Origin of the sequence: Paracoccus haematequi, from assembly GCF_900631945.1 — a bacterium.
GTDB lineage: Bacteria > Pseudomonadota > Alphaproteobacteria > Rhodobacterales > Rhodobacteraceae > Paracoccus > Paracoccus haematequi_A.
On the sequence record NZ_UZWE01000029.1, the window covers coordinates 55,156 to 278,739 of the forward strand.

At 68.1% G+C, this 223,584-nt stretch carries 210 protein-coding genes, 2 pseudogenes and 1 riboswitch (1 of these 213 only partly in view); of the genes and pseudogenes, 130 read left to right on the top strand and 82 right to left on the bottom strand.

All coding sequences use genetic code 11. The features are described from left to right. A protein-coding gene (locus PARHAE_RS08955) for a sugar phosphate isomerase/epimerase family protein (RefSeq protein ID WP_241232737.1) crosses the window boundary here: on the bottom strand, window positions 1-346 show its start. It extends 593 nt beyond the left edge of the window; only the first 346 of its 939 coding nucleotides appear in the window; it begins with the start codon at window positions 344-346; the stop codon falls past the left edge of the window. A 196-nt stretch (window positions 347-542) separates the two neighbouring features. Between PARHAE_RS08955 and PARHAE_RS08960 the strand changes: the two genes are divergently transcribed. After that, window positions 543-1,229: a GntR family transcriptional regulator gene (locus PARHAE_RS08960; RefSeq protein WP_241232738.1), complete on the top strand. Its 687-nt coding sequence runs from the start codon at window positions 543-545 to the stop codon at window positions 1,227-1,229. Window positions 1,230-1,233: 4 nt separating this feature from the next. On the opposite strand, the gene PARHAE_RS08965 is transcribed toward PARHAE_RS08960, so the two are convergent. Beyond that, a complete protein-coding gene (locus PARHAE_RS08965) occupies window positions 1,234-1,665 on the bottom strand; it encodes a GFA family protein (RefSeq protein ID WP_126154276.1) in 432 nt (143 codons plus the stop codon). Window positions 1,666-1,863: 198 nt separating this feature from the next. On the opposite strand from PARHAE_RS08965, the gene PARHAE_RS08970 reads away from it, so the two are divergent. Next, window positions 1,864-2,889: a GlxA family transcriptional regulator gene (locus PARHAE_RS08970; RefSeq protein WP_126154277.1), complete on the top strand. Its 1,026-nt coding sequence runs from the start codon at window positions 1,864-1,866 to the stop codon at window positions 2,887-2,889. Between the two features lie 22 nt (window positions 2,890-2,911). Here PARHAE_RS08970 and PARHAE_RS08975 read toward each other — a convergent pair whose 3' ends face one another. Beyond that, window positions 2,912-3,916, bottom strand: a complete 1,005-nt coding sequence (locus tag PARHAE_RS08975; RefSeq protein WP_126154278.1) for a GlxA family transcriptional regulator — start codon at window positions 3,914-3,916, stop codon at window positions 2,912-2,914. Window positions 3,917-4,019: 103 nt separating this feature from the next. On the opposite strand from PARHAE_RS08975, the gene PARHAE_RS08980 reads away from it, so the two are divergent. The 11 genes from PARHAE_RS08980 (at window position 4,020) to PARHAE_RS09025 (ending at window position 17,418) form a co-directional block, all read left to right on the top strand. Continuing rightward, window positions 4,020-5,273: a sarcosine oxidase subunit beta family protein gene (locus PARHAE_RS08980; RefSeq protein ID WP_126154279.1), complete on the top strand. Its 1,254-nt coding sequence runs from the start codon at window positions 4,020-4,022 to the stop codon at window positions 5,271-5,273. A gap of 24 nt (window positions 5,274-5,297) precedes the next feature. Further along, window positions 5,298-5,591 carry a sarcosine oxidase subunit delta gene (locus tag PARHAE_RS08985; RefSeq protein ID WP_126154280.1) on the top strand — a complete coding sequence of 98 codons (294 nt, stop codon included), beginning with the start codon at window positions 5,298-5,300 and terminating at the stop codon, window positions 5,589-5,591. Then, complete coding sequence (locus PARHAE_RS08990; protein ID WP_126154281.1) at window positions 5,588-8,563, top strand: sarcosine oxidase subunit alpha; 2,976 nt, start codon at window positions 5,588-5,590, stop codon at window positions 8,561-8,563. The genes PARHAE_RS08985 and PARHAE_RS08990 overlap by 4 nt, the downstream gene beginning before the upstream one ends. A gap of 10 nt (window positions 8,564-8,573) precedes the next feature. Continuing rightward, entirely contained in the window at window positions 8,574-9,104 is a 531-nt protein-coding gene (locus PARHAE_RS08995) for a sarcosine oxidase subunit gamma (RefSeq protein WP_126154282.1), read from the top strand. Between the two features lie 73 nt (window positions 9,105-9,177). Next, window positions 9,178-10,875 carry an alpha/beta hydrolase gene (locus PARHAE_RS09000; RefSeq protein WP_126154283.1) on the top strand — a complete coding sequence of 566 codons (1,698 nt, stop codon included), beginning with the start codon at window positions 9,178-9,180 and terminating at the stop codon, window positions 10,873-10,875. A 168-nt stretch (window positions 10,876-11,043) separates the two neighbouring features. After that, window positions 11,044-12,375: a ferredoxin reductase family protein gene (locus tag PARHAE_RS09005; protein WP_126154284.1), complete on the top strand. Its 1,332-nt coding sequence runs from the start codon at window positions 11,044-11,046 to the stop codon at window positions 12,373-12,375. A gap of 68 nt (window positions 12,376-12,443) precedes the next feature. Next, window positions 12,444-13,400: a DMT family transporter gene (locus tag PARHAE_RS09010; RefSeq protein WP_241232739.1), complete on the top strand. Its 957-nt coding sequence runs from the start codon at window positions 12,444-12,446 to the stop codon at window positions 13,398-13,400. A 59-nt stretch (window positions 13,401-13,459) separates the two neighbouring features. Further along, entirely contained in the window at window positions 13,460-14,986 is a 1,527-nt protein-coding gene (locus PARHAE_RS09015) for a UxaA family hydrolase (protein ID WP_126154286.1), read from the top strand. Between the two features lie 61 nt (window positions 14,987-15,047). After that, window positions 15,048-16,124, top strand: a complete 1,077-nt coding sequence (locus PARHAE_RS09020; protein ID WP_126154287.1) for a PLP-dependent cysteine synthase family protein — start codon at window positions 15,048-15,050, stop codon at window positions 16,122-16,124. A gap of 108 nt (window positions 16,125-16,232) precedes the next feature. Continuing rightward, the gene (locus tag PARHAE_RS21040) at window positions 16,233-16,406 is read left to right on the top strand and encodes a hypothetical protein (protein WP_164555192.1); all 174 of its coding nucleotides are present in this window, start codon (window positions 16,233-16,235) and stop codon (window positions 16,404-16,406) included. A gap of 115 nt (window positions 16,407-16,521) precedes the next feature. Then, window positions 16,522-17,418, top strand: a complete 897-nt coding sequence (locus PARHAE_RS09025; protein ID WP_206436905.1) for a DMT family transporter — start codon at window positions 16,522-16,524, stop codon at window positions 17,416-17,418. Window positions 17,419-17,439: 21 nt separating this feature from the next. Here PARHAE_RS09025 and PARHAE_RS09030 read toward each other — a convergent pair whose 3' ends face one another. The 7 genes from PARHAE_RS09030 to PARHAE_RS09060 are packed head-to-tail and all read right to left on the bottom strand — an operon-like array spanning window position 17,440 to window position 25,350. Continuing rightward, entirely contained in the window at window positions 17,440-18,387 is a 948-nt protein-coding gene (locus tag PARHAE_RS09030) for an ABC transporter substrate-binding protein (RefSeq protein WP_126154288.1), read from the bottom strand. A 25-nt stretch (window positions 18,388-18,412) separates the two neighbouring features. Further along, entirely contained in the window at window positions 18,413-19,393 is a 981-nt protein-coding gene (locus PARHAE_RS09035; protein ID WP_126154289.1) for an ABC transporter permease, read from the bottom strand. Then, window positions 19,390-20,877: a sugar ABC transporter ATP-binding protein gene (locus PARHAE_RS09040; protein ID WP_206436906.1), complete on the bottom strand. Its 1,488-nt coding sequence runs from the start codon at window positions 20,875-20,877 to the stop codon at window positions 19,390-19,392. The genes PARHAE_RS09035 and PARHAE_RS09040 overlap by 4 nt, the downstream gene beginning before the upstream one ends. Then, the gene (locus PARHAE_RS09045) at window positions 20,874-22,016 is read right to left on the bottom strand and encodes a Gfo/Idh/MocA family protein (protein ID WP_126154291.1); all 1,143 of its coding nucleotides are present in this window, start codon (window positions 22,014-22,016) and stop codon (window positions 20,874-20,876) included. The genes PARHAE_RS09040 and PARHAE_RS09045 overlap by 4 nt, the downstream gene beginning before the upstream one ends. Next, on the bottom strand, window positions 22,016-23,071 hold the full coding sequence (locus PARHAE_RS09050) for a sugar phosphate isomerase/epimerase family protein (RefSeq protein WP_126154292.1): 1,056 nt from the start codon (window positions 23,069-23,071) through the stop codon (window positions 22,016-22,018). Before PARHAE_RS09050 ends, PARHAE_RS09045 begins: the two co-directional genes overlap by 1 nt. A 12-nt stretch (window positions 23,072-23,083) precedes the next feature. Beyond that, window positions 23,084-24,388, bottom strand: a complete 1,305-nt coding sequence (gene xylA, locus PARHAE_RS09055) for a xylose isomerase (RefSeq protein ID WP_126154293.1) — start codon at window positions 24,386-24,388, stop codon at window positions 23,084-23,086. Beyond that, complete coding sequence (locus PARHAE_RS09060) at window positions 24,385-25,350, bottom strand: LacI family DNA-binding transcriptional regulator (protein ID WP_126154294.1); 966 nt, start codon at window positions 25,348-25,350, stop codon at window positions 24,385-24,387. Before PARHAE_RS09060 ends, xylA begins: the two co-directional genes overlap by 4 nt. Window positions 25,351-25,760: 410 nt before the next feature. Between PARHAE_RS09060 and PARHAE_RS09065 the strand changes: the two genes are divergently transcribed. The 4 genes from PARHAE_RS09065 (at window position 25,761) to PARHAE_RS09080 (ending at window position 29,935) form a co-directional block, all read left to right on the top strand. Next, entirely contained in the window at window positions 25,761-27,716 is a 1,956-nt protein-coding gene (locus tag PARHAE_RS09065; protein ID WP_206436907.1) for a BCCT family transporter, read from the top strand. A 115-nt stretch (window positions 27,717-27,831) separates the two neighbouring features. Beyond that, on the top strand, window positions 27,832-28,548 hold the full coding sequence (locus PARHAE_RS09070; protein ID WP_164555193.1) for a gamma-glutamylcyclotransferase: 717 nt from the start codon (window positions 27,832-27,834) through the stop codon (window positions 28,546-28,548). 97 nt (window positions 28,549-28,645) lie between these two features. After that, window positions 28,646-29,668: a nucleotidyltransferase family protein gene (locus PARHAE_RS09075; RefSeq protein ID WP_126154297.1), complete on the top strand. Its 1,023-nt coding sequence runs from the start codon at window positions 28,646-28,648 to the stop codon at window positions 29,666-29,668. A gap of 78 nt (window positions 29,669-29,746) precedes the next feature. Next, a complete protein-coding gene (locus PARHAE_RS09080) occupies window positions 29,747-29,935 on the top strand; it encodes a hypothetical protein (RefSeq protein ID WP_126154298.1) in 189 nt (62 codons plus the stop codon). 30 nt (window positions 29,936-29,965) lie between these two features. On the opposite strand, the gene PARHAE_RS09085 is transcribed toward PARHAE_RS09080, so the two are convergent. Next, entirely contained in the window at window positions 29,966-30,403 is a 438-nt protein-coding gene (locus PARHAE_RS09085; RefSeq protein ID WP_126154299.1) for a DUF1810 domain-containing protein, read from the bottom strand. Between the two features lie 423 nt (window positions 30,404-30,826). Between PARHAE_RS09085 and PARHAE_RS21880 the strand changes: the two genes are divergently transcribed. Continuing rightward, window positions 30,827-31,480 (top strand): restriction endonuclease, encoded by a 654-nt coding sequence (locus PARHAE_RS21880; RefSeq protein WP_126154300.1) that lies wholly within the window; start codon window positions 30,827-30,829, stop codon window positions 31,478-31,480. Here PARHAE_RS21880 and malQ read toward each other — a convergent pair whose 3' ends face one another. After that, window positions 31,481-33,262 carry a 4-alpha-glucanotransferase gene (gene malQ, locus PARHAE_RS09095; RefSeq protein ID WP_126154301.1) on the bottom strand — a complete coding sequence of 594 codons (1,782 nt, stop codon included), beginning with the start codon at window positions 33,260-33,262 and terminating at the stop codon, window positions 31,481-31,483. A gap of 234 nt (window positions 33,263-33,496) precedes the next feature. Here malQ and PARHAE_RS09100 point away from each other — a divergent pair, with 234 nt between their 5' ends. Further along, window positions 33,497-34,357 (top strand): hypothetical protein, encoded by an 861-nt coding sequence (locus PARHAE_RS09100; RefSeq protein WP_126154302.1) that lies wholly within the window; start codon window positions 33,497-33,499, stop codon window positions 34,355-34,357. Window positions 34,358-34,365: 8 nt separating this feature from the next. Here PARHAE_RS09100 and PARHAE_RS09105 read toward each other — a convergent pair whose 3' ends face one another. Together PARHAE_RS09105 and PARHAE_RS09110 are read right to left on the bottom strand one after the other, a co-directional pair. Beyond that, window positions 34,366-34,524 carry an Ada metal-binding domain-containing protein gene (locus tag PARHAE_RS09105; protein ID WP_126154303.1) on the bottom strand — a complete coding sequence of 53 codons (159 nt, stop codon included), beginning with the start codon at window positions 34,522-34,524 and terminating at the stop codon, window positions 34,366-34,368. Next, window positions 34,521-35,432, bottom strand: a complete 912-nt coding sequence (locus PARHAE_RS09110; RefSeq protein ID WP_241232740.1) for a DMT family transporter — start codon at window positions 35,430-35,432, stop codon at window positions 34,521-34,523. Before PARHAE_RS09110 ends, PARHAE_RS09105 begins: the two co-directional genes overlap by 4 nt. Before the next feature lie 510 nt (window positions 35,433-35,942). Here PARHAE_RS09110 and argC point away from each other — a divergent pair. Next, window positions 35,943-36,917, top strand: a complete 975-nt coding sequence (argC, locus tag PARHAE_RS09115) for an N-acetyl-gamma-glutamyl-phosphate reductase (RefSeq protein WP_126154305.1) — start codon at window positions 35,943-35,945, stop codon at window positions 36,915-36,917. Window positions 36,918-36,986: 69 nt separating this feature from the next. Here the strand turns inward: argC and PARHAE_RS09120 are convergent, their stop codons facing one another. The 4 genes from PARHAE_RS09120 to PARHAE_RS09135 all read right to left on the bottom strand — a co-directional run bounded on the left by PARHAE_RS09120 (window position 36,987) and on the right by PARHAE_RS09135 (window position 41,571). Further along, a complete protein-coding gene (locus tag PARHAE_RS09120) occupies window positions 36,987-38,453 on the bottom strand; it encodes an NAD(P)/FAD-dependent oxidoreductase (RefSeq protein WP_126154306.1) in 1,467 nt (488 codons plus the stop codon). A gap of 10 nt (window positions 38,454-38,463) precedes the next feature. Further along, entirely contained in the window at window positions 38,464-39,777 is a 1,314-nt protein-coding gene (locus PARHAE_RS09125) for a PQQ-dependent sugar dehydrogenase (RefSeq protein ID WP_206436908.1), read from the bottom strand. Further along, complete coding sequence (locus PARHAE_RS09130; protein ID WP_126154307.1) at window positions 39,774-40,217, bottom strand: DUF2231 domain-containing protein; 444 nt, start codon at window positions 40,215-40,217, stop codon at window positions 39,774-39,776. Before PARHAE_RS09130 ends, PARHAE_RS09125 begins: the two co-directional genes overlap by 4 nt. Window positions 40,218-40,359: 142 nt before the next feature. Further along, on the bottom strand, window positions 40,360-41,571 hold the full coding sequence (locus PARHAE_RS09135; protein ID WP_126154308.1) for a replication initiation protein: 1,212 nt from the start codon (window positions 41,569-41,571) through the stop codon (window positions 40,360-40,362). Between the two features lie 524 nt (window positions 41,572-42,095). Between PARHAE_RS09135 and PARHAE_RS09140 the strand changes: the two genes are divergently transcribed. The 8 genes from PARHAE_RS09140 (at window position 42,096) to PARHAE_RS09175 (ending at window position 54,724) form a co-directional block, all read left to right on the top strand. Continuing rightward, window positions 42,096-43,490 (top strand): AAA family ATPase, encoded by a 1,395-nt coding sequence (locus tag PARHAE_RS09140; protein ID WP_126154309.1) that lies wholly within the window; start codon window positions 42,096-42,098, stop codon window positions 43,488-43,490. Continuing rightward, window positions 43,483-44,595 carry a ParB/RepB/Spo0J family partition protein gene (locus PARHAE_RS09145; protein WP_126154310.1) on the top strand — a complete coding sequence of 371 codons (1,113 nt, stop codon included), beginning with the start codon at window positions 43,483-43,485 and terminating at the stop codon, window positions 44,593-44,595. Before PARHAE_RS09140 ends, PARHAE_RS09145 begins: the two co-directional genes overlap by 8 nt. 136 nt (window positions 44,596-44,731) lie before the next feature. Next, on the top strand, window positions 44,732-47,803 hold the full coding sequence (locus tag PARHAE_RS09150; RefSeq protein ID WP_206436909.1) for a response regulator: 3,072 nt from the start codon (window positions 44,732-44,734) through the stop codon (window positions 47,801-47,803). Continuing rightward, complete coding sequence (locus PARHAE_RS09155) at window positions 47,800-48,660, top strand: CheR family methyltransferase (protein WP_126154311.1); 861 nt, start codon at window positions 47,800-47,802, stop codon at window positions 48,658-48,660. The genes PARHAE_RS09150 and PARHAE_RS09155 overlap by 4 nt, the downstream gene beginning before the upstream one ends. Next, window positions 48,653-50,476, top strand: a complete 1,824-nt coding sequence (locus PARHAE_RS21885; RefSeq protein ID WP_164555194.1) for a response regulator — start codon at window positions 48,653-48,655, stop codon at window positions 50,474-50,476. The genes PARHAE_RS09155 and PARHAE_RS21885 overlap by 8 nt, the downstream gene beginning before the upstream one ends. Before the next feature lie 366 nt (window positions 50,477-50,842). Next, window positions 50,843-52,780 carry a potassium transporter Kup gene (locus PARHAE_RS09165; protein WP_126154313.1) on the top strand — a complete coding sequence of 646 codons (1,938 nt, stop codon included), beginning with the start codon at window positions 50,843-50,845 and terminating at the stop codon, window positions 52,778-52,780. Window positions 52,781-52,878: 98 nt separating this feature from the next. Continuing rightward, window positions 52,879-54,369, top strand: a complete 1,491-nt coding sequence (locus PARHAE_RS21045) for a sensor histidine kinase (RefSeq protein WP_206436910.1) — start codon at window positions 52,879-52,881, stop codon at window positions 54,367-54,369. Window positions 54,370-54,373: 4 nt separating this feature from the next. Further along, window positions 54,374-54,724, top strand: a complete 351-nt coding sequence (locus PARHAE_RS09175) for a response regulator (RefSeq protein WP_126154314.1) — start codon at window positions 54,374-54,376, stop codon at window positions 54,722-54,724. A gap of 9 nt (window positions 54,725-54,733) precedes the next feature. Here the strand turns inward: PARHAE_RS09175 and PARHAE_RS09180 are convergent, their stop codons facing one another. Then, complete coding sequence (locus tag PARHAE_RS09180; RefSeq protein WP_164555196.1) at window positions 54,734-55,384, bottom strand: hypothetical protein; 651 nt, start codon at window positions 55,382-55,384, stop codon at window positions 54,734-54,736. A gap of 31 nt (window positions 55,385-55,415) precedes the next feature. Here PARHAE_RS09180 and PARHAE_RS09185 point away from each other — a divergent pair, with 31 nt between their 5' ends. The 6 genes from PARHAE_RS09185 to PARHAE_RS09200 all read left to right on the top strand — a co-directional run bounded on the left by PARHAE_RS09185 (window position 55,416) and on the right by PARHAE_RS09200 (window position 58,561). Continuing rightward, window positions 55,416-56,072, top strand: a complete 657-nt coding sequence (locus PARHAE_RS09185; RefSeq protein ID WP_164555197.1) for a DUF805 domain-containing protein — start codon at window positions 55,416-55,418, stop codon at window positions 56,070-56,072. A 222-nt stretch (window positions 56,073-56,294) separates the two neighbouring features. After that, complete coding sequence (locus PARHAE_RS21890) at window positions 56,295-56,420, top strand: ATP-binding cassette domain-containing protein (RefSeq protein WP_277600662.1); 126 nt, start codon at window positions 56,295-56,297, stop codon at window positions 56,418-56,420. Next, a complete protein-coding gene (locus PARHAE_RS21370) occupies window positions 56,380-56,634 on the top strand; it encodes a hypothetical protein (RefSeq protein ID WP_206436911.1) in 255 nt (84 codons plus the stop codon). The genes PARHAE_RS21890 and PARHAE_RS21370 overlap by 41 nt, the downstream gene beginning before the upstream one ends. Further along, the gene (locus tag PARHAE_RS21375; protein WP_206436912.1) at window positions 56,631-56,885 is read left to right on the top strand and encodes a hypothetical protein; all 255 of its coding nucleotides are present in this window, start codon (window positions 56,631-56,633) and stop codon (window positions 56,883-56,885) included. The genes PARHAE_RS21370 and PARHAE_RS21375 overlap by 4 nt, the downstream gene beginning before the upstream one ends. Then, window positions 56,882-57,688 carry a CatB-related O-acetyltransferase gene (locus tag PARHAE_RS22095; RefSeq protein WP_126154317.1) on the top strand — a complete coding sequence of 269 codons (807 nt, stop codon included), beginning with the start codon at window positions 56,882-56,884 and terminating at the stop codon, window positions 57,686-57,688. The genes PARHAE_RS21375 and PARHAE_RS22095 overlap by 4 nt, the downstream gene beginning before the upstream one ends. Before the next feature lie 243 nt (window positions 57,689-57,931). After that, window positions 57,932-58,561 carry a hypothetical protein gene (locus PARHAE_RS09200; RefSeq protein WP_126154318.1) on the top strand — a complete coding sequence of 210 codons (630 nt, stop codon included), beginning with the start codon at window positions 57,932-57,934 and terminating at the stop codon, window positions 58,559-58,561. 652 nt (window positions 58,562-59,213) lie between these two features. Here PARHAE_RS09200 and PARHAE_RS09205 read toward each other — a convergent pair. Beyond that, window positions 59,214-59,912: a GntR family transcriptional regulator gene (locus PARHAE_RS09205; RefSeq protein WP_126154319.1), complete on the bottom strand. Its 699-nt coding sequence runs from the start codon at window positions 59,910-59,912 to the stop codon at window positions 59,214-59,216. Window positions 59,913-60,114: 202 nt separating this feature from the next. On the opposite strand from PARHAE_RS09205, the gene PARHAE_RS09210 reads away from it, so the two are divergent. From PARHAE_RS09210 to PARHAE_RS09235, 6 genes are all read left to right on the top strand, one after another. Next, entirely contained in the window at window positions 60,115-61,302 is a 1,188-nt protein-coding gene (locus tag PARHAE_RS09210; protein WP_126154320.1) for an ABC transporter substrate-binding protein, read from the top strand. Between the two features lie 62 nt (window positions 61,303-61,364). Next, window positions 61,365-62,234, top strand: a complete 870-nt coding sequence (locus PARHAE_RS09215; RefSeq protein ID WP_126154321.1) for a branched-chain amino acid ABC transporter permease — start codon at window positions 61,365-61,367, stop codon at window positions 62,232-62,234. Window positions 62,235-62,237: 3 nt separating this feature from the next. Next, window positions 62,238-63,260 carry a branched-chain amino acid ABC transporter permease gene (locus PARHAE_RS09220; protein WP_126154322.1) on the top strand — a complete coding sequence of 341 codons (1,023 nt, stop codon included), beginning with the start codon at window positions 62,238-62,240 and terminating at the stop codon, window positions 63,258-63,260. Next, window positions 63,257-64,039 carry an ABC transporter ATP-binding protein gene (locus tag PARHAE_RS09225; protein WP_126154323.1) on the top strand — a complete coding sequence of 261 codons (783 nt, stop codon included), beginning with the start codon at window positions 63,257-63,259 and terminating at the stop codon, window positions 64,037-64,039. The genes PARHAE_RS09220 and PARHAE_RS09225 overlap by 4 nt, the downstream gene beginning before the upstream one ends. Window positions 64,040-64,042: 3 nt before the next feature. Further along, on the top strand, window positions 64,043-64,765 hold the full coding sequence (locus PARHAE_RS09230) for an ABC transporter ATP-binding protein (RefSeq protein WP_126154324.1): 723 nt from the start codon (window positions 64,043-64,045) through the stop codon (window positions 64,763-64,765). Next, the gene (locus PARHAE_RS09235) at window positions 64,766-65,467 is read left to right on the top strand and encodes an aspartate/glutamate racemase family protein (protein ID WP_126154325.1); all 702 of its coding nucleotides are present in this window, start codon (window positions 64,766-64,768) and stop codon (window positions 65,465-65,467) included. It abuts the gene before it with no gap. 34 nt (window positions 65,468-65,501) lie between these two features. Here PARHAE_RS09235 and efeO (PARHAE_RS09240) read toward each other — a convergent pair whose 3' ends face one another. Genes efeO (PARHAE_RS09240) through efeU form a run of 4 tightly spaced genes read right to left on the bottom strand, consistent with a single transcriptional unit; the run spans window position 65,502 to window position 69,636 of the window. After that, window positions 65,502-66,320: an iron uptake system protein EfeO gene (gene efeO, locus PARHAE_RS09240; protein ID WP_126154326.1), complete on the bottom strand. Its 819-nt coding sequence runs from the start codon at window positions 66,318-66,320 to the stop codon at window positions 65,502-65,504. A 43-nt stretch (window positions 66,321-66,363) separates the two neighbouring features. Then, a complete protein-coding gene (efeB, locus tag PARHAE_RS09245; protein WP_126154327.1) occupies window positions 66,364-67,632 on the bottom strand; it encodes an iron uptake transporter deferrochelatase/peroxidase subunit in 1,269 nt (422 codons plus the stop codon). Between the two features lies 1 nt (window position 67,633). Further along, window positions 67,634-68,806: an iron uptake system protein EfeO gene (gene efeO, locus PARHAE_RS09250; protein ID WP_126154328.1), complete on the bottom strand. Its 1,173-nt coding sequence runs from the start codon at window positions 68,804-68,806 to the stop codon at window positions 67,634-67,636. Then, window positions 68,803-69,636: an iron uptake transporter permease EfeU gene (efeU, locus tag PARHAE_RS09255; RefSeq protein WP_126154329.1), complete on the bottom strand. Its 834-nt coding sequence runs from the start codon at window positions 69,634-69,636 to the stop codon at window positions 68,803-68,805. Before efeU ends, efeO (PARHAE_RS09250) begins: the two co-directional genes overlap by 4 nt. 356 nt (window positions 69,637-69,992) lie before the next feature. Here efeU and PARHAE_RS09260 point away from each other — a divergent pair, with 356 nt between their 5' ends. The 3 genes from PARHAE_RS09260 (at window position 69,993) to PARHAE_RS09270 (ending at window position 76,264) form a co-directional block, all read left to right on the top strand. Further along, on the top strand, window positions 69,993-74,654 hold the full coding sequence (locus PARHAE_RS09260) for a hypothetical protein (protein WP_164555198.1): 4,662 nt from the start codon (window positions 69,993-69,995) through the stop codon (window positions 74,652-74,654). A gap of 34 nt (window positions 74,655-74,688) precedes the next feature. Further along, entirely contained in the window at window positions 74,689-75,267 is a 579-nt protein-coding gene (locus PARHAE_RS09265) for a hypothetical protein (protein WP_126154331.1), read from the top strand. A gap of 91 nt (window positions 75,268-75,358) precedes the next feature. Then, entirely contained in the window at window positions 75,359-76,264 is a 906-nt protein-coding gene (locus PARHAE_RS09270) for a LysR substrate-binding domain-containing protein (protein ID WP_126154332.1), read from the top strand. Between the two features lie 6 nt (window positions 76,265-76,270). Here the strand turns inward: PARHAE_RS09270 and PARHAE_RS21050 are convergent, their stop codons facing one another. Together PARHAE_RS21050 and PARHAE_RS21055 are read right to left on the bottom strand one after the other, a co-directional pair. Next, entirely contained in the window at window positions 76,271-77,830 is a 1,560-nt protein-coding gene (locus tag PARHAE_RS21050) for an ABC transporter ATP-binding protein/permease (protein WP_164555199.1), read from the bottom strand. After that, window positions 77,830-78,897, bottom strand: coding sequence for a dethiobiotin synthase (locus tag PARHAE_RS21055; protein WP_164555200.1), 1,068 nt, complete (start codon window positions 78,895-78,897; stop codon window positions 77,830-77,832). The genes PARHAE_RS21050 and PARHAE_RS21055 overlap by 1 nt, the downstream gene beginning before the upstream one ends. 219 nt (window positions 78,898-79,116) lie before the next feature. On the opposite strand from PARHAE_RS21055, the gene PARHAE_RS09280 reads away from it, so the two are divergent. From PARHAE_RS09280 to PARHAE_RS09290, 3 genes are all read left to right on the top strand, one after another. Continuing rightward, entirely contained in the window at window positions 79,117-80,211 is a 1,095-nt protein-coding gene (locus PARHAE_RS09280) for an ABC transporter ATP-binding protein (protein WP_126154334.1), read from the top strand. A 72-nt stretch (window positions 80,212-80,283) separates the two neighbouring features. After that, window positions 80,284-81,309 (top strand): Fe(3+) ABC transporter substrate-binding protein, encoded by a 1,026-nt coding sequence (locus PARHAE_RS09285; protein ID WP_126154335.1) that lies wholly within the window; start codon window positions 80,284-80,286, stop codon window positions 81,307-81,309. After that, window positions 81,290-83,005, top strand: a complete 1,716-nt coding sequence (locus tag PARHAE_RS09290; RefSeq protein ID WP_241232741.1) for an ABC transporter permease — start codon at window positions 81,290-81,292, stop codon at window positions 83,003-83,005. Before PARHAE_RS09285 ends, PARHAE_RS09290 begins: the two co-directional genes overlap by 20 nt. 364 nt (window positions 83,006-83,369) lie before the next feature. Here PARHAE_RS09290 and PARHAE_RS09295 read toward each other — a convergent pair whose 3' ends face one another. The 4 genes from PARHAE_RS09295 to PARHAE_RS09310 are packed head-to-tail and all read right to left on the bottom strand — an operon-like array spanning window position 83,370 to window position 86,714. Continuing rightward, window positions 83,370-84,338, bottom strand: coding sequence for a TRAP transporter substrate-binding protein (locus PARHAE_RS09295; RefSeq protein WP_126154336.1), 969 nt, complete (start codon window positions 84,336-84,338; stop codon window positions 83,370-83,372). Window positions 84,339-84,341: 3 nt separating this feature from the next. After that, window positions 84,342-85,601: a TRAP transporter large permease gene (locus PARHAE_RS09300; RefSeq protein ID WP_126154337.1), complete on the bottom strand. Its 1,260-nt coding sequence runs from the start codon at window positions 85,599-85,601 to the stop codon at window positions 84,342-84,344. Next, window positions 85,598-86,146, bottom strand: a complete 549-nt coding sequence (locus PARHAE_RS09305; RefSeq protein WP_126154338.1) for a TRAP transporter small permease — start codon at window positions 86,144-86,146, stop codon at window positions 85,598-85,600. The genes PARHAE_RS09300 and PARHAE_RS09305 overlap by 4 nt, the downstream gene beginning before the upstream one ends. Window positions 86,147-86,150: 4 nt before the next feature. Further along, window positions 86,151-86,714, bottom strand: a complete 564-nt coding sequence (locus tag PARHAE_RS09310; RefSeq protein WP_126154339.1) for a cytochrome b — start codon at window positions 86,712-86,714, stop codon at window positions 86,151-86,153. A 177-nt stretch (window positions 86,715-86,891) separates the two neighbouring features. Here PARHAE_RS09310 and PARHAE_RS09315 point away from each other — a divergent pair, with 177 nt between their 5' ends. Genes PARHAE_RS09315 through PARHAE_RS09325 form a run of 3 tightly spaced genes read left to right on the top strand, consistent with a single transcriptional unit; the run spans window position 86,892 to window position 92,615 of the window. Next, window positions 86,892-88,523, top strand: coding sequence for a (2,3-dihydroxybenzoyl)adenylate synthase (locus PARHAE_RS09315; protein ID WP_241232742.1), 1,632 nt, complete (start codon window positions 86,892-86,894; stop codon window positions 88,521-88,523). Next, window positions 88,520-88,756, top strand: a complete 237-nt coding sequence (locus PARHAE_RS09320) for a phosphopantetheine-binding protein (protein WP_126154340.1) — start codon at window positions 88,520-88,522, stop codon at window positions 88,754-88,756. The genes PARHAE_RS09315 and PARHAE_RS09320 overlap by 4 nt, the downstream gene beginning before the upstream one ends. 1 nt (window position 88,757) lies before the next feature. After that, on the top strand, window positions 88,758-92,615 hold the full coding sequence (locus PARHAE_RS09325; protein WP_126154341.1) for a non-ribosomal peptide synthetase: 3,858 nt from the start codon (window positions 88,758-88,760) through the stop codon (window positions 92,613-92,615). Here PARHAE_RS09325 and PARHAE_RS09330 read toward each other — a convergent pair. Next, window positions 92,552-93,409: an alpha/beta hydrolase gene (locus PARHAE_RS09330; RefSeq protein WP_126154342.1), complete on the bottom strand. Its 858-nt coding sequence runs from the start codon at window positions 93,407-93,409 to the stop codon at window positions 92,552-92,554. The two genes, PARHAE_RS09325 and PARHAE_RS09330, sit on opposite strands and share 64 nt — an antisense overlap. A 130-nt stretch (window positions 93,410-93,539) precedes the next feature. On the opposite strand from PARHAE_RS09330, the gene PARHAE_RS09335 reads away from it, so the two are divergent. The 5 genes from PARHAE_RS09335 to PARHAE_RS09355 all read left to right on the top strand — a co-directional run bounded on the left by PARHAE_RS09335 (window position 93,540) and on the right by PARHAE_RS09355 (window position 99,583). Continuing rightward, complete coding sequence (locus tag PARHAE_RS09335) at window positions 93,540-94,946, top strand: YncE family protein (RefSeq protein WP_126154343.1); 1,407 nt, start codon at window positions 93,540-93,542, stop codon at window positions 94,944-94,946. A gap of 52 nt (window positions 94,947-94,998) precedes the next feature. After that, window positions 94,999-96,087 (top strand): ABC transporter substrate-binding protein, encoded by a 1,089-nt coding sequence (locus PARHAE_RS09340; protein ID WP_126154344.1) that lies wholly within the window; start codon window positions 94,999-95,001, stop codon window positions 96,085-96,087. Next, window positions 96,063-97,121 (top strand): FecCD family ABC transporter permease, encoded by a 1,059-nt coding sequence (locus tag PARHAE_RS09345; protein ID WP_241232743.1) that lies wholly within the window; start codon window positions 96,063-96,065, stop codon window positions 97,119-97,121. The genes PARHAE_RS09340 and PARHAE_RS09345 overlap by 25 nt, the downstream gene beginning before the upstream one ends. Beyond that, window positions 97,118-97,885, top strand: coding sequence for an ABC transporter ATP-binding protein (locus PARHAE_RS09350; RefSeq protein ID WP_126154345.1), 768 nt, complete (start codon window positions 97,118-97,120; stop codon window positions 97,883-97,885). The genes PARHAE_RS09345 and PARHAE_RS09350 overlap by 4 nt, the downstream gene beginning before the upstream one ends. Window positions 97,886-98,386: 501 nt before the next feature. Next, window positions 98,387-99,583: a winged helix-turn-helix domain-containing protein gene (locus PARHAE_RS09355; protein ID WP_126154462.1), complete on the top strand. Its 1,197-nt coding sequence runs from the start codon at window positions 98,387-98,389 to the stop codon at window positions 99,581-99,583. A gap of 7 nt (window positions 99,584-99,590) precedes the next feature. Here PARHAE_RS09355 and cobS read toward each other — a convergent pair whose 3' ends face one another. From cobS to cobU, 3 genes are read right to left on the bottom strand one after another with little or no spacing between them, the layout of a single operon-like run. Continuing rightward, window positions 99,591-100,340 carry an adenosylcobinamide-GDP ribazoletransferase gene (cobS, locus tag PARHAE_RS09360; protein WP_126154346.1) on the bottom strand — a complete coding sequence of 250 codons (750 nt, stop codon included), beginning with the start codon at window positions 100,338-100,340 and terminating at the stop codon, window positions 99,591-99,593. Beyond that, complete coding sequence (gene cobT / locus PARHAE_RS09365) at window positions 100,337-101,341, bottom strand: nicotinate-nucleotide--dimethylbenzimidazole phosphoribosyltransferase (protein WP_126154347.1); 1,005 nt, start codon at window positions 101,339-101,341, stop codon at window positions 100,337-100,339. Before cobT ends, cobS begins: the two co-directional genes overlap by 4 nt. Further along, window positions 101,338-101,850, bottom strand: coding sequence for a bifunctional adenosylcobinamide kinase/adenosylcobinamide-phosphate guanylyltransferase (gene cobU / locus PARHAE_RS09370; RefSeq protein ID WP_126154348.1), 513 nt, complete (start codon window positions 101,848-101,850; stop codon window positions 101,338-101,340). Before cobU ends, cobT begins: the two co-directional genes overlap by 4 nt. Before the next feature lie 44 nt (window positions 101,851-101,894). Between cobU and PARHAE_RS09375 the strand changes: the two genes are divergently transcribed. Genes PARHAE_RS09375 through cobD form a run of 4 tightly spaced genes read left to right on the top strand, consistent with a single transcriptional unit; the run spans window position 101,895 to window position 105,172 of the window. Then, entirely contained in the window at window positions 101,895-102,473 is a 579-nt protein-coding gene (locus PARHAE_RS09375; protein ID WP_126154349.1) for a histidine phosphatase family protein, read from the top strand. A gap of 3 nt (window positions 102,474-102,476) precedes the next feature. Continuing rightward, window positions 102,477-103,262, top strand: coding sequence for a propanediol utilization protein (locus tag PARHAE_RS09380; protein ID WP_126154350.1), 786 nt, complete (start codon window positions 102,477-102,479; stop codon window positions 103,260-103,262). Then, window positions 103,259-104,194 carry an adenosylcobinamide-phosphate synthase CbiB gene (cbiB, locus tag PARHAE_RS09385; RefSeq protein ID WP_126154351.1) on the top strand — a complete coding sequence of 312 codons (936 nt, stop codon included), beginning with the start codon at window positions 103,259-103,261 and terminating at the stop codon, window positions 104,192-104,194. The genes PARHAE_RS09380 and cbiB overlap by 4 nt, the downstream gene beginning before the upstream one ends. A gap of 9 nt (window positions 104,195-104,203) precedes the next feature. After that, on the top strand, window positions 104,204-105,172 hold the full coding sequence (gene cobD / locus PARHAE_RS09390; RefSeq protein ID WP_126154352.1) for a threonine-phosphate decarboxylase CobD: 969 nt from the start codon (window positions 104,204-104,206) through the stop codon (window positions 105,170-105,172). A gap of 234 nt (window positions 105,173-105,406) precedes the next feature. Here the strand turns inward: cobD and PARHAE_RS09395 are convergent, their stop codons facing one another. After that, window positions 105,407-105,508 (bottom strand): LysR family transcriptional regulator, encoded by a 102-nt coding sequence (locus tag PARHAE_RS09395; RefSeq protein WP_126154353.1) that lies wholly within the window; start codon window positions 105,506-105,508, stop codon window positions 105,407-105,409. Window positions 105,509-105,686: 178 nt separating this feature from the next. On the opposite strand from PARHAE_RS09395, the gene phnC reads away from it, so the two are divergent. The 4 genes from phnC (at window position 105,687) to phnE (PARHAE_RS09415) (ending at window position 109,711) form a co-directional block, all read left to right on the top strand. Continuing rightward, on the top strand, window positions 105,687-106,505 hold the full coding sequence (gene phnC, locus PARHAE_RS09400) for a phosphonate ABC transporter ATP-binding protein (protein WP_126154354.1): 819 nt from the start codon (window positions 105,687-105,689) through the stop codon (window positions 106,503-106,505). A gap of 34 nt (window positions 106,506-106,539) precedes the next feature. Then, complete coding sequence (gene phnD, locus PARHAE_RS09405) at window positions 106,540-107,442, top strand: phosphonate ABC transporter substrate-binding protein (RefSeq protein ID WP_126154355.1); 903 nt, start codon at window positions 106,540-106,542, stop codon at window positions 107,440-107,442. 62 nt (window positions 107,443-107,504) lie between these two features. Then, a complete protein-coding gene (gene phnE / locus PARHAE_RS09410; protein ID WP_126154356.1) occupies window positions 107,505-108,383 on the top strand; it encodes a phosphonate ABC transporter, permease protein PhnE in 879 nt (292 codons plus the stop codon). Next, complete coding sequence (gene phnE, locus PARHAE_RS09415) at window positions 108,380-109,711, top strand: phosphonate ABC transporter, permease protein PhnE (protein WP_126154357.1); 1,332 nt, start codon at window positions 108,380-108,382, stop codon at window positions 109,709-109,711. Before phnE (PARHAE_RS09410) ends, phnE (PARHAE_RS09415) begins: the two co-directional genes overlap by 4 nt. Window positions 109,712-109,714: 3 nt before the next feature. On the opposite strand, the gene phnF is transcribed toward phnE (PARHAE_RS09415), so the two are convergent. Continuing rightward, window positions 109,715-110,425, bottom strand: a complete 711-nt coding sequence (gene phnF / locus PARHAE_RS09420; protein ID WP_126154358.1) for a phosphonate metabolism transcriptional regulator PhnF — start codon at window positions 110,423-110,425, stop codon at window positions 109,715-109,717. Window positions 110,426-110,527: 102 nt separating this feature from the next. On the opposite strand from phnF, the gene phnG reads away from it, so the two are divergent. Genes phnG through phnN form a run of 8 tightly spaced genes read left to right on the top strand, consistent with a single transcriptional unit; the run spans window position 110,528 to window position 116,048 of the window. After that, on the top strand, window positions 110,528-110,962 hold the full coding sequence (gene phnG, locus PARHAE_RS09425; RefSeq protein WP_164555201.1) for a phosphonate C-P lyase system protein PhnG: 435 nt from the start codon (window positions 110,528-110,530) through the stop codon (window positions 110,960-110,962). Continuing rightward, window positions 110,962-111,528 (top strand): phosphonate C-P lyase system protein PhnH, encoded by a 567-nt coding sequence (gene phnH / locus PARHAE_RS09430; protein WP_126154360.1) that lies wholly within the window; start codon window positions 110,962-110,964, stop codon window positions 111,526-111,528. The genes phnG and phnH overlap by 1 nt, the downstream gene beginning before the upstream one ends. Continuing rightward, a complete protein-coding gene (locus PARHAE_RS09435) occupies window positions 111,528-112,619 on the top strand; it encodes a carbon-phosphorus lyase complex subunit (protein ID WP_126154361.1) in 1,092 nt (363 codons plus the stop codon). The genes phnH and PARHAE_RS09435 overlap by 1 nt, the downstream gene beginning before the upstream one ends. Further along, window positions 112,616-113,203 (top strand): HAD family hydrolase, encoded by a 588-nt coding sequence (locus PARHAE_RS09440; protein ID WP_126154362.1) that lies wholly within the window; start codon window positions 112,616-112,618, stop codon window positions 113,201-113,203. Before PARHAE_RS09435 ends, PARHAE_RS09440 begins: the two co-directional genes overlap by 4 nt. Continuing rightward, on the top strand, window positions 113,200-114,060 hold the full coding sequence (locus PARHAE_RS09445; protein ID WP_126154363.1) for an alpha-D-ribose 1-methylphosphonate 5-phosphate C-P-lyase PhnJ: 861 nt from the start codon (window positions 113,200-113,202) through the stop codon (window positions 114,058-114,060). The genes PARHAE_RS09440 and PARHAE_RS09445 overlap by 4 nt, the downstream gene beginning before the upstream one ends. Further along, a complete protein-coding gene (gene phnK / locus PARHAE_RS09450) occupies window positions 114,060-114,833 on the top strand; it encodes a phosphonate C-P lyase system protein PhnK (protein WP_241232744.1) in 774 nt (257 codons plus the stop codon). Before PARHAE_RS09445 ends, phnK begins: the two co-directional genes overlap by 1 nt. Before the next feature lie 4 nt (window positions 114,834-114,837). Further along, complete coding sequence (gene phnL / locus PARHAE_RS09455; protein WP_126154364.1) at window positions 114,838-115,521, top strand: phosphonate C-P lyase system protein PhnL; 684 nt, start codon at window positions 114,838-114,840, stop codon at window positions 115,519-115,521. Further along, window positions 115,518-116,048 carry a phosphonate metabolism protein/1,5-bisphosphokinase (PRPP-forming) PhnN gene (gene phnN / locus PARHAE_RS09460; protein ID WP_126154365.1) on the top strand — a complete coding sequence of 177 codons (531 nt, stop codon included), beginning with the start codon at window positions 115,518-115,520 and terminating at the stop codon, window positions 116,046-116,048. The genes phnL and phnN overlap by 4 nt, the downstream gene beginning before the upstream one ends. Here the strand turns inward: phnN and PARHAE_RS09465 are convergent. Next, window positions 116,030-116,710: a DUF1045 domain-containing protein gene (locus PARHAE_RS09465; RefSeq protein WP_126154366.1), complete on the bottom strand. Its 681-nt coding sequence runs from the start codon at window positions 116,708-116,710 to the stop codon at window positions 116,030-116,032. The genes phnN and PARHAE_RS09465 overlap by 19 nt on opposite strands. 92 nt (window positions 116,711-116,802) lie before the next feature. Between PARHAE_RS09465 and PARHAE_RS09470 the strand changes: the two genes are divergently transcribed. Further along, window positions 116,803-117,945, top strand: a complete 1,143-nt coding sequence (locus PARHAE_RS09470) for an alpha-D-ribose 1-methylphosphonate 5-triphosphate diphosphatase (protein WP_126154367.1) — start codon at window positions 116,803-116,805, stop codon at window positions 117,943-117,945. 408 nt (window positions 117,946-118,353) lie between these two features. Here PARHAE_RS09470 and cobO read toward each other — a convergent pair whose 3' ends face one another. Continuing rightward, on the bottom strand, window positions 118,354-118,962 hold the full coding sequence (cobO, locus tag PARHAE_RS09475) for a cob(I)yrinic acid a,c-diamide adenosyltransferase (RefSeq protein ID WP_126154368.1): 609 nt from the start codon (window positions 118,960-118,962) through the stop codon (window positions 118,354-118,356). A gap of 406 nt (window positions 118,963-119,368) precedes the next feature. Continuing rightward, complete coding sequence (locus PARHAE_RS09480) at window positions 119,369-120,070, bottom strand: GntR family transcriptional regulator (RefSeq protein ID WP_126154369.1); 702 nt, start codon at window positions 120,068-120,070, stop codon at window positions 119,369-119,371. A 157-nt stretch (window positions 120,071-120,227) separates the two neighbouring features. On the opposite strand from PARHAE_RS09480, the pseudogene PARHAE_RS22100 reads away from it, so the two are divergent. The 5 genes and pseudogenes from PARHAE_RS22100 to tcuB form a co-directional block, all read left to right on the top strand. After that, window positions 120,228-121,130, top strand: a pseudogene (locus tag PARHAE_RS22100) (ABC transporter substrate-binding protein); the annotation flags it as partial. 214 nt (window positions 121,131-121,344) lie between these two features. Next, window positions 121,345-123,018 carry an ABC transporter permease gene (locus PARHAE_RS09490; RefSeq protein ID WP_126154370.1) on the top strand — a complete coding sequence of 558 codons (1,674 nt, stop codon included), beginning with the start codon at window positions 121,345-121,347 and terminating at the stop codon, window positions 123,016-123,018. After that, a complete protein-coding gene (locus PARHAE_RS09495) occupies window positions 123,011-124,066 on the top strand; it encodes an ABC transporter ATP-binding protein (RefSeq protein ID WP_126154371.1) in 1,056 nt (351 codons plus the stop codon). The genes PARHAE_RS09490 and PARHAE_RS09495 overlap by 8 nt, the downstream gene beginning before the upstream one ends. A 2-nt stretch (window positions 124,067-124,068) precedes the next feature. Further along, window positions 124,069-125,475, top strand: a complete 1,407-nt coding sequence (gene tcuA / locus PARHAE_RS09500; RefSeq protein WP_126154372.1) for an FAD-dependent tricarballylate dehydrogenase TcuA — start codon at window positions 124,069-124,071, stop codon at window positions 125,473-125,475. Then, complete coding sequence (tcuB, locus tag PARHAE_RS09505; protein ID WP_241232746.1) at window positions 125,462-126,616, top strand: tricarballylate utilization 4Fe-4S protein TcuB; 1,155 nt, start codon at window positions 125,462-125,464, stop codon at window positions 126,614-126,616. Before tcuA ends, tcuB begins: the two co-directional genes overlap by 14 nt. 15 nt (window positions 126,617-126,631) lie before the next feature. On the opposite strand, the gene PARHAE_RS09510 is transcribed toward tcuB, so the two are convergent. Together PARHAE_RS09510 and PARHAE_RS09515 are read right to left on the bottom strand one after the other, a co-directional pair. Further along, the gene (locus tag PARHAE_RS09510) at window positions 126,632-127,663 is read right to left on the bottom strand and encodes an extracellular catalytic domain type 1 short-chain-length polyhydroxyalkanoate depolymerase (protein ID WP_126154373.1); all 1,032 of its coding nucleotides are present in this window, start codon (window positions 127,661-127,663) and stop codon (window positions 126,632-126,634) included. Window positions 127,664-127,683: 20 nt separating this feature from the next. Continuing rightward, window positions 127,684-128,100, bottom strand: coding sequence for a CopG family transcriptional regulator (locus PARHAE_RS09515; protein WP_126154374.1), 417 nt, complete (start codon window positions 128,098-128,100; stop codon window positions 127,684-127,686). A gap of 176 nt (window positions 128,101-128,276) precedes the next feature. Between PARHAE_RS09515 and PARHAE_RS09520 the strand changes: the two genes are divergently transcribed. The 9 genes from PARHAE_RS09520 to PARHAE_RS09560 all read left to right on the top strand — a co-directional run bounded on the left by PARHAE_RS09520 (window position 128,277) and on the right by PARHAE_RS09560 (window position 138,965). Next, window positions 128,277-129,773: a phospholipase D-like domain-containing protein gene (locus PARHAE_RS09520; RefSeq protein WP_126154375.1), complete on the top strand. Its 1,497-nt coding sequence runs from the start codon at window positions 128,277-128,279 to the stop codon at window positions 129,771-129,773. A gap of 129 nt (window positions 129,774-129,902) precedes the next feature. Beyond that, entirely contained in the window at window positions 129,903-130,283 is a 381-nt protein-coding gene (locus PARHAE_RS09525; protein WP_126154376.1) for a hypothetical protein, read from the top strand. After that, on the top strand, window positions 130,280-132,523 hold the full coding sequence (locus PARHAE_RS09530; RefSeq protein WP_126154377.1) for a NosR/NirI family protein: 2,244 nt from the start codon (window positions 130,280-130,282) through the stop codon (window positions 132,521-132,523). The genes PARHAE_RS09525 and PARHAE_RS09530 overlap by 4 nt, the downstream gene beginning before the upstream one ends. An 18-nt stretch (window positions 132,524-132,541) precedes the next feature. After that, complete coding sequence (nosZ, locus tag PARHAE_RS09535; protein WP_126154465.1) at window positions 132,542-134,488, top strand: TAT-dependent nitrous-oxide reductase; 1,947 nt, start codon at window positions 132,542-132,544, stop codon at window positions 134,486-134,488. Between the two features lie 3 nt (window positions 134,489-134,491). Next, window positions 134,492-135,820 (top strand): nitrous oxide reductase family maturation protein NosD, encoded by a 1,329-nt coding sequence (locus tag PARHAE_RS09540; protein WP_126154378.1) that lies wholly within the window; start codon window positions 134,492-134,494, stop codon window positions 135,818-135,820. After that, entirely contained in the window at window positions 135,786-136,682 is an 897-nt protein-coding gene (locus tag PARHAE_RS09545) for an ABC transporter ATP-binding protein (protein ID WP_126154379.1), read from the top strand. Before PARHAE_RS09540 ends, PARHAE_RS09545 begins: the two co-directional genes overlap by 35 nt. Then, window positions 136,679-137,500 (top strand): ABC transporter permease, encoded by an 822-nt coding sequence (locus PARHAE_RS09550; protein WP_126154380.1) that lies wholly within the window; start codon window positions 136,679-136,681, stop codon window positions 137,498-137,500. The genes PARHAE_RS09545 and PARHAE_RS09550 overlap by 4 nt, the downstream gene beginning before the upstream one ends. After that, entirely contained in the window at window positions 137,497-138,072 is a 576-nt protein-coding gene (locus tag PARHAE_RS09555; RefSeq protein WP_126154381.1) for a nitrous oxide reductase accessory protein NosL, read from the top strand. The genes PARHAE_RS09550 and PARHAE_RS09555 overlap by 4 nt, the downstream gene beginning before the upstream one ends. Then, complete coding sequence (locus PARHAE_RS09560) at window positions 138,069-138,965, top strand: FAD:protein FMN transferase (protein ID WP_126154382.1); 897 nt, start codon at window positions 138,069-138,071, stop codon at window positions 138,963-138,965. Before PARHAE_RS09555 ends, PARHAE_RS09560 begins: the two co-directional genes overlap by 4 nt. 4 nt (window positions 138,966-138,969) lie before the next feature. Here PARHAE_RS09560 and PARHAE_RS09565 read toward each other — a convergent pair whose 3' ends face one another. The 6 genes from PARHAE_RS09565 to PARHAE_RS09590 are packed head-to-tail and all read right to left on the bottom strand — an operon-like array spanning window position 138,970 to window position 145,640. After that, complete coding sequence (locus tag PARHAE_RS09565; RefSeq protein WP_126154383.1) at window positions 138,970-140,010, bottom strand: glycosyltransferase family 4 protein; 1,041 nt, start codon at window positions 140,008-140,010, stop codon at window positions 138,970-138,972. Further along, window positions 140,007-141,542 carry an ABC transporter permease gene (locus PARHAE_RS09570; RefSeq protein WP_126154384.1) on the bottom strand — a complete coding sequence of 512 codons (1,536 nt, stop codon included), beginning with the start codon at window positions 141,540-141,542 and terminating at the stop codon, window positions 140,007-140,009. The genes PARHAE_RS09565 and PARHAE_RS09570 overlap by 4 nt, the downstream gene beginning before the upstream one ends. Further along, window positions 141,539-142,306, bottom strand: coding sequence for an ABC transporter ATP-binding protein (locus PARHAE_RS09575; protein ID WP_126154385.1), 768 nt, complete (start codon window positions 142,304-142,306; stop codon window positions 141,539-141,541). Before PARHAE_RS09575 ends, PARHAE_RS09570 begins: the two co-directional genes overlap by 4 nt. Then, a complete protein-coding gene (locus PARHAE_RS09580) occupies window positions 142,299-143,291 on the bottom strand; it encodes an ABC transporter substrate-binding protein (RefSeq protein ID WP_241232747.1) in 993 nt (330 codons plus the stop codon). Before PARHAE_RS09580 ends, PARHAE_RS09575 begins: the two co-directional genes overlap by 8 nt. A 28-nt stretch (window positions 143,292-143,319) precedes the next feature. After that, a complete protein-coding gene (locus tag PARHAE_RS09585; RefSeq protein ID WP_126154386.1) occupies window positions 143,320-144,903 on the bottom strand; it encodes a sulfatase-like hydrolase/transferase in 1,584 nt (527 codons plus the stop codon). Continuing rightward, window positions 144,900-145,640 carry a CDP-alcohol phosphatidyltransferase family protein gene (locus tag PARHAE_RS09590; protein ID WP_241232748.1) on the bottom strand — a complete coding sequence of 247 codons (741 nt, stop codon included), beginning with the start codon at window positions 145,638-145,640 and terminating at the stop codon, window positions 144,900-144,902. Before PARHAE_RS09590 ends, PARHAE_RS09585 begins: the two co-directional genes overlap by 4 nt. A gap of 106 nt (window positions 145,641-145,746) precedes the next feature. Here PARHAE_RS09590 and PARHAE_RS09595 point away from each other — a divergent pair, with 106 nt between their 5' ends. Continuing rightward, complete coding sequence (locus tag PARHAE_RS09595; RefSeq protein WP_126154387.1) at window positions 145,747-146,295, top strand: cytochrome b; 549 nt, start codon at window positions 145,747-145,749, stop codon at window positions 146,293-146,295. A gap of 72 nt (window positions 146,296-146,367) precedes the next feature. Here the strand turns inward: PARHAE_RS09595 and PARHAE_RS09600 are convergent, their stop codons facing one another. Together PARHAE_RS09600 and PARHAE_RS09605 are read right to left on the bottom strand one after the other, a co-directional pair. After that, on the bottom strand, window positions 146,368-147,402 hold the full coding sequence (locus tag PARHAE_RS09600; protein WP_126154388.1) for a tyrosine-type recombinase/integrase: 1,035 nt from the start codon (window positions 147,400-147,402) through the stop codon (window positions 146,368-146,370). Window positions 147,403-147,450: 48 nt separating this feature from the next. Then, window positions 147,451-148,326: an NAD(P)-dependent oxidoreductase gene (locus tag PARHAE_RS09605; protein WP_126154389.1), complete on the bottom strand. Its 876-nt coding sequence runs from the start codon at window positions 148,324-148,326 to the stop codon at window positions 147,451-147,453. Between the two features lie 118 nt (window positions 148,327-148,444). Between PARHAE_RS09605 and gcvA the strand changes: the two genes are divergently transcribed. The 16 genes from gcvA (at window position 148,445) to PARHAE_RS09685 (ending at window position 164,934) form a co-directional block, all read left to right on the top strand. After that, the gene (gene gcvA, locus PARHAE_RS09610; protein ID WP_126154390.1) at window positions 148,445-149,359 is read left to right on the top strand and encodes a transcriptional regulator GcvA; all 915 of its coding nucleotides are present in this window, start codon (window positions 148,445-148,447) and stop codon (window positions 149,357-149,359) included. A 366-nt stretch (window positions 149,360-149,725) separates the two neighbouring features. After that, window positions 149,726-150,733, top strand: a complete 1,008-nt coding sequence (locus PARHAE_RS09615) for a TRAP transporter substrate-binding protein (protein ID WP_126154391.1) — start codon at window positions 149,726-149,728, stop codon at window positions 150,731-150,733. A gap of 3 nt (window positions 150,734-150,736) precedes the next feature. Beyond that, entirely contained in the window at window positions 150,737-151,330 is a 594-nt protein-coding gene (locus PARHAE_RS09620; protein WP_126154392.1) for a TRAP transporter small permease, read from the top strand. Further along, window positions 151,327-152,586: a TRAP transporter large permease gene (locus PARHAE_RS09625; protein ID WP_126154393.1), complete on the top strand. Its 1,260-nt coding sequence runs from the start codon at window positions 151,327-151,329 to the stop codon at window positions 152,584-152,586. The genes PARHAE_RS09620 and PARHAE_RS09625 overlap by 4 nt, the downstream gene beginning before the upstream one ends. Window positions 152,587-152,660: 74 nt before the next feature. Further along, window positions 152,661-153,512 (top strand): transketolase, encoded by an 852-nt coding sequence (locus tag PARHAE_RS09630; protein ID WP_126154394.1) that lies wholly within the window; start codon window positions 152,661-152,663, stop codon window positions 153,510-153,512. A 5-nt stretch (window positions 153,513-153,517) separates the two neighbouring features. After that, the gene (locus PARHAE_RS09635) at window positions 153,518-154,558 is read left to right on the top strand and encodes a transketolase family protein (protein WP_126154395.1); all 1,041 of its coding nucleotides are present in this window, start codon (window positions 153,518-153,520) and stop codon (window positions 154,556-154,558) included. 20 nt (window positions 154,559-154,578) lie between these two features. Then, the gene (locus PARHAE_RS09640; protein WP_126154396.1) at window positions 154,579-155,337 is read left to right on the top strand and encodes an SDR family NAD(P)-dependent oxidoreductase; all 759 of its coding nucleotides are present in this window, start codon (window positions 154,579-154,581) and stop codon (window positions 155,335-155,337) included. Window positions 155,338-155,383: 46 nt separating this feature from the next. After that, complete coding sequence (locus PARHAE_RS09645; protein WP_126154397.1) at window positions 155,384-156,199, top strand: sugar phosphate isomerase/epimerase family protein; 816 nt, start codon at window positions 155,384-155,386, stop codon at window positions 156,197-156,199. A gap of 140 nt (window positions 156,200-156,339) precedes the next feature. After that, window positions 156,340-157,257, top strand: a complete 918-nt coding sequence (locus PARHAE_RS09650) for a dihydrodipicolinate synthase family protein (protein WP_420899396.1) — start codon at window positions 156,340-156,342, stop codon at window positions 157,255-157,257. A gap of 1 nt (window position 157,258) precedes the next feature. Beyond that, window positions 157,259-158,764 carry an aldehyde dehydrogenase gene (locus tag PARHAE_RS09655; RefSeq protein ID WP_126154398.1) on the top strand — a complete coding sequence of 502 codons (1,506 nt, stop codon included), beginning with the start codon at window positions 157,259-157,261 and terminating at the stop codon, window positions 158,762-158,764. Further along, a complete protein-coding gene (locus PARHAE_RS09660; protein WP_126154399.1) occupies window positions 158,764-160,107 on the top strand; it encodes an NAD(P)/FAD-dependent oxidoreductase in 1,344 nt (447 codons plus the stop codon). The genes PARHAE_RS09655 and PARHAE_RS09660 overlap by 1 nt, the downstream gene beginning before the upstream one ends. After that, window positions 160,104-161,072, top strand: a complete 969-nt coding sequence (locus PARHAE_RS09665; protein WP_241232749.1) for a LysR substrate-binding domain-containing protein — start codon at window positions 160,104-160,106, stop codon at window positions 161,070-161,072. Before PARHAE_RS09660 ends, PARHAE_RS09665 begins: the two co-directional genes overlap by 4 nt. A gap of 205 nt (window positions 161,073-161,277) precedes the next feature. Then, window positions 161,278-162,129 (top strand): glycine betaine ABC transporter substrate-binding protein, encoded by an 852-nt coding sequence (locus PARHAE_RS09670; RefSeq protein WP_126154400.1) that lies wholly within the window; start codon window positions 161,278-161,280, stop codon window positions 162,127-162,129. A gap of 68 nt (window positions 162,130-162,197) precedes the next feature. Beyond that, window positions 162,198-163,271, top strand: coding sequence for a quaternary amine ABC transporter ATP-binding protein (locus PARHAE_RS09675; protein WP_206436913.1), 1,074 nt, complete (start codon window positions 162,198-162,200; stop codon window positions 163,269-163,271). 8 nt (window positions 163,272-163,279) lie between these two features. Next, window positions 163,280-164,107: an ABC transporter permease gene (locus PARHAE_RS09680; protein WP_126154401.1), complete on the top strand. Its 828-nt coding sequence runs from the start codon at window positions 163,280-163,282 to the stop codon at window positions 164,105-164,107. Continuing rightward, a complete protein-coding gene (locus PARHAE_RS09685; RefSeq protein WP_126154402.1) occupies window positions 164,107-164,934 on the top strand; it encodes an ABC transporter permease in 828 nt (275 codons plus the stop codon). Before PARHAE_RS09680 ends, PARHAE_RS09685 begins: the two co-directional genes overlap by 1 nt. Window positions 164,935-165,043: 109 nt before the next feature. On the opposite strand, the pseudogene PARHAE_RS22105 reads toward PARHAE_RS09685, so the two are convergent. Then, window positions 165,044-165,151, bottom strand: a pseudogene (locus tag PARHAE_RS22105) (transcriptional regulator NanR); the annotation flags it as partial. A gap of 18 nt (window positions 165,152-165,169) precedes the next feature. Beyond that, window positions 165,170-165,358, bottom strand: coding sequence for an FCD domain-containing protein (locus PARHAE_RS22110; RefSeq protein ID WP_420899397.1), 189 nt, complete (start codon window positions 165,356-165,358; stop codon window positions 165,170-165,172). Between the two features lie 292 nt (window positions 165,359-165,650). On the opposite strand from PARHAE_RS22110, the gene PARHAE_RS09695 reads away from it, so the two are divergent. Genes PARHAE_RS09695 through allE form a run of 10 tightly spaced genes read left to right on the top strand, consistent with a single transcriptional unit; the run spans window position 165,651 to window position 175,603 of the window. Then, window positions 165,651-167,300 (top strand): thiamine pyrophosphate-binding protein, encoded by a 1,650-nt coding sequence (locus PARHAE_RS09695; protein ID WP_126154403.1) that lies wholly within the window; start codon window positions 165,651-165,653, stop codon window positions 167,298-167,300. Beyond that, the gene (locus PARHAE_RS09700) at window positions 167,297-168,406 is read left to right on the top strand and encodes an extracellular solute-binding protein (RefSeq protein ID WP_126154404.1); all 1,110 of its coding nucleotides are present in this window, start codon (window positions 167,297-167,299) and stop codon (window positions 168,404-168,406) included. Before PARHAE_RS09695 ends, PARHAE_RS09700 begins: the two co-directional genes overlap by 4 nt. 3 nt (window positions 168,407-168,409) lie before the next feature. Further along, the gene (locus PARHAE_RS09705; protein ID WP_126154405.1) at window positions 168,410-169,471 is read left to right on the top strand and encodes an ABC transporter ATP-binding protein; all 1,062 of its coding nucleotides are present in this window, start codon (window positions 168,410-168,412) and stop codon (window positions 169,469-169,471) included. Continuing rightward, a complete protein-coding gene (locus PARHAE_RS09710) occupies window positions 169,468-170,325 on the top strand; it encodes an ABC transporter permease (RefSeq protein ID WP_126154406.1) in 858 nt (285 codons plus the stop codon). The genes PARHAE_RS09705 and PARHAE_RS09710 overlap by 4 nt, the downstream gene beginning before the upstream one ends. Further along, a complete protein-coding gene (locus PARHAE_RS09715) occupies window positions 170,322-171,134 on the top strand; it encodes an ABC transporter permease (protein ID WP_126154407.1) in 813 nt (270 codons plus the stop codon). The genes PARHAE_RS09710 and PARHAE_RS09715 overlap by 4 nt, the downstream gene beginning before the upstream one ends. A gap of 34 nt (window positions 171,135-171,168) precedes the next feature. Next, window positions 171,169-171,894 (top strand): aspartate/glutamate racemase family protein, encoded by a 726-nt coding sequence (locus PARHAE_RS09720; protein WP_126154408.1) that lies wholly within the window; start codon window positions 171,169-171,171, stop codon window positions 171,892-171,894. Window positions 171,895-171,898: 4 nt separating this feature from the next. Next, window positions 171,899-172,783: a polysaccharide deacetylase family protein gene (locus tag PARHAE_RS09725; RefSeq protein ID WP_241232752.1), complete on the top strand. Its 885-nt coding sequence runs from the start codon at window positions 171,899-171,901 to the stop codon at window positions 172,781-172,783. Window positions 172,784-172,787: 4 nt separating this feature from the next. Continuing rightward, complete coding sequence (locus PARHAE_RS09730) at window positions 172,788-173,726, top strand: polysaccharide deacetylase family protein (protein WP_126154409.1); 939 nt, start codon at window positions 172,788-172,790, stop codon at window positions 173,724-173,726. Window positions 173,727-173,729: 3 nt separating this feature from the next. Further along, on the top strand, window positions 173,730-174,860 hold the full coding sequence (locus PARHAE_RS09735) for a M20 family metallopeptidase (RefSeq protein WP_126154410.1): 1,131 nt from the start codon (window positions 173,730-173,732) through the stop codon (window positions 174,858-174,860). Between the two features lie 2 nt (window positions 174,861-174,862). Further along, window positions 174,863-175,603 carry a (S)-ureidoglycine aminohydrolase gene (gene allE / locus PARHAE_RS09740; RefSeq protein WP_126154411.1) on the top strand — a complete coding sequence of 247 codons (741 nt, stop codon included), beginning with the start codon at window positions 174,863-174,865 and terminating at the stop codon, window positions 175,601-175,603. Here allE and PARHAE_RS09745 read toward each other — a convergent pair. Beyond that, window positions 175,573-176,529 (bottom strand): LysR family transcriptional regulator, encoded by a 957-nt coding sequence (locus tag PARHAE_RS09745; RefSeq protein ID WP_126154412.1) that lies wholly within the window; start codon window positions 176,527-176,529, stop codon window positions 175,573-175,575. The two genes, allE and PARHAE_RS09745, sit on opposite strands and share 31 nt — an antisense overlap. 79 nt (window positions 176,530-176,608) lie before the next feature. Between PARHAE_RS09745 and PARHAE_RS09750 the strand changes: the two genes are divergently transcribed. Further along, window positions 176,609-177,991, top strand: coding sequence for an FAD-binding oxidoreductase (locus PARHAE_RS09750; protein WP_126154413.1), 1,383 nt, complete (start codon window positions 176,609-176,611; stop codon window positions 177,989-177,991). Window positions 177,992-178,034: 43 nt separating this feature from the next. Here the strand turns inward: PARHAE_RS09750 and PARHAE_RS09755 are convergent, their stop codons facing one another. Continuing rightward, complete coding sequence (locus tag PARHAE_RS09755; protein ID WP_206436914.1) at window positions 178,035-178,607, bottom strand: cupin domain-containing protein; 573 nt, start codon at window positions 178,605-178,607, stop codon at window positions 178,035-178,037. Between the two features lie 174 nt (window positions 178,608-178,781). Between PARHAE_RS09755 and tpa the strand changes: the two genes are divergently transcribed. Beyond that, a complete protein-coding gene (tpa, locus tag PARHAE_RS09760; RefSeq protein WP_126154414.1) occupies window positions 178,782-180,161 on the top strand; it encodes a hypotaurine--pyruvate aminotransferase Tpa in 1,380 nt (459 codons plus the stop codon). 4 nt (window positions 180,162-180,165) lie between these two features. Here tpa and PARHAE_RS09765 read toward each other — a convergent pair whose 3' ends face one another. The 10 genes from PARHAE_RS09765 to PARHAE_RS09805 form a co-directional block, all read right to left on the bottom strand. Further along, window positions 180,166-181,116, bottom strand: a complete 951-nt coding sequence (locus PARHAE_RS09765; protein ID WP_126154415.1) for a 2-hydroxyacid dehydrogenase — start codon at window positions 181,114-181,116, stop codon at window positions 180,166-180,168. Next, a complete protein-coding gene (locus tag PARHAE_RS09770) occupies window positions 181,100-181,465 on the bottom strand; it encodes a cupin domain-containing protein (RefSeq protein ID WP_126154416.1) in 366 nt (121 codons plus the stop codon). Before PARHAE_RS09770 ends, PARHAE_RS09765 begins: the two co-directional genes overlap by 17 nt. 94 nt (window positions 181,466-181,559) lie before the next feature. Next, window positions 181,560-183,077 carry a GMC family oxidoreductase gene (locus tag PARHAE_RS21985; protein ID WP_206436915.1) on the bottom strand — a complete coding sequence of 506 codons (1,518 nt, stop codon included), beginning with the start codon at window positions 183,075-183,077 and terminating at the stop codon, window positions 181,560-181,562. Window positions 183,078-183,083: 6 nt separating this feature from the next. After that, a complete protein-coding gene (locus tag PARHAE_RS21990) occupies window positions 183,084-183,269 on the bottom strand; it encodes a lycopene cyclase family protein (protein ID WP_206436916.1) in 186 nt (61 codons plus the stop codon). Further along, complete coding sequence (locus tag PARHAE_RS09780; protein WP_126154417.1) at window positions 183,266-184,051, bottom strand: ABC transporter permease; 786 nt, start codon at window positions 184,049-184,051, stop codon at window positions 183,266-183,268. Before PARHAE_RS09780 ends, PARHAE_RS21990 begins: the two co-directional genes overlap by 4 nt. A gap of 3 nt (window positions 184,052-184,054) precedes the next feature. Next, window positions 184,055-184,915 (bottom strand): ABC transporter permease, encoded by an 861-nt coding sequence (locus PARHAE_RS09785; RefSeq protein ID WP_206436917.1) that lies wholly within the window; start codon window positions 184,913-184,915, stop codon window positions 184,055-184,057. Between the two features lie 61 nt (window positions 184,916-184,976). Then, on the bottom strand, window positions 184,977-185,981 hold the full coding sequence (locus PARHAE_RS09790; RefSeq protein ID WP_241232753.1) for an ABC transporter substrate-binding protein: 1,005 nt from the start codon (window positions 185,979-185,981) through the stop codon (window positions 184,977-184,979). A 72-nt stretch (window positions 185,982-186,053) separates the two neighbouring features. Further along, window positions 186,054-187,355, bottom strand: coding sequence for an NAD(P)/FAD-dependent oxidoreductase (locus PARHAE_RS09795; protein WP_126154420.1), 1,302 nt, complete (start codon window positions 187,353-187,355; stop codon window positions 186,054-186,056). Beyond that, complete coding sequence (locus PARHAE_RS09800) at window positions 187,355-188,086, bottom strand: HAD-IA family hydrolase (protein ID WP_126154421.1); 732 nt, start codon at window positions 188,084-188,086, stop codon at window positions 187,355-187,357. Before PARHAE_RS09800 ends, PARHAE_RS09795 begins: the two co-directional genes overlap by 1 nt. A gap of 35 nt (window positions 188,087-188,121) precedes the next feature. Continuing rightward, window positions 188,122-189,213: an ABC transporter ATP-binding protein gene (locus PARHAE_RS09805; RefSeq protein WP_126154422.1), complete on the bottom strand. Its 1,092-nt coding sequence runs from the start codon at window positions 189,211-189,213 to the stop codon at window positions 188,122-188,124. Between the two features lie 199 nt (window positions 189,214-189,412). Here PARHAE_RS09805 and PARHAE_RS09810 point away from each other — a divergent pair, with 199 nt between their 5' ends. Then, a complete protein-coding gene (locus PARHAE_RS09810) occupies window positions 189,413-190,342 on the top strand; it encodes a LysR family transcriptional regulator (protein WP_126154423.1) in 930 nt (309 codons plus the stop codon). Between the two features lie 57 nt (window positions 190,343-190,399). Here the strand turns inward: PARHAE_RS09810 and PARHAE_RS09815 are convergent, their stop codons facing one another. The 9 genes from PARHAE_RS09815 to thiD are packed head-to-tail and all read right to left on the bottom strand — an operon-like array spanning window position 190,400 to window position 196,958. Continuing rightward, window positions 190,400-191,137, bottom strand: a complete 738-nt coding sequence (locus tag PARHAE_RS09815; protein ID WP_241232754.1) for an ABC transporter permease — start codon at window positions 191,135-191,137, stop codon at window positions 190,400-190,402. Further along, window positions 191,134-191,796 carry a TenA family protein gene (locus tag PARHAE_RS09820; protein WP_126154424.1) on the bottom strand — a complete coding sequence of 221 codons (663 nt, stop codon included), beginning with the start codon at window positions 191,794-191,796 and terminating at the stop codon, window positions 191,134-191,136. The genes PARHAE_RS09815 and PARHAE_RS09820 overlap by 4 nt, the downstream gene beginning before the upstream one ends. After that, the gene (locus tag PARHAE_RS09825; protein WP_126154425.1) at window positions 191,793-192,722 is read right to left on the bottom strand and encodes an ABC transporter substrate-binding protein; all 930 of its coding nucleotides are present in this window, start codon (window positions 192,720-192,722) and stop codon (window positions 191,793-191,795) included. The genes PARHAE_RS09820 and PARHAE_RS09825 overlap by 4 nt, the downstream gene beginning before the upstream one ends. After that, on the bottom strand, window positions 192,719-193,663 hold the full coding sequence (locus PARHAE_RS09830) for a HesA/MoeB/ThiF family protein (protein ID WP_241232755.1): 945 nt from the start codon (window positions 193,661-193,663) through the stop codon (window positions 192,719-192,721). Before PARHAE_RS09830 ends, PARHAE_RS09825 begins: the two co-directional genes overlap by 4 nt. Further along, window positions 193,660-194,256 carry a thiamine phosphate synthase gene (locus tag PARHAE_RS09835; protein ID WP_126154427.1) on the bottom strand — a complete coding sequence of 199 codons (597 nt, stop codon included), beginning with the start codon at window positions 194,254-194,256 and terminating at the stop codon, window positions 193,660-193,662. Before PARHAE_RS09835 ends, PARHAE_RS09830 begins: the two co-directional genes overlap by 4 nt. Next, entirely contained in the window at window positions 194,253-195,014 is a 762-nt protein-coding gene (locus PARHAE_RS09840) for a thiazole synthase (RefSeq protein ID WP_126154428.1), read from the bottom strand. The genes PARHAE_RS09835 and PARHAE_RS09840 overlap by 4 nt, the downstream gene beginning before the upstream one ends. A gap of 3 nt (window positions 195,015-195,017) precedes the next feature. Beyond that, entirely contained in the window at window positions 195,018-195,212 is a 195-nt protein-coding gene (thiS, locus tag PARHAE_RS09845; protein WP_126154429.1) for a sulfur carrier protein ThiS, read from the bottom strand. Then, window positions 195,196-196,143 (bottom strand): FAD-dependent oxidoreductase, encoded by a 948-nt coding sequence (locus PARHAE_RS09850; protein WP_126154430.1) that lies wholly within the window; start codon window positions 196,141-196,143, stop codon window positions 195,196-195,198. The genes thiS and PARHAE_RS09850 overlap by 17 nt, the downstream gene beginning before the upstream one ends. Beyond that, on the bottom strand, window positions 196,140-196,958 hold the full coding sequence (gene thiD, locus PARHAE_RS09855) for a bifunctional hydroxymethylpyrimidine kinase/phosphomethylpyrimidine kinase (RefSeq protein ID WP_126154431.1): 819 nt from the start codon (window positions 196,956-196,958) through the stop codon (window positions 196,140-196,142). Before thiD ends, PARHAE_RS09850 begins: the two co-directional genes overlap by 4 nt. 68 nt (window positions 196,959-197,026) lie before the next feature. Next, window positions 197,027-197,133, bottom strand: a riboswitch (TPP riboswitch). A gap of 382 nt (window positions 197,134-197,515) precedes the next feature. On the opposite strand from thiD, the gene PARHAE_RS09860 reads away from it, so the two are divergent. From PARHAE_RS09860 to PARHAE_RS09910, 11 genes are all read left to right on the top strand, one after another. Then, a complete protein-coding gene (locus tag PARHAE_RS09860) occupies window positions 197,516-198,067 on the top strand; it encodes a carboxymuconolactone decarboxylase family protein (RefSeq protein WP_206436919.1) in 552 nt (183 codons plus the stop codon). Further along, entirely contained in the window at window positions 198,064-199,137 is a 1,074-nt protein-coding gene (locus PARHAE_RS09865) for an acyl-CoA dehydrogenase family protein (RefSeq protein ID WP_126154433.1), read from the top strand. The genes PARHAE_RS09860 and PARHAE_RS09865 overlap by 4 nt, the downstream gene beginning before the upstream one ends. After that, window positions 199,134-199,913 carry an ABC transporter ATP-binding protein gene (locus tag PARHAE_RS09870; protein ID WP_126154434.1) on the top strand — a complete coding sequence of 260 codons (780 nt, stop codon included), beginning with the start codon at window positions 199,134-199,136 and terminating at the stop codon, window positions 199,911-199,913. The genes PARHAE_RS09865 and PARHAE_RS09870 overlap by 4 nt, the downstream gene beginning before the upstream one ends. An 11-nt stretch (window positions 199,914-199,924) precedes the next feature. After that, complete coding sequence (locus PARHAE_RS09875) at window positions 199,925-201,112, top strand: ABC transporter substrate-binding protein (RefSeq protein ID WP_126154435.1); 1,188 nt, start codon at window positions 199,925-199,927, stop codon at window positions 201,110-201,112. Further along, complete coding sequence (locus PARHAE_RS09880) at window positions 201,109-201,864, top strand: ABC transporter permease (RefSeq protein WP_206436920.1); 756 nt, start codon at window positions 201,109-201,111, stop codon at window positions 201,862-201,864. Before PARHAE_RS09875 ends, PARHAE_RS09880 begins: the two co-directional genes overlap by 4 nt. Before the next feature lie 625 nt (window positions 201,865-202,489). Next, window positions 202,490-203,674 (top strand): M20 aminoacylase family protein, encoded by a 1,185-nt coding sequence (locus tag PARHAE_RS09885; protein WP_126154437.1) that lies wholly within the window; start codon window positions 202,490-202,492, stop codon window positions 203,672-203,674. Further along, the gene (locus PARHAE_RS09890) at window positions 203,671-204,276 is read left to right on the top strand and encodes a GNAT family N-acetyltransferase (protein WP_126154438.1); all 606 of its coding nucleotides are present in this window, start codon (window positions 203,671-203,673) and stop codon (window positions 204,274-204,276) included. Before PARHAE_RS09885 ends, PARHAE_RS09890 begins: the two co-directional genes overlap by 4 nt. Beyond that, window positions 204,273-206,060, top strand: a complete 1,788-nt coding sequence (locus PARHAE_RS22245) for an amino acid ABC transporter permease/ATP-binding protein (protein ID WP_126154439.1) — start codon at window positions 204,273-204,275, stop codon at window positions 206,058-206,060. The genes PARHAE_RS09890 and PARHAE_RS22245 overlap by 4 nt, the downstream gene beginning before the upstream one ends. A gap of 132 nt (window positions 206,061-206,192) precedes the next feature. After that, complete coding sequence (locus PARHAE_RS09900; protein ID WP_126154440.1) at window positions 206,193-207,125, top strand: ABC transporter substrate-binding protein; 933 nt, start codon at window positions 206,193-206,195, stop codon at window positions 207,123-207,125. Between the two features lie 54 nt (window positions 207,126-207,179). Next, the gene (locus PARHAE_RS09905) at window positions 207,180-208,112 is read left to right on the top strand and encodes an ABC transporter substrate-binding protein (RefSeq protein ID WP_126154441.1); all 933 of its coding nucleotides are present in this window, start codon (window positions 207,180-207,182) and stop codon (window positions 208,110-208,112) included. A 3-nt stretch (window positions 208,113-208,115) separates the two neighbouring features. Further along, the gene (locus tag PARHAE_RS09910) at window positions 208,116-209,099 is read left to right on the top strand and encodes an LLM class flavin-dependent oxidoreductase (protein ID WP_126154442.1); all 984 of its coding nucleotides are present in this window, start codon (window positions 208,116-208,118) and stop codon (window positions 209,097-209,099) included. 100 nt (window positions 209,100-209,199) lie between these two features. Here the strand turns inward: PARHAE_RS09910 and PARHAE_RS09915 are convergent, their stop codons facing one another. The 4 genes from PARHAE_RS09915 to PARHAE_RS09930 form a co-directional block, all read right to left on the bottom strand. After that, window positions 209,200-210,537, bottom strand: a complete 1,338-nt coding sequence (locus PARHAE_RS09915) for an LLM class flavin-dependent oxidoreductase (protein ID WP_206436921.1) — start codon at window positions 210,535-210,537, stop codon at window positions 209,200-209,202. A gap of 15 nt (window positions 210,538-210,552) precedes the next feature. Then, window positions 210,553-211,536 (bottom strand): MsnO8 family LLM class oxidoreductase, encoded by a 984-nt coding sequence (locus PARHAE_RS09920; RefSeq protein ID WP_126154444.1) that lies wholly within the window; start codon window positions 211,534-211,536, stop codon window positions 210,553-210,555. A gap of 199 nt (window positions 211,537-211,735) precedes the next feature. Further along, window positions 211,736-211,999, bottom strand: a complete 264-nt coding sequence (locus tag PARHAE_RS09925) for a WGR domain-containing protein (RefSeq protein WP_126154445.1) — start codon at window positions 211,997-211,999, stop codon at window positions 211,736-211,738. Window positions 212,000-212,094: 95 nt separating this feature from the next. Beyond that, window positions 212,095-213,039 carry a LysR family transcriptional regulator gene (locus PARHAE_RS09930; RefSeq protein ID WP_126154446.1) on the bottom strand — a complete coding sequence of 315 codons (945 nt, stop codon included), beginning with the start codon at window positions 213,037-213,039 and terminating at the stop codon, window positions 212,095-212,097. Window positions 213,040-213,125: 86 nt separating this feature from the next. On the opposite strand from PARHAE_RS09930, the gene PARHAE_RS09935 reads away from it, so the two are divergent. From PARHAE_RS09935 to PARHAE_RS09950, 4 genes are read left to right on the top strand one after another with little or no spacing between them, the layout of a single operon-like run. Beyond that, window positions 213,126-213,665 (top strand): TRAP transporter small permease, encoded by a 540-nt coding sequence (locus PARHAE_RS09935; RefSeq protein ID WP_126154447.1) that lies wholly within the window; start codon window positions 213,126-213,128, stop codon window positions 213,663-213,665. Then, window positions 213,662-214,945, top strand: a complete 1,284-nt coding sequence (locus tag PARHAE_RS09940) for a TRAP transporter large permease subunit (RefSeq protein ID WP_126154448.1) — start codon at window positions 213,662-213,664, stop codon at window positions 214,943-214,945. Before PARHAE_RS09935 ends, PARHAE_RS09940 begins: the two co-directional genes overlap by 4 nt. A 1-nt stretch (window position 214,946) precedes the next feature. Further along, entirely contained in the window at window positions 214,947-215,912 is a 966-nt protein-coding gene (locus PARHAE_RS09945; protein ID WP_126154449.1) for an amidohydrolase family protein, read from the top strand. Continuing rightward, window positions 215,909-216,910, top strand: coding sequence for a TRAP transporter substrate-binding protein (locus tag PARHAE_RS09950; RefSeq protein ID WP_126154450.1), 1,002 nt, complete (start codon window positions 215,909-215,911; stop codon window positions 216,908-216,910). Before PARHAE_RS09945 ends, PARHAE_RS09950 begins: the two co-directional genes overlap by 4 nt. Here PARHAE_RS09950 and PARHAE_RS09955 read toward each other — a convergent pair. From PARHAE_RS09955 to PARHAE_RS09980, 6 genes are all read right to left on the bottom strand, one after another. After that, a complete protein-coding gene (locus PARHAE_RS09955) occupies window positions 216,882-218,849 on the bottom strand; it encodes a 3'-5' exonuclease (RefSeq protein ID WP_126154451.1) in 1,968 nt (655 codons plus the stop codon). The two genes, PARHAE_RS09950 and PARHAE_RS09955, sit on opposite strands and share 29 nt — an antisense overlap. Then, on the bottom strand, window positions 218,843-219,214 hold the full coding sequence (locus PARHAE_RS09960; RefSeq protein WP_028720512.1) for a response regulator transcription factor: 372 nt from the start codon (window positions 219,212-219,214) through the stop codon (window positions 218,843-218,845). The genes PARHAE_RS09955 and PARHAE_RS09960 overlap by 7 nt, the downstream gene beginning before the upstream one ends. 47 nt (window positions 219,215-219,261) lie before the next feature. After that, window positions 219,262-221,064: a DUF294 nucleotidyltransferase-like domain-containing protein gene (locus tag PARHAE_RS09965; RefSeq protein ID WP_126154452.1), complete on the bottom strand. Its 1,803-nt coding sequence runs from the start codon at window positions 221,062-221,064 to the stop codon at window positions 219,262-219,264. 57 nt (window positions 221,065-221,121) lie between these two features. Continuing rightward, window positions 221,122-222,840, bottom strand: a complete 1,719-nt coding sequence (locus PARHAE_RS09970) for a cation acetate symporter (RefSeq protein ID WP_206436922.1) — start codon at window positions 222,838-222,840, stop codon at window positions 221,122-221,124. A gap of 2 nt (window positions 222,841-222,842) precedes the next feature. Continuing rightward, window positions 222,843-223,145, bottom strand: a complete 303-nt coding sequence (locus PARHAE_RS09975; RefSeq protein ID WP_028720509.1) for a DUF485 domain-containing protein — start codon at window positions 223,143-223,145, stop codon at window positions 222,843-222,845. 168 nt (window positions 223,146-223,313) lie between these two features. Continuing rightward, window positions 223,314-223,584 (bottom strand): AMP-binding enzyme (locus PARHAE_RS09980; RefSeq protein ID WP_420899398.1); only part of this gene is annotated, 271 nt, incomplete at its 5' end.

The window sequence follows — 223,584 nt, forward strand, 5'->3', positions numbered from 1 at the left end:
GTTCGGCGGCGGTGTCGATCACCCGGTGGCTGTAGGCCAGGTATTCCTCGCCATGCCGGGGGTCGATCACGCTGCGCCGAGAGGTCGAGATGGCAGGGACCGACAGGCCCAGGTCGCGGCAGATCGCCACGAAATCGGCCCGGCGCGCGGGGTCCAGATCGGCGACGCGCAGCCAGGAATCGGTCGGGTCCACGAAATCGAACCCGGCATCGGCCACTTCGCCCAGGCTTTCGGCCCAGACCGCGGGATCGGCATCCTGCACCAGGCGGCCATCGGGCAGGCGCCCCGGAAAGGGGATCATCGCGGCGGCGATGGGCCAGGTCTCGGCGGTCCAGGGCAGGGTCACGAAAGCCTCCTTCTGTCGTCGAAGGCCGATGCGGCGCGGCGCCATGGCTGGCGCCCCTGCCCGAATCACTCCTCCGGCGCGGACGCTAGCACGCCGGGGCGGGACAGTTCAATAATACTGTATGCAGCATTTAGCGCGCATGATTGACTCGTGACATTCCGCCGCATACCGATAAGAATCAGTCAGGGAGGACTTCGTGACCCCGGTCAACGCCCAACCGAGCCCGGAACATTCGGCCCGGATCGAACGCCAGCCGCTGCACGACGCCATCGTCTCGCGGCTGCGCGACATGATCATCGAGGGCCACCTGGCCCCTGGCACCCGGATCAACGAAGGCCAGATCGGCGCAGCCCTGGGCGTGTCGCGCACCCCGCTGCGCGAGGCGATCAAGTATCTGGCCAGCGAAGGCCTGGTCGATCTGGTCCCCAGCCGGGGCGCGGTCGTCAAGACCTTCGGCGCCAAGGAAGTGCGGGACATGATCGACCTGATCCGCAGCCTGGAACAGTTCGCCGCGACCCGCGCCTGCGAACTGGCGACGAACAACGACATCGGCGGGATCCGCGAGCTGCACGACCGGATGATCGCCTGCTATCATTCGGGCGACCGAATGCAATATTACAAGCTGAACCAGGCGATCCATTCCGGCATCGTGGCGCTTGCCGACAACGCGGCGCTGTCGGACATGCACGGCGTGTTGCAGACCCGGCTGAAGCGGATCCGCTTCATCGGCCATGAAGGCCCCGAGAAATGGGCCAGTGCCGTGGCCGAACACGAGGAGATGATCGCTGCCCTGGAGGCCCGCGACGCGCCCCGGCTGTCGGCGATCCTGGGCCATCACCTGACGCTGGCCTGGGAACGGGTCAAGGACGGGCTGCCCGCCTGACCGTTCAGCCCCGGTCCGGCGGCTGGAACCGCAGGATCCCGGCGACCCGCGCCGGTCCGCCCTTGTCCGAGGGATGGGCAACGCCGTCCATGACCGGGACCTCGGGAACGTCGAAGGGGCTGATTCCGTCAAGGCAGGCCACGTTCACCCCGAACTGCTGCGGGTCCGACCGCCGCTGATGGTGGGTATAGATGCCGCAGGTCTTGCAGAAATAATGCTTCGCCGTGCCGGTGTTGAACCGATACAGGGTCAGGTTGTCCTGGCCCTGCTGGAACCGGATGTCCTTCAGCCCGGCCGAGACGGCGACCGCGCCGCGCATCCGGCAATAGGAACAGGAACAGCGGCGGATGCCCGCGAAGCCCTGGGCCAGCCGGACGGTGAACCGGACCGCGCCGCAATGGCAGGCGGCGGGGTATTCCTGATCGTCACGCCGCATTCCCCTGCCCGCCCTGCTGATCCATCCGCGCGAAACCTAGCGCGGGACAGGACGCCGGGGCAATGGCGCGACCGGCCGCGGCGGGGCGAAGGTGACGCAAGGTTCATATCATTCTGCCGCGAAGATCCATCGCGGCGGCCCGCGTCTCTGTCACGCTTCCGTCACGAACAGCCGCAGCCTTCGCGACGGAGAGGACATATGGCGCAATCCCCGACCACCCGGCGTTTCACCTTTCTGCTTCTGGACAGGTTCACCATGCTGCCCTTTGCCGCGGCCCTGGATTCGCTGCGGCTGGCCAACAAGATGGCGGGGACGCGCCTTTACGACTGGCGCCTGATCGGGCCGCAGGGGGATTTCGCCGCCTGTTCCAACGGCAGCCAGATCCGGCTGGACGGCGGCCTGGGCGACGACATCGCCGTCACGCGGGACGAGGTGGTGATCGTCTGCGGCGGCGACGACATCACGGCCCAGGCCAGCCGCCCGGTGCTGGCCTGGCTGCGCAGGCAGGCGCGTACCGGCGCGGTGCTGGGCGCGGTCTGCACCGGGGCGCATATCCTGGCCCGCGCCGGGCTGCTGGACGGGCGACGGGCCACGATCCACTGGGAAAACCACGATTCCTTCTCCGAAACCTTCCCCGAGGTGCAGCTGCACCGGCAGGTCTTCGTCGATGACGGATCGCGGTTGACGGCAGGCGGCGGCACGTCGTCGATCGACATGATGCTGCACCGGATCGGCCAGACCCATGGACCCGACCTTGCGTCCCAGATCGCCGACCAGATGCTGCACACCGCGATCCGCACCGGGCGCGACCACCAGCGGCTGTCCATCACCACCCGGATCGGCATCCGCCATCCCCGCCTGGCCGCCGTCGTGGCCCGGATCGAGGCGAATCTGGAAAGCCCCGTCAGCCCGTCGCAACTGGCCGAGGACGCGGGCATGTCCACCCGCCAGTTGGAACGGCTGTTCATGCGATACCTGAACCGCAGCCCCAAGCGGTATTACCTGGAAGCCCGCCTGGGCCGCGCGCGGCAGTTGCTGCTGAACACCGACCTGCCCCTGATCGAGATCGCCATCGCCTGCGGCTTCTCCAGTTCCTCGCATTTCTCGAAATGCTATCGGGACCGCTACGGCACCTCGCCCTATCGCGAACGGGGCGTGCAGAAGGCCGCTGCGGTGGTGGCCCTGCCCGTCCGCACGGACACGGTGCTGGCCCTGGCAAGCTGAGCGGGCGCGGGCGGACCCAGGCTCAGGGCAGGCGGACCGTTTCCCGCTGCGCTTTCCGCCACTGTTCCGGCGTCACCCCCAGACCGTCGCGGAACACCCGGATCAGGTGCGAGGCGTCGCAGAAGCCCGTCTCGGCGGCGATCTGGCTGATCGTGCGGTCGGGCCGGGCCAGCAGCATCCGCACCTGCGACAGGCGCACACGCATGAAGGCCTCGGCCGGGGACATCGACAGGGACGCGGCGAAATGGCGTTCCAGCTTGCGGCGGCTGACCTGCAAATGGGCGGCCACATCGGCCACCGGCGGCGGCGTGTCCATGTTCTGTTGCAGCATCAGCAGCGCGCGGCGCACCAGCGGGTCGTCGGTCTTCAGTTCCAGCGGCAGGCCGGGCTGGGGGTCGTCGGCGGCCATCGCCTCGTCGATGATCATGATGTGCAGGCTTTTCTGCGCCGCCGCCCGGCCGATATGGCGGTCGATCAGGAAGGCCGCCAGATGCGCGGAACTGGCGCCGCCCGAACAGGTCAGCCGGTCGCGGTCCACCACGAAGATGCGGTCGGACACGGGGCGCAGCCCGTCGAACTGTTCCAGGAAATCCTCGTGGTGGAACCAGCTGACGCAGCAGCGGTATCCGTCCATCAGCCCGGCGCGGTGCAGGATGAAGGCGCCGGTGCAGACGCCGACCAGCGGCACGCCCGCCTTGGCGGCGCGGTGCAGGAAGGCCAGGTAATCCGGTTCCAGCCGCTCGATCTCGTCGATCAGGCCGCCGACCACGACCACATAGTCGAAACGCGACGGATCGCCCAGCTTTTCGTCCGGGGCGATGGCCACGCCGCAGCTTGACTGCACCGGCTGGCCAGAGGTTCCCAGAACCCGCCAGTTGCAGCGGATCGGGCGGGACCGATCGCCTTCGTCGGCGGCCAGCCGCAGCACGTCCACGAAATTCGCGAAGGCCGACAGGGTAAAGCGCCGCGCCAGAAGAAATCCGACGCGCAGGCGCAGGGAATCAGGGGGGGCGGGCGTGTCGCGCATGACGCAAATGTAACACCCCACTGGCGCAGGGATCCAGTCGGCCTGTGCGGCTTTCTGGCATTTTGGCGATCATACCGGAATCGCCCCATAAGGTTCGCCCCGCATGACCCATTTCTCCGCCTTTTCGCTGCTTAAACAGGCTCTCAACGGCCACAAGGGCTGGCGAGAGCAATGGCCCGACAGCCAGCCCAAGGCCGAATACGACGTGGTGATCGTCGGCGCGGGCGGCCACGGACTGGGCGCGGCCTATTACCTGGCCAAGGAACACGGCATCACCAATGTCGCGGTGATCGACAAGGGCTGGCTGGGCGGCGGCAACACGGGCCGCAACACCACCATCATCCGGTCGAACTATCTGTATGACGAAAGCGCCAAGCTGTACGACCACGCCCTGGACCTGTGGGACAACCTGTCCCAAGATCTGAACTACAACGTCATGTATTCCAAGCGCGGCGTCTTGATGCTGGCGCACAACGTCCATGACGTGCAGTCCTTCCAGCGGCATGTGAACTCGAACCGGCTGAACGGCGTGGACAACCGCTGGCTGACGAAAGAGGAATGCAAGCAATTCTGCCCGCCGCTGAACATCAGCCCCGACGCGCGCTATCCGGTGATGGGCGGGGCGTTGCAGATGCGGGCGGGCACGGCGCGGCATGACGCGGTGGCCTGGGGCTATGCCCGCGCCGCCGCCGCCCGTGGCGTGGACATCATCCAGAACTGCGCGGTCAACGCGATCCGTCGCGGGCCGGACGGCGCGGTGATCGGCGTCGACACCGCCAAGGGCTTCATCCGCGCGAAAAAGGTCGCCGTGTCGGCGGCGGGCAATACCAGCGTCGTGATGGACAGCGCCGGGCTGCGGATGCCGCTGGAAAGCTTCCCGCTCCAGGCCCTGGTCAGCGAGCCGGTGAAGCCGATCTTCCCCTGCGTGGTCATGTCGAACACCGTCCACGCCTATATCAGCCAGTCCGACAAGGGCGAGCTGGTGATCGGGTCCGGCACCGACCAGTATACCAGCTATTCGCAGCGCGGCGGCCTGCCGCTGATCGAACATACCGTGGCGGCGATCTGCGAGGTCTTCCCGATCTTCACCCGGATGCGGATGCTGCGCAAATGGGGCGGCATCGTGGACGTGACCCCCGACCGCAGCGCGATCCTGGGCAAGACGCCGGTCAAGGGCCTGTATGTGAACTGCGGTTGGGGCACCGGCGGCTTCAAGGCCACGCCGGGGGCGGCGCATCTGCTGGCCTGGACGGTCGCCAAAGACGAGCCGCATCCGCTGAACGCGCCCTTCACGCTGGAACGCTTCACCACCGGCCGTCTGATCGACGAAGCCGCCGCCGCCGCCGTGGCTCATTAATCTGCGCGCACTGAGGACCGAACCATGCTGCTGATCCACTGCCCTTATTGCGAAGACAGCCTGCCCGAGCTGGAATTCACCTATGCGGGCGAGGCGCATATCGCCCGCCCCGCCGATCCTTCGGCGCTGTCGGACGAGGAATGGCGCGACTTCCTGTTCATCCGCACCAATGCGCGCGGCCCGCATTACGAACGCTGGCGCCACATCGGCTGCGGGCGGTTCTTCAACGCCATCCGCGATACCGTCAGCGACCGCTTCCTGACCACCTACAAGGCGGGCGAGCCCCGTCGTCCCCTGACCAACGAGGCCGCAGAATGAGCCGCTATCGCTTACAGGGCAAGGGCCGCGTCGATCATTCCGCGCCCGTGTCCTTCACCTTCGACGGCAAGACCTATCAGGGGCTGCGCGGCGACACCGTGGCATCCGCCCTGCTGGCCAACGGCGTGCATCTGATGGGCCGGTCCTTCAAGTATCACCGTCCGCGCGGCGCGGTCTCGGCCGGTTCCGAGGAACCGAACGCCCTGATCGGCACCTCGCGCGGGGCGGGCCGGTTCGAGCCGAACACGCGGGCGACCGTCCAGGAACTGCGCGCCGGGCTGGTCACGGAAAGCCAGAACAAGTGGCCGTCGCTGTCCTTCGACGTGGGGGCGATCAACGACCGGGCCTATATGCTGTTCTCGGCCGGGTTCTATTACAAGACCTTCATGTGGCCGAAGTCCTTCTGGGACAAGATCTATGAACCCGTGATCCGCGGCGCTGCGGGCCTGGGCAAATCCCCGACCGAACCCGATCCCGACCGCTATGCCAGCCGCTATCTGCATACGGACGTGCTGATCGTCGGGGCAGGGCCTGCGGGAATCGCGGCGGCCCTGGCGGCGGCGCAGTCGGGCGCGGATGTGACGCTGGTCGATGAGAATGCGGAAATGGGCGGATCGCTGCTGTCCGATCCCGCCGTGCTGATCGACGGCAAGCCCGCCTGGGACTGGGTGGACGCGCAACTGGGCCGCCTGCGCGCGGCGGGCGTGCGGCTGATGACCCGGACCACGGCCATCGGATACTATCACCAGAACATGCTGGGCCTGTGCCAGCGGCTGACCGATCACCTGGACAGCCCGCCCAAGGGCGCGCCGCGCGAACGCATGTGGCGGGTGCGCGCGGGCCAAGTCGTTCTGGCCCAGGGCGCGCTGGAAAAGCCGCTGGTCTTCGACGGCAACGACCGGCCCGGCGTGATGCTGGCGGGCGCGGCGCAGACCTTCCTGCACAAATACGGCGTCAAGGTCGGCGACAACCCCGCCGTCATCACCAGCCATGACAGCGCGTATCATGCAGCCTTCGACCTGGCCGACAACGGCGCGCGGGTCGCGGCGATCATCGACACGCGCGAGTCCCCGCGCCCCGACCTGCTGGACGGCGCCCGCAAACGCGGGATCGAGGTTCTGCCCAGCCACACCGTCACCACCACCAGGGGCCGGTTGCGGGTGAAATCCGTCCGTGCCGCCCCGGTGCGCGGCACCCAGGTCGGCACGGGCCGCGACATCGCCTGCGACTGCCTGCTGATGTCGGGCGGATGGACGCCCTCGCTGCACCTGTTCTCTCATACCAAGGGGACGCTGGCCTGGGACGGCCAGACCTTCCTGCCCGACCGCAAGACCGAAGACTGCGAGATCGCGGGCGCGGGCCGGGGCCTGTGGGGTTACGCCGACGTGCTGGCCGATGGCGCGGCGGCGGGCCTGCGGGCGCTTGAAGGGCTGGGCCGTGCGGGGCATCAGGCCAGCTTCACCGTTGCGAACGACCGCCCCGGCAGCGGGGTCAGCCATACCGAACTGCCGACCGACGGCAATGCGGGCAAGGCGCGCGCCTTCATCGACTTCCAGAACGACGTGACCGCCAAGGACATCCGCCTGGCCGTGCGCGAAGGGATGCGGTCGATCGAGCATGTCAAACGTTACACCACCAACGGCATGGCGACCGACCAGGGCAAGATGTCGAACATCAACGGGCTGATGATCGCCGCCGACGCGCTTGGCAAGGAACCGCCGCAGGTGGGCCTGACCACCTTCCGCCCGCCCTATACGCCGACCAGCTTCGGCGCCTTCTGCGGATACCTGCGCGGCGAGACCTTCCAACTGACCCGCAAGACCCCCATCGACCCCTGGGCCGAGGCGAACGGCGCGGTCTTCGAGCCCGTCGCCCAATGGCGCCGCGCCTGGTATTTCCCGAAGGCCGGGGAAGACATGCACGCCGCCGTGCTGCGCGAATGCAAGGCCACGCGGGCATCGCTGGGGATTTTCGACGCCTCGACCCTGGGCAAGATCGAGGTCGCCGGGCCGGATGCGGTCGAATTCATGAACCGCATGTACACCAACCCCTGGACCAAGCTGCAACCGGGCCGCTGCCGTTACGGGCTGCTGTTGGGCGAGGACGGCTTCATCCGCGACGACGGCGTGATCGGGCGGCTGTCGCCCGACCTGTTCCACGTCACCACCACCACCGGCGGCGCCGCGCGCGTCCTGACGATGATGGAGGACTACCTCCAGACCGAATGGCCCGAGCTTGACGTGTGGCTGACCTCGACCACCGAGCAATGGGCGACGGTCGCGCTGAACGGGCCGAACGCGCTGGCGATGCTGAAGCCGCTGGTGGAAGGCGTGGACTGGGACGACTTCCCGCACATGTCCTGCGCCGAATGCACCGTGGCGGGCCTGCCCGCGCGTCTGTTCCGCCTGTCCTTCACCGGCGAGGTGGGCTTCGAGGTGAACGTCCCCGCCCGTCACGGCCTGGCCCTGTGGACTGCGCTGATCGAGGCCGGGAAAGCCTATGACATCTGCCCCTATGGCACCGAAACCATGCACGTTCTGCGGGCCGAGAAGGGCTATATCATCGTCGGCCAGGACACCGACGGCACGGTGACGCCCGGCGATGCGGGGTTGGACTGGGCCATCGGCAAGGCCAAGAAGGACTTCGTGGGCAAGCGGTCGCTGTCGCGCCCCGACATCGTGGCGAAAGGCCGCAAGCAGCTTGTCGGTCTGCTGACCGAGGATGGCAGCCTGTTGCAGGAAGGCGCGCAGATCGTGCTGGATCCGAACCAGCCGAAGCCGATGAAGATGGTCGGACACGTCACGTCCTCCTATCAGTCGACGATGGGGCACCCCATCGCCATGGCGGTGATCGAGGGCGGTTTCGACAGGATGGGCGAGACGGTCTTCATCCCCATGCCCGACGGCGTGCGCAAGGCGAAGATCACCTCGACCGTGTTCTATGATCCGCAGAACGAGCGGCTGAAGGCCTGAGGAAGCGATGATGACCAGTCAGAAACACGATTTTGCCGCAGCCGCCATCCGCATCGAGGACGCGGCCCCCGCCCTGCGCCTGTCGCTGCGCGTCAAGCCCGCGCATCGGGACGCCGTGGGCCGGGCGCTTGGCCTGGACCTGCCCGCCCGCGTGGGCCAGCGGGCGCAGGCCGGGGACATTCAGGCGCTGTGCCTTGGACCCGACGAATGGCTGATCGCCGCGCCCGAAGGCGCGCCGCTGGCGGACGCCGCCCGCGCCGTCTATGCCGACGCGCCGCACAGCCTGGTGGACATCAGCGACCGGGAAATCACCCTGCGCCTGTCCGGCCCGGCGGTCCTGGACCTGCTGGCCGCCTGCTGCCCGCGCAATCTCGCGGCGATGGCGGTGGGCAGCGCGGCGCGCACGGTCTTCGACAGCGCCACCGTGATCCTGTGGCGCGACGGCCCGGCGGATTTCCGCATGGATGTCTGGCGCAGCTTCGCGCCGCATGTCCGGTCGCTGCTGGCCCAGGCGCAGGCCGAGATCGCGGCAGGGCTGTAGGCGTCGTTGCCCGGATCGCGCCGGGCGGTCTTTCCCGGTTGACGCGCGGCGCGGGATCGGACCTGATCGCGTCATGCAGAACCGCACCGCCGCCACCGCCGATCCCCTGACCCTTGTCCGCTTCGTCGCGGGCAGGATCTCGGGCGTGGGCCTGGTGCTGGGCGCGCTGTTCATGGCCGCGTCGCTGACCCCCAGCCTGATCCCGCGCGGCGAAGGCGTGCAGGGCGCGCTTGCCGGGGTCTGCTTTGCCGCCGGTTACGGCGTGGCGGTGCTGCTGCGGTGGATCTGGGTCACGCTGGATCTGCCGCTGATAGGGGGGCGGACGGGACGCCGCCTGCTGGGGGCATCGGCACTTATCGCCGCGCTGATCGTAGGGTGGTTTCTGTGGCGGGCGACGGATTGGCAGAATTCCATCCGCGCGCCGATGGGAATGCCGCTGGCGCCGCCCGAACTGCCCCTGATGATCGGCGCCATGGCCCTGGCCGTGGCGACCGTCCTGCTGACGCTGGGCAAGCTGGCGGCGCTGTTCGTCAGCCGCCTGATCGCGCGGATCGCGCAGGTGGTGCCGCGCCGGGCCGCGCATCTGCTGGGCCTGATCGTCGGCGGCGTGTTGCTGTGGTCGCTGGCCAACGGCGTGCTGTTCAGCGGCTTCATCCGCACCGCCGACAATTCGGCCCGCGCGCTTGACGCGGTGATCCCGCCCGACATCCAGCCGCCCGCCGATCCGCTGCGCACCGGCAGCCCCGCATCCCTGGTCGCCTGGGAGGATCTGGGCCGCGAGGGGCGCAATTACATCGCCTCGGCCCCCACGCCCGACCAGATCGCCGCCGTCACGGGTGGCGCGACGATGCAGCCCCTGCGCGCCTATGTCGGCCTGAACGCCGCCGACACGGCCGAGGATCGCGCCGCCCTGGCGGTGGCCGAACTGGACCGTATCGGCGGCTTCGGCCGGTCGATCCTGGTGGTCGCGATGCCCACCGGCACCGGCTGGCTGGACCCGGCGGCGATGCTGACGCTGGAATACCTGCATCGCGGCGACGTGGCGACGGTGGCGATCCAGTATTCCTATCTGCAAAGCTGGATCTCGCTGCTGGTCGAACCCGAATATTCGGCCGAGGCCGGGCGCGCCCTGTTCAGCGCCGTCTATCGCCACTGGCTGACCCTGCCCGACAGCGACCGCCCCGACCTGTATCTGTACGGTCTCAGCCTGGGGGCCTATAGTTCGCAGCAGTCGCTGCGCCTGTCCGAGATGATCGACCAGCCCTTCGCGGGCGCTCTGTGGGTGGGTCCGCCCTTTGTCAGCCCGCTGTGGCAGACCCTGACGCAGGAACGCGACCCGGCCTCGCCCGCCTGGCTGCCGCGCCTGGACCGGGGCCAGACGGTGCGCTTCACGAACGGTCGGCAGGGCCTGTCCGTGCAGGATGTCTGGGGGGGCGTCCGCATCGTCTATCTGCAATATGCCAGCGATCCCATCGTGTTCTTCGACACCGGATCGGCCTGGCGCCCGCCCGCCTGGATGAGCCCGCCGCGCGGTCCCGACGTGTCGCCCGAATTGCGGTGGTATCCGATCGTCAGCTTCCTGCAACTGGCCTTCGACATGGCGGTGTCGTTGCATGTGCCGATGGGCCACGGGCATCTCTACGCCTACGAGGATCATATCGCCCCCTGGATGGCGGTGACGCAGCCGCCCGGCTGGGACGCGGCGGGGCTGGACCGGCTGCGGCGGCATTTCAGCGACATGCAGGCGCGGGCCATGGCAGCGGCGGATTGACCGGCGGCGGCGCGGGAACCCTGGGGCGATGCGCCGCCTTGCCCGCGCCCGACATCGCCGCGGCATCCTGACACACCCCGGCCGCTGCAACCCGGATCCGCGCAGAACACACTTCTCGGGCCGCCTGTGCGGGACTAGCGTGCCGTCGAACATATGACGGAGATCGCCATGCGACGCATCATGGTCTCGTTCTGGGCTGCCCTTGCGGTGATGGGCGTCCTGTGGCTTGCGGCGGATACGCCCGCCTGGCCCCCTGAAACCTTCATCGCCCTGCGCGCCCCGGCCGTCCAGCTGACCGGCATCCTGGCCATGACCTGCATGAGCATGGCGATGATCCTGGCGCTGCGTCCCCGCTGGCCCGAGGGCTGGATGGGGGGTCTGGACAAGATGTATCGCCTGCACAAGTGGTTCGGCATCGGCGGGCTGGTGCTGGCCGTGCTGCACTGGGCCTGGACGCAATCGCCCGGCTGGGCGGTCAGCCTGGGCTTGCTGGAACCGGGCAGGCGCCCGCAGCGCGGGCTCGGCGGCAGTGCGGTCCAGCAGTGGCTGGGATCGCTGCGCGGCACCGCCGAGCAGGTGGGCGAATGGGCCTTCTACGCCGCCGTGCTGCTGATCGCCGTGGCGCTGATCCGGCGCATCCCCTATCGCCTGTTCCAGAAGACCCACCGCCTGATTGCGCTGGCCTATCTGGCGCTGATCTTTCACGCCGTCGTCCTGCTGAAATTCCCGTCCTGGCCGACGCTTCTGGGCGCCGCGATGGCGGCGATGATGGCCGCCGGCGCCTTTGCCGCGCTTGTGGCGCTGCTGCGCCGCATCGGCGCGGGGCGCAGGGTCCGGGGCCGCATCGCCCGGCTGGAATACCACCCGGCCCTGCATGTGATGGAAGCAGAGATCGACCTGCCCCAAGGCTGGCCCGGCCACAAGGCGGGGCAGTTCGCCTTCGTCACCTCGGACTGGGCCGAGGGCGCGCATCCCTATACGATCGCCTCGGCCTGGGATGCCCGGCAGCCCCGGATCATGGTCATCGCCAAGGAACTGGGCGACTGGACGCGCCGGCTGCGCGACACGCTGCGCCTCGGCCAGGCGGTGCAGGTCGAGGGGCCGTATGGCTGCTTCACCTTCGACGACGGCCGCCCGCGCCAGATCTGGATCGGCGGCGGCATCGGCATCACGCCCTTCATCGCCCGGATGAAGCACCTGGCCGCGCACCCGTCCCGGCAGGATATCGACCTGATCCACAGCACCACGGATCACGAGGACGAGGCGATTGCCCGCCTGGCCGCCGACGCGCAGGCGGCGGGCGTGCGGCTGCATGTCCTGGTCGATGCCCGCGACGGGCTGCTGACGGGGGAACGGCTGCGGGCCATGGCGCCCGGCTGGCGCGACGCCAGCGTCTGGTTCTGCGGACCCGCCGGTTTCGGCCGGGCGCTGCGCGAGGATCTGCGCCGCCACGGCCTGCCCGCCGGGCGGTTCCACCAGGAAGTCTTCAATCTGCGCTGACGGGGTCGGATTCTGCACATTCTGCAAGACGGCCCTTGTGGGCCGCCGCCCCGCGCCCTAACCATGGCATGTCCGACACCGACGGTCCTGCCATGCCCCACCAGAACCCGATGCAGGGGATCCTGCTGAAATGCGCCAGCGTGGCGGTGTTCACGGTCATGGCCGCCCTGGTCAAGGCCACGTCCGAAACAGCCGCCGTCCCGCCCGGCCAGCAGGTCTTCTTCCGGTCGCTGTTCGCGATTCCGGTCATCCTGGGCTGGCTGGCGATGCGCGGGGAATTGTCGGTCGGCCTGCGCACCGTGCGGCCCATCGGCCATTTCTATCGCGGCATCATCGGCACCGCAGCCATGGCGCTGAACTTCTGGGCGCTGGCGCTGCTGCCTTTCCCCGAGGTGACGGCCATCGGCTATGCCTCGCCGCTGCTGGTGGTGATTTTCGCGGCGATGTTTTTGGGCGAGGACGTGCGCCTGTTCCGCCTGTCCATGGTCGGCATGGGCCTGACCGGCGTGGTGATCGTGCTGTCCCCGCAGTTCCAGACGGGCGGCGGCGACGATCCCTATCGGACGCTGGGGGCGGTGGTGGCCTTCGGCGGGGCGGTCACGGCGGCCCTGGCGCAACTGTTCATCCGCAAGCTGGTCCAGGACGAACGCACCTCGGCCATCGTGTTCTGGTTTTCCGTCACCTCGACCCTGCTGGGACTGGCGACGCTGCCCTTCGGCTGGGTGACGCCCGACGCCACCACGGGGGCGCTGCTGGTGGGCAGCGGCATCCTGGGGGGCGTGGCGCAGATCCTGCTGACCTCGGCCTATCGCTTCGCCGATGCCTCGCTGGTGGCGCCGTTCGAATATGTCTCGATGCTGCTGGCGATCGCGATCGGCTGGTATGTCTTCGCCGAGGCGCCGACCCCGGTCGTGCTGACCGGCGCCGCCCTGGTGATCCTGGCGGGCATCATGATCATCTGGCGGGAACGCCGCCTGGGCCTTGAACGCAACCGGCAGCGAAAGGCGATGACGCCGCAGGGATGATCGGCGGTTGACCTTTCCGGCCCGCAGTTCTTAATCGAAGGCACCGGGCGGGGGGATCCATGGACAAGCCGCATATCCTGCGACTGAACGACGCCGACAACATCGTGGTGGCGATCGCCGAGGTGCCGCAGGGCGCGCCGGTCGAAGGCGGCATCCGGGCCAGCCGCCGCATCCCGCGCGGCCACAAGATCGCGGCGGGGGCCATCGCCAGCGGCCAGCCGATCCGCAAGTTCGGCCAGATCATCGGTTTCGCCAGCACCGACATCGCGCCGGGCGACTGGGTTCACGAACAGAACGTCACCATGGGCGGCGACTTCGCCCGCGACTATGCCTTCGCGTCCGAGGCCCGCCCGCCCGAGGGCCTGCGCCAAGGCGAAACCCCGGCCCATTTCCAGGGCTTCCGCCGCCCCGACGGCCGCGCCGGGACGCGCAATTACATCGGCATCCTGTCGTCGGTGAACTGTTCGGCCACCGTGATCGATTACATCGCCGACCAGGCGATGCGGTCGGGGCTGCTGGACGATTACCCCGACATCGACGGCATCGTCGCCCTGCCCCACGGCCAGGGCTGCGGCATGGCCAGCAAGGGCGAAAGCTTCGACCTGCTGGCGCGCACGCAATGGGGCTATGCCAGCCACCCGAATTTCGCCGCCGTGCTGCTGGTGGGGCTGGGCTGCGAGGTGTTCCAGATCGCCCGGCTGAAGGACATCTATGGCATCGCCGAGGGCGACCATTTCCAGTCGCTGACCATCCAGGACAGCGGCGGCACCCGCAAGACCATCGAGGCGGGCGTCGAACGGCTGCGCGACCTGCTGCCGGTGGCGGCGCGGGCGCGGCGCGAACCGATCCCGGCGTCGGAACTGACGCTTGCCCTGCAATGCGGCGGCTCGGACGGCTATTCGTCGCTGACCGCGAATCCCGCCCTGGGGGTCGCCGCCGACATGCTGGTGCGCCAGGGCGGCACCGCCATCCTGTCCGAGACGCCCGAGATCTTCGGCGCCGAACACCTGCTGACCCGCCGGGCCGAAACGCCGGAAATCGGCCGCCAGATCGTCGATCTGATCGACTGGTGGCGCGACTATACCACCCGCAACGGCGGCGAGATGAACAACAATCCCTCGCCCGGCAACAAGGCGGGCGGGCTGACCACGATCCTGGAAAAGTCGCTGGGCGCGGTCGCCAAGGGCGGCACCTCGACCCTGCGCGGCGTTTACAGATACGCCGAACGAATCGACCGCAAGGGCTTCGTCTATATGGACACGCCGGGCTACGACCCGGTGGCGGCGACGGGCCAAGTCGCCGGGGGCGCGAACGTCCTGTGCTTCACCACCGGGCGGGGGTCGGCCTATGGCTGCAAGCCGGTGCCCTCGATCAAGCTGGCGACGAACACGCCCTTGTTCCAGCGGATGGAGGGCGACATGGACATCAATTGCGGCGACATCGTGGACGGCGTGACGCTGGAGGAGAAGGGCGCCCAGATCTTCGACGCGATCCTGGCCGTCGCATCGGGGCGGAAGACCAAATCCGAAGACCTGGGCTATGGCCGCAACGAATTCGTGCCCTGGCAGATCGGCGCGGTGATGTAGCCGCCGGGCGCACGGCGGTGCTATGATTGTCGCTTATGGAAGCGTTGCAGAGGGTGTTTGCATGTCAGGAACCATCAGGACGACCAAAGGGCGCGGCAGGCTGTATGACAGCATCCTGGACACGGTGGGCGACACCCCGGTGATCCGGGTCAACAACCTGGCCCCGGATGGGGTGACGATCTATGTCAAGGCGGAATTCTTCAATCCCGCCGCATCGGTCAAGGACCGGCTGGCCCTGAACATCATCGAGGCCGCCGAGCGGTCGGGCGCCCTGAAGCCGGGCCAGACCGTGGTCGAGGCGACCAGCGGCAATACCGGCATCGGCCTGGCGATGGTCTGCGCGCAGAAGGGCTATCCGCTGGTGGTGACGATGGCCGAAAGCTTCTCGGTCGAACGCCGCCGCCTTATGCGGATGCTGGGCGCCAAGGTGGTGCTGACGCCCAAGGCCCAGAAGGGCACCGGCATGTACAACAAGGCGGTGGAACTGGCCGAGAAACACGGCTGGTTCCTGGCCCGCCAGTTCGAGACATCGGCCAATGCCGACATTCACGAGGCGACCACCGCGCAGGAAATCCTGGGCGATTTCGCAGGCCAGCGGCTGGATTTCGTCGTCACCGGATACGGCACCGGGGGCACCGTCACGGGGCTGTCGCGCGTGTTGCGCCGCGAACGCCCCGATACGAAGATCGTCCTGACCGAACCCGCCAACGCCGCCCTTGTCGGCAGCGGCACGCCCCAGGACCGCGGCGCCGACCATGCCCCCGCCGCCAGCCACCCGGCGTTCGAGCCGCATCCGATCCAGGGCTGGACCCCGGATTTCATCCCCTGGGTTCTGCAAGAGGCCCTGGACAAGAACGGCTATGACGACCTGATCCCCGTGCCGGGCTCGGAAGGGATGGACTGGGCGCGCAGGCTGGCCGCGCGCGAAGGCATCCTGACCGGCGTGTCGGGCGGATCGACCTTTGCTGTCGCCATGCGGATCGCCGAAAAGGCCGAACCCGGCACCGTCATCCTGGCGATGCTGCCCGATACCGGGGAACGCTATCTGTCGACGCCGCTTTTCCAGGACATCGCCGAGGACATGGACGACGCGGAACGGGCGCTGTCGGAGTCCACGCCGGGATACCGGATGGGGTGATGCCCATGCGCGGTCTGCATGGCGGATCTGCGCATTCGCCGCGTTGCGGCGCGGCTTGGCAGACCCCATCTAAAGGGCGTCAACCAAGGACAGAAAGAGAGACTGACCATGACCGCCCTTCGCACCGCCGTGACCCGCCTTCGCGCGTTCCTGGAGGTGGTGGAAGCCGCGATTTCCGCCTCGGCCGCGGTGCATTCGCATCACGCCCCCACCATGGCCGACCTGCGCCGCCTGGGGATCACGCCGACCCCCGCCGCCATGGCCGCGATGTCGCGCGTCTAAGACCGGCGCCCCCTTGACGATCCGGCCCGCCATCGGCGGGCCTTTTGTCTTTCTGGGCCTTTCCCCCGCCCCCCGATCCGGCCTATGGTCCGGCGGTTTGACGAAGGGGGCAAAGATGGCCGACAGCACGACAGCGCCCGCAAGGCGGTCCGACTTCGCCCAGGGGCTGATCTGGATGGCCCTGTCGATGACCGCCTTCATCGGCATGTCGGTGGGGTCGCGAGAGATGGCGGAAACGCTGTCGATCCGGCAGGTGCTGTTCTTCCGCGCGCTTGTCGGGCTGTTCGTGATCCTGGCCGTGGGACGGTCGTTGTTCCCCGAGGTGCGCCGCGCCGCGCAACTGCGCCTGCATCTGGCACGCAACGTGATCCATTTCACCGCGCAGTATTTCTGGACCATCGGCGTGGTGCTGCTGCCGCTGGCCTCGGTCTTCGCGCTGGAATTCACCATGCCGATCTGGGTGACGCTGTTCGCCTGGCTGCTGCTGCGCGAAAGGCTGACCGGCCCGCGCCTGCTGGCGACGGTGGGCGGATTCATCGGCGTGATGGTGATCGTGCGGCCCGGCATCGGCATGGTCGATCCCGCCGCCGCCCTGGTTCTGATCGCCGCCGCCGGATACGGGCTGTCGCTGATCCTGGTGAAGCGCCTGACGCAGCACTGTTCGCCCGGCGCCATCGTCGTCTGGATGATCCTGATCCAGTTGCCGCTGGGCCTGCTGGCCGCGCTGACGGACTGGCGGCCGGTGGCCGTCACGGACGTTCCGTGGATGGTGGTCGCGGGCGTCGGCGCGCTTGCGGCGCATTACTGCCAGGCCCAGGCCCTCAGGCGGCTGGACGCCTCGATCCTGATCCCCATCGACTTCCTGCGCGTGCCGATGGCCGCTGTCGTCGGATATTACTTCTATGCCGAGGCCATCGACCTGTGGGTGTTCCTGGGCGGCGGGATCATCCTGCTGTCGAACTTCCAGGCGGTGATGGCCGAACGGCGCAAGGCTGCGGTCGCGGCCCGGTGACGGGGCCGCGACGCCGTCCCGTCAGAACGGACTGTCGGGATAGTAGTAGGTCTCGGCGTTCTCGGGCGTGACCAGCACCGACCCGATGATGAAATCGCCCGACACCGGCGCCTGCGAGACCAAGCCCACGGCGGTGATCTCGATGGCGGTGGCGATCATCGCGGGGGGATAGGTGACGTTGGCGGGAATCATCGCGTCGCCGTCCATGGTGCGCTTGATCATTTCCTTCATGCCCGCGCCGCCCAGGACGAACTTGATGTCGTCCCGTCCCGCCGCCTCGATGGCGCCCAGCACGCCCACGGCCATGTCGTCGTCGGACGCCCAAACCGCGTCGATCTGCGGGTATTTCGACAGGAAGTCCTGCATGACGGTGAACGCCTTGTCGCGGTTCCAGTCGCCATGCTCCATGCCCAGGACTTCGATGTTCTTGCCCTCGATGGCGGCCTGGAAACCTTCGACCCGTTCATTGTCGATGGTGGTCGGGATGCCGCGCAGCACGACGATCTTGCCGCCTTCGGGCAGCGCGGTCGCCATGTATTCGCCTGCCACCCGGCCGAAGCCGGGATTGTCGCCCGCGACATACAGATCCTCGATGCCCTCGACCGCAAGGCCCCGGTCGACCACGGTGATCCAGGCCCCGGATGCCTTGACGTTCTGGACCGGGCCGGTCAGCGGCTCGGATTCGAAGGGCAGCACCACAAGCGCGTCGATGTTGCGGGTCGCCACCATGTCCTCGATGTCGTTGACCTGCTTGGCGGGGTCGGACGCGGTCGCCAGCACGAAATCAAGCTGCGGATAGGTTTCCTCCAGCCGGTCCACGGTGGCCTGGGCGAAATAGTTCATGCCCCCCGCCCAGCCATGGGTCGCCGCCGGGATCGACACGCCGATCACCTTGGTTTCGCCCTCCTGCGCAAGCGCGGGCGCGGCAAGCGCGGCGGCGATGGCCAGCCCGGATACGAGATGCTTCATGTGTTTTCCTCCCATGTGAACCCGCTCAGCGGGCTTTGCCTTCGCGCTGCAAGACCACAGCGAGAACGATGATGGCCCCCTGAATGGCGCCGTTCAGGTAAGGCGATACGAAATCCGTCAGGTTCAGCAGGTTGCCGATCAGCGTCAGGATCAGGACGCCGATCACCGTGCCCCAGACCCGGCCGAAGCCGCCCTTCAGCACAGTGCCGCCGATGATGACGGCGGCGATGGCTTCCAACTCCCAGAGCATGCCGGTGGCGGATGACGCGGACCCAAGGCGCGGCACATACATGATGGTGGCGAGTCCGACCAGCAGGCCAAGCGCGGCATAGGTCGTCAGCCGCACCCGGTCCACGCGGACCGACGAATACTTGGCCACCTGCTCGTTCGATCCGATGGCCGCGCAGTGGCGGCCGAAGGCGGTGGAGCGCATCACGATCTCTCCGATCACGACCACCACGGCAAAGACGATGATCGGCCAGGTGATGCCGAAGATGCCGCCGTAATAGACCGGCTGGTAGAGGCTGCGCAGGGCGAAATCCAGCGACAGCGTGCCGCCGTCGGCCAGCCATGTGACCAGGCTGCGATAGATGCCCATGGATCCAAGGGTGACGATGAAGGCCTCGATCCCAAGCCGGGTGATCAGGATGCCGTTCAGCAGCCCCGCCGCCAGCCCCGCCAGAAGCGCCACGGCCATGCCGACCAGGATCACCGGGATGCCGACGCCCATGCTGGGCACCAGGCTGTTCATCACCAGGATCATCAGCCCGGCGATGAAGGCCGCCATGGAGCCGACCGACAGGTCCAGCCCGCCCGCCGTGATCACGAAGGTCATGCCCACGGCGATGATGCCGATGAAGGCCGAACGGGCCAGGACGTTGGTCACGTTGTCCCAGCCCAGGAAATTCGGGTTCATCAGCGCCCCCGCGACGACCAGCAGGACCAGGGCCAGGATCGGCCCGATCACGGTCATGCGGATGCGCCGTGGCGCGGTTGCGTCGCTCATGCGGGTTCCCTTTCCGTGGCCACGCCCATGGCCAGCTTGACGATGGCGTCCTCGGTCGCGTCCGCGCCCAGCTCTCCGGTGATGCGGCCATGGCGCATGACCAGGATGCGGTCGGCCAAGCCGATCACCTCCTGCATTTCCGAGGAAATCACGACGATGGCGCGGCCCTCGGCCGCAAGGCGGCGGATCAGGACATACATCTGCTGCTTGGTGCCGATGTCGATGCCGCGCGTGGGTTCGTCGATGACGACGATCTGCGGGTCGGCCAGCATCGTCTTGGCGAACAGCAGCTTCTGCTGGTTGCCGCCCGACAGGTTGCCGACCAGGGCGCCGCGATGGCCGCGAATGTCGAAGTCGGCGATGGCCCGGTCCAGGGCGCGCTCCTCGGCCCCGGTGTCCAGCAGGCCCCGGCTGAATTTCGACAGGGCTTGCAGCGTCAGATTCTCGCGCAGCCCCTTGCCCAGCAGCAACCCGCGCGTCTTGCGGTCCTCGGTCAGGTAGCACAGGCCAAGCGATTGCGCCTGCCAGGGATGGTCGATGCGGGCGGGCTGGCCGAAAATGCGCACGTCGCCGGTGGCGGGGCGCAGCCCGCACAGCCCCTCGAAGGTCTCGGTCCGGCCCGATCCGATCAGGCCCGCGACGCCCAGAACCTCGCCCCGGCGCAGGGTGAAGCCAATGTCGCGGGAAAAGCCCGGCACGGTCAGGTTCGCGACCTGCAACGCGACCTCGCCCGGCGTGGAAACCTTGGCGGGGAACAGATCCGACATCTCGCGTCCCACCATGGCGTTGGCCATCGCATGCTGGTCCATCGCCGCGGCCTCTCCGGTCCAGACCACGCGGCCGTCGCGCATGATGGTCAGGTCGTCGGCGATGGCCTCCACCTCGTCCAGCTTGTGCGAGGTGAACAGCACCGCCGTTCCCGCCTCGCGCAGGGCGCGCACCTGGCGCAGCAGGATCGCGGTTTCCGCCCGCGTCAGAACGGCGGTGGGTTCGTCCATCACCAGCACGCGGGTATCGCGCAGCAGGGCCTTGGCGATCTCGACCATCTGCTTGTCGCTGTTGGACAGCGTGGACACCACCCGGTCGGGCGCCACGCGGCATTCCAGCCGGTCCAGCAGATCGCGCGTGCGCGCCCGCATCGCGGGCTTGTCCAGGAAAGGGCCGCGCTTCAACTCGCGGCCCAGGAAGATGTTCTGTTCCACCGTCAGCTGCTCGGCCAGATTGAATTCCTGGTGGATCATGGAAATGCCCTGCGCCTCGGCCTGGCCCATGCTGGCGAAGCCGACCGGACGGCCGTCGAGCAGAACCTGTCCCGACGAGGGCGGCTGGTATCCCGCCAGGATCTTCATGGTCGTGGACTTGCCCGCGCCGTTTTCACCGATCAGCGCATGGACCCGACCGGGACGCAGGGCGATGTCCACGCCATGCAGCACCTCGATCGGGCCGAAGCTGCGGCTGACGTTTTTCAGCGCGAGCACGCTCACATCGTCACCCAGGCAGCATCGTCGCGCGACGACCGGACGCAGGCGTCGATGAAGCGCATGCCCGCAAGCCCTTCCGCCAGCCCCGGCAGCAGGTCCAGATCCGGCGCGCGCTGCCCGGCCTGCGCCGCGCGGATCGCCCGAGCGGCCCCGGCATAGAGATTGGCGAAGCCTTCCAGATAGCCCTCGGGGTGGCCGCCCGGCGTCCGGCTGACGGCATTGGCGGCGTCCGACGCCCCTGCCCCGCGCCGGGTCAGCAGGCGTTTCGGTTCACCGAAGGGGGTGAACCACAGATAGTTCGGATCCTCCTGCCCCCATTCCAGCCCGCCCTTTTCACCATAGACGCGCAGGCGCAGCCCGTTCTCGTTCCCCGGCGCGACCTGCGAACACCACAGCATCCCGCGCGCGCCTTCGCGGAAGCGCAGCAGGACATGGGCGTTGTCGTCCACCCGCCGTCCCGGCACGAAGCTTTGCAGATCCGCCGACAGGCTTTCGACCGTCAGGCCAGTGACGAAGCAGGCGAGGTTATGGGCATGGGTGCCGATATCGCCGATGGACCCGCCCGCCCCGCTACGGTCGGGATCGGTGCGCCATTCGGCCTGCTTGTTGGTGCCCGTCTGCTCCGCCGCTTCGGTCAGCCAGTCCTGCGCATATTCGACCTGGACGATGCGGATGGCCCCCAGATCCCCCGCCGCGATCATGGCGCGGGCCTGCCGGATCATCGGATAGCCGGTATAGTTGTGCGTCAGGATGAACAGCGCCTCGGAGGCGCGGATCGCCGCTTCCAGATCCGCCGCCTGGGCCATGGTCGCCGTCAGCGGCTTGTCGCAGATCACATGGATGCCGCGCCGCAGGAAGGCCGCAGCGGCGGGGCCGTGGACATGGTTCGGGGTGACGATGGCGACCGCCTCGATCCCGTCGGGACGCGCGGCCTCGGCCCCGGCCATCTCCTCGAAACTGCCATAGCAGCGGTCGGGGTCCAGCCCCAGGGCCGCGCCGCTGTCGCGCGCCTTTTCCGGGGTCGAGGACAACGCCCCGGCGACCAGTTCGAATTCCCCGTCCAGACGCGCGGCGATGCGGTGGACCGCGCCGATAAAGGCGTCCTTGCCGCCGCCGACCATGCCAAGCCTGATGCGCGCCATCACGAAATCCCCAGCATCCGGCGGTTGGCCGCGTCATCGGTGCCGCCATCCGCGAAATCGTCGAAGGCCTTTTCCGTCACCCGGATGATATGGCTGCGCACGAATTCGGCCCCTTCCCGCGCCCCGTCCTCGGGGTGTTTCAGGCAGCATTCCCATTCCACCACGGCCCAGCCGTCGAAATCATTGGCGGCCATCTTGGAAAAGATCGCCCCGAAATCCACCTGTCCGTCGCCCAGGGACCGGAACCGCCCCGCCCGGTTCACCCAGGGCTGGAAGCCGCCATAGACGCCCTTGCGCCCGGTCGGGTTGAATTCCGCGTCCTTGACGTGGAACATGCGGATGCGGTCCTTGTAGATGTCGATATTGTCCAGATAGTCCAGGCATTGCAGGACGTAATGCGACGGGTCGTACAGCATGTTCGCCCGCGCATGGCCGTTCACGCGGTCCAGGAACATCTCGAACGTGTCGCCGTCGTGCAGATCCTCGCCGGGGTGGATTTCATAGCAGATGTCGATGCCGCAGTCCTCGGCATGATCCAGGATCGGACGCCAGCGGCGGGCCAGTTCGTCGAAGGCCGTCTCTACCAGCCCCGCCGGACGCTGCGGCCAGGGATAGACGAAGGGCCAGGCCAGCGCGCCGGAAAAGCTGGCCATGGCGGTCAGGCCCAGGTTGCGGCTGGCGGTCAGCGCCTTCCTGACCTGATCCACAGCCCATTCCTGCCGCGCCTTGGGGTTGCCCCGCATCTCCGGCACGGTGAAGCCGTCGAAGGCCTGATCATAGGCCGGGTGGACGGCGACAAGCTGGCCTTGCAGATGGGTGGACAGTTCGGTGATCTGCACGCCGTTCGCGGCGGCCACCCCCGCCACCTCGTCGCAGTAATCCTTGCTGTCCGCCGCCTTCGCCAGGTCGAACAGCCGGCCATCCCAGCTTGGCACCTGCACGCCCTTGTATCCGCAATCGGCCGCCCAGCGGGTGATGCCGTCCCAAGTGTCGAATGGCGCGGCGTCCCCCGCGAATTGCGCCAGAAACAGCGCCGGTCCCTTGATGGTCTTCATGGCTGTCCCCCTTCAGACATATCGGTTGACCAGATTTTCCAGGATCTCCTGCCGCCCCGACACGGGCTGCGGATCCAGACCCGCCGCCACGGCCCGGTCGGCGATGTCCTCCAGCGTCGCGCCGGGGGCCAGCATCGCCTGCGCCTCGGGCCGCTGCCATCCGGCATAGCGGTCGCGGCGCGCCGCCTCCAGCCGGTCCTCCTCCAGCATCCTTGCCGCAGCCTCAAGCCCGCGCGCGCAGACATCCATCGCGCCCGCATGGGCCATCACCAGATCCAGCGGATCCAGCGACTGGCGCCGGATCTTGGCGTCGAAATTGGTGCCGCCGGTGGTGAACCCGCCGCCGCGCAGGATCTCGTAATAGGCCAACGCCACCTCGGGGACGCTGTTCGGGAACTGGTCGGTGTCCCAGCCCGATTGCTGGTCGTTGCGGTTCATGTCGATGGACCCGAAGATGCCAAGCGCGTTGGCCAGGGCGATCTCGTGTTCGAAGGTATGGCCCGCCAGGATCGCGTGGCCCTGTTCGATGTTCACCTTCACCTCGCCCTCCAACCCATGGCGCGACAACAGGCCATAGACCGTCGCCACATCGAAATCGTACTGGTGCTTGGTGGGTTCCTGCGGCTTGGGTTCGATCAGGATCGTTCCCTTGAAGCCGATCTTGTGCTTGTAATCGACGACCATCGACAGGAACCGGCCCATCTGGTCCAGCTCGCGCCCCAGGTCGGTGTTCAGCAGGGTCTCGTACCCCTCGCGCCCGCCCCACAGGACATAGTTTTCGCCGCCCAGACGGTGCGTCACGTCCAGGCAGTCGCGCACGGTCGCGGCGGCATAGGCGAAGACATCCGGGTCGGGATTGGTCGCGGCCCCGGCCATATAGCGGCGGTTGGTGAACAGGTTGGCGGTGCCCCACAGCAGGCGCGGCCCGCCGCCTTCCATCTTCGCGGCCATCAGATCGGCGATGCGGTTCAGCCGGTCGCGGCTTTCGCCAAGGCTGGCGCCCTCGGGTCGCACGTCGTGGTCGTGGAAACAGAAGAACGGCGCGCCCAGGATGCGGAAGAAATCGAAGGCGGCATCGACGCGGCTTTCGGCCAGATCCATCGTGTCGGCGGGAAACCAGGGCCGGTCGAAGGTGCGCCCGCCAAAGGGATCGCCGCCCTCCCAGCCGAAACTGTGCCACCAGGCCACCGCGAAGCGCAGCTGATCCTCGGCCCGCTTGCCCAGGATCATCCGGTCGGGGTCGTAATGGCGGAAGGCCGGGCCGTCCGCATCGGGATCGAAGGCCAGCGGGGCGATGGGGTCGAAATAGCCGGTCATGGGGTGTCTCCGGGCAGGTTGTCCTTGAAAAAGATCGCGGGCGTGATCGCGACGGGGGCCGGCGCCTCGCCATCGGCGATGGCCTTCATCGCATCAAGCGCGCGGGCGACCTCCTCGGCGGGTTTCTGGTCGATCACCACGTCGATCAGGCCGTCTTGCAGCGCCGCGCGCGAATGCGGGGTCAGTTCGTGCAGCACCACGAAGGGGCGGTCGCCGCCCCTCTCGCGCATCAGCGGGATCAGGCCGCGATTGCCCGCGCCGATAGAGTAAAGCCCGGTGATGCCCGGATCGTCGCGCAAGGCCTGTTCCAGCAGGGCGCGCATCCGGCCCGGATCGTCCGCGACCGCGATGGCGGGCAGCAGGCTGCCGGGGCCCAACACCTCGATCGCGCCGGCCAAGCGGTCGCGGTGATCGCGCAGACCGGCGGATCCCAGGATCGGCAGGACGCGCGCGGGTCCGCCCCGATGCGCGATGCGGTGCAGCCGCCCCGCCGTCCGCCCCGCCACCAGATTGTCGATGCCGATATAGGCGCGCCGCGCGCCCGGACTGTCCGAGACCAGCGTCACCACCGGAATCCCGGCCGCCGTCAGCGCGTCGATCCGGTCCTGGTCCGCCCCCACCGTCACCGCGCAGTCGCAATCGGTCACCGGCTCGGTGACGTCGCGCAGGTTGATGGCGATCCGCTGGCCCGCGCGCCGTTGCGATTCCGCCAGGAAGGCGCGGCGGATCGCCGAAAAGAAGCCATGGTCGCCCTGCGGGACATAGGCCGCAAAGCGATAGCTGCGCCGCCGCGACAGGTTCGCCGCCGTCATGTCGCGGCGATAGCCCAGATCCTGGATGGCCTGGCGGACCCGCTGGATCGACTTCTCCGCCACCCCACCGCGCCCGTTCAAGACGCGGTCGGCCGTCGAATAGCTGACCCCAGCAGCCCGCGCCACGTCATGCAGCGTCGGATTTCCCATGGACGATTGTTCCCCCTGGGACCAGCATCAGGGCGAAAATGACAGACGTCAATCATTTTCTTCTCGGGGTCGGCGCGCCTCGATTCCGTCCAGGCACCAGCGGCGGCGGGGTCGCAGGGGCGGATAGCAAGCATCATGGGGTGGCGGGGGTGCTCCCAAGCCTGATCCGGGATCGGCGGGCCGCCGACTGCGGACCGGCTTTTCCGGGTCAGGGAGTGGCCAAGCCCCGGAATCGGCGTTTAGAAGGGCGCTTCCCGACCTTGGACCGCGCCTTCCGCGCGGTCTGCCAACCCACCTGCGGGCGGAACCGGCGACCTCACGGACGCGTTACCAAGACCCGCCGCCACGTTGCGCCGCCGCATCCGTCAGCCGCCACCGGCGGCCATCACGCCCTTACCAAGGAGAATTCCGTGCGCCTGACAGGTATCGCACCCCTGCCCTTTTTCGGCTCTGCCGTCGTGTCCCTGGCCCTGATCGCCTTTGCCATCCTCAATCCCGACGCCGCCTCGGCGCTGTTCCAGGTCGCCAACGACTGGGTGCTGAGAGAGATGGGCTGGTTCTACATGCTGGCCGTCGGCGGCTTCGTCATCTTCCTGCTGTGCCTGGCCATCAGCCCGCTGGGCAATGTCCGCCTGGGGCCGGACGAATCGGTGCCGGACTACAGCTATGGCACCTGGATCGCGATGCTGTTCAGCGCGGGCATGGGGATCGGCATCGTCTTCTACGGCGTGGCCGAGCCGATCATGCATTTCTCGAACCCGCCCGACGCGGCGCCCGGCAGCCCCCAGGCCGCCCGCGACGCGCTGAGCATCACCTTCTTCCACTGGGGCGTCCATGCCTGGGCGATCTATGCCGTGATGGGGCTGGCCCTGGCCTATTTCGGGTTCCGGCGGGGCGAGCCGCTGGTGATCCGCTCGGCCTTCCGGCCGCTGCTGGGGGACCGGGTGAACGGGCCGCTGGGCGACATGATCGACATCTTCGCGGTGGTCGGCACGCTGGCCGGTCTGTCGACCTCGCTGGGGCTGGGGGTCGCGCAGCTGAACGCGACCGGGGCCTATCTGTTCGGGCTGCCGCAGACCATCAACATCCAGCTTGGCCTGATCGCGGTGGTCACGCTGCTGGCGACGCTGACGGTCGCCACGGGGCTGGACAACGGCATCCGGCGGCTGTCCGAATTCATCCTGATCCTGTCCTTCGTGCTGATGGGGCTGATCCTGATCCTGGGTCCGACGCAGTTCCTGCTGCAAGCCTTCGTCGAGAATATCGGCCTTTACATCGACAGCTTCGTGACCCGGACCTTCCACATCTATGCCTATGAGCCGACCGACTGGGTGGGCAGCTGGACGCTGTTCTATTGGGCCTGGTGGATGTCCTGGTCGCCCTTCGTGGGGCTGTTCATCGCCCGGATCTCTCGCGGGCGGACGATCCGGCAATTCCTGCTGGGCGTGCTGTTCGCGCCCGCCGGCTTCAGCTGCATCTGGTTCACGATCTTCGGCGACCTGGCGATCTGGCAGGATCTGAACGTGGCCGGGGGCGCGATCTCTCGGACCGTGGCGGAAAACATGCCCATCGCGTTGTTCGCGGTGTTCGAATACCTGCCCGCCTCGGCCTGGCTGGCCTGGCTGGCGGGGCTGCTGGTGGCGATCTATTTCGTCACCGCATCCGACGCGGGCGCCCTGGTGATCGCCATGATCACCTCGAAGGGGGACGAGGAGCCGGTGCTGTGGCTGCGCGTCTTCTGGGCGCTGACCTGCGGCGGGGTCGCGGGCGGGCTGCTGCTGGCGGGGGGTCTGGACGCGGTGGAAATGGCGGCGGTGATCGCGGCGGCGCCCCTGTCGATCGTCATGGTCTTCATGTGCTTCGGCATCTGGAAGGGCCTGACGGACGAGGTGGCGCTGACCGCAAGCGCCGCCCTGCCCGCCGCCCCCCTGATCGGCGAGGGCAGCGCAAGCTGGCGCCGCCGCCTGGGCGCCATCGTCAGCCATCCGGGCAAGCGGCAGGTGACGGAGTTCATCGACAGGACCGTGACCCAGGCCCTGGACGCCGTGCAGGCCGAACTGGCCCGGCGCGGCCATGGCGGAGAGATCGCGCGAGAGGACGACGCCGTGATCCTGCGCATCGACCTGGGCGAGGGGATCAGCGATTTCCTGTATCGCGTCCAGCCGGTCAGCCGCCCGATCCCGTCCTTCGCGCTGACCGACGCCGCGCGCGGGGAAGGCGGGCGCAACCGCTATTACCGGGCCGAGGTGTTCCTGGCGCAGGGCAGCCGGGGATACGACATCTTCGGCTATGACCGAGAGGAGATCATCGCCGATGTGGTCGCCCATTACGACCGCTATCTGCATTACCTCTCGCTGCGGCCGTAAGACCCCTGCCGCCGCGCGAACGGCGCGGCGCCTTCCCCGCCATTGCCGGGTTTGCGCTTGGCTTGCGCGCGCCGACCCGGCAAAAGGAAGCCGACGCCGCCGTTCGGGGATTCCGATGACCACCTCTCGTCCGATCCTGCTGTCCGACCGCCACCTGGCCCGGATCGCCCCGGCCCAGGGGCCGCTGCACGATCCCCGCTGGCGGATGCTGGATGACGCCGATCTGGACCGCCTGGCCGATGAGTTGACGCGGGGGCGGCCCCGGCCGATCCCGATCTTCGCCTATGGCTCGCTGATCTGGAATCCGGGCTTTGCGGTGGGCGCGCGGCGGCGGGCCACGGCGATCGGCTGGCATCGCAGCTTTTCGATCTCGCTGGATCACTTTCGCGGCTCGCCGGACCGGCCGGGGCTGATGCTGGCCCTGGCGCGCGGCGGGCAATGCGAGGGGCTGGTCCTGGACATCGCCCAGGGAACCGAGGTCCAGTCCCTGCGCGACATCCTGCGCCGCGAGCTGGTGGCGCATGAACTGGCGGGCAATGCCTGCTGGATCACGGTCCAGACCGAAAACGGGCGGCAAGAGGCGCTGACCTTCTATGCCGATCCGGTCGGCACCCTGACGGCGCGGCTGACGGTCGAGGAACAGGCGCGCAGGCTGGCCCGCGCGGCGGGCGCGGCCGGGTCGGGGGCCGAATACCTGCTGCGCACCGCGCGCGGACTGGCCGAACACGGCATCCACGACGACTATATCTGGACGCTGCAACAGCATGTCGCCCAGGAAATCGACACCGCCGTGGACGAATGCTTCATCGCCCCGGCCCGGCGAACCGACTGAGGCCGCCGGCGGCAGGGCGACCTGGTGCCCTGAACCCCGGCCCCTTGCGCTTGTGTGCAGCACGAATATATTTGCTGCACATGACCCAGGATGCCCAATGACCGTCCAGTCCCAATCCCGCGCGGCCCAGGTCGCCTATCAGGATCTGCTGCGCCTGCATCTGGAAGACAGCGCCTCGGACCTGATCGGCAGCGTCGAGGAACGGGTGCGCAACGGCCGCGTTTATCTGTACGACAAGTTCCGCATCGGCACCCAGATGAAAAGCCGCTATCTGGGCGAGGGGACGCCGGATCTGCGGCAGCGCCTGGCGCGGGCCGCCGACCTGAAGGCCCAAGCGGGGGACCGGCGGCGGGACATGGCGCGCCTGGCCCGCGTCCTCCGGGCCGAGGGCTTCATCGCGACGGATCGCGACACCGGATCGCTGCTGTCGGCCTTTGCCCGCGCCGGGGTGTTCCGGCTGGGCGGCACGCTGGTCGGGACCGCAGCCTATGGCCTTTATCAGGGCGAACTGGGCCTGCGCATGGGATCGGACGACCTGGCGCAGACCGGCGATATCGACTTCGCCAGCTTCCACCGGCTGTCGGTCGCGCTTGGCGACCGGGTTCAGGAAAACCCCGGCGAGATCCTGCAAACGCTGGAATTCGACCCGGTGCCGGGGGTGCAGGACCGGCAGGTCTGGAAATGGCGTCAGACGCGCGGCACCGCCATGGTGGAATTCCTGACCCCCGCCTTCGGCGACGAAAGCGTCAAGCCGCTTCCGGCCCTGGGGGTCAGCGCGCTGGCGCTGCATTACCTGAACTTCCTGATCGCGGATCCGATCCCGGCGCTTGCCCTGTATCGGTCGGGGGTGCTGGTCCAGATCCCGCGCCCCGAACGGTTCGCGATCCACAAGCTGATCGTGGCCGACCGCCGCAAGGGCGGACCCGACCAGGCGAAAGCGCGCAAGGATCGCGGCCAGGCGGCCTTCCTGATCGAGGCCCTGGCCCAGGACCGCCCCGACGACCTGGCCGAGGCCCTGGCGGACGCCCGCTCTCGCGGGCCGCGTTGGCGCAGCCGGATCGAGGCGAGCCTGGCCCGGATGCCCCGCAGCGCGGAAATCCTGCGCGATCTGGGGGCCTGATCCGGCCGGAACGGCGGAACAAAAGCCGCCCGAAGCCGGTTTCTCCTGCGCTGCCATCACGGCGGACGGAGGAAGGACATGGCCCGACAGGACGAACCCGGCAAGACCCCCGCGCAACCCCCGGCCGACAAGGACGGCGTCCTGCCCGACGGCATTCGCGGAACGACGCGCGACACCGGCCACACGGTCCCCGAGGACGAACACGAAGGCTTCCCCGACCCCACCAAGCCAAAGCACAAGCCGGGATCGCGCCCTTCGACCCCCTGATCGCGCCAGCCGCCCGTTCGGGGATGCCGGTCAGGCGATCCGGTCCCGCGTCGCGCGGCAGGGGTTGCCGTTGAAGAATCGTTGCAGGATCCGGTCGAACACGTCCGGCGCGCCCGGAACCGCCGCGAACAGCGTGGCCGAGGATCGCAGCTTGGCCGCATCGACTGGCCCGAAGATCGCCTCGGCCGACAGGCCGTGATGGGCCAGCACGGCTTCCGCGCTCCGGATCAGCCGCGGCCCCAGGACCGGGTGGGCCAGATACCGCTTCGCCTCGTCCAGATTCGCGATGCCATAGCGCTGCGACATCGCCGACTGCCCCAGCCCGCGCAGTTGCGGAAAGATGAACCACATCCAATGGCTCTGCTTGCGCCCCTGCCGCAATTCGGACAGCGCGGTGTCATGACTGTCCTGCTGCGCCTCGACGAAGCGATCCAGCGAGGTGACCGGCGACGGGGGATCATGCGGCATCCGGGAGTTCCTTGTCCTGCAAAACCGCAACCGGGCCACGCGCGATTGGTTCCGCCTTCCGATCGCCGCCCCCCTTGCAGGAAGCGGTCACCCCCGTGTGCCGGGCCTTTCCGGGGACATCATCGCGGGCAGCGCCTGGGCGGCATAGTCGAACCTGCCGACGGTCATGACCTCTTGGGCGGCCCGCATCCGACAGTTCCCTGACCGAAAAGCGTGGCCTGGGGTCGCGGGCATCCCAGCGGCACGGAACAGGAAGGAAACAGAAAACCGGCATCGCCCCCGGCAAGAACCGCGGGATCAAAGCACCCCACCCGGATCCCTTGCCGCGGGCTTTCGCGGGGACCGATTGTCGACACGCGGATGCGGCGCTAGGGTGGGCGTCCTGGGCGATGATCGCGCCAGGGTTGTCCTTCCCGAAAGACGATGCGCCGCCTGCTTGCAACCGCCTTTTACCTGTTCCGCTATGGGGTTCTGTCGGCCACGCTGATCGTGATCGGGGGATTCCTGATGGCCGGTTTCGCGGGCACCGGGCCGACCCCCGATGCCCAGCCCGCCCTGGCGGGGGTGGTGCTGGCCGCGCTGTTGCTGCCGGGACTGTTCCTGCCCCGCACCGCCGCGCGGCGGCGCAAGGCCCGGCGGCGGGCAAGTCGGCGGGCGGGGCCGCGCGCCCGGCCCCGCGCCAGGTCTACGACGCCCCGGCCAAGGCCCAAGGCCCGCCAGGCCGCGCGCGGGGCGGCCTGTCCCCGCGACGGGCACGACTTCGAACGCTGGGTGGCGGAGCGGCTGGAGCTGCATGGCTGGCGGGCCGAGGTGACGGCGGGATCGGGCGATCAGGGCCTGGACATCATCGCCCGCCAGGGCGGCCGCCGGATCGGCATCCAGTGCAAGCGCCATGACGGCGCGGTCGGCAACAAGGCCGTGCAAGAGGCGTTCTTGGGCCGGGCCTTCCACCGGGTCGACACCGCCATTGTGATCACAACCGGCCATTATACCGAAAGCGCCAAGGCCCTGTCGCGCAAGACCGGCGTGCATCTGCTGCATGTCCGCGACATTTCCCGACTGCACCGGCTGCGCTGATCACGCCTTGGGCCGTTCCGCCGCGATTCCGGCGACGATGGCGCGAAACAGGCCGCTTGCGGCGATCTCCTCGGCCGTCCGGGCCAGGCGGGGCCGCCAGTTGGGATATTCGCCCTCGGTGCTGGGCAGGTTCACGGGGCGGTCGTCCCCCGCCAGATCCTCCAGCCGGACGGCCATCAGGCGGGCCGGAGTGCGCGCCACGAAGCGATGGACCGCCGCCACCAGGTCGGGCGGCGGATCGCCGTCCGCCCCCTCGCCGCCGTCCCACAGACCGGCCTCGGCCAGGGCGCGGATCAGCGCCCCCCGCTCGGCCGGGCGGGCCGCCGCCTGGTCGCGGGCGGCCTCTGCGCCGATCAGGCCGAATCTCTGGCGCAGGGCGATGTCCTGGCCGCCCCACCAGCCCCGGAAGGTCGGCAGGTCGTGGGTGGACAGGCAGGCCAGGGCCAGGTCGGGATAATCCCCCGGCGGCAGGAAGCCGCCCTTAGCGTCGCGTTCGAAGAACAGGATGCGATAGGACAGGATCCCCGCCGCCGCCATCACCGCGCGAAAGCCCGGCGGCACATTGCCCAGATCCTCGCCCACGACCAGGGCGCCGCTGTCCTGGGACGCCTGGGCCAGGGCGCGCAGCATGTCGTCCAGCGGATAGCGGGCATAGGCGCCCGCCTGCGGCCCCGCCCCCTTCGGGATCAGGAACAGCTGCCACAGGCCCATGGCGTGATCCAGCCGGACCGCGCCCGCCGGTTCCATCACGCCCGCCATCAGCCTGCCGAATGGCGCGGCGCGCGATGCGGCCATCGCGGCGGGGGACAGCGGCGCCAAGGCCCAGTCCTGCCCTTGTTCGTTGAAGTAATCGGGCGGCGCGCCGATCCGCACATCGGCCAGCACATCGGGATTGCCCCAGCTTCCCGACCCGTCGGCGGCCTCGCCCACGGCCAGATCCAGATACAGGCCGATGCCCATCCCGGCTTCGGCGCAGGCGTCGCGGGCACGGGCCAGTTGGCGGGCCGTCTGGTCCTGCAACCAGCGATGGAAGCGGATCTCGGCTGCATGGTCGCGGGCGAAGGCCGCCACCTCGGCACCGCCGGGATCGCGCCAGGCGGCGGGCCAGGCGGTCCAGCCCGCCCCCTGCCCCGCCGCCGCCATTCGCGCGGACAGCGCCTCGAACAGCGCGTGCCGGTCCAGTTCCGCGCCGCCCCGCGCCCGCGCCTGGTCCGAGGCATCGGGCCGCCCCAGCCCGTCCCACAGCGCCCGCAGCGCGTGCAGCTTGGCCCGCGCGACGCCGGGGTAATCGACCAGATCGGTCCTGCGCAGGCTGTCTACCGCGCCTTGGTCCATCATCGCCGGATCGAACCCCGCGATCCTGTCCACCGCCAGGTAAAGCGGGTTCAGGAACCGCCGGTTCGAGGGCGAGAACGGGCTGCACCGCCCCGGCGCGGCCAGGAACGGCGCGTGCAGCGGGTTCAGCCCGATGAAATCGGCCCCCTGCGCGCCCAAAATCGCCGCCAGGTCCCACAGATCCGCGAAATCGCCGATGCCCCAGTTGCGCGCCGACCGCAGTTGATACAGCTGCACCGCCACGCCCCAGCATCGGCTGTCCCCTGGCAGGCGGCAGCGCGCGCCCGGCGGCGCCTCCAGCCGCTGCGGGGTCATCGCCGCGCCGGGACCGAAGGCCGCGATCAGCCGTTCCAGCGTGGCCTCGGGCACCCGGTGACGCGTGCCGCCGACGCCTTCGTATTCGGGCTGGATGCCCAGGTTCCGCGCCCGTGCCGCGATATCGTCCATCGACCCCTCCTGCCCGCTGGGGACGAACGGGTCGCCGCAGGGATTGTTCCGGCCGGATCCTGTCCGAAAGGACAGCTTTCCCGGCGCGTAAACTTCAGACATAAGGCGCTTATCAGCCAGGCGGCACGGTGTTCACGGTTTACGAGTTTCGCCGCCCGGCTGACAAATCCCCCCTTGCGCCAGCCTCCTCGCACCCGGCCTGTCCCCAGGCCAGAGGATTTTTCGGACCCCGCCATGAACGCCCTGCCCTTCCCCGACGCCTTTTCGCCCCGGCCGGGCCAGCCCGCGCCGATCCTGGCGGGCTTCGAATGCGGGCGGCTGCACTGGAACGGCCACGACCTGCTGCAATCGACCGGGCACCTGCCCCAGGCGGCGATGGCCCATCACTATGACGTGGCCCGGCAGCAGGGCGCGGCGGGCGCCCGCGACGGGCTGTCCTGGCGCCACGACATCGCGGCGCGGGTGAATGCCGTGCCGCAAGGATTTCCGGTGATCTGGGATCTGGTCCATTTCGACGCCCCGCCGCGCCCCGCGCAGCACGCCCTGGCCTGCTGCCGGGCGCTGCCGCCGGGGGCCTGGGCGATCGCGGTCAACGAACCCTCGGTCGGGCGGCGGGTGTCGGGGATGATGCCGGGCCGCGCCACGGACATGGCGCTGCGGATGATGGCCGCCGCCGCCTGCCTGCCGGGCGGCCCGCGCTTCGCCACCTGCGACCCGTTCCACCACCTGCATCCCGCCGTGTTCCGGGCCACCGACCGGCTGGTGGCCAGCGGCCATGTGCGGATGGTCGGCGTCAACTATTACCCCCACCACGCCATCGAGCCCCTGCACCGGGTGCTGCGCGCGGTGGCCGACCGTTACCGCCTGCCGGTGATGATCACGGAAACCGGCTGGCACCAGGGGCTGCGGCGGGCGCACCGCCGCTTTCCGCATATCCGCGACCGCTGGGACTGGCTGGCGCATGTCCAGGCCGAGATCGCCCTTTCAGGCGTGCCCGTGGCGGGCCTGTGCTGGTATCCCTGGCTGGACATGCCCGCCTGGGACGACCCCGCCCAGGGCCGCTGGCCCTGCGGCTGGCCGGGACGGCAGGCGTGACGGCCCTGCTATCGATGCCGAAAGCCTCCGGTGGTCACAACCACCGGCCGGTTGCGGCAGAGCGGCGAATGATAGATCTGATCGCTGTCCCGGCCGTACACGAAGGTTCCCGCCGCGCTGAGGTCGCAGTCCTCGACGGCGCGCCATCGTTGATCGTCGATGCTCATTCCAGGGTTCCTTTCTGGGGGGTGGCGGCCTTCCACAGCCGCCCGTCAATGGCCGCCAGGCCCGCGCCGATCAGCGCCATGCCCGCGACCTGGCGCGGAAGCAGCGGTTCTTCCAGCAGCAGGGTTCCCAGCAGGATCGCGCTGACCGGGATCAGGAACGTCACCAGCAGCAGGTTGGTGGCCCCCGCCGTGGCGAGGATGCGGAAGTAGAGCATATAGGCGATCGCGGTCGAAATCGCCGCCACGCCGATCAGCGCGCCGATGGCGGCCGGACCCGGAGGCGGAAGCGTCCAAGGCCGATCCACGACCATGGCAAGCGGCAGCATGATCACGCTGGATGCGACGACCTGTCCGGTCGCGGTGGCCATCGGGCCGATGCCCATGGCCCGGAACCGGCGGCCATAAAGCCCCGCGACGGCATAGGATATCGCGCCCGCAAGGCAAAGGAACTGGGCGGCGACACCGGCGCCCGGACCGTGCAGCGCATCCAGGCCGATCATCACCGCAACCCCGGCAAAGCCGATCAGAACGCCGACGACCTTGCCCGGCGTCATGCGCTCGTCACGGGTCAGAAGGTGGGCCAGAAGGACCGTGAACAGCGGCGTCGAGGCGTTGAGGATCGAAGCCGCGCCCGAGGCGATGTGCTGCTGCCCCCAGACGATCAGCGAAAACGGGATTGCGTTGTTCAGAAGCCCCATGCCGAAGAACGCCGCCCAGACCCGCCGGCCGCGCGGCAGCCGCTGGCCCCGCAGCCGCATGATCGTCAGCAGGATGACGGCCGCCAGCGTCACGCGGGATACGACCACGGTGAAGACAGGCAGTTCCCGCACCGCGATGTCATTGAAGAAGAACGACCCGCCCCAGACCGCGGCAAGGGCCAGCAGCATGGCCCATTCCAGGACGGTCATGGGGCGGTGTGGTGATGCGCTTCGCGGCATGGTCCCTCCGGCTTTCCGAGGGACGTTAGATCCGGCGACCACGGCGCGGGCGCGCGTTTCGGGCGTTTCATCTTGCCGAAGTCGGGACCATGCCGCGACCGGATGCAGACGCCCGTTCCGCTTCGGGGTCTTGCATTGCCAGGTCGCCACTTTGTGCGCGGCCCAACCTCGGGTCGCATCGACGCCGTGGGAAACCGAAGCCGTCATTACCATGACGATCGAACGACGTTTTACTTGACAATAGATGCGCGCCGCGACTGTTATCCGGACATGTTCAGGAAACCGACTCCTTGCCCTCTGCGCCGACGTCGCTGCACCCGCGCGGCGGTTCGACGGCTGCGTGTCGGTTTGTTCTCTTGGGCAAGGTGACCGCCTTACCGTAGGTCACACCTGCCGAAGCAGACCCGGCCCGCTTTTCCGAACCCCCGCAGCCCTCGCTTCGGGGGCTTTCTTTTGTCTGAAATCTGGAAGGACAGGACTATGAGTATTCGCGTCGGCATTGTCGGCATCAGTGGTTTTGGCGGCGGCGAGGCCCTGCGCCTGATCGCGAACCACCCGTCTTTCGAACTGGTCTACGCCGCAGGCGACAGCAGTGCGGGCAGCCGTTTGATGGACCGTTTTCCCGGCGTACCCGCCAAGCTGACCGAACTGGTGATCCAGAAGTGGAATCCTGACAGCTTGCCAGAGCTTGATGTGCTGTTCGCGTCGCTACCGACCGGAGCCTCGGCGGATGCGCTGGCACGGGTTTCGGAAAGGGTAAAGATCGTCGATATCGGCGGCGATCATCGCTATGCTGATGGCTGGGCTTACGGATTGGCCGACATCTGGCCAGCCCAGATCGAACGGCAGAACCGGGTCGCGAACCCCGGTTGTTTTCCTGCGGCGTCGCTGACCGCCCTGGCGCCGCTGCTGGCCAACAAGCTGATCCAGCCGGGCAATATCGTCATTGATGCCAAGACCGGCATTTCGGGCGCTGGCCGGGGCGGCGAAAGCAAATTCGGATATGCCGAAAGTAACGAGAATCTGGCCCCTTACGGCCTTCTCGAACATGTTCACCTGCCCGAGATCGCAAAGACGATTGAACGGTTGTCCGGTGGCAGTGCGGCAGGCCTGGTGCTGACAGCGCATTTGGTGCCGATGACGCGCGGCATCCTGGCGACCATCTACTGTCGAGGTCACGCCACGACAGGCCAGTGCGTCGAGGCAGCCCGCGATTTCTACGCCCGGCGGGGCTTCGTCCGTGTGGTGGACGCGCCGCCGCAAACGAAATGGGCAACAGGCTCCAATCTCGCGTTTGTAAGCTACGCCGCCGATCCCAAGCGGAACTTGGTGATTGCGATGGGTGTCGTCGACAATCTCGGGAAGGGGGCCGCAGGACACGCCGTGCAGAACGCGAACCTGATCTGTGGTCTGCCTGAAACCACCGGGCTGGAGGGCGCCCCTATCTGGCCGTGACCCCGCCCGCCGCAGGGCGGCTGATGGAACCCGGCCAGCCCCGATCCAAGGACCGGCCGGGCAGCGGCGTTACTGGTTTTCCTGCGGCCCGCCGGGGGTCTTGTCGGCCTTGGCGGGATTCATCACGTCGAATTCCTCGGGCGAATGCGGCACGCCCTCGTGTTCGCCCTGGCCGTTCCGGCGGGGCGGATCGGTGGCGGGATTGGGGTGTTTCGGGGTCTCTCGGGTCATGGCGGTTCCTCCTGGACCATCAACCCCGGCGGCGGCGCCCGCGTTCCCGCCGGGCGGGCGCAGCGTCTCTCTCTGCGTGATCAGCCGGGCCGAGTTCTGGCGGGACAGGAAGCTCCACAGCCAGTTGATCGCCACGGCCAGGCGCGAACGGACGCCGATCAGGAAATAGATATGGGCGATGCCCCAGATCCACCAGGCCAGCCGCCCGGTCAGCCGGATCCGGCCGAAGTCGATCACGGCGGCGTTGCGCCCGATGGTCGCCAGATTGCCGCCGTGGCGGTACCGGAACGGCCCCGGCGCCGGCTGGCCCGCCAGCCGCGCGCGGATCAGCGCGGCGCCGTAACGGCCCTGCTGCTTGGCGGCGGGCGCCAGGGCGGGCACCGGGGCGCCGTCCTGATCGACATGCGCGGTATCGCCCAGCACCAGGATCGCCGGATCGTCCGGCAGCGTCAGGTCGGGGCCGACAATCACCCGCCCCGCCCGGTCGGCCGTCGCCGCCAGCCAGGCCGCCGCGGGCGAGGCCTGGACCCCCGCCGCCCAGATCACCGTCCGGCAGGGCACCGCCTGGTCGCCGATGCTCACATGCCGGGCCGACAGATCCGTGACCGGCTGGCCGGTCAGCACCTGCACCCCGCGCCGTTGCAGCGCGGCCGCCGCGTAATCGGACAGCGCGGGGGGAAAGACCGGCAGGATGCGCGGCCCGGCCTCGATCAGCATGATGCGGGCGGTGCGGGTGTCGATGCGGCGGAATTCGCGCGGCAGCACGCGATGGGCCAGGTCGGCGAGGATCCCCGCCAGTTCGACCCCGGTCGGGCCGCCGCCGATGATGGCGAAGGTCAGGTTCGCGTCGCGTTCGGCCGGATCCTCGGCCAGTTCGGCGCGCTCGAAGGCCAGCAGCAGGCGGCGGCGGATGGTGGTCGCGTCCTCCAGCGTCTTGAGACCGGGGGCGTCCGCCTCCCATGCGTCATGGCCGAAATAGGCGTGGCGCGCGCCCGTCGCCACCACCAGCGTGTCGAAGGGAACCGGCGCCCCGTCCTCCAGCAGGACCAGCCGCGCCTGGCGGTCGATGCCGGTGACGCGGGCCAGCAGCGTGGTCACGTCGGGGCGGCGGCGCAGCACGCGGCGGATCGGCCAGGCGATCTCGGACGTGGCCAGCAGCGTGGTGGCCACCTGATACAGCAGCGGCTGGAACAGGTGGTGGTTTCTCTGGTCGATCAGCGTGATCCGGCAGTCCGCGCCGCGCAGATCCTGAACCAGTTGCAGGCCCGCGAAGCCCGCGCCCAGGACGACGACCCGATGCGTCACGGCCTGCCTCCTATGGCTGATCCGGCGCGATCCGCCAGAGGGTGTTCGACAGGTCGTCCGCCACGATCAGCGCGCCGCGCGGATCGACCGTCACGCCCACCGGCCGGCCCCGCGTGGTGTCCGCGTCCAGCAGGAAGCCGGTGACGAAATCGACCGGATCGCCCGCCGGCCGGCCGTCCCGGAACGGCACGAACACCACCTTGTAGCCGACCGGCCAGTCGCGGTTCCAGCTGCCGTGCATCCCCACGAAGACGCCCTCGGCGAAGTCCGCGCCCATCGCCGGGTCCGAGAAATCCACCCCAAGCGCCGCCACATGCGCGCCCAGGGCGTAATCCGGCACGATGGCCGAGGCGACCTTGCCCGGATCCTGCGGCTGGGCGCGGCTGTCGACATTCTGCCCCCAATAGCTGTAGGGCCAGCCGTAGAAGCCGCCCTCCTGCACGGCGGTCAGATAATCGGGCACCAGATCCGGGCCGATCTCGTCGCGTTCGTTGACCACGGCCCACAACTGGCCGCTGTCCGGCTGGATGGTCAGCGCGGTCGGGTTGCGCAGGCCTGTGGCATAGGGACGATGCGCGCCGGTCTGGGCGTCGATCTGCCAGATCATCGCCCGGTCCTCCTCGGCCTCCAGGCCGCGTTCGGTGATGTTGCTGTTCGACCCGATCCCCACATACAGGAACCGCCCGTCGGCACTGGCCGTCATCGCCTTGGTCCAGTGGTGGTTGATGACCGCAGGCAGTTCCGCCAGCGTCACCGGCGGGCCGCTGGCCTGGATCTGGCCGTCGGTATAGTCGAAGCGGACCACCGCGTCCTGGTTCGCGACATAGATGAAGCTGCCGATCTGCGCCAAACCATAGGGCGAATTCAGCCCGTCCGCGAATACCCCCTGCGTCTCATAGACCCCGTCGCCATCCGCATCGCGCAGCAGCGTCAGCCGGTCGCCGCCCGCCACCGGGCTTTTGCCCAGCGACTTGATGAAGCCCGCGATCATGTCCTTGGGACGCAGCGCGGGTGCGCCCTGGCCCTTGCCCTCGGCCACCAGAATGTCGCCGTTGGGCAGCACCAGCGTCTGGCGCGGGATCGCCAGATCGGTGGCGATGGCGGTGACGGAATAGCCCTCGGGCACGGTCGGCAGGTCGTCGCCCCAGCCCGCCGGGCGCGGGATCACCATGTCGGGCAGCAGCCCGCGCCGGGGTTCCGGAAGCACCGGATCGGCCCCGGTGACGGGCGAGGTGCCTTCGGGCGCCTGGCCCAGGGCGCCCAGCGGCAGGCCGAAAGGCAGGACGACAAGAACGGCGGTCGTCAGGACGCGGCGCATGGTCATGTCCAGCCCCCCGTCCCGTCCGCCCGGCGGACGCCGCCGAAGCCCAACCAGGACGCCGCAAGCGCCAGGATCGCCGCAAGCGCCGACAGCCACAGCCCCTCGGGCATCACGGCAAAGGCGTCCTTGGCATGGACCAGGGCATTCACCAGCCCCGCCGCCCACATCGCCAGCACCAGCACGAAATAGACGACCGGCCGCCGGTTGCCCCGCGCCCGGCGGCGGAACAGCCCGATCAGCGCCCACAGCAGCACGAAGGCGCCGACCAGCAGACCCCCGGCATTCAGCCATTGCGCGAAATTCGCCCATTGGATCTGGAAGCTGCGGGCATAGGCGATGTCGCTGGCCAGCGTTCCCAGAAACAGCGGAAAGGGAAAGGACAGCAGGATGGCGTGAAGCGGATGAATCGGCCTCAGGGGCACGGGGGCGGACAGGGCGACCACGGCGTTTTCCTTTTCTGCGGGCAGGCTTAAGGGTGAACGCAACTGGCGCGGGCAGGGTTTCGCGGAAACCGACGCCATCGCCCGATGGCGAAGGGCATCGCCACGCGATGTCCGTCCCGAACCGCCCGGTCAGCGCCCCCCCTTACTCCGCCCCCGCCATCGTGCCGGGCGCGATCTCCTCCCAGAATTCGGCGATGCGGGCGGCGTTCAGGGGCGACATCCAGCCATGGCGCTCGAAATCCTCGCGCAGCCGGGCATCGGGAAGCTGGCTGGAAAACAGCCGCTTGTCGGCGTCGCGCTGCGTGGGCGTGCGGGCCTTCACCGCCTCCAGGATCCGGCGCAGCCGTTCGGCCCGAGGCGATGCGGACGGCACGGCCGACGCCACCGGCTGCGCCGGGGCCAAAGCCCCCTGCCCCGCCGGTGCGGCCGCCGCCGAACCGTCAAGCGCCGCCGTCAGATAGCCGATCTTGCTGCGCACGCCGTCCTTGCTTTCGACATAGGCCAGCTTGGCCAGCACCTGTTCCTCGCCATGCAGGTTCAGCCATTGCCGCGCCAGCCGGTCGCTGACGCCAAGCGCGCGCAGCCGGGCATAGACGGGGCCGTGCCGCGCCCCCGCCCCGTCGTCCAGATCCAGGATCGCCAGCTGCGGATTCTCGGCGATCAGAAACCGGATGTCGGTGACGGCCCGGCCCGCCTTGCGCACCTCGGGCGTCACGACGATGTTGCTGGTCTTGTTCACCTCGGCCACGGCGGGCTTGATGATCTTGGCGTTCAGGTGCTTGAACGTCTCGTAATAGGCGGATCCGTCCACCCCCATCAGGCGGCGGAACAGGTCGATGGGCCACCAGCCCGTCGATCCGGTCCTGACGAAGCGATAGCAGTTCTCGTAAAGCGCAAGCGCATGCCCCGAGGTGAAGCGCCGCTGGATGTTCAGGTTGATCAGCGCGAAGACCTTGGGATCGTGCAGCTTTTCCGCCAGGGCCGGGGAATAGGCGTATTCGCACACGCCGCCGCGCAGCCGGGCAAAGGACAACAGGCTGGACACCCCCCATTCCTGCTGGCCCTTTTCGTCCAGCATGTCCCATTCCGCCACCGTTTCCGCCAGCCCCCGCAGCGACTGCTTCAGCGTGTCCATGTCGTTCGAATTGTAACCGATCATCAGGCACAGGGTGCGCGCGTCGATCTGGTGACGGGTGCTGGTGATCAGCGTGTCATAGGCATTGAGCAGCAGCACGTTCGACAGCTTGCGCTGCAACAGCGTCAGCTTGCCCGACACATGGATCGCCGCCACATGCTTCTTGACCGCGCCCCGGCGCAACGCGCCTGCCAGTTGATCGCGGGGAATATCCTGCATGGGCCGGTCCGGTCTGCCGTTGGAGTGTCGCCCGTCATCATGGCAACAAAGGTGCCTGCTGGCAATCCTGACACGGGCACCCGAACCGTTGCGAAATGCCGCGAAGCAACGTCCCGGAAACGGGTGCCTTACGGCATCGCCGGCCGCCAAAGGCACCCTTTTACAGGACGGCCCAGGGCGATCCGGCCCACAAAAGCCCGCATTATGGGGGTCGGAAGCCAAATAACGGCCGTTCCCGCGAATCGGTGCTTCCAATCCCGGAATCGGGCACCCATCATCCTGTTTCCGGGTTCCTTTCGTCCCGGAAACGGGTGCCCTTCGTGGCGTATCCATTTGATATGATTTGAATAATCGTCCTTAAAGATCTTAAAGAGAATCATAGATCCTTAAATCGCTGGCGCCTTTTTCCTCAAGAAAGCAGGGGTTTCGCGGCGAAACTTGGCCTGCTGCGGCAACTTTCGGCTTTCCATGTGCGCAACTTTGCGAAAATACTGCGAACAGCAGCACATCCCTGGATTGGTGACATGTCCACTGGCAAAGACCCCCTACCCCCCTATTTCAACATCGACCCAGCCAAAGCCGCGCGGCGGCTGTCCGATCCTATCGACACCGCCCGATTCGCCAAAGCCGCCGCCTTCGCCGCCCGCGGCCGTCAGGATCTGGCCGAACGCGGCTATGCCCCCGACGGCCACAAGCGTCTGCGCCGCTTTTCCACATGGGAGGTCTGCCGCTATCTGATCCCCGTCGCGCCGGCCCATTTCCGCCGGGTGCTGCGCAAGTTCCCTGACCTGCCCCAAGGCACCGGAGAGGGCAATTCGAAATGGTTCAGCCTGGACGACGTGCTGCGCCTGCGCGACCATTTCGCGGCCGAGGGCGCGGCGGGCCGCGAATACCGCCCCTGGCGCCCAGAAGGGCTGCCCGCGAAGACCATCGCGGTGGCGAATTTCAAGGGCGGCGTCGGCAAGACCTCGACCGCGGCGCATCTGGCGATGTCGGCGGCGCTTGACGGCTACAAGGTGCTGGTCATCGACCTGGACAGCCAGGGCAGCATGACCTCGATCATGGGGGGCAAGGTCGGCGATGAATGGTCGACCGCCTTCCCGCTGCTGGCCAAGGACTATGCCCTGGCGCTTCAGGATGAAAACCGCGTGCGCGAGGCGGCGGGCCAGCCCCCCCTGCCCTTCGACGAGACCCTGACCGAGGCGCTGACCATCACCGCCCGCGACGTGATCCAGCCCACGCACTGGCCGAACATCGACCTGCTGGGGGCGCAGCTGAACCTCTATTGGGCCGAATTCCAGGTTCCCGTCTGGCGGATGGGCCTGCGCGGCTGGCCGCTGTGGGACGCGCTTGGCAATGCGCTGACCAAGGACGGGATCGTCAACGATTACGACATCATCATTCTGGATACGCCCCCCGCGCTTGGCTATCTGACGATCAACGCGCTTGCCGCCGCCGACATCCTGCTGGTGCCGCTGGGGGCATCCTTCCTGGAGTTCGATTCGACAGGCCGCTTCTTCGACATGCTCTATTCGACCTTCGCCAGCGTCGAGGACGGAGAGAACGCCGCCCGCCGCCGCGAGGGCCTGCCCGAGATGCGCTTCGAATGGGATGCGGTGCGGGCGATCATCACCCGCTTCGACGCCGCCCAGCAGACCGACCTGGCCAATGTCATCCAGGCCTATTTCGGGGATTTCATGACCACCTTCCGCCAGGAAGTCACCGCCATGATCGGCCAGGCGGGCGAACAGGTGAACGGCATCTACGAGGCCGATTACCGCGAATTCAACCGCGACACCTATGTCCGGGGGCGCGAGACCTTTGACCGCACCTGGGCCGAGGTCAAGGAACTGATCCTGGGGGCCTGGTGGCGCGATCTTCAGATGGAGCAGGCAGAGCAGGAGAAAGCCCATGGTTAAGCGCAGGCGGCTGGAAACCCCCAGCACCGACGACCTGTCCAGGATCGAGGCCGAGTTTCGCCGCGAAACCCATGGCCGCCCCTCGGTCGGGCCGGGGATCGCGCCCATCGCCCAGGTCGCGGCGGACACTGCGGCGCAGGGATCGCTGGAACCGGCCGATGCGCGGGCCGAACGGGCCCGCGACCGGGCGGATGCCGAGCGGTTGCGCCGCGCCGAAGGGCAGGGGCTGCTGATCGCCGAACTGCCGCTGGAGCAGATCGACGAGGGCGCCATGATTCGCGACCGCATGGTCATGGACGAGGCCGAGATGACCGAGCTGCGGCTGTCCATCGCCGCCAACGGGCTGCGCCTGCCGATTGAGGTGTTCGAGATGGAGAGGCCGGCCGGGCAGGGCGCGCGCTATGGCCTGCTGTCGGGTTATCGCCGCCTGCACGCGATGCGGGCGCTGCACGCGCTGACGGGATCCGAGGCCCATGCCCGGATCCGCGCCCTGATCCGCCCCCGCACCCAGTCCGACGCCGCCTTCGTCGCCATGGTCGAGGAGAACGAGGTCCGCGAGGAACTGAGCCATTTCGAACGCGGGCGCATCGCCGTGATCGCCGCCAATCAGGGGGCCTTCGCCAATGTCGAGGACGCGGTGAACCGGCTGTTCGCCACCGGATCCAAGGCCAAGCGGTCCAAGGTGCGGTCCTTTGCCCTGATCTTCGAGGAGTTGGGCGACATGCTGCAATTTCCCGAGGCGCTGACCGAAAAGCGCGGCCTGCGGCTGGCGACGGCCCTGCGCGACGGGGCCGAGGCGCGATTGCGCCAGGCCCTGTCCTCGGCCAGCCCCGAGGATGCCGAGGCGGAATGGCAGCTGCTGGAGCCGGTGATCGCCCGGTCGGAATCCGCCCCCCGCAGCCCGGCCAGGGGCGGGCGGCCGCGCAGCCAGGCGCCGGTGCAATACGGCTGGATCGACGGCCAGACGCTGCGCACCACCAGCGGGATCACCATCCGCCGCGCCCGCGACGGCAAGGCCCATGTGTTGCGCCTGGAGGGAGGGGCGATCGACGACGACCTGATGGACAGCCTGATGGCCGAGATCCGCGCCCTGCTGGACCGATGAGGTTTCGCCGCGAAACCCCATAAATGACGTAACGTCAACTTCGACGCGGCGCGGGAACCGCCGCGTCGGGGCGGGCGTTCGGAAATGGCCGCCGGCGGCCAGAACCGCGTGGAAATACCGGGCCAGGGACAAAACAGTGAACAAGAACAAAGAGTTGGCGATCCTTTCGCTGATCGTCGCGATGATTTGCGCGATCTTCGTGATGGATCTGTATGTGCCGTTGGGCACGGCGGTCTGGCTGATCTATATCATCCCGCTGGCGCTGTCCTTTACGGTCAGCCGGTCCTGGGCGCCCGTCGCGGTCGCGCTGACCGCCTGTCTGGCGATGGCCGGGGGATTCCTGCTGGACGGCCACGCCGGGATCGACCCGCGCGTCGCGGCGCTGAACCGCACCCTGGCAAGCGTCGTCTATCTGGTCCTGGGCAATATGGGCCGGATGCTGATCCGCAACAGGGGGATCCTGGCGCGCGAAGCCTGGGCCCGCCAGGGCGAGGTCGAGGTGTCGCAGGCCGTCCAGGGCGATCCGTCGGCCGAGGAACTGGGGCAACGGGTGCTGGCGGTGCTGGCCGAGCGGGCAGGGGCGCGGGCCGCGGTCGCCTATGATGCCCATGCGGGCGGGCTGCGGCGGCTGGCCGCCTGGGGGGTGGATGACGCGGGCCTGCCCGGCCCCGACCGGACCGCCCCCGGCGGGCATCTGGCGCGCAGCCTGGCCGAAAGCCGCGTGGTGCATCTGGACCTGGCCCCCGACCAGGCGCTTGGCTGGGGGTCGGGGCTGTCGCGCGGGCGCGCCGCCCATGTGGTGATCGTCCCGCTGCGCGAGGGAAACCGGACCGAGGGGCTGCTGGAATTCGGCTTCGACGGCCCGCCCCCGGCGCGGGTGGGCGATCTGCTGGACCGGGTGGGCGAACGCCTGGCCCTGGCGATCCGGTCGGTCCATGACCGCCACCGCCTGGAGGAACTGCTGGAGGAGACCCGCCACCAGGCCGAGGAACTGCGCAGCCATGCCGAGGAACTGGCCGCGACCAACGAGGAGCTTGAGGAACAGAGCCGCGCCTTGCAGGACAGCCAGCGCAAGCTGGAACAGCAGCAGGCCGAACTGGAACAGCAGAACAACCAGCTTGAGATCCAGACCCGCGCGCTCGAGGATCAGCGCGACGCCCTGGCCCGGTCGCGCCGCGACCTGGAGAGCAAGACGGTCGAACTGGCGCGCGAAAGCCGCTATAAGTCGGAATTCGTGGCCAACATGTCCCACGAATTGCGCACGCCGCTGAACGCGCTGCTGATCATGTCGCGGCTTCTGGCGGAAAACCGCAGCCGCACCCTGACCGACGAACAGGTCCGCTGGGCCGAGACCATCGAAAGCTCGGGCAAGGATCTGCTGGTGCTGATCAACGACATCCTGGATCTGTCCAAGATCGAGGCGGGCAAGATGGAGATCGCCGCCGACACGGTGGAACCCGGCACCGTCGCGCGCAAGCTGGTGCGCGCCTTCGAGGAGCAGGCCCGGTCCAAGGGGCTGGAACTGGGCTTCGAACTGGCCCCCGGCCTGAGCGCGATCCAGACCGACCGGGCGCGGCTGGAACAGGTGCTGCGCAACTTCCTGTCGAACGCGCTGAAATTCACCGAGCGGGGCCGGATCACGCTGCGCATCGCGCCCGCCCAGGGCGGCATCGCCTTTTCGGTCAGCGACACCGGCATCGGCATCGATCCCGACCAGCAGGACGCCGTGTTCGAGGCGTTCCGCCAGGCGGACGGCACCATCTCTCGCCGGTTCGGCGGCACCGGGCTGGGGCTGTCGATTTCCCGCGAGCTGGCGGATCTGCTGGGCGGCCGGATCACGCTGGAAAGCCGGAAGGGCAGGGGCAGCACCTTCACGCTGATCCTGCCCGACGGCCCGCAGGCGCAGGCGGCACCGGCGCCGTTGCGCGCGCCCGACATGGCGCCCGCCCCGGTCGCCGAGGACGCGGTCCTGGGCGCGCTGCCGGGCTTGTCGGACGACCGCGACCGGATCGAGCCGGGCGACCGGGTGATGCTGGTGGTCGAGGACGACGCGGCCTTCGCGGCCGTGCTGCTGGATCTGGCGCACGAACTGGGCTTCCGCTGCGTCTGCGTGGATCGGGCCGACGACGCGGTGCGGGCGGCGCGACGATTCCTGCCCCATGCGATCGTGCTGGACATCCGCCTGCCCGACCATTCGGGCCTGTCCGCGCTGGACCGGCTGAAACGCGACACGGCGACGCGGCACATCCCGGTGCATGTGATCTCGGCCGAGGATTACATGCACGAGGCGATGGCCCAGGGGGCGATCAGCTATATGCTGAAGCCGGTGGCGCGCGATCAGCTGGAAACCGCGATCCGCAGCCTGGAGCAGCGCCTGCAAGGCCGGTTGCGCCGCGTGCTGATCGTCGAGGACGATCCCGCCCAGATGGAGGGGCTGCGCGCCCTGCTGGCCAGCGACGCGGTGGAAACCGTGGGGGCGGGCACCGCCGCCGAGGCGTTCGAGATCTGCCGGACCCAGACCGTCGACTGCATCGTGCTGGACATGACGCTGCCCGACGCCTCGGGCTTCGACCTGCTGGAACGGCTGGACGCGGACGGCACGGCGGCCTTTCCGCCGGTGATCGTCTATACCGCCCGCGCCCTGTCCGAGGACGAGGAGCAGCGGCTGCGGCGGTATTCCAAGTCGATCATCATCAAGGGCGCGAAATCGCCCGAGCGGCTGGTCAGCGAGGTGACGCTGTTCCTGCATCAGGTGGTGTCGGAACTGCCCGAGAAGCAGCGCCGGATGCTGGCGGCGTCGCTGGGCCGGGACGCGCAGCTCGAGGGGCGGCGGATCCTGGTGGTCGAGGACGACATCCGCAACGTCTATGCGCTGACCGGGGTGTTCGAACCCCATGGCGCCACCGTCCAGATCGCCCGCAACGGGCGCGAGGCCCTGGAGGCCCTGGGCTGCATCGACGATGGCGGCGCGCCGCGCGTCGATCTGGTGCTGATGGACGTGATGATGCCGGAAATGGACGGGCTGACCGCCACCCGCGAGATCCGCAAGATAGACCGCTGGAAGACCCTGCCGATCATCATGCTGACCGCCAAGGCCATGGCCGAGGACCAGAACCGCTGCATCGAGGCGGGGGCGAACGACTACCTGTCCAAGCCCTTGGACGTGGACAAGCTGCTGTCGCTGACCCGCGTGTGGATGCCGCGATGACGGTCGCCCCGGTTCCCGCCGACCCCGCCGACATGGTGGAGCTGGATCTGTTCCTGGAAGCGCTGCACCGCCGCTGGCATTACGATTTCCGGTCCTATTCCCGCGCCTCGCTGGTGCGGCGGGCGGATCTTGCGCGCGAGCGGCTGGGCTGCGCCACGCTGTCGGAATTGCAGGGCCGGCTGCTGCGCGACGGCTCGATCTTGCCGGACGTGATCGACGCGATGACGGTGCAGGTCAGCGAACTGTTCCGCGACCCGCCCTATTACCTGGCGCTGCGCCGCGAGGTGGTGCCGCATCTGCGCACCTTCCCGTCGCTCAAGGTCTGGGTGGCGGGCTGCGCGGACGGAGAGGAGCTGTATTCCCTGGCGATCCTGTTCCGCGAAGAGGGGCTGTTCGACCGGACCCTGTTTTACGCCACGGAAATCAACCGCCGGGCGCTTCAACGGGCCGAGACGGGGGTCTATCCCATTGACCGCCTGCCGGTTTTTTCGCAGAACTATCAGCGCGCGGGCGGCACCGGGACGCTGGCCGACCACTATACCGCCGCCTATGGGCGGGTGGCCTTCGACCGGGCGCTGCGGGACCGCACGGTCTTTACCGAACACAACCTGGCCACCGACCAGGTCTTTTCCGAGGTGCATCTGGTGTCCTGCCGCAACGTCCTGATCTATTTCGACAGCCCGTTGCAGGACCGCGCCCTGGGGCTGTTCGCCCAGGCCCTGACGCGCGGCGGCTTCCTGGGCCTGGGGTCGCACGAGACCCTGCGCTTTTCGCCCCATGCCCGCCACTTCGCCGCCTTCGACGAACCCGATCGGATCTGGCGGCGCAGGGCCAGCCAGGAAGACGCCCATGCCTGACAGACCCATCCGGTTCCTGATCGTCGACGACATCGCCGAAAACATCCTGGCGCTTGACGCGCTGCTGCGCCGCGACGGGCTGGAGGTCGACCACGCCCATTCCGCGACCCAGGCGCTGGAACTGATGCTGGTCCACGACTATGCCCTGGCGCTGCTGGACGTGCATATGCCGGGAACCGACGGCTACGAACTGGCCGAACTGATGCGGTCCACGGAACGCACGCGCGGCGTGCCGATCATCTTCGTCACCGCCGCCGACCGCGACGAGGCGCGCCGGTTCCGGGGATACGAGGCGGGGGCGGTCGATTACATCGTCAAGCCGATCGACCCTGTGGTGCTGAAATCCAAGGCCGAGGTGTTCTTCCGCATCGGCCGCCAGGCCCGCGACCTGCAACGCCAGCACGACGAGATGCAGCGCATCGCCCATGACCGCGACCGCGCGGCCAGCATGCTGCGCGCGCATACCGACAATTCGCCGCTGGCCTTCGTGACGCTGGACCAGGATCTGGTCATCCGCGACTGGTCCAAGGGCGCCGAACGGATGTTCGGGCGCGCGGCCGAAGACCTGCTGGAACGGGCCGCCGCCGACACCGGCTGGCTGGACGAGGCGGGGGCGGCGACCCTGGCGGGCTGGCTGGCCCCCGGCGACAGCGCGCCGCGCCATTCGACGGAAATGGTCCTGGGCCATGCCGAGCGCGGCCCGATCCCCTGCGAGATCTATGGCTCGATCCTGGCGGGGTCCAGGCAGCGCACCCTGTCCTTGCAGATCCTGGACATCACCGAGCGCAAGCGCGCCGAGGAAGTGCGGTCGCTTCTGGTGGGCGAGCTGAATCACCGCATCAAAAACACCCTGGCCAATGTCCAGGCCATCGCCCGGCAGGGCCTGCGCCGGTCGGCGGATCTGGCGGATTTCGAACAGGGCTTCGTCGGCCGTCTTCAGGCCCTGTCGCGCGCCCATTCGATCCTGTCGGATTCCACCTGGGCCAGTGCGCCGCTGGATCAGTTGATCGACGACCAGATCCGGGTGGGCACGCTGGATGCCGACCGGCTGCGCCGCAGCGGCCCGCCGGTGGAACTGACCCCCGACACGATGCTGCGCATGGCGCTGACGCTGCACGAACTGGCGACCAATGCCGTCAAATACGGCGCGCTGTCGGTGCCCGGCGGCATGGTGCATCTGGACTGGGTGGGGCAGGGCAGGGGCATCGTGCTGACCTGGCGCGAGACCGGCGGCCCCGCCGTCATCCCGCCCGGCCATGGCGGCTTCGGGTCGGATCTGATCGCGGCCGTCGCTGGGGGCGAGGATGGCGCCGTGGTGGCCGACTGGCGCCCCGAAGGCGTCGTCTGGACCATCCGCCTGACCGAAGGGGTCACGCCGCTGGACGGCGCCGCCCCGTCCGCGCCCGACGGCCCCGACCCTGCGGCGGGGCCGGATGCGGTCCTGCGCGGCCAGTCGGTGCTGGTGGTCGAGGACGAACCGCTGGTCGCCCTGGACATCCAGGCGGAACTGGAACTGGCCGGGGCGGGCCGGGTGCGGATCGTCCGCAGCGTCGATGCCGCGCTGTCCGCCCTGGCCGAGGACCGCTTCGACCTGGCGCTGCTGGACGGCAATCTCAAGGGCCAGCCGGTCGATGCGGTGGCCTTGGGCCTGCGCCGGGGGGCGGTGCCGTTCTGTTTCGTGTCGGGCTATGGCCGCGAACATCTGCCCCAGGGGTTCGATGACGCGCCGCTGATCCAGAAGCCCTTTCCCCCGGCCTCGCTGTCGCAGACCCTGGCGCAGCTTCTGCACCCGCCCAGCCCCCGCGCCGCCGAATAGGGCGCGGGCCGGGGTTGTCCGGGTCAGCTTTGAAGGGTTCACGCGGGACCGCGCATCTCAGCCCTGGAATCAGAGCACCCCCGTTGATGTGGGCCGGACCATGGCCCCTGGGGCGGCGGCTGTCAACGCCCCGGATCGGCGGTCAGGAAATCGCGCCGGGCGGCGGTGAAGGGCGGCGGATCGGGACAGGGAAGCCGAAAATCCGGGCTGGCCGGAGGCGAACAACATCCCCTGGCAGGCGTGACGGCAAGTCGATCAACCATAGGTAGAGGCGCAGCGGATTTGCGGAACCGCCCGGTAAATTTGTCTTGAAGCGTGTGAACGGCAAGGCCATATCTCCGCGGATGCCGCAGCCGGAGTGCCTGAATGGCCAGCGAAGAAGCCGCCGCCACCCCCCCTGCGGCCGGGATCGCGCCCCCCCACCATCATCATGACCCGTCCCGGCTGACGCCCGCGCTTGTGCTGGCCTGCCTGGGGGTGGTCTATGGCGACATCGGCACCTCGCCGCTGTATGCGCTGCGGGAATCGCTGGTCCATGCCCACGAGGAAGGGCTGCCCGAGACATCCGTCATCGGCATCGTGTCGCTGCTGTTCTGGACAGTGGTGCTGATCGTGACGGTGAAATACGTCATCCTGATCCTGCGCGCGGACAACAACGGCGAAGGCGGCACCCTGTCGCTGGTCGCCAAGGCGCAGGGCGCGCTGAAGGTCGGCCCGCGCGCCCGGCGGCGGCGCCTGCTGATGCTGCTGGGGATCGTCGGCGTGTCGCTGTTCTTCGGAGACAGCATGATCACGCCCGCCATCTCGGTCCTGTCGGCGGTCGAGGGGCTGACCCTGGTCCAGCCGGATTTCGAACCCTGGGTGGTGCCGGTCACGCTGGGCATCGTCACCGCGCTGTTCTGGGTGCAGCGCGGCGGCACGGACCGGATCGCCCGGCTGTTCGGGCCGGTGATGCTGGTGTGGTTTTCCACCATGGCGATCCTGGGAATCGGCCATATCGCCGACGACGCGCGCATCCTCCAGGCGCTGAACCCGCTGCGCGCCCTGGGGTTTCTGACCCATTACGGCATCGCCGCGATGCCGGTCCTGGGGTCGGTCTTCCTGGCCGTGACCGGGGCCGAGGCGCTGTATGCCGACATGGGCCATTTCGGCCGCAGCGCCATCCGCACGGCCTGGAGCGTGCTGGTCTTTCCGGCCCTGGCGCTGTCCTATCTGGGGCAGGGGGCGATGGTGCTGGCCCATCCCGAAACCGTGTCGAACCCGTTTTTCCTGATGGCCCCCGACTGGTTCCTGGCGCCGCTGGTGATCCTGGCCACGGCGGCCACGGTGATCGCCTCGCAGGCGGTGATCTCGGGCGCGTTCTCGGTCGCGGCGCAGGCGGTGCAGATGGGCCTGCTGCCGCGGCTGCACATCATCTATACCTCGGACACGCAGGCCGGGCAGATCTATCTGCCCAAGGTCAACGCGATCCTGCTGCTGGGCGTGGTGTCGCTGGTGCTGGCCTTCGGATCCTCGGCCCGGCTGGCAAGCGCCTATGGCATCGCGGTGACGGGGGACATGGTGATCACCTCGGCCCTGGCGGTGATCGTGTTCCGCTGGGCCTGGGGCTGGGGCTGGCCGCTGATCGCCCTGGTCATGGTGCCGGTGCTGACGATCGAGCTGATCTTCTTTTCGGCCAACCTGATGAAGCTTCTGGACGGCGGCTATATCCCGCTGGTCTTCGCCGCCTGCGCCATCGCCCTGATGGTGATCTGGGTCGAGGGGATGCGCCGCTTGCAGGACAAGCTGGCGGAAGAAAGCATCAGCCTGGATCTGCTGGCCGGAAAGCTGGCGAAATCGCCCCCGGTGATCGTGCCGGGCACGGCGGTGTTCCTGACCGCCGATCCGATGGTCGCGCCCCCCGCGCTGCTGCACAACCTCAAGCACAACCGCGTGCTGCATGAGCGGAACTTCATCGTGAAGGTCGAAAGCGCCACCACCCCGCGCGTGCCGAACGACGCCCGGCTGCGTCTGGAAAGCGTCGCGCCCGGATTCTGGCGGGCCTGGCTGGCCTTCGGCTACATGGAACAGCCGAACGTCCCCCGCGCCCTGGCCGAGGCCAAGCGCGAGGGCCAGAAATTCGACATCATGTCCACGTCTTTCTTCCTGAACCGGCGGACGCTGCGGTCGGGCCGGGGCACCCTGATGCCCCACTGGATGAGCCGGATCTTCGTGCGCCTGTACCGATCCGCCGCCGAACCGACGAACTATTACCGCCTGCCCTCGAACCGGGTGATCGAACTGGGCCAGCAGAAGAACATCTGACGGGCGGGGACCGGGGCGCGTGTCCCGCAAGCGGGTGCCTTGACGGCGCGGCCCGTTTCACGGCTATTGCCAGGATGTTGCAGCCGCCCATGGACCTCATGACGCCCCCCGTTCCCGCCGACGATCCCTTTGCCTTCCTGGGCCATACCGGACCCGCCGCCCGGCTTGTCCGCGACTTCGACTGGGGGCGGACCCCGTTGGGCCGGGTCGAGACATGGCCGCAATCGCTGAAGACCGCGACGGCGCTGCTGATCCAGTCCCCGGTTCCCATCGTCATGCTGTGGGGCGAGGAAGGCGTGATGATCTATAACGACGCCTATTCCGTCTTTGCCGGGCACCGGCATCCGGCGCTGTTCGGGTCGAATGTCCGCGAAGGCTGGCCCGAGGTCGCGGATTTCAGCGACAACGTCATGAAGGTCGGCCTGGCGGGCGGCACCCTGGCCTATCAGGACCAGGAACTGACGCTGCATCGCAAGGGCTATCCGGAACAGGTCTGGATGAACCTGGACTATTCGCCGGTGCTTGACGAAAGCGGCAAGCCCGCCGGCGTGATCGCCATCGTGATCGAGACGACCGACCGCGTTCTGGCCGAACGCCGCAACCGGGCCGAGTTTCAGCGCCTGCAAGCCCTGTTTTCCCAGGCGCCGACCTTCATGACCATGGTCAGCGGTCCCGAGCACGTCTTCACCCTGGTCAACCCGGAATACCGCAAGCTGATCGGCGGGCGCGACGTGATCGGCCTGGCTGTCCGCGACGCCCTGCCCGAGGTCGCCGACCAGGGCTTTCTGGACCTGCTGGACCACGTCTACAGCTCGGGCGAGGCGGTAACGCGCACGGCGCAGCGCATCCTGCTGCGGTGGCGCGACCAGGGACCGCTGGAGGAACGCTTCCTGGATTTCGTCTATCAGCCGATCCGCGACGAGGACGGCACCGTCGCGCATATCTTCGTGCAGGGATCGGACGTGACCGAACGCGTCCGGGCCGAAAACCACCAGCGGCTGCTGATCAACGAACTGAACCACCGGGTCAAGAACAGCCTCGCCGCCGTGCAGTCGATCGTCACCCAGACCCTGCGCCATGCCACGACGCCGAAGGACGCGGCCCAGGCGATCACCGCGCGGATCATGGCGCTGGCGGGCGCCCACAACGTGCTGACCCGCGAGAACTGGGACGGCGCCGATCTGCGCGCCCTGGTCGAAAGCGCCATCCACCCGTTCTGCGGCCCCGGACCCGACGCCTTCCGGCTGTCCGGCCCGGACATGCGGGTCGGCCCCTATGCCGCCATCTCGATCGCCCTGGCGCTGCACGAGCTGGGCACCAACGCGGTCAAATACGGCGCCCTGTCGGTGCCCGCGGGCCGCGTGCGGATCGGCTGGTCGGTGGGCGGGGACCAGCTGTTCCGGCTGGACTGGACCGAAGCCGGGGGGCCGCCCGTGGTCGAAAGCGGCCGCCGGGGCTTCGGATCGCGGCTGATCCTGCAGGTGCTGCCCGACCAGTTGCAGGGCCAGGCCTGGATCGACTATCGGCCGGACGGGGTCGCCTTCACCCTGACCGCCTCGGTCGAGGCGGTCCGCGACGAGGCGACCTGACCCCATGGCGCGCATTCTGATCGTCGAGGACGAAGTCCTGATCGCCATGCTGCTGGAGGATATCGTGACCGACCTGGGCCATCACCCGGTCGGCCCGGCGATGCGCCTGCAACCCGCCCTTGCCGCCGCCGAGCACGAGGATTTCGATTTCGCCATCCTGGACATCAACCTGGCGGGCCAGCAGTCCTTTCCTGTGGCCGACTGCCTGCTGCGGCGCGGCATCCCCTTCATTTTCGCCAGCGGCTATGGCCAGGCGGGGCTGAACGAGGACTATGCGCGCATCCCGGTGCTGCAAAAGCCCTATGATCCCGGCCAGATCGCCCGGATGATCGAGGGATCGGCGCCGTCTGTATGACGAAGAGCGTCAGTCGCCGCTTAAAGCCTCGTTCAAGGCTTCGGTGATCCCGTTTTCGGTCCGATAGGCAAGGATCGAGTGCTGCGCGCCCTCGGCCAGTCCCGTCGTCTGCTTCTGCATCAGGGCCAGATACCGATCGCCAAGATCAGTAAAGGTTATCTTGGCAAGGATCAGAGCATCATAGCCGGACAGGGGTGCCGGCGTCCGGGAGATGACCTCGACGGTTATTTCGGGGTGTTTCAGGGTATATGCCGGGCATTTCTCCTGGTGCTTTTCCAGGGCCATCGCGGCTAGCCAGTAGTTGCTTCGCACGACCGTATCCAGAAATCCGTCCAGATCCTCGAGCGTCGGACATAGATGAAAGATCGCGTCGGACGCCGGCCTGAAACTGAGAAGATCGGTATCAGAAAACTGCGCCGTCGGAGCGGAGCCGCGATTCATCGCCCAGTGGGTCGCCACTCCGACAGCCATAACGGCGCAACCGGCGATCACACCCAGAAGGATAATTACAAGGATGCGCAGATTCTGCATTTTCAGCCCGCCATGGAAAAAGGAATCGAACCGGCATGACGATAATGATCCCACAAGCTTGAAAAAACAAATCCGGAAGCGAAAACATCCGCTTTCCATGACCGAGTTCTGCCGGTTAACTTGGGTCATCGTCACGAACCAAGGTGAGGGGAATTGTCACATGAGCGATTGGTTCATTGCGGAACCTGATGGCAACAGGCTTGGACCCCTGTCATTGGACGACATCAAGGCACGGATCGCTGCGGGCACGCTGGCACCGGAAACGCCTGTGTGGAAACAGAGAATGCCTGAATGGCAGGCGGCGAAGGATACCGAATTGGGGGCGGAATTCCTAAACGTGCCGCCGCCTGTTCCCCTAGCCATGCGGCCTGCCTTCATGCCTTCGCCCGATCCCCTGGACAAAAACTCCGCCGGAACAGGTGCCGACGCATTGCGCTTTTCCGAATTGGAAAGCTCAGGTTATGCAGCTCCGCCTCGGGGTCTCATCGATGCGGTTGCCCTCTGCCTGTCGAAATATGCGACATTTAGTGGCCGGGCGAGCCGATCAGAATACTGGTATTGGACACTGTTTTCGACTTTGTTGCAGCTTGCGATAGGTTTTCTTGAAGGCTTTTTTGCCGGTCGCGAGACTGCTTTCGGATGGATCGTGACGCTTGCTCTGTTTCTACCCGGCATTGCAGTTCAGGCGCGCCGGTTGCACGACATCGACCGCTCCGGCTGGTGGCAGTTGCTGTTGATTGTGCCCATCGTTGGGTGGATCATCCTGATCGTCTGGAACTGCAAGCGCGGCGTCGATTATTCGACCCGCTTCAGTTGAACGCCGCTTTGCGTCACGCCGCGCTTGCCAGCAGCCCGGCCACATGGTCGGGACTGGCGGGGACGATGTCGGTTGGGTTAAGGGCCTTGATCGAATAATAACCTGCCCGTCGAGGTTCCGGTCGGCCGGGCCGATCTTCTGGTCGACCGGCTCAGCTATGTCTCGCCGGGACAGGACGCGCCCTTGCTGCGCAATATCGGCTTTGCAATCGGGCCGGGGGAAATGGTCGGCGTGATCGGTCCTTCGGGGGCGGGGAAATCGACGCTGGCCCGGCTGATGGTCGGTCTTCGGGCGTCCCCGGCTTCTGGTGCTGGACGAACCCAATTCCTCGCTGGATGCCGAGGGTGAGGCCGCGCTGATCCAGGCGGTGGACCAGGCCCGCGCCTCGGGCGCCGCCGTGCTGATCGTGGCGCAGCGGATGTCGATCCTGAACAAGGCCGACCGCCTGGTCCTGCTGCGCGACGGCGCGGTGGCCCATTACGGCGACAAGGCCGAGGTGCTGGCGGCCCTCGGACCCCGCCGCCGCGCATCCGCCGTCGCAGAAAAGGCGCGCCTGTCATGACCGCGATCCCCGACGACGACACCCTGCCTGCCTATCGGCCGATGTTCCTGACGGCGCTGGCGACGATCCTGTTCCTGGTCTGCACGCTGGGCGGCTGCCGGTCGAGGTGGCGATCCAGACGGGCGAACGGCGCGCGGGCGATTACCTGCTGGAACCGATCCTGCGGCATCTGCGCAGGGCGATGCGGGATGAGTGAATTCTTAACCTTCCTAGGCGACAATCGGATCGGGAAACAGGGGGAACGAGAATGAACGAAGGCACCTTCACGCTGAAACACGCCGATCTTCCGGCGCTAGACCGGGCGGGCCTGCGCCTTCCGGGACTTCTCCAGACGGGGCGGCTTGCCGCGGGATCGCGGATCGAAGGTCCGACCTCGATCATCGCGGCGGTGTCGCAGGGGGCGTTCATCGACATCGGCGCCTTCTGCAATCTCAGCGGCGGGACGATCAACAATGTGCGCTTCGGGCGCTATTGCTCGATCGCCTCGGGGGTGATCATCGGGACGCACGAACATCCGACCGACTGGCTGACGACCTCTCGCACGGCCTATTTCCCGCAGGTGAACGGCTGGCGAGACCTTGTCGCCCCGGACCGGCAAGAGGAAATCCGCCGCGGCCTGCGCCCCTTCAAGGCAAGCTGCCCGATCATCGAGATCGGCCATGATGTCTGGATCGGCCAGGGCGCCTTCATCAAGTCGGGCGTGACGATCGGAACGGGGTCGATCATTGGTGCGCGGGCCGTCGTGCTGCGCGACGTTCCGCCCTATTCCATCGTGGTGGGAACGCCGGGCCGGGTGGTGCGCCTGCGCTTCCCCGAGGAGGTGGTCGCCCGTCTGCTGGCCCTGCAATGGTGGCGCTATTCGATTTTCGACCTGTTCTCGGCGCCGCTGGACGATATCGGCGCGGCCCTGGACCGGATCGAGGAACTGGCCGGGATTGGGCAGCTTGCGCCCTACGATGGGCCTGTCGTGACGGCGGATGCGTTGCGCGATCCGCAGGGCCTGGCCGCCGATCTTGCGGCGCGCTTCTCGCGGCCTTTGGCGCAGGCCAGCTGAATGAGGACAGCGGCGCCTGCCGGGCCGGTGGATTGGCTTGCGCCATTTCCTGCGCCCCTGGGTAAGCCTCGGTGGTGAACGGTTCGGGCGCGGATGCCGGCAGATGGGCCTGAGGCGCGTTCGCTGTGCCACGGCGGGCGGACATGACGAACCGCGCCCCCGGATGCCGGGGGGCGCATCAATTGGATCTCGAGGATTCCGGCATGTCGCGTTGCCGGGCCGCATCGTCACAAGGATTGCCGGATGACAGACCAGACGCCTTTTCCGCAGGCCGCGAAGGAACCCCGGCTGTATGGCGTGATCGACGTATTGCGCGCCGACCGCGTGGCGGGTTGGGTGATCGACCGGACCGACGCCGCCCGCTGCGCGACGGTCGAGCTGCGCCGCGAAGGGCGGTTGGTCGGGACAACGACCGCCAACCGGCCGCGCAAGGATTTGGAACGCCAGGCGGTCGGCACGGGGGCCTATGGCTTTGCCTTCGCCTTCGACCCCCCGCTGGAAGAGGGGATGGACTTCACGGTCGCGGTCACGGCCAGGTCGCATGACGGGATCGCGCTGCCCTTGCACCCCGTGGGGGGCGCGGCGAGGCCGGTTTCGCCCGAAAGGAAGGCGCTTGGTCTGATCCTTGCCGAACTGGCCGACCTGCGCGACCAGATCGCCGGCCTGCGCGCGGAGGCCGCGTCGGCTGAGGGGGACCGGGCGCAGTTCCAGGACCGGCTGGAACTGGTGCAGCTACGGCTCGAAAGTGGCATCTCGGCGGTGGATGCCCCCGCTGGTCGCGCGCCCGGATGGCTGGCCGCTGTGGCGCTGTCGGGCGCCGTCATCGCGGTCGGATCCCTGGCGATCGGGCTTGTTTCGCTGTGGGGCGGCTAGAGGAGAGTGAACGGCGCCTCTGACAGGTTTCTGAAAATCATCCTGGGGTCGTTTCGCGATGGAAATCTCCCCCAAACTCTTGGATTCGCAGAAAATCGCGCCAGGCGGGGCGTGTTCGGACCGATTTTCCGGCTTCCGCATGAGATCAGGCCCGGCACGGCTTTTCACCGACCTTCTAGAAGCGGAAGCGGGCCGAGCGGGTGTGCCTTGCGCTGCTGCGGCGGTATCCGGGCAATAAGATCGGCGAAGGAAAGGTTTTCTGAGGGCGCGTGACAAGCGGGCAGTTTCCGCTTGATTCTCTGGCCGCGTTCGGGCCGTCCTTGCGGTGTTCTGGGCGGGAAATCATGCAGCGTGGCCGTCGAAGTCGCGCCGAGCAGGCACTCTGTCACGGCGGTTTCCGCGTCCGGGCCTCTTGTCCGACGGGTTTTCTATCAGAAGCGTCGCCTTGGGCGAGACCGGCATCCATGGCGCTATGGCGCGGGCAGTGGGACTTTCTTGCCGGGGCGCCAAACGGTGGGACCATCAAGGGTCCACGGTGGCGCAGCCGACATCGTGCTTCGGCCACCCCCAACCCCGATCCCCATTACCGCCGGTCCGGCGAAACGCCGATGCAGCCCGCTTGATGCCCGTCGCCACCCTGCGCCTCGGTTTGCTATCGCTTCAGGATCGACACCAGATCCAGCCCCGTCGTCACCTTGTTGCTGAGATCGAGGTCGGTCTTGATCTGCTGGAGATGGTCCTGCATCAGCCGGGCCGCCCCGTCGGCGTCGCGGGCGCGGATCCGGTCCACGATGCGGGAATGGTCGTGGTCGCGGCAGTCGGTCATGTCCTGGGCGCCGAAGATGCCGATGATCAGCGAGGTGCGGGTGATCATCTCTTTCATGATCCGCATCATGGTGGGATTGCCGGCGACCTGCGCCAGCAGCCCGTGGAACTGGCCCGACAGGCGGATCGCGTCGCGCCGCCGCCCGGCATGGTGGGCCTGATGTTCGCGTTCGATGTGATCGGCCAGCAGGGCGATTTCCGCATCCGTCGCCCGCGTCACCGCCAGCCGCGCGATCGAGGGTTCCAGCATCAGCCGCGCCTCGAACACCTCGTGCGCCTGTTCGCTGGTGGGGCTGGCGACGAAGGCGCCGCGATTGGCATGAAGCTCGACGATCTGGCGGCTGGCCAGAAGCAGCAGGGCGCGGCGGATCCGCATCCGACCCACGCCGAAGGCGTCGCACAGGGCCGATTCGGAAAGTTTCGTTCCGGGGGGCAGGCGCTGTTCTATGACTGCCTCGAAAATATGCTCGACGATGTCTTCTTCGCCAATCTCGGCGGCTTCTGCTGCTGCGTCCGCTGCGTCCATCGGCGATCGTTTCCCTGCAATTTGCTGTCGTTCCCCCCGGAAATAGGGTCAGGACCAGGTTACAGCAAGACAAGCCGCCCTTCCAGATTGTTAACAAAAATGTTGACATCTGTGTTAACTGGTCCAGCATGACAGGATGAAAAGCGCCGCCGGCGGGTTCGGGCCGCCGGGCAACAAGGCGCATCCGAACAGGGAGCCATTCATGCTGCGTCGTCATGTCCTGAAATCCACCGCCCTGGCCTTCGCCGCCAGTCTTGTCCTGACCCCCGCCGCCCATGCCCAGAACCCCACGCTGAAGATCGGTTTCGTGGGCGTCACCTCGGGGCCTGCGGCTGCCTGGGGCATCTCGAACCAGCGGTCGCTGGAAACACGCGCCGCCTGGCTGAACGAACTGGGCGGCGTCCAGATCGGCGACACCACCTATGACATCCAGATCGTCGCCTTCGACGACCAGAAGGATCCCAAGCGCGCCATCGCCGGGATGGAGCGCATGGCGCAGGAGGGGGTGCATTACGTCGTCGGTCCCAATGTCGACGACGGCGCCGCCGCCGTCCGCCCGGTGGCCGAACAGAACGGCATCATCTATTTCCCCTATGCCTTCCCCAAGGAACTGTATGTCGCGCCTGCCTCGAACGCGATCCTGGGGATGGTGGCGAATTACCAGTCCGGCCCGGCGATCTACAAATACCTCATGGACAACAAGGGCGTGCAGAAGGTGGCCTTCGTCGCCGCCAACGAATCCGACCCGCTGAGCCAGCGGGATTCCGGGATCGAGGCCGCCAAGGCCCTGGGCCTCGAGGTGGTCTCGGACAAGGTGACCTATCAGGTGGACACCACCGACTTCACTCCGGTCCTGCTGCCGGTGCTGCAAGCCCAGCCCGACCTGCTGGTGCTGTCGGGCGTGTCGCCCGCCAACGCGCCGCAACTGATCCGGTCGGCCCGCGAACTGGGATACGAGGGGCTGATCTCCACCGAGACCGCGCAGGATGCCAGCGTGCTGGCCGAAGGGGCGGGCGATCTGGCCGAGGGCTTCATCTCGGTCGGCGGCGCCTCGACCCCGGAACTGGCCTCGGACACGATGCGGGAATTCGTGGACCGCTATACCAAGATGTTCGGCGAATATAACGATGAATCGAACACCAAGGTCTATGCCCTGGAATACATCATCGAGACGCTGAAGGCGAACCCCGCCGCCATCGACGACGTGGAGGCCTTCAAGACCACCATCGACACGTTCGAAGCGCCGAACCCCTTCATGGTCGGCGACGCCAAGCTGCGCTATGTCGGCCAAAGCTCTTTCGGGCAGAAGCGCCAGATCGCCGTGCCGCTGGTCGTGAACGAATACCGGGGCGGCAAGTTCGAGACCCTGTTCGTGGCCGAGGTCGACTGACCGCGCATCATCCGGGGTCCGGGCAGCCGGACCCCGCCTTTCAACGACAGCGGGGCGGCGGGATGGAACAGATCATCGCAAACGGGCTGTATCTCGGCGCGCAATACGCGCTGATCGCACTGGGCCTGACACTTATCTTTTCACTGATGAACGTGCTGAACTTTGCCCATGGGCAGATGTATGTGTTCGGCGGCTTCGTCTGCTATACGGTCGTGGCGCAACTGGGAATGCCCTTCATCCTGGGGCTGGTCGCATCGGCCCTGGTCCTGGGTGTGATGGGCGCGCTGATCGAGCGGTTCCTGTTCCGCCCGGTGATCCGGCGGTCCAAGCGCGACGAATCGACCATGCTGCTGGCGGCGGGGATCGCGTTCTTCCTGGACGCGGTGATCCTGCTGCTGTTCGGCGAAAAGCAGCGCGGCGTGCCCAAGATCGTGAACGGGGTGTTCAACTGGGATTTCCGGCTGATCATGCCCTATGACCGGATCCTGATCGGGGTGCTGGCCATCGCGCTGATCGCGGGCTTCATCCTGTTCATGCAATATTCCAAGGCGGGCCGCGCCATGCGCGCGCTTGCCCAGGACCGCATGGCCGCGCAGCTGATGGGGGTCGATGTGGACCGCTATTCGATGATCGGCTTCGCCATGGGCGCGATGCTGGCGGGGCTGGTCGGCGCCTTGCTGGTCACGATCACCGGCGTGAACCTGGGGATGGGCGGGCCGACCTCGGTCAAGGCGTTCCTGATGATCATGATCGGCGGGGCGAGCGTCATCTCCGGCGCCATCGCCGGGGGCTTCATCCTGGGGATGATGGAAAGCGTCGGGCTGTCGGTCCTGTCGTCCTATGGCGATGTCACCTATCTGGTGATCTTCGCCACGCTGATGGTCTTTCTTGCCATCCGGCCGCAGGGCCTGATGGGCAAACCCTGGGGCTGAGCGATGGATACGCAAACACAGGCTTATTCGGGGCGGGCGCCGGACCGGACCCGCCGGTCCACGCGGCAGGTGCTGGGCGTGGTGCTGTTCCTGGCCTTCGTCTTCGGCGTCGTGCCTGCCTTCATCGCGGCGACGGGGCGGTGGGATTTCTATTACACGCTGACCTCGGTGGCGCTGCTGTCCGTCGCGGCGGCGGGGGTCTGGCTGACCTTCTATATCGGCCGGATCAACATCGGGCAGGGCGCCTATGCCCTGGCGGGGGGCTATGTCTCGACCATCCTGATGACCCAGGGGGGCGTCAGCTTCTGGCTGACGCTGCCGCTGGCGGGGCTGTTCTGCGCCTTGATCTCGGTGCTGATCGGCTGGCCGATCCTGCGGTTGCGCGGCGTCTATTTCGCGATGGTCACGCTGGTCCTGACCGAGGTCGCGCGCCTGACCGCCCTGGCGCTGCCGATCACCAACGGCGCCAAGGGCATCACCTCGATCCCGCTGCCGGGGGGTGTCTCGGTGATGGGCGTCACCCTGATCCCCGATTTCGCCACGCTGGAAAACCCGCGCCAGGCGTTTTACTTCGTGGCTGTCACGGTGATGGTGCTGGTCTATCTGGTGCTGTGGCGGATCGTGAATTCGCGGCTGGGCCACCTGTGCCGCAGCCTTCAGCAGAACGAGGAACTGTCGGCATCCATCGGCGTCAACACCGCCTGGCTGCGGGTGCTGGCCTATGCGATCTCCAGCTTTTTCGGGGGTGTGGCGGGGGCGATGTTCGTGTCGATCTCGCAATCCATCTATCCGTCGTCCTTCGTGGTGCAAGACAGCGTGAACTTCATGCTGTACTGCTTCGTCGGCGGCCTGGGCTATGTCTTCGGGCCGATGCTGGGCACGCTGCTTCTGTATTTCGGCTGGGATCTGTTGCAGGTCGCGGGCCAGTACCAGTTGCTGATCTACTCCGGCACGATGATCGCGCTGATGCTGGTGCTGCCCAACGGCGTTCTCAGCCTGTTCGACAGGAAGGGGGCGGGGAAATGACCGCGATCCTGGAAATCCGCAACCTGACCAAGAAATTCGGCGGGCTGACGGCTAACAACGACATCAGCTTCGATGTGGCGCAGGGGGAAATCCTGTCCGTGATTGGCCCGAACGGGGCGGGAAAATCGACGCTGTTCAAGCAGATCGCCGGGTTCGAACGGCCCACGGCGGGCGAGGTGCGCTACAAGGGGGACCGCATCTCGGGCCTGCCGCCGCACAAGGTGGCGCGGATGGGGGTGGTGCGGACCTTTCAGGAAACCACCATCTTCAAGTCGATGACGGTGCGCGAGAACGTCATCGTCGCCCATCACCTGCGGTCCCGCGCCAGCCTGCTGGGCTATTTCCTGAACAGCGCCCAGGCCCGCGCGGACGAGGCCGATTTCGCCCGGTCCGCCGACGACATCATCGGCTTCCTGGGCTTGGTCGAGATCCGGGACGAACTGGCCTCGAATCTGCCGCAGGGCCATCTGCGCGCGCTCGGCATGGCCATCGGGCTGGCCACGCAGCCGCAGGTTATCCTGCTGGACGAACCCTTCGCGGGCATGAACCACGACGAGACGATGCGCATGGTGGCCCTGGTGCGGCGGCTGCGCGACGAACGCGGTGTCACCGTGCTGCTGGTCGAACACGACATGCCGGCGGTGATGAAGATCTCGGACCGGATCGTCTGCATCAATTTCGGCCAGAAGATCGCCGAGGGCGGCCCGGCCGAGATCCAGGCCGATCCCCGCGTGATCGAGGCCTATCTGGGGTCGGAAGATGCGGCAATCGGGATATAGGCGGTGACACGGATGCTGGGTTTCGAGAATGTCGAACTTTACTACGATCACGTCTATGCCCTGAAGGGCGTGTCGCTGGACCTGCACGAGGGCGAGACGGTGGCCCTGATCGGCGCGAACGGCGCGGGCAAGTCCTCGATCCTGCGGGCGATCACCGGGCTGCGGCCGATCCGGTCGGGCCGGATCACCTATCTGGGCGACCGGCTTGACGGGTCGTCCCCCGCCGAGATCGTGCGCAAGGGCATCGTCATGGTCCCCGAAGGCCGCCGCGTCTTTCCGCTGATGAGCGTGCGCGACAACCTGCTGATGGGCGCCTTCACCCGCAGCGACAAGGCGGGCATCGCGCAGACGCTGGACGCGGTGCTGGAGCGGTTTCCGCGCCTGCGCGAACGCATCGGCCAACAGGCCAGCACCCTGTCGGGGGGCGAACAGCAGATGATGGTGATCGGCCGCGCGCTGATGGCCAGGCCGCGGCTGCTGCTGCTGGACGAACCCAGCCTTGGCATCGCGCCGAAGCTGGTCCAGGACATCGCGCGGGCCATCGTGGCGATCAGCCGCGACGAAGGCGTGTCGGTGCTGCTGGTCGAACAGAACAGCCGCATGGCGCTGTCGATTTCGAACCGGGCCTATGCGCTGTCCACCGGCCAGGTGGTGCTGTCGGGAAATTCGCGCGCGCTTCTGGACGATCCGCGCGTCAAGGCCGCCTATCTGGGCGGAGAGGTGTGAATGCGCATCCTGGTCCTGAACCCCAACACCACCGCGTCGATGACCGCCAAGATCGGCGCCGCCGCCCGACGCGCCGCCGCGCCGGGGACCGAGATCCTGGCCCTGAACCCCGCCCACGGCCCCGCCTCGATCGAGGGCTATTACGACGAGGCCATCAGCCTGGCAGGGCTGCTGGGGGTGATCCGCGACAATCCCGACGTGGACGGGGTGGTGATCGCCTGTTTCGACGATACCGGCCTGGACGCCGCGCGCTGCCTGACCGACAAGCCGGTCGTGGGCATCGGCGAGGCCGCCTATCACATGGCCTCGATGATCGCCAACCGCTTCTCGGTGGTGACGACGCTGGCGCGGTCGGTCCCGGCCCTGGAACACAACCTGCACCGCTATGGCCTGTGGGCGCGCTGCGCCCGCGTCCGGTCGTCCGAGGTCGCGGTGCTGGAGCTGGAGGAACCGGGCAGCGACGCCAGCACCCGCATCAGCGCGGAAATCGCCCGTGCCATTGCCGACGACCGGGCCGAGGCCATCGTGCTGGGCTGCGCGGGCATGACCGATCTGGCCGGGCGGCTGTCGGCGGACCATGGGATCCCGGTGCTGGACGGGGTCAGTTGCGCGGTGGCGCTGTGCGAATCGCTGGTGCGGCTGGGGCTGCGCACGTCGCGCCTGGGCGGCTATGCCCCGGTGCCGCCGCACAAGCTGGCGTGACAGGGGGCGGGCCGGTCCCGCCCCCGGGAAGCGGTCAGCCCAGGCCCAGCTTGCCGCGCAGGGTCGCCAGATCCTCGGCCAGGGTGTTGACCTTGGCCGACAGCGCGGTGCGGTCGGCATCGGTCAGTTCCTCATAGGACACGAAGCCGCCGTCGGCGGTCCTGTATTTCGCCAGCACCTCGTCCACGGCCGCGAAATTGCCGTCCACCTTGGCCACGAAATCGGCGTTGTCGGCTTCGATCAGCGGGCGGAACAGGGTATAGATCTTTTCGGATCCTTCGAAATTCGCGTCGAAATCCCACAGGTCGGTGCGGCTGTAGCGGTCCTCCTCGCCCGAGATCTTGGTGGCCGCGACCTCTTCCATCAGCACGGCGGCGCCGCCCACCACGACTTCCGGCGGGAAGGTCAGCGCGCTGATCCGCGCGTCCAGATCCTTGATGTCGGCCAGCAGCTTGTCGGCATAGGGATCCAGCCCCTCGGTCGAACCCTGCGACCACAGCCCATATTCGATGCGGTGAAATCCGGTGAAGGCGGGATCCTGTTCGGCCTTTTCGTAATCGTCGGCGCGCGCGTCGATCGACACGTCCAGATCCGAGAACAGTTCGGCGATGGGTTCGATCCGTTCATAGCTGGTGCGGGTCGGCGCGAACAGCGACTTGGCGCGGTCCAGGTCGCCCGCCTTGATGGCGGCGACGAAGGCTTCGGCATCCGTCACCAGCTGCGCGGTGTTTTCGGCCACGAAAATCTTGTAATCGGACAGCGGCCCGACCAGTTCCAGCGATGGTTCGGCGGCAAGCGCGGCGGTGGCAAGGCCAAGGCCCAGGGCGGTGCCGCGAAGAAGGGTTGCGATCATCTCAAGGTCTCCTCGTGATCGTCGGGGATGGGTTGGCTGGGCGTCACGTCCGCCGGGCTGCGTCGACAAGCGCCCGGCCCAGGTAATCCGCATCGTCGCGGACGCCGGGCAGGGCGAAGAAGTAACCGCCGCCGATGGGCTTGATATATTCCTCGAGCGGCTCGCCGTTCAGGCGGTTCTGCACGGCGATGAAGCCCGCCTCCAGGTCGGCCTGCCAGCAGATGAACAGCAGGCCCTGGTCCAACTGGCCGTTTTTCAGCGCGCCGCGGGAATAGTTGAAGGGACGGCGCAGGATCAGGTTCTTCTGGCTTTCCGCGTCGCGCGGATTGGCCAGCCGGATATGCGATTCGGCGTCGGTGACGCGCCCTTCGGGATCGGCGGCATAATCGGGAACCTGCTGTTCGGTCGCGTCCGGGCCGCCGTCCAGCGGCGCGCCGGTCATCTTGCGCCGCCCGAAGACGCGTTCCTGTTCGACCAGGGCCGTGCGGTCCCAGCGTTCCACCATGTTGCGGATGATCCGCGCCGCCTGATAGCTGCCGCCCTGCGCCCAGTCGGGTTCATGCGCGCCATGGGTCCAGACGATCCGGTCCATCAGCGCGGCGTCGTTGGAATCGGGATTGGCCGATCCGTCGCGGAAACCCAGGAAATTCCGCGCGCTCGGCGTGGCGCCTTTGGCATCGGGGACGACCGGGGGCACGTTGCCCTCGACCATCCAGCGCAGCACCAGGAATTCCGGCAGGGTCTTCACGATGTCGCGCAAGGCATGGATGTTGGTGTCCTGAAGATTGGCGCAGAACTGGATCGACAGGTCGCCATGGCACAAAGCGGGATCCAGGGCGTCGTTCGGAAACCGCGCCATGCGTTGCAGGGTCGCGGGTTTCAGGCCCGCCAGCCAGGGCCGGTCGTCGAACAGCGACGCGCCCAGGGCCACGGTGATGGTCAGGTTGCCGGGCAGGATCACCGGCCCCAGCAGCCCCGACCCGGCGGGCGGCAGCACCGGATCCAGGTCGGGGACCGGACCGCCCCCGGTCAGGAACCGCGCGCGGTCGGTCAGCAGCCGCAGCATCCGTTCCAGGTCGTCGACCGATCCCGCCACCACGTCGAAGGACGCGAGGATGCCGTTTTCCGGGCGCGGCGTGGTGATCCCCGCCTGGTGCGGGCCGTGGAACGGCACCCGCTGCGCGGCGGTCCCGGCATCGGCGGGGGGCGCGTCGCTGACCTGGGGGGCGGGTTCCCCGGCGCGCGCGGCAAGCGCCAGGCCGCTGGCCCCCAGGCCCAGAAGGACGGCGCGGCGGGTCGGGGCAAGGCGCATCTCAGTCGAGTCCGATCACGGGTTGCAGCCGGTCCAGCACCGCCTGGAAAGCGGTCAGGGAAGCGGCCAGGCGATGCCGGGCATCGTCCGGCACCTGGTCATAGGCGGGCCAGCCCCCGCCCTGTTTCAGCGCCGCCAGATCCCGTTCGACCTGGGCCTGCGCCGCGCCGATGTCGTCGTCGAGGGCCGGATCGACCCCCGCCGCCACCGACCGCAGCAGTCCGGCCAGCTTGCCGATCCCGTCCAGGCTGGCCTGCAATTCCTCAAGGTCGTTGCCGGCATACAGGTTCTCGCCCGCGGGGACATGGGCGGTGGCAAGCTGGCCCGCCGCCGCGCCGGGCAGGGCGGTCAGCAAGGCGGGGTCCAGGTCCACCGCCTTCAGCCGCGTCGACAGGTCTTGCAGGTCGGCTATCAGGCGGTCGGCGACGGGCAGCAGCCCGTCTGTGCCGGCCTGCCCGAACAGCCCGTATTCCAGCCGGTGATAGCCGGTGAAGCCCGGATCCGCCTCGCGCCCCGCCAGATAGGCGGCATTGGGGTCGATGGCGTTTTCCAGATCCGACAGCCGCGAGGCCAGCGGCTCGATATGCCGATAGGGGATGCGGGCGGCCTTCCACGCCTGTTGCGCGCCGGGCAGGTCGCCCGCCGCGATGGCGGTCCGCAGCGCCTGAGCGGTCTTCACGGCGGCATTGGCCTGCATCACCAGATAGACGCGGTATTCCGACAGCGGCCCCAGGAACTTGCGCAGCGTGACCTGGGACGCGGCGGCCGCCGCCTCGTCCGAGGCGGTGACATGCAGGCTGCCGCGCGGGTTCGACAGCAGCCCGCAGGTGATCGCGTAATCGCCGGGCGCCAGTTGCACGGTCAGGGTCTGGCGAAAGCCGGGGGCGATGTTCTCGCGCTCGGCCACGACCATCACGCCGTCCAGGATCTCCCATTCGATGGGGCGATCCGAATTGTTCACGATTTCGAAGCTGCGCCTGCCGCCTGCGACGGTGATGTCGCCGGGATCGCAGCTTTGCGCGTCGACGCTGACGGTGATGTCGGCCACCGCGCCGCTATTGGCGGCGGCGTTTTGCCGCGCGGCATACCAGAAGGCGCCGCCCCCGGCCACGGCCAGCAGGGCGGCCAGGGCGGCGGCAAGACCCAGGCCCGCGCGGGAAGGAGCGTCGGTCATGTCAGATCCCGGACAGAGTGGCGGCGCGGCGCGGCGGCCGCGTCGGGGCGCAGGAACAGGACCAGCATCACCGTCAGGAAGGCTGCATACACGACGACCTCGCCCAGGGTGGGGGCGTCGCGGTATCCCAGGACGCCCGCCAGCACCGTGCCCAAGGGGCTGGTTTCGGGCAGGATGTGGCTGATGTCATAGACGCGCGCCTGCAAGCCGTTCCAGACGCCCGCCTCGTGCAGGGCCTTCAGCGATCCCGCCAGCAGCCCGGCGGCCACGAACAGGATGAAGACCCCCGTCCAGCGGAAGAAGCGCGCCAGATCCAGCCGCAGCGCGCCCGCATAGATCCCCCAGCCGATCCCGGCCGAGACGGCGACCCCCAGGGCCGCGCCCAGCGGCGCCATCGCGTCGCGGCTTTGCTGAAGCACCGCCAGCAGGAAGAAGATCGATTCCAGCCCCTCGCGGGCGACGGCCAGGAACACCATGCCGATCAGCGCCCAGGCCCCGCCGCCCACCGCCGCCTCGACCGAGGCGTGCAGCGTCGACTTCATCGACCGCGCCGCGCGGCGCATCCAGAAGACCATCCAGACCAGCACCGCCACGGCGACAAGCCCGATCACGCCTTCGAACAGTTCCTGCGCCTTTTGCGGGAACGAGGCGCTTGCCAGTTGCAGCGCGGCGCCCGCGAACAGGGCGGCGGCGATGGCCAGGAACACGCCGATCCAGACGGCGGGCAGCCAGGCCGCGCGCCCCGTGCGGCGCAGGTATCCCGCGATGATGCCGACGATCAGCGCGGCCTCCAGCCCCTCGCGCAGCATGATCAGGAATGGTGCAAGCATGGCGTTTCCCCTGCTCGGTGCCGCGATTCGATCACTACGCCACCCATGCGCCGAGTCAATCCAGATTATTTGGGTCGGATATTCTGTCGCAGTCCGCGACGGGGCTGTGGGGAAAGGCGGGTTCGTTCCGGCACATCCTTTGGATGAAATACGAAGCCATTGATCATCCCAGGGGCGTGGTCACTTCGATGGCGATTAACTGTTTTGCCACAGAATGAATTTGTCCCTGACCTGTCCCGTCGCCCAGGTTGCCCGCAAGGCGGATCATGGCGGGATGCCCGTCATCCGCATCCGCCGCCTGTCGACATCGTGCCGGTGCCGCCGGTGCGCCAGAATCATGGGATTGAACAGCGATGATGATGGACTTCCTGCTGCGCCAGAACGCGGCCTCGATCTTTGACCTCGGCGATCTTTACCCTGGCGCGACCGGGTTCGAGATCACCACCTCGGACGCGGGCAGTGCGACCGCCACGATCCAGGACGGCGTGCTGACGATCGAGCCGGGCGCGCTTGGCCATGCCGACCTGACGCTGACCTTCAAGGATGCCGAGGGCAACAGCGTCACCGACAGCTTCCGCGCCATCGTTGCGGGTCCGAATGCCTACAGCTTCATCGCCGTGCCGGACACGCAAAGCTATACCTCGACCACGGACCCGGAAATCCGGGCCATGTTCGCCGAGATGATCCAGCATATCGCCGCCCACAAGGACGCGCTGAACATCGCCCATGTGTTGCAGGTCGGCGATGTGACCGACAACAACTATGACCATCAGTGGCAGATCGCCAAGGACGCCTGGAGCCATATGGACGGCGTCATCGACTATACGCTGGCGGTGGGCAACCACGACCAAGGCGACGGCGGACATGCGCAGGACTTCACCTCGAAGATCGACGATTACTTCACGCCCGAACAACTGGGCGTGGACGGCACCTATGACGGTTACGACCAGCCTTCGCTGCGCAACAGTTACAATACCTTCACCAGCCCGGACGGGCAGGACTGGCTGATCCTCAGCCTGGAATTCGGCGCCCCCGACGACGTGCTGCGATGGGCGGGCGAGGTGATCGAGGGCCATCTGGACCACCGCGTCATCCTCAACACCCATTCCTGGAACGGCGGCGACAAGCGCGTCGATCCCACCACCGAGGCGCTGACCGGCGAGAACGGCGGCTGGGGCTATGGCATCCGCGACGATGTCCGCAACGTCAACGACGGTGAGGACATGTATCGCGAGCTGGCGTCGAAATATCCCAACATCAGCTTCACCTTCAACGGCCACAACTTCCTGGACGGGGCCGAGACCGTGGTCAGCCAGACTGCGGGCGGCAACACCCTGTATCAGATTTTCGTCAACTATCAAAACGGCATCGCGGATGAGATCACCGGCGGCGGCGACGCCTCGCTGGGGGGACGCGCGGGCAACGGCGCCTTCCGTATCGTCGTGGTCGACCCCGACAACGACCGCATCACCACGCACACCAAGTTCAGCGGGCTGGACAAGTTCTTCGACCGCGTGGACCATCAGGAAACCTTCGAGAACGCCGGGATCGGTGCCCCGAAAGAGATCGCCATCGCCAAGGCTGGCGCGGATCTGGTTCTGGCGGCCGATGCCGATGGGTTGGCGGACGTGACGCTGGATGCCTCGGGCACGATCCTGCCGGATGACGGGCGCGCGCTGACCTATCGCTGGTATGACGCGCAGGGCTTGCTGCTGGCCGAGGGCGACAAGCCCGGACTGTCGGTCGAACTGGGGCAGGGCACCAACCGTCTGGTGCTGGAGGTCAGCGACGATCGGGGTAACGTCAGCCGCGACGAAAAGACCGTCATCGTCGAGGGCCCGCGCCACTTGCTGACCGAGACCTTCGACGACGGCAAGGCGCAGGGCTGGACCACGCCTGACGCCGCCCGCCCGCCCTTCCGGATCGGCACCGACACGGGCTTCCAGAAGCCTGCCGTGAACGATGGCGAAACGATCTCGCTGAACCTCTCGTTCGATTCGAGCTTCCGCCCCTATGACAAGATGACCGGCGATGTCATGCTGTCCTATGACGGCGGCGCGACCTGGAGCGTGCTGAAATCCGTCACCACCGCCAATACCGGCGGCAACAGTTCGCTGGATCACGTCAACGAGCGCGTCTCGATCGATTTCGAAGCGCCGGTGTCGGCGGAATCGGTCAGCTTCGGCTTCCGGCTCGGCGGCGCGGACAATGACTGGTGGTGGGCCATCGACGATGTCGAGGTCAGCGTGGACACCCCCGAGGGGCGCAAGCTGCTGCTGTCGGAAAGCTTTGACGGGCTGACCGACAAGCTGCAACCGGCCGCCGATGAAAACATCCCCGCCGACCGGCTGGGCTGGACCCACGAGACGCCCGAGGGCTGGGACCGCGAGAATGCCGAAGGCATGGCCCCCGGCACCACGGAATGGAGCGGCTGGAGCTTTGCCACGCCCGAATTCTGGACCTCGGCCGACCGGCAGGAGCGCGATCACTTCAAGCTGGGCGACGGTGTGATCGCCATCGCCGATGCCGACGAATGGGACGATTACAACGGCGGCGCGCAGGGCCGCGCCGACAGCTTCGACAGCCGTCTGAAGACCCCGGCCATCGACCTGCGCCCCTATGGCGGCGGCCAGCCTGCGGCGGAACCGGCCAGCGTGGCGCGGATCGCCGCGCTGCAACCCGATCAGGGCATTCTGGTCAAGCCGGATGCGACCGGCCAGATCCTGGACTATACGCTGGTCCTGGACATCCTGGCGGACCGTCCGGCCAAGGGTTGGGCGGGCCTGTTCCAGACCGATGTGACCAATACCACCGATGCCGATCTGTATCTGCAAGACGATGGCGGGCTTGGCACGCTGGGCGTCTATGGGGGCGAATTCAAGTTCGGCCAATGGAACCGCGTGACCATCAGCGTCACGGTCGAGGACGGCGCGCATGTGATGCGCAAATACATCGACGGCACGCTGGTCGGCACGCAGACGGTCGACGGCAACGTCGCCGATGGCAGCCGCTGGACCATCGACGCGGACAAGGGTTTCCTGCTGTTCGCCGACCGCGACAACTATACGTCGGAAATGTTCGTGAACGCGGTGGCCTTTACCCCGGAACGGCTGTCGGATGCCGATATCGCCGCGATGGGCGGGGTCGATGCCGACGGTCCGCTGGCCGGATCGGCCACCCAAGGCGCCTTCCAGATGAACTTCGACGGCGCGCTGGATCGGCTGGATTTCGGCAAGGCCGCCATCGGCACGCTGGCGCCTGCGGACAATCCGGGATCCTTCCTGCTGAAAGGCTCGATCTTCGGCAATCCCGATGGCGAAGGCGAGGGCGCGCTATACGCCCAGACCAACGGCGGGAACGAACTGCTGGTCTATCAGGGTAATCCCGATGCCGACTGGACCGATTACGTCTTCGACATGGTGGTCCATCCCGCGGACAACGACACCATCGGCGCGGTGTTCTATTGGCAGGATGAAGACAACCACTACGAACTGGCCATCGACCAGCAGAGCTTCACCCGACAGCTTGTCCGCGTCCAGAACGGCGAACGCACGGTCCTGGCGCAGGAATCGGGCGCCTATCGCCACCACGCGGATCAGGATCTGCGCATCGCGGTCGGCGACAACGGCATCATCGTCACGCTGGACGATCAGCTTCTGTTCGGCGGCCCGGTCGTCGATGCCGATCCGCTGTCGGGCGGCACGGTCGGGATCCTCAGCCGTTCGATGGACCGCGCGTCCTTCGACGAGGTGTCGGTGAACGGCCAGGTGTTGTCGGCCCGCGCCCTGGGCCAGACCTGTGCCATCGATCTGGACGGCGACGGGCGCGAGGGCATCGCCGTCACCGCTGCCGCGACCATCAGCCCCGCCGCTGTCGCCAGCTATGAATGGCTGCTGGGCGGCAAGGTTGTCGCGACCGGCCGCGACGCGGTGATTGCCGCGGGCGTCGGCGAATCGCAGGTCACGCTGCGGGTCACGGATGTGAACGGCAAGGTCTCGCAGGATCGCGTCGATCTTGAGGTGACGGGCCGCGACAAGCTGCTGTTCGCCGACGATTTCCGCAGCGGGTCGCTGGACCGTTATACCATCGTGGACAACGGCACGAACATGCCCTCGGACTGGCGGATCGTGGATGGCGTTCTGGTTCAGGACAGCGATATCGGATCGGGCCAGCAGGGTCCGGGATGGGGGGCCTGGTCCAAGGGCGGCGAGGGCGCCTATATCCTGCGCGACGGCACCTATGCGCTGATCGAGGGCGGGCGGGACTGGACCGATTACGCGGTCGAGGTGGACGTGACGCCATCCGATGACGATGCCCTTGGGGTTCTGGTCCGCTATGTCGATGACCAGAATTACTACAAGGTCGAACTGGACGATCAGGCGGGACTGGCCCAGATCATCCGCGTCGAAGACGGCTACGAGACCGTGCTGGCGCGCGGCTGGCACAACTATGCCCAGGACCAGACGATGCGCCTGCGTGTCGAGGCCGAGGGGGACCGCCTGTCGGTCAGCGTGGACGGGATCGAGGTCTTCGAATCGCTGGTCGCCGACACGGCTTTCGCCAAGGGGGGCGTCGCGCTTTACAGCTATGCCAGCACCGGGCTGGGCTTTGACAACCTTGCCGTGGTCCGGCTGGACGACGCCCCCTCGATGAACATCGTGATGGGCACGGCGGGGCGCGACCGGCTGCAAGGCACGGACGGCGCCGACCTGCTGATCGGCGCGGGCGGCAACATGGATCAGCTGACCGGCGGTGCCGGGGCCGATGTGTTCCATTTCGGCTTCGAGGCCCTGGACGGGGTGCGGGCGCGGACCACGATCACCGATTACGAGGTCGGCGTGGACCGGATCTCGCTGGCCGAGGGCGTTTCGGTCGCGCGGATCCAGCAGGCGGGGGCCACGGTCGTCGCCTATCTGGACGATCCCCAGGGTCAGGACGACGCCATCTATATCCGCGGAACGGGCGTGACCGCCGACAGCATCGTCTTCTTCAACGATGATCCCCTGGTGTTCGCGTAAGCGCGGCCGCCCTCGCATTCAGAAAGGCATAGCCATGTTCAAACCCCTTCTTGCCGCGCTGCTGATGGCGCTTCCCCTGGGCGCGGCGGCGGCGCCCGTCGCCGCCCCCGTCATCGACGTTCCGCAGGCCAGCGGATATTTCCTGGCCCACGAGGGCACCGGCGACTTCCTGGCCTTTGACGCGCTGGCGGTGGTCGATGGCGTGGCCACGGGCGACAGCCTGCTGGCCGATCTGTCGCTGACCTTCGATCTGGCGGATCCCCATGCGGACGCCAGCGGCGCCTTTTCGCTGCGCGACGAGGACGGCTGGCTGGTCGATGGCGTGCTGGACCGGATCAGCGCCAGCGACGGCGTGCTGTCCCTGGTCTTCGGCGATCTGACCGGCAGCATCGCGGGCCTGTTCGGCGACAGCCTGACCGTGTCGCTGGCCTTCCTGTCGCTGTCCGACTCGGATCCGCTGCGGGCGCTGCGCGATGGCGAAACCTATGACATCGCCTATTGGGCCGAGGGGGCGTCCCAGCCCGCGCCGGTGCCGCTGCCCGCCGGGGCGCTGCTTCTGGTGTCGGGTCTGGGGATGCTGGTGCTGCGCCGGTCGCGCCGCGCGATGGCCTGACCGCCCGGCGGCCGGGGCGCGATGCCCCGGCCGTCATGAAACCGCCATATCCCCGCAGTAATCCGGCCGTTCGCAGACGGTTGGGTGACTCGTGAATTTTTCGCATATCCGGGCCTTTCATGCCGTGGCGCGCGAAGGCGGCGTGGCGCGGGCGGCGCTTGTTGTCGGCGTGTCGCAATCCACGCTGTCCCAGCAGATCCATGCGCTTGAGGCCCGCCACGCCCTGCGGCTGTTTGAAAAGCGCGGGCGCAGGCTTGCGCTGACCAATGCGGGCCAGAACCTGTTGCAGGTCACCGAACGGCTGATGGAGGTGGTGGACGAGGTTCAGGTCACCCTGCGCGGCCCCGGTGCGCTTGTGGACGGCCATCTGTCGATCATGTCCGACAGCACGGCGCTTGCGGTCGAGCTGATGCGCCGCTTTGGCGAACGCCATCCGGCGGTGTCGCTGATGCTGGCCATCGCCTCGGTCGACGATATCGGCCAGGCCGTGCGTGACGGCAGCGCCGATATCGGCATCGCCATGAACCCGCCGATCGGCGATGTCATCACCGCCGAGCCGCTGATGCGCGAACGCTTCCACCTGGTTCTGGCGCGCGATCACCCCCTGGCCCGCCGCCGCGCCGTGGCCTTCCCGGATTTGCAGGGCGAGACGATCATCATGCGCGAACCGGGATCGCGGACCCGCGCCTTCGTCCAGCAGATGCTGGAGATCGAAGGCGTGCGGGCGGGGCGCGAAATCACCATCCGCGAACGCAGCGCCATCCGCGAGGCGGTGGCGCGCCGCATGGGCGTCGCGTTCTTCGTGATCTCGGAAGTGCCGCCGGACCGCCGCCTGACCACCCGCCCGCTGATCCCGTCGCGGGCCCGGCTGGAACTGGACGAATACCTGCTGATCCGCAAGGACCGTCGGCACAAGCCCGTCGTCGCCGCCTTTCGCGATGTGGTCAGCGGCTTCATCGCCGAGAAACTGCCCGCCGAAGCCCTGGTCGGGGGCTGACGGTCTTTATCGCTGGACCGGAACGGCCATCGGCTGCGGGGCGATCACCCGCCGCGCCTCGGGAAACACGTCCGGCGGGCCGACCACCACGATCGTGGCGCCCGTTTCGGCGCGCAGCCTTGCGATCAGCGGGGCCTGGTCGGGGCCGAGCGCGGGGTGATCGACCACGATCAGGTCGGGCTGCATCAGCGCCGCGCGGGCCAGGCCCAGGGCCAGTTGTTCCTGGGTGGACAGGCTGCCCGCCGCCTCGGGCAGCGCCTCGCGGGTGCTGCCGACCCGGTCCAGAACCTGCCGCAACCCATAGGCGCGGGCCGCGGCGCGGATCGCCCGGCCCTTGGGGCGGGGGGTGACGCCCAGCGTCAGCGTGCGGCGCAGGCTGCCTTTCAGGACCAGCGGCGCGGGACCGATATAGGCGATGCGCGGCAGGCCCTCGTGGGCGCCATAGGCGATCCGGCCGGACCTCGGCCGGTCCTGCGCGGCGATCAGGCGGGCGAGGTCGCTTTTGCCCGATCCCGGCGGTCCCCAGATCACGGCCAGGGCGCCTGCGGGGATATCCAGTTCCGCCGGGCGGTCCAAGTGGGTGCGGCCGGTGAAGCGCACCGGCACCGGGCCGCGACGCGGGGCGATGCGGCGCAACCGGCTGGGCCGGGCCAGCAGGCGTTCGCAGGCCTCGCGGGCGATGCGCCAGGCGCACCAGCGGTCCCAGATCGAGGCAAGGTCGGTCAGCGGCATCACCAGGATCGACAGCACCGCCAGGGCCGCCGCCGTTTCCGCCGTCGGCAGGCCGCGCTGCGCGGCGGTCCAGATCACCGCCGCGCCGCCAAGCGCCGCGCCCAGCTGAGGCAGCAGGCGCAGCACTTCGCGATGCAACCGCCGCGCGGTCGCGTCGCGCGCCAGGGTCCGGCCCGCCTGGTCCAGGCGGGCCAGTTCGTTGGCGGTGCGCCCGGTCAGGTCCAGTTCGGTGGCCAGGGCCAGACGCTCGATCACCGACATGGCGATGCCCGCGCGGCGGCTGCGCAGATGGCGGTGCCGCTGGCCCAGGCCGCCCGCGAACAGCGCGGCGGGGATCAGGGCGGCGCAGACCGGCAGCAGCGCCGCGACGGCAAGCGCGGGTTGCAGCAGCACCAGCGTCAGCAGCGCGCCGGACAGGATCGCCAAGGCGGGGATCGCCTGGGCGATGCCGCCCCCGGCCCAGTTGCGCGCCGCCGACAGATCGCCCACGAAGCGCAGCGACAGCCCGCCCTGGCGCCGCGCGGCCAGGTCCGAACGGTTCATTCCGGCGATATGGGCATAGAGCCGGTGGCGCAGGCTGCTGGCGAAGCTGTGGCCCACCGACTCGGCCTGGACGCGGGCGGCCATCCGCAGCAGGCCCACGCCGATCCCGCCCGCGATCAACGGCACGAAGGCCGCGGCCCCCGGCATCTCGCCCCGGCTCATGGCGCCGAAAGCGGATCGGGTGGCGAAGGCCACGGCGCCCAGGGCGGCGGCCTGGCCGATTCCCAGGCAGGCGATGGCGCACAGCCGCGCCATCCGCCCATCGGCCCCGACCCGGGGCAACCCGCCCATCAGGCCGCCCGGTCGGTCGCGTCGGGGCGGGCGCCGCGCAGGAACCCGGCGACCAGACGGCCGGCCACCTCGGCCGAGGCCAGTTCCTCGCGCGCGTAATGCGCGATGCCGGTGGCGGCGACGGCCTCGGTCTGGCCCAGGGGAGAGCAGGTGACCATCCCCGAGATGGCGAAGGGCCGCAGCCCGTGGGCGCGCAGCACCTGGGTTCCGCCCAGGGCGCCCAAGGCGTCGGGCGCGGCGAACAGGATGCCGTCCAGACGCGACCTGATGCGGGATCCGCGCAGGATCGAGGCCGTTTCGGCCTGGAAGACGCCGTCGGCGATTTCCACCACGACGATCTGGGCGCCATCGGCTGCGGCATTGCCGACCAGGGCCTCGAAGCCCGCCTCGATCCGGGGCAGGGGCATCCGATAGGTGGTGGGCATCCCGGCATCGGTGAAATCGGTGGCGGGCACGCCCGCATCCTCGAAGGCGTTGAAATCGCCGAAGGCGCCGGTGCCGGTGGCCTTGACCCCCGCAACCCGGTATCCCGCCGCCGCAAGACCATGCGCGATGCTGACGGCGGCGGTGGTCTTGCCGGAATTCATCGAGGCCCCGAAGACGCCGATCACCGTCACATGGTCGGGGATGGTCGCGGCGGGCAGGGCGTAGTCGGCGACGTTCATCCGCCGGCCCGAAGCGTCGATCAGGATGCCGACCGGCTCCAGCCGGGTGGGGGGCGCCATCCGGCTGTGGGCGCGCTCCATCCGACCGACGATGCCGCCGCCTGCCAGAAGATCGGCGACGGGGCCGTCCAGGACCGCGCGCCCCTCGAACTGGTCGGGGGCATAGCGGTCGCCCAGGCACAGCACGACCAGATCGCCGGGATACAGCTCGGACGTGCGGCGGCCTGCAAGCTGAAGCTTGCGGTGCTGGCCCAGCCCGGCAACCCGGCACAGGACCAGATCGCCCGCCACGGCTGCGGCGAAATCGGCCGACAGTCCGGCCAGGGCGTCCTGGTCCACGCGGCGGGTGGTGAAGGCCCATTTCAGGGTGTCGGGCGACGGAAATTCGTTCAGGGCAGGCATTGCGCATCTCCTTTGTAGCGCGGTTGCACGAGGATTACGGCGCGGCGCGGCGGTTATTCCCGAGGGCGGGGGAAAAAGTGGCGCAGCAGGGCGCCGGACCGCTGACCACAGGCCCCTTGCCGCCTTTCCGCCGCGACTGGAGAATGCCGCCCGGATCGGATAGCACCCGAAAGGCTGCCGCCTTGCGGGGCGCGGCGGGGTGAAACTGAAAGGCCATGAATGCACGCCAATCCGGCAGCCACGCTTGAGCTTGAAGGCGTGTCGCGCCATTTCGACGGCCGTCCGGTGCTGTCGGACATCTCGCTGGCGATCCCGCCCGGCAGGATCACCTGCCTGCTGGGGCAATCGGGCTGCGGCAAATCGACCCTGCTCAGGATCATCTCGGGCGTGGACCGGCCCGATCCCGGCAGCCGCATCCTGATGGACGGCACCCAGCTTGTCGGCCCCGGCCGCTTCGTCGAACCCGAGGACCGCCATATCGGGTTCATGTTCCAGGACTATGCGCTTTTCCCGCATCTGACGGTGGCCGAAAACCTGGCCTTCGGCCTGCGCCATCTGCCCCGCCCCGCCCGGCGCCAGCGGGTGGCCGAGGTGGTGGACCGGATCGTCGGCCTGGGCCATCTGCTGGACCGCTATCCCCATTCCCTGTCGGGCGGCGAACAGCAGCGGGTGGCCCTGGCCCGCGCCTTGGCCCCCAAGCCCGCCGTCCTGCTGATGGACGAGCCGTTCTCGAACCTCGACCAGGGCCTGCGCGAACGGGTCCGCCAAGAGACGGTCGCGACCCTGCGCGAAGCCGGCACGACCGCGATCATGGTCACGCATGATCCGCAAGAGGCCCTGGCCGTGGGCGATCTGATCGTGCTGATGCGTGACGGCCGGATCGAGCAGGCCGCCTCTCCGTTCGAGATTTACGACCGGCCCTGTTCGGCCTATGCGGCGGAATTCATGGGCCCCTGCAACCGGCTGACGGGCATCTGGTCGGACGGCCGGATCGTGACCCCCATCGGCACCTTCCCGGCCGATCTGGATCTGCCCGATGGCGCGCTGGCCCTGGCCTGCATCCGCCCGCAGGCGCTGTCGATCGGTCCCGACGAACAGGGGATTTCCGCCCGGATCGTCGGCAAGACCTTCACCGGGGAAAGCGAACAGATCGACATCATGGTCCACCCCCTGGCCCAGACGCTGCGGATGCATTCCCATGTCCGCATCCCCATGGCCATCGGCGACAAGGTCAGCCTGCAACTGAACGGCGCCCAGATCCATGTCTTCCCCGAGGATCCTTACGGCGGGCAGGATCCCCTGGATCAAAGCTGAGAAAAATAATAGACTATCCCGCGCCCGTGACGTATGACCCTGCGGAAACATCCATGGGTTATGGGAGGTCACATGAAATCCGCACCGTTCGTTCTTCGCGCCGCCTTGGCATCGACAGCCATTCTTGCCGCGACGGGCGCCGCCCAGGCCCAGGAACTGAACCTTTATACCTCGCGCGAGCCGGGACTGGTCGAGCCGCTGCTGGCCGCCTTCACCGAATCCACGGGCATCACGGTGAACACCGTCTTTCTGAAGGACGGGCTGGCGGAACGCGTGGCGTCCGAGGGCGAAAGCTCGCCCGCCGACCTGCTGATGGCCGTCGATGCGGGCAACCTGGCCGATCTGGTGGACAAGGGCCTGACCCAGCCGGTCGAATCCGAGGTTCTGGCCGCGGCAGTGCCGGAAAACCTGCGCGATCCCGGCAACCAGTGGTTCGCCCTGTCGATGCGCGCGCGCGTGATCTATGCCGCCAAGGATCTGGACACCGACAGCATCACCTATGAAAGCCTGGCGGACCCGGAATGGAAGGGCCGCATCTGCATCCGGTCGGGCCAGCATCCCTATAACACGGCGCTGTTTTCGGCCTTCATGGCCCATCACGGCGCGGCCGAGACCGAGGAATGGCTGACCGGCCTCAAGGCCAATCTGGCGCGGCAGGCGGGGGGCGGCGACCGCGACGGGGCCAAGGACATCCTGGGCGGCATCTGCGACATCGCGGTGGCGAATTCGTATTATGTCGGCCTGATGCAGTCCGGGAAGGGCGGCGACGAACAGCGCGCCTGGGGCGATGCGATCAAGGTGATCCTGCCCACCTTCGAGGATGGCGGCACGCATGTGAACATCAGCGGCGCGGCCGTCGCCAAGCACGCCCCGAACCGCGATCAGGCGGTGCAACTGCTGGAATATCTGGTCTCGGACGAGGCGCAGAAGATCTATGCCGAGGCGAATTACGAATACCCCGTCAAGCCCGGCGCTGCGGTCGATCCGATCATCGCCTCGTTCGGCGAATTGCAGGTCGATCCCACGCCGCTGACCCGGATCGTGGAGAACCGCAAGGAGGCCAGCGAACTGGTCGACCGTGTCGGCTTCGACAACTGAGACGGCGGGCGGGGCCTCGCCCCGCCGCCTCCTGTCTGCGGCGGTCCTGTCGGCCGCATCCGTCCTGCGTCTGCGCGGCGGGTTCTGGGTCTGGGCCAGCCTGCTGATCGCGGCCCTGGTCCTTGTCCCCGTCCTGGCCCTGGGCTGGCAGGCGGCCCAAGGGTCCGAGGGCCTGTGGTCCCATCTGGCGCGGCATGTGCTGCCCCATGCCCTGGGCCAGACGGCGATGCTGATGGCCGGTGTCGGCTGTCTGACGGCGGTGATCGGGATCACGGTGGCATGGCTGGTCACGGCCTATGACTTTCCCGGCCGCCGGATGCTGGAATGGGCGCTGCTGCTGCCCCTGGCCGTGCCGACCTATATCATCGCCTATGTCTATCTGGACATGCTGCACCCGCTTGGCCCGTTCCAGTCGCTGGTCAGGGCGGTGCTGGGCTTCGACAGCCCGCGCGACTTCCGCTTGCCCGACATCCGGTCGATGACCGGCGCGATCCTGCTGCTGGGCCTTGTCCTTTACCCCTATGTCTATCTGCCGGTGCGGGCGATGTTCATGACCCAGGCCGCCAACCTGGTCGAGGTCGCCCATACCCTGGGCACCTCGCGGCGGCGGATGCTGTGGCGCGTCGCGCTGCCGTTGGCGCGCCCGGCCATCGCCATCGGCACCAGCCTGGCGCTGATGGAGGTTCTGAACGACATCGGCGCCTCGGAATTCCTGGGGGTCCGGTCGCTGACGATCTCGGTCTATACGACCTGGGTCACGCGATCCGACCTGGCCGGTGCGTCGCAGATCGCCCTGGCGATGCTGCTGCTGGTGGTCGCGCTGATCTCGCTTGAGCGGTGGGCGCGCCGCAAGCAGCGTTACTCGGTCAGTGCGCAGCGCGCCCGCAGCATGGCGCGCCACCCCCTGAAAGGCGCGGCCCGCTGGGCGGCGCTGTCGGTCTGCCTGTTGCCCGTGGTGCTGGGCTTCGTGCTGCCCGCCCTCTATCTGACGACCGAGGCCTGGAAGCGGTTCCAGTTCGCGGGCCTGTCCGCCCGCCTTCTGACCGAGGCCTGGAACACCTTCGCCTTGTCCGCCCTGGCCACCGCCGCCGTGCTGGCCTGCGGCCTGATCGTCGCCTATGCCGCGCGCCTGTTTCCGCAGCGGGGGATGCAGGCGGTCCAGCGGGCCGCGTCGCTGGGCTATGCGATGCCGGGCACGATCCTGGCGCTTGGCATCCTGATCGCGGCGGGCGGTCTGGACCGCTGGATCGGCCGGACGGCCAGGGATCTGCTGGGCATCGATCCGGGGCTGGTGCTAATCGGGTCGGGGCTGGCGCTTGGCTATGCCTATCTGGCGCGGTTCCTGGCGATCTCGGTCGGTTCGGTCGAGGCCGGGCTGACCCGCATCCCGCGCAGCTATGACCAGTCGGCGCGCACCCTGGGCCATGGCATCGGCAGCACGCTGCGCCGTGTCCACCTGCCGCTGTCCAGGGCGGCTCTTGCCGCAGCCGGGCTGCTGGTCTTTGTCGACTGCATGAAGGAACTGTCCGCGACCCTGCTGCTGCGCCCGCTGAACTTCGAAACCCTGGCGACGCATCTTTACGGAGAGGCCGCGCGCGGAACCTATGAAGAGGCCGCCATCGCCGCCCTGGCCATCGTCCTGGTGGGGATCCTGCCGGTGATCCTGCTGGCGCGGGTGGGCCAGAGGAACGGCTGAACGCGGACGCCGCCGGGCTGCGGCAAGAACCGCCACAAATCCGCAGCGCCAGCGTCATGATCGGGCTGCACACAGCTGTGACCGCAAGACGGGAACAGCGACGTGCAAAAACTTGCGCTTCCGACCTCGGCGACTGCGCTGGCTTCCGCGACCTGATCCCCGATCTGAAACGGGGCGGTGGCTATGTTGTGGACAAGGTTCGAGGGCTTTGCCGTCGACGCGGCAGGCGAAGGCCGGGTCGTCACCGACAACGACGGCGTGGACGACAGTTTGGGCAAGGCGCTGTTCCGGTCCGTCGGCCCCGTCGCCGCCGCGCAATGGCAAGGAAGGGCGCCCGCCAGACGGGCGCCTTTTGGCAGACGGCTTACCGATTCAGAAGCGCGTCCCGTTCCTGCTCAAGATCGACCAGCAGCGGCGTCTTGGCGCGCCATTCCTCGTACCAGGTCTCGACCGCGTCGCCGAAGACATCCGGCCCGACCTCTTTCAGCGGGGCGCCCGCCTCGACCAGCCGGGCGCGATAGTCGGCGTCGATTCCGGGATAGGCGGCGCGGATGTCGGCGGTCGTCTGCGCCATCAGCCCGGCGATCAGGGCGCGGTCATCCTCGGAATAGGTCTGCCATTTGCGGGCGGACGCCACGGCGAACATCGGGAAGATCATGTGCCGGGTGTCCAGAACCTGGGCCGAATGGTCGTGGAAACGGTTGTTCCAGGTGCCTTCAAGGTCGATCTGCATCCCGTCGATCTGGCCGTTGGTATAGGCGTCGAACAGTTCCGGCAGCGGCAGCGGCGTGGGCGCGGTTCCGGCGCGGGTCCAGAAATCCAGTTCCTGCGCCAGGGGCACGGTGCGGATCTTGCGGCCCGCCAGGGTCTCGCCCTCGGCCACCGGGCGCGAGACCAGCACGATCCGCATCCCCGCCATCCCCAGGCCCAGCCCCTTCAGCCCCAGCCCGCCCAGTCGGTCCTGCAAGGCGGCGGCCGTATCGCCCTCCAGCAGACGTGCGGCGGATTCGGCGTCGGGAACCAGATAGGGCGCGACCAGGATGCCGAAATCGGCGTTGCGGTTGGCCAGTTCGCCCACCGTCAGGAAGGCGAAATCCAGCGCGCCCGCTTGCAGCTGTTGCAGCATCTGCGCCTCGTTTCCCAACTGCCCCGAGGGGAAGACGCTCAGCGTCAGTCGGCCGTCGGTTTCGTCGGCCAGCCTTTCGGCCAGCTTCTGCGCCGACAGGGTCCACTGGTGCGGCGGCGGCGTGACCATGCCGATGCGCAGCGTCTCGGCGAAGGCGGGCGCGGCAATCATCAGCAGGCAGGCCGCGGCGGTTTTCAGGATCTTCATGGGTCAGGCTCCGGCTTGGAAGGCGGCGACGATGGACATGCCCGCCAGGACGGCCAGCATGGCGGCGAAGAAGGGCATCAGCAGCCAGGACAGCCGCTCGGCCCGGACCCCGGTCAGCAGCGAGGCGGTGAACAGTCCGGCGCCGACCGGGGGCGACAGCAGCCCCAGGGCCAGGTTGGCGCAGAGGATCACCCCGAAGGCCAGCGGGTCGATGCCATAGACCCCGGTCGAGATCGGCAGCAGGACCGGCGCGGTCAGGATGATGGCCGGGATCGGCTCCAGCACGGTGCCCAGCAGCAGCAGCAGCAGGTTCAGCAGGATCAGGAACATCAGGGGCGTCGCGGCCATGTCCTGCACCCAGGCGGCGGCCTGGGCGGGCAGGTTGCCGAAGGTCAGCACCCAGGCCAGTACCTGCGCGGCCGCGACCAGATACAGCACCGCGCCCGAGGTGACGGCGGTGCGCACGAAGGCGGCGGGCAGGTCGCGGGGCCGCAAGTCGCCATAGATCGGCCCGCCCACGACGATGGCCGCGACCGAGGCGACGGCGGCGGCCTCGGTCGGGGTGGCGATGCCGCCGATGATCGAGCCGATGGCGATGGCGGGGACCACCAGGGCGGGCAGGGCGTCGGCGGCGGCGCGCAGCCGCGCGGGCAGCGGCTGGGACGGAACGCGGGGCAGGGCGTGGCGCCAGCCCAGCCAGCCGATCACCAGGGCGAAGGAGGCGGCCAGGGCCAGGCCGGGAATGACCGAGGCGATGAACAGATCCCCCACCGGCACCTGCGCGATGGCGGCATAGACGATCAGGTTCATCGACGGCGGCAGGACCGGCGCCAGCAACCCGCCCGCCGCCGTCACCGTGGTCGCCAGGTCGCGGGGATAGCCCGCGCGCTCCATCTCGGGCACGGCAAGCCGGGTCATCACGGTCAGTTGCGCCACCGTGGACCCCAGGATCGAGGCCATCATCAGGTTCGCCAGCAGGTTCACATAGGCCAGCCCCGCCCGGACCGGCCAGATCAGCGCCTGCGCCAGGACCAGCAGGCGCCGCCCGATGCCGCCGACGCCCATCAGTTCGCCCAGCAGGATGAATAGCGGCAGCGACAGCAGGCTGTAGCTTTCGATGCCCGCGAACAACTGCTGGCCGAAGCCTTGCAGCAAGGCGGTGTTGCCCTGGTTCACGATCAGGATCAGCGCGGTGGCGATCATCGCAAAGGCGATGGGCGCGCCGATCGCCAGCAGCGCCAGGAAGGACAGGCCCGCCGTCACCGCCGCAGCCCCCGCAGGTCTGTCAGCAAGGCGGCCAGGCAATGAATCAGGGCCGTCGCGCAGGTCAGCGGCAGGGCCAGCCAGAACCAGATCTTGCGCAGGCCCAGGGTGTTGGTCGGATCGCTGTAGACGAAGTTGAAGCTTTCCTGGGCCAGGGCCGCGCCCGATCCGGCGCGCAGCAGGCCCGGCAGGTCGAACCACCGCCACAGGATCGCCGCCAGCACCAGCAGGAAGGCCAGCACCGCCAGGTCGGCCAGCAGCGCCAGCCGGGCGCGGCCGCGCGGGTCCAGCCGGTCGGGCAGCAGGCCGATGGCCATGTGCCCCCGCATGGCGATCCCCAGCGAGGCGCCGACGAAAGCCAGGATCACCATCAGGTGGACGGCCAGTTCGTCCGTCCAGATCAACGGCCGCCCGGCCGCGCGGGACACGACATTCGCCAGCAGCAGCGCCAGGATGGCGGCCACGAGGATGCCCCCCGCCGCGGCTTCGGCCCGCATGACGGCGCGGCTTGCCCGCTGCAAGGCGTGTTCGTCGGACGCGGACAAGGCCTCAGCGCCGCCCGGCCATGCGCTTCAGCGTGCCGTCGCGCCACATCGCCTGGTGGACGCCCACCATCGCCACATGCCCCGCGACGACGGCCAGCAGCAGCCAGGCCAGCTCTCCGTGCAGGGCGCCGGCCAGGGCGGCGGTCCATTCGACCGGCGGCGACTTGGGTGCGAAGATCTGCGCGCCGAACAGGGTCAGGCCGCGTTCGGACCCCCAGGCCCGCAGCAGGCCCAGCGACGGGATGGCCAGCATCAGCAGATACAGAAGCCCGTGCCCGGCGGCCGCCGCGCGGCCTTGCCAGCCGTCGCCATGCGCGGGCCGGGTGCGGCGATTGGCCAGGGCCCACAGGATGCGCAGGATCACCAGCACGAACAGTGCGGCGCCCACCGGCGCATGGCTGCCGACAAAGGGCGCCAGCCAGTCCTGGCGGCCATAGATCGCCCGCAGCCCCATCCCCAGGAACTGCCACAGGATCAGCGCGGCCATCAGCCAGTGCAGGATTCGCGTCACGGCTCCATAGACATGCGGCGTGTCTCGCAGCGGCACCCGCAAGGGGATATGGCTCATGGCTGGACCTCGGGCTCCGGGGGACGACCGGCGGATGGCTGCGATGGCTGGCTTTCCACGGGTCTTTCCCGCCTCTTAGCGGGTCGGACGGGCCTGTCCAAGCCCGTCGCGCGAAAAGTTGACGATTTAAGTCAGGGGGCTTATGCCGCAGGCGAACCGACCCGGAAGGCCAGCGATGTGACCCAGACCCAGCCCATCCCCCAGCAGATCTGGCCCGACGACCTGGCCGCCCGCTATCGCCAGCGGGGATACTGGCGGGGCGAGACGTTCGGCCAGATGCTGCGCGACCGCGCCGCCCGGCACCCGGATCGGCTGGCGGTGGTGGACGGCGCCAACCGCTGGACCTATGCCGATCTGCTGGCGCGCGCCGAATCGGCCGCCGGGGGTTATCTGACGCTGGGCCTGCGTCCGGGGGACCGGGTTCTGGTGCAGATCCCCAATATCGCGCCGTTCTTTCCGGCGGTCTTCGGGCTGTTCCTGGCGGGGCTGATCCCGGTCTATGCGCTGCCCGCGCACCGCCAGACCGAACTGATCCATTTCGCCGCCCGCTCGGGCGCGAAGGCCATGGTGATCGCCGACCGGCACGAGGGCTTCGACTATCGCCCGCTGGCCGATCTGGTCCGGGCCGAGGCCCCCGGCATCGCCCATGTCGTGGTCATCGGCGAGCCGGGCGGCGGTCATGTTCCCTTCGACAGCCTGCAAGCCGGTCCCGGATTGCCGCAGGTCGATCCGTCCTCGGTCGCGTTTCTGCAAATCTCGGGCGGGTCCACGGGCCTGTCCAAGCTGATCCCCCGGACGCATGACGACTATATCTACAGCTTCCGCGAAAGCGCGCGGATCTGCGGGCTGACCGGCGACAGCGTGTATCTGTGCGCGCTGCCCGTCGCCCATAACTTCCCGATGAGCTCGCCCGGCGTCTTCGGGGCGCTTCATGCGGGCGCGCGGGTGGTGATGGCGCCGAACCCGGCTGCGGAAACCGCCTTCTCGCTGATCGCGCGCGAAGGGGTGACGATCACCGGCGTGGTGCCGCCCGTGGCGCTGCTGTGGATGGCGGCGGCGGCCAAGACCCCGCACGACCTGTCCAGCCTGCAAGTGTTGCAGGTCGGCGGCGCCAAGTTCATCCCCGAGGCCGCCGCCCGCGTCCGCCCGACCCTGGGCTGCACGCTGCAACAGGTCTTCGGCATGGCGGAAGGGCTGGTGAACTATACCCGCCTGGACGATCCTGAGGAGATCGTCACCGGCACCCAGGGCCGCCCGATCAGCCCCGACGACGAGCTGCTGATCCTGGACGACAACGGCGATCCCGTGCCCGAGGGCGAGCCGGGCCATCTGCTGACGCGCGGCCCCTATACGATCCGCGCCTATCACAACGATCCGTCGGCCAACGCGCGCAGCTTCACGCCCGACGGCTTCTATCGCACCGGCGACATCGTGAAGCGGCTGCCCGGCGGCTATCTGGTGGTGCAGGGCCGGGCGGGCGATCACATCAACCGCGCGGGCGAGAAGATTTCCGCCGAAGAGATCGAGGATCACCTGCTGGCCCATCCGGCGGTCTTCGACGCCGCCGTGGTTTCCATTCCCGACGAGTTCCTGGGAGAACGAAGCTGCGCCTTCGTCATCGCCGCCGAGGGCGCCAGCCCGCGCGCGCCGGAGCTGAAGGCCTTCATGCGCGGGCGGGGGGTTGCCGACTTCAAGGTGCCCGACCAGGTGGTCTTCGTCCCCGAATTCCAGACCACCGCCGTCGGCAAGATCAGCCGCAACGTCCTGCGCGCCGAATTGCGAAGCCGCTATCTGAAGGAAACCACATGACCCTCACGCTGGACCGGATGCGCGCCGATATCGCCAAGGCCATCCATATGGACCCTTCCGAGATTCGCGACGACGACCATCTGGGCGACCTGGGCCTGGATTCCCTGCGCCTGATGCGCCTGGTCCTGGCCTGGGAGGAGGCGGGCCTGACCGCCGATTTCAGCCTGTTCGCCGAATACGAGACGCTGGGCGACTGGTGGACCCATATCGTGGCGCCCGCTCAAGGTGCCTGACATGCGCCCCCTGACCGAGGCGCAGGAGGGGTTGTGGTATGCCCAGGCGCTTGACCAGACCAACCCGATCCTGAACACCGGGCAGTATCTGGACCTGCGCGGCCCGGTCGATCTGGAGGCTCTGCACCAGGCGCTGACCAGGACGCTGAGGGAAACCGAGGCGTTGCGCCTGCGCTTCCGCCAAGGCCCGCACGGCCCGGAACAATGGCTGGATCCCGCGCCGATCCTGCCCGCCCTCGTCCGCCCGGCCGACGAGGCCCAGGCCCATGCCGCCATGCGCGCCGACAGCGGCCGCGCCATCGACCTGGCGGCGGAACCGGCGGCGGCTTTCACGATCTTCGCTCTCGGTCCCGACCGGGTGCTGGTCTATGAACGCATCCACCATCTGGCGATCGACGGCTATGGCATGGTGCTGGTGACGAACCGGATCGGGGAACACTACTCGGCCATCGTGACCGGCGGCCCGGCGCCGTTGCCCTTTCCGCCGCTGGACCGCGCCCATGACGAAGATGCGGCCTATCGCGCATCCGACAGGCGCGCGCAGGACGCGGCATGGTGGCAGGCCCGGCTGGCGGGCCTGCCCGAGGTGACGGGTCCGGCGACCGGGACCGCCGTCAGCGCCCATCATTTCCTGCGCGAAAGCCGCTGGCTGGACGCGGGCCTGCTGGCGCGGCTGGCCGATTTCTCTGACACCCATCGGCTGGGCTGGCCGGACGCGCTGACCGGGTTGACCGGCGCCTATCTGGCCCGCTGGACGGGCGGCAGCGCCGTGATCGGCGTTCCCTTCATGGCCCGGATGGGGCGCAAGATCGCGCGCCTGCCCTGCATGGCGATGAACGTCCTGCCGCAGCAGGTCACCCCCGACGAGGAGGCGCCGCTGGCCGACTGGCTGTCGGGCCTGGCCCGCGACATGGCCCAGGCGCGCCGCCACGGCCTGTATCGCAGCGAATATCTGCGCCGCGACCTGGGCCTGATCGGCGGATCGCGCAGGCTGTACGGCCCGCTGGTCAACGTTCAGCCCTTCGACCGCGCGCCGCGTTTCGCGGGTTTGCAGGTCGGCCTGCATATCCTGGGCGCGGGGGCCGTGGACGACCTGACCCTGACCTTCCGGGGCGATCCGCAATCGGGCCTGCTGTTCGAGGTGGACGCGAACCCGACCCTTTATTCCCCGCAGGACGTGGCCGGTCATTCGGCCCGCCTGCCCGAATTCCTCGCCGCCGCCCTGGACGCCGCGACCCTGGCCCCCGTGCCGACCGCCAGCCGGGCCGAGATCGCCGCTGCCGCAGCCGTCAACGCGACCGACCGTCCGATCCCCGACACCACCCTTGCGGCGCTGATCCAGGCGCAGATCGCCGCGACCCCCGATGCGCCCGCCGTGACCTTCGGCGACAGCACGATCAGCTTCGCGGATCTTGACCGCCGCAGCGCCGCATTGGCGGCGCATCTGGCCGGGATGGGGGCGGGTCCGGGGCGGATCGTGGCCGTCGCGCTGGAACGGTCGCTGAACCTGCCGGTGGTGCTGCTGGCGATCCTGCGGGCGGGCGCGGCCTATCTGCCGCTGGACCCGGATCATCCGCCCGACCGCATCGCGCGGATTCTGTCGATGGCCCGGCCGGTTGCGGTGATAACCTCACTCGATCTCAAGGCGCTGTTCCCGGCCGATGCGCCGCTGCTGACCGACTGGCCGGACCACGGGACCGCCCCGGCCCGGCCCGCACCGGACGACATGGCCTATGTCATCTTCACCTCGGGTTCGACGGGGGAACCCAAGGGCGTGGTCATCGATCACCGCGCCATCGTCAACCGCCTGCTGTGGATGCGCGATCACTACGGCATCGACGCATCCGACCGCATCCTGCAAAAGACCCCTGCCACCTTCGACGTGTCGGTGTGGGAGTTCTTCCTGCCGATGATCGCGGGGGCCGAACTGGTGATGGCCCCGCCCGGCGCGCATCGCGATCCCTCGGCCATCGCCGCGCTGATCCGCCGCCACGCGATCACCACGCTGCATTTCGTGCCCTCGATGCTGTCGGCCTTTCTGGCCGCGCCCGCGTCCCAGGGTCTGGCCCTGCGCCGGGTCTTCTGTTCGGGCGAGGAACTGACCGCCGATCAGCGCAGCCGGTTCCACGCCCGCATCCGGGCAGAGCTGCACAACCTCTATGGCCCGACCGAGGCCGCCGTCGATGTCAGCTTCTGGCCCGCCGGGCCGGAGGATGCCTCGAACCCGCTGCCCATCGGCTGGCCGGTCTGGAATACCGCGCTGCATGTCCTGGACGACCGGATGCGCCCGGTCCCGCCGGGGCTGGCGGGGCATCTGTATCTGGGCGGGGCGCAGCTTGCGCGCGGCTATCTGGGCCGGGACGACCTGACGGCGCAGCGCTTCATCGCCGCGCCGGACGGGACGCGGCTTTACGCAACGGGCGATCTGGCGCGCAGGCGGCATGACGGGGCCGTGGTCTATCTGGGCCGGTCCGACCATCAGGTGAAGATCCGCGGGCTGCGGATCGAGCTGGGCGAGATCGAAGCCGCCGTCATGGCCTCGGGCCTCGCCCGCGAATGCGTCGTCCTGGCGCGAGAGGATCGGGCAGGCGAGAAGCGCCTGGTGGGCTATGTCGTGCCCTCGGGGGGCGATCCGGCGGGGCTGTCCGCGCATCTGGCCGCCAGCCTGCCCGCCTATATGGTTCCCGCCGCCTGGGTCATGCTGGACGCCTTGCCCGTCACGTCGAACGGCAAACTGGACCGCAAGGCGCTGCCCGCGCCGGAATTCTCGGCCGCCGGGCGCGCGGCGCAGACGGAGACCGAACACCTGCTGTCCCGCCTGTATGCCGAGGTTCTGCACCTGCCCGACCTGCCTGGCGCCCAGGCCGATTTCTTCGCGCTTGGCGGCGATTCCCTGTCCGCCGTCCGCCTGTGCCTGCGGATCGAGGAGGAAACCGGCCGCGATCCCGGCCTTGGCACGATCTTCGAGCATCCGGTGCTGGAGCTTCTGGCCGCCGCGTTTGAGAAAGCACATCAGGATGACGGCCTCAGCCCCTTGATCCTGCTTGCAGATGGCGATCCGGCGGCATCGCCGCTGTTCCTGATTCATCCGGCGGGCGGCATCGCCTGGGGCTATCGCCACCTGGCCCGGCTGATCGCGCCCGCGCGGCGGGTCTGGGGGGTGCAGCACCCGGCGCTTGACCTGACGGTGCCGCTGCCCGACAGCCTTCAGGCCCTGGCGCGGGACTATGCGGCGCGGATCGCGGCGGTGGCCCCTGACGGGCCGGTCCATCTCGCCGGTTGGTCGGTGGGCGGCATCCTGGCGCAGTCCGTGGCCATCGAGCTTGCCGCGCATGGGCGGCAGGCCGGCCTGGTCGCCGCGTTGGACAGCTATCCCGCCGATGTCTGGCGCAATGAGCCGGAACCCGATCCCGTCGCCGCCCTGCGCGCGCTGCTGGCCATCGCGGGCCACGACCCGGACGCGCATCGGGATCTGGACACGCGGCAAAAGGTCGTGGCCTTCCTGCGCGCGGGCGACACCGCGCTTGGCGCGCTGCCCGAAGCCGTGCTGGACGGCGTGGTCCGCACCGTCACCGACACCAACCGCCTGGTGCGCGGCCATCACCACCGGCATTGGCCCGGCAGGCTGACCCATATCCGCGCGGGTCTGGACCACCGGGACCGCGACCTGCGCGCCGGGATGTGGCGGGCCTATGCGACCCATGTCGAGGAACTGTCGGTGCCGTTCCTGCATCCCGCCATGACCTCGGCCGCCGCCTCGGCGCTGATCGCGCCGATGCTGGCCGCGCGGATGGATCAGGCTGACGCGGCGGCGAAGGGCAGCGCCAGCGGCAGGGATCCGGCGATCGTCTCGATGTGAATCAGTCCCGGCAGGACGTGGACCTGCGGCGACAACCCGTTGCGGTCGCGCAGGTCGGCCACGAACTGCATCGTCGCGGGGGCCGGGCCGTCGGGTGGCGGGCCGTCGCTGCCCGACCGCTTTTCCCGGTCGCCCAGGGCAACCAGCAGGGGCGGCGGCGCCGTCATCCGCTCCGCGCGGTCGGCCACCCGCCGGATCAGCGCCTCGTCCCACCAGATCGACGGGCTGATCGCGGCATATCGCGCAAAGGCATCGGGCCGGGTCAGCAGCGCATACAGCGTGAACAGCCCGCCGAAGGAATGGCCCCACAGCGCGCGCCGGGCCGGATCGACGGGGGCCGCGCTTTCGGCCGCCGCGCGCAGCGGGCCGGTCAGCCGGTCCAAGAACTGCGCCGCGCCCCCGGCCATGCGGCCCGGATGAACCGGATCGGGGCGGATGCCGTCGCCCGTGCCCCCCGATGCGGAAAAGTCGGGCGCGGTGAAGTCCAGCGTGCGCTGTTCGCGGGCGAATTGCCGGTCGGTGTCATAGCCGACGCCCGCCAGAATCAGCCCCGGCACCATCGCCAGGTGATCGGGCGTCAGGAAGTCGAAGGCGGCGTTGCCGTCCAGCAGATACAGGATCGGCCAGCCCGCCGCCGGGGGCGTGCCGCGCGGCACGGCAAGAAACAGCCGGTGCCCCGGACCCGCGTTCACGACAGTTTGCGACAAAGAATGTGTCGGCACCTCGGCATCGAAAATCCGCAAGCCCGCGTGCTTGCGCGCATGGTCCGGCCCGACTTTTCCGGTGTTGTGCATTCGATCCCTTACCATTTTCCTGGCGGACAAGGTTGACAAACTTCGTCGGGAATATACTGCTGCCCGCGATCGAAGCCAGCCCGGATGCCGGACAAGCCTGAAAAGCGATCCATTCTTCAAGGAGATCACGATGGCAACCCTTTCTCGCCGCCCCGTCCGCGCCCTGTTCGGCGCCTCTGTCCTGGCCCTGATGCTGGCCGCAGGCCCCGTCGCCGCCGAAACCATCTTCACGCCCACCTCTGACGGGTTTGTCGGCGATGTTTCCGCCTCGGCCCCAGAACGCGCGCCAATCTATGCGGGCACGAAAGTCACCATCTCGGGCGAGGATCTGGCCCCTGGCCAGCAGATCACCCTGATGCGCGGCACCACGGTGCTGAACGCCGACGGGCCGCTGACCGTGGCCGAAGACGGCACCTTCAGCTTCGACGTGACCGTGGACGAGGAAGCGGCCACCGGCCTGCAACCCATCGTCGTCATCGGCGAAAATCCGGCGGCGGCGACGGTGGTGGACCTGAAGGTCTCGCCGCAGATCCCGGTGTCGGGGGCCGAACAGTTCACCATCCTCAGCCAGCCGGTGACGCGCGGGCTGTATCAGGTGGCCTACAGCCCGAAATCCGACGCGCTGTTCGTCACCGCCGCCGTGGGACGCCCGCCGGTCAAGGAATCGGCGCTTGTGAAGGTGAACCCGGACACGCTGGAAACTGTCGCCTCGGTCGCCCCCGAGGCCGCCCCCGCGCGCGAGGATGGCAGCGACGGCGGGGTCTTCGCGGTCTATGGCGTCGCGGTCGATGACGCGAACGGCACCGTCTGGGTGACCAACACCCGCCAGAACACGGTGGCGGTCTATCGGCAGGACGATCTGTCGCTGGTCAAGCAGTTCGAACCCGGCGCCGCCACCCATGGCCGCGACGTGGTGATCGACGAGGCGAACGGCCGCGCCTATGTCAGCACCAGCCTCACCCCGGAAATCCTGGTCTTCGACACCAAGACGCTGGAGCCGCTGGACCCGATCACCGTGCAGTCCGCCATCCGCGGCGAGGATTTCGGGACCATGGCCCTGGATCTGGACGCCCAGTCCGGCAAGCTGGTCACGGTCAGCCTGAACACGCCCGAAGCCGCCGTCATCGACCTGAAAAGCGGCGAGGTGAAGGTGATCCCGGCGAAAGGCGCGCAGGGCGCGTCCGGCGCGGCCTATGACGCCCAGGACGGGCTGATCTTCGTCGCCTCGCAACAGACCGACAACCTGCTGATCCTCAAGGCCGACACGGGCGAGGTTCTGCATGATGTCGAGGTCGGCGCGGGTCCGCTGAACGTCACCTTCGAACCCGTCAGCCGCCGTGCCTTCGTCGCCAATCGCGGGTCGGGCACGATCACGGTTGTGGATACCCAGGGCCAGATCGTCGCCAATCTGGATGCGGGCAGCTTCCCGAACCAGTTGCGCGCCGACGGCAAGGGCAATGTCTATGCCGTGAACAAGTCGCGCGGCGAAAACGACGAGGCGGGCGACCGCGTGTGGCGCATCCACGCCGCCGACTGATCCGAGACCGGCGCGGGCAGCAAAGCCCGCGCCATCAGCTTAAGGAAAGCCCATGCTTCTGCGTTCCCTTGCCCTTGCGGTCTGCACCGGCCTTGGCTTTCCGGCGTTTGCCGACATCACCGTCACCGACATCCTGGACAGGCAGGTGACGATCCCCGAACCCGCCCATCGGATCGTCCTGGGCGAGGGGCGGCACCTAGCGGTCCTGGGCCTGATCCACGACGATCCGGTGTCGCTGGTGGCGGGCTGGCGGCTGGAACGCGCCCTGGACGAGCCGACCATGGCCGCCTATCGCGCGAAATTCCCGGCCATCGACGCGATCCGGACGGTCGGCGGCGGCGCCCGCAGCATTTCCGCCGAAACCGTGATCGCGCTGCAACCCGACCTGCTGGTCATGTCGCTGATGGACGCGAACGACCCCGCCATGCAGCGGGCCCGCGACCAGATCGAGGCGGCGGGCATCCCGGTCGTGCATGTGGATTTCTTTTCCCATCCGCAGGAAAACGCGATCCCCAGCCTGTGGATCCTGGGCAAGCTGACCGGGGCCGAAACGCGGGCCGAGGAGTTCGCGCAGTTCTATCAGCAGCGCCTTGACCGCGTCCGCACCCGTCTGGCCGATCCGGCGATTTCCCGGCCAAGCGTGTTCTTTCACGTCCACGCGGCGCCGCAGGGATGCTGTTCCACGGTTGGGCAAGGGGTGTTTCACGACTTCATCGCCACGGCGGGCGGGCGCAACATCGCCGACGCCGCCACGGGCGTGCAGGCCAATGTCAGCCTGGAATACCTGATCGGCGCCGATCCAGACTTCTACATCGCCACCGGCGGCACGCACATGGCCGCGCGCGGCGGGCTGGTGCTGGGGTCGGGCGTCGGCCCGGATCAGGCGCGCCGGACCTTCGGCGCGCTGATCGGGGCGCCCGGCTTCAACGCGCTGTCCGCCGTCCGCGACGGCCGTGCGGCGGGCGTCTGGCACATGTTCAACGACTCGCCGATCCACATCGCGCTGATCGAATACCTGGCCAAGACCTTTCACCCCGACCTGTTCGCGGATCTTGACCCCGCCGCCACATTGGCCGAGATCGAGGCGCGGTTTTCGCCGGTGGCAGTGGACGGGACGTGGTGGATCGACAATCGGCAATAGGCGGCGTCCTGCTGGATCGCTATCACCGGCAGAACCGGCGGCGCGCGGTTCTGCTGGGCGTGATGGTGGTGATGGCGGCGGTTGGCGTCGTGATGGACCTGATGACCGGCCCCGCGGGCCTGCCACTGGCCGATACGCTGCGCGCCCTGACCGGGGCCGAGGTTTCGCGCGCGACCGAGGTGATCGTCTGGCAGGTCCGCCTGCCCGTCGCCGCGATGGCCCTGTTGGTCGGCGCCGCCCTGGCGCTGTCGGGGGCGGAAATGCAGACCGTGCTGGAAAACCCGCTGGCAGAGCCGTTCACGCTGGGCGTGTCGGCCTCGGCCGCCCTGGGTGCGGCCACGGCGGTCGTGCTGGGCATGACGCTGCCCTTCCTGCCCGCGCAATGGTCGATTTCCGCCAATGCCTTCCTGTTCTCGCTTGGCGCCCTGATGCTGCTGCAACTGCTGGGCCGGTTGCGCGGCGGCGGACCCGAGGTGCTGATCCTGTTCGGCATCGCGCTGAATTTCGCGGCGGGCGCGTTCCTGTCGATCCTGCAATTCGTGGCATCCGCCGATGCGTTGCAGCAGCTGGTGTTCTGGACCATGGGCAGCCTCGCCTCGGCCACCTGGCAGGGGGTCACGGCCCTCGTCCTGGTGCTGGCGGCGTGCGTCCCCTTTTCGATCCGCGCCGCCTGGCAGCTGACCGCCCTGCGCATGGGCGAGGATCAGGCCCGCAGTTTCGGCGTCGATGTCGATGCCCTGCGCCGCTGGGCGCTGCTGCGGGTCGGGCTGCTGGCCGCGACGGCGGTGTCGCTGGTGGGTGTGATCGGCTTCGTGGGCCTGGCCGGGCCGCATATCGCCCGGATGCTGGTGGGCGAGGATCACCGCTTCTTCCTGCCCGCCAGCCTGCTGACCGGCGCCCTGGTCATGTCGCTGGCCTCGACGCTGTCCAAGATGGTGGTGCCGGGCGTCCTGCTGCCGGTGGGGCTGGTCACGTCGCTGATCGGGCTGCCGATCTTCTTCTGGCTGATCCTGCGCGGGCGGGCGCGGCGATGACCGGCTTGCGCATCCGCGATGTCAGCCTGCATTACGGCAGGCGGCCCGTGCTGCGCGGGCTGAGCCTGCCCGAATTGCGGGCGGGCGAGGTCACGGTTCTGGCCGGTCCCAACGCCGCCGGGAAATCGACGCTGCTGCGCGCCATCGCCCAGCTTGCCCCCTATCGCGGCCGGATCACGCTGGACGGCGAGGATCTGGCCCGGATGCCGATCCGGCGCCGCGCCCGGCTGATCGGGGTGATGCCGCAGGCGCTGCCCTCGGGGTCGTCGCTGATCGTGCTGGAAAGCGTCATCGCCGCCCTGCGCGCGGGCAGCGACGGGTTCGGCGCCCAGGCGGACGCCCAGGCCATGGCGGTGCTGGACCGCCTGGGCATCGCCGATCTGGCGATGGAGCCGATGGAGCAGTTGTCGGGCGGCCAGCGGCAGATGGTCAGCCTTGCCCAGGCCATCGTCCGCGACCCGCGCGTCCTGCTGCTGGACGAACCGACAAGCGCCCTGGATCTGGCCCGGCAGGTGCGGCTGCTGGGGGAGTTGCGCGCCCTTGCCGCCGAGGGCCGGATCGTCGTCGCCGTGCTGCACGACCTGGCGATGGCCGCGCAATGGGCGGACCGCATCGTCCTGCTGCATCGCGGGGAGTTGCACGCCAGCGGCCAGCCCGCCGCCGTCCTGACCCCTGCCATGCTGGCCCAGGTCTATGGCGTCAGCGCACGGGTCGAGCGGTGTTCACAAGGCCGCATCACCGTCCTCATCGACGCCGAGATCTGAGGCGGGCAGCGTGATCCGCGCAGCCGGCCCGGCCCCCCGTCGCGGACGGTGACGGTCACGCAGCCGCCGTCGCGGGCCACCGCCCCATCGGCCCCGCCCGCAGCGCAACGCGTTGTCGATCAGCTTTCCGATCGCGCGCCATGGCCACCCTGCGCACCGCCGCCACGGCGGGCGGGGCTGCTGATCTGGGAGGCCGCCGCAGGCCATGAAGTGGACCTGGATCTGGCATTCCCGCGTCAGGGCAGCACGCCGCGCCTGGAATCGCCCGAAGGCGATCCGACGACCGGCACGCTGGTCAATGTCTCGCGCGGCTCGGTCGTGGACGACCCGGCGCTTACGGCACTGCCCAATGGCACGCTGTATCCCCACCACGCCAGCGGGACCAAGGAAACCCGCGGCCGCATGGCGCAACTGACGCGGGACAACCTGGACGCGTTCTTCGCAGGCCGCCCGCTGCCGACGCCGATTGCGGTTTTCGTGCCCGCCGCTAGTCTGGCCCGCATGACCGTGCCCCTGCTGACAAATGCCGATGCGCGCCGGCTCTTCCTGGACCGCCACCTGCTGCTGGGGCAGGGGTCCGGCCCGGCCAGGGGCGCCGATCTGGCCGGGGTGCTGGATGATCTGGGCTTCGTGCAGGTGGACAGCGTGAACACGCTGGCGCGGTCCCATGACCTGATCCTGTGGTCGCGGCGCGGGCGGTATCGGCCCGCTTCCCTGGATCACCTGGTCGCCCGCCATCGCGCCGCCTTCGAACACTGGACCCATGACGCGGCGATCGTGCCGATGCGGTTCTATCCGATGTGGCGGCTGAAATTCGCCCGCGACGAGGCGCGGATCCGGCGACGCTGGCCCGCCTGGCAGGGCGAGGGCTGGGATCGAGAGATCGATGCGGTCCTGCAACGCATCGCCGATCACGGCCCGGCCAGTTCGCTGGAGGTGGGCGACGACGCGCCGCGCAAGGGGGCAGGGTGGTGGGACTGGCATCCCTCGAAGGTGGCGCTGGAATATCTGTGGCGGTCGGGGCGGCTGGCGATCAGCCATCGCAGAGGTTTCCGCAAGGTCTACGACCTGGCCGAACGGGTGATCCCCGCGCAGGTCCGCGATGTCCGGCTGGAGGCGCCCGAGGTGATCGACTGGGCAATGTCGGCGGCCATGGACCGGCTTGGCTTTGCCACCAGCGGCGAACTGGCCGCCTTTTTCGAAATCGCCACCCGCGACGAGGCGCGGCAATGGTGCGCCGACGCCCTGTCCGCAGGCCGTATCACCGCCGTGGATGTCGAGATGGCCGACGGATCGCGGCGGCGCAGCTTTTCCACGGCATCCCTGCTGGACGGGCTGGCGTCGCTGCCGCAGCCCTCGGGGCGGGTGCGGCTGCTGTCGCCCTTCGATCCGGCGCTGCGCGACCGGGCGCGGGCGGAACGTCTGTTCGGCTTTCGCTACAGGATCGAGATCTTCGTGCCCGCGCCGCGACGACGCTATGGCTATTACGTCTTTCCCGTCATGCAGGGCTGCCGGTTGATCGGGCGGCTGGATGCGAAGCGCGAGGGCGGGGTGCTGGCGGTCCGCGCCTTCTGGCCCGAGGCCGGGGTCCGCATGGGCCGCGCCCGGCAGGCGGGGCTGACCGCCGAATTGCAGCGCATCCTGCCGCTGGCCCGGACGGCCGAGATCCGCTTCGCCCCCGACTGGCTGCGCGCCTGAACCGCCCTTACCAGGCGGACAGGACAAGCCAGCCGGTGACTTCGGTCGCCAGTTGGACGGCGCCCAGGACATCGCCGGTCTGGCCGCCCAGCCGCCTGCGCGCCAGGGCGGCGGTGCCGAAGGCCGCCCCCGCGCCGGCCGCCAGGATCCAAAGGCCCGGCCATCCCGCGACCGCCGCCAAGACGACCGACAGGACCAGCCCTGCGGCCCAGACCGAACCGGCCTGACCCGCCGCGCCCCGGCCCAGCCCGTCGGGCCGCGCGGGCGGCAGCAGGATCAGCGCCGCCAGCATCGCCTGGCGCGACCAGACCGCCACCAGGACCGCCGCCGCCAGGGACAGGCCATCGGCGATCTCGGCCAGGGCGGCGGCGCTTGCGAAGACGGCCAGGATCAGCGCCAGGGCGCCATAGCTGCCGATCCGGCTGTCGCGCATGATCCGCAGGCGATCCTCGCGGTCCTTGCCGCCGCCGATCCCGTCGGCGACATCCGCAAGCCCGTCGTGATGAAGCCCCCCCGTCGCCAGCGTTGCCGCCCCCAGGCCGATCAGCGCCGCCGGCAGCGGCCCCAGCCCGACCGCCATGGCCCCGTGCAGGACCGCCCACAGGATCGTCCCGACGATCAGCCCGACCAGCGGAAAGGCCCATCGCGCCTGGGCCAGCGAGGGCACGGGTTCGCGCAGCCGCCCCGCCGGGATGCGGGTCAGCAGCATGATCGCCAGCCGCGCCTGGTCGATGCGGCGCAGCAGGGTTCCGGTCATCCGATTCCAGCCTCGGCAAAGGTCGCCATGCCGTCGTGGCAGGCCAGGGCGCCGCGCAGGATCGTCAGCGCCAGGGCCGCGCCGGTGCCTTCGCCCAAGGCCAGGCCCAGATCCAGGATCGGCTGCTTGGCCATCGCGGCGCACAGCCTTGCATGGCCCGGCTCGGCGCTGCGGTGCCCGATCAGGCAGTGGTCCAGCAGATGCGGGTCGGCCCCATGCAGCGGCGCCACCGCCGCGGTGCAGATATAGCCGTCCAGCATCACCGGGATCCGGGCCATGCGCGCGGCCAGCACGGCGCCGCACAGCGCCGCCTGTTCCCGCCCGCCAAGCGCGGCCAGCAGATGCAGCGGCGGCAACCCGGCATGGCGGGCCACGCCCTGCGCCACGACCCGGCTTTTCAGCGCCAGCCCGCTGGCGTCGCTGCCGGTTCCGCGTCCCACCCAATCCTCGGGCGCGCCGCCGCAGACCGCATGGGCCAGGGCGGCCGAGACGGTGGAATTGCCGATCCCCATCTCTCCCAGGATCAGCAGGTCGGCCCGGTCGTCCACGGCATCGGCGCCGCGCAACAGGGCGTCCAGGCATTCGGCCTGCGACATCGCGGGCGCTTCGGTGAAATCGGCGGTCGGGCGGTCCAGGTCGATCGCCACGACGCGCATGTCGGCGCCCGCCACCCGGCACAACTGGTTGATGGCCGCGCCTCCGGCGGCGAAATTCGCCACCATCTGCGCCGTGACCGATTGCGGGAACGGGTTCACGCCCTGCGCGCAGATGCCATGATTGCCCGCGAAGACCAGGGCCTGCGCGCGGTCGATGCGGGGGCGGTCGGTCCCCCGCCAGCCCGCCATGAAGACGGCCAGATCCTCCAGCCGCCCCAGCGATCCGGGGGGCTTGGTCAGTTGCGCCTGGCGGTCGCGCGCGGCCTGCGCGGCGGCGGTGTCGGGACCGGGCAGGTCCAGCCGCAGGATGTCGTCAAGCGCGGTCAGCGCGGAAATGGGGGTCATTGCGGTTTTACCTTCAGGGGATGGCCGGCGACGCACAGCCACAGTTCGTCGCAGGCGGTCGCGATCCGCTGGTTCGTCAGACCGGCGGCGTCGCGGAATGCCCGCGCCAAGGCGTTGTCGGGCACGATGCCGGATCCGACCTCGTTGGTGACCAGGACCACGGGCGAGGCCAGACGCGGCAGCAGATCGGCCAGTTCCTGGACCGCGGCCTCCCAGTCCTGGCCCGCCAGCATCAGGTTCGACAGCCACAGCGTCAGGCAATCGACCAGCCGGGGGGCCTGGCCGTCGCTGTCGCGCAGCGCCTGTGCCAAGGCCAGCGGTTCGGCCAGGGTGGTCCATTCGCCGCCCCGGCGGGCCTGGTGGCGGGCGATGCGGTCGGCCATCTCGGCGTCGCGCGGCTCGGCCGTTGCGATATAGATCGCGGTCGGGCCCAGCGACAGCGCAAGGCGTTCGGCCAGGGTGCTTTTGCCCGAACGGGCGCCGCCGGTAATCAGGATCGACTTCGTCATGGTGGCGTGAAAAAAGCAGGTTTGCCGCAGATTGGAAAGCCGCGATGTTGCCTTTGGCCTGTGACGAACTGGTCCTGATCCGCCACGCCCCCGCCGACAGCGAGGGGCGGATCTGCGGCCGTCGCGACGTGGCCGCGCGGCTGGGCGATCCGGCGGCGATCGACACCCTGGCGCGCAGGCTTGCGCCCTGCGCCCTGGTCGTCGGCAGCCCCGCCCTGCGCTGCCGCCAGACCGCCCGCGCGCTGTTTCCCGGCCGCGAGGTTCCGACCGATGCGCGTCTGTGGGAACAGGATTTCGGCGCGCATGAAGGGATGCCCGCCCAGGAACTGCCCGATCTCGGCCCGTTGGACCGGGCGTCGCTGGCCGCGCTGTCGGCGCCCGGCGGCGAAAGCTTCGCGGCGATGGCGGCCAGGGTGACGCCCGCGCTGGCGGATCTGGCGGCCAGGGCGCGCGGGGGCGGTCCCGTGGCGGTCGTCGCCCATGCCGGGACGGTGCGGGCGGGGCTGGCCCTGGCCCTGGGCGACATTCCGGCCGCGCTTGCCTTCGAGGTCGCGCCGCTGTCTCTGACCCGGCTGCGCTGCCTGCCGGACGGATTCTCCGTCATCTGCGCGAACGCCGTCTGAGCGATGGTGTTCGTCGCGGGGCATTTCGGCGAATGGCTGCAAGGCCGGGTCGGCCCGGCGGCCCAGGTCGCCCTGGTCACGATGGCCTGCCCGGCCTTCGGCGTAAGGGCGCGGCGCGACGACGCCGACGGCCTGGCCGTCGCGGGTGGGCTGATCGGCCCCGACCGCTGCGGCGCCTTTCTGGACGCGCTCGGCCTGCCGTCGCGTGGATGGTTCCACGTCGCGGCGGACCTGCCGCCCGGCGGCGGGGCAGGGATGTCCACCGCTTCGCTGGTCGCCCTGGCCCGCGCCGCCGGGGCGGACGAAGGCCGTATCGCCGCTGCCTGCCTGTCGGTCGAGGGGGCGACGGATCCCTTGATGCTGTCGCGCCCCGATGCGGTCCTGTGGGCGCCGCGCCGCGCGCAGGTCATAAACGACGCCCCGCCGCCGCCCGAGGCCGAGATCCTGGGCGGGTTCTGGGGTCCGATGCAGCGCACCGACCCGGCCGACCACGATTTTCCGGCCATCGACGATCTGGTCGCGGCCTGGATGGCAGGCCCGGATCTGCCCCAGGCCGCCCGCCTCGCCGCCCGTTCGGCCCGTCGCACCACCGCCCTGCGCGGCCCCTCGGACGACCCGACCCAGGCGATGGCCCGCGCGCTTGGCGCCCTTGGCCATGCCCGCGCCCATACCGGCCCGGCCCGCGCGCTGATCTTCGCGCCGGGCACCGTCCCCCCCGGCGCCCAGGCTGCGCTGGAATCCGCCGGCTATTCGACCTGCCTGCGCTTTCGCACCGGAGGCCGGGGATGAGCCTTGCCGCGATGATGGCCCTGGCGCTTGCCGTTGATGCCCTGGTCGGCTGGCCCGCGGGGCTGTATCGGCGCATCGGCCATCCGGTCGGCTGGATCGGCGCCCTGGTGTCGCTGCTGGACCGGCGCTGGAACAGGGGCCGCCCCGGACGGCGGCGGATCGCCGGGGCGGCCTGCGTGCTGGCGGTGCTGCTGGCCTGCGTGGTGCCGGCCATGGCGGTGCAGGCGGCCTTGCCCCAGGGACCGGCGGGCATCCTGGCCGGGGCGATCCTGGCCTGGCCCTGGATCGCCGCCCGGTCGCTGCACGACCATGTGGCGGCGGTGGCGGGTCCGTTGCGGCGGGGCGACCTGCGGGGCGCGCGGGACGCGGTGTCGATGATCGTCGGCCGCGATCCCGCCCGGCTGGATCAGGCCGGGGTGGCGCGCGCGGCGCTGGAGAGCCTGGCCGAGAACGCTTCGGACGGGGTGGTGGCGCCGCTGGTCTGGGGCGCGGTGCTGGGGCTGCCGGGGCTGGTCGCCTACAAGGCCGTCAACACGATGGATTCGATGATCGGCCATCGCAACGACCGATACGAGGATTTCGGCAAGGCCGCCGCGCGGCTGGACGACCTGATGAACCTGGTCCCGGCGCGGCTGACCGGCGCGCTGCTGGCCCTGGCCCACGGCAGCCCGCTGCGGCCGCTGCGGGTGATGCTGCGCGACGCGGGCGCGCATCGGTCGCCCAATGCAGGCTGGCCCGAGGCGGCGATGGCTGGCGCCTTGGACATCCGGCTGTCCGGCCCGCGCCTCTATGGGCAGCGCGTGGCCGATGAGCCCTGGGTGAACGCGACGGCCCCCGACCCGGCCCCCGATACGCTGCGGGCGGGCCTTGCGCTGTATCGCCGGGCCATGGTCCTGTGCGGGCTGGGGCTGCTTGCCCTGGGGTTGATCTGAAGGGGAACCATGCGCGATCACGGCGGCGATCTGGACCGGGCCAGGGCGGTCCATGGCGACGGCGACTGGCTGGATCTGTCCACCGGCATCAACCGGCTGGCCTATCCCCTGCCGGACCTGCCGCCCCATGCCTGGACGGCGCTGCCCGTGGCGGCGGATCTGGCGGGGCTGGAGCGGGCGGCCGCGCGGGCCTTCGGGACCGGCGGGCCGGTGGTGGCCCTGGCGGGTGCGCAGGCGGCGATCCAGCTTGTGCCCCGCCTTGCGCCGCCCGGCCGCGCCGCAGTGCTGGCGCCCAGCTATAACGAACATGCCGCCGCCTTGGCCGCGCAGGGCTGGACGGTGGATCACGTCCCGGACCCGGCGGCGATGGAGGGCGCGGATCTGGCCGTCGTCGTGAACCCCAACAATCCCGACGGCCGCTGCTGGACCCCCGGCGACCTGCGCAGCCTGGCAGGCCGGGTCGGCCGGCTGATCGTGGACGAGAGCTTTGCCGATCCCCACCCGGATCTGTCGCTGGCGCCCCGGCTGGGCGACCTGGGCGAAGGCGCGGTGATCCTGCGGTCCTTCGGCAAGTTCTATGGCCTGGCGGGGCTGCGGCTGGGCTTTGCGCTGTGCGGGCCGCAGACGGCGGCGCTGCTGCGGAGGCTGGCCGGACCCTGGGCGGTGGGCGGCCCCGCCATCGCGGTGGGCACCCTGGCCCTGGGCGACGAGGATTGGAAACGCGCCACCACGAGGCGGCTTCTGGCGGATACCGCACGGCTGTCGGCGCTGCTGGACGGCGCGGCGGGCTGGCCCACCGTGGGGCGGACTGCGCTGTTCGTCACGGCCCGGACGGGGGATGCCGCCGCGGCCCAGGCCCGGCTGGCGCGGGCGCATATCTGGACGCGGCGTTTCCCCTATGATCCGGGCTGGCTGCGGCTGGGCCTGCCGGGCACCGAGACCGAATGGCGCCGCCTTGCCGCCGCCCTGGCGGGCTGATGCCCGGCCCGTTCAGGCCCGGCCCGTTCAAGCCTGTCGGCGGCGGGCGAAGGCCCCGGCGGCGACCAGCCCCGACAGCAGCATCGGCCCAGCGGCTGCCGCTGCCCAGGTTCTGGGTGCCGATCAACTCGCCATTGGTGAACTTGCGCATGACGGTGTTGCCGTCCTCGACCGTGACCAGGCCCCGGCCGCGCTTGTCGAACAGCCTGACGCCGTGGCGTTCCTCCGACCCCTTCAGGTGCTGGGACACGGTGGGACGCCCATGACCTCGGCCGCGCGGCGGACGCTGCCTTCCAGGGCCACCAGATGAAAGGCCCGGATCTGTAGGTAATTCATGGGACTGCCTGACGGGACGGGTCGGGACGAAGGATATTTCCATCCAGATCCCCAGGGCTAGCCCCCCTTTCTTCAGGCGCCGCGACCCGTGCCGGTGTCATGGGAATTTCACCTGACTGTCGAAGAACTGAGACACTGCCGACCTATCAGCCCCCCTCGAGGTCAGCGGAGAGAGCGAGTGCTGGAAGTCAGGAACGTCACGCGGGTTTTCGGCCAGAAGGCTGCGGTGGACGATATCAGCTTCACCGTCGAAGGCCCCGCCTTCGTCGGCATCATCGGCCGTTCGGGGGCGGGCAAATCGACCTTCCTGCGGATAATGAACCGGCTGACCGATGCCAGTTCGGGCCAGATCCTGGTCGAGGGGCGCGACATTCTGGCGCTGCGCGGATCCGCCCAGCGGCAATGGCAAAGCGACTGCGCGATGATCTTCCAGCAGTTCAACCTGGTGCCGCGCATGGACGTGGTGTCGAACGTGCTGCACGGCATCCTGAACCGCCGCTCCACCGTGCAGACCATGTTCAACCTGTGGTCCCAGGCCGACATCCTGCGCGCCCTGTCCATCCTGGACCGGCTGGGCATCGTCGAACAGGCCCCGAAACGGGCCGAGGCGCTGTCCGGCGGCCAGCAGCAGCGCGTCGCCATCGCCCGCGCGCTGATGCAGGATCCGAAGATCATCCTGGCAGACGAACCCATCGCCAGCCTGGACCCGATGAACGCGCAGGTGGTGATGGACACGCTGAAGCGCATCAACGTGGAAGATGGCCGCATGGTCATCGCCAACCTGCACACGCTGGACACCGCGCGGCGCTATTGCGACCGGGTGATCGGAATGCGCGACGGGCGGATCGTCTTCGACGGAACGCCCGCGCAGCTTTCGACCGGCGTGGCCCGCGACATCTATGGCGCCGACGCGAGCTTCAACGAGGCCGCGACATCGACCGCCATCCCCGCCGATCACGGCCCCGACGACGCCTATGCGGCGAAGATGCTGGCCTGAACCCCACGTCTTACGATCAACCCACGGAGAGACCATGAAAGCCCTTGTCCTGGCCCTTGCGGCCGCCACCGCCCTGACCCCGATCGCCGCCGCCGCGCAAGAGATCACCCAGTTCAACATCGGCATCCTGGGCGGCGAGAACGCGCAGGACCGCATGAACTCGAACGAATGCTACCGCGTCGCCATCGAAAGCGCCCTGGGCGTTCCGGTCAAGATCTTCACCCCCGCCGATTATGACGGCGTGATCCAGGGCCTGCTGGGCGGCACGCTGGACATGGCCTGGCTGGGCGCGTCGGGCTATGCCAAGATCTACCTGACCGACCCCGAGGCCGTGACCCCGGTTCTGACCAAGCAGAACATCGACGGCTCGACCGGCTATTACTCGATCGGCCTGGCCCGCAAGGACAGCGGCATCACCTCGATCGAGGATGCCAAGGGCAAGCGCTTCGCCTTCGCCGACCCGAACTCGACCTCGGGCTATCTGGTGCCGGGCGCCGAGCTGACCGAAGAATTCGGCCCGCTGGACCAGTATTTCAGCGAAGTCCGCTTCTCGGGCGGGCATGAGCAGACCATCGTCGGCGTCGCCAACGGCGATTTCGACGCGGGCGTGACCTGGACCGACGGCCTGGGCGACTGGGAAGACGGCTACAACTCGGGCGCGCTGCGCAAGGCCGTCGATGCCGGTCTGGTGGACATGAACGACATCGTGGAGATCTGGAAATCGAACCTGATCCCGGAAGGCCCGATGGTGGTGCGCAACGCCCTGCCGCAGGACGTGCGCGACAAGGTCACGCAGCTGACCGCCGACCTGCACGAGACCGACAAGCAATGCGCCTATGGCGTGGCCCATGGCGAGGCCAAGGACTTCGTTCCGGTCGAACACAGCGCCTATGACGGCGTGGTCGCCGCCCGCAAGCTGGAAGAATCGAACAGCTGATCCGCTGACATCCATCCGGCCGCGCCCCCATCGGGCGCGGCTTTCCGTTTGAAGGGGGTTTCATGGCCGATACGGCATTCGGACCGCATCCCGACCGCGGCGTCCGGCAGGTCGAGACCGCCTATCTGGATCTGGTCCGCCGCCGCCGCATGTATGGCGGCATCCTGCTGATCGTCTTCGTGGCGATGATGGCGGCGGGCTTCGACCTGGCGCAGTCGCGCAATGCGGGCCGCGTCATCGACGGTCTGCCGATGGTGCTGTCCTTCCCGTCCGAGGTGATTTCCGAGGCCTGGGACAAGCGCGGCAACATCCCCGCCTTGCTGGCCGAGCATCTGCCCTCGCTGATCGAGACGGTGAACATCGCGGCCGTGTCCACCCTGCTGGGCGGGCTGGCGGCGATGGTGCTGGCGCTGCTGTCCACGCGCGGACTGGCCCGCTGGCCCCGGCTGACGCCCGTGTTCCGCCGCCTGATGGACGCGACCCGCGCGATCCCCGAAATCGTCATCGCCTTGATGCTGATCTATATCCTGGGCGGCGGGCCTGTCCCCGCCGTCGCGGCCATCGCCCTGCACACGGCGGGCGCCCTGGGCAAGCTGTTTTCCGAGGTGGCCGAGAACGCCGACCTGAAGCCGGTCGAGGGGCTGACCTCGGTCGGCGCCGGCTGGGGCCAGAAGATGTGGCTGGGGATCATCCCGCAGGTGGCGCCGAACTGGCTGTCCTACGGCCTGATGCGGTTCGAGATCAACGTCCGCGCCAGCGCCATCCTGGGCTTCGTGGGTTCCGGCGGGATCGGCTATGACCTGAAGATCGCGATGCAATGGGGCCAGGGCCGCTATGATCAGGTGGTGGCGATCTTCCTGTTGCTGTTCGCGACCATCGTCGCCATCGACCGCCTGTCCGACCACGCCCGCGCCCGCCTGGTGAAAGGCCGAAACGCATGACCGGCGCCACCCTGATGCCCCCGGTCCGGCCCGCCGCGCCGATCCTGGCGGCCTTCGCCCGCCGCCGCCTGATCGCCTTTGCGGTGCCGCTGGCGATCCTGGCCTATCTGGTCTATGCCGCGATCTCGTTCGATCTGGCGGGGCTGGCGCAGCGGGCGCGGATGGACAATGCCGCGATCTTGTTTTCCGATTTCTGGCAGCACAAGACCCATGTCACCCGCGACAACCGCGACGGCGCCCTGACCGTCGCGGTCGAGGGCGAGGCCAAGGGCACCTATCCCCAGGGCCGCCTGCCCGATTACGTCACCGTCGCGGGCGATACGACCAGCATCGACCTGGGCGACGGCCATCTGGTGACGTATTTCCCCGGCGGCGCGCGCTATGCCGTGCCCGATTACGGCACCATCGAGATCCGGCAGACCTCGGGCGGCCTGGTCCTGACCGCGCCCCAGCCGCGCCCCGACTGGATCAACGCCTCGGACAGCCGGGTCAGCGTCACCACTCCGGCCGGGCGCTTCGCCTATACCCGGTCCAAGGTGGAAACCTTCCGCTATTCCCCCGGCTGGCCGCTGTTCTTCTTCACGCTGGACAGCCCGTTCGCCTATATGACCTGGCCGGAACTGGCCGCCTCTGCCCTGTGGGGGGAACGGGTCGACCCCGAGCGTCCCAATATCGCGGCGATGGCGCATGACTTCTGGACCAATGCGATGTGGCGGCATGGCGATGTCGCCTGGGCGATGTTCGAAACCGTGCTGATGGCCTTTCTAGGCACGATGGGGGCGGCCATCCTGTCGCTGCCGCTGGCCTTCGTGGCGGCATCGAACATGAACCCGGTCGGTCCGTTGCGGTTCGCGCTGCGCCGGATCTTCGATTTCATCCGGGGGGTGGACGCGCTGATCTGGACCATCGTGCTGGCCCGCGCCTTCGGCCCCGGCCCGATGACCGGATCGCTGGCGATCCTGCTGACCGACACCGGCAGCTTCGGCAAGCTGTTCTCGGAAGCCTTGGAGAATATCGACGAAAAGCAGGTCGAGGGCGTCCGCTCGACCGGGGCGAACCGCCTGCAACGCGCCCGCTTCGGCGTGATCCCGCAGGTGACGCCGGTGCTGCTGTCGCAGGTTTTGTATTTCCTGGAATCGAACACGCGCGGCGCCACCGTGATCGGCGCCATCGTCGGCGGCGGGATCGGGTTGTTGCTGACCCAGGCGATCCAGACCCAGAAGGATTGGGAGGACGTGGCCTATTACATGGTGCTGATCGTCCTGACCGTGATCGCGATGGACAGCCTGTCGGGCTGGCTGCGCCGCAAGCTGATCAAGGGTGTCTAAGGGCTAGTCCGGGCTGACGGTCAGCGTCACCCGATCCCCCGCGAACCATGTGGTGCCGTATTCGACCGGCACGCCCTGCGCGTCCACGTTGACCGCCACGGACCGCAGCACCGGCGCGCCCTGCGGCAGTTCCAGCGTCAGCGCCATCGTCGCCGGCGCGGTCTTGGCGGTCAGCCGGGTCTCGGCGCGGGTATAGTCGGCCAGCCCGCTCTGTGCCAATGCACGGGTCACGGAAGGCTCGGCCTTCAGATGCGCCAGCAGGCCGGGAAAACGCATCGCGTCGAAGACCGACCGGAACACCGCGACCGGCTGGCCATCGACCAGCGACACGCCCTCGACCACGTGGACCGGGGCGCCGGGGGCCAGGCGCAGCGCCTCGGCCTCTTTCGCGTCGGCCGCGCGGGTGTCCAGCAGCGTCACCCGGCGCGAGGCGGTGCGCCCCGAGGCCGCGACGTTCTGGTGGAATCGCACCCGCCGCCCCAGCGGATAGTCGGTCGGGGCCGAGGCGACGAAGACCCCCGCGCCGCGCCGCGTCCGCAGCACGCCGGTTTCGGCCAGCGAGGCGATGGCGTGGCGCACCGTGTGGCGGTTCACGCCGAAGCGGGCGGCAAGCCCGGTCTCGGTCGGCAGGCGGTCGCCGGGGCGGTAATGGCCCGCCGCGATTTCGGCCCGCAGGCTGTCGGCGATGGATTTCCAGATCGGCTGTCGTGTCATCGAAAATTCACATCTTCGTCCTTGAGCCAGAAAGCGGGTCGCGGTATCACTTGTCTAGTTGTATAGTAATCTAGACAAGCTGGCAAGATGTCGAGGCCCGGAATGTCCGAAACCACCCCCCTGCGCCGCGACTGGATGTCGCTTCTGGCCAAGGCGCCGCCCGCGCAGCTGGCGGAACTGGCCCCCGACCTGCCGCCGCACGACCTGCTGCGCGCGCCCGAGATCGGCGCGATCATGCTGGAGGGCCGGATCGGCGGCACCGGCGGCCGCTTCAATCTGGGCGAGATGACGGTGACGCGCTGTTCGGTCCAGGTGGGCGGGGCAGTGGGCCATGCCTGCGTGCAGGGCCGCGACAAGGACCACGCCCGCCGCGCCGCCGTGCTGGACGCCCTGATGCAGGGCGAGGGCGCCGCGCGGATCCGCGACGCCATCCTGATGCCCCTGCAAGCCGAGGCCGCCGCCCGCGCCACCGCCCGCGCCGAAAAGGCCGCCGCCACGCGGGTCGAATTCTTCACCCTGATGCGCGGAGAGGATTGATGAACGCCCCGCTTCTGACCGGCGGCTTCGCCGATCCCGCCCGCGACAGCGCCCGTGCCTTCCGCGCCGTGCTGGAGGCGACGGCCCGCCCCGGCACCATCCAGACCGTCGCGGGCCATGCCGCCCCCGGCCTGTCGCCCGCCGCCTCGACCCTGCTGCTGGCGCTGACCGACCAAACCACGCCGCTGCATCTGGCCGGGCCGCTGGACACCGACGACCTGCGCGGCTGGATCGCCTTTCACACCGGCGCGCCGCTTGCCGCCGCCCCGGACGCCGCTTTCGCGCTTGGCCGCTGGGCCGATCTGCACCCCGTGACGCGGTTCCGCATCGGCGATCCGTCCTATCCCGATCGCTCGGCCACGCTGATCGTGGAATGCGACCGGCTGGCGAATGACGGCCCGCGCCTGACCGGCCCCGGCATCCGCGACAGCGCCCGCCTGTCGCTGCCGGAAACGGCGGCCTTCCGGGCCAACCGCGCGCTGTTCCCGCTGGGCTTCGACACGATCCTGACCTGCGGCGACCGGCTGGCCGCGCTGCCCCGCACCACCATCGTGGAGGACAACTGATGTATGTCGCCGTCAAGGGTGGCGAACGCGCCATCGACGCCGCCCACGCCTGGCTGGCCCAGGAACGCCGGGGCGATCCCGCCATTCCCGACCTGACCGTGCCCCAGATCCGCGAGCAGATGGCGCTGGCGGTGAACCGGGTGATGGCGGAAGGCTCGCTTTACGATCCCGACCTTGCCGCGCTGGCGATCAAGCAGGCGCGCGGCGATCTGATCGAGGCGGTGTTCCTGATCCGCGCCTATCGCACCACGCTGCCGCGCTTTGGATCGTCGCAGCCGATGGATACGGCGGCGATGGCGGTGGACCGGCGCGTCTCGGCCACCTTCAAGGATCTGCCGGGCGGGCAGGTGCTGGGGCCGACCTTCGATTATACCCACCGCCTGCTGGATTTCGCCCTGCTGGCCGAGGGCGAGGTGCCCGCCGCCCCCACTGTGCCCGCCGATCCGGCGCCGGTCCCCCATGTCACCGGCCTTCTGGACCGCGACGGGCTGATCCAGCCCGAGCCGCCCTGCGACGCCGCCCCCGCCGACCTGACCCGCACGCCGCTGGAACTGCCCGCCGACCGGGCGCTGCGCCTGCAAGTCCTGGCCCGCGCGGACGAAGGCTTTACCCTGTCGCTGGCCTATTCGACGCAGCGCGGCTATGGGCGCACCCATGCCTTCGTCGGCGAATTGCGCATCGGCCGCGTGCCGGTCAGCGTCGAACTGCCCGAACTGGGCTTCGCGGTCGAGATCGCCGAGGTCGACTTGACCGAATGCGAGACCGTCAACCAGTTCACCGGATCGAAGACCCAGCCGCCGCAATTCACCCGTGGTTATGGGCTGGTCATGGGCCAGTCCGAACGCAAGGCCATCTCGATGAGCCTGGTGGACCGGGCGCTGCGCTGGCAGGAACTGGGCGAGGATTTCACCGGCGCCCCGGCGCAGGACCAGGAATTCGTGCTGTCCCATTGCGACACCGTGCAGGCGACAGGGTTCCTGGAACATATCAAGCTGCCCCATTACGTCGATTTCCAGTCCGAACTGGAACTGGTCCGCCGCCTGCGGGCCGAGGCGATGGCGGCGACCGCCATGCAGGAGGCTGCGGAATGAACATCGTCTTCGACATCGGCAATGTGCTGGTCCGCTGGGACGCGCGGGCGGCCTTTGCCGCCCTGGACTCGGCTGCGGCGGATGCCTTCCTGTCGCGCGTGGGTTTCGCGGCGCTGAACCTGCGCGGCGACGGCGGCGAAACCTTCGCTGACCTCGCGGCCGAAATCGCCGACCCGGCGGACCGCGACCTGTTCCTGTCCTACCTGCCGAACTATGCCGCGACCATCGCCGAACCGATCGAGGGCACCTGGGCGCTGATGGACCGGCTGCGCGACCGGGGCCATGCGATCCACGCCATTACCAACTGGTCGGCGGAAACCTGGCCGCTGGGCCTTGCCGCCCATCCCCGGCTGGGCACGGCGTTTGCCACCACCATCGTTTCGGGGCACGAGCGTGTGGTGAAGCCCGACCCGGCCATCTTCGCGGCGCTGTGCGACCGCGCGGGCATCACGCCCGAAACCTGCGTCTTCATCGACGACAGCGAACGGAACGTGGCAGGCGCGCGGGATTTCGGCATGGACGCGATCCATTTCACCACGCCCGAGGCGCTGGAAGCCGCCCTGACCGAAAGGGGCCTGCTGTGAGCGATTACACCTTCGCCTATCTGGACGAACAGACCAAGCGCATGATCCGCCGCGCGCTGCTGAAGGCCCTGGCGATCCCCGGATACCAGGTGCCCTTCGCCAGCCGCGAGATGCCGATGCCCTATGGCTGGGGCACCGGCGGCGTGCAGGTGACGGCGGCCTGCCTGACGCCCGACGACCGGCTGAAGGTCATCGACCAGGGCGCCGACGACACCACCAACGCGGTCTCGATCCGCCGCTTCTTCCAGCGGACGGCCGGGGTCGCGGTGACGGAATCGACGGCGGATGCCTCGATCATCCAGACCCGCCACCGGATCCCCGAACATCCGCTGACCGAGGGCCAGATTCTTGTCTATCAGGTGCCGATCCCGGAACCGCTGCGCTTTCTGGAGCCGCGAGAGACCGAGACCCGCAAGATGCACGAGCTTGAGGAATACGGGCTGATGCATGTCAAGCTGTACGAGGACATCGCCCGGCATGGCGAGATCGCGACCAGCTATGACTATCCGGTCAAGGTCGAGGGGCGCTATGTCATGGACCCTTCGCCCATCCCGAAATTCGACAACCCCAAGCTGGCGGGCAATCCGGCGATCCAGCTGTTCGGCGCGGGCCGCGAAAGCCGCATCTATGCGGTGCCGCCCTATAGCGACGTGATCAGCCTGGATTTCGAGGATCACCCCTTCGTCGCCTCGAAGGCCGATCACGACTGCGACCTGTGTGGCGCGTCCTCCAGCTATCTGGACGAGGTGATCATCGACGACGCGGGCAGCCGGATGTTCGTCTGCTCGGACACGGATTTCTGCAACTGCCGGCAGGCCGCAGGCCATCGCGGGCGCCTGTCGCCGGAGGTGGCGTGATGGACGGATCGGCTGTGACCATGCCGCTGCTGGCGGTCCAGGGGCTGACGAAACGATACGGCCCGCGCATCGGCTGCGCCGATGTCGGCTTCGAGCTGTGGCCGGGCGAGGTGCTGGGCATCGTCGGCGAAAGCGGTTCGGGCAAATCGACGCTGCTGTCCTGCCTGGCCGGGATGCAGCACCCCGACGAAGGGTCGATCCTGTGGGACGGCCGCGACGTGCTGGATTTTTCCGAGGCCGAACGCCGCCGCCTGCTGCGCGGCGACTGGGCCTATGTCCACCAGAACCCGCGCGACGGGCTGCGCATGGGCGTCAGCGCCGGGGGCAATGTGGGGGAACTGCTGATGGCCGTGGGTCAGCGCCACTATGGCGCGATCCGCGACACCGCGACCGACTGGCTGGGCCGGGTCGAGATCGCGGCGGAACGCATCGACGACCGCCCCTCGGCCTTTTCCGGGGGGATGCAGCAGCGCCTGCAGATCGCCCGCAACCTGGTCACCGGGCCGCGGCTGGTCTTCATGGACGAACCGACCGGGGGGCTGGATGTCAGCGTGCAGGCGCGGCTGCTGGATCTGCTGCGCGGGCTGGTGCGCGATCTGGGTCTGTCGGTGGTGATCGTCACCCATGACCTGGCCGTGGTGCGGCTGCTGGCCGACCGGCTGATGGTGATGAAATCGGGCCGTGTGGTCGAAACCGGCCTGACCGACCAGGTGCTGGACGATCCGCAGCACGCCTATACCCAGCTTCTCGTGTCATCCGTTTTGCAGGTGTAACGCCATGATCCGTATTGAAAACCTGTCCAAGACCTTCACCCTGCACAATCAGGGCGGCACCATCCTGCGGGTGATGGAGGGGGCGTCGCTGGCCGTCGCGCCCGGCGAATGCGTGGGCCTGACCGGGCAATCGGGGTCGGGCAAATCGACGCTGATGCGGATGATCCACGGCAATTACCTGGCGGCCTCGGGCCTGCTGGAGGTCGCCGGTCTGGACATCGTGACGGCCCAGCCGCGCCAGATCGTCGCGCTGCGCCGCGACACGCTGGGCTATGTCAGCCAGTTCCTGCGCGTCGTCCCCCGAGTCCCGACCATCGAGGTCGTGGCCGAACCGCTGCTGCGCCTGGGCGTCGCGCCCGATGCCGCCCGCGCCCGCGCGGCCGACCTGCTGGCGCGCCTGAACATCCCCGAACGGCTGTGGGGCCTGTCGCCCACCACCTTTTCCGGCGGCGAGCAGCAGCGGGTGAACATCGCGCGCGGCTTCGCCCATGCCTTCCCGGTGATGCTGCTGGACGAACCCACCGCCAGCCTGGACGCCGCCAACCGCGAGGTCGTGCTGACCCTCATCGAGGAAGCCAAGGCGCGCGGCGCCGCGATCCTGGGCATCTTCCATGACGAGGGCGCGCGCGACCGCGTCTGCGACCGGCTGGTCGATGTGACGCGCTTCACGCCGGGGCTTGCGGCATGACGCGCGTGGTCGCCGTCGTCGGGCCTTCGGGCGCGGGCAAGGACACGCTGATGGCGCTGGCCTGCGCCGCAAGCCCCGACATCCGCGCCGCGCGCCGGGTCATCACCCGTCCGGCCGAGGCCGGGGGCGAGGATTTCGACGGCGTGACCGAGGCCGAATTCGCCCGCCGCCTGGCTGCGGGCGATTTTGCGCTGCATTGGCGGGCGCATGGGCTGGGCTATGGCATTCCCACCGCCGAACTGACGGGCGCGGGCACCGTGCTGATGAACCTGTCGCGCGCCGTGCTGGCCGAGGCCGTGGCGCGCATTCCCGGCCTGACCGTGCTGCTGGTCACCGCCCCGCCCCAGGTGCTGGCCGCACGGCTGGCGGGCCGGGCGCGCGAGACCGCCGCCGATCAGGCCCGGCGGCTGGACCGGGCCGGTTTCGCCCTGCCGGATGGCATCCCCTTCCGCACGGTCCTGAACGACGGGCTGCCCCAGCAGGGTCTGGCGCGGTTCCTGGACGCGCTTCAGCCGGTCAGGGCATAGCGATGGATCAGGCGGAACGGACCGTCGGCAGGCTCTCCGAACAGGCACAGATCCTCGATCGCGAAGGGGCGCGGCAGGACCGGGGCGAAATGCGCCGCCAGCACCTGCTGCGCCCGCGCGGCCATGTCAGGGTCCAGCCGGTCGGTCAGGGTCAGATGAAAGCGGAACTCCTCCATCACGAAGGGATAGCCCCAGCGGTCCAGCAGCCCGCGCTGCCGTTCGGTCAGCCGTTCGGGACGGCGGCGGGCGATCTCGGCCTGGGTCAGCGGCGCACGCAGCGGATCGAGGACGCGCACCACCTCGGCCCCCAACCGCTGCAAGGCGGCGGCGTCGCCTTCGGGCACAAGCGCCAGGAAACCGTCCAGATTGGCGATCCGCAGCCCCGGCAGGGCCACGGGCATCAGCGCCGCCGCCAGATCGGACAGCGCCGCGTCCAGATCGTCGGGGGTGGCACCCTCGGCCAGCCGGAAGGGCGGCTTGATCGTGCCGTGAAAGCCGTATCGGCGGGGCTCCTGCGTGATCTGCGCTGCGGGCAGGCCCAGGTCCGGCTGGCCAAGCGTCTGGCCGGTGGCGGGATCGCCGCCCAGCCAGCGATGCGCCAGATCGGCGAAGGCGCCGGGGCGCGGAGCGTAATAGATGGCAAAGCGTTTCATGTCGGTCATGATGGCCGACTATCCCGGAACTGTCACACTGCTGTGACAGCGCCGTGGCAAGCGGCGCGATCACGGGCCGACGACACAGACAGGACAGACAGATGACCGACACGATCCTTTCCAACGCCACCCTGGTCCTGCCGGACGAGGTGATCCGGGGCAGCCTGCGCCTGTCAGATGGCCGCATCGCGGAAATCGCCCCAGGCGCCTCCGTGACGCCTGGGGCGGTGGATTGCGCGGGCGATCTGGTCATGCCCGGCCTGGTCGAGCTGCATACCGACAACCTGGAACGCCACCTGCAACCGCGCCCCAAGGTCGAATGGCCGCATCAGGCGGCGATCGTGGCGCATGACGCGGAACTGGCCTCGACCGGGATCACCACCGTCTTCGACGCGCTGCGGGTCGGGTCGGTCTTCACCAGCAGCAATGTGGGTTATGGCGAATATGCCCGCGCGCTGGCGACCGAAATCCTGGATCTGCGCGCGCAGGGGGCGCTGCGGATCAGCCATTTCCTGCATCTGCGGGCCGAGATCTGTTCGGAAACCCTGGTCGAGGAGATGGCCAAGTTCGGTCCCGAGGATCGCATCGGCATCGTCAGCCTGATGGACCACACCCCCGGCCAGCGGCAGTTCCGCGACGTGACGAAGCTGCGCGACTATGTGATGGGCAAGCGCGGCCTGTCCGATGCCGAATTCGACGCCCATGTTGAAAGCCAGCAGGCGCTGAGCGAAAGGCTGGGCGCGCTGCACGAGGCGACGGCGGTGGCCGAGGCGCGCCGCTATGGCGCGGTGCTGGCCAGCCATGACGACACCACGGCCGATCAGGTGGCGGTCTCCGCCGCCCACGGCGTGCAGGTCGCCGAATTCCCGACCACGGCCGAGGCCGCGCGGGCCTGCCGCGACCGGGGCATCGCGGTGATGATGGGGGCGCCGAACCTGATCCGGGGCGGATCGCATTCCGGCAATGTCGCGGCGCATGACCTGGCCGAGACCGGGCATCTGGACATCCTGTCGTCGGATTATGTCCCGTCATCCCTGCTGACGGCGGCGCTGATGCTGGGCGATCTGTGGGGCGACGTTCCCCGCGGCGTGGCAGCGGTGACATCCGCGCCCGCCCAGGCCGTCGGGCTGTCCGACCGGGGATCGCTGCGCCCCGGCGCCCGCGCGGACGTGATCCGGGTGGCGCGGCTGGGCAAGGCTGGGGCGGTGCGCGGGGTCTGGGTGCAGGGCAACCGCGTCGCCTGACGGCGCGTCGCCCGCAGGCTATCCGCAGCATTACCGGCCTGTCATCTTTCCCGCCTCTCGAAAGCGGGAAAGGACACGTCCATGACCGGCACCGCAATGCCGACACCCTGTCCCCGCTTGAGGCCTTGGCGATCCCAGGTCGCGGCCGGGGCCGCCGCGATCCTGGAAGGCTGGGCGCCGGTGATCCGGCGTCCCGAGTTTGCCGACAGCACCGCGAATTTCGCCACCTATCTGGCGTTTCGCCGCCAGGACATCTCAACAAGAAGACACCGCAGCGTCGGCCTCTGCAAAGCTGGGATGCGGATGCGGGATCGTCCTTGCGCCCGGCGCCTTACAGCGCGCCGATGCGTTCGGGGATCCGTTCGGTGCGTCGCGGCGGCCGAGGGGGGACCGGCCCCGCGCGACCGTTCAGAATTCGACGCCCTTCTGGGCCTTCACGCCGTCGCGGAACGGGTGCTTCAGCAGCGTCATTTCCGTGACCAGATCGGCGGCCTCGATCAGTTCGGCCTTGGCGTTGCGGCCGGTCAGGCACACATGGGTCATGGCGGGCTTCCGGGTCAGCAGGAAATCGACCACCTCGTCGATGTCCAGATAGTCGTAGCGCAGCGCGATGTTGATCTCGTCCAGCAGCACGAAGCGGATCTGCGGGTCGAGGATCTGCCGTTTCGCGATCTCCCAGCCGTGGCGCGCGGCGGCGATGTCGCGGTCCCGGTCCTGGGTTTCCCAGGTGAAGCCCTCGCCCGAGACGAAGAACCGGCAGTCCTGGGCGAAATGCTGCTCCAGCAGGCTGCGTTCGCCGGTTTCCCAACTGCCCTTGATGAACTGGACCACCGCGCAGGGCATCCGATGGGCGATGCAGCGCATGATCATGCCGAAGCCGGACGACGACTTGCCCTTGCCCGCGCCGGTATGGACGATGACCAGGCCCCGCTCCTGGGTCTTGGTCCGCATCATCCTGTCGCGGGCGGCCTTGATCCGCTTCATCTTCTCGGCATGGCGAAGGGCGTCGTCGTCCATGGATCGGCTCCTCGGATGTGGCGGGCGGCTGGCGGCCGTCCTAGCAGAGGAACAGGAGATATGCGAGGCCCCGCCCGAGGCTCCCCATGTTCCATCCCTAAAAGTTTCTATTGCCGGGCAGGAGGTTAAGCGGTCCACGCTTGTCATGAGCAAGCGAGACAAGCGATACTTCTGGTTGAGCGCGCAACAGCTGCGGCGACTTCGGCCCTTCTTTCCCAAGCTGCGGGGCGCTCGATCTGACGACTGAAAAGGGCTGAGCGGGATCATGATGATGTCCCCTGGGATGGTTGTATCTGGCGGTAGGCCTTGCGCTTTGGTGCGGGCCGGGCTGATCAGTCTCGGGATCGAGGCCTCGTCCCGCAAGGCCATTCCAAGGCGGCGGGTGGAAACAGCGTTTCCGTTCCGGCTAGTCGGCGTTCAGCATCTTCAGCCGGGTCGCCAGGGCGCTGCGGATATGGTCGCGGGCAGCAAGTTCGGCGGCGTCGGGATCATGGGCGGCGATGGCGTCCAGGATGCGGCGGTGCTCGGCGGCGGCAGGCCCGGCGCGGCCGCTGACCGAAAAGGTCGTGGCCCCCAGCAGCGCCAGGAAATCCTGCAACTCTTCCAGCGGGCTGTGGAAGAAGCGGTTGCGGACGGACCCGGCGATGGCCTCGTGGAACTTCTTGTTCAGGCGCGCGCATTCGGCCACGTCGGCGGTGCCTTCGAACGCGGCCTGCAGATCGGTCAGCAGCGCGATTTCCGCGCCGGTGGCGTTTTCGGCGGCGAAGCGGGCGGCGGTGCCCTCCATGATCTCGCGCATCTGGTAAAGCTCGAACACCTCGGCCCGGTCCAGCCTGCGGATCATCAGCCCGCGCCCGCCCGACACCTCCAGCAGGCGGCGTTCCAGCATCCGGCGCAACGCGTCGCGCACCGGCGTGCGGCTGACCGAGAAATGCTCGGCGATTTCCTCTTCCCGCAGGCGGTCGCCGGGCTGGAAGATTCCCTGGCGCAGCGCCTGGCGCAGCACCGAAAAGACCGCATCGCCCAGGCCCGCGCCCCTGGTGCCCGTCACCGCATCGGGACGGATCGCGGTCAGCCGGGACGGGCCGTGGTCGGGACGGATGGTCATGCGCGCAGCCTCGTTCTTCATGTCCGGTCAGGATAGGGGCGCGAAAAGGGAAAGGCCACCGTCCAGAATTTTATTGCTTTTTATTGTATACAATAATATCCAATAAAAACGAGAGCCAGATTCCGATTCGACCCCGCTTTCGCCAGGGAGGAAGTCCATGAAGACGCTGAATGAAACGGCCGTGCGCCGTCTGCTTTTGCCTGCCCTTTTGCTGGCCGCGCCCGTCGCGGCCTGGGCCGAGATTCCGGCGGGCTATCCCGCCGATTACGCCGATATTCTGGCCGCTGCCGAGGCCGAAGGCTCGGTCGTGATCTATGCCAATACCGAACATGCCGCGGTCGAGCCGATCCTGGCCGATTTCCAGAAGGCGTTCCCGAAGATTCGCGCCGACTATATCGAGATCAAGGCCGCCGACCTGTTCAGCCGCGTCAGCAGCGAAGCCGCCGCCGGGGCGCTGAAGGCCGACATCGTCTGGTCCTCGGCGATGGATCTGCAATACCAGATGGTCGAGGACGGAATCGCCGCCGAATACGCCTCGCCCGAGAAGGGATCGATTCCCGACTGGGCGTCCGACGGCGACCGCATCTATGCCACCACCTACGAACCCGTGGTGATGGTCTATAACAGCAAGGTCATCCCCGAGAGCGAAATGCCCGACACCCGCGCGGGCCTGGCCGCCTGGCTGACCGAAAACCGCGACGCCATGGCGGGCAAGGTCGCCACCTATGACCCCGAGCGGTCGGGCCTGGGCTTCTTTGCCGTGAACGAGGATGCCAAGCACGGCGACGACCTGTGGCCGCTGGTCACGGCCTTCGGCGCGGTGGATGCCAAGTTCTACACCTCGACCGGGACGATGCTGGAAAAGATCAGCGCGGGCGAACATGCCATCGGCTATAACATCGTCGGTCCCTATGCCTATCTGCGGGCGGAACGCGACCCGAACGTCAAGGTCGTGGTGCCGCAGGATTATGCCGTGGTGCTGTCGCGGCTGGCGATCATCACCGAACAGGCGGACCATCCCCATGCCGCGCGGGTGTTCCTGGACTATCTGCTGTCCAAGCGCGGCCAGACGGTCGTCGGCAACGAGGCGCATCTGTTCGCCATCCGCCCCGATGTCGAGGGCAAGGCGACCATCGCCGGCCTGACCGCCGAGAACGGCGACCGGCTGAAACCCGTGGCCATCGGTCCCGAACTGCTGGATGCGATCCAGCCGATGGAACGGCTGGCCTTCTTCCGCAAATGGGGCCGACGCGTTGAAGGCGGGGCGATAAGCCATGCGCAGCGATTTCTGGCGCAACAACGTCGTCCTGCTGACGGCGCTGTTCATCCTGGCCCCGGTCGGGCTGATCCTGTGGCAAAGCTTCCTGACCGACGCCTTCTTCAGCGCGCGGGCCAGGACCACCGCGGAGACCTATGGCTTCGTGCTGGGCGATCCGGGGTTCCGCGACGCCCTGCTGAACACCGTCATCCTGTCGGCGGGCATGGTTCTGATCGCGGTTCCGCTGGGGTCGCTGCTGGCCTTCCTGATGGTCAGGACCGACATGCCTGGCCGCAAGTGGATCGAACCGGCGATCTTCCTGCCGCTGTTCATGTCGCCCATGGTCCTGGCCTTCGGCTATATCGTGTCGATCGGGCCGTCGGGCTTCTGGTCGGTCTGGTGGCAGCAACTGTTCGGCGGCGCGCCGTTCTGGAACGTCTATTCCATGCCGATGCTGGTCCTTGTGGTCGCGCTGACCCATGTGCCGCATGTCTATATCTATGTCTCGACCGCGCTGCGCACCGTCCCCTCGGATCTGGAGGAGGCGGCCCGCGTCGCCGGAGGCTCTCCGCTGACGGTGGCGATGCGGGTCACGCTGCCGCTGGTCTGGCCGTCCATCGCGGTCAGCGCGGTGCTGGTGGCCTTTCTGGGGTTCGAGCTGTTCGGCCTGCCTTATGTGCTGGGCGACCAGGACGGGCGGCTGGTGCTGGCGACCTATCTTTACAAGTTCAACACCCTGCTGGGGCGGCCCGCCTATCAGCTGATGGCGGTGGTGGTGATCTTCATCATGCTGGTGACGCTGCCGCTGGTGATGCTGCAACGGCGGATGCTGCGGTCGGCGCAGCGTTATTCCACCATCGGCGGCAAGGCCGCGCGCGCCCATCCCATCCCGCTGGGACCGTGGAAATGGGTGGCCCTGGCGGGGGTGCTGATCTGGCTTTACGCGGTCGTGCTGCTGCCCCTGTCGGGCGTCGCGCTGCGGTCCTTCGTCACCACCTGGGGTCCGCTGGTCGCGATCCGCGACGTGCTGACGCTGGACAACTATCACAAGCTGGCCGACCTGCCGCTGATCCGCCGGTCCATCGTCAACACGCTGATCCTGGCCTTCGCGGGCGGTTTCGCATCGCTCTGCGTCTATGCGGTGATCGGGCTGGCGTCGCATCGTTCGAAGGCGAAAAGCACCAAGGCGCTGGATTTCCTGGTGCTGCTGCCGCGCGCCATGCCGGGGATCGTCGCCGGTCTGGTGGTGTTCTGGATCTTCCTGTTCGTGCCGGTGCTGAAGCCCTGGGTTGCCTCGCTGGTGGCGATGTGGGTCGCCTATACGCTGGTCTGGCTGCCCTTCGGGTTGCGGCTTGTGTCCAATTCCTTCGGCCAGGTCGGGCGCGAGCTTGAGGAGGCCGCCCATGTCGCCGGGGCGGGTCAGGCCCGCGTCGCCCGCGACGTGATCCTGCCGCTGGCCCGGCACGGCCTGCTGGCCGCCTGGCTTCTGGCCTTCCTGCTGTATGCCCGCGAATATTCCACCGGCATCTTCCTGATGGGCCAGGGCAACGAGGTGATGGGCACCATGCTCGTCAGCCTGTGGAACGGCGGCAATATCGACGTGGCCTCGTCCCTGGCCGTGGTCAACACCCTTGTCATCGCGGGCGGCATCGCGCTGGCCCTGCGCTTCGGAGTGCGTCTTGATGCCTGAACTGATCGTTGAAAACATCCATCTGAAATACGGCGCCGTCGAGGTGCTGAAGGGCGCGTCCTTCGCCGTCGAAAAGGGCCGCATCGCCGCGCTTCTGGGGCCGTCGGGGTCGGGCAAGACCACGCTGCTGCGTACCGTCGCGGGGCTGGAACGCGCCTATCGCGGCAAGGTCTCGGTTTCCGGCAAGCAGGTTTTCGACGGCGAGTCGGGGCTGGATCTGCCCGCCGAAAAGCGCGGGCTGGGCTTCGTGTTCCAGTCCTATGCGCTGTGGCCGAACCGCACCGTCTTCGACAACGTGGCCTATGGCCTGCGGCTGCGCAAGGCGCCCGAGGCCGAGGTCAAGCGCAAGGTCGGCACCGTCTGCGAGGTGCTGGGCCTGGGCCATCTTCAGGAACGCTTTCCCGCGCAACTGTCGGGCGGCCAGCAGCAGCGCGTCGCCATCGCCCGGTCGCTGGCCTATGACCCGGCGGTCCTGCTGCTGGACGAGCCGCTGTCGAACCTGGACGCCAAGCTGCGCGACGAGGCGCGCGCCTTTCTCAAGGAACTGATCACCCGAGAGGAGCGCGCGGCGGTCATCGTCACCCATGACCAGATCGAGGCGCTTGCCATCGCCGACACCATCGTGCTGCTGAACGGCGGCGTGATCGCGCAGGAAGGCAGCCCCGAGGATCTGTACAACCGTCCCCGGACGCTGTTCACCGCCGATTTCATCGGCAACAACGTGCGGCTGGCGGGCAAGGTGGTGGCGGCCAACGACGGCTTCGCCACGCTGGACTGCGACGGCATCCGCGTCACCGGCCGCATGGGCCAGCCCAAGACCGCCGGAGAGGCGGGGACCGCCATCTGCCGCATGGACCGGCTGGCCTTGGCGCAGCCGGGGGAACCCGACACGGTGGAAATGCACCGCGCCACCTCGATGTTCCTGGGCGAGAAATGGGAGCATGTCTATCGGCTGGGCGATCACAGCCTGCGCGTGCTGACCGAGGGGGCGGTGGCCAACGACACCTCTCCGATCCGCATTCCGCGCGAAAGCGTCTGGGTGTTCTGACCATGGAAAGGCCGGTCGATTTCACTCAATCCTATGATGTCGTCATCGCGGGGGGCGGGAACGCGGCGCTGTGCGCGGCCATCGCCGCCCGCAGGGGCGGGGCCAGCGTGGCCGTGGTGGAAAAGGCGCCGCGCTTCTATCGCGGCGGCAATACCCGCCACACCCGCAACATGCGCTGCGCCCATGACAGCGCCACCGAAACCCTGTCCGGCCCCTATACCGAGGACGAATTCTTCGACGACCTGCTGCGGGTGACGCAGGGAAAGACCAACCCGGATCTGGCCCGGATGATGATCCGGCGGTCCAAGGACATGCTGACCTGGATCACCGAACAGGGGGTGCGCTTCCAGCCCTCGCTGGGCGGCACGCTCAGTTTGGGGCGGACCAACAGCTTCTTCCTGGGCGGCGGTCGGGCGATGCTGAACGCGCTGTATCGCACCGCCGAAAGCCTGGGCGTGCATGTCGTCTATGACGCCGAGATCACCGATCTGGAACTGGACGGCACCCGCTTCGTCGCCGCCGAGGTGACGACGCCGCAGGGCAAGCGCCGGCTGCCCGGACACGCGCTGGTCGCCGCCTCGGGCGGGTTCGAGGCCAATATCGACTGGCTGAAGGAAGGCTGGGGCGAGATCGCCGAGAACTTCCTGATCCGGGGCACGCCCTATAACCGCGGCTCGCTGCTGCGCACGCTGATCGGCAAGGGGATGCAGCAGATCGGCGACCCGACCCAGTGCCATGCGGTGGCCATCGACGCCCGCGCGCCGAAATACGACGGCGGCATCATCACCCGGCTGGACTGCGTGGTCTTCGGCATCGTCGTGAACCGCGACTGCCAGCGTTTCTATGACGAGGGCGAGGATATCTGGCCCAAGCGTTACGCCATCTGGGGCCGCCTGGTCGCAGCCCAGCCGGGCCAGATCGCCTATATCATCTTCGACGCGCGGTCGCTGAAGCTGTTCATGCCCTCGCTGTTCCCGCCCGTCACCGGCGCCAGCATCGAGGCTCTGGCGGGCAAGCTGGATCTGGATCCGGCCGCCCTGCGCGCGACGGTGGACCGCTTCAACGCCGCCGTGCAGCCGGGCCAGTTCGACGACACCATCCTGGACGGCTGCCATACCGAGGGGCTGACCCCCGCCAAGACCAACTGGGCGCGCCGGATCGAGGAAGGGCCGTTCTATGCCTATCCGGTCCGTCCCGGCATCACCTTCACCTATCTGGGCGTCGCCGTCGATGACGAGGCGCGGGTGCAACTGGCCGGCGGCGGGCGGGCCGAGAACATCTGGGCGGCGGGCGAGATCATGGCCGGCAACGTGCTGGGCCAGGGCTATGCCGCCGGGATCGGAATGACCATCGGCAGCGTCTTCGGCCGCCTTGCCGGAGAAGGAGCAAGCAGCCATGCAAGCCGCTGAATTCGTGATGCCCGGACAGCGGGCCGATGCGGCGGACGCCGCCCACCAGTCCCATCTGGACGAGGCCGAGCGGCTGATGACCGTCTGCAATTCCTGCCGCTACTGCGAGGGGCTGTGCGCGGTCTTCCCGGCGATGGAGATGCGCCGCGCCTTCACGGCGGGCGACCTGACCTATCTGGCGAACCTGTGCCACAATTGCGGGGCCTGCAATTCCGACTGCCAGTTCGCCCCGCCGCACGAATTCGACGTGAACGTCCCCAAGGTGCTGGCCGAGGTCCGCAACGACAGCTATGCCCGCTATGTCTGGCCCGGCTTCCTGGCACCGATGTTCCATCGCAACGGGCTGATGGTCACGCTGGTCGCGGCGCTGTCGGTCGCGGCTTTCGTCATCGGCTTTGCCGCCTGGCACGACCCGGCGGTGATGTTCGGCACCCATACCGGGCCGGGCGCCTTCTACCGGATCATGCCGCACAACACGATGGTGGCGATCTTCGGCGCGGCCTTCCTGTGGTCGATCCTGGCCATCGTGATGTCCTGCATCAGGTTCTGGCGCGACATCGGGGAACCGGCGGCGACCCTGCGCGACCCCGAGGCGCTTGCCGGCGGGGCGCATGACGCGGCGACGCTGAAATACCTGGACGGCGGCGGGGTCGGCTGCATGAACGACAGCGACAAGCCCGACGACAACCGCCGCCTGTTCCACCACCTGACCTTCTATGGCTTCATGCTGTGCTTCGCCGCGACCTCGGTCGGGACGCTGTGGCATTACCTGCTGGGCCGCGACGCGCCCTATCCCTGGTGGGATCTGCCGGTGGTGCTGGGCACGCTGGGCGGGATCGGCATCACGGTGGGGCCGCTGGGCCTGCTGACCGCCAAGTTCCGCCGCGACCGGCAGCTGATGGATGAAAGCCGCATGGGCATGGACGTGGCCTTCATCGTGATGCTGCTGCTGACGGGCGTCACGGGCCTGGCGCTGCTGTTCCTGCGCGCGACGCCGCTGATGGGCACGATGCTGGCGCTGCATCTGGGGTTCGTCTTCGGCTTCTTCGTCACCATGCCCTATGGCAAGTTCATGCACGGCATCTTCAGGGGGCTGGCCCTGGTCCGATACGCGGCGGAAAAGCGGCGCCACTTGGGCTGACGCGCCGCCCGGCCGCTATCCCGGTCGTCCGCCGAGGGGCTGGTCCAGGAAAAAGCGCACCATCTCGGCGCTGGCGTCGGGACCGGCGGGATCCGTATAGGATCCGCCCGGACGGCCGCCCGACCAGGCATGGCCCAGTCCCTCGACGACCCAATGCTCGGTCAGCACCTGGCCGTCCAGGGTGGCGGTGATGTCGCGGCTGTGGCTGCGCCCGCCGGTCCTGGCCTTCGCCTGATCGACCAGCGTCTGGTCCGGCCCTGCGGCCAGCGTATCCGCCACGATCCGCTGGCCGTTCAGCGGATGCACGGTCCGGTCGGCGCTGCCGTGAAAGACGATTGCCGGAGTGGCGGCGGCCTTGCGGGGCCGCGCGGCTTCGGGCGCCGCCGTGCCGTTCATCGCCGCGAAGGCGCCAGGCACGTCCCTGGCCGCGCCGAAGGGCAGGCCGGAATGGGCGCCGATGGCCGCGAAGACATCGGGATGGGTCTGGCCCAGGATCACCGCCATGGCCGCGCCCGCCGACAGCCCGGCGGCAAAGACCCGCCCCTGCGGCACGTCATGGCCGAGGGCCAGGGCAGAGGCCATCCGGGCCAGGATCTCGGGCTCTCCGCGGCCGCGGCGCTGATCGCCGGGGCTGAACCAGTTCCAGCAGGACTGGGCGTTCTCGCCGCGCGATTGCTGGGGATAGACGACGATCAGACGGTGCGTCTCGGCCAGGTCGTTCATGCCGGTGCCGCACGCGAAATCGGCATGGGTCTGGGTGCAGCCATGCAGCATCAGGATTAGCCCCTGGACCCCTTGCGCCGCTGACGACGGCACATAGACCATGTAATCCCGGCTGCCCGCCGCGCAGTCAAAGCGGTCGGCCGTGAAGCTGGCACCCTGGGGGACCGGCGGGGCAGGGGATCGCGCGGCAGCAAAGGGCGCCTGGACCCCCTGCGGCATGGACAGCCCGTGCTGGGCCAGGGTGCGTTCGACCAGAGCGTTGGCGCCGTCCAGGCGCAAACCGCCGATCGCCTGGCGCAGGGCGCCGACGTTGAAGTTCTTCATCTGCTTGGTCCTTCGAAAGGTCAGGAAATCCGGTCGGCCAGGGCCTTCTTCACCTCGGGCCCCGCTTGCAGCGCCCCCAGCACCGAAATCGATCCGATGGTCGCGCGCGCCAGATCCGGGGGAATGTCGGGGGCAAAGCGCGCCAGGCCCACGACCTTGATATGCAGAACCTCGCCCTTGTCGCGCAGCGCCTCAAGCTCGGCCCTGGTATAGTCGCGCAGGCCCAGTTCCATCGTATGCCGATCAATCGACCGGGCGACGACATCGCGGTGGCCGTCCAGCTGGCGGCGGATGGCGGTGCGGATGAAATCGCTGCGGTTGGAATAGAAGCCCTCCTGCACCAGCAGGTCGATCCGGCCCAGGTCCACATAGCCCAGGTTGATGGTGATCTTTTCGGTGTCGGGCGTCCTGTCGCGCAGGCTGCGTATCTCGGCCATCGTGTTTCTCCATCCGCATGGATGGTATATGGATGGAAATTCAGGAACTGCAAGCCCCCCGGCGCCACTTTCCCCGCCTGTCCGCAGAACCCGCTGGAACCTGTTCCCGATCTCGGTGATTTTTCCCTGCGCGCGTTCCGGCAGGACGGCGATGCCATCGAAGGGAAGAACCGATCATGATCGAATTGCAGCCGGGCCGGAACTGCTGGCGGGTCGAAACGGCGGACCGCCTGTCCGTCATCATCGACGGCAAGGCCTATTTCCGCGCCCTGCGCGAGGCGCTGCTGAAGGCGGAACGGCTGGTGATGATGATCGGCTGGGATTTCGATTTCGAGATCGAGATGCTGCCCGGCGAAAGCGACGGCGACGGGCTTGCTCCGGACGGATTCCCCAACAAGGTCGGGCTGTTCCTGGACGCCATCGTGGACCGCCGCCCCGGCCTGGACATCTATCTGCTGAAATGGAGCGGCGGCGCCCTGATCGCGCCCGGCGGCATCCTGCCCGCCCTTCAGGTCAAGCTGATGTCGCCCGACCAGATCCACCTGGCCTTCGACGGGCGCCACCCGCTGGGCGCCTGCCATCATCAGAAGATCGTCGTGATCGACGACAGCCTGGCCTTCTGCGGCGGCATCGACATGACCGACGGCCGCTGGGACGATCCCGGCCACAAGGACGACAACCCGCTGCGCTGCCTGAAGAACGGCGATGACGCGCAACCCTGGCATGACGCGTCCACCGTGCTGTCGGGACCGGCGGCGGCGGCGCTGTCGGAACTGGCCCGCGCCCGCTGGGCCCGCGCCCACGATGCCGAGGCGGACGAGACCTTCGAACCCGGCGCCGACCTGTGGCCCGACAGCATCGACCCGGTGTTCCGCGATATCCCCATGGCCATCGCCCGCACCGCCCCGCCCGAGGCCGACAGGCCCCCCATCCACGAGATCGAGGATCTGTATCTGGACGCCATCGCCGGGGCGCGCCGCTGCATCTATATCGAATCGCAGTATTTCTGCGCCGACAGCATCACCCGCGCCCTCGCCCGCCGCCTGGCCGAACCCGACGGGCCCGAGATCGTGGTGATCAACCCCTATGCCGCCCAGGGCCATCTGGAGGATCAGGCGATGCACGTCACCCGCAGCCGGATGATCCGGCAACTGCGCGCCGCCGACCCCCATCGCCGGTTCCGCATCCTGTATCCCGTGACCGGCAGCGGCCAGCCGATCTATGTCCATGCCAAGATCATGATCGTCGACGACGTGCTGTTGCGCATCGGCTCCAGCAACATCGACCGGCGGTCGATGGGCTTCGACACCGAATGCGACGTGGCGATCACCGCCCCCGACGATGCGACGCGACGCCTGATCGGCGACGTCCGCACCCGGCTTCTGGCCGAACATCTGGGCCTGTCCCCCGACCGCGTCGGCGCCGAGATCGAGCGGCAGGGCGGCCTGCTGCCCGCGCTCGACGCGCTGTGCCGTCCGCAGGGGCGCAGCCTGCGCCCGCTGCTGCCGCGCCGGGAAACCTGGCTGGGCAGCATCCTGGCCGATACGCGCTTTTTCGATCCCCGCTATCGCCGCAGCGCACAGGCGCGGATGGGCATCACCACGCGCCATATGGTGATCGGCGCGGCGGTTCTGGCGGGCGGCGTGATCCTGTGGCGCCGGTCGCGGCGCTAATCGCCTGGATAAGCAACAGCTTGGCCGAATGGGCGGGGCGGGGCGGCGCGGCCGGCTGCCCGCCCGTCGCCTGCGCGCTGTTTGATCCAACGCAAAGACGCCTGCTTCGCCGCGTCCTATGCGGAACCGATGAAACGCGCGTCCCATTCTGTTCCCTCGAGGCTCTGCCTGGCGATTCTGCCTGTGCTGATGCTGCTGGCCGGAACCTGGGCGCAGGGATTCGCGTCGGCGTCGCAGGCGATGACCGTGGTCATATGCAGCGACGGCGCCATGAAGACGATCACGCTGGACCCCGAGGACGCGGGCCATGGTCCGCAGGATTGCCGGGATTGTCCGGCCTGCCCGCTGCCGCTGCCCTTGGATCTGCCGCAATCGGCTGACGCCGCCGCCCCGCTGGCCTGGCATCAGGCCGTGTCGTCCTGGCGGATCGCCGTTCCCCTCCTGTCGCGCCGGGCCGCCGCGCCCCTGTCGCGCGGCCCCCCGTTCCAAGCCCCCCGGTTCCGCGCATGACCCTGTTCCGCCCCCTCCATCGCCTTTTGCCGGCGGCCGTTTTGGCCTTGGTCTGCCTGGTCCTGCTGGCGCCCCTGCCTGCTGCCGCGCAAAGCGTCCTGGCCGATCTGCTGCCCGACCAGACCGCCTCGGACCTGGTGGCGGGGGCCGAGGGCTTCGGCCCGATCCGCGACGATCTGGCGGCAGCCCCCGTCCTGAAGGGCGGAGAGACCGTCGCCTGGGCCTTCGTCACATCCGATTTCGTGGGCACCACGGGCTATTCCGGCAAGCCCATCCACACGCTTGTGGCCATCGGCACCGACGGCAGGATCGCCGGCGTCAAGCTGGTCAAGCATTCCGAACCCATCGTCCTGATCGGCATCCCCGAGGCCAAGGTCCGCGCCCTGGTCGAGGGCTACAAGGGCCTGGACCTGGTAGCCGAGGCGAAGTCGGGCGGCACCACGCATGACGTGGACATCATCTCGGGCGCGACGGTCACGGTGATGGTGATCGACGATTCGATCATCCGGTCCGGGCTGAAGGTCGCGCGCACGCTGGGGCTGGGGGGCCTTGCCCCCGAAGCCGCCGCCACCGGCCCGCGATACGAGATCGCCGCCGATGCCCCGGCCCCGGCCGACTGGCCGACGATGGAGGGCGACGGCACCCTGCGCCGCCTGTCGCTGGACGTGGGCCAGGTGAACGCGGCCTTCGCCGCCAACGCCGACCCCCGCGCCGCCGGGCGCGCCCTGACCGAGGCGCCCGAAACCACCTTCATCGAAATGCAGGTGGCGCTTGTCTCGGTCCCGGCCATCGGCACGGCGCTGCTGGGCGATGCCGCCGACGCCAACCTGCGCGGCTGGCTGGGTCAGGGCGATCAGGCCATCGCGGTGTTCGGGCGCGGCCTCTACAGCTTCAAGGGGTCGGGCTATGTGCGCGGCGGGATCTTCGACCGGATCGTGCTGATCCAGGACGACGTGTCGGTCCGCTTCCGCGACCGCGACCATCGCCGCGTCAATGCCATCGCGGCCCAGGGCGCGCCGGACTTCCCGGAAATGGATCTGTTCCGCATCCCCGCCGCCTCGGGCTTCGATCCGACCAGGCCGTTCCGCATCCAACTGCTGGTGCATCGCGATGTCGGGCCGATTGAAAAGATTTTCCAGACCTTCGACCTGTCCTATCAGCTGCCGCAGCAATACCTGCGCATGGCGGCGGCCCCCGCCGCCGCCCTGCCCGCGCCCGAAGCCGTGCCCGCCGCCGCCCAGCCGGTCGCCGCCGAAGGCGAGGTCCAGGCCCAGGCGCAGTTGTGGAAACGCATCTGGCTGGATTCCAAGCCCAAGATCGCGGTCCTGGGATCCATGCTGGCGGTGCTGACGCTGGTGTTCTTCTTCCAGCAGTTCGCGGTCAGGAACGAACGCCGCTTCTATATCTTCCGCATGGCCTATCTGACGGTCACGCTGGTCGTGCTGGGCTGGATGTTCAACGCGCAGCTGTCGGTCGTGAACCTGATGGCGCTGTTCGGCAGCCTGGTGAACGGCTTCAGCTGGCAGGCCTTCCTGCTGGATCCGCTGACCTTCATCCTGTGGTTCGCGGTTGCCGCCGCGCTGCTGTTCTGGGGGCGTGGCGCCTATTGCGGCTGGCTGTGCCCGTTCGGCGCCTTGCAGGAACTGACCAACCAGGTCGCGCGCAAGCTGCGCATCCCGCAATGGACCCTGCCCTGGGGACTCCACGAACGGCTGTGGCCGATCAAGTACATGATCTTCCTGGGACTGTTCGGCGTCAGCCTGATGAGCGTGGAGCAGGCCGAACACCTGGCCGAGGTCGAGCCGTTCAAGACCGCGATCATCCTGAAATTCGTGCGGGCCTGGCCCTTCGTCGCCTATGCGGTGGCGCTGCTGGTGGCGGGGCTGTTCGTCGAGCGCTTCTATTGCCGGTATCTGTGTCCGCTGGGCGCGGCCCTGGCGATCCCGGCGCGGGTGCGGATGTTCGACTGGCTGAAACGCTATCACGAATGCGGAAATCCCTGCCAGATCTGCGCCCATGAATGCCCCGTGCAGTCGATCCATCCGACCGGAGAGATCAATCCGAACGAATGCATCAACTGCCTGCACTGCCAGGTTCTCTACAATTCGCCCAAGGTTTGCCCGGTCGTCATCAAGAAGATGAAACGGCGCGACAAGCTGGCGGCAAGCGCGGTCCCCGATCTGGGCAGGCCCCCTGCGGGCCACCCGAACGCGGGCCGCGTCACCGAACCCACCACCTGAAAGCAACAGGAGACGATGATGGAAACGACCGACAATAGGGGCCTCAGCCGGCGGATGCTGCTGGGCGCGACCGCCGGGGGCGCCGCAGTGGCGGGCACGCTGGGCGGGCGGCTGGCGCTTGGCCTTGGCGGCGCTGCGGGCCTGACCGCCGCGACCTCGGGCGCGGCGATGGCGGCGACCGGGGCCGACGGCGGCGTGGCGCCGGGGCAGCTTGATACCTATTACGGCTTCTGGTCGTCCGGCCAGACCGGCGAGATGCGGATCCTGGGCGTGCCGTCGATGCGCGAGCTGATGCGGGTGCCGGTCTTCAACCGCTGTTCGGCCACCGGCTGGGGCCAGACCAACGAATCGATCCGCATCCACCAGCGGACCATGACCGACAAGACCAAGACGATCCTGGCCGCCAACGGCAAGAAGATCCACGACAACGGCGACCTGCACCACGTCCACATGTCCTTCACCGAGGGCAAGTATGACGGCCGCTACCTGTTCATGAACGACAAGGCGAACAGCCGCATCGCGCGGATCCGCTGCGACGTGATGAAATGCGACGCCATCCTGGAACTGCCGAACGCCAAGGCCATGCACGGGATGCGTCCGCAGAAATGGCCGCGCACCAACTATATCTTCGCCAATGGCGAGGACGAGGCGCCGCTGATCAACGACGGCACCACGATGGACGACCTGTCCACCTATGTGAACATCTTCACGGCCGTCGACGCCGACAAGATGGAGGTCGCCTGGCAGGTGATGGTGTCGGGCAACCTGGACAACTGCGACGCGGATTACGAAGGCAAATGGGCCTTCTCGACCTCGTACAACTCGGAAATGGGGATGACCCTGGCCGAGATGACGGAATCCGAAATGGACCATGTCGTCGTCTTCAACATCGCCGAGATCGAGAAGGCCATCGCCGAGGGCCGCTTCGAGGAAGTGAACGGCGCCAAGGTGCTGGACGGCCGCAAGGACGCGAACAGCCCCTTTACCCGCTATATCCCGATCGCCAACAACCCCCATGGCTGCAACATGGCGCCCGACCGGAAGCACCTGTGCGTCGCGGGCAAGCTGTCGCCGACCGTGACCGTTCTGGACGTGACGAAATTCGACGCGCTGTTCACCGAAAACGCCGATCCGCGCAGCGCCGTGGTGGCCGAACCGGAACTGGGCCTCGGGCCCCTTCACACCGCGTTCGACGGGCGGGGCAATGCCTATACCTCGCTGTTCCTGGACAGCCAGGTGGTCAAGTGGAATATCGAGGACGCGATCCGCGCCCATAACGGCGAACAGGTCGAACCGATCAAGGACAAGATCGACGTTCATTACCAGCCCGGCCATCTCAAGACCGTGATGGGCGAGACGCTGGACGCCAGGAACGACTGGCTGGTCTGCCTGTGCAAGTTTTCCAAGGACCGTTTCCTGAACGTGGGTCCGCTGAAGCCGGAAAACGACCAGTTGATCGACATTTCGGGCGACAAGATGGTGCTGGTCCACGACGGCCCCAACTTTGCCGAGCCGCATGACGCGATCTCGGTCGATCCGGCGATCATGTCGGGGATCAAGTCGGTCTGGGACCGCAACGACCCGCTGTGGGCCGAGACCCGCAAGCAGGCCGAGGCGGACGGCGTCAATATCGACGATTGGGCGGACACGGTGATCCGCGACGGCAACAAGGTGCGCGTCTACATGACCAGCGTGGCGCCGAACTTCAGCCTGGAAAGCTTCACCGTGACCGAGGGCGACGAGGTGACGGTCATCATCACCAACATGGACGAGATCGACGACCTGACCCACGGCTTCACCATGGGCAACCATGGCGTCGCGATGGAGGTTGCGCCCCAAGCCACCACCTCCGTCACCTTCGTCGCGGGTGCGCCCGGCGTCTATTGGTATTACTGCCAGTGGTTCTGCCATGCGCTTCACATGGAGATGCGCGGCCGCATGTTCGTCGAACCGAAGGCCGCCTGAGCGATGCGCCGGATTGCCCTGATCCTTGGCCTGCTGGCCGCCCTGCCCGCGCTTGGGGCAGAGCGCGCGGTTGCGCCGGGTCCGGGCAATCTGGCCGCCGCCATCGCCGGGGCCGCCCCCGGCGACGTGCTGACCCTGACCGGCGGGGCCTATCCCGGCCCCGTCGCCATCGACCGCCCCCTGACCATCACCGGCCCCGAGGGTGCGGTGGTGGACGGCCAGGGGCAGGGCACCGTCATCACCGTCGACGCCCCCGACGTGGTGCTGCGCGGCTTCACCGTGACCGGATCGGGCGGCCGGAACGAGGATCTGGACGCGGGCGTCAAGATCCTGAAGGGTGCCGACCGCGCCGTGATCGACGGCCTTGTGCTGGCCGACAACATGCACGGCATCGACGTGCATGGCGGGCGCGACGCGCGGGTCACGAACAACCGCATCACCGGGCGGCAGAACCGGCAGATGAACGAACGCGGCAATGGCATCTATGTCTGGAACAGCCCCGGCACCCTGCTGGAGGGCAATGTGATCCGCTATGGCCGCGACGGCATCTTTTCCAACGCCAGCGCCGACAGCATCTATCGCGGCAATGTCATGCGCGACCTGCGCTTTGCCGTGCACTTCATGTATACCCGCAACACCGAGGTCTCCGACAACATCAGCATCGGCAACCATCTGGGCTTTGCCATCATGTTTTCCGACCGGGCGAAGATCCTGCGCAATCTCAGCCTGGGCGACCGCGAACACGGGCTGATGCTGAACTATGCCAACAATGCCGACGTGACCGGCAACCTGGTCCGGGGGGGCACCAAGAAATGCCTGTTCATCTATAACGCGCACAAGAACCTGATCTGGGACAACCGCTTCCAGGATTGCGGCATCGGCCTCCATTTCACCGCAGGATCCGAACGCAACGTGCTGACCGGCAACGCTTTCATCGGCAATCGAGAGCAGGTGAAATACGTCGGCACCCGCTTCATGGAATGGAGCCACGAGGGGCGCGGCAATTTCTGGTCCGACCATCCGGCCTATGACCTGAACGGCGACGGCGTGGCCGACGGCACATACCGCCCGAACGACCTGATCGACCATATCCTGTGGTCGCAGCCCGCCGCCAGCCTGCTGACCGGATCACCCGCCGTGCAGCTGGTCCGCTGGAGCCAGTCCAGCTTTCCCGCCACCCTTCCCGGCGGCGTCACCGACAGCCACCCGCTGATGCGCCCCCTGACGATTCCCGTTCCCCCGCAGATCGCGGCCTTCGAGGCCGAGGCGGCGGGCCGATGGGCCAAAGGAACATACGATGACATCGACCCTGACGATCTCGCATCTCACTAAACGCTTCGCCGGGGTCGAGGCATTGCGCGACGTGTCGCTGACGGTGGACGCCGGGCAGCGCGTGGCGCTGCTGGGCCATAACGGGGCGGGCAAGTCCACGATGATGAAGATCATCCTGGGGCTGATCCCCTTTGACGGCGGCGCGGTCACGGTCTGCGGCGCGGCGCCCGGTTCCGCCGCCGCCCGCGCGCAGGTCGCCTATCTGCCGGAAAACGCCGCCTTCCACCCGGCCCTGACGGGCGAGGAGCAGATCCGCCATTACCTGTCGCTGCGCGGCGAAAAGCCCGCCCAGGCCGTCGACCTGCTGGCCCGCGTCGGTCTGGGCGATGCCGCGAAACGGCGCATCGGCACCTATTCCAAGGGGATGCGGCAGCGGGTCGGCCTGGCGCAGGCGCTGATCGGCAAGCCGCGCCTGCTGGTGCTGGACGAGCCGACCTCGGGCCTGGACCCGGTGTCGCGGCGCGATTTCTATGCGCTGCTGGACGATCTGGCGGCGGGCGGCACCGCGATCCTGCTGTCCAGTCACGCCCTGACCGAGGTCGAGGCCCGCACCGACCGGATCCTGATCCTGTCCGGGGGCCGGCTGATGGCGCAGGGCACGCTGTCCGATCTGCGCCGCAAGGCCGCCCTGCCGGTGGCGATCAGCGTGGCCCCCGCCGCCGGACAGCGCGATGCCCTGGCGCAGGCCCTGCCCATGGCGCGGGCCAATGGCGACGGACGGCTGCATCTGGATTGCGCCCAGGACGACAAGCTGGCGGTGCTGGCCCGCATCACCGGCCTGCCGCAGGTCGCGGATCTTGAGGTGATCCCGCCCAGCCTGGAAGACATCTATTCCCATTTCAGCCGGAGGGACGGGCAATGAGCCGCATCCTCTCCACCGCCGCCAACGAATTCCGCATCGCGCTGCGCAACCGCTGGGTCGCCATCGCCGTGGTGCTGATGGTGGTCTTCGCCCTGGTCCTGGCCGCCGCCGGGGCCGCGCCCACGGGCGACATCGGCGCCGACCGGCTGTCGGTGATCGTCGCCTCGCTGACCTCGCTGGCGGTTTATCTGGTCCCGCTGATCGCCCTGCTGATGAGCTTCGACGCCATCGCCGGCGAAGTGGAACGCGGCACGCTGCCCCTGCTGCTGACCTATCCCGTCTCGCGCACGCAGATCCTGCTGGGCAAGCTGCTGGCGCATCTGGCGATCCTGACGCTGGCGGTCTGCGCGGGATACGGCGCGGCGGCGGTTGCGGCGATCTGGGCCGATCCGGCATCGGTGGCCGGGCTGCCGTCGCTGGTGCGGCTGATCTGGACCTCGGTCCTGCTGGGCGCGACCTTCCTGGGGGCGGGCTATGGCCTGTCGGTCCTGGCGCGGCGCCCCTCGGGCGCGGCTGGGCTGGCGGTCGGGCTGTGGCTGGGGGCGGTCGTGCTGTATGACCTGGTGCTGCTGGCGCTGATCGTGTCCGACGGGGGCGGGGCGCTGACCACCCAGGCGCTGCCCGCGCTGCTGCTGGCCAACCCGGCCGACGCCTTCCGCCTGTTCAACCTGGCGGCGGCCCAGGCCAGCGCGGCGGCGGGCGGCATGGGCGGCGCGGCGGCGGCGATCCCGTTGTGGCAATCGGCGCTGTCGGTCGCCCTGTGGCCGGTGCTTGCCCTGGCGCTTGCCACCGCCGCCTTCCGAAAGGTCACGCCATGAGGCCCGCGCTGATCCTGGCCCTGTGCCTGTCCCTTGCCGCCTGCAAGCAGGAGGTCGCGCAGGACACCAGCCCGGTCGAACTGACCGCCCAGACCTTGGGCCATTTCTGCCAGATGAACCTGCTGGAACATCCCGGTCCCAAGGCGCAGGTGCATCTGGAGGGGATGCCGGGCACGCCCCTGTTCTTCAGCCAGGTCCGCGACGCCATCGCCTATGCCCGTCTGCCCGAACAGAGCCTTCCGATCCTGGCGATGCAGGTCAACGACATGGGCGCCCCCGGCGCCACCTGGGACGATCCGGGCCGGGGCAACTGGATCGACGCCGAGGACGCCTTCTATGTCCTGGGATCGGCCCGCGAAGGCGGCATGGGCGCGCCCGAGGCCGTGCCCTTCGGGACCGAGGACGCCGCCCGCGCCTTTGCGGCAGCGGAAGGCGGCAGCGTGATGCGCCTGTCGCAGATCTCGGACGATCTGGTCCTGACGCCCGAGGAGACCGCCCCCGACAGCGCCGAGGATGCCGATTTCGAAGACCGCCTGCGCGCCCTGTCGCGCGCCCCGAGGGATAAGCCATGACCCTGAGCCGCCGCCGTTTCCTTGCCGTTTCCGCCACCGCCGCCCTGCTGCCGGGCGCCCTTGCCGCCGCGCCGCGATACTGGACGGGGCAGGCGCTTGGCGCCCGCGCCTCGATCCGCCTGGACCATCCCGACGCCGCCGCGATTACCGCCCGTTGCCTGGCCGAGATCGACCGGCTGGAAGACATCCTGTCGCTGTATCGCGCCGACAGCGCCCTGTCCCGGCTGAACCGCGACGGGCGCCTGGATGCGCCGCCGTTCGAGCTGCTGGAATGCCTGTCGCTGGCGGGCAGCGTCCACCGGGCCAGCGGCGGGCTGTTCGACCCGACGCTGCAACCGCTATGGGCCTTGTGGGCCGAAAGCGCCGCGCAGGGCCGCCGCCCGTCCGCTGCCGAACGGCAGGCGGCCCTGGCGCGTGGCGGCTGGGGCGACGTGCATCTGTCCGAAGACCGCATCGCCCTGCGCCCCGGCATGGCGCTGACGCTGAACGGCATCGGCCAGGGCTATGTCGCCGACCGCGTGGCCGCCCTGCTGGAAGCCGAGGGGCTGACCGACATCCTGATCGACACCGGAGAGATGCGCGCCCTAGGCGGCCGCGCCTGGCCGGTGCGGATCGAGCGCGGCGGCAGCGTCGATCTGGCGGCCCGCGCGCTTGCGACCTCGGCCCCGCTGGCGACCTGCTTCGACGCGGGCGGGCGGGACGGCCATATCCTGGACCCGCGCACGGGTGGACCCGCGGCATCGGCCTGGGCGCAGGTTTCGGTCTCGGCGCCGCAGGCGGCGCTTGCCGACGCGCTGTCGACGGCGGCCTGCCTGACGCGGGACAGGGGGGAACTGGACGCGCTGATGGCCGCCGTTCCCGCCGCCCGGCTTGAGGACGTGCGCCCCGCCTGAGGCCTCAGATCCGCGACAGCACAAGGCTGGCCCGGTCGGCCATCTGTTGCCAGCCGGGCAGCCCCGCGCCCGCCGCAAGCGCCGCCTTGGCCATGGCCCTGCGCCTGTCGGGCGCCTGAAGCAGCGACCGCAGCGCGGCCGCGAAGGCCTGGGCATCGCCCGGCGCGACCAGCAGGCCCGCCCCTTGCGGCACCGTGTCGGGCACCGCGCCCGCGTCGCAGCTGACGATGGGCAGGCCGCGCACCAGGGCCTCGTCGAAGACGATGCCGTGGCCTTCGTACCAGGTCGCCAGGGCGAAGATCGCGGCGCGGGCATACAGCGCCTGAAGGTCGTCGTCGCTGACCCGGCCCGCCAGCCTGATCCGATGCGCGGCGGGGCTGGCGGCCCGCTGACGGGCCAGGGCGGCGGCATGGTCGCGGTCCCAGAGATTGCCGACGATCACCGCCTGCCAGTCCAGATCCGGCAGCAGCGACAGCGCCCGGATCAGGACATCGTGGCCCTTGCGCGGATGCAGGATGCCGACCGACAGGATCAGGGGCGGCGCGGCGGGCGCGGGGGGCAGCCGGGGTTGGTCCACGCCTGGGCGCAGCACGGTGATGGCGTCGGGCGGCACGCCGTATCGTGCGGTCAGGATCCGGCGGGTGTGCGGGCTGGGGACCAGCACATGCCGGGCCAGGCGCAGGTTGTCGCGTTCGGTGCGGAACAGGTGGTCGCGGCGGGCGGGCGACAGGCCGGTTTCCTGGGCCAGCGGGTGGTGGATCATCGCCACCAGCGGCGCGCGGACCCGCGCCAGCCCGGCGGTGTCGATGGACCCGAAGACCAGCCCGTCCAGGATCAGCGGGCGATCCGGCGCGACCGCCGCCAGGGCCGCCACCGCCGCCGCCATATCGGGCGGCGAGGGGTCGGGAAAGCCCGCGGGCAGTTCCAGGTGCAGCACATCGTGGCCGGCCCGGCGCAGACCCTCCAGCAGGCGGCGTTCATAGATGAAGCCGCCGGTCAGGGTGGCGATGTCGCCGGGCACCGCGAAGGCCAAAGGCCGGGTCACGGGCGCACCTGTTCGGTGGCCATAACCGCCAGCACCCGGCCCTCGGCCCAGGCGACGGCCCAGTACAGCAGGGCGGACAGCAGCGTCGCCGCGACCATCGTCAGCCACAGCATATCATAGTCCGAAACCGACGCCGACAGCGCCATCAGGTTGCCCAGGCCCTGCCCGGTCGCCAGCCATTCGATGACCGTGGCGGCCAGGATCGCGGCAGGCACGGTCATCCTGGCCGAGGCGAACAGCGCGGGCAGCATGGCGGGGATGCGGACATGCAGCATCTGGCGCAGCGGTCCGCTCGCATGGCTGCGGAACAGATCCAGGATCGGGCCGGGCGCCTGGGCCAGCCCCTGCTGGCAGGCGACGAAGGCGGGAAAGAACACCATCAATGCGACCAGCGTCAGGGTGCCCGTGGCCCCGCGGCCTAGCAACAGCACGACCAGCGGCGCGGTCGTGACGATGGGGATGGACCGCAGCGCGACGGCCAGCGGCACCGTCACCGCCGCCAAGCCGGGCCGCAGTGTCAGCAGCACCGCCAGCCCGGCGCCGAGCGCCAGCCCCGCCGCGTATCCCGGCAGGGCCAGCCCTGCCGTCTGCGCCACTGCCGCCCCCAGCGTCGCGCGGGTGGCGGCTGCGTCCGGCGCCCACAGCAGCGCCGCCGCCACGTCCGGGGGGCGGCGGGCGAAGAACGGGTTCAGTCCTGCCACCGCCGCCCACCACAGCACCAGCACGACGCCGATCAGCAGCGCCGCCTGCGCGGCCTTGCGGGCGGGCGATCCCCGCACCGGCCGAGGCGCGGCCAGGATGACCGGCGGCGGATCGGACAGCGCCCGCCGCCCCAGCCAGCCGATCCCGGCATAGACGGCCATCGACAGCCCCGCCGCCAGGGTCGCCGCCGCCCACAGCGCCGGTACGTCCAGGTCGCGGGTGAAACGGATCGTCAGCACGCCCAGGCCGCGCTCGGCCCCGGTGAATTCGCCCACCATCGCCCCCAGGATCGCGGCGGGTGCCGAGATTTGCAGCCCCGCCAGCAGATAGGGCAGCGCGGCGCGGGCGCGGACATGGACCAGTTCCGCCCAGCGGCCCCGGCCATAGCTTTGCACCAGATCCAGCCAGGCCTGCGGCATCGCCCGCAGCCCCGCCAGCAGCGGGATCAGCGTGGTGTAATAGACGGCAAGCGCGGCCAGCACGATCTGCGGCCCGTCCCCCGGTCCCATCAGCACCCGCAGGATCGGCCCGGTGGCGATCAGCGGCAGGCAAAAGACCACAAGCGCCAGCCCCGCCACCAGGGTCAGCGCGCGGGGCCACAGCGCGGCGATGCCTGCCAGCCCGATCGCGGCGCCGTTCCCCAGCAGGAAGCCCCAGGCGGCGTTGCCCAGGGTCGCGGCGGTGGCGCGGCCGGTCGGGCCGGGGTTCGACCACAGCCATTCCGCGACCTGCACCGGCCCTGCCAGCAGCCAGCCGTCCCCGGCAAGCGCCAGCCCCTGCCACAGCGCCAGCAAGGCCGCCAACCCGGCCCAGCGGGACGCGGCGGTCATTGCGCCGCCAGCGATTGCGCCTGTTCGCCGCCCCGCGCCAGCACCGCCAGGACATCGCCCGCCAGGCGGCGGAAGGCCGGGGTCTCGGGGTCGCGGGGGCGGGGCAGGGGCACCGCCAGATCGGCGATCACGCGGGCCGGGCGGGGCGACAGCACGACGATGCGGTCGGCCAGCATCACCGCCTCGTCCACGGAATGCGTGACCAGCAGGGCGGTGGCGTCCTGTTCCTGCCACAGGGGCGGCAGATCCTGGGCCAGTTGCCGCCGGGTCAGCGCGTCGAGCGCGCCGAAAGGCTCGTCCAGCAGCAAGACCTGCGGGCGGGTGATCAGCGCGCGGGCGATGGCCGCGCGCTGCCGCATTCCGCCCGACAGCGCCGCCGGGCGCGCGTTCTGAAAGCCGCCAAGGCCCACCAGGTTGATCAGCTGGTCCACCCGCTGCGGATCGGGCGCCTGCCGCGCCAGCTTGCGGCCAAGCGCGACATTGCGCGCCACGGTCAGCCAGGGCAGCAGGCAGGGATCCTGGAAGGCGATGGACAGCCCGCCCCGGCGGCACAAAGCGGCAGGGGGGTCACCCGCGATGCTGACCGTTCCTGCGGTCGGTTCCTCCAGCCCCGCGATCAGGCGCAGCAGGGTGGACTTGCCGCAGCCCGACGGTCCCAGCAGCGCCGTGGTCCGGCCCGAGACGAAGGTCAGGTCGATCCCGTCCACGGCCAGGATGCTGTCGCCATACAGCTTCGAGACGCCGGTGCAGGCGATCTCAGCCATGGAGATCTTCAAGGATCGACCGATCCCACAGGTCGGGCGTCACCGTCCGGCCCATCAGCGACAGGGTGCGGATCGTCGCCTCGACCGACTCGTCGCTCCACCAGCCGAAGCCCTGGGTGTCGGTCAGGTCGGAAAACATCAGCGGCACCTGGCGGCGGGCCTGCAACTTCTGGGTTTCCAGATCCAGCCCGGCGTCGGGGAACATGGCGACGGTCAGTTCGGCGGCCGCATCGGTGTCGGCGCGGCAGGCGTCCCAGCCCCGCACCTCGCCCGCCATCAGCGCGACCAGGTCGGCGCGGCGGTTGGCGATGCTGTCGTCGGTGGCGATATAGGTCTGGGAATGCAGGACATAGCCGTGATCGGCCAGCAGCATCGTTTCGGCGCGCAGGCCCTGCATCTCGATCGCGACGGGCAGGTCGGTTTCCCAGCACAGCAGGCAATCGACCTGCCCGGCCAGCAGGGGCTGGGCGGAATACTGGGTTGGGACGATCTGGATGGCGCCCATGTCGATGCCGTTCAGCCTGCACAGCGCCTGAAGCACCGGGGTGTTCGCCACCGCCATGCCGATCCGCTTGCCCGGCAGGTCGGCGGGCGCGCGGACCGGGTTGTCGGGCAGCGAGGCGATGGCGAAGGGGTTCTTCTGCATCGCCACGCCGATGATCCTGAACGGCGCGCCCTGGGCCACGGCGGCGGCGGCATAGTCGGCGGCCGAGATCCCGACCAGGGCCGTTCCTGCCACCACCGGCGGTTCGACCGGCGCGTTCGGCCCGCCTTGCAGCAGCGCGACCTCCAGCCCCGCGTCGCGCCACCAGCCGTTCTTCTGCGCGATATAACTGCCCGCGAACTGAACCGAATGCAGCCAGGACAGTTGCAGGGCGACCGGCACCTGTGCGGCGGCGGGCCGCAGCAGGCCAGCGCCCCCCAGGGCAAGCCCCGCAGCCCCGGCCGTGATCAGGCCGCGCCGTGTCATCGGGATCGGAGGCATGGAAACTCCTGTTCGCAATGTCGGTCCATCATGGGACGCGAAGGCGGGGGCGGCAAGGCCCTTGGGCGCGGGGGACATGCCCGCCGAAGCCGCGCAGGATCAAGCCGCGCATCCGGTCCATGGGCAGGGCCGGGCTGCCCGCGGGCGGGATCAGGCCGGGGGCAAGGCCCCAATCCGCCGCGCGGTCGACCAGAGCGGCGGGTCCGATCAGATGGATGGCCACGTCGGGGCTGTCGTCCTGCGCCACCCAGGGCGCGGCCTGGTGATCGCCCAGCACGATCATCAGCGGCGGGTCGGCGGCGTGGATCAGGGCATAGTCCAGCACCGTCTCCAGGCTGTAATCCACCGCCTCGCGATAGGCGGCGCGCACCCGATCCCGGTCGCGCCAGACCGCCTGGGGCGGATCGCCTGCCGCCGCCATCGCGTCGAAGACCCGTCCGTCGTCCACCCGGTCCCAGGGCAGCAGGCGCGGCACCGGCACCCAGGGCGCGTGGGACGAGATCAGGGCGATCTGCGCGAACAGCGGGCGCGGGTCGTCCGACCGGCGCAGCAGCCGGTCCGTCGCGGCCAGCGTGAACTGGTCGGGCATCGTCACCCAGTTGAAGGGCCGCCCGCGATAGCCCAGGTCGTCCGCCGCAAGGATGCGGTCAAAGCCCATCCTCGCGGCCTCGGGCCAGGCCCTGATGATGGCGGGCATCACCGCCGCGGTGCGAAATCCCGCCCGCCGGGCGTGGTGGAACAGCCCCTGCCTGCCGCTGGCCAGAACCGCGCCATAGCGGGCCTGGTCGGCGACCCACAGCCCGTTGGCGAAGGTCGCGTGGGACAGCCAGCTTTGCCCGCCCCGCGCGGGCGCCGCCAGAAAGCCCGACCGCATCGCCAGCCCCGCATCCGCCAGCAGCCGTTGCGCGCGGCGCAGCCGGTCCAGGTGACGTTCGGCATGGAACGGCACGTCGAAGCTGGCCCGGCCATAGCTTTCGACGAAGATCACCAGCACGTCGCGGTCGATGGCGCTCAGCAGCCCGTCGGCACCCGCCAGGGCGTCCCGCGCCGCAAGCGCCCGGATCCGGCGCAGATCCTGGGCGGTCCGGTGCAGCAGCGCGGCCTTGGCGCGGGCATAGGGGGCATTGCCGTGCCAGCCCAGATCCGATCCGGCCGCAGCCAGGGACAGGGCGGCAAGCGCGGCCAGACCCAGCCGCCCGCGCGACCGGACCGGCCCGCCGGACCAGACGCCGCAGGCCCGCCACAGCGCCCAGAGACCGGCTGCGGCCGCGACGGCGGCTGCCACCGATCCCGCCCACAGCGCCGGGCGTCCCGCCGCATCCGCCAGCAGGTCCAGGCCCGACCCGATCAGGGTCATGTCGGCCAGGGCGTTGAACGGCCGCCCCAAGGCGGCGGTCATCGCCAGGTCGGCGATCTTCTGCACCGCCAGCAGCGCCAGCACCGCCGCGATCGCCACCCGCCCGACCCGTCCCAGGCAGGCCAGCGCCAGCAGGACCAGCGGCAGTTCCGGGGCGATCCGCAGCAGCGCATCCCCGGCAGGCATCGGCGCGGCGGGCAGCACCAGGGCCAGATGGATCAGGGCCGCGGCGGCCAGCAGGCGCAGGGCGGTCATCGGCGGTGCCTGTAGAGCCAGGCGACATCCACCGCGAAGGATGCGGCCAGCAGCACCGCCGCCAGCCGGGCCAGGTCGATGGCCAGGTCGCGCGGGGGCAGGGGGGTCTGCAACAGGATCAGCGTGACGATCTGGATCACGCAGATCGCCTTGCGCCAGCGGCGGTCGGGCAGATCCGCCCGCAGCCAGGGCCAGACGAGGCCTGCCGCCTCGAACGCGTAGCGGGCCTGGCCCAGGACCAGGATCTCGGCCCCGACCGCCGTTCCGGCGATGACATGCAGGGCCAGGACCAGGGCCAGGGCGGCGTCGACCTCGATATCGAAGCGGGCACCAAAGCGGGACGCTAGGCCGCTGCGCCGGGCCAGGCGGCCGTCCAGCCCGTCCAGGACCAGGGCCAGGCCCGCCACCCCGGCCACCGCCCATCCCGCCGGCCTGCCCGCGACCAGCGGCATCAGCAGCGCGCAGACCAGACCCGCGCGCAGCAGCGTCACCACGTTGCAGCCGCCGATCCGATCATGGGGATAGCCGCGCCGCATCGCGCCCAAGGCTGCCCCGCAGACCAGCAGGAAGGCCGCCATCGCCGCCGCCGCGCCCGCCGCGCTTCCCGCCAGCACCCCGCGCGACGCCGCGATGAGGGCAAGCCCGCCTAGGGCCGTGGCGGCGATCTGCGCCGGGACCGTCCCGGCAGGGCGACCCCGCCGCGTTGCTGCCCGCCGGAAAGGATGGATGCCGCGCATGTCCGAAGCCTAGGCCAAGCCCGCCATCCGTCAAGCGCCGCCGCACGGGATCGGCTGTGCGAAATCCGCGTTTTCTGCTAGGCTGGGGCCAAGGGGGATCAGCGCCATGACCGAACGCCTGCCCGGCTATCGCCCGCCCGCCCGATGGCTGCACTGGATCACCGCCGCAGCCGTGCTGCTGATGATCCCGGCGGGACTGATCATGACGCGCGAGGGGATCCCCCGGCCGCTTCAGGACGCGCTGTTCTTGTTCCACAAGAACACGGGCGTTGTGCTGGTGCCGGTGATCCTGGCGCGGATCGCCTATCGCCTGACCCACCGGCCGCCGCCCCTGCCGGTGTCGGTCCCCGGCTGGCAGCGCCGCGCGGCGGGCCTGTCCCATGCGCTGCTGTATGTCCTGCTGGTGGTCATGCCGGTCAGCGGCTTTGTCCGCGTCCGCAGCGGGGGCTTTCCCATCGAGCTGCTGGATCGGCTGGGCGCGGGACCGTGGCTTGCCAAATCCGAGCGCCTGGCCGACATCGCCCAGGGGATCCACGCCGCCGGGGCCTTTGTCCTGATCGCGGTCCTTGCCCTGCACATTGCCGCCGCCGCCCAGCACGCGCTGATCCGCCGCGACGGCGTCTGGTCGCGGATGTGGCCTGTCGGCGGATCCTAGGGGGCCTTCGCCGTCGCCGCGTTTTCCGCGCGCCATGCCGCTGGTCGGGGCTTCCAGATCGCCCCAGCGGTCCTATTCCAGCAGGTCGGTCGCGGGGTTGTCGGCGATCTCGACATCCGCATAGTAGCGCTGCGCCTGCGCGGCACTGCGATGCAGCGACAGGGCCATGGCGGCGGGAAGCGGCGCGCCGTCAAGGGCGGCCTGGGTCAGGAAGCCTGACCGCAGCCCATGGGCGCTGGCGAAGTCGGCCGGATAGCCCGCCAGTTCCAGCCGGTGCCGGACCAGATCGCGGATCCCCTCGGGGCCGAGGCGGCGGGGCAGGACGCGGTCCGACAGGCTGACGGGACGGAACAGCGGCCCGGAGTCAAGCCGCGCCGCCGCGATCCAGACCATGACGGCACGGGCCGGGCGGCCCTTCAGCGGCAGGCGCGGGGCCAGGTCGGGGCCGGTGGTCTTGGTGGTCAGCAGCCGGATCCGCAGCAGGCCGGATGCGTCGAAGTCGCGGCTGTCGATGTCGTCCACGTTCAGCGCGGCGATTTCCGACCGCCGCCGCCCGCCCGAGGCCCAACCCAGCATCAGCGCGGCGCGGTCGCGCAGGCCCCGGTGGCTGTGGTCGCAGGTGGCCAGCATCGCCTCCAGCACGGGGCGGGTAATGGGGTTTTCGGACTTGCGCGCGCGCGGCCGCGCCGCCGCCCGCCGGGCCTGGCCGCGGGTCTGCGACACCAGCGGCGCATCGAAGGGCGAGGGCAGGTTCTTCATCCGGTGGAACGCCCGCCAGCTGGCGATGCGCCGGTCCAGCGTCGCGGGCGCCGGGCAGGCCAGGCTGCGCCGCAGCCCCGCCGCGATCAGCGCCTGCGCCGCGTCCCGCGCCGGGCCGGGCGTGTCGGTCAGATCCTGGGCGTGGTCCAGCAGGAACCGCAACGCGACGGATTCGGCCTCGGGCCAGTCCAGCGGCGCGCCGAAGGCCGCCTGCTTCCAGGCCCCGATATAGGCCAGATCGCGTTCCCAGGCCCGCAGCGTGTTGGCGGGCGTGCCGCGGCGATACAGCGCGGTCAGCGCCTCGGCTTCCTCGGGGGTCAGGGTCAGGGGGGCAATCGGCAGATCCATGCGCGCGACTGTGGCCCAAGCCGCGCGGCGGTGCAATGTTCAGGCGCCCTAACGGCCCCGGTTCAGCAGGTCATAGGACCGGATCACCTGGCTGTCGTCGGCCAGACCGTCGCCGCGCCCGGTGGCGGCCAGGAACATCTGGTGGGCGGCGGCGGCCAGGGGCAGGGCCGCGCCGACCTGTCGGCCCGCGTCCAGGACGATGCCCAGATCCTTGACGAAGATGTCCACCGCGCTTGTCACCTGGGGGTCGGGCTGGATCATGCGCGGGCCGCGATCCTTCAGCATCCAGCTGGACGCCGAGGAGCCCCCCAGGATGTCCAGCATCACCTGGGGATCCACGCCGACCCTGGACGCCAGCGACAGCCCCTCCGCCGCCACGGCCAGGTGGACGCCGCACAGAAGCTGGTTCACGACCTTGACCGTCGCGCCCAGGCCGGGCTGGGTTCCCACATGAAAAATCTTGTCGCCCATGGCGCGCAGCACCGGCTGGATGCGGTCGAACAGCGCGGCATCGGCGGCGGCCATGATGGTCAGCGTCCCGGCATGCGCCCCCGCGACCCCGCCCGAGACCGGCGCATCGACGAAGCCGCGCCCGGACGCCCGGACCCGGTCGGCCAGGTCGCGGACCGAACCGGGGGGACAGGTCGCCATCAGCACGACGGTTCCGCCGGGGACCAGGGCCTCCAGGGCGCCGTCGTCGAACAGCACCTGGCTGGCCTGCGCCGCGTTGACCACCATCAGGATCAGCGCATCCGTCCCCCGCGCGGCATCCGCGACCGATGCGGCGGGCTGGCCGCCGTTGCGGGCGAACCGCTCCAATGCCGGCGGATGGGGATCATATCCCCGGACCGCGAACCCGGCCCCGATCAGGTTGCGCGCCATCTGGGTGCCCATGGCGCCCAGCCCCACGAATGACAGATCCATGTCGTTCCCCCCGTGTCCCCTGGCAGCAGGCTAGAAAGCGGGTTTGCTGAACTCAAATGAAATGCGGAAGCGGATTTTTGAATTGGCCTCATGCCGCCCGCCGCATTAGAATGGCGCAATGAGACGCATCCCCTCGCTCAAGTCCCTGCAAGCCTTCGAGGCGGCGGCCCGGCGCGGGTCGTTCACGGCGGCGGCGCATGAGCTGCACGTCACCGCATCGGCCATCAGCCACCAGATCCGCTTTCTGGAACAGGGCATCGGCCTTAGCCTGTTTCACCGCGACACCCGCACCATCGCCCTGACCGACGCCGGAGAGGCCTATTTCCAGCAGGTTTCCGAGGCGTTCTCGATGATCGAGGCCGCGACCCGGCAGATCGAACGGCACGGCAAGACCGACATCCTGACGGTCCATTCCGTGCCCAGCTTCGCCGCGCAATGGCTGATGCCGCGCCTGTCGCGGTTCAGCGCCCAGCACGGCAGCATCGACGTGCGGCTTTATGCCTCGACCGATCCGGCGGATCTGGCGGCCGGGCTGGTGGATGTGGACATCCGCTATGGCAGCGTCCTGCCTTCGCGCGGGGTGATCACCCAGCCGCTGCCGGACGAGGCGGTGATGCCGCTGTGTTCGCCCGACCTTCTGGCCCGCGCCGACCCGCCCCTGCGCACGCCCGCCGCGCTGCGCCACCAGACCCTGATCCATTCCGAGGTGAACCTGCTGAAATGGGCCGACTGGGCGCGGCTGAACGGCGGAGTCGAACTGGATCTGGATCGCGGGCCGCGATTCGACCGATCCTTCATGTCGATCAGCGCGGCGGTGGACGGGCAGGGGATCTGCCTGGAAAGCCATCTGCTGGTGGAACGAGAGGTGCAGACCGGCAGCCTGGTGCGGATCTTTCCCGATTCCGGCCACCGGATCGCCTGCCACAGCATCTCGATGCTGCGGGCCAAACAGAATGTTCCGAAAATCAAGGCCTTCCTGGCCTGGATGGGCGACGAACTGGCCCTGTCCAGTGCCGACCGGATTCTGGGATAAGTGAATCCATTTCATGAATACGGCTGCTTTTCGCGTTTGACCCAGGGGCATCCCGGCGCGACTATCCGCTTGCAGTCCCGATCCTGAGGAGAGAGCGGGCTTGCCCGGACGGCGCCCTGGCGCCCTCCGCGACACGACGAAAGAAGGGAGGCCGTCCGATGCCGCAGATCCGCGCCGTCGCGTTCATGGGCGCTTGCCGCGCCGTCAAGGGCGACCCGCCGGCCGACCGCCGATCCTGACCGATCCCGCACAGCCCCCAGGGGCTGCACGAGAGCCTTGGCAAAGGCGTCGCGGCCCGGCCTGCCCGCCGGGGGCGGAGGCCGTCATGCCCACCATACTGGCCTGTCATCACTGGGAGGAAATACGATGACCACCACCTTGAACCGCCGGACCCTGCTGCGGGGCGCGACCGCCCTGCTGGCGGCGCCCGCGATCCTGGCCTATCCGCGCGGCGCGCAGGCCGCGACCACGCTGACGTTGGGCCACAACGCCGCGCCCGGCAACCCGCGCGGCACCGCCGCCGACGAATTCGGGCGCCTGGTCGCCGAAAACACCGGCGGCGAATTCGCGGTCCGCGTGGCCGGCGCCGAACAGCTTGGCAACGAACAGTCGCTGCTGACCAGCCTGCGCACCGGCGCGGTGGATATGACCGTGAACAGCCAGGGTTCCTGTTCCGCCCTGGTGCCGGAAATCGCCGCGCTTGGCCTGCCGTTCCTGTTCGACACCTCGGACGACGCCTTCGCGGTTCTGGCAGGCCCCGTCGGCGCCGCCCTGGCCCAGCGTTTCGCCGCCGTCAACATGGTCCCGCTGGGCTGGTGGGACAACGGCATCCGCCATATCACCAATTCGAAAAAGCCGATCGTCACGCCCGCCGATCTGGCCGGGCTGACCATCCGCACGCCGCCCGATCCGATGACCATCGACATCTTCACCACCCTGGGCGCCGCGACCGAGCAGATCAGCTTTGGCGAGCTGTACATCGCGCTGCAACAGGGCGTCGTGGACGGGCAGGAAAACCCGTTGACCAACATCGCCTCGTCCAAGCTCTACGAGGTGAACCCCTTCATCAGCCTGTCGGGCCATAAATGGGAGGTATCGCCCTTCCTGATCTCGCAGATCCGCTGGCAGCAGTTGAGCGACGACCAGAAGGGCCAGATCCAGGCGGCGGCGGATGCGGCCACGCAGATGCAGCGCGGTCTGATCCGGGACAGCGAGAAAAAGCTGTTCGACCAGTTCAGCGCCGATGCCAACCTGAAAATCAACGAGGTCGACAAGGACGCCTTCCGCACCGCCGCCGCCCCGGTGGCCGAGATCTGGAAGGCCAAGCCCTTCGGCGATTTCGTCAGCCAGTTGATCGACGCGGCCAAGGCCTGATCCATGACCCGGCCCAACGATCATCGGGAAGACCCGCAGCGCGACCTGGGCACCGATGTCCCGCACCCGCCCGGCCGCCTGCTGCGGCTGGCCGACGGGCTGGACTGGATCATCTCGTTCGTAACGCGGACGGTCCTGATGATCTCGGGCCTGGCGCTGCTGGGGCTGCTGTTCGCCAATGTCGTTGCCCGTTACGTGATGGGCAGCGGCCTTGCCTTCGCCCAGGAACTGCCCGAACGGCTGTTTCCCTTCTTCATCGTCGCGGGCATCGCCCTTGGCGCGCAGCGCGGCGCGCATATGGCGGTCGAGGCCCTGCCCGAGATGTTCGGCCGTCGCGGCAAGCAGGCCGTCTATGTGCTGGCCCAGCTTTGCGTGATCCTGGGCAATGCCATCGTCATGGTGGTGGCCTTCCAGGTCGGCAACATGTCCTGGATCGACCTCAGCCCGGTGCTGGGCCTGCCCGCGACCTACAGCTATTTCGCGCTGGCGGGGGGCGCCGCCCTGGTGATCCTGGCCACCCTGGCGATCACCGTGCGCCTGATCAGGATCGGCCCCGAGGCCCTGCCCATCCCCAACCCCGAGGAGACCGGCCAATGACGCTTGCCCTTGTTCTGTCCTTCACGGCGCTGATGCTGCTGGCGGTGCCGGTGGGTCACGCCCTGGTCCTGTCCTCGGCCTTCGCGATCTATTTCTTTGCCGGGCTGCCGCTGTCCATCGTGGTCCAGCAACTGTACCAGCAGACGCAATCCTTCCCGATGCTGGCGCTGCCCTTCTTCATGCTGGCGGGCACGCTGATGCTGGGCGGCACGCTGGGCAACGAGCTGCTGGCCTTCGCGTCCAAGGTCATGCAGCGGTGGAAGGGCGGGCCGCTGGCCACGACCGTCGCGGCATCCGTGGTCTTCGGCGGCGTGTCGGGATCGGCGGTCGCCAATGCCAGCGCCCTGGGATCCGTGCTGATCCCCTGGCAGAAGCGGCAGGGATATCCCTCGGCGCTGTGCGCGGCCAACAACTCGACCTCGGCGGTGATCGACATCCTGATCCCGCCCTCGATCCCGCTGATCCTGTATTCGCTGGTGTCCGGCACCTCGATCGCGGATCTGTTCACGGCGGGGCTGCTGCCCGGCGTGCTGCTGGCGGTCGGGCTGGTCTTGTGCTGCAACTGGATCGCCCGGCGGCGCGGCTTCACCCAGACCGACGATTCGGCATCCTTGCGCGAACTGGCGCGGCTGGCGGTCCTGTCCAGCCCTGCGCTGCTGCTGCCGATCCTGATCCTGCTGGGCCTGCGCTTCGGCATCGCCACCCCGACCGAGATTTCCGTCCTGGCGGTCGTCTATGCCCTGGGGATGAGCGTGTTCCTGTATCGCGACATGAACTGGGGCCGGTTCCAGGACAACCTGATCGAGGCGGGCGTGGCCACCGGCGTCGTCATGCTGGTCATCATGGGCAGCGCGGCGGTGGGCTGGATCCTGACCTTCGACCAGGTGCCGGAACGGTTCGCGGTCTGGATCACGGAAACGGTGCAGAACCCGATCCTGATCATCCTGTCGATGAACATCCTGCTGCTGATCATCGGCATGCCCCTGGACCTGCCGCCCGCGATCCTGCTGCTGGGACCGATCTTCGTGCCGCTGGCCGCCAGCATCGGCATGGACCCGGTGCAGCTGGGCCTGATGATGGTGCTGAACCTGGGGATCGGGCTTTACACCCCGCCCATCGGCACCACGCTGTTCATCTCCGCATCCATCGCCAAGACCACGCTGGGGGCGACGACGCGCGAACTCTGGCCGTTCTTCCTGGTGTCGATGATCGTTCTGGCGCTTGTCAGCTATGTCCCGGCGCTGACCATCTACTGACCCCTGCCGATCCTTTCCAACCCTGTCTTACCGCCCCCGTCCCCGTGACGGGGCCGACCAGAAGGAGACTGCCGATGAACGGCGCAACCGCACCCGCCATCCCCAACATGAGCCTGGCGCGCCGGGCCTGGGAAATCCGCCGCAAGGCCGTGCGCATGGGCGAGGTCCAGGGCCAGGGCTATGTCGGCCAGGCGCTTGGCGTGGCCGACGTGCTGGCCGTGTCCTATTTCCACGCGCTGAACTTCCGCCCCGCCGACCCCGAATGGGAAGGGCGCGACCGCTTCCTGCTGTCCATCGGCCATTACGCCATCGCGCTTTACGCCGCGCTGATCGAGGCGGGGATCCTGCCCGAGGCGGAGCTTGAAACCTATGGCGCCGACGATAGCCGCCTGCCCATGTCGGGCATGGCCGCCTATACGCCGGGGATGGAGATCACCGGCGGATCCCTGGGCCAGGGCCTTGGCATCGGCGTCGGCATGGCGATGGGCCTGAAGGCCAAGAAGAACCCGGCCTTCGTCTATAACCTGATGTCGGACGGCGAGTTGGGCGAAGGCTCCACATGGGAGGCCGCGATGGCCGCCGCCCATCACCGGCTGGGCAACCTGATCTGCATCGTCGATTTCAACGACCAGCAGGCGGACGGAAAATCGACGGAAACCCTGTCCAGCGAGCCCGTGCATGACAAATGGGCCGCCTTCGGCTGGCATGTGCAGCGCGTGGACGGCAACGACATCGACGCGCTTGTCGCGGCTTTCGACACCGCCCGCAACCTGGGCGACGACCGCCCCCGCGCCATCGTCTGCGACACGGTGATGTGCAAGGGCGTGCCGTTCCTGGAGACGCGAGAGATCACCCATTTCGTCCGGGTCGAACCCGACGAATGGCAAAAGGCCCTGACGGTCCTTGACGAAACCCGGCCGGAGTGACGCCCATGACCATCCAGCACCGCTATGATCCCCACCGCAAATGGGAACCGCGCCAGCCCGGTCAGGGCGGCGGCAAGACCTCGGCCATGATCGCCTCGCTGGCGGCCGAGGGCTATGACGCCGTGGCCGCCCCCTTCGGCCACGCGCTTGTCGAGGAGGCCACGAAGAACGACCGTATCGTCGGGCTGACCGCTGACCTCGCCAAATACACCGACCTGCATGTCTTCGCCAAGGCCTTCCCCGACCGCTTCTACCAGATGGGCATGGCCGAACAGGTGATGGTCTCCGCCGCCGCCGGCATGGCGCGCGAGGGCTTCATCCCCTTCGCCACCACCTATGCGGTGTTCGCGTCGCGCCGCGCCTACGACTTCATCGCCATGGCCATCGCCGAGGAATACCTGCCGGTCAAGATCGTCTGCGCCCTGCCGGGCCTGACCACCGGATACGGTCCCAGCCACCAGGCGACCGAGGATCTGGCGATCTTCCGGGGCCTGCCGAACCTGACCATCGTGGATCCCTGCGATGCCATCGACGTGGCCGAGGCCGTGCCCGCCATCGCCGCCCATCCCGGCCCGGTCTACATGCGCCTGCTGCGCGGCAACGTGCCGTCGGTGATCCGCAGGCACTGCCCGGATTACAGGTTCGAACTGGGCAAGGCGAAGCTGCTGCGCGACGGGACGGATGCGCTGATCGTCTCGTCCGGCTTCATGACCATGCGCGCCTTGGATGCCGCCGTGGCGATGGAGAAGGACGGCACCTCGGTCGCCGTGCTGCATTGCCCGACGATCAAGCCCTTGGACGTGCAGACCATCCTGGCCGAGGCCGGACGCGGCGGCCGCCTGGTCGTGACCGCCGAAAACCACACCGTCGTCGGCGGGTTGGGCGAGGCGGTGGCGGGCGCGCTGCTGACCAACGGCGTCACCCCGCAGTTCCGCATGATCGGCCTGCCCGACCAGTTCCTTGACGCGGGCGCGCTGCCGTCGCTGCACGACCGCTATGGCATCTCGACCGACGCCATCATCCGCCAGATTCGCGGCTGGCTTTGACCAATCCAACGGAGGAAACCATGACTACCGCTTTGCTCGACGGCCAGTTCGCCGTCATCACCGGCGCCGCATCCAAGCGCGGCCTGGGCCTTGCCACCGCGCGGCTGTTCGCGCGCCACGGCGCCACCGTCGCGATCCTGGATCTGGACGAGGGCGCCGCGAAGGACGCCGCCGCGACCCTGGGCGAAAACCATGTCGGCCTGGCCTGCAACGTCACCGACCTGGACAGCGTGAAGGCCGCCTTCGATGCGCTGATCCAGCGGTGGGGGCGCATCGACATCCTGGTCAACAACGCTGGCATCACCCAGCCGCTGAAGATCATGGAGATCGGGCCGAAGAACTATGACGACGTTCTGGACGTGAACCTGCGCGGCACCCTGTATTGCAGCCAGGCCGTGATCCCGCACATGCGCGAAAACAAGTCCGGCAAGATCGTCAACATGTCGTCCGTGTCCGCGCAGCGCGGCGGCGGCATCTTCGGCGGGCCGCATTATTCGGCGGCCAAGGCGGGCGTGCTGGGCCTGACCAAGGCCATGGCGCGCGAACTGGCGCCCGACAATGTGCGCGTGAACGCCATCTGCCCCGGCTTCATCGCCACCGACATCACCGCGGGCAAGCTGACCGACGAGATGCGCGCGACCATCAACGCGGGCATCCCCATGGGCCGCCCCGGCACCGCCGACGAGGTCGCGGGTTGCGCGCTGTTCCTGGCATCCGACATCTCGTCCTATGTCACGGGATCCGAGGTCGATGTGAACGGCGGGTCGCTGATCCACTGACCGCCAGGCGCCGGGCGACCGGCGCCGTTTTCTTGAGGAGAAAGACATGAAACTGGGCCTTGGCAGCTATGCCTTTCGCTGGAACATCGGCATCGGGGACAAGCAGCCGGCCACGCCCATGACGGCGATGGAGGTGCTGGAGATCGCCCATGGCCACGGCTTGTCGGTCGTCCAATATGCCGACAACCTGCCGCTGGACCGGCTGTCGGCGGACGAACACCGGGCGCTCAAGGCGCGGGCCGACGAATACGGCATGACGCTGGAACTGGGCACGCAATCCTTCGATGCCGCCGAACTGGCCCGCTATATCCCCATCGGCCAGCGGATCGGGTCGTCCATCCTGCGCGTGGCCCTGGACGCCGAGGACGCGCTGATCCCGGTGCCGGATCTGGCCGCGCAACTGCGCGAGCTTTTGCCCGACGGCAAGGCGGCGGGCCTGCGCTTCGCGATCGAGAACCACTTCAACTATCCCTCGCCGCGCATGGTGCAGCTGCTGGACGCGGTGGCGGATGATGCCCTGGGCGTCTGCCTGGACGTGGCCAATTCCATCTGCGCGGGCGAATGGCCGATGGAGACGGTGCGGATGCTGGCACCCTATGCCATAAACCTGCATTTCAAGGACTATCAGATCACGCCCGACCCCTATGGCGTGGGCTTCCGCATCCACGGCACCCCCCTGGGCGAGGGCCGCGCGGAACTGGCGCAGGTGCTGGACGCGCTGTCGGACCGCGACCCCGACATGAGCGTGATCCTGGAACACTGGCTGCCCCATGGGGACGACATGCAGGCGACGCGGCGGTTGGAATTCGACTGGCTGGACCGCACCGTCGCGGCGGCGAAGCGGCTGGTGCCGCTGACCTGATCGCCAGGGGATCGGCGCTGCCGTCCCGGTTCCTTGCATAGTTTTTCTAATGCGCCGTCCCAGAATATTGTCGTTTGCGGGAAATGCCATGCAGGGCGTAGCTGTGGCCTCAACCACGCTTGCGCAAACAGGAGGCCCGCATGACCCCCCGGATGGTGCTGGAAGGCATCTATACCCCGCTGATCACGCCGTTTCATGCGGATGGATCCTTTGACCTCGATGCGCTTGCCGACCTGATCGAACGCCTGATCGCGGCGGGCGTCCACGGCCTGATCTCGGGCGGATCGACCGGCGAGAACTATGCCGAGACGGTCGAGGAACGGCTGGACCTGGCGCGATTCATCACCGAACGCGTGGACGGCCGTCTGCCGGTCATCGTCGGCACGGGGGCGATGCGCACCCCCGACAGCATCGCCCTGGCTGAAGGCGCGCGAGAGATGGGCGCGGACGCGATCCTGCTGGGCACGCCGCCCTATTCGGTGCCCACCGAACAGGAAAACGCGCTGAACGCGCTGGCCATAGACCGCGCCTGCGGGCTGCCGATCATCCTGTACAACTATCCGGGCCGCATGTCGGTCGAGATGGGGACGACCTTCCTGGACCGGGTGGGGCGGTCCAGGAACGTCATCGGCATCAAGGAAAGCTCGGGCGACATCAACCGGGTGCATCTGCTGGCGCGGGACTATCCCCATATCCAGATGTCCTGCGGCATGGACGACCAGGCGCTGGAGTTCTTCGCCTGGGGCGCGCGCAGCTGGATCTGCGCCGGGTCGAATTTCCTGCCGGAAGAGCATGTCGCGCTTTACGAAGCCTGCGCCGTCCGGGGCGATTTCGACAAGGGACGCCGGATCATGTCGGCGATGCTGCCCTTGATGCGCGTGCTGGAACAGGGCGGCAAGTTCATCCAGTGCGTCAAGCACGGGGTCGAGGTCTCGGGCCTGCGCGCCGGGCCGATGCGGCCGCCGCTGAAGGGGCTGAACAAGGATGAAAAGCGCGCGCTGGAACAGGTGATCCGCACGCTGAAGACCACCGTCGCCGCGATCACGGAAGGGAACTGAGATGACCGATCTGCTGACCATTCAGGAATACAAGGCCATCGCCGCGTCGCTGGTGCTGCCGCAGAACGCCTTCATCGACGGCACCTTCCGCCCCGCGATTTCCGGCAAGACCTTCACCACCACCAACCCCGCCTCCGGCGAGGCGCTGGCCGAGGTCGCTGCCTGCGGGGCCGAGGACGTGGATCTGGCTGTCGGGAAGGCGCGCGAGGCGTTCGAGGATGGCCGCTGGTCGCGCCTCCATCCCACCGAGCGCAAGGAAACCCTGATCCGCTTTGCCAAGCTGCTGGAACGCAATGCGCGCGAACTGGCGGTGATGGAAAGCATCGACGCGGGCAAGACCATCTATGACTGCGAAACCGTGGACGTGCCGGAAACGATCCACGTCATCAAGTGGCACGCCGAACTGATCGACAAGATCTATGACCAGGTGGCGCCCGCATCGGACAACCACATCGCCATGATCGTCCGCGAGCCGGTGGGTGTCGTGGGCCTGGTGCTGCCCTGGAATTTTCCGCTGCTGATGCTGGCGTGGAAGATCGGCCCGGCCTTGGCCTCGGGCTGTTCGGTCGTGGTCAAGCCCGCCGCCGAGACCTCGCTGACCGCGCTGCGGGTGGCGGAACTCGCCGCCGAGGCCGGGCTGCCGCGCGGCGTGCTGAACGTCGTGACCGGATCGGGCGCCGAGGTGGGCGAGCCGCTGGGCCGCCACCCGGACGTGGACATGGTCAGCTTCACCGGGTCGACCGTGACGGGCCGCCGATTCCTGCATTATTCGGCGGACAGCAACCTGAAAGAGGTGGTGCTGGAACTGGGCGGCAAGAATCCCTGCATCGTTCTGGACGACGCCGAGGATCTGGACGCGGTCGCCGCCCATGTGGTCAACGGCGCCTTCTGGAACATGGGGCAGAACTGCTCGGCCGGGTCACGCCTGATCGTGCATCGCGACATCCAAGACCGGCTGATGGAGCGGATCACCGCCCATGCCCGCGAATGGATCGTGGGCGATCCGCTGGATCCGCAGGTGCGCGTCGGCGCCTTGGTCAGCCCGGCGCATTTCGGCAAGGTCAGCGCCTATCTGGAAGAGGCACAGAAGGAAAAGATCCTGCTGGGCGGCACCTCGCCCGCCACGGGCTTCATCGAACCGACCATCGTCCAGACCGCGCGGGATTCGAAACTGGCGGTCGAGGAAATCTTCGGCCCGATCCTGACCGTGATCCCGGTGTCCAGCTTCGAGGAAGCCATCGCGGTCGCTAACGACACCGAATACGGGCTGGCCGCGTCGATCTTCACCGCCAACGGCAAGCGGGCGCTGCGCGGGGCGCGGATGCTGCGGGCGGGGACCGTCACGGTCAACAGCTTCGGCGAGGGCGACATTTCCACGCCCTTCGGCGGCTACAAGCAGTCGGGTTTCGGCGGGCGGGACAATTCGATCCATGCCCACGACCAGTATACCCAACTCAAGACGATCTGGATCGACCTGACCGACCATTCGGACGCGAGTTTGGACTGATGGCCCGGCACGACGCCAGCCGCACCCCCGTCTTCAACGGTCCCGCCGGGTGGGCCGCGATCCTGCCCCCGGTCGCGCCCCGCGCGCGGCTTGAAGGCCAGGCGGGCTGCGATATCGCCATCATCGGCGGCGGCTTCGCGGGCCTGTCCGCCGCCCGGCGCCTGCGCCAGATCGACCCCCGCCTGGACATTGCCATCCTGGACGCGGCGCGGATTTCCGAAGGCGGCACCGGACGCAACTCGGGCTTCATGATCGATCTGCCGCACGAACTGACTTCGGGCGATTACGCGGGCGCGGGCGACAGCCACGACCGGCAGTTGACCCGGCTGAACCGCAAGGCGATCGACTTCGCGGGCCAGGCGGTGCAGGACTATGCCATCCCACCGGGCTATTTCCAGCGGACCGGCAAGATCAACGCGGCGGCCTCGAAACCGGGGATCGAGCATAACACCCACTACGCCGCCCATCTGCGCGAGTTGAACGAACCGCACGAGATGCTGGACGCCCAGGCCATGCGCGAGATCACCGGGTCCGGCTATTACCAGGGCGGGCTTTACACCCCCGGCACGGCGATGCTGCAACCGGCGGGTTATGTGCAGGGGCTGGCCGCCGGGCTGGAACGCGACGGGGTGCGGATCTATGAAAACTCGCCGGTCACGCGCATCGAAAGCGGCAACGGCTGGAGCCTGACGACCGAGCGGGGCGAGATCCGCGCGCCCAAGATCATCCTTGCCAACAACGGTCACTTGGAAAGCTTCGGCTTCAAGCGCGGACGGCTGATGCATGTGATGCTGAACGCCTGCATGACCGCCGAACTGCCGCCTGACGCGATCCGCGCGCTTGGCGGGCAGGAATGCTGGGGCGCGACGCCCGCCGATCCGATGGGCACCACCGTGCGCCGGGTCAGTGCCGCGCAGGGCGGCCACCGCATCGTGATCCGGCAGGGCGGATACTATCGCCCCGACATGCAGACAAGCGCGGGCGACCTGGCCCGCACCGTCCGGGCGATGCGCAAGAAGTTCGACGACCGCTTCCCGATGCTGCGCGGCATCCCCTTCGAACATGCCTGGTCCGGGCACCTGTGCCTGGCGCGCAACAACGTCTCGGTCATGCGGGAACTGGAACCGGGGCTGTATGCGGCCTGCGTGCAGAACGGGCTTGGCACCGCGCGCGGCACCCTGACCGGCATCGGCGCGGCGGAACTGGCCATGGGCCTGACCAGCGACATCACCGCCTTCTTCACGTCCGAGGCCGAACCCCTGCGCCTGCCGCCCCATCCCTTCGACACCATCGGCGCCAATGCCTATATGCGCTGGAAAGAATGGCAAGCCCGGCTAGAATGATCCCCCAGCCACAGGGGGAATCCGCCGCCATGCCGCCGATCAAGCGCCGCTATCTGCCCTCGCTTGGATCCTTCGCGACGTTCGAGGTGGCGGCCAAGCATCTGAGCTTTACCCTGGCGGCGCGCGAACTGAACGTGACGCAGGGCGCGATCAGCCAGCAGATCCGGCTGCTGGAACGGGCGCTTGGCGTCGATCTGTTCCTGCGCAAGCACAACACCCTGGAACTGACGCCCGAAGGGATCAGCCTGGCCGCCGCCGTCAGCGAGGGGTTGGACCGCATCAGCGCGGGCGTGTCGGTCATCGCGGGCGACGACGGGCCGGAAACCGTCACCATTTCCGCCACCGACGCCATGGCCAGCTTCTGGCTGAAGCCGCTGATCGACAGCTTCCGCAGGGTCTACCCCGAGATCGGCTTCGTGGTGCTGGCATCCGACGCCGACGACACCCTGCGCAATTATTCCGAGGTGGATCTGTCGATCCTCTGCGGCAACGAACGCTGCGAGGTGGGCGAGGAGCTGCATTTCCTGTTCCCCGAGGTGGCCCAGCCCGTCTGCACCCCCGCCTTCCTGGCGGCGCACGGCCCCTTTGACGACGCGGACAGCCTGAACCGGGTGAACCTGCTGCACCTGCACGACCGCCACTGGGCGGCGGACGCCATCGGCTGGCAGCCGCTGGGCTGGAAGGAATGGTTCCAGGCCCAGGGCGCGGCCTGGGCCAAGGCGCCATCCAGCCTGTCCACGAACAAGGTCAACCTGCTGATGGCCGCGACGCTTGCGGGCGAAGGCGTGATGCTGGGCTGGCAGCACATGATCCGCGCGCCTGTCGCGGAAGGCCGGCTGGTGCTGGCCCATCCCGGCCAGCTGACCATCGGGCGCGGAAATTTCCTCAACTGCCGCCAGAAATCCCTGCGCCGTCCGGGGGTCGCGGCTTTCGTGGATCACATGCTGGCGTCGCTGAAGGCCTGACGGAAGACGCCTAGAAATTCTAATGCGCGACCGCAGGATATTCTCGTTTGCCGCAGCGGCAACCGATGGGGGATAACCTGCCGGACGGGACTGGGAGGTCGGTTCCGGTCATCACAACACGCCAACGGGGCCGTCGCGACCCAGGCCGCCGCATCCGCGGCGCCGGATGGTCACGGCCGACGATTGGCCCGACAGAGAGGATACCATGCGCAGGATTTTCAACGCGATGCTGGCAGGCGCCCTGGCGCTTGGGCTGGCAGCCCCGGCGATGGCCCAGGACAAGGTCATCAGGATGGGAACCATGTCCTGGGAGGACCTGACGCCCATCACCGGCATCACCAAGAAGGTGCTGGAGGACAAGGGCTATACCGTCGAGGTCACGCCGTTTTCCGAATGGGGCATCGCCTATGCCGCGCTTGCCAAGGGCGATGTGCAGATCCTGGCCAGCCAGACCGATTACGTCGCCCAGGATTACTGGGACCGCAACAAGCGCCGTCTGGAAAAGATCTCTCCGGTGTCGCACGGGCTGTTCGACGGGATCGCGGTCCCGGCCTATGTCGACATCGACTCGCTTGACCAGCTGAACGACAGGGCCGATGCGTTCGGCGGCAAGATCATCGGCATCGAGCCGGGCGCCGGCATCATGCGCGAAACCGGCGACGCCATCGACGCCTACGGGCTGAAGCTGCAACTGGTCGAGGGCTCGACCGCCGCCATGACAGCGGCGCTGAAGTCGGCCGTGGACCGCAACGAGCCGATCGCCGTCACCCTGTGGGAACCGTCCTGGATGGCGCAGAAGTTCGACATCAAGTTCCTGAAGGATCCCAAGGGCGCCTTCCCGCCGCCGCAAAGCTATTACTGGATCGGCCAGAAGGGCTTTTCCGAGGAGAACCCCGAGGCGCGCGAAGCCATCGCCAGCGTCTTCGTGCCCAAGGAGGAGATCACCGCGATCAACGGCGCGGTGAACGACGGCAAGACCATGGACGAGGCCATCGCCGACTGGATCGCCGCCCACGGCGACCTGATCGGCCGCTGGAGCAACATCAAGTCCTACTGATCCCGCCAGGCCGGGCGGCCCCCTTTGCCGGGCGCCGCCCCAACAGCACGATAATCGACAGGGTAGACATGGAAAGCACAGAGGTTCTGATCGACTGCCAGTCGGTCTGGAAGGTCTTCGGCGACCGCTCGCGCGAGGCGATCCGCTCGATCGCCGAACGCGGACTGACCAAGCGCGAGATCCTGCAGCAATACAACTGCGTGGTCGGCGTGTCCGATGCCACGCTTCAGGTGCGGCGGGGCGAGATCTTCTGCATCATGGGCCTGTCGGGGTCCGGCAAGTCCACCCTGATCCGGTTGCTGAACCGTCTGATCGAACCCAGCCTGGGCACCGTCACCGTCAAGGGCCGCGACCTGTCCCGCCTGGACGCCGCCGCCCTGCGCGAGACCCGCGCCCGCCATATCGGCATGGTGTTCCAGTCGGTCGCCCTGCTGCCGCAGCGCACGGTTCTGGAAAACGCCGCCTTCGGGCTGGAGGTGCAAGGCGTGCCCCGCGACGACCGCAACCGCGCCGCCGAGGCCGCGCTGGCCAAGGTCGGGCTGTCGGACTGGAAGACCCGCTATCCGCGCGAACTGTCGGGCGGGATGCAGCAGCGCGTCGGCCTGGCCCGCGCCCTGACCGCCGACCCCGAGATCATCCTGATGGACGAGCCCTTCAGCGCCCTGGACCCGCTGATCCGGCGGCAGTTGCAGGACGAGTTCCGGCAACTGACCAAGGATCTGGGCAAGTCCGCCGTCTTCATCACCCATGACCTGGACGAGGCGATCCGCATCGGCGACCGCATCGCCATCATGAAGGACGGCGTGATCATCCAGGAAGGCACCGCCGAGCAGATCGTGATGAATCCCGCCGACCAGTATGTCGCCGATTTCGTGGCGGGCATTTCCCGCCTGCACCTGGTCAAGGCGCATTCGGTGATGATGCCGGTCGACCAATGGCGCTTCCAGGCGCCGGGCCTGTCGCTGGACGGCCTGCCGCGCTGCTCGCCCGAGGCCGACATCGACGAACTGATCGGCACGATCACCGGATCGGGCAGCGACGCCATCGCCATCGCCGACGCCACCGGCATCGTCGGCGTCGTCACCACGCGCAACCTGCTGCTGGGGGTGCGGGGCGAGCCCGACGCCCGCGCGGCGGCATAGGGGGCGCCATGGAAAGCTTTGTCTCCACCTTCGACACCGTGGTCGATGACGCGCTGTTCTGGCTGACCGATCACGCCGCCTTTGTCTTCGACGGCATCCGCGCCGTGCTGGAGGGGCTGTACGACGCCGTGCTGTGGCTGCTGATGCTGCCGCCCTTCTGGGCCGTCGCCATCGTCGCGGGGCTGATCGGCTGGCGCGCGCTGTCCCTGGGCTTCGGGATCGGCGGCGCGGTGGCGCTGCTGGCCTGCGCCGCGATGGGCCTGTGGGCGGAAACCATGCAGACCCTGGCCCTGGTGGTCGCGGCCAGCGTCATCGCCCTGGCGATCAGCGTGCCCCTGGGGGTGCTGGCCGGGCTGATGCCCCGCCTGGACCGCGCGCTGACCCCGGCGCTTGACCTGATCCAGACGCTGCCGCCCTATATCTACCTGCTGCCCGCCATCGCGCTGATGGGCTTTGGCCCCGCCACCGCCCTGGTGGCGACGGTGATCGTCGCCATGCCGCCCGCGATCCGGCTGACCAGTCTGGGCATCCGCCAGACCCCGCATGAATTCATCGAACTGGGCCATGCGACGGGCGCCAGCAGCAGCCAGATGTTCTGGAAGATCCGGCTGCCCTTCGCCGTCCCCTCGATCATGGCGGGCATCAACCAGAGCCTGATGATGGCCTTCGGCATGGTGGTCATCGCGGGCATTGTGGGATCGGGCGGCCTGGGCGAGACGATCTATGGCGCGATCCGCACGCTGGACATCGCGACATCCATCAACGCCTCGATCGCCATCGTGGTGCTGACCATGCTTCTGGACCGCCTGACCCAGGCCGCAGCAAGGAGATCGTGATGGACTTCAATCCCGGCGCCGTCCTGGCCCCCGTGATCGACTGGCTGAACGCCAATTTCCACGGCTTCTTCGCCCTTGTGACCCGCCTGATCGAGGCCATCCTGGGCGGCTTGGAGGCCGCCCTGCTGGTCCTGCCCGCCGGTGCCGTCATTGCCATCGTCGTGATCGCGGCCTTCTTCGCGACCGGCCTGCGGGTGGCGGCCCTGGCCTTCTGCTGCCTGGGCTTCTGCTGGCTGGCGGGGCTTTGGCAGGCCTCGATGCAGACCATCGCCCTGGTGGTGGTGGCGGTTGCCATCGCCGTTGCCATCGCCTTTCCGCTGGGCATCCTGGCGGCCCGCCGCGCATCCGTGGAACGGGCGCTGCGCCCGGTTCTGGACGTGATGCAGACCGTGCCGCCCTGGGTCTATCTGATCCCGGCGGTGATGATCTTCAGCCTGGGCCGGGTGCCCGCGATCATCGCCACCATCGTCTATGGCATCCCGCCGATGCTGCGGCTGACCACGCTGGCCTTCCGGGGCGTTCCGACCGACCTGAAGGAACTGGGCCAGGCCATCGGCGCGAAACCGTCGACCATCCTGTGGAAGATCGAGCTTCCGGCCGCCAAGCCCACGCTGTTGGTCGGGTTGAACCAGTGCATCCTGCTGTCCCTGGCCATGGTCGTGCTGGCCGGCCTGGTGGGCGCGGGCGGCCTTGGGGCCGAGGTGACACGGGGCCTGACGCGGATGGAAATGGGCCTCGGCCTGCGCGCGGGCCTTGCCATCGTCGCCGTGGCGGTGCTGGTGGACCGGCTGACGCGGGGCGCGTTGGACCGAAGGAAGGCGATCTGACCCATGCGGCACCGTTCTTCTGCATCGACAGCCACGCCTGCGGCAACCCGGTCCGGGTCGTCGATCGGTCCAGATGCGCGCCCATCGCCGCCACCGCGCCATCGGCGTCGCGGGCGGCGATCAGGTCCACGATCTGATCATGGTCCTGAAGCGTGATCTTTTCCTTGCCCGACCAGTGCAGCAGCACCCCGTGATACTGGAACAGCCACCGCAGCATGGCCTTGGCTGGTCGCCGTCAGGATCGGATTCCCGGAAATCTGCGCAATGCGGAGCGCTGTTCGCCGACGAGTTCGCGAAGATCGCGCACGTCCTGCGCCGTGGCGTTTTCGGCAGCGACCCGCACCAGCCCGCATTCGAACATCCGCCGCGCCTGCTTCAGATGCTCAAGCTGTTCGGGTTCCGAGGACAGCAGCATCCGCGCCATGTCGTCCCGTGACGAACTTGGCCTATAAGGCTTCCTTGCTTTCCCAAGAAAGGATCGCACCCGCAAACCAGGGGATCAAACACTTAGCAGGTGTTAGCGACAGAAAGGTATCATGCGGCCCGAATAATGCGACCTCGCTATGGATTGACGCTGCAAATGATTCAAGCAGATCGATACTGCCCAGTTTGTACTCTTTTCGGAAACATTCAGAAGAAAATATTGCGCTTTTGTTGACGATCTTCTCGGCCCTATGCTGTGCGTATCGCGGCAACTTCAGACGCAAAGAACAGCCATGCAGCACGCCAGCCCCAACGCGACAGTTCACCAAGTTCTCGCGGGTTCGTTGATAAAACTGGGCGTGAGCGACCTGTTCGGACTGGTCGGCGACGCGAATCTTTTCATGGTGAAGTCCTATATCGAGACGGGACATGGCCGCTATATCCCACTGACCCATGAAGCGAACGCCGTCCTGGCGGCGGTCGGCTATGCGCAGGTGTCAGGCCGTATCGGTGTCGCGACCATCACGCATGGACCCGCGCTGACGAATGTGGTCACCGCCCTGGTGGAAGGTGTCCGCGCCGGCGTTCCGCTGGTGGTGCTCTGTGGCGATACCCCGCCCGGCGATCTGCAACATCTCCAGAACATCGACCAGCGAGAGGTGGTTGCTTCCACCGGAGCCGGTTTTGTCGAAATGCGCGCGCCCCATACCGCCGTGGTGGATTTAGAACGGGCCTTCCGGCTGGCCGCGCATCAGCGCCGCCCCGTGGTCTTCAACATGCGGGTGGATCTGCAATGGCAAGTCGCCGACGCAGGCCAGCCGTCGCCCGTTCTGCCTCCTGAACTGCCCCGCGCCTCGGCAGCGTTCGAGCCGCTGGAGGAAGCGGCTGGAATGCTTGCGTCGGCGCGCCGCCCGTTGATCCTGGCCGGACGCGGCGCGATCTCGGCGGAGGCGCGGGATGCCATCCTGGCATTGGCACGGCGGATCGAGGCCCCGGTTGCGACCACGCTCAAGGCGCAGGGATTGTTCGACGGCGAGCCCTTCAACCTCGGCATCTGTGGCGGCCTCAGCCATCCGGCCGCCATCGACGCGATCATGAAATCCGATTGCATTCTGGCATTCGGTGCCAGTCTCAGCAAGCACACGACGGAAAATGGCGCCTATTTGCAGGGCAAGCGCGTCATCCAGATCCTGCCCGACATTCAGGAAAATTTCAGGATGGACCGCCCCGATCTGCAATTGATCGGCGACCCGGCGCTGACTGCCAATGCAATCGTCAAATTGCTGGACATGGCCGAAATTCCCGGATCGGGGGCGACGGACGAGGATCTGCGCGCCGCGCTTGAAGCAGAGGCCCGCAACTTCGCGGTCCTTCCTGCGGCAGGGGTGACAGCCCCCGGCACGGTCGACATGGCTTGGGCCTTGCGCAGGTTGCACCAGGCATTGCCCGAAGATCGTGTGCTTGTGGCGGATCTGGGTCGCTTCGTGACCACGGCCTGGCGGAATCTGCCTGTGAACAACCCGCTCAACCTGGTCTATACCTGCCATTTTGGCGGGATCGGCTGCGGCTTGGGTCAACTGGTCGGCGCCGCGACAGCGGCCGACGGCCGCAAGACGGTGCTTGTCGCGGGCGACGGAGGTTTCCTGCTGTCCGGTTTGGGTGAATTGGCCACCCTGAAGCGTCAGAATGCCAATACGGTCATCATCGTCTGCAACGACGGCAGCTATGGCGCGGAACATGTCCAACTGGCCAGCCGTGGCATGGATGTCGCCGTTTCGATGATCGATCCGCCCGATTTCGCCGCCGTTGCGGCCGCGATGGGACTTCGCGCGCAGAGGGTGTCCGATGCGGACAGCCTGGCAAGGGCCGCCGCGCTGGTCAAGGAATCGAGCGATCCCGTCCTGATCGACCTGCGCCTGGACGCCGACAAGATCGAGATGTGATTCCGATCACGCTCTCACCCCCCTGGGGGTGTGGAACGCCAATCAAACGAAAACACGACCAACAGGAGAAAAAGATGAAACTGTCGCGACGCAATTTCCTGCAGGCAAGTGCGGGCGCATCGGCGCTTGCCGCACTGGGGGTGCCAGCTTTTGCGCAGAACAATCCCTTCATCGTCAACATGTTTGGCGGACGTTGGGAAAACGACTGGCGCCAGCATGTCATCCCGAAGTTTGCAGAACAGATTGGCCGTCCCGTCGAACTGGACATCGGGCTTGGTACCTCGTGGATCGCGAATTTTCGCGCGGCGGGTCCGCAGAATCCGCCTTTCGCGTCGGTGATGTTGAACGAACGCTACACCGCGATGATTCGCAACGAAGGCTATTTCGAGGAGCTGACCCCCGAGAAGGTTCCGAACATGGCCGACCTGATCGAACCCGCGAAGCTCAAGGGACATACCGGACTGACCGGGATGCTGGCGCCGCTGATCCTGGCCTATCGCACCGATCTGGTCACCGAGCCGCCGCGCGGTTGGGCGGACCTGTGGCACGAACGCTTCCGGGGCCAGCTCGGGCTTTACAAGATCACCAATTCGGCTGGCGTCATGATGGCCCTGTGGGCGGGCGAACATTTCGGCTCGGGCCGCGACGATGCGGAAACCGCCGTCGCCAAGTTCAAGGAACTCTCGCCCTTCCCGCAGATCGGCTATTCCTCGCAGCTCACGCCCTTGATGATGCAGGGCCAGGTTGCCGTTGCGCCGCTGGATGTGGGCGAGGTGAAGGCCATGCAGGATCAGGGCGTTCCGGTCGACTATGTCATCCCCGAGGAGGGAATGCTGGTATTTGATCACTCGTTCAGCGTGTTCGCGCACCATCCCGACAAGGCACTGGGACTGGAATATGTGAACTTCGTCCTCAGCCCCGAAATCCAGCTGTGGATGGCCGAGAACTGGCTGATCGCGCCGACGAACAAGACCGTAAAACTGCCCGAATCGGTGGCGAAATGGCCGTTGAGTGCCGATCAGGTGACGCAGGCGATCCGCTTTGACTGGGATGATGCAAACGCCGTTTCCGGCAAGCTGAACGACCTTTGGGAACGGACGATCTGAACCATGGCGACGGTCGAGGCAATAAAGCTGCACAAGCGCTATCATGACTTCGTCGCCCTGGACGATGTGACGCTTCGTGCAGAATCAGGGCAGCTGGTGACGCTCTTGGGGCCTTCGGGCTGCGGCAAGAGCACCACCCTTCGCTGTCTGGCGGGATTTCTGGACCCTGAAGGCGGGGACATCACGCTGGATGGTGAAAGCATCCTGAAGCTGCCTTCGAACCGTCGCGGCTTCGGTGTGGTCTTTCAGAACTATGCTCTGTTTCCGCACATGACGGTGGCCGAGAACATCGGCTACGGGCTGAGGTTGCAGAAATGCCCCAAGCCCGACATGGCGCGGCGCGTCGGGGAAGCGGTCGATCTGGTTCGACTCAATGGACTGGAAGACCGTCTGCCACGCCAAATCTCGGGCGGGCAACAGCAGCGGGTCGCCTTGGCGCGGGCACTGGTGATGAAGCCGCGTCTTCTGCTTCTGGACGAGCCTCTGGCGAACCTGGATGCGCGGTTGCGAGACGAGGTGCGGTGGCTGATCCGCGACCTGCAGCAGCAGTCGGGGATCACGGCCTTCTATGTGACCCATGACCAGTCCGAAGCGATGGCCATGTCCGACATGGTGGCTGTCATGAAAGCAGGTCGCGTTGCCCAGTTCGCCACGCCGCGCGAAATCTATCAAAAGCCGGTCGAACGCTATGTGGCGGATTTCACCGGCGAGGCCAATTTCCTGGCCTGTCAGTCGGTCGCGGAACAGGGTTCGGGACAATACCGGATCGAGGCAGGCGGCACCGTGCTGACAGTGGCTGGCGTCCAGGGCCTGAACGGTCGCGCGGAACTGCTGGTCCGCCCCGAGACATTGCGTCTGGCCGCCCCGGACGAGGCGGCGGATTTCAACGGACGTATCGTCAAGTGTGCCTTCGTGGGTGCCTCGCAGCTGTGCGAGATCGCACTGCCCGATGGCGGGACGCTGAAGCTGACGGCGGCGCCCAATACGCCTGTCCATGTCGGCGACGCGGCGGCGGTCGTGATGGATCGCGCACAAGCCTGGCTGATGCCCGAGGTGGCGCCATGACCGCCAAGACCCGCCTGCGACTGCTGCTGTCGGTGCCGGCCATCGTTCTGATCTTCGTATTCATGATCCTGCCGATCACGAACATGATCGAGATGAGCTTTCGCACGCCCGGCACGAGCGAGCCGTTCGGCCCCGATTATACCGGAATGCATTACACCCGCATTCTGGGGGATGGTTATTATTGGGGCGTGCTGGCGCGTTCGTTGCTGACCGCAGGGCTGGTGACGGTGCTGTGCCTGATCGTCAGCTTTCCGATCGCTTGGCATCTGTCTCGGGCGCGCGGGCTGAAGGCCGTCCTGCTTTACGCCTGCATCGTCTCGCCCCTGATGACCGGCGTCCTGGTGCGCAATTTCGGCTGGATGATCGTCACCGCCCTGAACGGCCCGCTGAACGAGACGCTGATGGCCCTGGGCATCATCGAACGTCCGCTGCGGCTTTTGTTCACGCAGGGGCTGGTGGTCCTGGCGCTGGTGCATGTCTTTGTGCCTTTCATGGTGCTGCCGATCAACAATGCCCTGCGCAATATCCCCGAAAGCCTGACCGAAGCCTCGGCCTCGATGGGGGCGAGCCGGATGCAGGTCTTCCGCGACATCATCCTGCCGCTCAGCTTTCCGGGCATCCAGCCGGGCATGATCCTGGTCTATGTCCTGGCCGTCGCGGCCTATGTGACGCCGGCGCTGCTTGGCGGGCAGATGGTCAGCGTGATGCCGACGCTGATCGTGGGCGAATTGACCGGGACATTCCAGTGGCCCTTCGGTTCGGCGCTGGCAATCACCCTGTCGGTCTCGACGGTGATCGTGGTGGTGACATTCACGATGCTGACCTCGAAGCTGATGGAAAGGGCCAAGGCATGAGCGCGGCAGGTGCAACCTTTGGAAGCGGCCGCAGTGTCGGGCTTGGCTTTTCCCTGCTGATCGTGGCGCTTTACGTGTTCCTGCTGATGCCGCTGGTCACGATCGTCGGTGCGTCCTTCACCTCGGGCCTGATGATCGAGTTTCCGCCGCAGGGCTTTTCGTTGCAGTGGTATCAAGAGTTCCTGTCGCGCAAGGATCTGGTCGATGGGCTGCTGATGTCGTTGCGCGTTGCTGCGATCACTGCGGTCGTGACGACGGTCATAGCGGTGATGGCGGCCTTGGCGGGGCAGGCGATGGCGGGCCGCATGGCCGGCTGGTTCCATCTGGGCATGACCTTGCCGCTGCTGGTGCCGGAACTGCTGACGGCCGTCGGCCTGCTGTTCTTCCTTTACAAGATCGGATTGGGCAAGACCGTTCTGGGGCTGCAGTTCGGCCATATCCTGATGGCCTTTCCCTATGCCTATGTCTCGATCACGGCCGCCCTGCGGCAGGTGCCCCCGTCCCTTGAGGAAGCCTCTTCCAGCATGGGTGCGACCGGCTGGCAGACTTTCAGGCTGGTGATCCTGCCGCTGGTCATGCCGGGGGTGGCGATGGGCGCGATCTTCGCCTTCATCAACAGCTTTGATCTTTACACGATCTCGCTGCTGTTGAAGCCGATTGGCGGAAACACCCTGCCTCTCGCGCTGTTCGACTTTCTGACCTACGAATTCAAGCCCACGGCGGCCGCGGCGGCGACACTGTCGATCCTGCTGTCTCTTGTGGGTGTGGTGCTGGTGCAACGCCTTGTCGGCCTGCAGCGGGCCTTCTGACGCGCTTGCCCCAACCGACCCGAAAGGAAGACCAATGACGGACGATTTGGCCGGTCGGCCCCGGCTGCTTTACCAGCTTGTCAGCCCCCTGCACCGCACCGCAGGGCAGGCCGAAGTGGCGCGGCGCCTGGCGATGCTGCAAGCCTGGGCTCCGGGCTGCGATGTCGGGATCGCCTCGCCCCAGAACGGGCCGCCTGCCATCGAAAAGGCCAGCGACATCGCCATGGTCGTGCCCCATCTTGCCGATGCTGCAAGAACCTGGACCGCCTCGGGGCATCAGGCCGTTGTCATCGGCTGCTTCAGCGACCCGGGCGTCGAGGCTTTGTCCGAGATCTCGGGCCTGCCGGTCATCGGACCGGGCGAGGCGGGCATTCTGGCAGCCCTGCAACTGGGTGAGCGGTTCTCGGTCCTGTCGTCGGACCCGACACCGCCCGGACTGCGGCGGCGCATCAGGGGCATGGGCGCCGAGCCGATGTTTCTATCCGAGGTCCGTGTCGGAGGATCAGTCGCTGCGCTGATTGCCGATCCCGACCGCCACCTGCCTGCCATCGTCGATCAGGCACGCGGCTGCGTGGCCGCCGGTGCCGAAGTGCTGGTGCTGGGTTGCCTTGCCATGTCGTTCGCGCCGGGACTTGCGCAAAATTTGTCGCGGGCCGTGGGCGTGCCGGTTGTCAATCCCGTCATTGCCGGGCTGCGCGCCGCCGAGACCGCTCTTTTGTTCGGCGCCGGCCTGCGCCCGCAGACCATTATCGAAGGCTGACATCTTGAACTTCATCGACCCCGATTATGCCGACCTGCTGCAAACCGCGCGCTGCCAACCCGGACGGCGCGTTCCCATTCCGGATCTGGCCTGGCCCGAAGGCGTCAGATGCGCGGTGAACTTCACCTTGGATTTCGACGCGATGCTGTTGCGGCGGCTGCTCAACGAACCTTGGGGCCAGCGCGCCAAGGGCGAATTCGGCGGCCGGGTGGGGATATGGCGCATCCTCGACATGTTCGACGGACAGGATGTCAAGGTTACGGTCTTTACGCCGGGCCGGATCTGCGAACTTTATCCGAAGGCGCTGCATCGCGCCGTCGCGGCCGGACATGAATTGGCCGACCACATGTGGGAACATGATGTGGCAACCGATCCGGTGATCGAGGAGGCGCATCTGTCGCGCACCCTGGCCGCCTTGTCCGGGATTTCTGGACAGCCGGTGATCGGCACGCGGTCCAGCCACACGCAGGCGCTGCTGCGGAACAAGGGCGTGCTCTACAACTCGTTCACCTCCGCCAGCCGGATGCCGCTTTACGAATACGACGAGGAAGGCGCGAACCCCATCCTGCAACTGCCGTTCCATTACGCCCTGGATGACGCGATGTTCTTCAGCTTCGGCTGGCTTGCCACGCCCAACCAGGCGCAGAGGATCATGGATGTGGACGAGGTCTTCGACATCTGGTGGCAAACCTTCGAGCAGGAATACCGGCGCGGCGGCTATGTGAATTTCCTGCTGCATCCCTTCGTCTCGGGTCATGCCCTGCGGGTCGACATGCTGGAGCGGCTGATCCAGCGGATGAAGACCCTGCCGGGCGTGTGGTTTCCGACCTGCGCCGAGGTCGCGCACCACATCCTGACCCATTACCCCCTGCACAAGATCGAGGGATGACGCGATGCCTTGGAAGGACAACTATACCACCAGCGATGAGGTGGGGATTCGCGACCACGAAATCAGCTGGCCCCTTGGTCAGCAGATGGCCTTGGGTCTGACCGTCAACCTGAACCCCGCCGCAGCGGGCAAGGGGATCACGAAAAAGGATCTGGCCTATCCGACATGGCATTTCGGGATGCACGAGGGGCTGGATGCGTTCCTGAGCCTGTTTGCCCGTCTGAACATTCGCGCCACATTCGCCGTCCCCGCCCTGGTCGCCGAGGCCTTCGCGCCGCGCATCCGGCAGGTCGCCGAGGCTGGCCACGAGATCGCCGCACAGGGCCTGATCGGCGAGGATCCGTCCTTGATGCAGCCCGGTCAGGAAGCCGCGCTTATCGGCAAGGCGACGGAAATCCTGACGCGCATCACCAGTGCCGCACCGAAAGGCTGGTTTGCCCTGCCACGTCCCGACGATGCCTTCGCCACCGGAACAGTAACGGATGACACAGTCCGGCTGCTGCGCCAGGCGGGCTATACCTATTATGGCAACGGTATGGCCGACGATGCGCCCTATTGGTGGGTGACCGATGCCAGCCGTGGCCAGAGCCTTCTGGCCTTGCCCTATTATTACCACTTCGATGACACGTTCTTCCTGATGTTTCCGCGAGAAGGCACGGGACTGGAGCGACCGGACGCGCTGCTGCGCAACTGGCACGCCGAGTTCGGTGCCCAGTATCGGCGCGGACGATACTTCAACCTGTGCGTCTCGCCCGCACGGTCCGGCTGGGCGCATCGGCTGGACAATCTGGCCAGCTTCCTGACCGAGGCCATGGAACACCCCGGTGTCTGGGCAGCCACAGGAACCGAGATCGCGGCGCACTGGCAGCAGCACTATCCGTCGGAAAGCCAGTTGAATCTGGAACCCTCGATCTGGCGCGACTATGCCGACAGTCTGAGTTGAGAAATGACAGGATTTGACAGCGAAACACTTCTGAACGGCCTGATGCGTTGGGTCGAGATCGACACCCCCACCGGAGACATCGAGGGCATCGCCCGCCTGATCGACCTGATCGAGACCGACCTGCGCCCCCTTGGACCTCGGCTCGAACGCATTCCGGCCCGCGAGGGTATGGGCGAGCACCTGATTGCGCGCTTTGCGGGTGGACCGGGACCGGGGGTGCTTGTGACCAGCCATATCGACACCGTCTGCCCGCCCGGCGCGGTGGCAATCCGGCGCGAGGGGGATCGTCAGTATGGCCCAGGGATCGCCGACATGAAGGGGGGCGGCTTCCTGGCCTTGGCGGCCATTGCCAGTCTTGTCCGTGAAGGCCTGCCGCTGCCGGGGCCGGTCACGATGATCTGGAACAGCGACGAGGAAATCGGATCGCCCACATCCTCGATGCTGATCGCGGAAGAGGCGCGGCGCCACGGCGCGGCCCTGATCCCCGAACCCGCTCGCGGCGACGAGGCGATCACCTTCCGCAAGGGGCGCGCAAAGTACCGCCTGGATTTTACGGGACGCGAGGCGCATGCCGGCTCGGCCTTCCAGGATGGGCGAAGCGCTGTCTCCGAACTGGCACGGGCCGTTCTGGTCCTTGACGCCATGACCGATCTGGACCGGGGCACGACCGTCAACATAGGCCGAATTTCCGGTGGGACCGAACCCAATGTCGTTGCCGGTCGCGCCAGTTGCGACATCGACGTGCGCTTTGCCGACGATGCTGATGGGCAGCGGGTCGAGGCGGCGATCATGGCTTATCGGCCGCATGACGGCGATGTCTGGGTCACGGTATCCGGGGAAATCGAGAAGCCCTGCCTGGCCCGGAGCAGCGGCACGATTGCGATGTTCCGGACCGCGCAACAGATCAATGCGGGCCTTGGCCTGCCGCTGCTGGAGACACGCTCGGGCGGGGGAAGCGACGGCAACTTCACGTCTGCGGCGGGGATTCCAACGCTTGACGGCTTGGGCGCCATTGGGGGTGACTGGCATTCGCCCAACGAACATGTGCTTGTCGGACCGCTGGGACGCCGCGCCGCGCTGTTGCGAGGGCTGATCTTACATTTTGCGGGCCATGCGCCCGATGCAGGGACATGACCATGAACCACCTGGCTGCATTCGGTGCGACCCGATCCGACATCAAGCCGCGCCACGCATTGCTGACACCGGAAAGCCATGAATGGATCACACAGCCGGATTGGCCTGGCGCGGAGCTGGCCTGGCTGATCTCGCCCGATCTGGGGGCGCAGCTGGCCATGGGGATCGTGCGTTGCGCGGAGGCTTGCGAGGCCCAACCCCCCGCCAAGGGCATCGCGCGCTTCCTGTTCTGTCTCGAGGGCCATGCCCGCCTGACCGACGGCACGGTCCTGTCGCCCGAGGACTTTTGCTTTCAGCCGCCTGGCCTGGGTGGCGGTCTGCACTTTACGGCAGGAGCGAAAGCGGTTGTCTTCGAATGGCGGTTCCTGCCGCGCGGACCCTTGCCGAACCCTGTTCATGGCAGCCTGAAGAAGATCGCGGGCCGACCGCTGCGCGGTGACGATCGTTTGGTCGTGCAGAAGATGCTGCCCGAGGATTCCAGCTTCGACTTCGAGTTCAACATCATGAACTTTCAGCCAGGCGCCTCGCTGGCCTATGTCGAGACGCATTTCATGGAACATGGCCTGCTGATGCTCGACGGCGGCGGGGTCTACAGGTTGGATCGGGACTGGTATCCCGTCACTGCGGGCGACGCGATCTGGATGGGGCCGCATGTGCCGCAATGGTTCGGTGCCCTGGGGCGCAGTCCGGCGCGCTATCTGATCTGCAAGAACTACAACCGCTCACCCCTGTCGCCGCGTTGAAGCGTTTCGCCCCCGTACTGCGCAAACAGCGCCTTGATCGAGGCCGCAAAGGCGATCGAGGAACTGGTGGGCGTGCGCCCCGCCGCCCGGCAGCAGGACAGCGGCTTGTGGGTAAAGCCGGGGCTGTCCACGCCGATGAAGGCCAGTTGCTCGCGTTTGGTTTGCAGAAAACGTCCGATGACCATGCTGACACCCAGGCCCTCCTGCACCATCTGCCGCAGAAGCGTGAAAGAGTTCGTGTGCATGATCACGCGCACGTCCACTCTGGCGCGGACAAGGGCATCCTGGATCAGGTGGTGCAGCGACACCGAACTGTCGGGAAGGATGAACTTCTCGCCCGCAATCTCTTCCAGACGAACCTTCCGCCGCTGGGCAAGCGGGTGGTCGAGCCCGGTAATCAGATAGGTATTGCGATGCAGGACGGCCAGAACCTCCAGATCGGGAGAGGACGGGAAGTTGTAGCCCAAGCCGATATCGACGTCGCCTTCATGCAGGCGCTTCACGATCGCGGGGGTGTTCTCGACGATGATCGTATATTGCAGATGCGGAAAGTTCCGATGCAGGTCGCGCAGAATTCCCGGCAAAAGGTCCGAGGCGATGACCTCGTTCACGCCAAGCCGCAGGTGCCCGCGCTGCAAGCCTTTCAGTTCGTTCATCTCGTCCCGTGCGATCGCCAGTTCGTTCATCACGGATGCACAGCGGTAAAGAAGGATCTGGCCTGCCTCGGTCAGTTCCAGCCCCGCACGACCCCGGTCGCGCAGGAACAGTTCGACCCCCAGATGCTCTTCGAGGTTGCGGATCTGCTTGCTGACGGCAGAGGGGGCGATGTTCAGGCGATCGGCGGCGGCACGAAAGGACTTCTGTTGGGCGACCTCGACGAAATGACGCAGGCCGGACATGCGGGCAAGAACCGAGCTTGCGACCATGGAAAGCCTTTCACGTCTCGTTCCAATAACGTGGTCATCATAAGCGGGGCAGGGTGCGGTGCAAGCTGACAGGAACACGATGACTGGCCAAGCCATCTCGTTACTGGAAACGTTGCTGGGAAAGGCAGGGGTGCTGCGCGATGCGGCGGACTTGGTCCGCTATGCGGCGGATGCAGCGGGCCCTGGCGCAGACCGTCCCTTGGCGGTGCTGCGCCCCGCTTCGACCGAACAGACCGCAGAAGCCGTTGCCATCTGCGCGGCGGCGGGTCTTGCCATGGTGCCTCAGGGCGGCCGAACCGGATTGTCGGCGGGCGCGGTTCCCCCGGCGGGTTCGGTCGTGATCTCGGTCGAGCGGATGCGGGGGGTCGTTGCTCTGGACCGCGATGCCATGACGCTGACTGCCTGGGCCGGGACGCCCCTGCAACAGATCCAGGAAGAGGCCCAGAGGCAGGGGCTGGATTACCCTGTCGATATTGGCGCCCGCGGCACCGCCAGCATCGGCGGCACTGTGGCGACCAATGCAGGGGGCATCCGCGTCCTGCGCCATGGCATGACACGCCGCCACGTGATCGGCCTGGAAGTCGTGCTGGCAGATGGCACGATCCTGTCGCGCATGGGTGGTCTGGCCAAGGACAACGCAGGCTACGATCTCTGCCAGCCCTTCATCGGCTCAGAGGGCACGCTTGGCATCATAACCAGGATCATGCTTCGGCTCTGCCCGCATGAACCTCTCTCGGCAGTGGCGCTGCTTATGGTGGAGGATCATGCGGCTGCGCTGGAATGCCTTGCACAGGCCCGTATCCGCTTCGGCGAACGGCTCAGCGCCTTTGAGGGCATGTGGCCGGACTACATGGATGCCATATGCCGGACCTGGCGTTTGGCAAGCGATCCGTTTCCCGGCCAGCGGGGTTTTTGCGTGCTTGTGGAACTGCGGGGACGCGATGCGGCGCAGCTGGACGGCTTCGACGATTGGCTGGGCGAATTGTTGGAACGCGGCCTGGTCCAGGACGGCATTCTTGCACGCTCACAAGAGGATGAGCGAAGGCTCTGGGCCTTGCGCGAAGCCGTGGGCGATGTCGATGCCCCCATGGGTCCGCATATCAGCTTTGATCTGTCGGTTTCGCTCTGCCATCTTGGCCGCTTCTGCGCGGCCTGCGATGCGGCGCTGATCCTCTTGCCCCAGGCGGGTCGGGTGATCAAGGTCGGCCACCTGAGGGACGGAAACGTGCACTTGCTGGTCGCCCATGACGGATCCGACAAGGCGGCAAGGCTGATTTCCGAAGCGGTCTATGATGTGGTCCGCGCCTACCGTGGCAGCGTCACGGCCGAGCACGGGGTCGGCCGGATCAAGCGCGACTGGCTGGCGGCCTGCCGCGATCCGGCGGAACTGGCGGTCATGCGGGCGATCAAGCGGGCGTTGGATCCACAAGGGCTGATGAACCCAGGAGCGGTGATCGACTGACCGCGGCATGTCTTGCAGTTTGCGCCGCTGTTGCGAGCGCGATCTAAAAACTGGGCGGCGTGCAGGCGCTGACGACCTCGCAGACAGAGGTTCCGGTGTTTCGGAACCGGTGGGGAAGCGAACTGCTGAAATAGTAACCATCCCCTGCGTTCAGGACATGAACCTCGTCGCCGATCGTCACCTCCAGCGTGCCGCTGATGACGATGCCGCATTCCTCTCCGGCGTGGGACAGGACATGCCGGCCGGAACTGGTGGACGGCTCGTAATATTCGTGCAGCATCTGAATGTTTCGTCCGGGGCGCTGTGCCGCAAGCAGAAGATATTTGATGCCCGGCGCACCGATGTTCACATGCTCGCCGCGGCGAAACACCCGGTCCTGATCCATGGTCAGTTCGAAGCTGAAGAACGTGGCAAGGTCCATGGGCACCCCATCCAGGATCCGCTTGAGAACGGACACGGAAGGCTTCAGCGACATCGACTCGATCTGCGAGATGGTGCCGCTGCCGACACCCGCGCGTCGTGCAAGTTCGCGTTGCGACAGCCCTTTCGACTTTCGCACGATTCGCAGCCGCATCGCGACCAGCCGGTCTTCCTTGTCGTCGTGATCTCTGGCCATTGCTCTTGTGCTTCCTATCCGAAGCGGAGCTTGGGCGATTACAGCAAAATCAACAACCTGGTTTATCCATAAAATCACCGTTGCATGGGTGCTACAGCCTGGCGACAATCCGGCACATGCCGCCACAGTTCCGTCGTTCAGGTCTGCCTGCGCGACCCTTCAGGAGCCTTCCCGATGTCCCTTGACCTGAACCAGAACGACCTTTCCCACGTTGTTGCCGCCGACCGTGCGCATGTCTGGCACCACCTGAGCCAGCACAAGCCCTATGAGACGGCCGATCCTCGGGTGTTCGTCGAGGGCAAGGGGATGCGGCTGTGGGACACGACCGGGCGGGAATACCTGGACGGGGTGTCGGGCGGCGTGTGGACCGTCAACGTCGGCTACGGGCGCACCTCCATCGCCGATGCGATCCGCGACCAGTTGGTGAAGCTGAACTACTACGCGGGCGCGGCGGGCAATGTCCCGGCGGCGCTGTTCGCCGAGAAGCTCATCCAGAAGATGCCGGGGATGGCCCGCGTCTATTACTCGAACTCGGGGTCCGAGGCCAATGAGAAGGCCTACAAGATGGTCCGCCAGATCGCCGCGCGCCAGCATGGCGGGCGGAAATGGAAGATCCTCTATCGCGACCGCGACTATCACGGCACCACCATCGGCACGCTGGCGACATCCGGCCAGGACCAGCGGGCGGCGCAGTATGGTCCCTATCCCGACGGCTTCGTGCGGGTGCCGCATTGCCTGGAATACCGCGCGCAATGGGACGTTTCGAACTATGGCGAACGCGCGGCGGATGCCATCGAGGAGGCGATCCTGCGCGAAGGCCCCGACACCGTGGGCGCCATCGTGCTGGAGCCGATCACCGCGGGCGGCGGCGTGATCGTGCCGCCCGAGGGCTATTGGCCGCGCGTTCAGGAGATCTGCCGCAGGCACGGCGTTCTTCTTATCGTCGACGAGGTGGTCTGCGGCCTGGGCCGCACCGGCACCTGGTTCGGCTACCAGCATTACGGGGTCCAGCCCGACATCGTGACCATGGCCAAGGGGGTGGCCTCGGGCTATGCGGCGATCAGCTGCACGGTCACGACCGAGGCGGTGTTCGAGATGTTCAAAGACGACGCGTCCGACCCGATGGGCTATTTCCGCGACATCTCGACCTTCGGCGGCTGCACGGCGGGTCCGGTGGCGGCGCTGGAGAACATGCGCATCATCGAGGACGAGAGCCTGCTGGAAAACACCGTGGCGATGGGAGACCGCGTGCTGGAAAACCTGCGCGCGCTGCAAGAGAAGCATCCGGCGATCGGCGATGTGCGCGGCAAGGGGCTGTTCTGCGGGGCCGAGCTTGTGGCCGACCGGGCCACGAAGGAGCCTCTGGACGAGAAGCGCGTCCAGGCGGTGGTGGCCGAGTGCCTGGCCCAGGGCGTGATCATCGGCGCCACCAACCGCAGCTTGCCGGGGCTGAACAACACCCTGTGCCTGTCCCCCGCCCTGATCGCCACCCAGGACGACATCGACCGCATCACCGACGCCATCGACAAGGCCCTGGCAAAGGTGGCGGGGTAGGGCCTCAGTAACCGCGACGGGGATCGACCATGCCGTCCAGGGGCTTTCCGGTCAGAAAGCGCCGCAAGTTCGCCACCGTCGCCATGGCCGAGGTTTCGGCGCGGGTATGGCCTGCGACATGGGGGGTGATGGTGATGCCGGGATGATGCCAGAGCGGATCGCCGGGTGGCAGCGGCTCTGGATCGGTCACATCCAGGAACGCCGCCGAAAGCCGCCCTGCATCCAAGGCCCGCAGCAGGGCCGCCTGATCCAGATGGCCGCCCCGTCCGACCTGCACCAGACAGGCCGCAGGCGGAAGGGCGGCGAACAGGTCGTCGTTCAGGATGCCGCGCGTGTCTGGGGTAAGGGGCAGCAAGCAGACAAGAATGTCGGTCCGCGACAGGAAGGGGCGCAGCCCATCCGGCCCGTGATGGCACTCTACCCCCTCGATGTCCTTGGGCGAGCGGCTCCAGCCCGCGAGCTGGAAGCCGAAGGGATGCAGGGCGGCGAGCGAGGCCCGGCCCAGTTCGCCCAGGCCCATGATGCCGACGCGCCGCTGGTCGGGCCAGAGGATCTGCCGCGCCTGCCAGACCTCTTGCGCTTGCTGTCGGCGGTAGCCGTGCAGATCGCGATGCAAGGCAAGCACCGCCATCACCACATAGTCGCGAACCATCGCGGTGTTGCCAGGCTCGATCATGCGGACAAGGCGCGCCCCGGCTGGCAGCCTGCGGCTCAGAAGCTGGTCGATGCCGGCCCCGGTCGAGAAGATCAGATCAAGATGAGGCCAGCGCGCCGCGATATCGTCCGGGAATTCCCATGCCATCAGATAACGCACTTGCGCGGGATCCACGGCGCCGGGATCGGTCGCCAGCCGGATGCCTGGCAGGTGTTCGGCAAAGGCACGGGCGAAGGCCCTGGCTCGATCCGGGGTGGACAGCAGCAGGAAGACGGGCGCGGCGCTATCCGACGATGACATAGATCTTGCGCACGGTTTCAAGGGTCTTCCACACGCCCCTGAAGCCTGGCTTCATGATGAAGCTGTCGCCGCCCCGGAAGGTCACGGGGGCCTGGCCATCCTCGGTCAGTTCGATCCTGCCCGACAGGATATGGCAGAATTCGAAGCTGTCGCCCTTGATCGATACCGTCTCGCCCGGCGTGGCTTCCCATATGCCGGTTCGGACAGGACCGTCGGTTGCCCCTTCGCGCGATCGATCCAAGGCCCAGGTCAGATAGGACGGATCGCCCGCGATCAGGCGGCCGGGCAACGCCTTGCTGCTTTCGGGCGGCGAGGCAGGATCGTGGTCGATCTTTTTCAGACAGGTCATCATGTTTCCTTCGCGGGCCCATGCGCCATTGGGCAAGGGCAATCTTGTGGGTGGCGATGGCCTGTCCATGACGGCCGCGCTCTCCCCTGGTGATTCAGCATCGTTCAGACGGCATGTCCCCTGATCCTTCGGCCTGCCGCAGGGCGGATGCGATCATCGCCGCAATGCGTTCAGCGACCATGATTGTCGGCAGGTTGGTATTGGCGCAAGGGATGGACGGCATGACCGAAGCATCGGCGATACTTAACCCGGTCACGCCGCGAACCGCGCCATCCGGTCCCGTGCCCGCCCAGAGATCGCCGCCCGCGCCCATTCGGCAGGTGCCCGAGGCGTGCCACGTCCCACCGACATTGGCCTGGACGAAGGCTTCCAGCGCCGCATCGTCCGCCAGCAGCGCGCGCAGCGTCACGCCTTGCGTGACCAGGCCGTGGATCAGCGCCGCGCGCAGCGGACCCGCCGCATCCAGAGCCGCCGACAAGGTGCCGCGCTGGATCGCGTTCCAGCGTCCGGGCGCAGCCACGCGCGCCACGCGGGGCGTATAGCTGGTCGGAAAGACAGGCCCGCAATCCGAAAGGCGCGGGTCGGTCAGCGCGGCCGCGCCCATGCGCAGCGCCTGCTTGAGTCGGTCCAGATCGCGGCGATCGGACAGCATGGCGAAATCGATCCGGGGCGCGTCGTTCGGGTGGGTCAGTGTGACACGCCCGCGCGAATAGGATTTGTTGACCCAGAAGAAGATCGAACCGATCCGCCGGCCGACCGAATGCCAGCCCGACCGCGACAGGATCGATCCGTGCATGTCCCCCGCGGGGATTCCCGGCAGACCCGAGGACCACCGCCACACCCCCTGTTCATGATGCTCGTCTTCGTCGCGCACCCGCAGGGCGGGGGGCAGATAGGCACCGATGGCGATCGAGGGATGTTCCATCAGGTTCGCGCCGACGCCTGGAAGATCATGGACCGGCGCGATTCCGGCGGCGCGCAGGCCGCCGGCCGGCCCGATGCCCGACCGAAGCAGCATGGCGGGGCTGTGGATCGCGCCCATCGACAGGACCGTGCGCGCCGCCGCGATGCGCTGGACCGCACCGGACGGGCCCGCGATGTCCGCCCCCGTCACGCGCCGCCCGTCAAGGATCAGGCGCATCGCCTGATGGCCCGTCAGGATGCGAAGGTTCGGCCGTGCGCGGACGGCAGCCGTCAGCCAGGTCAGCGAAGTGGGCTGCCTTGTCCCCGCATCCGATTGACCGACCGCACTGGGAAAGGTGCCGTCCAGCCATTCGCCGTTCTGGTCGGCGCGGACCGGATGGCCTTGCCCGGCCAGCACCTCTCTTACCCGTGCGACGAAGGGCGACAGGGCGGCGGCGTCCGGCCGCCGGATCTTCAGCGGACCGTCCTTGCCATGCAGGGGACCGTCGAAATCGCGGTCTGTCTCGATCCGGCGGAACCAGGGCAGCACATCGTCCCAAGCCCAGCCCGCCGCCCCAAGCGCCGCCCATTCGTCGTAATCCGCAGGCGACCCCCGGTTCGACAGCAGCGCGTTGATCGCAGAGCCGCCGCCCAGGATGCGCGCCTGTTCATAACGGCGCGGGGGGCCTTCGCCGTATCGCGCCTGCAATCCCTGCTAGATGTTGCGCCCGTCCAGATAGGCGCGGCCCGGATAGCGCGAGGCGATCTCGGGCGGGACATCGGGCAACAGGTCGCGACCTGCCTCGACCAGCGTGACGGTCAGGCCGGGCTGCTCGGAAAGCCGCGCGGCCATCACGCAGCCTGCGGATCCTCCGCCAAGGATCAGGATGTCGGTCTTCATTTGCGCGTCCGTGCGTTGGCGGCGACCAGCAGGACCAGGATGAAAGACACGCCGGTAAGCAAGGTCGAAATGGCGGCGATGGTCGGGTCGATCTCGTCCCGCAGGGCGGTGAACATGCGCTTGGTCAGGGTCTGGTTCTCGCCGCCCGAGATGAACAGCGCCACGATCGTCTCATCCAGCGCCGAGATGAAGGCGAACAACGTGCCGGTGACGACCGATGGCCGGATCTGCGGCAGAACAACCGTAAAGAACGCGCGCCAGCGGTTCATGCCAAGGCTGCGGGCAACCATTTCCTGTGTCGGGTCGAACTTTCGCAGGCCCACAAGAACCGAGGTGATGACATAGGGCATGCCCAGCATCACGTTCGCCAGCACAAGCCCGGTCATCGTGGCGATCAGTCCGACCTTGGCATAGACCAGAAAGACGCCGACGGCCGTTATCACCACCGGCACGACCAAGGGCAGCAGCAGCACGACCTGCAGGCTGCGGACAAGCTTTGACTGGGACATGTTCAGGGCATAGGCGGCAGCGGTGCCGATCACCGTCGCGATCAACGACGCGGCCACGGCCACGATCAGGCTGGTGCGCGCGGCGGCCATCCATTCCGGGCTGCCCAGGAAGGCCTGATACCAGCGTAGCGACCAGCCGGGCGGCGGAAATGCCAGGAACCGGGCGCTGGAAAACGACATCGGAATGACGATCAGCACCGGGATGATCAGCCACAAAAGGGCGATCAGCACGAAGGCGCGGACGAGAAGGGGCGATCCGGTCTGGTTCTGCATGGCTTACTTCGTCCCCATGATGCGCTCGAACGGGATCAGCATGCTGGCCAGCCGGAAGATCGCGAAGACGACCAGCAGCAGCACGACCGAGATGGACGAGGCCGCGCCCCATTCGTTGTAAAGCTCGATGTTGCGGGACACGAGCATCGAGACCAGGAAGGTTCGCCCGCCCCCCAGCAGTTCGGGCGTGATATAGAAGCCCAGGGTCAGCACGAAGACCAGCACCGATCCGGCAATCACGCCGGGCAACGACAGGGGCAGGTAGATGCTGCGGAACACCAGCCACCCGTTGCCGCCCAGGCTGGCGCCGGCGGTTTCCAGCTCGGCGGGGATCTTCTTCATGGCGGCGTAAAGGGGCAGGACCATGAACGGCAGCAGGATGTGCAATGTCGCCATCGTGGTGCCGAATTCGTTGTTGACCAGCAGCAGCGGCCGGTCGATCAGCCCCAGGTCTTGCAGCGCGCTGTTCACGATGCCGCGCCGTTGCAGCAGGATCAGCCAGGCATAGGCCCGCACCAGCACGCTGGTCCAGAAGGGCACCAGGACCATCCCCAGGATGATCGGGGGCCAGATGCCTTCGGATTTTGCCGCGACATAGGCGATTGGATAGCCGATCAACAGCGCGGCCAGAGTGACCACGAAGGCGATGCGGAAGGTCTGGATGAACGACGACAGATAGACGCTGTCCGTCAGGAAACGCTGATAATGCATCAGCGAGAAGCCGTCCGGTCCCTGGAAGGACTGCCAGCCCATCCAGATCAGCGGCGCGATCAGCAGCACGCCGACGACGGCCAGCGCCGGCGTCAGCAGCGCAAGGATCAGGCGGCGTTCGCGGCGCTCCTCGGGGGTCAGTGTGTGGGTCATGGGTCCGTCGGCGGCTGGAACGGGGCGTCGGGGCCGCACCATCGCACGGCCCCCTGCGGCATCACTGCTGGACAAAGGAGGCCCAGCGTTCCTGCGCGGCCTCGCCCTCGGGCGAGCTCCACCACGCGGCCGAGTTCAGAACCTGAAGCGGCGCGTTCTGGGGCGAGTTCGGCAGCTCTGCCGCGCGCTCGGGGCTGATCTTGCCGGTGTCATAGGCGGCCGGGTTGCCCGGCCCATAGTCGATGTATTCGGGGAAGTTCGCCTGGATCTCGGGCGACATGGCGGCTTCGATGAACTTCATCGCGTCGGCAAGGTTCGGCGCGCCCTTCAGCACGCAAAGCGAGGTATATTGAAGGATCCCCTGGTTGTAGGTGAAATCGACCGGGGCGCCTTCGTCCATCACGGCGCTGACGCGTCCGTTCCAGGCCATGGTCATATCCACCTCGCCATCCGCCAGAAGCTGGGCCGACTGCGCGCCCGATGTCCACCAGACGGTGATGTGGGGCTTGATCTCCTCAAGCTTGGCGAAGGCGCGGTCCACGTCCAGCGGATACATGTCGGCGGGCGCGACCCCATCGGCCATCAGCGCGGCTTCCAGCGTGGCAAGCGGATGGTTGCGCAACGCACGGGTGCCGGGGAATTTCTCGACATCCCAGAAATCCGCCCAGGACTGTGGCGCCTCGCCGTCGCCGAAGGCTTCGGTGCTGTAGGCCAGGACGCTGGAATAGAACTCATAGGCGACCGAGAATTCGTCGCGCAGCTCCGCAGGCATGGCGGCGACCGAGGGCATCACGGACAGGTCCAGCGGCTCGATCATGCCTTGTTCGCCGCCGCGGATGCAGTCTTTGGTGGGCGTGTCGATCACGTCCCAGATGGGTTTTCCGGTCTCGATCTGCGTGCGGAGTTGCGGCCATGCGTCCGGCGAGCTGTCCTGCCGGACGGCGATGCCGGTCAGTTCGCTGGCCGGTTCCAGGATCGCCTTGGTCTGGGCCTCCTGATAGGCGCCCCCTTGCGAAACGAAGGTGATTTCCTGCGCCATGGCCGCTGTCCCAAGGAACAGGGTCATGGTGCAAAGCGCGGTTGTCGAGAACATGGTCTTCATCGTCATACCTTCCTGTCTGTTCGTTGTTGTTGTCGTTCACTTGCCGATCGCGTCGAGGAACTGGTACCAGCCTGCGACCAGCCGGACGCCCACCTCTCGCGCGGGGTAGAAGGGGACCGGGTTCAGCGGCAGCGTCCCGATCAGCCCGGCATCCGTGGGCTGGCCCGTGGCCAGGGCCGCGACATGGCGGCCCATATAGCTGGCCAGTGCGACCCCGGTGCCGTTGTAGCCCATCGCATAGACCATCCGGTCGTCCAGGCGACCCATGTGGGGCAGGCTGTCCATCGTCATCGCGACAAGACCCGACCAGCGGTGCGTGACCTGAATCCCGTCAAGCTGCGGGAACTGCTTTCGCATGGCCTGCTCCAGCGCCGCGAAGGCCGACGCGCTGTCGGTCTTGCCGAAGGCGCCCCGCCCGCCATACAGCAGCCGGTTCCCGGACTTGCGGAACCAGCGCATCATGCGCCGGGTCTCGGTATAGCTGCGCCCCTGGGACAGCAATCCCTCGCCCGGTGTGCCGGTCAGCGGCTGGGTGGCGATCATGGCCGACCGGAACGGCACCACCCGGCGGCGGACCGGATCGGTCGCGGGCGTCAGGTCGGAATACCCGTTTGTCGCCAGCACCGCCTGACCGGCGCTGACCTGCCCCTGCGGCGTCAGCAGGCGCAGGCCGTCCCTGGTGCGCTCGATCGCGGTGACAGGGCTTTCGTCATGGATCCGCACCCCGTCACGGCGCAGGCCCGCCGTCAGCCCTCGAACGAATTTCAGCGGATGGATGACGCCGCCATGTTCGTTCAGAAGCCCGCCCAGGAAATCGCCCGACCCGGTTTCGGCCCGCATTCCGTCGGCGTCCAGCATGGACACCGCATGATCGCCTAGGCTGTCCCGCAGCCAGGCGCATTCCGCCCGCAAGCTGTCCAGCGTCGCCAGGCTGTGGGCGCAACGCAGCGATCCGCTTTCGCGCCAGTCAGCCTCAATGCCGTAATGGGACAGCAGGGCGGCGATATTGGCGATGGCCTCGTTGCCGATGTCGTGCATCCGCCGAGCGGTGCCGATGTCCCACCGGCGGGCCATCTCGGCAAAGCCCAGCCGGAACTTTCCCGAAACGACCCCGCCGTTGCGCCCGGATGCCCCCCAGCCGATGCGGTTGGCCTCCAGCACGATGACGTCCACGCCCAACGCGGCAAGCGCACGGGCCGTGGACAATCCTGTATATCCCCCGCCGACAATGGCGATATCGGCTTGCGTATCGCCCCGCAGGGGTTGCGCGTCGGGCGCGGGCCCGGCCGTGTCTCGCCACAACGACCGGCTCTGCGGCAGCGGGGGAAGCGCGTTCATCAGGCGGCGGCCTTTCCGACGTGCTGTGCTGCCAGTTCCGCGTCCACGGCGTCGGCCAGTTCCTTCAACGTCGTGAAGTGGTAATCCGGCGTGGTCACGGCCTTGGGAACGGGCGAGGCACCGAAGCCTTCCTGTCCCGCGCGACGCTGGATCCAGCAGGTCGTGTAGCCAAGTTCACGCGCGATGCCGATGTCATGGTGCTGGCTTTGCGCGACATGCAGGATTTCCGACTGCTTGAAGCCGAAGGCCGACTGGCGCCCCTTGTTGTAGGCGAAGAATTCCGGCGCGGGCTTGGCATAGCCGGTCTCGTCGCAGGTCACGGCGTCGTGGAAGGGGCGACCCAGCGTATGTTCATAGGCCGTGAAGGCCGTGCGGTCGGCATTCGTCATGGCGACAAGACGAAAGTTCTTGCGCAGACGGGCCAGCGCCTCGACCGAATCCGCGAAGGCGGGCCAGCGCAGGACCGAAAGCTGGAAGGCGTTGGCCGTCGCCTCGGAACTGTCGTAGCCGGTTTCGGCGGCGATCGACAGGTACACGTCGCGGAACGCAAAGGACGACCGGCCATAGAACTTGTCGCGACCGCGCAGATAGGGCTCGAAGATCTCGTAATCGCTGGCGGCGGCGGCCTTGGGTCCGCCCAGTTCGCGGATCGCGTTGAGCACGCCGGTTTCGAAGTCGATCAACGTGCCGACGACGTCAAAGGTCAGCACCTTGAAATCGGTGAGTTTCATATCATTGGTCCTGTCAGTTGCAGTGAAACTATGTGTCAGGCCGCTTGCGGCACGACGATGGTGTCGTCGGGATGCAGCGCCAGCGTCACCGCCTGGCCGCGTTCCGGCATGATCTGCCAGCCCGAATGGTTCGAGGGCAGGCGCAGGCTGACCGCGTGGCCGCCATCCAGCGTGACGAAGATGCGCACGCTTTCGCCTTGATAGACGGTGGAACTGACCGTGCCGGGCAGCAGGTTCGCCTCGGGCGCGGTAGAGGGTCCGGCCAGCGTCAGCTTTTCGGAATGCACGGTCAGGAACAGATCCTTGCCCGCCGGGATGGCATGGGCGGATCGCAGCGCCTTGCCGGACAGGGTCAGTATCCCTGCATCCTGTCGTGCGACCGGCAGCAGCATCGCCTCGCCGATGAAACTGGCGACAAATGCGTTTGCAGGGCGATCGTGCAACGTGCGGGGGCTGTCGACCTGGACCAGCTTGCCGTCCTTCATCACCGCGATCCTGTCCGACATGGTCAGCGCCTCACGCTGGTCATGGGTGACATAGATGATGGTCGCGCCCAGCTTGGCGTGCAGATCCTTCAGTTCAAGCTGCATTGTTTCGCGAAGCTGCTTGTCCAGCGCCGAAAGCGGTTCGTCCATCAGGATCAGGCGCGGCTCGAAGATCATGGCGCGCGCCAGCGCGACCCGCTGGCGCTGACCGCCCGACAAGGCCGCGATGGACCGATCCGCATAGCCCGAAAGTTCGACCATGGCGAGCGCGGCTTCCAGCCGGGCGGGCCAGTCGGCCTTTGGCATGTGCCGGGCACGCAGCGGGAAGGTGATGTTCTGCCCGACGGTCATGTGCGGGAACAGCGCATAGTTCTGGAACACGATGCCGATGTCGCGCTTGTGCGGCGGCATGTGGGTGATGTCGGTCGCGCCAAGGTGGATGCTGCCCGAGGTGGGTTGCACGAACCCGCCCAGCAGCCCCAGAAGCGTGGTCTTGCCCGACCCGGACGGGCCAAGGATCGACAGGAACTCGCCGGGCGCCACGTCGAGGCTGACATCGTTCAGCGCGTTGAAGCTGCCGTATCGCTTGACGGCATTGCGGATCGTCACGCCGACCTGGTGCGGATGCGAAGAGGCGTCCATGAGGCTCCTTGTTCCACGCGCACGACCGGCCACCTTCTGTTGGAATGTAAAAGCATCCCATCGTAAAGCGACGATGATCGTTGACCGCGTTCTTCCTGTCTGGGTTGTCAGGGCTGTATTCGCCCCGTTTCAAACAGCCTGCAAAAAAACCCGCTTGGCGGCAATTGAAAAAAAATCGTCACTGGTATTACATTATGTAATGAACAGTCCACGACGCCACCTGCCGTCCATGAACGCGCTGTTTGCTTTCGAAGCGGCGGGCAGGCTGAGGAATTTCTCTCGTGCGGCCGAGGAGTTGAATGTGACGCCTGCCGCCGTCAGCCGCATGATGCAGCGGCTGGAGGTGCATATCGGATCGACGCTGTTCCGCCGCAGCGGCAATGGCGTCACGCTGACCGAAGACGGCCAGAGGCTGTTCGAATCGACCAGCCGGGCCATGAATCTGATCGACGACACCTTGACCGAAATCGAGGCGCGCAGCCGCGACGCGGACGTGGTGACGATATCGGTTTCGACGGCCTTCACCACCCATTGGCTGATGCCGCACATGCCGCAGTTCAAGGCGGCCTTCCCCTCGGTCGACCTGCGTTTCCAGTTGATCACCGGACCGCTTACCGGGCCGGTGAACGATGTCGATCTGGGGATGCGATTCGTCTCGGGGCCTGTCGCGGGCCATCGCGTCTTTCCCATCATGCCCGAGGTTCTGCTGCCGGTTCGGGCGCGCAGCTATCCCGTCGCCGATGCGCCGCACGAGGGCACGATCATCCGTCTCTCGGCGGGCCAGCCGCCCGGTGTCGGTGATCCCCTGGATGCGGAAAGGGCGACGACGCTGATGTTCAGCGACTATGCGATCGTGGTCCAGGCGGCGCTTCTGGGGCAGGGGGTCTGCTGGGGCTGGCTGAACGTCATCAGCCATTGGCTGCGCGAAGGACAGCTGGTCGCCGAAAGGCAATCGCCCTGCCACGTTACCGATCGTGAATGCTGCATCATTCAGCGCAATCGCCATACCGATCGGGCCGTGGTCGATGCGGTGCGGGAATGGCTTATTGCGCAGATGCAGGACGATTATCGGGCCATCCTTGCACGCTATCCCGACCTGGGCATTCCGCCCCTGTCCGCGTCCGGCTGATCAGAGCGGCCGGAACATCCTGGCTGGAAACGCTTCGATGATGCCCGGTTGTCTTGGTCATCGGGCGGCTTCCGATCCTGCCGTATGCTGTTCCAGCCGCAGGGCCAGGTGTGACACGGCCGCCTTGAACAGGACGGCAATCAGGATCGTGGTGGCAAGGGCCGCGAACGTCTGGTCGATCTTCATGCGGCCGCTGGCCTGGATCATCACCGCGCCAAGGCCTCGCGACCCGCCGACCCATTCGCCGACGATGGCCGCCGCCGGGGCATAGACGGCGGCGATCCGCAGCCCGCTTGCCAGGTCCGGCAAGGCGGCGGGAATGCGCACGATCCGCAGAGATTCCAGCGGCGTCGCGCCCATGCTCTCGGCCAGTTCGCGAAAGACCTTGGGGGTGCGTGCCAGCCCGTCGCCAAAGGCCGAGGCGACGGGAAAGAACACCATCAGCGCGACAATCGCGATCTTGGGCGCGACGCCATAGCCCAGCCACAGCGTCAGCAGGGGCGCGAAGGCGAAGATCGGGACCGTCTGGCTGAAGGTCATCACGGGCGTCAGCGTCCGGCGAAGGCCGGGCAGCAGCCCCGTCAGCAGCGCCAGCAGGATCCCCAGCCCCGCGCCGATGACAAAGCCCGCCGCGATCTCGGACAGGGTGGTCAGGGCGGCGCGGGCCAGCAGACCGGGGGCGTCCAGCATGGCGCGGCCCACGGCCAGCGGTCCGGGCAGCAGGAAGCGCGGGATCTGGAAGGCCCAGACAGCCAGCTGCCAGGCCAGCAGGACGCCCATGAGGCAGCGGATCACCCCGCCACCGTCCAGAACTGCGCCTCCAGCCGGGTCGCGGTGGAGAAGTGGCCCTGCAACTGGACCCAGCGGGGCAGCGAAGGGGCGTCCAGCCCCAGGCGGCACTGCACCGCGCCGTCGATCAGGGCGGCGGTGTCATGGCACAGCGCCTGATAGCCGGCGCCGCCATAGGTGGCAATCCAGTCCGCGTAATCGGGTGCATGGGGTTCGGCCAGAAGCCGCGCGCCGATCTCTCCATAGCCCAGGACGCAGGGGGCCAGGGCAGCGAGAAGGTCCAGGAAATCGCCGCTATAGCCCGCCTCGAGCACATAGCGCGTATAGGCCAGGTTCTGCGGCGCCTCGACGGCGGAAGCCAGGGCATCCTCGGTGATCCCGGCCCGGCCGCACAGCGCGACATGCAGCCGCGTCTCGGTTTCCAGCAGGGCGTGAACGGTGGCGGAACAGGCGCGCATCTCGGCCAGGGAGCCGGCCTTGGTGACCGCCAGCGACCAGGCGCGGGCGAAATGGATCAGGAACAGGTAATCCTGCGCCAGATAGGTCAGGAAGGCCCCGCGCGGCAGGCTGCCATCGGCCAGGGCCGCGACGAAGGGCGCGCGAACATAGGCGTCCCAATCCGGCGCGCCCGCCCGCCAGCGGGAAAAGCACAGGCCATAGCTCATGCGCCCGGATCCCTCGCCAGCGCACTGACGGGCAGCACCCCGTCGATCAGGCCTGCGTCGCGCAGGAAGGCCTCGAACCGGGCATAGCGGCCGTGATCGACCGCGCCGGGGCTTTGGGAAAAACGCGGCAGGGTGGCGGCCCAGGCCTGGCGGTTCAATTCGTCGTCCAGATCGGGATGGGCGTCGCGGAAAACCCGCCAGGCCTGGTCGGGATGGTTCAGGATGTAATGCGCGCCCCGTTCCATCGCGGCCACGAAGCGGGCGGTCGCGTCCGGGTCCATGGTTTCGGGATTGGCCAGCAAGATCAGCTCGTCATAGGCGGGGATGCCCTGTTCCTCGACGAACAGGCAGCGGCCCTCGGCGCCTTCCAGCCGCATCTGGGTCATCTCGAAATTGCGGAAGCCGCCCAGGGTGGCGTCCACCTGGCCGGTCATCAGCGCGGGCGACAGCGACCAGCCGACATTGACCAGTTCCACGTCGTCCAGCGTCAGGCCCGCACGGTCCAGCATCGCACCCATCAGCGCCGTTTCCATCCCCGGCACGGAATAGCCGACCTTGCGGCCCTTCAGATCCGCGACCGATTGCACCGGCCCGTCGGCAATCACCGTCAGGCAGTTCAGCGGCGTGGCGACAAGGGTGGCGATGCGGGTCAGGGGCAGCCCCTCGTGGACCTGAAGATGCAGTTGCGGCTGGTATCCGACCGCCAGGTCCACCTGGCCCGAGGCCAGCATCCGCGGCGGATCCGAGGGATCGGCGGGCGCGGTGATGTCCACGGTCAGCCCGGCTTCGGCGAAGAAGCCCAGTTCCTGCGCGACGATGATCGGGGCGTGGTCGGGATTCACGAACCAGTCCAGCATCAGCGACAGATCCTGGGCGGCGGCCGGGCTGGCGGCCAGCAGGGCGAGGGGCAGGGCAAGGGCTCTCATGCGGGGTCTCCAAGGGCGATCAGGGCAATGTCGCCCGGCCAATGCTGGCGCAGGCGGTCGGCAGCGGCCCAGGCGCGCAGGCCGGACCGGCAGGCGAAGACGACGCGCTGGCCCTGGGCCGGGCGCAGCGTGTCCGGCTGGCGCAGCGCCTGGGGCACGAAGGGCAGCAGGGCCTCGTCCGGGCCCCGCAGGTCGATTGCCAGATCGTCGGGGCGGATCTGGCTGGCGGCGATGAAGCGGTGGCCGGTCTTGGGTTCGGGCGCGCCGTCGAAGCGGAAACTGGCCGGGCGCAGACCGTCGAAGCGGATCACCTGGCCCAGGGGCGAGGGATCAAGCCCCAGCAGAACCGCCATCGCCATCTGCGCCTGAAGCGCGCCGATCAGGCCCGCCATCGGCCCCATCACGCCCGCCGTCGCGCAACTGCCCGCCTGCAAGGGCAGGTCGGGAAACACCGCCCGGACCGAGGGCGCGCCGCCGCAGAAGCCGCCGGCGAAACCCTCGATCCGCAACACGGATGCGGCGATCAGCGGGCGTCCGGCCGCAAGGCAGGCGTCCGACAGCGCATAGGTTGCGGCAAAGCTGTCGGCGCAGTCCAGAACCAGGTCGGCCTGCGCCGCCAGATCGGGCGCGTTGGCCGGATCCAGCCGCGCGACCACCGGAACGACGGCGGTGTCCGGGTTCAGCACGGCCATTTCCAGGGCCGCGGCCTGCGCCTTGGGTTCGCCGACATGGCGGCCATAGATCGGCTGGCGGTGCAGGTTCGAGGTTTCGACCCGGTCGGGGTCGACCAGGGTGATGCGGCCCACGCCCGCGCCGGTCAGATAGTGCAGCACTGGGATCCCCAGGGCGCCGGCGCCGACCACCAGCACATGCGCGGCGGCCAGCCGGGCTTGGCCCGCGTCGCCGATCTGGGGCAGGACGGTCTGGCGGGCATATCTCATGGGGCGGTCTCCAGCCATTCGCGGATCCGCGCCGAAGGATCGGGGTTCAGGGTGATGTCGGTCACGGCGGCCACCAGATCCGCACCCGCCGCGAAGGCCAGCCTCGCCCGGTCCGGCGTCAGCCCGCCGATGGCGCAAAGGGGGATGCCGCCGATCCGCGCCTTCCATTCGGTCAGCTTCTCGACCCCCTGCTGGTGCCATTTCATCGGCTTCAGGATCGTCGGCCAGACCGGGCCGAGCGCCACGTAATCGGGCTTGCAGGCCAGGGCGCGATCCAGTTCCGCCGTGTCATGGGTCGAGACGCCCAGCCGCAGCCCCGCCGCGCGGATGGCGGGCAGATCGGCCCCGTCCAGATCCTCTTGCCCCAGATGCAGGAAATCGCAGCCCAGTTCGATCGCCAGGCGCCAGTGATCGTTGACGACCAGGATCGCGCCCCGCCGGCGGCACAGATCGCGGGCGCGGGCGATCTCGATCCGCAGGGCGTCGTCAGGGCGGTCCTTGATGCGCAACTGCACCAGCCGCACGCCCAAGGGCAGGGCGCGGGCGATCCAGTCCGCGCTGTCGAAGATCGGATAGAAACGCGGCAGGCTCACAGGAAGGCCCGCCCGATCACCGGAGTCGAGGGGATGGCCATGTCCGTCCGCTCCATCGGATCGGCCAACCAGGCGGCGCGCCCGGCGCGGATGGCGTCCGCCATGGCGGCGGCCATCGCCACGGGATCGCCCGCGCGGGCCACGGCGCTGTTCAGCAGGATCGCGTCATAGCCCATCTCCATCGCCGCCGCGGCGTGGCTGGGCAGGCCGATCCCGGCATCGACGACCAGCGGCACATCGGGAAAGGCCGCGCGCAATGCCCGCAGCCCGTGCGGATTGTTCAGCCCCAGCCCGGATCCGATGGGCGCGCCCCAGGGCATCAGCACCTGACAGCCCGCCGCCAGCAGCCGGTCGCAGACCGTCAGATCCTCGGTGCAATAGGGGAATACCTTGAAGCCGTCCGAGGCCAGGATCCGCGCGGCCTCGACCAGTTCGAAGACATCGGGTTGCAGCGTGTCGGCATGGCCGATCACCTCCAGCTTGATCCAGTCGGTGGCAAAGACCTCTCGGGCCATCTGCGCGGTGGTGACGGCCTCGCGTGCGCTGTGGCAGCCGGCGGTATTGGGCAGCAAACCCACCCCCAACGATCGGATCAGCGCCCAGAAATCCTGCCCGCCCCCGGCCTCGCGCCGCAGGGACACGGTGGCGATGCCCGCGCCCGACCGCGCAAAGGCATCGGCCAGGATCCGGGGCGAGGGATAGCCCGCCGTGCCCAGCATCAGCGAGCTGTCGATTTCGGTGCCATAGAAGACCGGCATCGCTCAGCCCCCCTGCATCGGCGCCAGGGCCTCGATGGCGTCGCCGTCGCGCAGGGGCGTCGTCTCGCGCAGGGCGGCAGGCACGAAACTGCCGTTCAGCGCGGTGGCGATGCGGCCGGTCAGGTCCGCCTCGGCCAGGGCGCCCGCCAGGGTGGTTGCCGCGACATCGCGCGGGGTGCCGTTAATCGTGATCCGCATCCATGAACTCCGGTCTGGTCTGGTGTTGAAGGTGGTCGGCCACCATGCGGGCGACCGCCGGGGCCAGCAGGAAGCCGTGGCGGTAAAGGCCGTTGGCGTGGATGACGCCCCCTACGCGGCGGATGCGGGGCAGGTTGTCGGGAAAGGCCGGGCGCGCGTCCGCGCCCAGTTCCAGCACCTCGGCCTCGGCAAAGGCGGGGTGCAGGGCGAAGGCCGCCGACAGCAGTTCCAGCACCGCCCGCGCGGTGGGCGGGCCGCGCCGGTCGCTTTCCAGCATCGTCGCGCCCAGCATGAACACCCCGTCGCCACGCGGCACGACATAGAGCGGCATCCGGGGATGCAGCAGCCGGACGGGGCGGGACAGCGCGATCTCGGGGCAGCGGATCACCACCATCTCGCCCCGCACACCGCGCAAATCGCCTAGCGCGTCGCGGGCCGACAGGCCCCGGCAGTCGATGACCTGGCCGGTCGCCGCCTGGGTCCGGGCCAGGCGTTCCGACAGGATCGCCAGGGCTTCGCGCGGGGCCAGATGCGCTTCTGAATCGAAGAACAGCGCGCGGTCGAAGCGGGTGCCGAGGTCGGGTTCCAATGCGGCGATGCCCTGGGCGTCCAGCATCCGGTGGCCCTGGCTGCGCCGGGCAAAGCGCGCCAGCGCGCCCGTATCGCGCGCCGGGCTGACGACCAGCGTGCCGTTCCGCGTGACCGGCACGCCCTGGTCCCGCCACCAGTCGGCGGCCCCCAGCCCGTGGCGCACCACCGCCGGTTCGGCGCTTTCGCCCTCGCACCAGGGGGCCAGCATCCCGCCCGCCCACCAGGAACAGGCCTGCGGGCCGGGCGCCCTGTCCAGGATCGCGGCCGGGATGCCGCGCGCGTTCAACTCGGTGGCGATGCAAAGGCCCATCACGCCCCCACCGATGACGGTGACGCTCATGCCGCCGCCTCGGCCCGGCACGGCCAGAGCGCGTGGAAATGATGCACCGGCCCGTTGCCGCCGCCCACCGCCAGGCCGTCGGCGGCCAGGATCGCGCGGTGCAGCCAGTCGTGCGCGCGGCCCACCGCTTCGGCGACCGTCAGCCCCTGCGCCAGCCCCGCCGCGATGGCCGAAGACAAGGTGCATCCCGTGCCATGCGTGTTCCGGGTGCCGATCCGGGGCGAGGAAAAGCGCACCACGCCCTCGGGCCCGGCCAGAAGGTCGGTGCAATCCGCGCCCGCCGCATGGCCGCCCTTCATCAGCACATGGCGCGGACCAAGCGCGCGCAGGCCGGCGGCCTGGGCCACGGCCCCGGCATCGTCGCGGGCCGGATCGGCGCCCAGAAGCCGCGCGGCCTCGGGCAGGTTCGGCGTCAGCACCCGCGCCAAGGGCAGCAGGTCGCGGATCAGGGCGCCGACGGCGTTGTCCGGCATCAGCACGTCGCCCGACTTGGCCACCATCACCGGATCCAGCACGATGGGAATCGGGCAGTCACGCAACGACGCGGCGACCGCCGCGATCCCGGCCGCCGATCCGACCATGCCGATCTTGATGGCATGGACCTGGATGTCGTCCAGCACCGCGTCGATCTGCGCGCGGATCAGATCCGGCGGGACCGGATGGACGGCCGCGACGCCGCGCGTGTTCTGCGCGGTCACCGCCGTGATCGCACTGGCGCCATAGCAGCCAAGCGCCGAGACGGTCTTCAGATCGGCCTGGATCCCCGCGCCTCCGCCGCTGTCGGATCCCGCGATGGTCAAGACGGTCGGTGTCATCGGCCCCTCCTTCGGCATGTCGGGCCGTAAGGGGAGGGCGGCGGCAGACGGGATACGGCAAGGCGCCGGGCGTCCGCCTATCCGTTCCCTCCGCCGGCATGACCCGGATCAGGTTCGATGGGTCGGCGCGCATTGCACCTCTCAGCCCCGCGACGGGACGCCCCAACGGATAGTGTTGCGACACGCTAGCCCTCTCTGCGCCGAACGTCCAGAGGCTCCGTGCAGAACAATTTGCAAAAGGGAAGGCGCGTCGAGGTGCGGATCGGCACGACTGGGTCTGGGCGATCTTCTCCTTGCTGGACAAGCGGGTGCTGCAATTCGAACAACGATGGCGGCGCTTGCTCATCTGCTTAGTCGCTTTCGAGTCAGAGAGGCAGGAAAAGACAGCCTGCTGGAAAATTCTTCTATCTGGCGCTGATGCAGGAGAAACAAACCCCACTGTCGCAAAAGAAAGAAGAAGGCATGGTTCATTGTATGCTGCGGTCGGCTCTCTTATGGTCCGGCGCAAACGCCTGTGGATGCAGGAACAGGAAAGGCTCGCCATGTCTCGTCTCCCGTTGCGCACACTTGAAGATGCCCCCGCCGAAGCACGGCCTCGGCTGGAGGCGGCGCAGAAGAACAACGGTTTTCTTCCGAACCTCGTGCGCCTTCTGGCCAATGCGCCGGTGGCCCTGGAAACCTATCAGACCGTATCGGCCATCAACGGACGTGCCTCGCTGACGCTGGCCGAACGCGAAGCCGTGCAGATCACCGCTGCGGCGACCCATGGCTGCGGCTTTTGCGTGGCGGGCCACAGCGCGATCGCCGACAAGAAGGCGCAGCTCGACCAGGCGACGATCAGTGCTTTGCGCGCCCTGGAGGCGGTGGCGGACGCCCGGCTGGGCGCGGTGGCAGCGTTCACCAAGGCCGTCATCGCCTCGCGCGGGAACGTCACGGATGCCGAACTGACCGCCTTCAAAAAGGCCGGGTTTGACGACCAGGCCGCGCTGGAGGTCGTTCTGGGCGTCAGCCTGGCGACGCTGTGCAACTTTGCCAACAATCTCGGCCGGCCCGAGTTGAACCCGGAACTGTCCGCCTATGAATGGCGGCCCGAGGTTTCGGCGCAATGACCTTTGCGCTGCCTGACGATCTGGCTGAATGGCTTGCAGGCTCGGCCGACGGGATCGACCAGGGTCGGATTCCGGCAACCGATCTGCTGCCGCGTCTGGCGCAGGCGGGGCTGGCCCGGATCGGCGTGCCCCAGGCCCTGGGCGGCAGCGGCGGCACCGTCATGGATGCCGTCCGGGCGGTCGCGGCGGTGGCGCAGGAATCGCTGGCTGCGGCCTTCGTCCTGTGGGGCCATCGCTGCTTTGTCGAATTCCTGGCCCGGACCCCGAACCATGTCCTGCGGGACCGCCTGTTGCCCGACCTTCTGGCCGGGCGGGTCGCTGGCGCTTCGGGCCTGTCGAACGTCATGAAATTCCTGGCGGGCCTGGAGCCGTTGCAGATGACCGTTCGCCCCGAAGGCGAAGCTCTGGTCGTCGACGGCGCGCTTCCCTGGGTCACCAACCTGCGCGGGCAGGGCTTTGTCGCCGCCGCCGCCGCCGACCCGGCCGATGGCGGGCCCGCGATGATCGTGGCGCTTGCCCATGACGATCCCGGCGTTCACAGAAGCGCGGATCTGGCGCTGATGGGGATGCGGTCCTCGGATACCGCGTCGCTGCGGATCGAGGGCGTTCGGATCGGCCGCGACCGGATCATCGCCGCCAATGCCCCCGAATGGCTGCCGGGCGTGCGCCCCACCTTCATCGCCCTGCAATGCGGGATGGCCATCGGCCTTGCCCGCCGGTCCCTGGCCGAGGCCGGCGGCGCCGGAGGAGCGGGACGGGGCGTTCTGGCGGCCCCCATCGCGGCGCTTGGCGCGCGGCTGGACAAGATCGTCGCGTCGCTGAAGGCGGGCCTGGATTCGGGCGGCTTCGTCGCACGGCCCGCCGCCCTGTTCGAACTGCGCATTGCCCTGTCCGAAATCGTGTTCGAGGCCGTGGCCCTGGAATTGCAGGCGGGCGGCGGACGCTGCTATCTGGACGGTCCCGGCAAGGGTTTTGCCCGGCGCTGGCGCGAGGCGGCCTTCGTGCCGATCATCACCCCCAGCACGGTGCAACTGCGCACGATCCTGGACGCCGCGGGCAAGGCCGCATGACCCTTTCCGAGGCTCGTCCCGTGCTGCGCGCCGCAGGCGTGACATTGCGCTATCCCGGTGCCGTCGCGCCGGTTCTGGAAGGATTCGACCTGGAGCTTGCGCCCGGAGAGATCGTCTCGGTCCTGGGGCCCAGCGGAGTCGGCAAGTCCAGCCTGTTGCGCGTGCTGGCCGGGCTGCAACCGCCCGACGCCGGCCGGATCGAGATGGAGGGCGCCCCCCTGGCGGGCGTCCATCCCCGCCTGGCCATGGCCTTCCAGCAGCCCGGCCTGCTGCCCTGGCTGGATCTGGAACGCAATGTCGCCTTCGGGCTGGATTTCAGGCGCCAGCCGCACCTGCCGCCCGACGAACGCCGGACCCGGATCGACCGCGCCATTGCCGAGGTCGGGCTGGATCATGCGCGCCACCTGCGCCCCGCGGCGCTGTCCGGCGGCATGGCGCAGCGCGCGGCCCTGGCCCGCTGCCTGGCCCGCCAACCGCAAGTGCTGCTGCTGGACGAACCCTTCGGCGCCCTGGACGAGGTGACGCGGGCCATGATGCAGGATCTGCTGGTCAAGATCGTGGCGGATTACCGAACCGCCGCCGTGCTGGTGACCCATGACATCGACGAGGCGCTGCTGGTGTCGGATCGCGTCATCCTGCTGGGCGGCAGCCCGGCGGGCCGGATCGGCGAATGGCATCTGGATCTGCCGCGTCCGCGCGAAGACGACCTGGCCGAGCTTGGCCGCATCCGCATCGACATCGTCGCCACGCTGCGCCGCGCAACAAAACGCCATTGAAGGAGCCCGTCATGCCCACCGAGGATAGCCTGTTTTCCCGCCGCGACATCATGCGCCTGTCGGCGCTGCTGACCGCCTCGGGGGCGCTGCCCTTCCTGAACGCGCGCGCCGCCCGCGCCCAGGATCCCGACGAGCCGGTCAGGATCGGTTATCTGCCGATCACCGATGCCACGCCCCTGCTGGTGGCCCATGGCAAGGGCTTCTTCGAGGCCGAAGGGCTGGCCGTCGAAAAGCCGGTGATGTTCCGCGGCTGGTCCCAGATCGTCGAGGCCTTCCTGGCAGGCCAGGTGAATGTCGTCCATCTGCTGTCTCCGATCACCGTCTGGGCGCGCTATGGCAGCCGGATCCCGGCCAAGGTGGTGGCCTGGAACCATACCTCGGGTTCGGCGCTGACGGCGGCGAACGATATCGACACGATCGCGGATCTGGGCGGCAAGACCGTGGCGATCCCCTATTGGTATTCGATCCACAATGTCGTGCTCCAACGCCTTCTGCGCGAGAACGGGTTGAAGATCGTCACCACCGGCACGCCTGCCGCTGACGAGGTCGCGCTGTCGCTGATGTCGCCCGCCGACATGGTGCCTGCGCTGGCGGCGGGCCAGATCGCCGGATATATCGTGGCCGAACCCTTCAACGCGGCGGCCGAGATCAACGGCATCGGCAAGGTGCTGCGCTTTACCGGCGACGTCTGGAAGGATCACGCCTGCTGCCTGGTCTTCATGCAGGAACAGGATCTGGCCCAGAGGCCGGAATGGTCGCAGAAGGTCGTCGACGCGATGGTCAAGGCGCAGTTGTGGACGCGCGACAACCGGGCAGAGACCGCGCAGCTTCTGTCGTCGGCCAACCCGCAGAAATACACCCCCCACAGCCCCGAGATCCTGGCCCGCGTCCTGACGCCCTCGGATGCCGATACCCAGGGCTATGTCGCCTCGGGCGCGATCCGGCATCCCGACTGGAAGGACAAGCGCATCGACTTCCAGCCCTATCCCTTCCCGTCCTATACCGAAGAACTGGTGCGGATGCTGAAGGATACCGAGGTCGCGGGCGAGCGCGGCTTTCTGAGCGACCTCGACCCGGCCTTCGCCGCGACGGATCTGGTCGATGACAGCTTCGTGCGCAAGGCCCTCGAACGGGTCGGCGGGCTGCCCGCTTTCGGCCTGCCCGAGGGCTGGACCCGGTCCGAGGTCGTCCAGGCGTGAGGATCAGGGCGCAGGGCGCGGTGCTGGGGCTTGCGGGGATCGGGCTGCTGCTTCTGGCCTGGTGGATCGCGACCGACGTGATCGCCGGGGACAGCAGCTTTGCGCGGCGCTTTTCGCCGACGCGCACCTTTCCCGCCCTGGCCGGGCTTCTGGCGGGTCCCGACCTGTGGCTGCATATCGGGCAGAGCCTGCGGCGCGTCCTTGTCGGGCTTGCCGCCGCCCTGGCGGTCGGCGTGCCCCTGGGCCTGCTGATCGGCGCGTCGCGCCTGGCCGAAGCTGCGACCACGCCCGCTTTCCAGTTCCTGCGGATGATCTCTCCACTGTCCTGGATGCCGATCGCGGTAATGGTCTTCGGTGTCGGCGACGCGCCGATCTACTTCCTGCTGGCTTTCGCAGCCGTCTGGCCGATCCTGCTGAACACCGCCGCAGGCGTACGGCAGTTGGACCCGCAATGGCTGCTGCTGTCGAAAAGCCTTGCCGCCACCCGCTGGGAAACGCTCAGCCGCGTCATCCTGCCGGGCGTGCTGCCCCAGGTGCTGACCGGATTGCGGCTTGCCATCGGCATCACCTGGATCGTCCTGGTCCCGTGCGAGATGCTGGGCGTGCAGGCAGGGCTTGGCTATTTCATCCTCGATACCCGCGACAGGCTGGCCTATGACCAACTGATGGCGGTGGTGCTGATGATCGGTATCCTGGGATACATGCTGGACGCACTGGCACGCACTGCCATCCGCCGCGTGGGGGTGCTGTAGGTTGGCTTAGGCCCCCTTGAGCACGGGGGACGCGCTAGCCGAATTCGACTTTGGTTGTCGGGAAATTTCTCGCGTCTGTGGCCGCGTCCGAGGAGGTTGGCCTTGAAGACCTCCGCAGGCGTCCGGAAGCCGAGGCATTTGCGCCGCTTGGCGGCGAGGCCGGCACAGAGCTGGAGGAGTTCTTTCTGAGAGAGCGAGTTCGGATCGGTGTCTCGGCATAGCCATCGTCTGAGAATCAACGCGGTGGCAAGTCCCGTCAGTTCTATATAAGTTCCATAACTCGGATTATTGAAGGAAAACAACCGGGGGGGGACGCGACTTGAGGCGCTTGTCCGTTTTGACGGCTCGCTGGCGCCTCTGGCGGAAGCCCCTGCACAGCGAAGCCCCAGCATCCGATACATGATGCTCTTGAACGGCCACGGCTGCCTCATCCCGCATCTCCAGAGGCTCAAGAGAAATCAGCCGTTTCCCCGACCAGTCCTGGCGGAAAATATCGCGCGTCTGGCGGCCTAAAAAGACCGACCTGTTTCATTTACGGAAAAATCTACAGCGATATTGTAGTGATTAGCGCGGCGCCCGATTCTCTTGGCTGTCCGCTGCCATTCGAGGAAAGCCAGGAGTATCCATGAACATCGCTGTCAGCCCACCTTCCGCGACAGCGGCGGCCATCGCCGACAGCATCGCCGATTTCGTGGCGCTGCGCCGGGAATTCCATGCCCGGCCGGAACTGGCATTCGCCGAACGCGCCACCACCGCGCGGATCACCGGATTGCTGCAACGCTGGGGCTATCGGGTCGAACAATTGACCAAGACCGGCGTCATCGCCACGCTGGAAAACGACCCCGGCCCGGTGCTGGGCCTGCGCGCCGACATCGACGCCCTGCCCATCGACGAGGCGACCGGCCTGCCCTTTGCCAGCACCGTCCCCGGCGTGATGCACGCCTGCGGCCATGACGGGCACACGGTCATCCTGCTGGCGGCGGCGCGTCACCTGGCCCGCAGCCGCAGATTTCGCGGCACGCTGCGGCTGATCTTTCAACCGGCCGAGGAGATCGGCGCAGGCGCCAAGGCCCTGATCGACGCCGGGCTGTTCGACCGCTATCCGGTCGATGCGATCTTCGGGCTGCACAATTGGCCGGGCGTTCCCGCGGGCCGGTTCGGCTTCGTCGAGGGCCCGGCCATGGCCGCCATCGACCGGATCGAGGCGCGCTTTGTCGGGCGCGGCGGCCACGGGGCCGAGCCGCATCTGGCCGTCGATCCGGTGGTCGCCGCAGCCCATGCCATCACCGCGCTGCAATCGGTGGTCTCGCGCAACGTGAACCCGCTGGACATGGCTGTGGTGACCGTGGGGTCGATCCATGGCGGGCAGGCGTCGAACGTGATCCCGGATCAGGTGGACCTGAATCTCAGCCTGCGCAGCTATGCCGCCGAGACGCGCGCGCTGCTGACGCGCAAGGTGCCCGCGCTGTTCCAGTCGGTCGCTGCCGGTTTCGGGGCTCAGGCGCGGGTGACCGTCATCGAAGGCTTTCCCAGCGTCGTCAACACCGCCCGCGAAACCCGGTTGGTGCGCGATGTGGCCATTGCGGCCCTGGGCGCGGATGCGGTCATCGCCGATTTCGCGCCGCGCACGGCGTCCGAGGATTTCGCCCATTACCTGCATCACCGCCCCGGCAGCTTCTTCTTTGTCGGCAATGGTGACGGGGCGCCGCTGCACAGCCCCGAATACCGCTTCAACGACGACATCATCGCCCCCGCCGCGACGCTTTGGGCTGCGCTGGCGGAACGCTTTCTGAACGGAACCCCCGCATGACTGACAGCTTTGTCGTGACCTCTCCGACCGATCCGCGCGCCCGCCCGCTGGTCGAGGATCTGATCCGCGAATATGACCAACGCTATGGCACGCTGTTCAGCCAGGGCGGCGCGCGGGACGAGGTGTTCCGCTATCCGCCCGAAACCTTCGCGGCGCCCCATGGCACCTTCCTGCTGCTGATCCGCGGGGGCGAAACCATCGGCGGCGGCGCCTTCATGCGGTTGGACGCGGACACGGCGGAATTCAAGCGCATCTGGACGCGGGGCGACCTGCGCAGGCAGGGTCTGGCCCGGCGGATCGTGCTGGAACTGGAACGCCAGGCGGCGACGCTGGGCTATACCCGCGTCTATCTGACCACCGGCTTCCGCCAGCCCGAGGCGCAGGGCCTGTATCTGGGGCTGGGCTATCGCCCGCTGTTCGACCCGGCCCTGCCGCCCGAACTGTATGCCACATTGCCCTTTGAAAAGCATATCGGCGCGCAGGCGGGCCGTCCCGGCACCTCACCCCTGAAACAGCCCGCTGCATCCTTCGAGGCGGCGGCCCAGGCCACCGCCGCCGCCAAGGCCGCCCGGTCGCAACCCCTTGCAGGAGCCGCGTCATGAGCGCCACCGACCTTCACGCCCCCGCCGCACCGCCGCGCCCCGACCTGGGCAGCCTGCGCGTCATCCCGATCCGGCACCGAGCCCGCGCCATCGGCACCGCCGTGGCGGCGGTCCTGCTGGCGGGAATCCTGTATTCGCTGCTGGCCAATCCCCGCTGGGGCTGGCCGATCTTTGCGCAATGGTTCCTGTCCGAACCCGTGCTGGTGGGCCTGGGCCGCACCCTGCTGCTGACCGCGCTTGGCGCCTTCTTCGGGTTCACCTTGGGCACGGTGCTGGCCCTGGCGCGGGTGTCGTCCTCGCCGCTGCTGGCGGGATTGGCCTGGGGGTTCATCTGGCTGTTCCGGTCGATCCCGCTGATCGTCCTGCTGCTGATCCTGAACAACCTGGGCTATCTGTATGCGACCGTCTCGCTGGGCGTGCCCTTCACCGGTTTCACCTTCTTCAGCTATAACACCACGCAGCTGATGACGCCTTTCCTGGCCGCCGTGCTGGGGCTGACGCTGAACCTGGGCGCGTTTTCGGCCGAGGTGATCCGGGGCGGAATCCTGTCCGTGGATCAGGGCCAGCACGAGGCCGCCGCCGCCCTGGGCCTGCCCAAGGGCCACCAGGCGCGCCGGATCGTGCTGCCGCAGGCGATGCGGTCGATCGTCCCCACCGCCTTCAACGAGATCATCGGTTTGGCCAAGGGCACCTCGATGGTCTATGTGCTGGCGCTGCCGGAACTGTTCTATACCGTCCAGATCATCTATCGCCGCAACCTTGAAGTGATCCCGCTGCTGATGGTCGCGACGGTCTGGTATCTGATCATCCTGTCGGTCCTGTCGGTCATCCAGTATCACATCGAACGGCATTACGCGCGCGGCGCGCTGCGCACCCTGCCCCCCAACGCCTTCCGCGTGATCTTTGCCAGGCTGGGGCTGGTCAGCCTGACCCCGCCGCCGAAATCCGCAGACGCCGCCCCCCTGCCCTCGCCGATCCTGCGCGCGCAGCAGCACGGCAGCGACTGGGCCGGCAGCCTGCCCCAGGGCGGCACCGTGGAAATCCGCGGCGTGACGAAATCCTATGGCGACCTGACGGTGCTGAAGGACATCGACCTGGTGATCCCCGCCGGATCGGTCACGGCGATCATCGGCCCGTCTGGGTCGGGCAAATCCACCCTGCTGCGCAGCATCAACCACCTGGAACGCGTGGACCGGGGCTATATCGCCATCGACGGCGAGCTGATCGGCTATCGCCGCGACGGCGACGCGCTGCACGAGCTGCCGGAAAAGGACATCCTGACCCGGCGCGCCGATGTCGGCATGGTGTTCCAGAACTTCAACCTGTTCCCGCACCTGACCGTCCTGGATAACATCACCGAGGCGCCGATCTCCGTGCGCGGCCTGCCGCGCGCCGAGGCCGAGCAGCTGGCCCTGGATCTGCTGGCCCGCGTCGGGTTGTCGGACAAGGCGGGCGCCTATCCCCGGCAGTTGTCGGGCGGCCAGCAGCAGCGCGTCGCCATCGCCCGCACCCTGGCGCTGAAACCCAAGGTGCTGCTGTTCGACGAACCCACAAGCGCGCTTGATCCCGAACTGGTGGGCGAGGTGCTGGACGTGATCAAGGAACTGGCAAGTTCCGGCATCACGCTGATCATCGTGACGCATGAGATCGGCTTCGCCCGCGAAGTGGCCGACCGCATCGTCTTCATGGAACAGGGCCGGGTCGTCGAGACCGGCAGTCCCGCGCAGGTCCTGAACGACCCGCAGAATCGCCGGACCGCCGATTTCATCGCCAAGGTGCTCTGACGGCCGGGACGTGCGGTTCCCTCCTCCCTGATCGCACGTCCCGGCCGCTTTCCTCCCCCCGATCCGCATCGCCGGTGCCGCATCTTGGGCACCGGACGGACCCCTCTCACGCCGAAATGGAAAGAAGGTCTCATGTCCCTGTTTGCTCTGTCACCCCGCGTTCTGGCCGTTGCCGCCATGACGCTGCTGCCGATGGCCGCCGTCGCGGCCGAAGAAATCGACCTCAGCCCCGAACAGCCGGGCCGGATCCGCGTCGAAAAGGTTCAGGCGGCGATCGACCTGCTGCCCCCGGATTACCCGTGGGTGACGCCCGGAAAGCTGACCGTCGCGGCGGTTCCGAACCGCCTGCCGCTGGCGGTCTATGCGACCGACACCAAGACGCCGGTGGGCAACGAACCCGACATCGCGCAACTGATCGCCGACAGCCTGGGGCTGGAGCTGGAACTGGTCGCCGTCGCCTGGGCCGATTGGCCGCTGGGCGTCGAATCCGGCAAATACGACGCCGCGATCCACAACATCACAGTGACCGAGGAACGGAAGGAGAAGTTCGACTTTTCCACCTATCGCAACGACCTGCTGGGCTTCTATGTCGCCAAGGACAGCAAGATCACCCAGATCGACGACCGCACGGATATCGCCGGGCTGAACGGCGCGGTGTCGTCGGGCACCAACCAGGAGGAGATCCTGCTGCGCTGGATCGACGAGAACAAGGCCCAGGGCCTGCCCGACACCACCGTGTCCTATTTCGACGACGAGGTGGTTCAGGATCTGGCGCTGGAATCGGGGCGCATCGACTTCTATCTGGGGCCGAACGCGACCTCGGCCTTCAAGGCCAGCAAGGACGGCAAGATCCGGCTGGTCGGCACCCTGCCGGGCGGCTTCCCGAACCAGGCCGATATCGGCGTCGTCACCCGCAAGGGCACGGGCCTGGCCCCCGCGATCACCGCCGCGCTGAACGCCCAGATCCAGAACGGCACCTACGCCAAGGTTCTGGCCCGCTGGGGGCTGGACAGCGAAGCGATCCCGGAATCGCGCACCAATCCGCCCGGCCTCGCCAAGAAATGATCCCCCTGCCCCGGCTGGCACGGCCGGGGCGCCCCTATGCAAGGACCATTCCGAATGAACGTCTTCCTGCGCAGCATTGCCGCCGCCGTGACCGGCGCGCTGCTGTCCACCCTGCCCGCCCTTGGGCAGGACGGGCCTTTTGACCTGACCCCCGAACAGCCGAACCGTGAACATGCCCAGCCGAACCCGCAGGCCATCGCGGCGATCCCGGCCGATTTCCCCTTCGTGACGCCCGGCACGCTGACCATCGGCACCAATCCGGGCGGCCCGCCGCTGTCCACCTATGCCACCGACACGCAGACGGTGGTGGGCGCGGACGTGGACACCGCGCTGCTGATCGCCGAAAGCCTGGGCCTGAAGCTGGAGGTGGTGCCGACCGCCTGGGCAGACTGGCCGCTGGCGCTGCAATCGGGCAAACTGGACGCGGTGTTTTCCAATGTCGGCGTGACCGAGGAGCGGAAAGAGAAATTCGACTTCGCCACCTATCGCCAGGGTCTGCACGGGTTCTTCGTCCATAACGACAGCGCGGTGCAGTCGATCAGGGAACCCAAGGACATCGCGGGCCTGACCATCGTCGTCGGCATCGGCACCAATCAGGAACGCATCCTGAACAAGTGGAACGATCTGAACGTCGCCGCCGGCCTGGAACCCGCCGAACTGGTCTATTACGACGACGAGGGCGCCAAGCTGCTGGCGCTGCGGTCGGGCCGCGTGGACGTGATGGTCCAGCCCCATGCGCAACTGGTCTTCATCGCCGCCCGCGACGGCGATTTCCGCAAGGTCGGCACCCTGTCGGCAGGCTGGCCTGAACGATCCGACGTGGCGGCGACCTTCCGCAAGGGCTCGGGCCTGGCCGAGGCCGTGTCCATCGCCATCAACGGGCTGATCGAAAGCGGCGCCTATGGCCGGACCCTGGAACGCTGGCATGTCCAGGACGAGGCGTTGGACCAGTCCCAGGTCAACCCGCCCGGCCTGCCGAGGTTCTGACCCATGGGCATTTCGCATTTCGCCATCCTGATCCCCGGCAATTTCGCCGGGGACGATCCGTTCACCGGCCTGGACGAAACCCTGCGCCTGTTCGAACTGGCCGAGGATCTGGGCTATCACAGTGCCTGGGTGCGCCAGCGGCATCTGGAACGCGGCGTGTCGTCGGCCGCGACCTTCCTGGCGGCGGCCACCCAACGCACCAGCCGGATCGGCCTGGGCAGCGCGGTGATCCAGCTTGGCTATGAAAGCCCCTTCCGCCTGGCCGAGGATCTGGCGACGGTCGATGTGCTGTCGCGCGGCCGCCTGAACGTGGGCGTCAGCGTCGGTCCCGCGCCCTTCGCGCATCTGCTGGACGGCTATCTGCCGCAATGGCCTCGGGGTGAAAGCCGCTATGCCCCGGCCGAACGGCTGGCCCGCGCGCTGCGCAGCGAGCCTCTGTCCGACCGGGCCGAGGCCGGGAACGCGGCGGGCGATCAGATCCCCCGCCTGCAACCCCATGCGAAGGGCCTGACCAACCGGCTGTGGTATGGCGGGGGTTCGACCGCTTCGGCGGAATGGGCGGGCCGCAACGGTTGGAAGCTGCTGACCGGCAATGTCATCACCGCCGAACGCCACAAGGTCTTCCTGAAAACCCAGGCCGACCTGATCCGCACCTATCGCGAGGCCTGGCAGGGCCAAGGGCAGCCGCAGGTCGCCCTGGGCAGGGTGCTGCTGCCCACCGACAGCGCGACGCCCGAACAGCGCGAGAAATACGCCGCTTTCGTGGAACGCCGCCTGCCCCGCACCTGCCAGCCGAACGGGCCGCAGGACACGATGTTCCTGCCCGACCTGACCGGCACCAGCGACCAGATCATGGCCGCGCTGCGCCACGACCCGATCCTGCCGCAGGTCGACCACCTGCGCCTGGAACTGCCTTATGAGTTCGAACCAGAGGATTACCGGCAGATCCTGCGGGATTTCGCCGGGATGTTCGACGCGCTTCGCTAGGCTGGCGGGGCGGGGGGCGCTGCCCCCCGGTCCCTGCGGGACTCCCCCCGGGATATTTGGACCAAGGCAAAAGAGCCCGCGGAAGGACGGTCCGCCTGGTTCACCCCGCCTTCGCCACGGCCGCCGGTTCCCGGCTATAACGGCTTTCCTTGCGCGGCAGGCCCAGGTGGTCGCGCAGCGTCTCTCCGGGCAGATGGCGGCTATAACGACCCCGTGCTTCAAGCTCGGGGATCACCAGGCGGATGAAATCGTCCAGCCCCTGGGCCGATACCGCAAAGCCCAGGATGAAGCCGTCGGACGCGCCCGCGTCGATCCAGTCGATGATCTTGTCGGCCACCTCGGCCCCGGTGCCGATGAAATGCGGGCGCGGCGTCGCGGCGGCCAGGGCGGCCTCTCGCAAAGTCTGGCCCTTGGCCTTGGCTTCGGCCTTGATGCGGTCGGTGGTGGATCGGAAGCTGTTCCTGCCGATCTCGCCCAGGTCCGGGAAAGGCGCGTCCAGGTCGTATTGGGTGAAATCGTGATGGTCGAAATAGCGGCCCAGATAAACCAGGGCCTCGTCGATGGACAGCAGCGCCTGGATCTCGCGATATTTCGCCTCGGCTGCCTCATGCGTTTCCGCGACGATGGGAGAGATTCCGGGGAAGATCTTCACGTCGTCGCGCCGGCGCCCATGCGCCACGGCGGCATCCTTGACGCGGTTGGTGAAGTCGCGCGTCTCTTCCAGCGAGGGCGAATGGGTGAACACCGCATCGGCGTATTTCCCGGCCAGCCCGATCCCGGCATCCGAGGATCCGGCCTGGAAGATCACCGGCTGGCCCTGCCTGGAACGCGGCGCGTTCAGCGGCCCGGCGACCTGGAAGAACCGGCCCTTGTGGTTCAGAGTATGCAGCTTGTCGGGGTCGAAGAATTGCCCGGTCTCGCGGTCCCTGACAATCGCGTCGTCGTCCCAGCTGTCCCACAGGCCCTGCGTCACCTCCAGATATTCGTCCGCGATCTCATAGCGCAGGACGTGGTCCGGGTGGTCGCGCGAATAATTCAGCGCGGTCCCTTCCAGCGGCGTGGTGACGACGTTCCATCCCGCCCGCCCGTCCGAGATCAGATCCAGCGAGGCCAATTGCCGCGTCACCGTGAACGGTTCGGAATAGGATGTGGAAACGGTCCCGGCCAGGCCGATCTTCTTCGTCGCCACGGCCAACGCCGACAGGACCGTCATCGGTTCGAAGCGGTTCAGGAAATGTGGGATCGACTTTTCGTTGATATACAGCCCGTCGGCGACGAAGGCAAAGGCGATGCCCGCGGCCTCGGCCTTTTGCGCCTGGCTGATATAGAAGGCCAGGTTCACGCTGGCATCCGCCGGTCCGCCGGGATGCTTCCATGAATTCATGTGCCCGCCTGCGCCGTGCAGCATGATGCCGAAGGAAATGGGTTTGCCGGTCATGATGGTCCTTTCCGGTCAGGCCGCAGCCCGACGCGCCTGCCTGGCGATCAGTTCGATGGAGGTCAGCCGCGCGGCGGGATCCGCCACCGGCTGGTCGATGATGAAATCGGTCACGCCCAGATCGGCCTGCAACGCCTGAAGCTGCTGATGCACATCATCGGCGGTTCCGGCGATGGCGGTCGGCTTGCGGATCTCGATCCGGTAATCCTCGCTGCCGTATTGCCGGGCGTATTCGTGGGCCGCGTCCTCGGTCACAAGGTTGACCGCATGGCCGTCGGCAAAGACCGGACGGACGATGCGCAACTCGCCCAGGCGGTCCTCGGCCTCGGCCCGGCTGGGGGCGGCAAAGGCGGCGATGGCCAGGATCGGGCGGCGGCCCGCGATCGCCTGATAGGAATCCAGCACGGCCAGCGTCTTGTCGCGGTCGCCGTCCTGATGGTCCGCATGGACGAAGTTCCAGCCCAGCTGCGCGGCCTGCACGGCGCTGTCGACGCTGCCGCCCAGCAGGAAGCGGTCGGGCAGGACGGCGGGACGCGGCACGATGTCGGCGCCATGATGGATGCCGTTCAGCCAGGCATCCAGATCGGCCAGCTTGCGGTCCAGATCGCGGGCGGATCCCGGCGCCAGTTCGGCCTGGATCGCCCGCGTCGCCAGCGGCAGCCCGCCCGGCGACTTGCCGACGCCCAGTTCCACCCGCCCCGGCGCCAGCGAGGCCAGCACCGAGAACAGTTCGGCCACCTTGTAGCCGCCGTAATGCTGAAGCAGCACCCCGCCGCTGCCGACCTTGATCCGCCGGGTCTGCGCCAGGATATGCGAGACCAGGATCTCGGGCGCGGCACTGGCAAGGCCCGGCGATCCGTGATGTTCGGCCAGCCAGTAACGGTGATAGCCCAGATCGTCGGCCAGCCTTGCGGCCGCCAGGGTCGTCGCCAGCGCATCAGGCCCCGTGGATCCTTCGGCGATGGGCGACTTGTCGAGAAGGCCCAGACGAAAACTCATGACATGCTCCTTATCCGCGGGGCGGGCTTTGAAATGACTATAGGAATTGTCGTGTTTCAGTAAATGAACGGGGCTTGTCGAATTTGCCGCGCAAACGGCGGAATCGTGCTGTTTGCCGGGCCGTCGAGAGAATGGGGATGCAATCAGGGGGCAAGCGCGAATCGGCCGGACGGCAGATCCGTGGGCAAACCCCTGACCCTCAGCCTTGGCCGTCCGGGCCATCCCGGCTTTCGTAACCCCGGCGCAGTTTCCGCCTTTGCCAGATGTCCCGCTCCCGCTCGGCGGGTTCGACCGAGGCGAACCAGTGCCGGCGCTCTTGGCCGCGATGGCCGGAACGGCCCCAGTTGCGGATCAGGACCACGCCCCCGAAAAGATCCGGCGTGATCTCCAGGCTATAGAAGCGCGCCATGTTCCGGGTCGGATCATGGCGGAACAGGTGGATGCTGGGCGGCTGTGTCTCCATAAGGGCAGCTTAGCGCGGGCGCCGGAAAGCGGTCCAATGACGATCCTGAATCGAACGGCGCGGACCGATTCCGTTCCATGATACATCGGCCCTGGCTAGGGGTCGGGTTCGCAGGGGATCAGGGCCATCAGCTCGCTCAGCGCGGGCATGGCGGCGCGGGTCTTGCGGGTCAGCGCGCCATAGGGATCAAGCTGCCGCGTCAGCATCACCGGCAAGATGGCCATCATCCCGCTGGAAACGTAATGCAGCGCGACGGAATGCGGCACCACGGCGATCATGCCGCTGTGCTGAAGAAGGGTTGCGGCCGTCAGGATCGAGGCCGTTTCGACCACGTTCGCAGGCGTCTCCATCCCGGCTTCGCGGAAGGAGGCATCGACCACCTGCCGCAGCGGGCTGCTGCGAGGCTGAAGGATCCAGGCCGCCTCTGCCAGGTCGCACAACGACAGATCGGGCCGGGTGCGCAGCGGGTTCTGCGCGCCACAGACGATGGACAGGCGTTCGGGACCGATCGGGGTGAAGACGATATCCTGGCCGTGATCGGTCTGGACAGGCCTGCCGATCACCACGTCCAGACGCCCCTGTTCCAGCATCGGGATCAGAACGTCGCTGGTCTCGACGGTGATGGTGATGTCCAGGCGCGGGCGCCTTTGCTTCAACTGGGCGATGGCGATCGACAGGGGACCGGCGGCGGCGGCCGTGATCATGCCCACGGCCAGCCGCCCGGCCGCGCCCGATGCAAGCCCCGCCAGTTCGTCGCGCAGGGCGCCGACATCCGAGATGACAAGATGGGCATGACGGTTCAGCGCCCGGCCATAGACGGTCGGGACCATCCCCCGCCGCCCGCGTTCGAACAGGGGCAGGCCAAGCGCCGCCTCCAGTTCCGCCAGCATCTTGGTCGCGGCGGGCTGGCTGATGCCGATCCGGTCGGCGGCCTTGCGCAGGCTGCCCAGCTCCTCGACCGCGACAGCCAGCGAAAGCTGGCGCAGCCGCAGCCTGCCAAGCAGCGATGTCAGCGGTGGAACGTGCATGTTGATAGCCATGGGTTATCATCCCATAGCGCAAAGCAAATTGACAGCTATCACTGCATCGGCTTCCTTTCCGCCATCATCGGAGGAGGATGTGGGTGATGGAGAGACTGGGCAAGCTGGCCCTGCTGGCGCTGCGCGTCTTCATGGTCGCGGCGATGACCACGATGATCGTGCTGGTGTTTCTGAATGTCGTGCTGCGCTATGGGTTCAATTCCGGCGTCAGCATGTCCGAGGAACTGTCGCGGACGCTGTTCGTCTGGCTGACCTTCATGGGCGCGGTGCTGGCGCTGTATGACCACGGCCATCTGGGCGTCGATACGCTGATCAGCCGCCTGCCCCGCAGCGGCCAGATTCTGTGCGCGATCCTGGGCGACGGGCTGATGCTGTTCTGCTCGGGCCTGCTGCTGATCGGCAGCTGGAAGCAGGTGCTGATCAACTGGGGCAATGCGGCGCCGGTGTCGGGCCTGCCGATCGGGCTGACCCATCTGGCGGCCTTCGTGTCAAGCCTGGGCCTGATCGTCGTGATCGGCGCGCATCTGCTGCGCGTCCTGACCGGACGGGCGGGCAGCCGCGATCTGGTCCAGGTGGTCGAAAGCGAGGATATCGCCCCCGAAATCCGGCCCGAGGCCGCCCGATGACCGTCGCGATCTTCCTGGGTTCGCTGCTGGGATCCATGGCCATCGGCGTGCCCATCGCCTTCGCGCTGATCCTCTGCGGCGTCGCGCTGATGCTGTTCCTGGGCATGTTCGACGCCCAGATCGTCTCTCAGAACCTGGTCAGCGGCGCCGACAGCTTCCAGCTTCTGGCGATTCCGTTCTTCCTGGTCGCGGGCGAGTTCATGAACGCGGGCGGCCTGTCGCGCCGCATCGTCGACCTGGCGACCTCGCTGGTGGGGCATTTCCGCGGCGGGCTGGGCTATGTCGCGGTCCTGGCGGCCATCGTCATGGCCAGCATGTCGGGATCCGCCGTGGCCGATACGGCGGCGGTGGGCGCGATGCTGATCCCGATGATGCGCAAGGCGGGCTATGACGTGAACCGCTCGGCGGGGCTGATCGCGGCGGGCGGCATCATCGCGCCGGTCATCCCGCCCTCGATCCCGTTCATCATCTTCGGCGTCGCGGCCGGGGTGTCGGTGAAGAAGCTGTTCATGGCGGGCATCGCGCCCGGTCTGATGATGGCGCTGTTCCTGGTCGCGACCTGGTGGCTGGTGTCGCGCAAGGACGCGGTGCCGGTTTCGCCGCGCCAGCCGCTGCGGGTGATCGGCAGGCGGTTCAAGGACGGCATCTGGGCGCTGATGATCCCGCTGCTGATCATCGTCGGCATCAAGGAGGGCATCTTCACCCCCACCGAGGCAGGCGTGGTCGCGGCGGTCTATTCGCTGTTCGTCGGCATGGTCGTCTATCGCGAATTGAAGCCCGCGCAGCTGTTCGGCCTGCTGCTGGCGGCAGGGCGGACGACGGCCGTGGTCATGTTCCTGGTCGCCGCCGCCGGTGTCGCGGCCTGGCTGATCACCATCGCCGACCTGCCGCAGACCGTGATCGCCATCCTCGAGCCGCTGATCGACCGGCCGATCCTGCTGATGGCCGTCATCATGGTGATCGTGGTCATCGTCGGCACCGCCCTGGATCTGGTGCCGACGATCCTGATCCTCACGCCGGTGCTGATGCCGCTGATCAAGCAGGCGGGCATCGACCCGGTCTATTTCGGGGTGCTGTTCATCATGAACAACGCCATCGGCCTGATCACGCCGCCGGTCGGCACGGTCCTGAACGTCATCTGCGGGGTCAGCCGGATCACCATGGACGACGTGATGAAGGGCGTCTGGCCCTTCCTGCTGGCGCATCTGCTGCTTCTGGCGCTTCTGACGCTGTTCCCGTCGCTGGTGCTGGTGCCGATGGCCTGGTTCATGGGGAACTGAGATGGCGGAAATGCAGATCCCCCGCGACTGGCCGGTCTTCGATGCCCACCAGCATTTCTGGGATCCCCAGGTCAACTATCATCCCTGGCTGTCGGACGAGCCGCCCATCCCCTTCCGCTATGGCGACTACCGGCCGATCCGAAGGCGCTATCTGCCGCCCGACTATCTGGCCGATGCCGCGCCGATCCAGGTCGCGGGCAGCGTCTATGTCGAGACCGAATGGGATCCGCGCGACCCGCTGGGCGAGACCCGCTATGCCCATGACCTTCACGCGGCCTATGGCTATCCCAATGCGGTCGTGGCGCAAGCCTGGCTGGATCGCGCGGACGCCGCCCGTCTGATCGCCGATCAGGCGCGGTTTCCGCTGGTCAGAAGCCTGCGCCACAAACCCGCCGCCGCGCCCTCGGCGGACCAGGCCCGGCGCGGACTGACCGGCGGCATGGACGACCCGCGATGGCGCGACGGTTTTGCGCGGCTTGGCGCGCATGGCCTGATGTTCGACCTGCAAGCCCCCTGGTGGGAACTTGACGCGGCAGCCGACCTTGCCGCCGATTTTCCGGCGACGACGATCGTTCTCAACCATGCGGGCCTGCCCGCCGACCGCAGCGCCGAAGGGCTGGAGGCATGGCGGCGGCACATGGCGCGGCTGGCGCGGCATCCGAATGTGGTGCTGAAGATCTCGGGGATCGGGCTGAAGGACCGGCCTTGGAGCCTGGCCGACAACGGCCCCATCATCCGGGACGCGATTTCGATCTTCGGCTGGCAGCGGTGCATGTTCGCCAGCAATTTTCCCGTCGACAGCCTGGTGGGCGGCTTCGTCCCCATCTTCGACGGATTCTATCAGGCGACGCAGGGCCTGTCCGAGAACGCCCGCCGCGCGCTGTTTCACGACAATGCGGTCAGGATCTATCGCCCTGTCCCGCAAGCGACCGAAAAGCAATCGAAAATGGGAGGAGCCATTCGATGACCCGACTGACGAAAATCTGCGCGCTTCTGGCGACCACGGCCATGATGTCCGGCGCCGCCTGGGCCGAGGTGGGCCAGCATGTCCTGCGCCTGGGAACGCCGCTTCCCGACGCCCATCCGATCTCTCGGGCGGCGGTCAGATTCGCCGATCTGGTGGCCGAGAAATCGGGCGGCAAGATCGAGGTCAAGGTCTATCCCGGCGCGACGCTGGGCAACGAATTGCAGATGCAGTCGGCCTTGCAGGGCGGCACGCAGGACTTTTCCATCGGCACGACCACGACGCTGGCGGGCATGGTGCCCGAATTCTCGGCCATCGACATGCCCTATCAGTTCCGCAGCACGGCCGAGGCCGACGCGATCCTGGATGGCGGGATCGGCGCCCAACTGTTCCAGAAGCTGGAACCCAAGGGCCTGATCGGGCTGGCCTATATGGAACAGGGTTTCCGCCACACCACCAACAGCATCCGCCCGATCACCAGATGGGAGGATTTCAACGGCCTGAAGATCCGCGTCCAGCCCTCGAAGCTGTATATCGACATGTTCAACCAATTGGGCGCCAACGCCGTGCCGATGACCATCAACGAGGTCTATACCGCGATGGAGACCCGCGCCATCGACGGGCACGAGAACAGCCTGACCGCCATTGACGCGAACAAGTTCCAGGAGGTCCAGAAATATCTGAGCCTGACCGGCCATTCCTATAACGCCGTCGTGCTGCTGATGGGCAAGCCGTCCTTCGACAAGCTGAACGACGAGGAACGCCAGATCATCCGCGACGCCGCCGCCGAGGCCCGCGACTTCCAGCGCGACCTGACCCGCAGCCAGACCGAGGGCCTGCTGGCCACGCTTGCCGACGACGGCATGGAGATCAACGAGGTCACGCCCGAAGAACAGCAGCGCCTGGCCCAGCGGCTTCAGCCGGTGGTCGATGCCAACCGGGATGCGATCGGGGCGGACTGGATGGCGTCCTTTACGGCGGCGCTTGAAAAGCTGCGCTGACGGTGTTCGCCACGGATGCGGCGGCGGCCGGGGGGTTGGCGTCCTCGATCAGGCGGCGGTGGCGGCTGGCCTCGGACAGGACATCCTCGAACCCGTCCAGGCCCTTGGCCTTCAGGGCGGCGGACAGGCGCAGATAGGCCTCGGCGGTGGCGCGGGTGTCGCCCATCGCGGTGTGGCGGTCCTCGGGCGGGATGGCGATGCCCAGCCGGGCGGTCAGCGCGTCAAGCGTATGCGGCGCCGACTGGCCCCAGACCATCGCCGACAACAGGATCGTGTCCAGCACGCGATTGTCGAAATAGACCCCGGTTTCCAGCGCGGCGCGGCGCAGCATCCCCATGTCGAAGGGCGCGTTATGGGCGACCAGCACGGCGTCCTCGGCAAAGTGGTGGAAGGCCGTCAGCGCGCCGGTCATGTCGGGGGCGCCTGCCACCATCGCATCGGTGATGCCGTGGATCGCGGTGGATGCGGCGGGGATCGGGCGGCCGGGATTGACCAGCGTCTCGAACCGCTCGCCGGTCAGGCGGCCGCGCGCGATGCGCAGCCCGGCGATCTGCACGATCCGGTCGGTCGCGGGATCAAGGCCCGTCGTCTCGGTGTCGAAGACCACGCAGGTCAGGTCCGACAGCCGGGTGGATCCGGCGCTGCGTCCCGACAGGGCGAAGTCGTAGGTCAGCCCGGCCTCGTCGCCGCGCACGGGCGCAAGGGGCAAGGGCAGCACCAGCCGGGCCTCGTCCCCGTCCGCCTCGGGCCAGAGGCCGGTGACATGGGCGGCCAGGATCTCGTGCCCGGTCAGTTCGGGCTGCATCGGGTCGGGCGGTTCCGACAGCCAGGCTTCCAGACGGCCGATCGGCACCGGCGGGCCGGTCCAGACCAGCGACAGGCGCGCCTCGGCCCCCTCGGCTTCGGCACGCACATGCGGCGCGATGCCCTGGGCGCGCAGGTGCCGGTCCAGATGGCGCAAGAGGCTGTTCAGCGCCGCCGCGTCCGCCAGCAGCGCCAGCGGCGGCTGGCCGGGCGACAGGTCCAGCCCTGCGGCAAGCTCGTTCAGGCCCGCCCGGCCCTGCGGCGCGTCGCCGGTCATCCGGTCGGTCAGTTCGCGCACCGAGGCGGCAAGCCCCTGCCCTTCGGACCGGATCGCCTGGGCAAGCGCGGGCGGGATCGGCCCGTCCAGCGCCTCCAGCATCGGCACCAGCGTCGCGGCATGGCGGCGCAGGCGCTCCAGCGCCTCGCGCGGGGCGGGACGTTCGGCGGGGCGGTCGCGCAGCATCAGAAGCGTGCCGCCCTCGACCGCGCGCATCCGGCCCCACAGCCGCTGCCCGGCCGTGGTCAGGCAGGTCAGGTCGGTCGAGGCCGCCCCCGCCGCCAGCCGCGCCGCCGCGGATTCCAGCGCGCCCCCCGCAAGATGGCGCGCAAGCGGCCGGTCCAGCGCGATGCCGGGCAACAGCCGCGCGGCGGCGGCGTTGTAAAAGACCACGCGGCCGCCCGCATCGGTCATCACCGCGCCCGCGCCGATATCGGCCAGGATGGATTCCAGCGTCTGCTTTTCGCGTTGCAGGTCGGCGGCATGTTCGGCGATGGCGTCCGACAGAGCCTCGGCGGTGCGGGCGCGGGCCTCGGCCGCGTCGCGGGCAGCGGGGCCGAGGTCGGCCAGATAGCGCGCCTCGGGGATCTCGGGCGTCTGGCCGGTGCGCAGGCCCCCCGCCAGCAGCTCGATGGGCCGGGCGACGTTGCGGTCGAACAGGAACCAGACCCCGGCGATGATCGCCGCCGCCCCGCCGCCCGCGATCAGCGCGCCTTGCAGCAGCCCGCCTGCCGCGTCGCCGGACTGCGCGGCGCGGGCGGCGATCCACAGGCCCAGGGCCAGCAGCGCCACCACGCCCGCCGCGAGGCCCGCGAAGATCAGCAGGACGCGAACCCGCAGCGGCAGCCCGGTCAGCATGGCCCGGCCAGCAGCCGCGCCAGTTCGGCGCGCAGTTCCGACAGCTCGAACGGCTTGGCGATGAAGCCGTCGGCGCCAAGCGCCAGCCCCTTGCGACGCTCCACCGCCGATCCGCGCGCGGTCATCATCAGCACCCGCACATCCTTCAGCGCCGGATCGGCGCGCACGTCCTGCACGATCTGATAGCCCGAGACATCGGGCAGCATCACGTCCAGCAGCACCAGATCGGGATGGCTGGCGCGGATTTCATCCACCGCGCCCGATCCGGTGGCCATGCGCCGGTGGCTGTGGCCTTCCCGCGACAGCAGGAAATCCAGCGCGATGGCGATATTGTCCTCGTCCTCGACCACAAGAATGTCTGCCATCGGCGTCCCCTCCTTCAGACGACGGACCGGCTGCCCGGTCGTGACCTTCATCCCATCAAGCCCTTGCCATGGCCAAGCGCCGATTGCGCGCCCCGCACCACCACGAAAGCGTCGCGCAGATGGCTGCGGTCCAGGTTCGGCAAATCGGCCGGCGCCAGGTGGTTGCCCGGCCTTTCGCCCGCCCGGATCTGCGCGGCCTGGTTTTCCAGCCGCGCGGTCTGGATCAGGTCATAGGCCGCGATCAGGTCGGCCGCGCCACGCCCGCCGATGATGCCCGCCGCCTGCGCCTCGACCAGGCGGGCGCGGGTGTTGACCGGGGTCAGCCGCCCCTGCAACGCATAGACCCGCGCCAGGTCGATCACCGGCACGACGCCGTTGTGCTTCATGTCGATGCGGTTGCGGTACTGCCCCGAACGCGGCGTGGCGATGGTGCCGATCAGGCCCAGGGGCGGGCGGTGCTTCAGCGAATTCTCGATCATGTTGTACAGAAAGATCGGCTTCTCGGCCGCCAGCGCAAGGGTGTTGTGCTGCAAGCCCGCCAGCAGCGCCGCATCCCCGCCGATGGCGCGCAGGTCGAACATGACCGAGGCCAGCATCTGCGCCTCGGGGTTCGGGTGGTCGATCCAGTCGCGGAAATAGCCCCGCCAGACCGCGCGCGGCTGGCGCCAGCGCGGATTGGTCGCCATCATGTCGCCGGGGCAATGGACATAGCCGCAGGCGTTCAGCCCGTCGCTGACGAAGCGCGCAAGATCGGCGAACCATGGATGGTCCGGGTCGCAACCGTCGCCCAGGATCAGGCAGTTGTCCTGATCCGACAACCCGGTCTGTTCCTGCCGGCCCTGGCTGCCGCAGGCCGCCCACAGCCAGGGGCCGGGGGCGGGGCCCAGGTCCGCCTCGGCCAGGGCCAGCAGGCGGCGCGTCACCGCGTCGGCGATGTCGGTGATGGCCCGCGTGATCGCCTCGTGCCGGTAATTGGCGCCGACCATCTGCACCAGCAGGCCGGGGATGCGCGCGGTCGCCGCCGCCATGCCCGCCACATCGGCGGCCTGCGCGATGTCGCGGATCACGGCGGATGCCGACAGGGCCTGCACCCGCGTCAGGTCGGTCTGGCTGACCATGCCGACGAAGCGGCCCTGTTCCACCACCGGCAGGTGGCTGATGCGGCGTTCCAGCATGATGTTCAGCACGTCATAGCCCAGTTCGGACGGCGACAGCGTGATCGGACCCGGCGTCATCACCTGGGCGATGGGGGTCTGCGGGTCACGCCCCTCGGCCAGGACGCGGTTCGACATGTCGCGGATCGTGGCGATCCCGACCAGCCGCCCGCCCTCGACCACGCCGATGCTGCCCGCGCCCGCGTCGCGCATGGCGCGGGCGGCCTCGACGGCCGGGGTGTCGGGCGGGCAGCTGAGCGGCGGCTTGGCGCCGATCAGGTCGCCCACCTTCAGCACCGCCAGGTCGCTGGGCCGCGCCCCGCCCCGATCGAAGAAGCGCGCGACCGCAGGCTGGCTGTCGATCAGCCGCATCAGTTCGTCGCGGGGCAGCATCAGGACGGTCGCGTCCGTGGTCACGGCGGCGGTGGTGACGGCCAGGCCGTCGCGCAGCAGGCCCCGTTCGCCAAAGGAATTGCGTGGGCCAAGTTCCGACACGCAGTCGCCGCTGGCGTCCAGGATACGCACCGCGCCGCTTTCGATCAGATAGATGCCCGGCAGCGCCTCGCCCTGGCGATAGATCACGCTGCCTGCGGGCCAGTGCCTGCGGCCGAAGGAACGGGCGACCCGCGCCCGTTCGTCCTGCGGCAGGCTGTCATAGGGATGGATCGTGGCGATGAAGTCGTCGATCCGGGACATGCCGGGCCTTTCTGCGGGAAAAAGGCCGCGCCCCCGGCCAGGGGGCGCGGCAGGGTTTCAGTGGGACGAGGCCTCGGCCGCGCCGATGCCGGTCTCGGACCGCACCTGCTGCGCCAGGAAGCCCGCGCGGTCGATGCGCGCGCGACGGCCATTGTCCAGCTTCGACACGATCCAGATCGTCAGGAACGCCGCCGTCATGGAAAACAGCGCAGGCGAGGTATAGGGGAACGGTGCCGATCCGACCGGATTGCCCATCGTCGCCTCCCAGACCGAGGGAGAGACCACCGTCAGCCCGACCGACAGCGCCAGACCGACGAAACCGCCGATCACCGCGCCCCAGGTGGTGCAGTCCTTCCACAGGACCGACATGAACAGCACCGGGAAGTTGGCCGATGCGGCGACCGCGAAGGCCAGCGACACCATGAAGGCGATGTTCTGGTTCTGGAAAGCGATCCCCAGGATCACCGCCAGCGCCCCCAGGCACAGCGTGGTGATGCGCGACACCCGCAGTTCGGATGCGCTGTCGGCGGCGCCCTTCTTGAAGACCGTGGAATAGAGGTCGTGACTGACCGCCGAGGCGCCCGACAGCGTCAGCCCGGCCACCACCGCCAGGATGGTCGCGAAGGCCACGGCCGAGATGAAGCCCAGGAAGATGTTGCCGCCGACCGCATGGGCCAGATGCACCGCCGCCATGTTGTTGCCGCCGACCAGCTTGCCCTCGGCATCCAGGAAGTCCGGGTTGGTCAGCACCAGGGTGATGGCGCCGAAGCCGATGACGAAGGTCAGCAGATAGAAGTATCCGATCCAGCCGGTCGCCCACATCACCGACTTGCGCGCTTCCTTGGCGCTCGGCACGGTGAAGAAGCGCATCAGGATATGCGGCAGGCCCGCCGTGCCGAACATCAGCGCCATGCCGAAGCTGATGGCCGAGATCGGATCCTTGATGAAGGTGCCCGGCCCCATGATCGCCTGCCCCGCGGCTGCGGCGGTTTCCGGCGTGGCGTCGGGGGCGGCGGCGGCCAGGTCGGTCTTGACGCGCACCGCGTCGGCGAACATCGCCTCGGGCGAGAAGCCGTATTTCCACAGCACCATGAAGGACATGAAGGACGCGCCCGCCAGCAGCAGGCAGGCCTTGATGATCTGCACCCAGGTCGTCGCGGTCATGCCGCCGAACAGCACATAGACCATCATCAGGACGCCGACGATCACCACCGCGATCCAGTAGTCCAGGCCGAACAGCAGCTGGATCAGCGACCCCGCGCCGACCATCTGCGCGATCAGGTAGAAGGCCACCACGACCAGCGTGCCCGACGCGGCAAAGACCCGCACCGGCGTCTGCGCGAACCGGAAGGCCGCCACGTCCGCGAAGGTGAACTTGCCCAGGTTCCTCAGCCGCTCGGCCATCAGGAAGGTCAGGATCGGCCAGCCGACCAGGAAGCCGATGGAATAGATCAGCCCGTCATAGCCCGAGACCATGACCGCAGCCGAAATCCCCAGGAAGGACGCCGCCGACATATAGTCTCCGGCGATGGCCAGCCCGTTCTGGAAGCCGGTGATGCCGCCGCCCGCGGTATAGAAATCGGCGGCCGACTTGGTCTTCGAGGCCGCCCATTTGGTGATGTAAAGCGTGCCCGCCACGAAGACGGCGAACATGGCGATGGCGGTCCAGTTCGTCGCCTGCTTGGCGCCCCCCTGGATCACGTCGGCCGCCAGGGACGCACCCGGCGCCAGCATCAGCATCGCAAGGGCGCCTGCGCCCGAAAGTGTGCGGTTCATCATCAGCGCCCCTGCTTGATCTGGTCGCTTAGCGCGTCGAATTCGCTGTTCGCGCGGCGAACATAGATGGCGGTCACGACGATGGTGAAGATGATCACGCCAAAGCCGATCGGGATCCCCCAGGTCATCACGCCGCTGCCGATGCGGGCCGACAGCAGGTCCTTGTTGAAGGCGATCAGCAGGATATAGCCGTAATAGACCACCAGCATGGAGATGGTCAGGGTCCAGCCAAAGCGCGACCGGGTCGTTTTCAATCTTTGATAGCTTGGACTTGCGGCGATCCGTTCCGCCAAATTCTGTTCCATGGGCTGGCACCTCCTCTGCCAATCATGCCGGTTCGTCCGCCAAAGGGTTGGCGAACGCTGTCTGCGCGTTCGAAACGGGTCGCGGCGGCCCTGTCGCAGGCAAGCCGGTCCCGGCCTGCGGGCAGGAAAAGGCCCGCAGGAGCGATGCTTCGGGAAAGGGTGTTCCCCCTACCCTTTGTTCATTCTGTTTTTGATGAGGTCGTCGACGACCTCTGGTTCGGCGAGGGTGGAGATGTCGCCGAGGGTGGCGTAGTCGTTTTCGGCGATCTTGCGCAGGATCCGGCGCATGATCTTGCCCGAGCGGGTCTTGGGCATCCCCGGCGCCCATTGGATCAGGTCAGGCTTGGCGATCGGGCCGATCTCGGTGCGGACCCATTTCTCCAGCTCGGCCCGCAGCGCGTCCGAGGGCTCGACCCCGTTCATCAGCGTCACATAGGCA

Excerpts from the sequence above, each read along its gene's own strand:
- PARHAE_RS09890 (WP_126154438.1), top strand. The coding sequence starts at position 203,671 with ATGACTGACAGCTTTGTCGTGACCTCTCCGACCGATCCGCGCGCCCGC.
- PARHAE_RS09375 (WP_126154349.1), top strand. The coding sequence starts at position 101,895 with ATGTTGCCTTTGGCCTGTGACGAACTGGTCCTGATCCGCCACGCCCCC.
- PARHAE_RS09630 (WP_126154394.1), top strand. The coding sequence starts at position 152,661 with ATGAACGGCGCAACCGCACCCGCCATCCCCAACATGAGCCTGGCGCGC.
- PARHAE_RS09015 (WP_126154286.1), top strand. The coding sequence starts at position 13,460 with ATGGACAAGCCGCATATCCTGCGACTGAACGACGCCGACAACATCGTG.
- cobD (WP_126154352.1), top strand. The coding sequence starts at position 104,204 with ATGCGCGATCACGGCGGCGATCTGGACCGGGCCAGGGCGGTCCATGGC.
- PARHAE_RS09200 (WP_126154318.1), top strand. The coding sequence starts at position 57,932 with ATGACAGACCAGACGCCTTTTCCGCAGGCCGCGAAGGAACCCCGGCTG.
- PARHAE_RS09435 (WP_126154361.1), top strand. The coding sequence starts at position 111,528 with ATGTATGTCGCCGTCAAGGGTGGCGAACGCGCCATCGACGCCGCCCAC.
- PARHAE_RS09790 (WP_241232753.1), bottom strand. The coding sequence starts at position 185,981 with ATGACCCTGTTCCTTGGGACAGCGGCCATGGCGCAGGAAATCACCTTC.
- PARHAE_RS09310 (WP_126154339.1), bottom strand. The coding sequence starts at position 86,714 with ATGAGCCATATCCCCTTGCGGGTGCCGCTGCGAGACACGCCGCATGTC.
- xylA (WP_126154293.1), bottom strand. The coding sequence starts at position 24,388 with ATGACCGGCTATTTCGACCCCATCGCCCCGCTGGCCTTCGATCCCGAT.
- thiS (WP_126154429.1), bottom strand. The coding sequence starts at position 195,212 with ATGCGGATCACGATTAACGGCACCCCGCGCGATGTCGCGGCAACCACC.
- PARHAE_RS09495 (WP_126154371.1), top strand. The coding sequence starts at position 123,011 with ATGCCTGAACTGATCGTTGAAAACATCCATCTGAAATACGGCGCCGTC.
- PARHAE_RS09830 (WP_241232755.1), bottom strand. The coding sequence starts at position 193,663 with ATGAGATATGCCCGCCAGACCGTCCTGCCCCAGATCGGCGACGCGGGC.
- PARHAE_RS09510 (WP_126154373.1), bottom strand. The coding sequence starts at position 127,663 with ATGAAGAACTTCAACGTCGGCGCCCTGCGCCAGGCGATCGGCGGTTTG.
- PARHAE_RS09340 (WP_126154344.1), top strand. The coding sequence starts at position 94,999 with ATGCTTCTGCGTTCCCTTGCCCTTGCGGTCTGCACCGGCCTTGGCTTT.
- phnE (WP_126154356.1), top strand. The coding sequence starts at position 107,505 with ATGGCCGATACGGCATTCGGACCGCATCCCGACCGCGGCGTCCGGCAG.
- PARHAE_RS09920 (WP_126154444.1), bottom strand. The coding sequence starts at position 211,536 with ATGAGTTTTCGTCTGGGCCTTCTCGACAAGTCGCCCATCGCCGAAGGA.
- PARHAE_RS09765 (WP_126154415.1), bottom strand. The coding sequence starts at position 181,116 with ATGTCATCGTCGGATAGCGCCGCGCCCGTCTTCCTGCTGCTGTCCACC.
- PARHAE_RS09165 (WP_126154313.1), top strand. The coding sequence starts at position 50,843 with ATGGCCAGCGAAGAAGCCGCCGCCACCCCCCCTGCGGCCGGGATCGCG.
- PARHAE_RS09975 (WP_028720509.1), bottom strand. The coding sequence starts at position 223,145 with ATGGAACAGAATTTGGCGGAACGGATCGCCGCAAGTCCAAGCTATCAA.
- malQ (WP_126154301.1), bottom strand. The coding sequence starts at position 33,262 with ATGGACGATATCGCGGCACGGGCGCGGAACCTGGGCATCCAGCCCGAA.
- PARHAE_RS09940 (WP_126154448.1), top strand. The coding sequence starts at position 213,662 with ATGACCGTCGCGATCTTCCTGGGTTCGCTGCTGGGATCCATGGCCATC.
- PARHAE_RS09645 (WP_126154397.1), top strand. The coding sequence starts at position 155,384 with ATGAAACTGGGCCTTGGCAGCTATGCCTTTCGCTGGAACATCGGCATC.
- PARHAE_RS09605 (WP_126154389.1), bottom strand. The coding sequence starts at position 148,326 with ATGGATCTGTCATTCGTGGGGCTGGGCGCCATGGGCACCCAGATGGCG.
- PARHAE_RS09020 (WP_126154287.1), top strand. The coding sequence starts at position 15,048 with ATGTCAGGAACCATCAGGACGACCAAAGGGCGCGGCAGGCTGTATGAC.
- PARHAE_RS09635 (WP_126154395.1), top strand. The coding sequence starts at position 153,518 with ATGACCATCCAGCACCGCTATGATCCCCACCGCAAATGGGAACCGCGC.
- PARHAE_RS09525 (WP_126154376.1), top strand. The coding sequence starts at position 129,903 with ATGAAACGCGCGTCCCATTCTGTTCCCTCGAGGCTCTGCCTGGCGATT.
- PARHAE_RS09935 (WP_126154447.1), top strand. The coding sequence starts at position 213,126 with ATGGAGAGACTGGGCAAGCTGGCCCTGCTGGCGCTGCGCGTCTTCATG.
- PARHAE_RS09100 (WP_126154302.1), top strand. The coding sequence starts at position 33,497 with ATGAACGCCCTGCCCTTCCCCGACGCCTTTTCGCCCCGGCCGGGCCAG.
- PARHAE_RS09905 (WP_126154441.1), top strand. The coding sequence starts at position 207,180 with ATGAACGTCTTCCTGCGCAGCATTGCCGCCGCCGTGACCGGCGCGCTG.
- PARHAE_RS09010 (WP_241232739.1), top strand. The coding sequence starts at position 12,444 with ATGTCCGACACCGACGGTCCTGCCATGCCCCACCAGAACCCGATGCAG.
- PARHAE_RS09925 (WP_126154445.1), bottom strand. The coding sequence starts at position 211,999 with ATGGAGACACAGCCGCCCAGCATCCACCTGTTCCGCCATGATCCGACC.
- PARHAE_RS09050 (WP_126154292.1), bottom strand. The coding sequence starts at position 23,071 with ATGAAGACCATCAAGGGACCGGCGCTGTTTCTGGCGCAATTCGCGGGG.
- PARHAE_RS09655 (WP_126154398.1), top strand. The coding sequence starts at position 157,259 with ATGACCGATCTGCTGACCATTCAGGAATACAAGGCCATCGCCGCGTCG.
- PARHAE_RS09885 (WP_126154437.1), top strand. The coding sequence starts at position 202,490 with ATGAACATCGCTGTCAGCCCACCTTCCGCGACAGCGGCGGCCATCGCC.
- PARHAE_RS08985 (WP_126154280.1), top strand. The coding sequence starts at position 5,298 with ATGCTGCTGATCCACTGCCCTTATTGCGAAGACAGCCTGCCCGAGCTG.
- PARHAE_RS09675 (WP_206436913.1), top strand. The coding sequence starts at position 162,198 with ATGGAAAGCACAGAGGTTCTGATCGACTGCCAGTCGGTCTGGAAGGTC.
- PARHAE_RS09180 (WP_164555196.1), bottom strand. The coding sequence starts at position 55,384 with ATGACCCAAGTTAACCGGCAGAACTCGGTCATGGAAAGCGGATGTTTT.
- phnD (WP_126154355.1), top strand. The coding sequence starts at position 106,540 with ATGAAAGCCCTTGTCCTGGCCCTTGCGGCCGCCACCGCCCTGACCCCG.
- phnG (WP_164555201.1), top strand. The coding sequence starts at position 110,528 with ATGTCCGAAACCACCCCCCTGCGCCGCGACTGGATGTCGCTTCTGGCC.
- phnL (WP_126154364.1), top strand. The coding sequence starts at position 114,838 with ATGATCCGTATTGAAAACCTGTCCAAGACCTTCACCCTGCACAATCAG.
- PARHAE_RS09720 (WP_126154408.1), top strand. The coding sequence starts at position 171,169 with ATGACGGACGATTTGGCCGGTCGGCCCCGGCTGCTTTACCAGCTTGTC.
- PARHAE_RS09030 (WP_126154288.1), bottom strand. The coding sequence starts at position 18,387 with ATGAAGCATCTCGTATCCGGGCTGGCCATCGCCGCCGCGCTTGCCGCG.
- phnF (WP_126154358.1), bottom strand. The coding sequence starts at position 110,425 with ATGACACGACAGCCGATCTGGAAATCCATCGCCGACAGCCTGCGGGCC.
- PARHAE_RS09705 (WP_126154405.1), top strand. The coding sequence starts at position 168,410 with ATGGCGACGGTCGAGGCAATAAAGCTGCACAAGCGCTATCATGACTTC.
- PARHAE_RS09295 (WP_126154336.1), bottom strand. The coding sequence starts at position 84,338 with ATGAAGATCCTGAAAACCGCCGCGGCCTGCCTGCTGATGATTGCCGCG.
- PARHAE_RS09515 (WP_126154374.1), bottom strand. The coding sequence starts at position 128,100 with ATGGCCGAGATACGCAGCCTGCGCGACAGGACGCCCGACACCGAAAAG.
- nosZ (WP_126154465.1), top strand. The coding sequence starts at position 132,542 with ATGGAAACGACCGACAATAGGGGCCTCAGCCGGCGGATGCTGCTGGGC.
- PARHAE_RS21055 (WP_164555200.1), bottom strand. The coding sequence starts at position 78,897 with ATGCCTGCCCTGAACGAATTTCCGTCGCCCGACACCCTGAAATGGGCC.
- PARHAE_RS21880 (WP_126154300.1), top strand. The coding sequence starts at position 30,827 with ATGCGCCGCCTGCTTGCAACCGCCTTTTACCTGTTCCGCTATGGGGTT.
- PARHAE_RS09070 (WP_164555193.1), top strand. The coding sequence starts at position 27,832 with ATGACCACCTCTCGTCCGATCCTGCTGTCCGACCGCCACCTGGCCCGG.
- tcuA (WP_126154372.1), top strand. The coding sequence starts at position 124,069 with ATGGAAAGGCCGGTCGATTTCACTCAATCCTATGATGTCGTCATCGCG.
- PARHAE_RS21885 (WP_164555194.1), top strand. The coding sequence starts at position 48,653 with ATGCCTGACAGACCCATCCGGTTCCTGATCGTCGACGACATCGCCGAA.
- PARHAE_RS09395 (WP_126154353.1), bottom strand. The coding sequence starts at position 105,508 with ATGAATTACCTACAGATCCGGGCCTTTCATCTGGTGGCCCTGGAAGGC.
- PARHAE_RS09465 (WP_126154366.1), bottom strand. The coding sequence starts at position 116,710 with ATGACCGACATGAAACGCTTTGCCATCTATTACGCTCCGCGCCCCGGC.
- PARHAE_RS09850 (WP_126154430.1), bottom strand. The coding sequence starts at position 196,143 with ATGAGCGTCACCGTCATCGGTGGGGGCGTGATGGGCCTTTGCATCGCC.
- PARHAE_RS09125 (WP_206436908.1), bottom strand. The coding sequence starts at position 39,777 with ATGACCATGCGCCGCGTCCTGACGACCGCCGTTCTTGTCGTCCTGCCT.
- PARHAE_RS09585 (WP_126154386.1), bottom strand. The coding sequence starts at position 144,903 with ATGACCGCCCTGCGCCTGCTGGCCGCCGCGGCCCTGATCCATCTGGCC.
- PARHAE_RS09730 (WP_126154409.1), top strand. The coding sequence starts at position 172,788 with ATGCCTTGGAAGGACAACTATACCACCAGCGATGAGGTGGGGATTCGC.
- cbiB (WP_126154351.1), top strand. The coding sequence starts at position 103,259 with ATGAGCCTTGCCGCGATGATGGCCCTGGCGCTTGCCGTTGATGCCCTG.
- PARHAE_RS09950 (WP_126154450.1), top strand. The coding sequence starts at position 215,909 with ATGACCCGACTGACGAAAATCTGCGCGCTTCTGGCGACCACGGCCATG.
- cobO (WP_126154368.1), bottom strand. The coding sequence starts at position 118,962 with ATGGACGACGACGCCCTTCGCCATGCCGAGAAGATGAAGCGGATCAAG.
- tpa (WP_126154414.1), top strand. The coding sequence starts at position 178,782 with ATGTCCCTTGACCTGAACCAGAACGACCTTTCCCACGTTGTTGCCGCC.
- PARHAE_RS09220 (WP_126154322.1), top strand. The coding sequence starts at position 62,238 with ATGGATACGCAAACACAGGCTTATTCGGGGCGGGCGCCGGACCGGACC.
- PARHAE_RS09755 (WP_206436914.1), bottom strand. The coding sequence starts at position 178,607 with ATGGCCAGAGATCACGACGACAAGGAAGACCGGCTGGTCGCGATGCGG.
- PARHAE_RS08995 (WP_126154282.1), top strand. The coding sequence starts at position 8,574 with ATGACCAGTCAGAAACACGATTTTGCCGCAGCCGCCATCCGCATCGAG.
- PARHAE_RS09685 (WP_126154402.1), top strand. The coding sequence starts at position 164,107 with ATGGACTTCAATCCCGGCGCCGTCCTGGCCCCCGTGATCGACTGGCTG.
- PARHAE_RS21375 (WP_206436912.1), top strand. The coding sequence starts at position 56,631 with ATGACCGCGATCCCCGACGACGACACCCTGCCTGCCTATCGGCCGATG.
- PARHAE_RS09945 (WP_126154449.1), top strand. The coding sequence starts at position 214,947 with ATGGCGGAAATGCAGATCCCCCGCGACTGGCCGGTCTTCGATGCCCAC.
- PARHAE_RS09910 (WP_126154442.1), top strand. The coding sequence starts at position 208,116 with ATGGGCATTTCGCATTTCGCCATCCTGATCCCCGGCAATTTCGCCGGG.
- PARHAE_RS21890 (WP_277600662.1), top strand. The coding sequence starts at position 56,295 with ATGGTCGGCGTGATCGGTCCTTCGGGGGCGGGGAAATCGACGCTGGCC.
- PARHAE_RS09560 (WP_126154382.1), top strand. The coding sequence starts at position 138,069 with ATGACCCTGAGCCGCCGCCGTTTCCTTGCCGTTTCCGCCACCGCCGCC.
- PARHAE_RS21040 (WP_164555192.1), top strand. The coding sequence starts at position 16,233 with ATGACCGCCCTTCGCACCGCCGTGACCCGCCTTCGCGCGTTCCTGGAG.
- PARHAE_RS09000 (WP_126154283.1), top strand. The coding sequence starts at position 9,178 with ATGCAGAACCGCACCGCCGCCACCGCCGATCCCCTGACCCTTGTCCGC.
- PARHAE_RS08965 (WP_126154276.1), bottom strand. The coding sequence starts at position 1,665 with ATGCGGCGTGACGATCAGGAATACCCCGCCGCCTGCCATTGCGGCGCG.
- PARHAE_RS09110 (WP_241232740.1), bottom strand. The coding sequence starts at position 35,432 with ATGACCGTCCTGGAATGGGCCATGCTGCTGGCCCTTGCCGCGGTCTGG.
- PARHAE_RS09490 (WP_126154370.1), top strand. The coding sequence starts at position 121,345 with ATGCGCAGCGATTTCTGGCGCAACAACGTCGTCCTGCTGACGGCGCTG.
- PARHAE_RS09820 (WP_126154424.1), bottom strand. The coding sequence starts at position 191,796 with ATGAGCTATGGCCTGTGCTTTTCCCGCTGGCGGGCGGGCGCGCCGGAT.
- cobT (WP_126154347.1), bottom strand. The coding sequence starts at position 101,341 with ATGACCCCCATTTCCGCGCTGACCGCGCTTGACGACATCCTGCGGCTG.
- PARHAE_RS09225 (WP_126154323.1), top strand. The coding sequence starts at position 63,257 with ATGACCGCGATCCTGGAAATCCGCAACCTGACCAAGAAATTCGGCGGG.
- PARHAE_RS09135 (WP_126154308.1), bottom strand. The coding sequence starts at position 41,571 with ATGCAGGATATTCCCCGCGATCAACTGGCAGGCGCGTTGCGCCGGGGC.
- phnN (WP_126154365.1), top strand. The coding sequence starts at position 115,518 with ATGACGCGCGTGGTCGCCGTCGTCGGGCCTTCGGGCGCGGGCAAGGAC.
- PARHAE_RS09805 (WP_126154422.1), bottom strand. The coding sequence starts at position 189,213 with ATGGACGCCTCTTCGCATCCGCACCAGGTCGGCGTGACGATCCGCAAT.
- PARHAE_RS09155 (WP_126154311.1), top strand. The coding sequence starts at position 47,800 with ATGACGGTCGCCCCGGTTCCCGCCGACCCCGCCGACATGGTGGAGCTG.
- PARHAE_RS09710 (WP_126154406.1), top strand. The coding sequence starts at position 169,468 with ATGACCGCCAAGACCCGCCTGCGACTGCTGCTGTCGGTGCCGGCCATC.
- PARHAE_RS09145 (WP_126154310.1), top strand. The coding sequence starts at position 43,483 with ATGGTTAAGCGCAGGCGGCTGGAAACCCCCAGCACCGACGACCTGTCC.
- PARHAE_RS09025 (WP_206436905.1), top strand. The coding sequence starts at position 16,522 with ATGGCCGACAGCACGACAGCGCCCGCAAGGCGGTCCGACTTCGCCCAG.
- PARHAE_RS08970 (WP_126154277.1), top strand. The coding sequence starts at position 1,864 with ATGGCGCAATCCCCGACCACCCGGCGTTTCACCTTTCTGCTTCTGGAC.
- PARHAE_RS09715 (WP_126154407.1), top strand. The coding sequence starts at position 170,322 with ATGAGCGCGGCAGGTGCAACCTTTGGAAGCGGCCGCAGTGTCGGGCTT.
- PARHAE_RS09330 (WP_126154342.1), bottom strand. The coding sequence starts at position 93,409 with ATGCACAACACCGGAAAAGTCGGGCCGGACCATGCGCGCAAGCACGCG.
- PARHAE_RS09620 (WP_126154392.1), top strand. The coding sequence starts at position 150,737 with ATGACCCGGCCCAACGATCATCGGGAAGACCCGCAGCGCGACCTGGGC.
- PARHAE_RS22245 (WP_126154439.1), top strand. The coding sequence starts at position 204,273 with ATGAGCGCCACCGACCTTCACGCCCCCGCCGCACCGCCGCGCCCCGAC.
- cobS (WP_126154346.1), bottom strand. The coding sequence starts at position 100,340 with ATGACCGGAACCCTGCTGCGCCGCATCGACCAGGCGCGGCTGGCGATC.
- PARHAE_RS09625 (WP_126154393.1), top strand. The coding sequence starts at position 151,327 with ATGACGCTTGCCCTTGTTCTGTCCTTCACGGCGCTGATGCTGCTGGCG.
- PARHAE_RS09520 (WP_126154375.1), top strand. The coding sequence starts at position 128,277 with ATGATCGAATTGCAGCCGGGCCGGAACTGCTGGCGGGTCGAAACGGCG.
- cobU (WP_126154348.1), bottom strand. The coding sequence starts at position 101,850 with ATGACGAAGTCGATCCTGATTACCGGCGGCGCCCGTTCGGGCAAAAGC.
- PARHAE_RS09140 (WP_126154309.1), top strand. The coding sequence starts at position 42,096 with ATGTCCACTGGCAAAGACCCCCTACCCCCCTATTTCAACATCGACCCA.
- PARHAE_RS09930 (WP_126154446.1), bottom strand. The coding sequence starts at position 213,039 with ATGGCTATCAACATGCACGTTCCACCGCTGACATCGCTGCTTGGCAGG.
- PARHAE_RS09735 (WP_126154410.1), top strand. The coding sequence starts at position 173,730 with ATGACAGGATTTGACAGCGAAACACTTCTGAACGGCCTGATGCGTTGG.
- PARHAE_RS09235 (WP_126154325.1), top strand. The coding sequence starts at position 64,766 with ATGCGCATCCTGGTCCTGAACCCCAACACCACCGCGTCGATGACCGCC.
- PARHAE_RS09660 (WP_126154399.1), top strand. The coding sequence starts at position 158,764 with ATGGCCCGGCACGACGCCAGCCGCACCCCCGTCTTCAACGGTCCCGCC.
- PARHAE_RS09185 (WP_164555197.1), top strand. The coding sequence starts at position 55,416 with ATGAGCGATTGGTTCATTGCGGAACCTGATGGCAACAGGCTTGGACCC.
- PARHAE_RS08990 (WP_126154281.1), top strand. The coding sequence starts at position 5,588 with ATGAGCCGCTATCGCTTACAGGGCAAGGGCCGCGTCGATCATTCCGCG.
- PARHAE_RS22110 (WP_420899397.1), bottom strand. The coding sequence starts at position 165,358 with ATGGCGCGGATGCTGCTGTCCTCGGAACCCGAACAGCTTGAGCATCTG.
- PARHAE_RS09325 (WP_126154341.1), top strand. The coding sequence starts at position 88,758 with ATGCGCCCCCTGACCGAGGCGCAGGAGGGGTTGTGGTATGCCCAGGCG.
- efeB (WP_126154327.1), bottom strand. The coding sequence starts at position 67,632 with ATGCGCCTTGCCCCGACCCGCCGCGCCGTCCTTCTGGGCCTGGGGGCC.
- PARHAE_RS09105 (WP_126154303.1), bottom strand. The coding sequence starts at position 34,524 with ATGAGCATCGACGATCAACGATGGCGCGCCGTCGAGGACTGCGACCTC.
- PARHAE_RS09335 (WP_126154343.1), top strand. The coding sequence starts at position 93,540 with ATGGCAACCCTTTCTCGCCGCCCCGTCCGCGCCCTGTTCGGCGCCTCT.
- PARHAE_RS09285 (WP_126154335.1), top strand. The coding sequence starts at position 80,284 with ATGAAATCCGCACCGTTCGTTCTTCGCGCCGCCTTGGCATCGACAGCC.
- PARHAE_RS09265 (WP_126154331.1), top strand. The coding sequence starts at position 74,689 with ATGTTCAAACCCCTTCTTGCCGCGCTGCTGATGGCGCTTCCCCTGGGC.
- PARHAE_RS09045 (WP_126154291.1), bottom strand. The coding sequence starts at position 22,016 with ATGGCGCGCATCAGGCTTGGCATGGTCGGCGGCGGCAAGGACGCCTTT.
- PARHAE_RS09205 (WP_126154319.1), bottom strand. The coding sequence starts at position 59,912 with ATGGACGCAGCGGACGCAGCAGCAGAAGCCGCCGAGATTGGCGAAGAA.
- PARHAE_RS21050 (WP_164555199.1), bottom strand. The coding sequence starts at position 77,830 with ATGGGCGGGTTGCCCCGGGTCGGGGCCGATGGGCGGATGGCGCGGCTG.
- PARHAE_RS09665 (WP_241232749.1), top strand. The coding sequence starts at position 160,104 with ATGATCCCCCAGCCACAGGGGGAATCCGCCGCCATGCCGCCGATCAAG.
- argC (WP_126154305.1), top strand. The coding sequence starts at position 35,943 with ATGAGTATTCGCGTCGGCATTGTCGGCATCAGTGGTTTTGGCGGCGGC.
- PARHAE_RS09350 (WP_126154345.1), top strand. The coding sequence starts at position 97,118 with ATGACCGGCTTGCGCATCCGCGATGTCAGCCTGCATTACGGCAGGCGG.
- PARHAE_RS09580 (WP_241232747.1), bottom strand. The coding sequence starts at position 143,291 with ATGCCTCCGATCCCGATGACACGGCGCGGCCTGATCACGGCCGGGGCT.
- PARHAE_RS09600 (WP_126154388.1), bottom strand. The coding sequence starts at position 147,402 with ATGGATCTGCCGATTGCCCCCCTGACCCTGACCCCCGAGGAAGCCGAG.
- PARHAE_RS09670 (WP_126154400.1), top strand. The coding sequence starts at position 161,278 with ATGCGCAGGATTTTCAACGCGATGCTGGCAGGCGCCCTGGCGCTTGGG.
- PARHAE_RS09770 (WP_126154416.1), bottom strand. The coding sequence starts at position 181,465 with ATGACCTGTCTGAAAAAGATCGACCACGATCCTGCCTCGCCGCCCGAA.
- efeO (WP_126154328.1), bottom strand. The coding sequence starts at position 68,806 with ATGACCGACGCTCCTTCCCGCGCGGGCCTGGGTCTTGCCGCCGCCCTG.
- PARHAE_RS09550 (WP_126154380.1), top strand. The coding sequence starts at position 136,679 with ATGAGCCGCATCCTCTCCACCGCCGCCAACGAATTCCGCATCGCGCTG.
- PARHAE_RS09795 (WP_126154420.1), bottom strand. The coding sequence starts at position 187,355 with ATGAACGCGCTTCCCCCGCTGCCGCAGAGCCGGTCGTTGTGGCGAGAC.
- PARHAE_RS09825 (WP_126154425.1), bottom strand. The coding sequence starts at position 192,722 with ATGAGAGCCCTTGCCCTGCCCCTCGCCCTGCTGGCCGCCAGCCCGGCC.
- PARHAE_RS09865 (WP_126154433.1), top strand. The coding sequence starts at position 198,064 with ATGACCTTTGCGCTGCCTGACGATCTGGCTGAATGGCTTGCAGGCTCG.
- PARHAE_RS08980 (WP_126154279.1), top strand. The coding sequence starts at position 4,020 with ATGACCCATTTCTCCGCCTTTTCGCTGCTTAAACAGGCTCTCAACGGC.
- gcvA (WP_126154390.1), top strand. The coding sequence starts at position 148,445 with ATGAGACGCATCCCCTCGCTCAAGTCCCTGCAAGCCTTCGAGGCGGCG.
- PARHAE_RS09355 (WP_126154462.1), top strand. The coding sequence starts at position 98,387 with ATGACCGTGCCCCTGCTGACAAATGCCGATGCGCGCCGGCTCTTCCTG.
- PARHAE_RS09965 (WP_126154452.1), bottom strand. The coding sequence starts at position 221,064 with ATGTCCCGGATCGACGACTTCATCGCCACGATCCATCCCTATGACAGC.
- PARHAE_RS08975 (WP_126154278.1), bottom strand. The coding sequence starts at position 3,916 with ATGCGCGACACGCCCGCCCCCCCTGATTCCCTGCGCCTGCGCGTCGGA.
- PARHAE_RS09590 (WP_241232748.1), bottom strand. The coding sequence starts at position 145,640 with ATGCGCGGCATCCATCCTTTCCGGCGGGCAGCAACGCGGCGGGGTCGC.
- PARHAE_RS09570 (WP_126154384.1), bottom strand. The coding sequence starts at position 141,542 with ATGACCGCCGCGTCCCGCTGGGCCGGGTTGGCGGCCTTGCTGGCGCTG.
- efeO (WP_126154326.1), bottom strand. The coding sequence starts at position 66,320 with ATGATCGCAACCCTTCTTCGCGGCACCGCCCTGGGCCTTGGCCTTGCC.
- PARHAE_RS09320 (WP_126154340.1), top strand. The coding sequence starts at position 88,520 with ATGACCCTCACGCTGGACCGGATGCGCGCCGATATCGCCAAGGCCATC.
- PARHAE_RS09970 (WP_206436922.1), bottom strand. The coding sequence starts at position 222,840 with ATGAACCGCACACTTTCGGGCGCAGGCGCCCTTGCGATGCTGATGCTG.
- PARHAE_RS21045 (WP_206436910.1), top strand. The coding sequence starts at position 52,879 with ATGACGCCCCCCGTTCCCGCCGACGATCCCTTTGCCTTCCTGGGCCAT.
- PARHAE_RS09060 (WP_126154294.1), bottom strand. The coding sequence starts at position 25,350 with ATGGGAAATCCGACGCTGCATGACGTGGCGCGGGCTGCTGGGGTCAGC.
- PARHAE_RS09900 (WP_126154440.1), top strand. The coding sequence starts at position 206,193 with ATGTCCCTGTTTGCTCTGTCACCCCGCGTTCTGGCCGTTGCCGCCATG.
- PARHAE_RS09750 (WP_126154413.1), top strand. The coding sequence starts at position 176,609 with ATGACTGGCCAAGCCATCTCGTTACTGGAAACGTTGCTGGGAAAGGCA.
- PARHAE_RS09650 (WP_420899396.1), top strand. The coding sequence starts at position 156,340 with ATGACCCCCCGGATGGTGCTGGAAGGCATCTATACCCCGCTGATCACG.
- PARHAE_RS09440 (WP_126154362.1), top strand. The coding sequence starts at position 112,616 with ATGAACATCGTCTTCGACATCGGCAATGTGCTGGTCCGCTGGGACGCG.
- PARHAE_RS09960 (WP_028720512.1), bottom strand. The coding sequence starts at position 219,214 with ATGGCAGACATTCTTGTGGTCGAGGACGAGGACAATATCGCCATCGCG.
- PARHAE_RS09075 (WP_126154297.1), top strand. The coding sequence starts at position 28,646 with ATGACCGTCCAGTCCCAATCCCGCGCGGCCCAGGTCGCCTATCAGGAT.
- phnH (WP_126154360.1), top strand. The coding sequence starts at position 110,962 with ATGAACGCCCCGCTTCTGACCGGCGGCTTCGCCGATCCCGCCCGCGAC.
- phnK (WP_241232744.1), top strand. The coding sequence starts at position 114,060 with ATGGACGGATCGGCTGTGACCATGCCGCTGCTGGCGGTCCAGGGGCTG.
- PARHAE_RS09005 (WP_126154284.1), top strand. The coding sequence starts at position 11,044 with ATGCGACGCATCATGGTCTCGTTCTGGGCTGCCCTTGCGGTGATGGGC.
- efeU (WP_126154329.1), bottom strand. The coding sequence starts at position 69,636 with ATGCTTGCACCATTCCTGATCATGCTGCGCGAGGGGCTGGAGGCCGCG.
- PARHAE_RS09210 (WP_126154320.1), top strand. The coding sequence starts at position 60,115 with ATGCTGCGTCGTCATGTCCTGAAATCCACCGCCCTGGCCTTCGCCGCC.
- PARHAE_RS09280 (WP_126154334.1), top strand. The coding sequence starts at position 79,117 with ATGCACGCCAATCCGGCAGCCACGCTTGAGCTTGAAGGCGTGTCGCGC.
- PARHAE_RS09555 (WP_126154381.1), top strand. The coding sequence starts at position 137,497 with ATGAGGCCCGCGCTGATCCTGGCCCTGTGCCTGTCCCTTGCCGCCTGC.
- thiD (WP_126154431.1), bottom strand. The coding sequence starts at position 196,958 with ATGACACCGACCGTCTTGACCATCGCGGGATCCGACAGCGGCGGAGGC.
- PARHAE_RS09085 (WP_126154299.1), bottom strand. The coding sequence starts at position 30,403 with ATGCCGCATGATCCCCCGTCGCCGGTCACCTCGCTGGATCGCTTCGTC.
- PARHAE_RS09595 (WP_126154387.1), top strand. The coding sequence starts at position 145,747 with ATGACCGAACGCCTGCCCGGCTATCGCCCGCCCGCCCGATGGCTGCAC.
- PARHAE_RS09540 (WP_126154378.1), top strand. The coding sequence starts at position 134,492 with ATGCGCCGGATTGCCCTGATCCTTGGCCTGCTGGCCGCCCTGCCCGCG.
- PARHAE_RS09545 (WP_126154379.1), top strand. The coding sequence starts at position 135,786 with ATGACATCGACCCTGACGATCTCGCATCTCACTAAACGCTTCGCCGGG.
- PARHAE_RS09080 (WP_126154298.1), top strand. The coding sequence starts at position 29,747 with ATGGCCCGACAGGACGAACCCGGCAAGACCCCCGCGCAACCCCCGGCC.
- PARHAE_RS09745 (WP_126154412.1), bottom strand. The coding sequence starts at position 176,529 with ATGGTCGCAAGCTCGGTTCTTGCCCGCATGTCCGGCCTGCGTCATTTC.
- PARHAE_RS09575 (WP_126154385.1), bottom strand. The coding sequence starts at position 142,306 with ATGGCTGAGATCGCCTGCACCGGCGTCTCGAAGCTGTATGGCGACAGC.
- PARHAE_RS09380 (WP_126154350.1), top strand. The coding sequence starts at position 102,477 with ATGGTGTTCGTCGCGGGGCATTTCGGCGAATGGCTGCAAGGCCGGGTC.
- PARHAE_RS09035 (WP_126154289.1), bottom strand. The coding sequence starts at position 19,393 with ATGAGCGACGCAACCGCGCCACGGCGCATCCGCATGACCGTGATCGGG.
- phnE (WP_126154357.1), top strand. The coding sequence starts at position 108,380 with ATGACCGGCGCCACCCTGATGCCCCCGGTCCGGCCCGCCGCGCCGATC.
- PARHAE_RS09875 (WP_126154435.1), top strand. The coding sequence starts at position 199,925 with ATGCCCACCGAGGATAGCCTGTTTTCCCGCCGCGACATCATGCGCCTG.
- tcuB (WP_241232746.1), top strand. The coding sequence starts at position 125,462 with ATGCAAGCCGCTGAATTCGTGATGCCCGGACAGCGGGCCGATGCGGCG.
- PARHAE_RS09870 (WP_126154434.1), top strand. The coding sequence starts at position 199,134 with ATGACCCTTTCCGAGGCTCGTCCCGTGCTGCGCGCCGCAGGCGTGACA.
- PARHAE_RS09215 (WP_126154321.1), top strand. The coding sequence starts at position 61,365 with ATGGAACAGATCATCGCAAACGGGCTGTATCTCGGCGCGCAATACGCG.
- PARHAE_RS09530 (WP_126154377.1), top strand. The coding sequence starts at position 130,280 with ATGACCCTGTTCCGCCCCCTCCATCGCCTTTTGCCGGCGGCCGTTTTG.
- PARHAE_RS09260 (WP_164555198.1), top strand. The coding sequence starts at position 69,993 with ATGATGGACTTCCTGCTGCGCCAGAACGCGGCCTCGATCTTTGACCTC.
- PARHAE_RS22095 (WP_126154317.1), top strand. The coding sequence starts at position 56,882 with ATGAACGAAGGCACCTTCACGCTGAAACACGCCGATCTTCCGGCGCTA.
- PARHAE_RS09640 (WP_126154396.1), top strand. The coding sequence starts at position 154,579 with ATGACTACCGCTTTGCTCGACGGCCAGTTCGCCGTCATCACCGGCGCC.
- PARHAE_RS09810 (WP_126154423.1), top strand. The coding sequence starts at position 189,413 with ATGAACAGTCCACGACGCCACCTGCCGTCCATGAACGCGCTGTTTGCT.
- PARHAE_RS09615 (WP_126154391.1), top strand. The coding sequence starts at position 149,726 with ATGACCACCACCTTGAACCGCCGGACCCTGCTGCGGGGCGCGACCGCC.
- PARHAE_RS09175 (WP_126154314.1), top strand. The coding sequence starts at position 54,374 with ATGGCGCGCATTCTGATCGTCGAGGACGAAGTCCTGATCGCCATGCTG.
- PARHAE_RS21990 (WP_206436916.1), bottom strand. The coding sequence starts at position 183,269 with ATGAAGACCGACATCCTGATCCTTGGCGGAGGATCCGCAGGCTGCGTG.
- PARHAE_RS09840 (WP_126154428.1), bottom strand. The coding sequence starts at position 195,014 with ATGCCGGTCTTCTATGGCACCGAAATCGACAGCTCGCTGATGCTGGGC.
- PARHAE_RS09785 (WP_206436917.1), bottom strand. The coding sequence starts at position 184,915 with ATGACCCACACACTGACCCCCGAGGAGCGCCGCGAACGCCGCCTGATC.
- allE (WP_126154411.1), top strand. The coding sequence starts at position 174,863 with ATGAACCACCTGGCTGCATTCGGTGCGACCCGATCCGACATCAAGCCG.
- PARHAE_RS09780 (WP_126154417.1), bottom strand. The coding sequence starts at position 184,051 with ATGCAGAACCAGACCGGATCGCCCCTTCTCGTCCGCGCCTTCGTGCTG.
- PARHAE_RS09915 (WP_206436921.1), bottom strand. The coding sequence starts at position 210,537 with ATGACCGGCAAACCCATTTCCTTCGGCATCATGCTGCACGGCGCAGGC.
- PARHAE_RS09480 (WP_126154369.1), bottom strand. The coding sequence starts at position 120,070 with ATGACCATCCGTCCCGACCACGGCCCGTCCCGGCTGACCGCGATCCGT.
- PARHAE_RS09800 (WP_126154421.1), bottom strand. The coding sequence starts at position 188,086 with ATGAAACTCACCGATTTCAAGGTGCTGACCTTTGACGTCGTCGGCACG.
- PARHAE_RS09680 (WP_126154401.1), top strand. The coding sequence starts at position 163,280 with ATGGAAAGCTTTGTCTCCACCTTCGACACCGTGGTCGATGACGCGCTG.
- PARHAE_RS09955 (WP_126154451.1), bottom strand. The coding sequence starts at position 218,849 with ATGCTGACCGGGCTGCCGCTGCGGGTTCGCGTCCTGCTGATCTTCGCG.
- PARHAE_RS09695 (WP_126154403.1), top strand. The coding sequence starts at position 165,651 with ATGCAGCACGCCAGCCCCAACGCGACAGTTCACCAAGTTCTCGCGGGT.
- PARHAE_RS09470 (WP_126154367.1), top strand. The coding sequence starts at position 116,803 with ATGACCGACACGATCCTTTCCAACGCCACCCTGGTCCTGCCGGACGAG.